The sequence below is a fragment of the Megalodesulfovibrio gigas DSM 1382 = ATCC 19364 genome (assembly GCF_000468495.1).
Taxonomy (GTDB): Bacteria; Desulfobacterota; Desulfovibrionia; order Desulfovibrionales; family Desulfovibrionaceae; genus Megalodesulfovibrio; species Megalodesulfovibrio gigas.
Genome location: NC_022444.1, coordinates 3,466,432 through 3,647,049, shown reverse-complemented (window position 1 = coordinate 3,647,049; position 180,618 = coordinate 3,466,432). Strand labels below are relative to the sequence as shown.

Here is a 180,618-nt window from a genome sequence, read left to right as displayed (position 1 = left end):
CATGCAATATGCGGGCTAGCGGAACACGATGGTCTTGTTCTGGTGGACGATGATACGATCCTCCAGATGCAGCCGCACGGCCCGGGCCAGCACCTGGCGTTCGATGTCCCGACCCAGCCGGCGCAACTCCTCCACGCTCTGCCGATGACTCACGCGGGCGACGTCCTGTTCGATGATGGGGCCGGCATCCAGCTCCGCCGTCACATAATGGGCCGTCGCGCCGATGAGCTTCACGCCACGGTCCTTGGCCTGGCGGTACGGATCCGCCCCGGGAAATGCCGGCAGAAAGGAATGATGGATGTTGATGATGGACTCGGGAAAGCGGGACACGAATTCCCCGGTCAAAATGCGCATGTAGCGCGCCAGCACCAGCACATCCACCTGCCCTTCCAGCAGCTCCAGCATGCGGGCTTCGGCTGCGGCGCGGTCGTCCGCGGCTTCGGCAATGTAGTGATACGGAATGCCGAAGGCCTCCACCGCTTCCCGATGCACGGGATGGTTGCTGAGCACCATGCGCACGTCGCAGTCCAGTTCACCGCGAGACCAGCGCCACAGCAGTTCCAGCAGGCAATGTTCCTGGCCGGAGACGAGCACGGCCATGCGTTTCTTGTCTGTGCTGTAGGTGATGTTCCAGTCCATCTCAAACCGGTCCGCCACCACGCCCTGAAAGGCGCTCTCCAGGGCCGAGCGGGTCAGGTCCAGATGCGGCGTCTGAAACTCCTGGCGCATGAAGAACACGCCGCCTTCGGGATCCGTGGAATACTGGTCCAGGGACGTGATGTTGGCCCCGTGGGAATACAAAAAATTGCTGACCGCGGCCACAATGCCCGGACGGTCCGCACAGGTGATGCGCAAGCGCGCGCTGCTGGATTCGTGCATGATTGCAATGGGGGGTGAAAGGGTGCAACGGAACGCGACACCTTGAACGCTTTCCCGCCGACGGTCAAGATGACGCGATCTGGTCGCACTACAGGATCACGTGCCGCTTGATGTACTGCACCACTTCTTCCGGCGTGTTCAGGATGGTGAACATTTCCAGCTCTTCTTCATTGATGAAGCCACGGCTGCACATGGTCTCCCGAATCCAGCCCATGAGCCCGCCCCAGAAGGATTCCTGGTACAGGATGATGGGAAACGGCTTGATGCGCTTGGTCTGCGAAAGCACGGCAGCCTCGAAGAGTTCGTCCAGCGTGCCCACCCCGCCGGGCATGACCACGTAGGCCATGGCGTATTTGACGAACATGATCTTGCGCACGAAGAAATAGTTGAAGCTGCAGCGCACGGTCTGGAAAGGATTGGGCGCCTGCTCGTGGGGCAGCTCAATGTTCAGGCCCACGCTGGGGCCGCCGGCCTCGGCCGCGCCACGGTTGCCGGCCTCCATGATGCCCGGCCCGCCGCCGGTGATCACGGCATAGCCAGCCTCGCACAACTTGCGGGCGAGCTTGCGCGTGTCGTCGTACATGGGGTCGCCTTCCTGCACGCGGGCCGACCCGAAAATGGAGACCGCCGCGCCCAGCTCGCTCAAGGTGTCGAACCCGTCCACGATCTCGGCCATGATCTTGAAGAGCCGCCAGGACTCGTGCATGGACATGTTGTCGATCAGGTACTGATTTTTCCGCATGGCGCGACGCTCCTGTGGCAATGGTGCACCGTCAATAAAACAACAGGGGGGAAGATCCCCCCTGTGCATGTGTCTTGAACAGTCGGTCAGGGCAGGGATACCCCTGCATGATCGGGTTTACTGCTTGACCATATCCTCGCCGCAGCACACCAGCGTGCCGCCGCCTTCTTCCAGCACTTTCACCACCTGGCCGCACAGTTCACACTTGTACACGTCGCCTTCGTTCGCCATGGGTCTCCTCCTTCGGGCTGGTGCGGGCAAACGCCCGCGGGGATTGCGGTTGGTCTGGCTTGGCTATACACTGCCCTTCCCGTTTCGTGCAAGGGGAATAACAGAAACCCCGGGAGCCCCCATGCCGCGCGCCTTTCTGCTGCTGTGCGACGCCTGCTGCGACCGCGCCGGCGTGCTCAAGGAATGCCTGAAGACCGGCGGCTGCACCTGCGACATCTGCGGCTGGAGCTGCAGTTGCGTCCTGGGCGGCCGGCAGTTCGTCAACCATATCCCCGTGGGCTGCATTCCGTCGGAGGGCTGGGCCTGGCTGCAACGCAAGAACGAGGACAGCCTGCAGCCCCTGGACTGGGAGGCCCTGTTTGCCGGGCGCTCGCCGATCCAGACAAAATCAACCAATGGGGATTGACTTTTTCTCCATTTTGCCGGATCGTCCCCCCATGCATCGTCACGAACCCGCCCTGAACCTGCCTGCCTCCCAGGCCTTCGCCGCCCAGGCTCTCCTAGCCGGCGTTGTCAGCGTCGTCGTAGTACGCAAGGTTCTGTTGCGCGCCGTGGCGGTGGCGATGTAGTCTCACAGGCATACTCGTCTTGCACACCCCGCCGGCGCGCGCCGGCGGGGTGTTTTTTGTTGCAGACCACCACCCCCTCGGCGTCAAGCAGGCCAACCGAGGAGTTCTCAGGAGGTTTGCACATGGATCACTCACAGGACACCACCGCCGCATCTGGCAAACAGTTGACCGGCGCGCAGATCATCGTGGAATTGCTGGCCAGACAGGGCGTGGAGGTTGTGGCCGGCATTCCCGGCGGCGCCAATCTGCCCATCTATGATGCCCTGGCCGCGGACTGGCAGCAGCGCCGACGCATCCGCCACGTCCTGGCCCGGCACGAACAGGGCGCGGGCTTCATGGCCCAGGGCATGGCCCGCGTCAGCGGCCGGCCCGGCGTGGCCCTGGCCACTTCCGGTCCCGGCGCCATGAACCTGCTCACCGCCGTGGCCGACGCCAAGCTGGATTCCATCCCCATGGTCTGCATCACCGGGCAGGTGCCCGGCGGCTGCATCGGGTCAGACGCCTTCCAGGAGGTGGACACCTACGGCCTGAGCATCCCCATCACCAAGCACAACTATCTGGTGCGCAGCGTGGACGAGCTGCTGCGGGTGCTCCCGGAAGCCTTCCGCATCGCCGCTTCCGGCCGGCCCGGCCCGGTGCTGGTGGATGTGCCCAAGGACGTCCAGACCGCCATCTGCACCGTGACCGACTGGCCCGAACCCGGCCAGGCCCTGCCGCCCCGTGCGCCGGATCCGCAGGATGTCTTCCGCGCTGCCGAACGCATCAACGCCGCACAGCGCCCGGTGCTGTACCTGGGCGGGGGCGTGGTGGCCGCGCAGGCCAGCCACCTGGCCCGGTCCCTGGCCGAGCGCGCCGGCATTCCCGCCGCCATGACCCTTATGGGCCTGGGGGTGCTGCCGGCGCGGCATCCCCTGGCCCTGGGCATGCTGGGCATGCACGCCGCCCGCTCCACGAACCTGCTCCTGGAAGAAGCCGACCTGCTCATTGCCCTGGGCGCCCGATTCGACGACCGCGCCACCGGCAAGCTGGCCGCCTTCTGCCCGGATGCCGATCTGGTCCATGTGGACATCGATCCCGCCGAACTGCACAAGCTGCGCACCGCCCATGTGGGCATCGCCGCGGACGTGCGCCTGACCCTGGAAGCCCTGCTGCCGTGCATCACCCCCCGCACCCGCCACGCCTGGCGGCAGCGGGTGGAGACCTGCCGGGAACAGTGCGGCATGCGTCTGCCCGGGGAAGACGACATCCGCCGGCCCTACGGACTCATCCGCGCCGTGGCCGAGCTGGCCGGCCCCGAGGCGGTGGTGGTCACGGACGTGGGCAAGCATCAGATGTGGACGGCCCAGGCCCACCCGTATCTGGCCCCGCAACGCTGGCTCACCTCCGGCGGCCTTGGGACCATGGGCTTTGGCCTGCCGGCAGCCTTGGGCGCGGCATTGGCGGCCCCGCAGCGCAAGGTGGTCTGCTTTTCCGGGGATGGCAGCCTGCAGATGAATATCCAGGAGCTGGCCACCGCGGCGGAACAGCAACTCGACGTCACCGTGGTGGTGCTGGACAACCATTCCCTGGGGCTGGTGCGTCAGCAGCAGCAACTGTTCTACGCCAACCCGGGCTTTGCCTCGGAATACACCATCCAGGTGGATTTCCCGGCCGTGGCCCGGGCCATGGGCGTGCGCGCCTGGGATCTGGCCGGGACGGACAACCCCCACGCCGTGCTGGCCCAGGCCCTGAGCGCCCCGGGACCGGCCCTGGTGCGCATGCCCATCGGCCGGGAGGAAAACGTCTTCCCCATGGTGCCCCCAGGCGCGGCCAACTGCGACATGCTGGAGGAGGCCCCCCATGCCTGCGCTCGCCAGTAACCTTGCAACCCATGCCGGAGATTGCGCCATGATTGTGCTGGAATTGCGGGTGAACAACCATCCCGGAGTCATGTCCCACGTGTGCGGGCTCTTTGCCCGGCGGGCCTTCAACCTGGAAGGCATCCTGGTCTTGCCCGACACCACCGACGCCGATACGGCCGAAAGCCGCATGTGGCTGATGGTCCGGGATGACGACCAGCTGCCCCAGGTGGAAAAACAGCTGGCCAAACTGCACGATGTGCTTGCCCTGGACCGCCGCAGCCCCGACCTGTTCGACCAGCTACAACGGCAGTTCCGCTAGGGCATTTTCCTTTTGAAAAAGGACGTTGCGAGGGAAGAACCTTTCTTCAGAANCCTTTCTTCAGAAAGGTTTTCCCCCGAGAACTCCTTTCAAAGATATCTTGCTCTAGCGTCTGACGCCACATGCGGGCAGGCACGGGGGAGAATGTTACGATACGGTGGCGAAATACAGTTTCTCTTGACCATGCGCGACGGCTGGGCCATCGTCTGCAATCATTCACAGACTGCTTTGCAACGCCACGCTTCGGGAGGCATTTTCATGGGCAAGAACAACAAGGTCAAGATCGACGGAGCCATGGAGCTCGGTCAGGTCATCACGTATCTGGAAGACGTCGTCAAAGGCCTCAAGGCCGGAGCCGTGCACGTGCAACTGGGGCAGGACTCGGTACTGCTGCACCCGTCCTCCATCCTGTCCTTCGAGATGGAAGTCTCCCAGAAAAAGGACAAGGAAAAATTCTCCTTTGAAATGAGCTGGAAGACCGAGGACCGCGCCTCCGAAGACGTGCGCATCTCTCCCAGCGCCCCCACGGTGGAGATTTCGTAGGCCTGTTGCATCGTTTTGAGGCAAGGGCCTTGTGAGAGGGGAAAACCGCATTTAGGCGGTTTTCCCCTCTCGTCATCTCACCCCACCACTTCCAGAATATCCTGCTTCAGCGCCCAGTGCAGGCAGAAGCGGGCCACGGCTTCGGCGTGGCCGCCGTCATCCATGATCCGCCGCACCAGCTCGCCGGCCGGCGTCGTCGTTCGGGACAGCACCAGGAGCCGGCGCACGGCGTCCGCATCCAGGAGCGGTTCCAGGCCCAGGTACTGCTGGGGATGATCCTGCCCGCGGGCGATGGCCTCGCCCAACCGCGTGCGCCGCACGGGCGTGGCATCGTCGAGATGGTGCGACGGGTGCCCCGCAAACAGCCGGGCGTACGGGAAATGCAGGGGATGCGCCGCGTCCCCGGCCGGCTCCGGCGTGCGCCACTGTGCTTCCCATACGGCGCAATACCTCGCAATGACCGCCGGCCAGGCGAATTCCCGCAACACGCGCTCCCGGCCGGCCCGGCCCAGACGCCCCCCCAGTTCCCGATCCGCATACAGCCGCCCCAGGGCCAGGGCCAGGGCGGGCACGTCCACCACGGTCTGCTGCCCCAGGAGCAGATGCAGGGCATCGTCCGGCAGCACCTGCCCCAGGGCGTCCAGATCCGGCGAAGGGGGAAACCCAATGCTGGGCACCAGGATGCCGGTTTCCTCAGGGACAATCAGATCCCGATAGCCGTCGAAATCCGAGGCAATCACCGGCAGGCCGGCCAGGCCGGCCTCCAGCAGGGTCAGGCCGAAGGTTTCCTGAATGCTGTCCGCCGGGGAGATGAAGCAATCCGCCGCCAGAAAGCACGCCTGCTTCCGGGCGGCGTCCGGCCGCTTGAGCAGGTGGACGTGCAGGCCGAGATTGCGGGCCAGGGCGGCCCAGGTGTCTGCCGGGCCATGATCGGCGGTGTCGGTCCAGCCGGCCAGCAGCAGCGTCATCTTTTCGGCGCACAGGCCGCCGCCGGGCAACAGGCCGCGCTGCACGGCCCGCAGCAGCGGCGGCAGGTCAAACTTGTGGGCCGGCGCCAGGCGGCCGAAGCACAGTAGGGTCCAGCGATCCTGCGGCAGCCCCAGTTGCTGCCGGGCCGCGGCTTTAGCCTGGGGATCCGGCGGCGGGAAGAGATCCGGATCCACACCCAATGGAATATGCGCCAGGGCCGGGCCGGGATGGGTGCTTTCTGGCAGATTGTACCCCTCCCGCAGCCAGGCAAAGGTTTCCCGCAGCATGGCCAGGGCAGCGCTGGACGTGCCGATGATGGCTTCCCTGCCCGATGCGCCCGGCCACAGGTGGGCCAGGTACAGCGGGGCAAAGCGGCTGTAGCTCAGGGTATGCGTGGCCCCGGTGACGGGAAAGGCCCGCGGCGCATGCAGCCGGCGCAACCGGGCCAGGGCCGGCAGGCTGGTGAGGCAATCCGACAGATGGGCGCAGTAATAGCGCTCCTCGGCCAGGGCGCGGGGCAGATCCTGACGCAGCAGCAGCCGGATTTTGTCCGAAAAGACGCCATCCTGCCGCAGGGCAGCTTCCAGGGTGCGGCATTGCTGCGCGCTGGGCAGAAAAAAATGACAGGCGTCGAACACCTCCGCCCGCAACAACGCACGCAAGAAGCCGGCGTTGGCGGCGATGCGGCCCATGACGCCGCCGCCTTCGTAAAAGGGGTCCAGCGTCAAAAAAGTGCGGGGGGCGTTCATGAATTCCTGATGTGTCGGGTTGTGCTGCGGCTGTCAAGGACATGAAATCCTGGCGAATGAATCAGGAACAATTCTTGCATATTTTCCTGCGACGTACCTTTTCTGCCCATCGCCAAGGAGAGGGCCATGACTCGTTTGGAAACCAGTGACTGCATGTGGGGCGTTGGCCTTGCCGATTCCGTCGCCAGGACGGTGGAGCAATCCGCCGGGGAACGCTATTCCCTGCGCAGCTTCTCGTGCCAGGCCATCCCCGCGCCTGCCGATTATTCCCGGGACAATCCCTGCCTCATCTGGATTGCCTGGTCTGCCTGGGAGCATATGACGTTGCTGCAGCAGCAATTCTTCACGCGGCTGGAAAGCGCGCCCAAGGTGCTGCTGCTGGATGAGGATGTGCCCATCTCCCATGTGGAGGACCTGCTGATCCAAGGCAGCTTTTCCACCATGCGGCTGCCCCTGAAGCCTGAACAGGTGCTGGACGCCCTGCATCGGGCCGAGGAAGTGGCGCATCTGTATGCGGACATCTACAAAATGACCCAGGAAATCTACCTGGAACGCGAACTGCTGGCCCGCAAGAACGAGCAGCTCTCCTTCATCAATCAGTTCATTTCCCGGGCTGCCCAGAGCCTGGAGCCTGCGGCGGTGCTCAATGGCGCCTGCCAGGATCTCAAGCGCCTGTTGCCTGTGGACATGCTCCAGGGCATCTTCTGGAACACGGAGCAGCCTGCTCCCCAGAACACCTTGCCCGGCCTGGAGGCCGTCTGCTTCATGGCCACGGACAAGGATTCCGAACCCCGGCAGGCCTGGCTGCACCTGCTGCTGGACAGCGCCACCCGCGCCACCGGCCAGCCCGTGCGCAGCTATCAAATCCTGCCCCTGGCCAGCGACGGCAGCACCCTGGCCGGCATCCCGCCCCGGCCGACCCCCGGCACGGTCATGTTCCTGCCCGCCGCCTGCGGCGGCATCCAGTTCGGTTGTCTGGCGCTGCATACCTCCAGCCCGGTGAATCTGGGACGGGATCAGGTGGAACTGCTGCACACCGCCGCCAGTCATCTGTCCCTGGCCCTCAGAAACGCCCTGCTCTTCGACAAGGCCCGCAACGAGGCTGAATACGACGGCCTGACCATGATTCACAATCGCCGCCACTTCGACCGACGCCTGCGCGAGGAGCTGACCCGCCACGAGCGGTACGGCCACCCCCTTTCCTTGTTGCTGCTGGACATGGATCACTTCAAGTCCATCAACGACACCTTCGGCCACCAGGCCGGAGACGCGGTGCTCATGGAACTGGGCGCAATGCTCAAGACCACCGTGCGCGCCACGGACTATCCCGCCCGCTACGGCGGCGAGGAATTCACCGTCATCCTGCCCCAGACCGACGCGGCCCAGGCCTGGACCCTGGCCGAGCGGCTGCGCACGCGCATCATGGGCATGACTTTCAACCACCAGGGCGAACGATTCCGCATCACCGCCAGCGTGGGCATTGCCACGCACACCCCGGGCGCGCAGGCCACACCGGCCACACCGGAATCCCTGCTGCGCGAGGCGGACGAGGCCCTGTACGCCGCCAAAGGCGCCGGCCGCAATCAGGTGCACTGGAACATGGCCGAGGACCACCTGCAGGTCGCCGCGCGGTGATCCGCACTCAGGAATGCGCGGAGGGTGCGGACGCGGCAGCGGCCCCGGCAATCTGCGCCCGGCCGCGTTCCATCCAGCTGCCGCGCAGGGTGGGATGCCGCAAGGCGCAGTCCAGGCGGCGGTTGAACTCCCGCCGTGGCATGTCCCTCGCGCCCATGGCCAGCATGTGCGGCGTGGTCTGCTGACAATCGACGAGTTCAAATTCCCAGGCCTGCAGATGCCGGCACAGGTGCACCAGGGCCGCCTTGGAGGCGTTGGGCCGGCGGTGGAACATGGATTCCCCGAAAAACGCCCGCCCCAGGGACACGCCGTACAATCCGCCCACCAGTTCGCCATCCAGCCAGGCTTCCACGGAGTGCGCCAGCCCGGCCACATGCAGATGCAGATAGGCCTGCCGCATGGCCGGCACAATCCAGGTGCCCTGCTGCTCCGGCCGTGGCGTGCCGGCGCAGGCGTCGATGACCTCGCCAAAGGCCACGTCCATGGTCAGGTGATAGCCGGATGTCCTGAGGGCGCGCGTCAGGCGGCCGCCCACGTGCAGGGCCTGGGGCAGGAGCACGCAGCGGGGGTCCGGCGTCCACCAGAGGATGGGGTTGCCCGGGCCATACCAGGGAAAGATACCCTGGGCGTAGGCGCTCACCAGCCGGGGCAGACTCAGGTCGCCGCCGATGGCAAGCAGGCCATCGGGCTCCGCCTCTTCGGGGTCCGGGAACAGGAGGCTGTCTCCGGTCAGAAAGTAGATGGGCATGGGGGCGAAGCTGGCGGCGACACAGGTGATGCGGAGGAAGCCCGTTCCGGATGGGTCAGGGCTTCCTCCGTGGATGCAATCATGCGCTTTCTTCCTCGGCGAGCACCGGCATGGCCGGGCCTTCCGGGGCATCGGCATCGGGCTTGCCGGGCTTCATATGGCACTTGGTCGAGTCATACACAAAGGTCAAGGGCTTGGCGTCGGGCTTGGCGTCGGGGTTCACGTCCACCAGCACCTTGCCGCCCTTCTGCAGGCAGCCGAAGAGCAGTTCCCGAGCCAGTTCGTCCTTGATCTCGTTCTGAATGAGCCGTCCCATGGGCCGGGCGCCGAAGGCCGGGTCGAAGCCGTGCTCGCCCAGCCACAGCCGGGCGGCGTGGGAGACGTCCACCGCCACCTTGCTCTCCTGCATCTGCTCCTGCATTTCCTTGAGGAACTTGTCCACAATCTTGAGCATCACCGGTTCGGTGAGGGGCCCGAACTGGACCATGCCATCCAGGCGGTTGCGGAATTCAGGGCTGAAGAGCCGCTCCAGGGCCTTGCGGCCCTTGTGGGCCGTCTCGTTCTTCTGCTCGGTGACGCTGAAGCCCACGGAGGCGGCGTTCATCTCCCGCGCGCCGGCGTTGGTGGTCATGAGCAGGATCACGTGGCGGAAGTCGGCCTTGCGGCCGTTGTTATCCGTCAGGGTGGCGTAATCCATCACCTGCAGCAGGACGTTGAAGAGGTCCGGGTGGGCCTTTTCGATTTCGTCCAGCAGCAGCACGGTATACGGATGTTTGCGGATGGCGTCCGTCAGCAGACCGCCCTGGTCGAAGCCGATGTAGCCGGGAGGTGCGCCGATGAGCCGGGCCACGGCGTGGCCTTCCATGTATTCGCTCATGTCGAAGCGCTGGAAGTTGACGCCCAGGCACAAGGCGAGCTGGCGGGCCAGCTCGGTCTTGCCCACGCCCGTGGGGCCGTAAAGCAGGAACGATCCCGTGGGCCGGTTGGCCTGGCGCAGGCCGGCGCGGGAACGCAGGATGGCCTTGCACACGGTTTCCACGGCCTGATCCTGCCCGAAGACCTGGGCCTTGATGTCGTCTTCCAGGTGCTCCAGGCGGTCCTTGTCCGAGGAGGTGATGCGCTGCACGGGAATGCGGGCCATGCGGGCCACCACCTTTTCCACCTCGGCCACGCTGATGACGTTCTTCCTGCCGCCGGAGAGCCGGAAGCTGGCCCCGGCTTCGTCGATGACGTCGATGGCCTTGTCCGGCAGGTAGCGGTCATTCACATGACGGGAGGAAAGCTCTGCCGCGGCGCGCAGGCCCGGCAGGGTGTAGCGCACGCCGTGATGTTCCTCGTAGTGTGATTTCAAGCCCTTGAGGATTTCCACGCACTCGTCCACCGTGGGTTCCACCACATCGATTTTCTGGAACCGGCGCGAGAGGGCGCGATCCTTCTCGAAATGGTTCTTGTATTCCTCGTAGGTGGTGGACCCGATGCACTTGATGGCTCCGGAAGCCAGCACGGGCTTGAGGATGTTGGAGGCGTCCAGGGTGCCGCCGGAGGTGGCGCCGGCGCCGATGATGGTGTGGATTTCATCAATGAACAGGATGGCCCCGGGGATCTTCTCCAGTTCGCTGATGACGCCCTTCATGCGCACTTCAAAGTCCCCGCGGTACTTGGTGCCGGCCAGCAGCGCGCCCATGTCCAGCTGCCAGACAGTGGCCGTGCGGAAGACTTCGGGGGTTTGCCCGGTGACGATGCGCAGGGCCAGCCCCTCGGCCAGGGCCGTCTTGCCCACGCCAGGATCGCCCACAAACAGCGGATTGTTCTTGCGCCGGCGGGCCAGCACCTGCAGGCAGCGCTCCAGTTCCGCATCGCGACCGATGAGGGGGTCCACCAGGCCTTGTTTGGCGCGTTCCACCAGATTGACGGTGAACTGCTCCAGGGCCTGGCCGTTCTTTTTCTTCTGGCCTTTCTGGTCCCCGGGCTGGCGCTGATCCTGCCCGCCCTGCCCGCCAGGGCTGCCCGGCGCGGCGGATTCTGGCCGCCAGTCCGCCTCCTTGGGCACGCCGTGGGAGATGTACTCCAGCACGTCCAGTCTGGTGGCGCCGTGGGACTTGAGAAAATAGACGGCAAAGGAATCGTCCTCGTCAAAGATGGCGGCCAGCACGTCGCCCACTTCCACCTTGTCCTTGCCCGAGGACTGCATCTGCAGGATGGCCCGCTGCAACACGCGCTGCACACCCAGGGTCTGCACCACTTCCGTGGCGGTGTCTGGCATCACTTCCATATGATCGACAAAGAAGCGCTCCAGCTGATGCTGCAGGCGGATGATGTCCACCCCGCAGTTCATCAGGATCTCCTTGCCGCTCTCCTCCTGCATCAAGGCGTACAGGAGGTGTTCCAGGGTCAGATATTCATGATTGCGACGGCGGACTTCCCGCACGGCCACGGTCAACACATTTTCCAGTCGCCTGCTCAACATGGCGCCCTCGATTCCTGAACGGTGGTGCGGAGCATGCCGGGGATCACGCCTCCTCCATGGTGCAGCGCAGGGGGAAGCCTTCGCTGCGGGCCCGGGCATGGACGACGCTCACTTTCGTCTCGGCAATCTCCGCCGGGTACACGCCGCAGACCCCCTTGCCCAGTTCATGCACCATGCGCATGATGCGGGTGGCCTCGGCTTCTGATTTCTTGAACACTTCTCGCAAAATGCGCACCACAAATTCCATGGTGGTGTAATCGTCGTTGAGGAGCAAAACCTTGTACCGCCTGGGCTCCTGGATATTGTCTTCCAGGTGGACATCTGGCGAAGCTCCTGGCTGATGGTACGGCTCGGTCATGGTCATGCTCGTCGCGTTAGTGGGAAGTTCCCATTCTGGCGGGTATAACGCCCGGATCAGGGGTTGTCGAGTCCTGAAGATAGTGCGAGTCCACCAGGGATGCAAGGGGCGGAGGGCAATTCCGCGCCAGCCCGGCCCCTCAATCTCGGACAAGCGCATGCAATTGCCGGGCCTGGGCTTCGGAAAACACAAAGGAGTCCTCTGCCGGCAGCCCCAGGCGGGCGCAGTGCTCCTGGTGCAAGGCGTGGTATGTCTTGCTGGTGCCGGCCAGGGGGTCCAGTCCCAGGGCACGGCAGGCCTGCGCCAAGGCCTCGGCCGGGCCTTCCAGCTCCAGAAAATCGCCAAAGGGCAGGCGATCCAGCAGACAGAGCACGCCGCCGGACTCCTCATCCAACACCCAGGTTTCCCTGAGTTTCTGATAGCGGAAGACCTCCAGCAATCCCAGCCCGGCCAGCACTTGGCCCATGGCCTGGGCGTCCTCCACCTGGGTTTCGTGCTCCTCCACCACCTTGAGCTGCCCGGTGCCGCCGGGGGCAGGGGTCTTGAAGGTCAGGCGGATGGCGTCGTCCTGGCGCAGTCGCAATAACTGTCCTTTTTGCCTGAGTTTTCTGTCAATGGTGTCCCAGACGGCGTTGTCTTCGAACACCAGAGACACCCGCCGCGCCCCCAGGGCTTGCAGTCTGCGCCGCAAGGCGTCATGATCCACCCCGGCAAACTTGGTTTCCGTTTCCGTGGGCACCAGTGCCTCCAGTATTGCGTTTTTTGTCGAAAAGCATAACAAATTTGGGAGAAACCATGCAGGTGCTGCTGTTGTGCGGCCTGGCCGGGGCCCTGGGAGCGCTTTCCCGATTGGGGATTTCGCGGCTGGTGCAGCGGCTGGCCGGGACAAATCTGCCCCTGGCCACCGCCGCCGTCAATCTGCTGGGCTGCTTTCTCTTCGGCCTGTTGTGGGGCCTGCTGAACGACCGTTTTGCCGCCAGCGCCGGCGTCAAGACCGTGGTATTCACCGGATTTCTGGGGGCCCTGACCACCTTTTCCACCTACGCCTACGAAAATGTGGGCCTGATGGCCGAAGGGCGGCTCACCACCGCCCTGCTCAACGTGCTGGGGCAGAACATCCTCGGCTTTGCCCTGGTGGCCCTGGGTCTGACCCTGGCGCGGAACTGAATGCCTTGGAGCATTTTAATTTTTGAAAAAGGATGTTGCGAGAGGGGAAACCTTTTGGAAAAGGTTCTCCCCTCTCGCGNGTTCGGGGGAAGAACCTTTCTCCAGAAAGGTTTTCCCCCGACAGTTCTTTTCAAAAGTACCATGCCCTACCGCCCCCAGCCGTCCTTGCATTTCTTGAGGGAGAGTGGCGCAATCTGCTGCAGGGACAAAATCTGGCACACCCCGCCGAGCTTCACGGCTTCGTGCGGCATGCCGTACACCACGCAGGACGCCTCGTCCTGGGCGATGGTCCAGGCGCCGGCTTCGAACATCTCCAGCATGCCTTGTGCGCCGTCGTCGCCCATGCCGGTCATGATCACCCCCAGGGCGTTCTTGCCGGCGTAGCGCGCTGCGGAGCGGAACAGCACGTCCACGGAAGGCCGGTGCCGCTTGACCAGCGGGCCGTCCCGCACCTCCACATGGTAGCGCGCCCCGCTGCGCTTGAGCAGCATGTGCTTGTTGCCCGGCGCAATGAGGGCCTGGCCGCGCAGCATGGTGTCGCCGTCTGCCGCCTCCTTGACGGTGATGGCGCACAGGCTGTCCAGCCGGCGGGCAAAGGCGGCCGTGAAATTTTCCGGCATGTGCTGCACGATGGCCACGGGCGGGCAATCCACGGGCAGCGACTCCAGATAGACCTTGAGGGCCTCGGTGCCGCCGGTGGACGCGCCCACGGCGATGCATTTTTCCGTGGTCTCAGCCATGGCCCGGGAGGGCGGCGCCTTGGCGATGACTGCATCCGCCGAGAGTTTGGGGGCCACCTCCAGACTGGGGGCGAGGCGCTTGATCTTGGCCGCGGCGGCCGCCTTGACCGCATCCACCAGACGAATCCTGGATTCCTCCAGGAACCGGCGCGTGTCCAGCTTGGGCTTGGTGATGATGTCCACGGCCCCGTATTCCAGGGCCTTGAGGGTGGTTTCCGCGCCGGCCTCGGCCAGGGTGGAACAGATGATGACCGGCAGCGGGTGCTGGGTCATCAGCTTTTTGAGGAAGGTGACGCCGTCCATGCGCGGCATTTCCACGTCCAGGGTAATGACGTCCGGCACCACCTCTTCCATCTTCTTCGCAGCGGCAAAGGGATCCTGCGCCGCGCCCACCACTTCTATTTCCGGATCGCTTTCCAGGATGGAGGTGAGCGTCTGGCGGACCAGCGCCGAATCGTCCACAATCAACACTCTGATTTTCTTTTTCATTGTACCCTTCTATCCATCCGCGCGCCTGGTGGCATGCCTCGAATACACCGTGGGCGCCACCTGATTCAGGGGCAGATCCATGCCGGTGATGCTCTCGGAATGGCCGATGAACAGGAACCCGCCCCCCCGGAGGCAGCGACAAAATTTCTGGAACAACACTTCCTGGGTGGGACGGTCGAAATAAATGATCACATTGCGGCAGAAGATGATGTCCATGGGGTCAGGGAAGGAAAATTCTTCCATAAAATTAAGCCGTTGAAACGTCACCAACTGCCTGAGCTCCGGCACCACGCGCACCAGGCCGCGGGAGCGGTCCTTGCTGCGCAGCAGGTATTTGAACTTCAGGTGCTTTGGAACAGGCGCCACCCGTTCTTCGTCATAGACGGCGGCTCTGGCTTTTTCCAGGGCCTGGGTGGAAATGTCCGTGGCCAGAATGGAGAAGCGAAACCCTGGTGTACGCTCGCGAAATTCCGCCAGCACCATGGCCAGGGTGTACGGCTCCATGCCGATGGAGCAGCCTGCGCTCCACACGCGCAGGGTTCGCCCCCGGCAGGGGCCGTTGGCCAGATGAGGCAGCAGATTCTGCTGCAGCAGTTCGAAGTGTTTGGGTTCGCGAAAGAAGTCCGTGGTGTTGGTGGTCACCACGTCAATGAGCTGATGCAGTTCCGCCGTCATGCCTGCCGGGCTGAAGAGGTAGTCGCAGTAGCTTTTGTAGTCCGGCAGCTTGAGAATACGCAGCCGCTTGAGCAGCCGGGCTTCCAGCATGGTTTTCTTGCCGGGGGGCATTTTGATGCCCACTTCCCTATAGATGAAGCTGGCCAGCCGATTGAATTCGGCATCGTTAAGCAAACCCATGCTGTCCCCTCCGCCGCGGTCAGCGCGATGCCGCCGTCACCACTTGCAGCAGCTGTGGAATATCCAGGATCAATGCCATGCTGCCATCGCCCTTGATGGTGGCCCCTGAGACGCCTTGCACATCCCGGAACACCCGCCCCAGGCTTTTGATGACTGTCTGCATCTCGCCGATGACCGTATCCACCACAATGCCCACCCGCAACCCCTGGGAGCGCACCACCACAATCTGCTCGATGGGCGGGGCGTCCCCGGGCACGGTGAACCATTTGCGCAGGCGGATGTACGGAACGATTTCTCCGCGCAGGTTGACGATCTGCTCCCGGGAATCGTCCCTGGCAGCAGCCTTGCGGGGCAGCTCCACGCATTCTTCCACATGGGTGAGGGGAATGACGAAAAACTCCTGCCCCACCTGGATTTCCAGCCCGTCGATGATGGCCAGGGTCAGGGGGAGCTTGATGGTGATGGCGGTGCCTTGCTGCGGGACGGAGGTCACCTCGATGCTGCCGCGCAAGGCGTCGATGGAGCGCTTGACCACGTCCATGCCCACGCCGCGGCCCGACACGTTGGTGATGGCGGATGCCGTGGAGAAGCCGGGCTGGAAGATGCAGGCGTAGATCTCGGCGTCCGTGAATTCGGCGTCCGACGAGATGAGCCCCCGCTCCACGGCCTTGGCGCGCACGCGTTCCTTGTCGATGCCCTGGCCGTCATCATCGATGTGAATATGCACCTCGCCGCCGGAGTGCTCGGCCACCAGCCGCACCGAGCCGCGCCGGGGCTTGCCTGCGGCCTCGCGCACGTCAGGCTGCTCGATGCCGTGGTCGATGGAGTTGCGCAGCAGGTGCACCAGGGGATCGCCCAGGCGCTCAATGACGGTCTTGTCCAGCTCCGTTTCCTCACCGCGCATTTCCAGATCGATTTCCTTGCCCAGCTCCTCGGACAAGTCGCGCACCAGCCGCCGGAACTTGCTGAAGGTGGCCCCGATGGGCAGCATGCGGATGCCCAGGGTGGCATCGCGCAGGTTGTCGCACAGGCGCTCCAATTCTTCGGACAGGGTGGTGAGGATGGGATCGCGCTTTTGCTGCACCACCTGATTGATGCGCGCCTGCACGATGACCATTTCCCCCACCAGATCCACCAGAAAATCCAGTTTGGAGGCTGCCACGCGGATGCTGGCGGCCTGGGCGTCCACCTTTTCCGCCGCGGGCGCGGCATCGGCAGCGGCCTTGCGCTCCTCGCGCCGGGCGCGGACGATCTGCTGTTCAGCCAGGGCCGAAGCCACCTGCTCGCGGCTGACGACGCCCGCCTCCGCAAGCATTTCGCCCAGCGGTTTTTTGGCCGCCAGGATGGCCTGCAGGTCCTGCGGCCGTACATCGCCCCGTTCCAGCAGGATTTCGCCGATTTTTTTGTCGATGGTGCAGGCATCGCCGGAATAGTCGATGGCCCGGATGGCGATGTCCGCATCCTCCTCCACAAACATGAACACGTCCTGGAGGGCCTCCAGCGGGGCAGTGGTGGCCAGGATGATGTCCCAGCGCATGCGCACTTCTTCGGGGTTCAGGTCTTCCAGCCGCCCCACCCCCTGCAAATACGGGAAGGCTTGCATGGCGCCCATGGCCGCCAGTTCATCCAGCAAGCACAGTGGGTTGGCACCGGTGAAGAGTATGCCGGCCTTGGGGGCGAAGCGAATGCTCCACAGGGTGCTCGCCGTACCGGGGGCTGCAGGGCCGGCCTTGCGGGCAGCCACGGCAGCGGCCGGCTTGGGCAGCCATTTGCGAAACTGGGCTGCCAGGGCCTGGCTGGCGTCAAGATCGGCCTGGCGGAATTCGAGGCCCGCGGCCAGCAGGTCGCTGATCACATCCTTGGCCTGCAGCGTCAGGTTCAACAGCTCCCTGGAAATGGCCACTGTGCCGCCGCGCACCAGGTCGAAGACGTTTTCCACGTCATGGGTGAAGGCGGCAATGTCGTCAAAGCCGAACATGGCCCCGGAGCCTTTGATGGTATGCAGGGCCCGGAACACACGGTCAATCAGGGGTTGGTCCGTGGGGGCGTCTTCCAGTTCCAGCAGGGCGGCTTCCAACTCTGCAAGGAGCTCCTGGGCTTCTTCCCCGTAGGCATGCCTGTGGCGTGCATCGATGGTTGAGGACGAAGGCAAAGCCATGCTCACTCTCCCGACTGCCAGACAAACAGGGGTGTTGAAACGTCTTTCCTGGACTTTTTCAATGCTGGCATCGCTGCCTCGCATGCTGCGATGCCGGCGCGAACCGACACAACCGGCGCGCATCCGGGTTGGCGGGTAGCCACCCCCTTAGCGCAACAGTTTTTGCACCACCGCCAACAACTGCTCGGGGTTGAAGGGCTTGACCACCCAGCCGGTGGCGCCGGCGGCCTTGCCGTCCTGCTTTTTTCCGGCCTGGGACTCCGTGGTAAGCATGATGATGGGGATGAACTTGAACTGGGCATTGGTGCGCACCTGTTTGATGAACTCGATGCCGTCCATGTTGGGCATGTTCAAGTCTGTAATAACCATGCCGACGGAGCTGGTGAGTTTTGCCAGGCCATCCTTGCCATCCACGGCTTCAATGACGTCGTAACCTGCGTTTTTCAGGGTGAAGCTCACCATCTGGCGCACGCTGGCCGAATCGTCCACAGTCATAATGGTCTTGCCCATGGCAGCATCCTTAAAATGTTAAAAGAGTTCCACTCCATCAAACGGATCGCCCCCACCGGCGGCAGCGGCCGCAGACGAGCCCGCAGGGGCAACGCCAAGGTGAATCTGGCGTTCAATTTCCATGGTATAGCGCCCGAGCATGGATTCCAGCCGGGCAGAGTGCCGGCCGGCGTGCCCGCCTGGGGCGAGGCTGCCTGCCTGCCGACCCAGGGATTCGAGCACGGCGGCGCTGGCCGTTAGTTGCCGGGCCACCTCGCGATGCATGGTCAGGCCATCCACCAGGGCCACGATGTCCCGGGCCACAAGTTTGCTTGCGGCAGAAATCTCGGCAAACAGCACCGAGGTTTCCGTATCAATGGAGGTCAATCCCTTGACCAGCACGGTCAGCCTGGAGAGCGCCTCCTCCACATGGACTTCCTCCCGAAAGCGGGTGGAATTTGTCCGCAGCACCTCGGACGAGGCAGCCACCCCGCTCAGGGCCTTGGCGATGGCCTCGGTCTGCAGGCGGGCGGCATGGGAAAGGGACTGGATGGACTGCGCCAGCACGCCCATGGCTTTGCCTTTGTCCCCGGTGTGCGCCGCCTTGACGCTGGCGTTGAGGGCAATGAGTTCGATGGATGCCCCCACCTCCTCCACGCCTTCCAGGAACGCGGCCATCTCTTGAATGGTGCCGGCCACGCGATCCATGACCTCGCCCTTGGCCACGCCCTGGGCCACAAAATCCCGCATGGATTGCATGATGCTGGTGATGGAGTCTTCGATGCTTTGCAGGGCGGTGCTTTGTGTCTGGGCGCCGGTCAGGCGGACGTCGCGCCGCACCACGGCCACTTCCTCGGCCAGCCCGCCCATGGCCGTCGCCACGCCGCGCAGGCGGTCGCCGAAGGATTGCACGGCATCCACAAACCGATCACTGGCCGCCCGCACCTGGCGCGCCTCCATGGCGCACACCTCGGCCATGAAGGCCAGCAGTTCCTGGTCGCTTTCTTCCAACGAACGGCCGGGAATCAGGTGCTCATCGATCACGTGCAGCAGATCCGTCATGGCCTGCTCCACATGCTCCACCTGCTGTCGGGTGATGTCATGGAATTGCAGGGACGACACGGCCTGGCCGATGTGGGTGTGCGCCTCGCGAATCTGCTCGCCCAGGGCCTGGGACAGGTCCTGGGACATGAGCGAAAGTTGCAGCAGCACTTCAAGGTTGGCCTGCACCTGGGAGCCCATTTCCTCGGAACAGCGGCGTTGGCTGTCCAGCATATGCCGGGCTTGGTCCATGGCGGTGGCGGCCAGGGTATCCAGGGCCTGGGACTGCCGGGAAATGGAGTCGGACTGTTTGCCGATGGCCACGGAGAGCTTTTCCACATCGTCGGCCAGGGTGCCAAAGCCGCGGCCATCCGCACCCAGGCGGGCGGATTCGATGCGGGTGGAGATGCCAAGCATATGCAGATGCTTGACAATGCGCTTGAAGCTGCCCAGTTGTTCGCCCAGTTGGGCCAGGGTCGTGCGGATGCTCATCAGCGCGGCTTCGTTTTCCGCCCCTGCCGCCAGCAGGAGCAACGCCTGCATCCTGTCCAATTCCTGTGTGAGTTCGACGCCGAAGCTGTCCAGGGCATCGCGGGAAGTCAGCCCGGTCAGAAATTCCGTCTGCTCCACGATCTCTTCCACCCTGCCGGCCACGCGCTGCAGGGTGGCGCCCAATTCCAGGAACTCCGCCTCGCGGGGAGTCACCGCCTTGGACAACTCGACGCACAGGGGGGCTGCATCCTTGCGCGCCCGGGCAAGGAACGCAGCGAGTTCCGCATCGCCAGCAACGGCCTGGATGGTGTCGTCTTCCAAAGGCTTCTCCGGTCGTTCACGGGAAGCCGTGCGCAGCAAGCGCTACGCCCGTCGACTCCCTCGATGGCCTGACGCGTCGCGCGGAGACCAGCAAGCCTCACGCGCATCGTCTCCAACCCTACATCCCTCATAGTGAATATGCAAGAAAAAGCCTATGTTGACTCGCTGAATCACCCACGCCCCCCCCGCCCGGATGCCCCGAACAGCGCTTCTTGCAAGGAAGCCAAGGTGCTTACATGCTGGGCCTGCGGCACTCCGGGCGCGGCAAAGACGGGATGCAGTCCCAGGCGTTTGGCCTGGTGCAGGCGCACTTCCTGCCCGGCCACCGGGCGGATGCGGCCATTCAGATCCACCTCGCCAAAAAACACCGCCTGCTCCGGCAGGGCCTGATCGTACTGGGAGGAGAGGATGGCGGCGCACAAGGCCAGGTCAAACCCCGGGTCCTGCAGTTTGAAGCCGCCGCCCACCTTGGCGTATACATCCTGCTGGCCAAAGGAGAGACCCAGCCGCTTTTCCAGCACCGCCAGCAGCAGATGCAGCCGGTTCACGTCCAGCCCCAGGGCCGTGCGGCGCGGGATGGCCAGCCAGCTGCGCGAGACCAGCGCCTGCGCCTCCAGGGCAAAGGCGCGCTGCCCATCCAGGGCCATGGCCAGGGCCGTGCCCGAAAGGCCGCCGGCACGGGATTCCAGAAACAGGGCCGCCGGATCTTCCACCGGGGCCAGCCCCTGCCCCTGCATGGCGAACACGGCCACGTCCAGGCTGGGACCAAAACGATTCTTGAGCACGCGCAGCAGCCGGTGGCAGTGGGTGCGGTCCCCTTCCAGGGACAGCACGGCATCCACCATGTGCTCCAACAGCTTGGGACCGGCGATCTGCCCGTCCTTGGTCACGTGGCCCACGAACAGCAGGCAGCATCCGCAGCGCCGGGCCAGGTCGATGCCTTCCGCCGCCACGGCCCGCACCTGGGACACGCTGCCGGGCAGGCCCTCTGCCAGGGAGGACACCACCGTCTGCACCGAATCCAGCACCACCAGGGCCACATTGCCGGCGGCTTCCACTGCCTGCCAGACCTCTTCCGCACTGGAGGTGCTCAGGGCCAGCAATGTATCCGCCAGACAATCCAACCGCTCGGCCCGCCGCTTGAGCTGCGGCAAGCCTTCCTCGCCCGAGGCATAGAGCACGGTATGCCCGGCCTTGGCCACGGCGCCAGCCACCTGCAGCAGCAGGGTGGACTTGCCCACCCCCGGCTCCCCGGCCATCAGCACGGTGCTGCCGCGCACCAGCCCCTGCCCGAGCAGTTCATCCAGCTCACGCATGCCGGCAGACACATGCGGCTGCGCGGAAATATCCACCTCGCCAAGAGCCAGGGCCATGCCTGCGCCAGGCCGACCAGCCACGGCCGCCGGTGCGCGACGTCCGCCGGCAGGGGCCGGGGTCTCCAGCCGTTCCTCCAGCGTGTTCCAGGCGCCGCAGCGCGGGCATTGCCCCTGCCAACGCACGGAAACCCCGCCGCAAGCGGTGCATACGTAATTGCGGCGAGGTTTCATGCAGTCCTGATGCGATACCTGTAGAGGGCTTACTGCTTGGGCGGCGATTTGGCGTCCACAATGACCACCTGGTATTCCTTGACCGAGGGGGAGGGCTCGTAAAAAATAACCATGAACGGCGCCGTGGCCCCAGGCTTGATGTTGGTGTTCTGCGTGGTGATGCCCACGGGATTGTTGAGCGCCTTTTCCAGTTCCTCGCGGTTGAGCTGCTGCAACTGGAACAGGGAGATGGCGTTGCCGATGAGCTGCTGCCGGGTATCCAGGCGCACGCCGTTTTCATCGTACAGGTTGGCTTCCACCTTGATGAGTTCGCGCGGCTCAGGACTGTTGTTCACCACCTGCCCCTGAATGACCAGGAGCTCGCCCACCTTCTCGTTCTTGACAAAGTGCTGCTCGGCATCCTTGAGTTCCAGATGCTTGACCATGTCCTGATTGACCAGCGGCTCTCCCGGCACGCTGCTGGCGTTCTGCTGCGGCTCGCTCATGGTGCTCAGCAGCTCGCGCACAGGGGCGGGCAGCATGTCCGGCACAAAGAACCACGCCAGCACCCCCGCCGCGGTCACGGTCAGGAAAATGAACAGAAACAGAGAAATCGCCACTTTAAGGGGCGATCTCTTCGGCGCCTGGGCCTTGGGGATGCTCAGCCGCGGCGAGGTCTTGGCGGCGAGCTTGGTGGTTTCGTCAATATCGTAGGGGTCTTCCGGGGCGATTTCCTGCGAAAACATCTGACTGAAGGTGTCTTCCGCCGGCGGTTCAGCCGCTGCAGCGCGCGCGCCGGGCACTTCGAAGTCAAAGGGGGAGGGGGCGCTCTCCTGAGCGGCCCGCATCACCTCGGCGTCTGGAGAAAAACCGGGGCTGGCCATGCCTGCCCCGCCTGGATCATCAAAAAAATCACTGCGCGGCTCCTCGGCATACGAGGCCGGGCGCGAGGGGGGAGCCGGAGCGAACATGTCGTACGACATGGCTTCCTGGGCATCGTCTTCCGAATAGCCAGGGGTGGGGGCCGGCGGAACGGGGGCGGCAGGGGGGGCCGCCTGGGGTTCCCGGGCAAGGGGGAAGACGTGCTTGCACTTGGAGCAACGCACCTTTCGGCCTTCCTGGAACTTCTCGTCCGGCAGGTTGAACCGAGTCTCGCAACTGGGACATTTGATGATCATGTCGGCATTCCGTGGATGGACGTTCCGGTCGCGTCACGCGGCGCGGCCTAGGCGCCGGGATCGAGGATGTGAATGGCATCCAGGTGACGATAGTCCTCTGCAAAATCGAGGCCGTATCCCACTACGAATCCTTGTTGAACCACAAAGCCGGCATAGCTCACATCCACCGACACCTCGCGGCGCTCCCGCTTGTCCAGCAAGGTGCAGACGGCCAGGGACGCCGGGTTGCGCGTGGCCAGCAGGTCCAACACACAGCGCATGGAGTGGCCTGTGTCGATGATGTCTTCCACAATCAGCACATGCTTGCCAGCGATGTTGGTTTCCAGATCGAGCAGGAGCCGCACGTTGGTCTCGCGCGAAACACTGCAACCATAGCTTGCAATGCGCATGAAATCAATAGTGGTGGATCTGTCGATGGCTCGCAGCAGATCGGCAAAAAAGATCACCGCGCCCTTGAGCACACACACCGTGACCAGCGGCTCATCGTTGTAGTCGTTGCGGATGGTCTCGCCCAATTCGCGGATGCGAGCGGCGATCTGTTCCCGACTTATCAATTCAGTCAACATGGACATGGCGAACGATCACACCTCCAGCAGCATGGCGATTTCATCGCACTCGGGGAATTTGGGACAGCGCAAACAGTCGCTCCAGACTTTTTGCGGCAACACTTCCTTGCCGACGACCTGGAATCCCAGCTTTTCGAAAAAGGCTTGCTGGTATGTCAGGGTGAAGATGCGGAACAGGCCCAGGGTCACTGCCTCGGACAGGCAGGCTTCCACCAGCCGCCGGCCCCAGCCCTGCCCGCGCAAGGCTTCCGAGACCACCAGGGAGCGCAGCTCGGCCAGGTCGTCCCAGGTGATGGACAGGGCGCAGCAGGCCTGGATGGTTCCGCCGTCCTTGGGCGCCAGGACGAAGAAATCCCGCAGGTGGCTGTAGAGCTCATTGTAGGAGCGCGGCAACAACAACCCGCTGCGGGAACAATCCATGAGCATGCCATGGATGGGCTTGACGTCGTCTATGCGAGCTTTGCGAATGTAGAACCCTTCGTTCTCCACTTCCTGAGCGCCTCACTTCTGGGCCAGGAGCGTGACAAGCTCCTGTTTTAGCTGTTTTGGATCAAGGAATCCGGCATGATCCAGAATCAATTCCCCACGCACGTTGTAGACCAGCATCTTGGGGATGGCCTGCACGGCAAAGAACTTCGCCACGCCGGGTTTGGCGTAGTACACCGGATAATTGAAGGCCATCCGCCGCATGAAGGCGGGCAGCACCTCGGGATTTTCATCCACCGAAACGCCCAGAAACAGCACCTGATCCTCGCCGAACTCCGTGCGCAACTGCTTGAGGCCGGGGATCTCCACGATGCATGGGCCGCACCAGGTGGCAAAGAAGTTCACCACCACCACCTTGCCCTTGTGCTCGCGCACCTGCTGCATGAGGGCGATGTGGTCGATGGGCAGCACCGCCTGTTGCGCCTGCACGGAACCCATCCCACACGCCAGCACAAGACCCAGCGCCAGGCACACGCTCCTCAGGCAATCACGACACCACTGCATGCGACGTTCTCCAAAGTTGTTCCGCCATGGGTGGCAGGCGCAGCTGTGCATCAGGCCCGCGCCGCCGTCAATTCCTTGGCCAGCCGCACGGCGGCCACGGCGTCCTGAGCATAGCCGTGCGCGCCAATGCGATCTGCATATTCCTGGCTCACCACGGCCCCGCCCACAATGACCTTGGCCGGCAAGGCTTCTTCGCGCAACAATTTGACGGTGTCTTCCATGCGCACCATGGTGGTGGTCATGAGGGCCGAGAGGCCGATGATGGATGCCCCGCGCTCCTTGGCTGCCCGGACGATGGTTTCCGCCGGCACGTCCTTGCCCAGATCATGCACCTCAAACCCGTGGTTGCCAAGCATCAGGGCCACGATGTTCTTGCCGATGTCGTGGATGTCCCCTTCCACCGTGGCCAGGATGACCACGGGCTTGTGGACCTTTTCCCCCTCGGCCTCGGCCTTGTCCAGCAATGGCTTGAGGATGCGGAAGCCGTGCTGCATGGCTTCGGCGCTGGCAATGAGCTGCGGCAGGAAGTATTCGCGGCGCTCGTATTTTTCTCCCACCTGGGTGATGGCGGCAATAAGTTCCTCGTTCACCACGGCCATGGGCGTCATGCCTGCGGCCAGGGCCGCTTCCACCAGGGGCTGGATGCGGGACTTATCCCCCATCAGCACGGCTTCTTTCAAGGTGGTGGCGGATTTTTTGGCAACACCGCCGCCAGCCGGACTGCCGGAGGTCCCGCCCCCCTCGCCGCCGGGCTTCCAGTTCGTATAGCCGGCGATGAAGGATTCGGCGTTGGTATCGCGCCCCAGGAGCACCTCTGCCGCGGCCCGGGCCTCCTTGAGGCGGGTGGCGTGGGGGTTGGCGATGGAGGCGGACAGGCCCACGCCCATGGCCAGGGTCAGGAAGGTGGCATTGAGCAGTTCGCGCGCCGGCAGCCCGAAGGAGATGTTGGAAAGCCCCAACACCGTGGGCAGCCGGAGCACCTCGGTACAATGGCGGATGGTGGCCAGACACTGCACGGCGGCGTCCTGCCTGGAGGAAACCGTCAGGGCCAGGGCGTCCACCATCAGATTGGCGCGGGGGATGCCCAGATCCAGGGCCTGCTGCACCAGGGATTCGATGATGGCGATGCGCTCCGCCGCGGTCACGGGCAGTTTCTTGCTGGTCAGGGGCAGCAGGATGCACGGCGCGCCGTGATCCCGGCACAGGGGCCCCAGGATCTCCATGCGGCCGGGTTCCCCGCTGATGGAATTGATAAGCGCGCCGGCCGGGCACCGGTCCAGGGCCAGGGTCAGGGCGGCCGGGTCTGTGGAATCCAGGCACAGGGGGGCCTCCACCCGCGCGGCCAGGGTTTCCGTCAGCAGCGGCAGCAGCGCCTGCTCATCCACCATGGGCGCGCCCACGTTCACATCCAGCACCTGGGCGCCGTCTTCCAGTTGTTCCGTGGCGTACTGCAGGGCCAGCTGCAGTTCTCCGGCCTGGTATTCGGCCGTGAGCTGCTTCTTGCCCGTGGGGTTGATGCGTTCCCCGATGACCACATGCGGCAAAAACGGCGCCACCCGCACCAGCCGGGAACGGGAGACCAGATGCAGCACCCCCTGCCCCGCGCACGGCGCAGGCACAACATCCTTGATGACCGCCTTGAGGGCGCTGATGTGCCGGGGCGTGGTGCCGCAGCAGCCGCCCACCATGCGCACGCCCAGTTGCAGATACGGGCGCATCTTTTCCGCAAATTCGTCCGGCCCCAGGGTGAAGACGGTGCGGCCGTCCTTGAGCTGGGGCAGGCCGGCGTTGGGCTGCACCAGCAGGGGAATCTGCAGCGCCGGCACCATGGCCTCGGCCAGGGACAACATCTCGTCGGGTCCCAGACCGCAGTTGATGGCCACAAAGTCCACGCCCAGATTCTGGGCGGCGGCGGCAAACACCGCGGGCGGCGTGCCGGTGAGGGTGGCCCCGCGCTCAAAAGTCATGGACAGCCCCACGGGCACGGCGCGGCCCACCTCGCGGAAGACCTCCCGGGCCGCCATGGCCACGGCGCGAATCTCGGCGATATCGTACTGGGTTTCGGCGATGAGCAGATCCACCCCGCCCTGCACCAGGCCCAGAATCTGTTCATGGAAGACCTGGCGCATCTCGGCCGGGGTCAGGGTGCCCATGGGCTTGAGGAACTGCCCCGTGGGTCCCACGCTGCCGGCCACCTTCACGCGGCCGCCAGCAGCATCCGCCGCCTGCCGGCCGCAGCGGGCCAACTCGCGGTTCACCTCGGTCACATCCACGCCCAGGCCCAGCTTGTGGCCCGTGCCGCCAAAGGTGTTGGTGGTGATGACGTCCGCCCCGGCGGCGATGTATGCATCGTGCACCCCGCGCATGACGTCCGGCCGCGTCAGACCGAACAGCTCCGGCGACATGCCAGCCGGCAGCCCGGCCTCCTGGAGCATGGTTCCCGTGGCGCCGTCAAAGCATAACACTGTCGTTGCATTGCGCAGCCAGTCGAAATCAGGCAAGATGCACTCCTTGGTAAGGAAAAACGGCAGGCGCGGCGTGCTGTCGCGGCAGCCGCCGGTGTCGGCAGTCCGCACCTTGGTACTGAAAAGCGTTGAAAAGGACAAACAAAAACTATACTATGGCCAGAATGGAAAAATCATCAACCTTTCCAACTGGTTTTCAAGCCATACCCGCCCTGGTGCCCCATGCCGAGGCCTGCCGGCGGGAGGGTGCCATATCATGAATGTTCGCAAGCCATCCGGCGAAGCCATCCTGCCATCCGCCACGCCGTCCCGCGTGGTCGCCGAAGCCGAGGTGCTGGACCCCGAGCCGGCAGAGGACGACGAAAGCGACGACCTGGAACTGGACGAAGCCCCCGAGGAGGAATTCCTTGAGGAAGACCTCCCCGCCATCGACGCCTCGCTCGATCCCGACGGCGAAGCCCCCCCGCCCCTCGCCCTGCCCATGCCGGTGTTCAAATCCGGCCCGCGTGCCGGCGCGCAGGATACCCTGCGGCTGTATCTCAAGGAAATCGGGGCGTTTCCCATGCTGGAGCCCGAGGCCGAATTCGAGCTGGCCCGCCGCGTGCGCGACCTGAACGACAGCGACGCCGCCTTCCAGCTGGTCACCTCCCATCTGCGGCTGGTGGTCAAAATCGCCATGGATTTCCAGCGCCGCTGGATGCAGAACGTGCTGGATCTGGTGCAGGAAGGCAATGTGGGCCTCATGCGCGCCGTGCAGAAGTTCGATCCGGAAAAGGGCATCAAGTTCTCCTACTACGCCGCCTTCTGGATCAAGGCCTACATCCTTAAATTTATCATGGACAACTGGCGGCTGGTGAAGATAGGCACCACCCAGGCCCAGCGCAAACTTTTTTACAACCTGAACAAGGAACGCCGCCGGCTGCAGTCCCTGGGCTTTGATCCGGACACCGCCACCCTCTCCAAGAACCTCAATGTGAGTGTGGAGGAGGTGCAGGAGATGGAGCAGCGCCTGGGCAGCCAGGACATGAGCCTGGACACCACCCTGGCGGACGACACCACCACCACCCGGCTCGACGTGCTGCCCGCCCTGCAGCCCAGCATCGAAGATACCCTGGCCCGGGCGGAAATCTCCATCGCGCTGCAGGGGCACCTGGAACGCATCCTGCCCAGACTCTCGGACAAGGAGCGCGACATCCTCGAACAGCGGCTGCTGGCAGATTCGCCGGTCACCCTGCGGGAAATCGGCGAGCGCTACGGCATCACCCGCGAACGTGTCCGCCAGCTGGAAACCCGGCTGCTGCACAAACTGAGAGTGCATCTTACAGATAACATAGACGATTTTTCAAACGATTGGATCGTGCGCAGCGAATAGGCTCGCCGGCGTCCCCTCCATCATCATCAAAGAGTACGTGAGGACCGCACCGTCCATGCGCCGTCATACCATCCTGCCGTTGTTGAGCGCCCTGCTGGCCGGCTGTCTGCTGCTGGCCGCGTGCGCCACCGTACCGAAGAATCCTGCCGGCGCTGCCGCCGGGGGCTGGAAGCTCTCCAAAGACGCCCAGGCCACCTATTATTATCTGTTGCTGGAGGATGCCCGCCGCCAGGAAAACGCCACCCTGGGCGAACAGGCGGTGCTGGAACTCCTGAGTCTGGACGACTCGCCCCAGGTGTTCATAGACTGCGCCAACTTCTTCTGGCAGGCCGGCGACGCCGCCCGCACCCGCATCCTGGTGGAGGAAGGGCAGCAGCGCCACCCGAACAACCTGCAACTGCAGCTACTGCTTGCCCAACTGTACCTGGCCGAGCAACGCTACGACGAAGCCCGGACCCTGCTGGAACACTACCTGACCCGCAACCCGGGGGACCTCATCGCCCGCACCGAGCTGGCCACCATGCTGGTGCAGGCAGAAGTCTACGAGCAGGCCATGACGCTGCTGGAGCAGACGCCCGCCAGCATCCCCCAGGAAAAGCACCCCCGTGAATGGCAGTTTTTGCGCGCCAAGGCCCTCACCGGCCTGGAGCGCCACAAGGAGGCCGTGCCCATCCTCAAGGCCCTGCTCAAGGAGGACCCCGAATTCCTGGAGGCCTGGGCCGAGCTGGCCTATGCCTATGAGGCCATGCAGGACTTCAAGGGCGCCGAAGAGACCTACCTGAGCATCATGGAACTGGGCGAGCCCAGCCGGGAGCTTATCCTTAGATTGGCCGAGGTGAACATCAAACTCGGCAAGCCTAAGCAGGCCCTGAAGTTCGTGGAAAAAGGCCCCCAGGATCTGCCCACCTTCCTGCCCGTGGCCGGATACCTGCTGGATGCCGGCATGTTCGATGAGGCCGATGCCTTCATTGATGCGGTGCTGAAGGAGCATCCTGACTTCAAGGAGCTCTGGTTCCACAAGGCCCTCATCCAGTACGAAGGCCGGAAGGACAGCGCCAAGGCCCTGGAATGCCTGCGCCAGATTCCCGAAAGCAGCCGCTTTCACGAACGCAGCCAGCGCTTTTCCATCCACCTGCTCTTCGAGGCGGACCGCACCGCCGAGGCCCTGGCCCTGGCCCGCGCCAGCCGCGCGCGATATGCCGATGTCAGCGAATTCTGGCTGCTGGAAGCCCGGCTGTTGCAGGAGTCCGGCCAGACGGAGCAGGCCCTGGACCTGTTGCGCCAGGCCCAGGAACGCTGGAGCGACGATCCCGAAGTCCTCTTCACCTATGGTCTGGTGCTGGAACGCGCCGAGCAGCGCGCCGAGGCCTTTGCGGTCATGGAACGCATTCTTGACCTGGAACCGGACAACGCCGACGCCCTCAACTACGTGGGCTACACCCTGGCGGACAAGGGCAAGGATCTGGATCGCGCCCAGGACCTCGTCGCCCGGGCCCTGGAACTCAAGCCCGGCAACGACTACATCCTCGACTCCATGGCCTGGGTCCGCTTCCGGCAAGGCCAGATCCAGGAGGCCTGGGCCATCATCCAGCAGGCCGTGGTGGATTCCAAAGGCCAGCCCGTGGATGATCCTGTCATCTGGGAACATTACGGAGATATCGCCCTGGCCCTGGGGCATACGGCCCAGGCCCGCACGGGGTATGAAAACGCGCTGAAATATCACCACAAAAAACCGGAGACCATCCGCAAGAAGCTGCAGGCGTTATGAGCATCTTCCCCCGGCCCTCCCATTCTCCACGCCTTTTCCGCGTCTGGCAGGCCGGTCTGGTGGCCGCGTGCCTGCTCTGCGCCGCCTGCGCCCCCACGCCTCCGGCGCCAGACCGGTCAGACACCACGATGCAGGAGCGCATCCGGACCATCTGGCAGGCCTTCCGGGCCAAGGGCGAGCAGGCGCAGGCCCCGGCGTTTTCCGCCACGGCCTCCCTCAATTACGCCGGCCCCAAAAGCAAGCACCGTGTGGTGGCCAAACTGTGGGGCAATGCCGAGCTGCCCATCCGGCTGGATCTGCAGGCCGGCGTGGGGGCCATGGTGGGCCACTGGCGGGAAGGGCCGGAGGGATTCCTGGTCTTCATCCCGGGCAACAACGCCGCCTTCCGCTTCCGGGACACCCTGGCCGGCATGGCCGCCTTCGGCATGGCCCTCCCCCTGGATCTGCAGGACCTCGGCCGCCTGCTCATGGGCGACTGGAACGCCCTGCTTCCCCAGGACTACGACACCGCCCAGCCCCAGGGCGATACCGACGCCCCCGTGCGCTACGGCTGCTTTACCGCCCGCGGTCCCATCGCCCTGACCCTGAATGCCGACGGCCTGCCCCTGACCCTGGAGATTCCCGCCGGCGAGGGCGAGGAACCCTGGACCCTGGAGCTGCAGGAACTCGGCGCGCCGGGCTTTCCGCCCCTCACGCCCCAGCGCGTGCGCATGACCCGTACGGCCGCCCGGGAAACCGCCATCCTGTTCCTCAAGGACCTGGAGCTGCGTCCCGCTCCCTGGCCCCAGGACGCCCTGACGCTGGAGATTCCCCCCGGCGCCGTCATCCGTGAGCAACCCTAGCCCCTTTTTCTGCAACAGATCAGCCAAGGGAATATCATGTCCACCCCAACCACCCCCAGACGCGTCTGCATCGGTGCGGACCACGCCGGGTTCGCCCTCAAGGAACAGATCAAGCAGCATCTGCTCGGCAAAGGCCACGAGGTCATCGACGTGGGGACCGACTCTCAGACGAGTTGCGACTACCCCGAATTCGCCCAGCATCTCTGCAAGAAACTCACCTCCAAGGAACTGGGCGAATGCGGCCTGGGCGTACTCATCTGCGGCACTGGCATCGGCATGAGCATGGCCGCCAACAAGTGCCCGGGCATCCGCGCCGCCCTGTGCACCCATGAATTTCTGGCCCGCATGACCCGCCGTCACAACAATGCCAATGTGCTCTGCCTGGGCGAACGCGTCACCGGACCGGGCCTGGCCCTGGCCATTGTGGATGCCTTTCTGGAAGAGTCCTTCGAGGGCGGCCGCCACCAGCGCCGCGTCGATCTCATGGAACCCGCAACCGCCGAGGCCTGCCGTGATGGAAGCGCCTGAGCGTAATCTTGCCCTGGATCTGGTCCGCGTCACGGAATCCGCCGCCCTGGCTTCGGCCCGCTGGCTGGGCCGCGGCGACAAGAACGCCGGCGACAAGGCCGCCGTGGACGCCATGCGCCTTTCCTTCAACTCCCTGAACATCCGCGGCACCGTGGTCATCGGCGAGGGGGAGAAGGACGAAGCCCCCATGCTCTACAACGGCGAGGCCGTGGGCTCGGGCCAGGGGCCGGCCGTGGACGTGGCCGTGGACCCCGTGGAAGGCACCCGCCTGCTGGCCTATGGCCGGCCCAACGCCATCAGCGTGGTGGGGCTGGCCCCTGCCGGCTCCATGTACGCCCCCGGGGCCAGCTACTACATGAAGAAGCTCGTGGTCCCGGCCGCAGCCACGCATGTGATCGGCCATGACGATCTGGATGCCCCCGTGGGGCAGACCCTGCGCAAGGTGGCCAAGGCGCTGGGCAAGGACCTGGACGACATTGTGGTCTTCGTGCTGGACAAGCCCCGCCATGAACTCCTGGTGCGCGACATCCGCGCCGCAGGCGCGCGCATCCAGTTGCACACCGACGGCGACGTCAACGGCTCCCTCATGGCCGTGGACGATCGCGCCGAGGTGGATGTGATGCTCGGCACCGGCGGCACGCCCGAAGGCGTGCTCTCGGCCTGCGCCATCCGCGGCATCGGCGGCCGCATGGTCTGCCGGCTGGACCCGCAATCCGAGGCCGAGCGTCAGCGCCTGCTCAATGACGGCGTGGACCTCGACCGCGTCCTTCTGGAAACGGACCTCGTGGCCGACGACAACGTCTTCTTCGCCGCCACGGGCCTGTCTGGCGGTTCCTTCCTGCGCGGCGTGCAATATCGCGGCCGCGGCGCCGTGACGCACTCCCTGGTCATCCGCGGCAAGACCGGCACCGTGCGTTACATTGAATCCAACCACAACTGGGACAAGCTCATGCGCGTCTCCAGCGTGCAATACGACTGATCCGCCACGGCGCACTCAGGGGCGGGGGGAGCGGCGTGCCGGGCCTCCCGCCCTTTCTTTCCTGGTCCGATTGCTGCATAGTTTCCGCCATGCGGCAACGGCTCCCCTCCCTTCTGCTCCCGGGACTGCTGGTCCTGCTTCTCCTTGCGCCAGGCCCGGCCTGGGCGCTTGTGGATTCCCACGGCCAGGAGCCCATCGGCCCGGCCGGTCACGTGGATTGGATCCGCAAGACCGCCGTGGCCACGGGGCAAGGTTTTCCGCCGTCACGCATCACCGAGCCCGAACGCCGACGCCAGTTCGCCCGCCGCGCCGCCGTGCTGGACGCCCGCCGCAACCTTCTGGAAGTGATCCAGGGCGTGCGCCTGCATGGCAGCACCAGACTGCAGGAAGGCATGGCCGCCCATGATGTGGTGCGCGCGGAAGTGGACGGGTTGTTGACGCATTCCGTCATTGAAGCCCTGGAAGACATGCCCGACGGCAGCGCCCAAGCCCGCGTGAGCGTGGAGCTGCGTCTGGCCGGCCTGGAGTTTCTGCTGCCGACCCCGCCCCGGCCGGCCACGCCGGATCCTCGCCTGCCAGGTGCGGTGCATGGCGACATCAAGACACCGGCCCCCCCTGCCACGTCTGGCGAGCCTGGTGCGTCTGGCGAGTCTGGCGAGTCTGGCGAATCTGGCCCCGGCGATACGCCCTTCCTGGCGCCGGAGGTCCGCGGACTGGTGCAACGGTCCTACCTGGGCGAATCGCCCCCCGTCGCCAGTGAACCGCCGCCCGTGCAGGTCCCGCAGATTCGATCCCCACAGGCAGATCCTGCCGCGCCGGAGCAGTCGGAGGGACCATCCACGGGGATGGTGCCCACGGGCATTGTGGTGGACGCCCGCGGCCTGGGATTCGAACCCTCCCTGGCTCCGTCCCTGCACGACGAGGCCGGAGAGCTGTACCCGGCCGGGCTGCTCACAGCAGAGACCATTTCCACCGAAGGCATTGTCCGCTATTACCGCGATCTGTTCCCGGCCCTGAGCAGCAAGACCGCCGGCGATGCGCCGCTGGTGCTCAAGGGGAAGCAGATTGTGCCCGGCCGTCCCGACGCCCTGCTGCTGGGCCCCGAAGAAGCGCAGCGCCTGCGGGCCGCAGCCGGCGCGCCCGGCTCTCCCCTGCGGCGCGGCCGGGTCATCATCGTATTCTGAACCGAGGCGCCTCCCAGCCATGTCCCCAGCGCATCCTGCCCCGCCCGTGCATGTCGATCCCCACCGCAGCTACCGCCGCCTGACGGCCTGTCAGACCGGCGAGACGGCCTTCCAGCTGGTCCAGGCCCAGAGCGATCTGCACATCGTGGCCCAGGCCCTCCCGGGCGTGGATCTCGTGGCCCTGGCCTCGGAGGCCCTGCGCAAGGTCCGGGCCATGGTCCAGACGGCCATCCTCCTGGATCCCCACTTCCAGACCGCCCTGGCGCCCTTGCCCGTGCCGCCCGTGCCGCCCGTGCCGCCCGTGCCGTCGGACGCCTCGGAGATCGTGCAGGCCATGTGCCACGCCACGGCCCTGTGCAACGTGGGGCCCATGGCCGCCGTGGCCGGCGTGGTGGCGGAACACGTGGCCCGCGCCCTGGCTGCCGCCGGCTGCCGCACCGCCCTGGTGGAAAACGGTGGCGATATTTTTTTGATGGCAGACACGCCCCGCGTGGTGGCCGCCCTGCCCGATCCGTCCGGCCAGGCCCGGCTGGGCCTGCTGCTGCAGCCGGAGGATCTGCCCTGCTCCCTGTGCAGCTCCTCGGCCACCATCGGCCACTCCCTGTCCTTCGGCAAGGCCGAGCTGGTGGTGGTGCGCAGCCCCTCCGCCGCCATGGCCGACGCCGCAGCCACAGCCCTGTGCAACCGCCTGCGCTCCGGCAAGGACATCCCCGCCGTCCTCGCCCACGCACAAACCCTGGCCGGCCTGCCGCCTCCCCTGCGGGTGGAAGGCGTGCTGGCCGTGTGCCAGGGAAAAGTCGGCGTCTGGGGAAAAATGGAGCTGTGCGGCTGCTGATTCGCGAAACGGGCCAGTCGAACAACCGCCCGGGGGTATTCTGCTACCGGGCGCCCACCCGGCAGTAGGCCTTGGCCAGCTCCACGGTGCGGGAAAGCTGCCGGCCCACGGGAGTCTCCAGGTTCATCTCGCGCTCAATGTTCGTGATGCCCTTGATGACGGTGGAGTGCTTGCGGTTGAAGCGGTTGCCGATGTCCTGCAAGGACAGTTCAGTGTGCTTGCGGGCCAGGAAGTAGGCGGCGTTGCGGGCCTGCACAATCTGGCGCTGCCGGCTCTTGGACCGCAACTCGGTGGGGGAAAGCTCAAAGGCGTCGCACACAAAGTCGATGATCCGATCCATGGAAAAGTGCGGAATTTCCGGCTCGTAGTGGCTGAGCACCTCGCAGGCCAGTTCCAGGGTGATCTTGTGATTGAGCAGCCGGGCCTTGAGGATGAGGTTCTGCAGGCAGGATTCCAGCTGGCGAATGTCCGTGTTGATGCGTTCCGCCAGCAATTCCGTCACCTGGTTGGGCAGGGCCACGTGGAAGCTCTTGGCCTTCTGCTCCAGAATGCGCTTGCGGGTCTCGAAGCCGGGCTTCTCGATGACCGCCAGAAAGCCCGAGCAGAACCGCGAAGCCAGGGTGGAATCCACGTCCTTGAGTTCGCGGGGCAGGAACGAAGACGTCAGGATAACCTTGGCCCCACGGTTGCGAAGCGCCTTCATGGTGGAAAGCAGCTCGTCCTGCATCTTCTCCTTGCCCTGGAAGAAATGCACGTCCTCCAGCAGCAGCAGATCCACGCCCTCCCGGAACCGGGCCTTGAAGCGCTCCAGCTCGTTACTGCGCAACGACTGCACCCACAGTCTGCCGAATTCCTCGGCCGTGAGATACTCAACCCGCGCCTGCTGGCGATTCGAGTGGGAACACAGGCTCCGTCCCACGGCTTGCAGCAAGTGCGTCTTGCCCAGGCCGGGAGTGGAAGAAAGGAACACCTGCTCGGATTCCAATTGCTTGTCGCACAAGGCTCGGCTTGCGGCATAAGCCAGCTGATTGCTGGGGCCGACGACGAAGTCGTCGAAGGAGAATTGCCAGCAGGGGCGGGAACGGGGTGCATCGGGCTGCAAAGGCAGCCCCAATTGCCGCGAGCCGGTGGGGGCAGAACACGCGTGAGACGCACTGCGAGGAAGCGGAGCCGGCCGGGCCACGACAGCACCGCCAGACACACTTCCGCCGCGCGAGCTGGCGCCAGACCCGACAACGGCCGCAGCCGTCAGCAGGGCATCGCCCGCCTCGCCAACAGGATCCGCCGAGACCGTGATCTCCACCTGCCTGCCCAGCACTGCCACCGCCGCCTGCCGAATCTGCTCCAGCAAGCGGTCACGAACCCAGATGGCTACAAATTCATTCGGTGCCTTCAGGCATAGATTTGGGCCGCTTGAAACGGCCGTAAGGGGGGCAATCCAGACCTGAAACAAGCCAGGATTGACCGTTTTCTGCAGGATTTGACGAATCTGGTCCCAATGCGTGTTCATGGGGTAAAGCTCTACAAGGGCACACGGCTCGGAGCAAGGGGCGAAAAAGAGTCGGCGGAAGAAGTTGCCTTCGGTTGCTTTCCATAGGGTTGGATCGCCATAACCATCTTGAATAATAGAATGAGACGAGAAATCCTTTAGACTGCTTCACCCTGCTGAACCCTCGCGGGACAAGGGTTTCCACAGGTATCCGCTTTTTTTATCCACACCTGTTGAAAATAGTTTTCCACAGGACGATCTCGCCATATTCAATTTTTCTGATGGTGATGCATTTTTTTGCCCTCCGGAGGGGGTTGACAGCCCTCCCAGCTTGGGCAAAACCGGCGCGCGACGAGACAAGCAACCACTCCCACACGCCGGTTTCTCAGGCAAAATCGACCATTCTTCCCCCCCTCAGGGAGTGTATCTTCATCGTGCGTAACGTTACAAATTTGAGGCGAATCAGGCGATCGTGCGAAGGGGGTACCGGCCACAGGTGAAGCGCTCGCCCTCGGGACAGTAGCCCAATTGTTCGCACCGGGCCCCGGCCGCGGCAAAGAGTTCCGGCAGGGCATCCCGGCACAGGGCCAGCATGTCGTTGGCCAGGCCGCGCACTTCCCACTGCGCCCGGCTGCAGCAGCGCAGGGAGAAAAAATGCAGGAGCGACCGGCAGTTCATGGTGACAACAATCTTGGACTCCGCCGCCTGCGGCAGCACGAACCGCGCATCTTCCTTGGCCTTGGCGCCGCGGCCTGCGGCTTCCAGCAGGGCTTTCAATTCCTGGTATGCGCTGGCAATTTCCGTCATGCAGGCCTCGAAGCGTTCCAGGGCGGCCGGATTCCGGGCAATGGCCGGGGGCACGAGATAGTCGAAGTCCGTCTCGTCCACGTAACGCTGGCTCTGCTGCGAGTAGGACGCGATGCGGTGGCGCACCAGCTGGTGCGTGCACGCCCGCGAAACACCCTCCACGGCAAAGGTGAAGCTCACGTGTTCCACGGGGCTGTCGTGGCCAGACTCCAACACCTGCCGGACAAAGGCGGCCTGTGTGTCGCGGCTGATTTCTCCGGCGACGAGTCTGGGCCACATCTCGCCCACGAAGCCGGTATGATAGCATTGGCGGAAGGCGGCATAGATCAACGACAACGCATCCGGCGTCACGGCCAGAAGCCGGACCCGGCGTTGGGCGCAGGGCATGTCAAACTCCCATCAACAGGCCAAGGTGCTTGTAGGCCCGCGCGGTGGCCACGCGGCCGCGCGGGGTGCGCTTCAGGAAGCCGCGCTGAATGAGAAACGGTTCATAGATGTCTTCGATGGTCCGCACTTCTTCCCCCACGGCCACGGCCAGCGTCTTCACGCCTGCCGGCCCGCCGCCATAGTGGTGGATGAGCACCTCCAGGAGCTTGCGGTCCATCTGGTCCAGGCCGTGTTCGTCCACGTCCATGCGTTCCAGGGCCTGGCTGGCGACATCCTTGCTGATGACGTCTTTGCCCTGCACGGCGGCAAAGTCCCGCACGCGCCGCAACAGGCGGTTGGCGATGCGCGGGGTGCCGCGGGAGCGCCGGCCGATCTCCAGGGCGCCGTCCTCGTCCACGGTGGTCTGCAGGATGCGCGACGCCCGGTGGACGATGCGCGCCAGCTCCTCCGGGCTGTAGAATTCCAGGCGCAGCAGCGCGCCGAAGCGGTCCCTGAGGGGCGAGGTGAGCAGCCCCAGGCGCGTGGTGGCCCCCACCAGGGTGAAAGGCTCCAGATCGATCTTCACCGTGCGCGCGGCGGGTCCCTGCCCGATGATCAGATCGAGGCTGAAATCCTCCATGGCCGGATAGAGTATTTCCTCTACGGCCGCGGGCATGCGATGGATTTCGTCCACAAAGAGGATGTCGTTGCGGGCCAGATTGGTCAGGATGGCGGCCAGGTCGCCGCCGCGTTCCAGCACCGGGCCGGAGGTGCACACCAGGTTCACGCCCAGCTCGGAGGCCATGATGCGCGCCAGGGTGGTCTTGCCCAGGCCGGGATTGCCATAGAACAAGGTATGGTCCATGGCCTGACCCCGTTCGCGGGCGGCCTGGAGATACACGGCAAGGTTGGCCCGAAGCTCCTCCTGGCCGATGAAATCCCCAAGCCGTTGCGGGCGGATGTGATCGTCTGGGCAGGCAAGTTCCATGGGCTACTTCTTCATGAGCCGTTTGAGCACGGCGCGCAGGGCGGCGGAGACGTCCAGATCCGGCTCGTCCTTGAGCACGGCGTCCAGGTGCGGGCGGATCTCGTCCTCCACGTATCCCAGGTTGGTCAGGCCCGTCAATGCATCTCTATAGACCATTGATTTTCCAGCCAAAACAGGCGAAGCGCCGGGCGTCTTGCCCTTGCGGCCGGCCGGAGCCTTGAGCTTGTATGACAGCTCGAAAAAAATGTGCTCCGCGCTTTTCTTGCCGATGCCGGACACCACCGTCAGGGCGCTGGCATCCTGCTCCAGGACCACGCGGTGCAGGTCCTCGGGGGTGAAGACGGACAGGATGTTCACGGCCGTCTTGGGCCCCAGGCGGGCGATGGAGATAAGCAGAGCGAAGCAGTCCCGGGTGTCCCGATCCTGGAAACCGAAAAGCTCTATGGCGTCTTCGCGCACGATGGTCTGCACGTGCAGCGACGCCTCCTGGCCCTGCCTGAGGCTGGCCAGGACCGGGATGGGACACGTCAGCTCATAGCCCACGCCACCGGGGGTGAGCAGCACGCAGGATTCCTCGTCGCAGTACGTGACGGTGCCGTGCAGGAACGCAATCATGGCGTCATGGCCCTCCCTCGTCCGCGCTTCGCTGTGGTCTCTGCTGTGGCGGTCAGGCGGGCGAAGCGGCGATGGTTCAAGTGGCAGACCGCCACGGCCATGGCGTCCGTGGCGTCCATGGCGTAGGCGCCCTCCGTGGCGGCGAGGATGCGGCGGACCATGAAGGCCACCTGCTCCTTATCCGCCCGTCCTGTGCCCACCAGGGTCTTTTTGACCACCGACGGCTCATAGCCCGTCACCGGCAGTCCCAGCACGCCGCAGGCGGCCAGGATGGCCCCACGGGCCTGCCCCAGGACCAACGCCGAGGCGGCATTCTTGGCCGTGAAGATTTCCTCCATGGCCGCCTCGTGCGGGGCGTGCCGGTCGATGAGATCCGCCACGCCGCGATACAGGCGCGCCAGACGATGGGCCATGGGCAGGGAGGGATCCGGCCGCAGGGTGCCGGCCTCCACCAGACAGGCCTTGCCCGAGCGCTCTTCCACCACGGCATAGCCGGCCACGCGGCTGCCAGGATCGATGCCGAGCACACGCACCGCAGCGGTCATGCCGCCACCTGGGCATCACTGGCGGCAACAGTGGGCGGTCCTTCGGTCCCCAGGCAGGACACCAGCCCCAGGGGCCAGGGACAGTGACCGCACGGCACGCCGCCGCCCAGACAGTCGCAGGCATCGCCGTAGGCGGCCTGGATAAGCTCGCTGCAGGGCGAGGCGGCGCAATCGTAGCAGCGCGGGGAGGCGCTGGCCTGGGCCTCGGCGCGAAAGGCCCGGGAGGAGGACGCGTTCCAGAGGGCGTCCATGGCTGGCGCGTCTGCCGCGCCCAATCGTCCCAGAAAGGTCGCCGCAATGCGCTTGGGCCGGCCCTGCTCTGCCGTCACGTGCGTATGCCAGAGGAAATGACAGGGCGCGACATTGCCGTGCGCATCCAGGCAGGCGATGTTCCGCGCCAGGAAGGGACACTCGCGCACATCCGCCGCAGCCAGCGAGGGCAGATGCAGCCGCAGGCCGTGCCGGGCAGCCTGCTGGCGCGCCACGGCAAAGAGGTCCGGCAGTTCCTGCATGGCCTCGTCCGCCGCCCATGCCACCAGGGACTTGAGATTGATGGGTACGCCCTGCTGGCAGGCTTCCTCGCGCAGGGCCGCTTCCACGACTTGCAGCCGGCGCTCCTCCCCGGTCATGGTCAGCCGGAACCGCAACTGCAGCTTCAGGATGTCCTGAATGTTGAGCCCCTGCCTCCTGGTCTCGGCCTCGGCCTGCCGGAACAGGGCCACGGCCGCGGCGGCGTTGGGGTTGGACAGGGACTCCCCGGCCCACTGCGGCGCCGGTGGCAGCAGGTGGCTCACCAGCACGAAATTTGCGCCCTGACCGGCGGCCCAGTCCAGCAGTCCCGGCAACGCGCGGCGGTTGCTGCGCATGAGCACGCATTCCACCCCCAACTCCAGCGGCCGGCCGGCACGGGTGCGGGCCTCGCGGAAGCAGGCAAAGGCGCTTTCGATGGCCGGCAGAAAGGACCCGCCATGCAGGGGCTGGTTCGGGGCAGTCTCCAGGGCATCCACGGAGAGGCAGAGCTGATCCAGGCCGGCGGCGGCCAGGCGATCGGCAAGGGCCTGTGTCACCAACAGGCCGTTGGTCTGCAGGCCGATGCGGGCCGTGGCAGGCAGCCGGGCGCGCAGCCAGGCGACGATCTCAACAATCTGAGGATGCAACAGCGGCTCGCCCAGGCCGGCCAGGCTGACGCGCTCCACCCCGGGCAGCACGGTTTCCAGGGCGGCCAACGTCTCGAAGGCAAGATCGCCATCGGTCATCACGCAGCCGGGCGTCTGCCGCGGGCACATGCCGCAGGCAAGGTTGCAGCGGGAAGTGGGTTCGATGAGCAGCACGCGGGGGGCGGCGACACAGGCGGGAATGGCGGTCATGAATCGCTCCGACAGGCAAGACAACGCAGGGGCAGTCCTTGGCGGCTCGGCCGCGGCAGCGGGACGCCCCGTTCACCCCATAGCAAATGGCCCGAGAGCAAAAGCCCCCGGGCCGGGATGGTTCCGTTAAAACGGCATGTCGTCCATGCTGCTGGCCTCCGACGGGAAGGCCGGGCCGAGGTCCTCGTCCTGACGCTGCTGGGGCGCAGCCTGGGGACGGCGCGGGGGCTGCTGGCCAGCCGGCTGGGGACGAGGCTGCTGCCGCCCGGCTCCGCCCTGCTGGTAGCCACCCTGCTGCGGCCTGTTGCCGGTGCGCTGGCCAGGAGGCGGCGGGAACTCGCCTTCGTCGCCATACCCGGCAGGGGCCTCGGGGCCGTCATAGGCCTCGCGCGAGCCCTTGGAATCGAGGAACTGGACGCGGTCGGCCACCACCTCCGTGGACTTGCGGGGATTGCCCTGCTGGTCCTGCCATTTGCGGGTCTGCAGGCGGCCTTCCACGTACACCAGGGAGCCCTTGCGCAGGTAATTGGCGCAGTTCTCGCCGGAACGATCCCAGACGACGATATCGTGCCACTCCGCCTTGTCCACGCGGTTGCCGTCCCGGTCGTTGTACGATTCATCCGTGGCGATGGAGAAATTGGCCACGGGCTTGCCGCTGTTGGTGTAGCGCAGTTCGGGATCACGGCCCAGGCGGCCGATGAGCATGACCTTATTGAGGGTGGGCGCCATGGGATACTCCTTGTAGTGATGACGATCGATGAAGGCAGCGACGTTAGTCAACCACCGGCGGCGCCAGGGCTTCCAGCTCGGCCAGCACGTCTTCCAGTTGATCGGACAAGGCGTTGGCCTCGCCGGGCTTCCAGTCGGCCAGGGCATTCTCCAGGCTGCGTTTGCGGCTCTTGGCCACGGCCAGCTTGCGCTCCAGTGCGGCCTTCACATCCTTGGGATGGTTGCCAAAGTTCAGGGCATCGTCAAGGGCTTCCACCAGCTCCAGCACGCCTTTCTTGGGCTGGGGCCCGGCGGTGGGCACAGTGCCCCAGGCCAGGTGATGCAGCCTCGGCCAGACCTTTTCAATGTCCTCAGGCCGATACGTGTACGCCGAGACGATAACCTGCAGGTGCCGGCCCATCAGCCCTGCTCCTGCCACTCGGTCTGCACCCGGACCACCACATCTTCGATGAGGGTCAGCTGCTCCGGCGGGCACACGCCCACCAGGGGCTCGCCGGCGTCCACATTCTGGTTGTGCTGAAAGTACACCGCATAAATGACGCCTTCGGGCCCCTGGTAGCTCACCGGGGCCTCGCGTTTCATGCGGGACATGATGAACAGCTCCAGCCCTTCGTACACGGTGACCGAACGCGGGCCCGAGGCCTTGATCTTCAGGTCCACCTCGGGCGTGAAGTAGTACTTGGCCCGGTCTGGCGCGCGGAACAGGTGCAGGGCCTGCTTGAGGATGATCTGCTGCACTTCTTCCTTGGACAGATAGTGCCGGATGCGGGCGATGGGCGTGCCAGCCTCCACAAAGGTGCCGGCCATGTCCGTGGCCAGCCAGACCAGATCTCCGGTTTGCGGCGCCACAATGGGCTTGGGGTTGCGCTCGCGCTCCAGGGTTGCCAGCGTGGTGCCGGGCACTTCCTTCCAGGTGCCGCGAGGGCCGTGCACCTTGGCGCCGGGGGCGATATCCGGGAAGCTGACCACGCCGGTGTGCGGGGCCAGGATGTCCACTTCCTCAAAGGGAGAGGCCTTGATCTCTTCCAGGAGGGCGGTGACGTCGAGCATGGTCCTTTCCTCCTAGCGGTAATAGACGTTGCGGCCGCCCATGGTGAGCAGGGCCTGGATGCAGTTGGCGCGCAGTTCCCGGCGGTCCCAGATGCCCTGGATGTGCCCGCGGGAGAGGGCGCGATAGGCGCGATGGTAGTCCGGCGGAATATCCACCCCGGTGGTCTCCTTGATGACGCCGGGCCCGGCAAAGCCGATGTTGGCCGAGCGCACGCTGAACTGATACGGCGAGCAGCCCAGGAAGCTGGCCACCGGACCGGCGTAGGAATTGGTGTCGTAGATGACCATGTAGAGCCCGCCGGCGTCGATGTAGCGGCGCACGGCCATGGTGCAGCGCGGCATCTGGATGACGCCGTTGGTGCCTTCCTGAATGCGGATGCCGGCCGTGCCGTGCACGTAGGCGATGAAGGGGAAGCGCTTCTTCAAGGCGCGCTCGGCGGCCTGGAAGAACTTCTCGCCCTCGGCCGCGCCTACGGATCCGCCGCGGAAGGTGCCGGTGAGCATGGCCACCACCACGCGGGTGTTGTCGATGCGGGCCTCGAAGGTGCGGCAGGCGCTCTTCATGCCTGTGCGCTTTTTGGCTTCATCCAGCTTTTTATCCAGGTCCGGATAGGCCAGGGGATTGCCGGCCTCGATTTCCGCGTTGAACTCATACACCGAGCCCGGATCGCAGATATTGTTGACGAACCAGTGCGGCTCCATGGAGAAATGATGCCCGCAGTAGCTGCACACGCCGGCGTGGTCGCCGAAGAGGTCCGGGGCCCAGAGATCCAGACAGCCATGGGTGACGGCGTTAGGGCAGGTGATGGCCCGGTCTTCCTTGGCCCTGGGGCTCACCCAGCGCCAGCCGCTGCCGGCGGCCGGGTCTTCCCAGTAGGAAAGCTCGGTCAGCTCCTTGGCCTTGCCGTGGTTCAGGGTCGGCTTGGCATTGAACATGCTGCGCACGGCCCGCCAGGGGGCGAGCAGTTTGCCCACCACATACTGGGCTTCCGCGCCCACTTCTTCCAGAGCGTGGACCACCACTTTCTGGTGCTTGCGCAGGAAGTCGTATTTGAAGAAGGAATAGACGCTCCAGCCCACATCGTGCAGGCCGGCCAGGAACTTTTCCTTGCCGGGCCGCGTATCCCGGGAGGCCCAGCGGCTCATGCGGGCGTGGCGGGCGTAGCGTCGGGCCAGGAGATCTTCCTTGGCCGTGGAGTTCAGGCCCCAGCGCACGTAGAAGTTTTCCGTGGTGTAGGCGCCCTGCTTGCGACGACGTTCCATGCGGCGCACGCCCATGGCCCGGAAGAACTTGATGCCCTTGAACTTGAGGAATACTTCGTCCGTGGCGGCCACCACTTCCTGGCGCAGCAGCTTGAAGAAGTCAAAGTGCTCGGGCCGCGCACCCAGCGGGGGTTCCTGGATGATGCGATCAATGTAGCCGAAGCGCACGTTGTCTTCGGCGGTGATCTTGAGATTCTTGGCGCAGGCCTCAATGAGTTCCGGCGTGGCCCGCTGCCCCTGACGCAGGCGGCCCTCGATGGCGGCCGCGCCTTCGGGCGAGATGACCGAATAGTAGCCGTGGGAGAGCATGAGCCGCATGTCTGCCAGGGCGATGGCCTCGGCCCCGCCGGAGCCGCCTTCGGAGAAGATGGCCACCACCGGCACCTTGAGGGCCGACATTTCGTACAGGTTCTTGGCAATCTGCTGCGCCGCGCCGGGATAATCCTCAATGGGATAGGCCCCGGGGGTGAAGACATAGGTATGGATGGGGATGTTTTCCGTCTCCGCCACCTTCATGTAATGCAGGGCCTTGGCATTGCCCCAGGGCTTGACCGAGCCGCCGTTGCGGAACTCCTGGCCGTGGCCCTTTTCCTGCCCGATGACCATGACCGGCTGATGCACCGCCTTGCCGCGGGAGCGGCGGGTGATGTACGCCCGGGCGATGACGATGGACGGGTCGATGGAGTATTCGTCCTGCCCGCCGATTTCCGTATAGTTGTCGTAGACGTTTTCCAGGATGTCCTTGAGGCAGATACGCTGTGAATGGCGCACGATGCGCACGCGATCCATGGGCGTAAGTTCCTGTTCGAGCTGCTTTTCGGCAAAGTCGAAGAGCTCTTCCAGGGTCTCCAGGGCCTTGATCCTGCGTTCCTGGGTCCAGTTTTTTTCCAGGGTCTGGATTTCCGCCAGCTCGCTGGCCAGCAGACGGGAGTGATCGTTCTCACGATGGCCGAGGATGTCCTGGATGTAGCGCAGGCGTTCGGCCAGAATATGCAGTTTCTTGTCGGTATCCATGCGAGGCTCTGTATGGTGTGCCGGTGCGTAGAGGGTGCAGGTGCCGAAAGCGGCAGCAACGGGAGCTAGAATTCCAGGATGGTGTCTGTTCTGGCATGGAGGAACGCCAGATTGGACTGCATGGAGCCGCCGGCGTTGTCCCGGCCCTCCAGGATGGTGTGCTGGAGGAATTCCTTGCCCCTGGCCTTGGCTTCCGCCAGGTCCGCGCCCCAGATGATGGCCAGGGCGAGGTTGGGGTCGTACTCCGTGGGAATGTCGTAGGGGGTCTCGGGGTCGAACCAGGTGGGCACTTGCGTATGCAGGTGCACCCAGTCCCGCTTGGGAGTTTCAAAGCGGGTGATGCGGCCCACCCAGGGGGCGAACTTGTTTTCCGGGCTTTCGGCGATCACGCGGTATTCGATGCCCACGCCCTCGAACAGGATGTCGTTCTGGGTGTAGCCCATGGGCTCGCCCAGGCCCATGCGAATCTGCTCGGCAATGATGTTCACGTCCGCCTTGGTGCCGTCCTTCTTGCGGATGCGGCTGATGGTGGCGGAAACGCCGTTTTCCACCTGGATCCGGGTATTCACTTCCATGAGGAAGGGATTGCCCGCCGGCGTGACGATCCACTCCCAGGTGCCGACGTTGTCGTACTTCACCTCGCGGGCCATGGTCAGGGAGTGCTGGGTAATCTCGTCCAGCACCTTGGTGGCGTCGAAGTTGTACGAGATGGTGGAGGGGTCGAAGCCGGGCGCCACTTCGATGCGCTTCTGCCTCCCCGTGGACTGCACGGTGCAGTTGCGGGTGCCAAAGTGGGCCACATGGCCATGACGATCCGCCGCCACCTGCACTTCCAGGTGGTTGAACGTGTGCACCCGCTGCTCGATGAGCACGCCTTCGTCCCCGAACTGGCGCTTGGCATAGTTGCGGATGCGGCGATACACGGTACGGAAGAGGTCGATATCATGGACTTCTTCAATGCCCATGCCCCCGCCGCCAGCCGAGGCCTTCACCAGCGCCATGGGCCGCTCGATGCCCTGCTCTGCCTGAAACGCGAACAGGCTTTCGGCAATCTCCTCGGCTTCCAGCTCATCGTAAATCGGCTTGTCCGATCCCGGCACCGTGGGCACGCCCAGGGCGCGGGCCAGCCGCTTGGTGTTGATCTTGTCCCCCAGCTCGCGGATGACCCGCCAGGACGGGCCGATGAACACAAGCTTGCGGGTGCGTTCCGTCACCCGGCGGGCGAAGCGGAAGTCCTCTGCAAAAAAGCCGTAGCCCGGATGCACGGCAGTGGCGCCGGTGGCGTCGGCCACGGCCATGAGCTCGTTGGCGTCGGTGTACGAGCTGATGCGGCACACAGCCTGTTCCCCGCCCAGCTTCCTGGCCAGGGCCACATGCCCGCAATGCACGTCCACCGGGGTATACACGCAGACGAACTCCACCCCGAGCTTCTTGCAGGATTCAATAATCCTGACGGCGATCTCTCCACGATTGGCCACAAGGACCTTGTGCGTATCCACCAATTCTTGCTCCACTCTGCGCAGCCCGGGGTGCGGTGCCCCGGCCGGCGTGATTTGGTTATGCTTGTCTCGACTTGAGCAGCCAGGACGCGCCGCGCGCCACAGGACACGAAGACAGCCCGCAGCCTGCCAGTCTGGCAAGACGCAGGATCAACGACCGTCTTCGCGGGCGCGCTTGAGCGCAATGAGCCGTTTCTGCACTTCGAGCACCAGCTTGTCCAGCCTGGCTTCCTTGCGCGGGTCCAGCTCTTCGAAGGTGCAGCCCGCCTCGCCATGGGCAAACACGCGGCGGACCTTGGCAAAGAGACCGGAGATAAAAAGTTTCTTGTTCAATAGCAAGTCGCAGGCAAAGACCTCGCCCCAACCCAGTGCACCTTCTGGCACGTCATGCAACGCAAGGCCCGTGGCGGAGATATCGCCCACAATAACAGCCCGGTTGAGCTTGGGAATCCACAGCTCAAGGCCTGTGGCCCGAACACGGTACGCATTGCGCTTGTTCTCGCCCACCTCGGGCAGATCAATGGAAAAATCGTCCTGCTCCATGCCCGCCCCACCCTCTTGTTCAGGATGTTCCAGGTTGCATGCCGCGCATGGCCCCGGCGGTTGGCTGCAGATACCTCAAAGGGTCCCGGCAGGCAAGGGCCAAGACAGCCCTACTTGCCCACCTGCCGTTGCAGCACAAACTCCACGCGCCGGTTCTTGGCCCGGCCGTCGTCATTGGAATTGGGCACGATGGGGTCCAGATCGGCCAGCCCGGTGGCCGTCATGCGCTTGGGCTCCACGCCTTCTTCCAGCAACAGCCGCAACACATTGACCGCCCGCATGGAGGAAATTTCCCAGTTGTCCTGAAACCGGCCGCCCGGCGCAGGGGGCACGTCGTCCGTGAACCCCTTGATGTTGATGATCTGATCCACATGCTGGATGAACACATCGCGCAGGCCGGCAATCGCCTGCCTGCCCTCCGGGCTCAACTCCACGGAGCCGGAGGCGAACAGCATATCCGATGGCACCCGCATGGTGATGATCCCTTCGTCAAACACGGCGCTCACCACGCCCTCCACGCCCTTGCGGTTCAGGAAGGTGCGGATTTCCGAATACACCTGCCGCTGCTGGGCCATGATCTGCTTTTGCAGCAACACCGTCTCCAGGATGGCGCCTTCATCGTTCTGCAACTTGGAGACCTGCATGCTCTTGGCATCCGTGCCCAGGGCGCGGCGCACGGCGGTAAAGGAATCCGTGAACCGGCGCGTGTCCAGGGACGACATGGAAAACAGCAGCACGAAAAAGGCGAACAGCAAGGTGACGATATCCGAGTACGTGACGATCCATTCGTTCAGATCGCCGTCGTCCTCGTCAATGTCTACGGAAAGGGAGTTGTGTTCATCGTCCATCAACACGCTCCGCCGGCGGAATAAAGGAGGAGAGCTTTTCGTACACCAGTCTGGGGTTGTTGTTTTCCAGAATGGATTTGGCGCCCTCGAAGATGATGTTCAACTGCACTTCTTCCTGCAGCGTCCGCGCCTTGAGCTTGCCGGCCATGGGGATGAAGATGAGGTTGGCCATGAAGGAGCCGTAAAACGTGGTCAGGATGGCCAGGGCCATGGCCGGGCCGATGGATTTGGGGTCGTTCAGATTGGTGAGCATCTGCACCAGGCCGATGAGCGTGCCGATCATCCCGAAAGCCGGCGAGTACGCCCCCAGCCGCTTGAAGACGGAAATGGAGATGTTGTGCCGGCGCTTCATGGTGGCGATTTCGATCATCACCGTATCCCGGATGAGCATGGGATCTGCGTTGTCGGCGATGAGCTGGCAGGCCTTCTTGAGGATGGCGTTTTCCGTCTTGATGCGTTCCAGCGCCACCAGGCCTTCACGGCGGCTGATTTCCGCAATGCGCACCATGGTGCTCACCACTTCCTGCGGCTTCACCCTGCGGGCCATGAACACCCGCATGCCGCCGGAAAAGGCGCTGGCCACCTCTTCCAGGGGGAAGGTTACCAGGGTTGCGGCAAAAGTCCCCCCGAACACGATCATGGCCGAGGGGGCGTCCAGGAAGATGGAAATAGGGCCGCCCATCAGGATGGCCGCAACCACCAGGACAAACCCAACGATGATGCCGAAGAGCGTTGCAAAATCCATGGGAGGGGTCTATGCTCCAGCAGTCAGAAGGTACATGTTTCTTGGCCCTCAACTGTTCAGGCGCGGTGCTGCACGGCGCACGCCCACGCGCCCTCCCAACCGGAACAATCCTATGCAAAATCAGAAAAAAGTAAAGCTAGCCCTGGATTATGTTCGGGACACGCTGCCGCCTGGCGTTCCGTCTCCCCAGTGGGCCATTGTGCTGGGAACCGGCCTCTCCAACGCCATGCCCGACATAACCATCCAAAAAAGCATCTCTTTTGGAGAAATCCCCGGCTTCCCCGCCGCCACTGTGGCCTCGCACCAGGGGTGCCTGGCCCTGGCCGCAGTGCAGGGCGTTCCCGTGTGGCTGCAGTGCGGGCGTGTCCACCTGTATGAGGGGCATTCCCCGGGGGACGTGGTCATGCCCATCCGGCTGCTCCACGGGCTGGGCGTCCGCAGGCTGTTGCTGACCAACGCCGCCGGCAGTCTGCACCATGCCTGGGACGCAGGCGACATCATGGTGGTGGCCGACCACATCAACATGACTGGCGTCTCCCCCCTGACCGGCCCCAACGTGGCCGCCTGGGGCGACCGGTTTCCGGACATGAGCGCCGTCTACTCCCCGGCCCTGCAGACCATGGCGCTGGAGGCCGGCTGCCGCTGCGGCATGCGCCTGCGCCACGGCGTGTACATCGGCGTGCAGGGGCCGCAACTGGAAACGCCTGCCGAAACCAGGATGTACAAACGTCTGGGGGCCGATGCCATCGGCATGTCCACCGTGCTGGAAGCCATTGCCGCCCGGCACCTCGGCATCGAACTGTGCGCCTTGAGCGTCCTGACCAACAAAAACCTGCCCGGCAACATGGCCCCCGCCTGCCTGGAAGACATCATCGCCGTGGCCGAGGCAACCTCCCGGGATCTGGCCCGCGTGATCACCAGCATGGCGCCGCACATGGCCAGCCCGACCGTCTGCGCCCAGCCGTCCTGATCGTCCTGCCGATTACTCCTCCAGGCTGCCCGGCCGGATGCGCAGAATCACCAGCCCGTGCAGCCCGAACCGTGCGTCCAGCTCTTTCTTGATGGCTTCGATGGCGCCCTTCTGCTGCCGGCTGCCGATCATCACCCGATAGTGCAGGCCCTTGGGACCCAGATCCGCCTCCATGAGCTGGGCGCGCACCCCGCGCAGCCGCAGATAATTGGCGCGCTCCACGGCTCGATCCCTGGACTTCCAGGAACTCTCCAGCAGGGAATACACAAAGGGCTCGCCTGGGCCAGGCTGGGCCGGCAGGGAGCCGGTGCGACGGCTGGTGCCGTTGGAAGACGCAACACTCTCGGCAGACGCGGAGGCGTTGCGGGCCTCGAAGGCAGGGGCGCTGTCCTGTCTGGCCGGCCCCTCGGCGGCTGTCGGAGCCGTTACGGCGGTCCTATTGCCCGGGTCAGATTCCTTGCCCGGCAGCTTTGCTTCAGCCTGCTTCACTTCGGCCTGCCTTGCTTCGGCTTGCCTTGCTTCGGCCTGCTTTGCTTCAGCCTGAGCCTTGGCCGCCTGAGCCTTGGCCGCCCCGGGCGACAACAGCGGTGTGGAAATCACATACTGCACATCAGCCGGAGTGGCGTTGGCGTCCTGCCTCGCGGCCGTGGCGTTGGCGTCCTGCCTCGCGGCCGTGGCGTTGGCGTCTTGCCTCGCGGCCGTGGCGTTGGTCGCGTTGGCCGAAAATTCCTTGGCGCGCGTGTCGTCAGCAGTGTTCCTGGCCGTCGATGGCGGCGCGATGTCGTGTGGTGGCGTGGCATTGGCCGAGACGGCCGCCGGGGGCAACGCGTCCCTGGCGCCGGCCTGTCCCGTGATCGACGAGGGCGTTTCTCCGCCCGAATCCCTCCCGCGCTCCTGCCGGCGGGTCTGCGTGCGGCCGGGCCGATCGTCAGATTGACCGCCAGACTGATCACCCAGACCCAGGATATCCATATCCGGCGACAGGGGGTCCAGAATGTCATCCGGCACGGCAGACGCGCCAGAAGCGGCCGGCTGGTCGCGGCCTGCGGTCTGCGTCCGCGGTCTGTCCGGCGCTTCCAGCAGGGCCAGATCCTGGACGGCAGCGTCTTCAGGCGGCGGCAGGGCCGCCTTGTCCCGAAGCGCCAGGGCCCGGTTCAAGGCGCGGCGGATGGTGTCCGACGCCATGAGTTTGTTGGCTTCGCCTGCCAGGGTCAGGGTTGTTTCTTTCTCCGCCATGGCCTGGTCGCGGTTGCCGTCCAGCCGATAGAGCACGGCCAGAAACGCATGCGGCACCCAGTGCGCGGGAGCCAGCTCCGTTGCCTGCTCAAAAAACATCACCGCCTCTTCAAAGCGCCCCAGTTCGAAGGAGGCATACCCGGCGCCTTCGTAGGCCACCGCCAGACGCGGATCGGCCGCGATGGCCTGCCGGAAGGCTTCCAGCGCCTCGGGCCACTTTTTCAGGGAAAAATAGGCGTTGCCGATGCGCCAGGCCACGGAGGCCTTGGAAGCCCCGGCGGCAAGGGCCTGCTCAAACTGAGGAATGGCGGCCTGGGCCATGTTGTTGGCCATGTACTGGTCGCCCAGACGCTCGGCGTCGGTGGTGGACGGAGGAGGCGCAAGCCCCTGCGACATCTGCTGTTTGGAGGCGGTCTTGCACGAGGCCGCAACCAGGACGACGCAGCACGCCAGGACGACCACCGCCGCCAGCACAGGCCGACCGGGCCGCCCGGAGGACAGCCCGGCCATTGTCAGCACAGCCCTGACCATGCGCGTGCCTGTGATGTACATCCCTACTGCGCCATGCCTTGTTCCACCTGCCTGAGCAGCGTGATGGCTTCCTGGAGCTTGGCGGCTTCGGCCTCGCTATCCACGTCCTTGGCCAGGAAGTCGGCCTTGCTGGCCATTTCCTGGATCATGGCGCGAACCACCAGACGGCGGGTGCGGGCCGGCAAGGATTCCAGCGCCGACATGCGCAGCTCCACGCTGCCCATCTTGGCATCCAGCTCGGACACCTGGGACCGCACTGCGTTCAGGGCCTGGACCTCGTTGGTCAGGCCTTTGATGTCACGCGCGAGGAAAAAGTAGCTCACCGCCATGATGAGCACCAGCGTCAAGGAAATAAGCAACGCCATGCGGCCCATGTCGCTCTGCGTCTTCTGGGGCGCGGGCTGGAGGGGCTCCTCCGCCACGTCTTCCTCGCTGGCGACGTCTTCGTGCACGGCCTCTGCGGCACGCAGACGTTCTTCGTGGGGGTCGTGCTCGGGCTTGAGGGGAACCACTTTTTCGGCGGCGCTTTCCATGGGGGGCTCCTTGCGGAAGATAATTGAGGGTCACTGGAATGCCGGGAGGCGTCGGTGCAGCCTCCCGCGGCCATCTATAGAACGGCGAAGCGCCTGTATGCAACCCCATGCAACCCGCGCCAATTGTTTTACTTCATCCCAAGTTGCCGCCAAGGCTTGCAGAGTTCCAGGCTTTGGTATACTAACCATCGAAGAATACACACAGGTTTTTGTCCGCCAGTACAAGACGCCGGGGGGGAAGGCAGCGCGCATTGCGCCGCCATGTGTCAATATCGACGCCGGCGAATCCCGCTTTGAGGGCTGCATGTCCCAGCGATGCATTACCATTGAAGCCGCCAGCGAATCTGAAGCCATGCAACAGGCGTGTCAGACGTTCGACGCCCCTGCTCAGTATCTCTCCCTTACCTTGCAAGCTCCTCGCCAGTACGTCGCCTGCCAGATCCATGGCGATGCCGCCGTGGAAATCATCATCAGCGAAGACGAGATGCAGGCCACGGCCGGCGCATATACGCCCCCATTCGGCGACGGTGCGCCCCTCAGCGCCACCTCTCTCGTGAAGCTGCTCACCCGCGCCGGCATCCGCATGCCACCGCCGCCAAGCGTCATCAACCGATGCGTCGAAGCGGTGCGGGCGGGCGAAGACATCGCTGGCACTGTGCTCGTCAGGGGACGCGAACCCGAAGACGCCAGGGATGCAACCATCATCCCGGTGGGAGACTGGCGCTATCCGGTCATCCCCAATGAAGAAATTGGCTTAATTGTCCAGGCGGCCCCCTCCAAGAACGGCGTAAGCGTCACCGGCAAGTCCCTGCCGCCAACGTATGAGGGCAGCGGCAAGCCCATTGATTTTCCCGCCGGGTGCAATTGTCGCATCGACCAGCGTACCTTCAGCATCCGCACGGAAGTTTTCGGGCAGGTGGAGCTGCAGGGCCAGACGATTTACGTCAAGGACTGGATCAAGGTCTCTCCGGATGCCATGCGGGTGACCGGCACCGTGCATCATCGCGATAACGCCGGCAACATCCTCACCCGCGAACGCATGCAGCAGGCCCTGGCCGCCCTGGGCATTGTGGCCTCCCTGGAAGCCCGCAGCTACGAAAACGCCCTGGCCAAGGCGATGGAAACAGACCAGGCCATCAACAACGTGCTGCTGTGCAAAGGCACGCCTCCGTTGCACGGCCAGGATGGCACGTTCGAATTTACCGCCGAGGACAAGCGCCATGTGGTGGGGCTGCTCAGCGAGGGCGACCGCATGGACTTCCGCGCCCGCGGCGCCATCCGCGCGGTGGAAAAGGGCACCATACTTGGCCACATCAAACCGCCGGTGCCGGGTCTGGTCGGCCGCGACGTGCATGGCAACGTGCTGCCTGCCAGAGAAGGGCAGCCCTGTCTGGTGGCAGCCAGGGAAAATGTGGTCTACAAGACGGGAACCCGCACCTTTGTGGCGACAGAAACCGGGGTGGTGGTGTTTGCCCACAACGCCATCGCCGTCACGGATGTCTATGAGGTGCAGGGCGACGTGAACATCGCCGTGGGGAATATTACCCTGGAGAAGGGGTCCCTGCATGTGCGCGGGTCCATCCTGTCCGGCTTCACCATCGAGGTGCCGGGGAACATCCTGGTGGATCATGTGGTGGAAAATTCCCGCATCACCGCTGGCGGAGCCGTGGAGATACGCGGCGGCATCCTGATGGAGTGCGGCGGGTTCATCAAGGCCGGAAGCGATGTGGCCGCCGTGTTCGCCATGAACGCCACCATTGAGGCCGGCGGGGATGTGTCCATCAAGCACGAGCTGACCAACTGCATCGTCAAGGCTGAGGGCCGGGTGCTGGCGACGAATGGCCGCGGCAAAATCGCTGGCTCCACCGTGCATGCAGCCCGGGGCGTCATGGCCCAGGAAGTGGGCTCGGAGCTTGGGGTGGCGACGGTCATCGTCCTGGGCAAGGAATCCGTGCGGGACCAGCAACGCTTTGCCAGGAAACGCGAGTTGGAGGGCGTGATTCGCAAAATCACCGCCGGCCTGGGCAAGGATTCGGATGTGGCCATCCTCAAACGCACCCCGCCCGAAAAGCTGCCGACCATCGGCAGGCTGCTGCAAACCCGCAACAAGGCCGCCCTGGAGCTGCTGGACATTGAACGGGCCATTTCTGAGGAACGCGAGGCCCAGCGCGCCGCCTTTCTGGCCACGCGGCTCAAGGTCAACAAAACCCTCTGGCCCGGGGTTGTCATTCATGCTGCCGGCACACAGCATCGTGTGGCGCATGCCGTGCAACATTGCCAAGTGTATTACGATCCGGACCAGAAACAGATGGTGATGCTCTCGCTGTAATCCGCAGACATCTCCCGGAAAGACAACTTGCCCCCGCCCCTGCCATGGTGTACAGCGAGGAAGCGTTTTGTCGTGCGCAGTGCGGCATTCGTACGCTGGCCGCTGCATGGCCGGCTGTTGGCGTGCCCATTGGCGTGTGGCATTGTCGCGCCTTTGGTCGTGCGCTCGTCGCAACCCCCTCGAAAACACCCCTAGGGCCTTCCCGGTGGAAGGCTGCGCGAGGCTCTCATGTACAAGGACAAGAAAGTGGTGGTGGTCATGCCTGCGTACAACGCGGCGCAGACCATTGTGAAGACCTATGAAGAAGTGATGCAGCAGGAAGTGGTGGATCTGGTCATCGTGGTGGACGACTGCTCCCGCGACGACACGGCGGCAGTGGCCCGCGAACTGCCCGCCACCTACGTGCATGTTCACGAAAAGAACAAAGGGTACGGCGGCAACCAGAAGTCCTGCTACCGTCTGGCCCTGGAGCACGGGGCAGACATCGTCATCATGGTTCACCCGGACTACCAGTACACGCCCAAGCTCATCCCGGCCATGACCTCCCTCATCGGCAACGGGCTGTACCACTGCGTGCTGGGCTCGCGCATCCTCGGCGGCTATTCCCTCAAGGGTGGCATGCCCATGTACAAGTATGTGGCCAACCGCTTCCTCACCTTTGCGGAAAACGTGATGCTCGGCGCCAAGCTCTCCGAATACCACACCGGGTACCGCGCCTTTTCCCGCGAGCTGCTGGAAGCGCTGCCCCTGACCGCCAATTCTGATGACTTTGTCTTCGACAACCAGATGCTGGCCCAGATCCTCTACACCGGCGCCCAGGTGGGGGAAATCAGCTGCCCTACCCGCTACGAGCCCGAAAGCTCGTCCATCAATTTCAAGCGCAGCTGCATTTACGGCTTCGGCTGCCTGGAAACCGGCCTGCTCTTCCGGCTTTCCAAGTTCAAGTGGATTCAGTCCGCCCTGTTCCCGGCCGAACTGGACCGCGCCAAACTGGGCTAGAGCGTTTTATCTTTGAGAAGAGTTCCTGGGGGAACCCCTTTCTATAGAAAGGGGTTCCCCTAGCCCCCCCCTCCCCAAAGACTTTTGTTATAATTACAAAATACTATTTTCAAAGACAACATTCGCTACGGCGCAACAGGCTGCGCGCCGGGCTTGCGGAAGGCCGTCAGGGAAATCTGCTGACCGGACTTGAGGGTGATGATTCCCCGCAGTTCATCCGGTGAGAACAGGGACCCCAGGAACTGCGCCCCGCTGGGGGGATGCATGCCGGCCACGGTATCCGGGCTCACAAACCCAAACACGTGATACACCGCCTTTTCCGAGCCGCTTTGCATGGTCACCACCCCGGAAAACGGGTAGGCTTGCTCGTTGACCATGGCGGTTTCCTGCACCAGCTCGGCACGGACCGTGGAAAACAGCACGGACCCCTCCCACACGCCCGTGAGGGAGGGCGCGCGTTCGCCTGCATTCGCCAGATTCGCCCGATTCGCCTGATTCGCCGCATCCGCGTTGCCAGCCAGCATCTGCGCCGGGCCCAACAACACCATCGCCGCAACCGCCATCAACCGTAGTGCGTGCATGCCGAATTTCTTCATGGCGCCTCCTGGTTAGAGCAAGTTATCTTTGNTTGGAAGGGGAGAGCGCGAGAGGGGAGAACCTTTTGCAAAAAGCTTTCCCCGCTCGCAATATCCTTTTTCAAGATTAAAATGCTCTAACGGACGCCGCCTCGCCCCGATGCAGGGGCACCAGGCGGATATGCTCGTCCACGCGAATGCCGGGGAACCTCGTTTCATCCAGCAATGCAAACCGGCCCGCCCGGGCGGCCTGTGTGCGGATGCGTGCGTCGTACGGGGCAAAAAACGGCGGCGCCACGGGATACACATCCGGCAACGGATCCCGCACCGGCGTGGTGGCATTGGTCACCGCCTCGCACAGCCCCTGCAGCGGGCCAAACCGCCCGGCCTGGCACACCGGCACCTGATGCACCGGCCAGCGCATGAAGTCTGCCTCGTAGTGGCGCGTGTCCACCACCATCCAGTCCACGTCGAATCGCTGCGCAAACGCACGCACCGTCTCTGCATCCGAGGCATAATACGCCGCAAAGAAGGCGTCCAGTCGCGGTTCCAGCCGGTCCCACAGTCCCACGCACCAGGGATGCGCCAATTCGAAGGCCACCAGCACCTTGCGCTTGCCGAAGGTCAGGACGTTGTCCATCAGAAACGGATGCCCGGCCACCATGACGTCCTTGGGCAGGCCCTCCACCGCCGCGTACAGGGCGGTATCGCGGGAATAATCGTACAACCCCTGCCCTTCCAGGCGCGCCGCGCCGGCAAGGGCAAAGCAGCCGATGAGCACCGGGGCCAGACGGCGGCGGCTGAGCCAAGGGGCCAGGCACACGCCCAGCACCAGACAGTGCCCCAGCGCCACGGAGTACTCAAGATAGCGTGTGGGCACAAACAGTTGCATGAGGAGCAGGCGGGCCACGCCATACAGCAGCAGGGAGGCCAGCAGCACGCTGCCCAGCAGCCGCAGGTGCGGCCGCAGCCTGCGCCAGGGGGCAGACATCCCGCCCCAGGCAAGCGCCACCCCAAGCAGCACGGTGACGACCGCGCCCCCGGCTGCGCCCAGTTCGGCCGTGGGCAAAAGACGCTCCACCGGACCGAGAATGGCTTCGCCAAGGATGGACGGTACCGGCATGATGTGCAGCCGCCCCTGGGCGGTGAATTCCGGCCGGTCTATCATGTCGGCGCGGTGGACCAGCGGACCGTAGCCGGCGACATCCAGGGAATGATTGAACTGCCACACCAGCGCCGCCCCGGCCACCAACAGCGCCCAGTGCCAGCGCCGGCTCGGAAAGACCACTGCGGACAGTCCCCCCCATCGCGCCGCCACTCCCGCCAGCCAGGCAAGGCCCACGGCCAGCCCGCACAGGACGAACATATACGGGATGCAAAGCGCCTGCAGGGCGAGGGCAATCGCCATCATCCAGGCCCGCCCCGACATCCAGCCCAGACACAGCAGGGCCAGCAACGGCCCGGCAAAGGCCCGGGCCAGACCGCCGGAAATGTTGTGCAGGAAAAAGGGGATGATCCAATACATGCACAGCATGCCCCAGGCTCCGGGCCATCCAGCCAGGCGATTGCCGATGCAAAACACCAGACCGGCCAAGGCGATGTAGAGGGCGCCGGTCAGGATCTTGGAAAAAACCAGCGGCTCGACGACCGTCGTGGCGACGGCATACAGCCCGCGCACACCGTAGCTCACATAATGCCGGGCAAAATCCGTCAGCAGGTCGTCAGGGTACAACGCCGGATCATGCCATCCCTGCATCCAGGCCACCTGCTGGCGCGCATCGTCGTTGATGACGAAGGGCGAGCGGAATGCCTGCCCATGGGCCCAGGAGAACACCAGGGCGCTGAGGGCCAGGGCCAGGAACAGGGCCCGGCGTGTGGCCGCCTCGCCATAGGCCGCCGTATCGGTTGTCATGGAGTGGTGCATGATGAATGCAGCAGCCCGCGACGGGGAGACGTGCGCCTCCGCGCCGCGGGCAAGAAGAAACCGGATTGCCGGACGAGCACGCGGGCGCTCACAGTCCAGTCTGGCACGGCATCAATGCGTGAAGGCAATCTGCGCCTTGAGCCCCTCGCGGAGCAGCAGCTCAGGGTTGGGGGCGGTGAGCTCCACTTCGTAGAAGGTGGGCTGGTCGATGCCTTGCGTGGTGGGCGTGAGATTCACGCGGCTCAGAATCACTTCAAAGCTGTTGCCGGGCAGCGAGGGCAGGGTCATGATGGCCTTGTCTCCCGGCTTGATGCGCAGGGCCTCGGTTTCATACACCTGCGCGCGCACCAGCATGGGATCAAGCACCCCCACGGTCATGGCCACAGTCCCGCCGCGCACCAGGCTGTTGGGCCGCACCGAGGGCGCAAGCGTGGTGACGTGCCCATCGATGGGGGCCTTGAGCTGCACCGTGGTGGGCACCTTATCGTGGCCAATGACGTCGCCAAGCAGGGACTTGAGCTGGGCAATGTCGTCATCCAGCAGCCGCTTCTTGAGGGACATGGCCTTTTCCAGGAACTGGCGCTGGGCTTCCAACGCGGCCAGGGCGTTGCGGGGCTCTTCCAGTCGGCCTTCGGGGATGAAATTGCCGGCCTGCAAGGACTGCAGCTCCTTGAGCTTGGTGCGCGCGCCAAGGGCCTCGGCATCAATGCCGGCGAGCTTGGCTTCAAACTCTGAAATCATGGCCGAGGAGACCCGGGACCGCAGCGAGGCCATGACTTCCGGTGTCAGCCGGTATGTCAGCAGCACCTCGCCGCGCTTCACTGCCTGGCCGGATCGAACACGCAATTCTTCGATTTCGCCGTCAAACAGGATGGTGGCTTCCCTGGTGAGGGAGCTGGACAGCTTGCCCTGGAACACAATGTCCTGGGCGGACTGCATGAGGGTGCTGCCGGATTCCTGCGCCTGGGCCGGCACCGGGAGTGCGCCGCCAGCCCAGAGTGTCGCACCCAGCACGACCGCGAAGGCAGCCCGAACGCTACTGCTCATTATATGCCGCAACGTCCAGCATGGACGAATGCAGGTCGCCGGAAATGTACCGCAGCTTAAGCACGGCCTGATCATACTCAAACTCCTTGGACAGCGCGACCAGCCGCGCCTCCAGATCCCTTTCGACCGTCCGGGTGAACTCCGGAAACTCGATGGAGCCCGAACGGTACATGATTTCTGCGCGTTGCCGTTCGAGGCTTGCAATCTCTCTGGCAGTGGCCACAAGTTTCAGGTCCTGCGCCGCATCTTCCACTGCGCCTTGGGCCGTGTAAAATTCGTTTTCAAAGTCAAGGGTCTTCATCCGCTCTTCCGCCCTGGCCTGCACCACCCGGCGTTTTTCGCGGATAACGCCGCGGTAGCGCTCGCCCCAGTCCAGCACGGGGATGGTCAGGCCCACCGTGGCCACGAACACATCCGAGTTGGAGAGGGCCGAGTACTCCCGGGAAAGCCCCAGGGTGTATTTGGGCAGGAACTTGGCATACGCCAGACGCACCTGATAGCCTTGCAATTCGTTGTCCAGCCGCCGGATCTGGATTTCCAGGCTGTTGCGCTTGGCTTCTTCCAGGGAGATGGTGCGGGGGTTGAAGTCCCCGGTCACCTGCCGGACGGCGTTTTCCAGGTTCAGCGTCAGAGCTTGCTCCCTGGGCGCACCAAGGAAGGATTTGAGGCGCTCGAAGGCCTGCTGGTGCGTCAGCTCGTTCTTGCGCTTCTGGTTGATGGCGTCCTCGTATTGACGCTCGGCATACATCACATCCAGGGTGGAGCCGTAGCCGGCGTTGTACCGTTGCACGGCATAGGCCTTCTGCTGACGGGCCACGTCGATGATTTCGTCATGCACCAGCGCGGCGCGACTCCACAACTCCATGCTGATGTAGATCTGCGCCAGGGAGAACAGCCCTTCGTCGATGGTCTTCACGTGCTCCATGGCGGCGCGCTGGACCATGATCTTGTATGCGCCGATGGAAAAGTACGCCTGCAATGGGTCGTATTGTCCAAAGGAGAAGGAGACGGAGATGGGCGCGGAGTTGCGGCCGTCCGGATTGTTGAGCCGCAGGTTGGTGTTGACGAAGAAATCCGGCAGCAGCTCCATGCGCTTGTCCCAGGCGTCAAGGCGCTTGACCTTGATTTCCACACCGGAAGGCACGAAGTACGGCGAATTCTGCAGCGCCAGGGCCACGCATTCCTTGTACGTCAGGGGATGCGCGGGGATGGGCACGGGCGGCAGTTCGCCGTCGGCAGGCAGGGCCAGGGCCCGTTGCGCCCCCAGGGAACACAGGGCCGCCACGACGCACGCCAGCAGGCAGCGGACTGCCCAGCCGGAAGCGCCGAAACGCAAGGAAGAAAGTGTGGACAATTGCACGTTGCTGGCTCCTGTGGACATGCCCATTCTGCGTTGGCAAACAACCGCGCTCAGATGCGTGCCCGGGCGCGTGCCATCAGAACGCGAACGCGCCGCCAAGGGAGCGGCGCTATTGATCATACAGATTCCCATCGCGAAGGTAGAGCGTCCGCGTGCACTGCCTGGCCACGCCGGGATCGTGCGTCACCACCACCATCGCTGTCTTGTCTTCCGAAACAAAGCGTTGAAAATGTTCCATTACCATCTGGCTGTGCTTGAGGTCAAGCTGACCGGTGGGCTCGTCAGCAAAGATGATGCTCGGCCGGTTCACCAGGGCCCGGGCAATGGAAACCCGCTGCTGCTCACCGCCAGAGAGCCGGTTGGCAGGATGATTGCGGCGATGCATCATGTTCACCTTTTCCAACGCTTCGTCGATCATCGCAGCCCGGTCCTTGCGCGGCACGCCGGCGTAGATGAGGGGAAATTCCAGGTTCTCGTACACCTTGGTATGCTCGAACAGGTTGCAGCTCTGGAACACGAACCCGGCGAAGGTGCGGCGGAACTGCGCCTGTTGCGACCGGGTGAGCTTGGCGACCTCATGCCCTTTCACTTTATAGGACCCGCCACTCGGGGGCAAGAGCAAACCAAGGATGAACAAAAAGGTAGACTTCCCCATGCCGGAGGGGCCCATGATGGCCACCATCTCCCCGGGCAGGACGTCCATATCGATGCCCTTGAGAATGGAGATGACCTGGGAGCCGTTGGAGTAGTCCTTGGTCATGCCCCGCACTTGAATGACTGGCTCGTTCATCTCCACCTCATTCATAGCGGATGGCGCTCACCACTTCCATACGGCTGGCCCGCAGCGCCGGGAAGAACCCGGCCCCAAGCCCCAGCAGCACGGTGAACACGATGCTCATGAGCGAATACAGGTACAGCAGCTCCCGGGGGGCCGAACTCTTGAGCAGCCAGGTGGCCAATTCCACGCCACCGTAGCCCAACCCAACCCCCAGGACCCCGGCAATGAAGGACAACGCCACGGCCTCCGCCATAAATTGCTTCATAATATCAATATCTTCTGCGCCCATGGCCTTTTTGAGGCCAATTTCGCGCGTGCGTGATTTCACGGCAGTCATCATGCCGTTCCAAATGCCGAACCCGCCAAGCACCAGCGTGGCAGCGATGGAGAAGTACACGAACAGTTCCACCCACCAGACAATGCGTTTGATGTGCTTGATGGCTTCGCCGGCCACTTCCACCTTGAGGTGGTTCGCCTTCTGGCGGGAGCGGATTTCCTGGAGCACGCGTTCGGCCACGGGGACCACGTCATCCCAGGTGTCGCACCGGACATACATGCGCCGCGGCTCCACATTGGGCCAGAAATCCATCATGGTGGAGAGGGGCGTATAGCCCCATTTGCCCCGGTCGGCAACGCTGCCGGCATCCAGCAGGCCCACCACCAAGTACAACACGCGATTGATGGAAACCCATTCCCCCACCACATCCAGGCGGCCGAAGATGCGCAGGGCCAATTCCTCGCCCAGCACCACCACCCTGAGGCGCTTTTCCATGGCTTCCCGGCCGAACAACTCCCCGGCCTTCTGCCCCAGCCCATTGACCTTCCAATAGTTTTCATCAACGCCAAACAGGATGACCTCGGTATCGTGCTTGTCGTTGGTGGCATAGCCGCCGGCCATGTGCACCAGGGTGGTGGCATTCACGCCCGGGAGCGCGGCCACGGCCTCGCTGGATCCTTCGCGGAAGTACTCGGGGCGATCCATGCGATCTGCGCCGCCTTCATCAAAAAACACCTTGATGATGGTAGCGCCGCCGAGCAGGTCCAGGTCCTTGTTCAGATTGCTCTTCACCTCGTCGCCCATGGTCAGGATGACGATCATCAACCCCGTGCCAAGGGCGATGGCCAGCAACACGCCGAGATAGCGCTTCTGCTGGCGCACCACCTGACGCAGGCTGATGCGGATAAGGTCGTTGAGCTGTAGCATAAAAAACGTGCAAACAATTGTAAAAGTACATCAACGCGCGCAGCGGCACCCCTGCTGCGCCGGCCCTTGGGAACCTGTTTTCCTGCGTTGGTCACGCCCCTACCACGACTGCTCGGGAGAAAATCAGGACGAAGCTGCCGCCATGGCGCCGGCATTGTCGTCCCGAACCGGTGCCTGGGCGGCCTGCGTGTCTTGCACGCGGATGCCGAACTCCCGGGCCAACTCGCCCAGGGCGGTGAGCACAACGTCCAACTGCGCATCGGTATGCGTGCTCATGTATGCAGTTCTGATGAGGGCCTTGCCTTTGGGGACGGCAGGATAGATGGCCGGCAAGGCAAAGACGCCTCGCTTGAAGAGTTCCTTGGAGATGCGCAGGGCCTTGAATTCATCGCCCACGTAAATGGGGATGATGGGGGACTCGTTGTCGCCGAACTCCAGCCCGATTTCGCGATACCCGGTGCGGATCTTGCGGGTGATTTCCCACAGCCGGTCCACCCGTTCGGGCTCGGCTTCCAGGATATTCAGGCACTCCAGCACGGTAGCCGCATTGGCCGCCGCCAGGGCGGCGGAAAAAATGAGGGTTTTGGAATTGTTTTTCACGTACGTCAGGGCGTCTTCGTGGTCCGAGGCGATGAAGCCACCAGTGGAGGCCATGGCCTTGGAGAAGGTCCCCATGATGAAATCCACATCCTGCGCCACGCCGAAATGCTGCGCCGTGCCACGGCCGCGCCCGAGCACGCCCAGGCCGTGGGCGTCGTCCAGGTAGAAGACCAAATCCGGGTTGGCCCGTTTGATCTTGATGAGTTCCGGCATGTTGGCCACATCGCCGGACATGCTGAACACGCCCTCGGTGATGAGGAAGCACACAGAATCCGGATGACTTTCGCGCGCCTGGGCCAGCCGGCGTTCGGCGGAGTCCCGGGAATTATGCTCGAAGTACATGATGCGCGCGCCGGTGTTGTTGCAGCCTTCCTGGATGCTGGCGTGATTTTCCTTGTCGAACAGGATCACGTCATCCTTCTGCATCAGGCTGCTGATGGCGCCCAGGTTGGTCAAAAAACCGGTGGTGTGGACCACCACATGCTTTTTGCCCACAAAGGCGGCCAGCCGGGCTTCCAGTTCTTCGTGCAGGGTCATGTTGCCGGACAAAAAACGCGACCCGCCAGGGCCGGTGCCCCAGCGCTTGATGGCCTGAATGGCGGCCTCCTGCACGCGCGGGTCGTGCGTGAGACCCAGATAATCGTTGGAGCCGGCCATGATCAGGCGTTGTCCGTGCACCTCCACTTCTGTGCCAAACGAGCGGTCTATGGGCTGAAAATACGCATAGTGCTCTTTGGCCATGGGGCTTTGAATCAAACGAGTGAAGGCCTGGAAACGCTTGGAAAGCTTCATTGATGTTCCGTATGCAGGCAGGAGGAGTTGAACAGTTGATGCACGCCGCAACCCGGGCGCAGGCACAGCCGCCCTGGGATGTCCACTGCGAAGGGGCATGCATGGCTTGAGCCGGACACGATTGGCAAGGGAGTCATGATATTTTTTGCAGCACCCGTCAACCGGAAACCACCCTTGCCGTTTCGCCAGGAGGCATGGCAGCGTGAAGGAGCACCCTTTGGCGTTTTTTCTAGACTGTCCGGGGCGGCTGCGTCAAGCGCCTCTGCGCATTTCAGAGTGTTTCAAGCATGTTTTCGCCTTCTGACCGGGTGCGGCGGGTGCGCGCCCCTTTGCAGCCGGGCTGGGAACTGGTATGTGGTCATCTTTCCGCCAGTTGGCAACACCCGGGCGCGCTTTGGGCGCCGCCTCCAGCCACACACCACGCATGCCCACACCCCCCAAGGCCACGCCGCCCGCACCGTCCCACAGCATTTTCCGCAAGAGCGCCTACCTGCTTGGCGCCCATGGCCTGCGCGAGACGCTGCAATCGTTGTTTCTCATTCTGCTGGCGCGCATGTACTCCCCGGACGTGTACGGGCAGTTCATGCTGGCGTTGAACATGGGGGCCATTCTGCTGTTCATCGCCGAATTCGGCTTGAACCAGCACCTGGCCACCCTGCTGGCCCGCAAGGCGGACTATCCGTCCACCATTCTCAAGCAGATCACCGTGGTCAAAGGGTTGCTGCTGGGGGTTTCCTGGCTGGGGATGATCGGGTTCATCCTCTGGCAGGAATATTCCTTCAACCTGGCCATGCTGGTGATCATCGTGGCCACGGGCGTGGGGCTGGAGGCCATGGCCAGCTCGTATTACGTGGCCTGTCAGCTGCTGGACCGGCAGGACGTGGAAAGCAAGTGGCGCGCCGTGGCCAGTGTGCTCAGCTTCGGGTACGGCATTGCCGCCCTGCTCATGGGGGCTTCGGCGCTGGCGGTGTCCTGGTTCAAGCTCATTGAGACGGCGGCGGCCTCGGCCGGGGCGGTGTTCGCCACCTTGCGACGCTCGCGGGCCAAGTTCCGCCTGCGCCAGTTCAGAACCATCTGGCATACCTGGCGCGGGGGCATCACGTACACCATCATGGCGGTGGCGGCCATCTTCTACAATAAGATGAACGTCTTTTTCCTGCAGAAGTATGGTGGCTCCCAGGCGGTGGCCCAGTACAGCGTCACCTGGCAGGTGGTGGACTTTGTGGCGATTCTGGTTTCCGGCACGCTGCTCAGGCGGGTGCTGTTCCCGCTGTTTGTCAAGCTCTGGGTCACCAACAAGCCGGAATTCTCCCGGCTGGCCCGCAACACCTCGCGTTGGCTGCTGGCCGTGGCCATCCCCGTCTCCTTTCTGCTGGCCGTGGAGGCAGACCGGCTCATTCCCCTGGTGTTCGGCAACAACTTCCCGGACGCCATCTGGATGCAGCATTATCTGGTGGGCACCATCCTGGCGGCGTTCCTGCATAATCTGGCCCACTACCTGATGATTTCCATCCAGCGCGAGCGGCTGCTGCTCATCTTCTATCTGACCGGGCTGGCCCTGAATCTGGTGCTGTGCATGCTGCTCATACCGCCCTACCCGCTGCTGGGCACGGCATTGTCCATCCTGCTCACCAAGGTGGCGGTATGCATCATGACGGTGGGGTTCTGCCAGTGGCGGCTGCGGATGATCCCCGGCCGATCCCTGTTCCACATGATCCTGGCCACGCTGCTGGGTCTGGCCTTGTATCTGCTGGGACTGGACCACCTGTTCCGCGAGGCGGCAGAGGCCCTGGCTGTGCTGCCCGTGGCCGTGCTGGCCTGGCGCTGGCGCAAGGCCCTGGACGAACAGACCATCAAGGTGGTGTGACCGCCGGGGAGCGCGCGCCGAAGAAGTTTCCGGCAGACGCTCCCCTCCCCCCTGCTGCGGCCTTCCTCAGCGCGCTGCCAGCAGTTCCCGCACCGTGGCGATGACGATCTGCCGGTCCAGCGGCTTGGGCATGGTCCGATCCGCGCCGTAGTCCTTGGCCCAGTCCAGGGTTTCGGTATCGGTGAAGGTGCTGCCGGCGCTGATGGCCACCACGGGCAGCTGCGGCCGCGCCGCCTTGAGTTCCTTGATGGTGGACAGACCTTCCTTGCCGGGCATAAAGATGTCCACAATGGCCAAATCCACCGTCTGCTGGCCGGCCTGGGCCACGCCTTGCAACCCATCGGCGGCCTCCAGCACCTGATGGCCTTCTGCCTCCAGAAACTCCCTGAGCATCATGCGGATGATATCCGAATCGTCAACAACAAGAATGAGAGCCATATGGGCATTCCTTGCGTGCATGAAGAGTGATGATACGATACGGCGGGACGGGATGCGCTCGCCCTACACCGCGTCCGAATCCTCGCCGCCGTGTTGTCCGGCGGTCTGCATCTGATTGATGATTTCCATCAACCGGGCTGCCTGCCCGTGCAGACGGTCCACCACCTGGATGGCGGCGTCCATGTCTGCGCGGATGTCCGAGGCCACGCCGCTCACCTCTTCGGTGGCGTTGCTGATTTCCTGGGCTGCGGAGGACTGCTCTTCCGAGGCCGTGGCAATGGCCCGCACCTGATCCGCCGTCTCCTCGGCCATGGCCACGATTTCCAGCAGCCGCTGCTCGGCATTGCCGGCCTTCTGGGCGCTGCGCTCCACGGCTTCTGCGGCCTTGACCACCTCTGCATTGCTGTTGCGTGCGCCGCCTTGGATGGTGCCGATGGCATCCGCCACTTCCCTGGTGGCCACCATGGTCTTTTCCGCCAGTTTGCGCACCTCATCCGCCACCACGGCGAACCCGCGGCCGGCGTCCCCGGCACGGGCCGCCTCGATGGCGGCATTGAGGGCCAGCAGGTTGGTCTGGTCGGCGATGTCGGAAATCACCGTCAGCACGCGGCCGGTATCTTCCGCCTGATGCACCAGTCTGGCCATGTTCTGCTGCAGCACCTCGGCCACGGCGCGCACCTCGGCCACGGCAGCCTGCACTTCCTGCACCACCAGACCGCCCTCGCGGGCCTTGTCCTTGGAGTGCTCGGCCAGGTTGGCGGCGGCGCCGGCGTTCTGGGCCACCTCCATCACCGTGGCATTCATTTCTTCCATGGCAGTGGCGGTTTCCTGGGAGCGGTTCTGCTGACGGATGACGCCCTGGTTGGTCTGGGCCACGCGTTCCGCCAGGGCCTTGGCATCGTCGGACACCATGCGGGCCACGCCTTCGGCCGAGGCCGCGGCGCTGGCGATGAGCTGATTCTGCTCGGCCAGGCGCTCCTGCTGGCGCTTCACCTTGGTCAGGGTGGCCAGCATGCAGAACACGCCCAGCAGCGTGCCGGCATCGTCATAGATGGGGGCGGCATCCAGCTTGACAAAGAACCGCTCGCCCCAGCCATACTGGCCGTCATATTCCACGTTGGTGATGATTTCCCGCTGCCGCATGGCGCGGTCCATGGTCTGCTGGACAATGCCATGACGGGAGAAGCTCTCCTGCAGGCCGCGGCCCAGGTACTGCTCGGGCTCCTTCTTCTCGCCGATGAAGTGGGCCATCCAGCGGTTGATGAGGGAGATGCGCCCCTGGGTGTCCGCCACCACGCAGGGCAAGGTGACGGAATTGAGGATGCCCTTGGCAAAGGCCAGTTCGCTTTTGAGATGCCGGACCATGATTTCAATGGACGACTTGAGCGCCCCCATCTCTGCCCGGTATGTGCCGGTGATGGGTGCATCGAGATTGCCCTGGGCCACGGCATCCGCATAGGCCACAATGGCGTTGATGGGCCGGTTGAGCATGCGGCGCACCAGCCACAGGCTCGCCCCGGCCATGACCAGCAGAAACACCAGGGCGAAGGCGGCCAGCTTGAGAATGATTCCCGTGATGGTGGCGTTCAGCTCGTTGGTTTGCGTGGCCACGGCGGCATCGATTTCGTCGATGTAATCCCCCAGCCCCACAACCCAGCCCCACGGCTTGAACATGAGCACGTACGAAATCTTGGGGAACCGCTCCGCCGTCTCCCCGCCGCCGGGCATCGGCTTGGTCCAGGAATAGCGCACGTAGCCGTCGGTGTGGTCCCGGGCCAGCGCGGCCATGGCTTGCATCAGGTTCTTGTCCGCCTTGGGGAACGTCTGCTCGCCGCCGGCAAACTCCACCTGCGAGGCATGGTTGTAGGTGGGATCATCCATGCGCTTGCCGTTGAAATCCGGCCGGATGGGATGCATGACCATGTTCGGAAAGGGTGCGGCGGTGTCCAGAATGAAAAAATAGTTGCCGTCTGCCAGCCGCAGACGCGCCACCTGGGCCTTGGCTTCAACCTGCATGGCGGCGGTGACATCATCCAGCCAGGCGCCGGCCCCGAACATCCAGCCCAGTTCCGGATCCAGCTTGACGAAGGAAATCTTGGGCAGCGGCTTTCCCGGCGCGCCGGGCTTGTCCCACATGTACCGGACCATGCCCTCGCCCTTGTCCTTGCAGACCTTGACCATCTCCTGAAACAGAACCACGCCGTTGGGGTCCTTGAGATTGGCGATGCTCTGGCCGTCCAGCGCCGGATTTGTGGGATGCATGATCATGACTGGGGTCAGATCATTAATCCAGATGTAATTGTCCCCATTGAACCGCGCGGCGCGCACCAGATCCTTGATGCCCTGCTGCAGCGCTTCCGGGGGCATGGTATCCTTGTGGGCCTCGTAAAACGCCCTGGCCTGCCCCGCCACCATGTCCACCACGCGCTTGAGCTCGCCGCGGGTGCGCTCCTGCAGGGCTTTCTCGTCCACGGAAAGGGAGTGGTAATACTCAATAATACTATAGGCCTGTTTTACATAGTTGCGCTGCTGTTCCTTGACAGTCCCCAGGAGCGACCCGGCCGTGGCGCGCTCGCGCAAGGCCGCATACTCGTTGAGTTCCACAATAAACGAGGTCATGATGCCGGCGCTCACCAGCACAATGACCGCAATGACCACCAGCGCGACTCTGACGCTGATCGAGATGTCCCCCAACTTTTTCATGCCAGCTCCTCAAGGCGTGATGTCGCCGGGCACAATCGCCGCGGCGGGTCCAGCACATGCCGCCGGGAAGCATCCCCGGCGGGCATCTCCCTCCATGCGCCACACCACACGCTGCCCCATGCTCCCCCGGCAACGCGGCATGTCCTGCAGGCCAGCTGAAAAAGGCCTGCCCGCACGTCTGCACGACCAGCATCGCGGCAACGCCTGCGCCCACACCCTTGCCTCCGGCACACCAAGCGGGCACACACAACCGCTCTCAAGAGACAACCAACCGTATTGAGTTGTAGCGAGAACAACGGAAAAAGCCAACCCTGTTCCAGGTTTTCTGCCGACGAGGATGGTCGCCAAATTTTTTTTGCAGAGGCCGCATTTTTTTGTTGACGAGTCGGGCTCTCGCGGGTAGAGACATTCTTCTTCGACGCGCCCGTAGCTCAGCCGGATAGAGCGCCGGACTACGAATCCGTAGGTCAGAGGTTCGAATCCTCTCGGGCGCACCAAAAGAAACAGGCACTTGGATGCAAATCCAGGTGCCTTTTTCTTTGCCACGAGCTCAGGAGTACAATGAGCTCCTAAGGGGTTCATTCCCTGTACTCTTTTCCGTTGGCTGATTTCCAAAGGCTGGTCATTTTCGGGCGGAGTACAGCCCGGCAGTCTAGGGCCTGTATATGGCCCTAGTATTGATGCCATCATATTTGACTAAAGGACATGCAACTCACAATGCATCCTGGCCTTGTCCCATCCGGCGAAAATCCATTTATCCCCACGCTGGGACCCGTCAAAGGTTTTCGCCATTGCTATGAGTCGTTCAATCATGCCCTCAACATCGTTGCGCTGAAAAACCATCACTCGCAACGCTGCACGAGCCTGGACCAACTTCAAAAAGTCTTCTATTATTTTTTCGTCATTTCCCCATTCTATCTCCATCACCAATGGAGTACTAACAAGCGCACCATCTTCATTTTGGACGCGCCAATGATGGTCATATAGCCACTCAGGGCCGTCTGCCTCGGCACACCGGCTCTTGCTGGCATAAACAAGCAAGCCCCGTTTCTTTCCAATGCCAGCCATGTGCTTGTGAATCGCATCTGTCCATTGACGATCGTATTCCCATTTTTCATCCTGCAGCAGGCGGGAAAGCTTGGAAGAGAAAAAATCCTGTATTGCCTCCACGTCAACCAACGAGCTTGAATTGGTCACAACGGCCTCTCCTTGTTACGGGCACTGCAAGTCTCACCTCATGATGAGATAAACAATCATCTGAGATTTTTAATGAGTCATTGCCGCCAATGATGCATCATTTCTTCCTCTCTTTGTTCGCCAACTCCTCAAGACTCCCGCGTTACCGCACCCTCTTGAGATCCCGGTGCGGCGGTTCGCCAAAGAGGCGCTTGTATTCCCGGTTGAACTGGGTCGGGCTTTCGTCGCCCACGGCCGGCCGGCGCTGGTGGCGTTTTCGCGCCTGCCCAGCATCAGCCGCTGCGCTTCGTACAGACGCAGGCGTTTGCGGAACTGCAAGGTCGTTGCGAAGGGAGAATCTTGTTTACAGAGGTTCTCCCCTTTCGCGCGTCCCTTCCACAACATTGAAAGTGACCTTGAATCAATATACATGTCGTTGTGAGGGGGGCCGGGAAGAACCTTTCGAGAGCAAGGCGCTCCCTCCGAAGACTCCTTTCCAGGACAACTTGCCCCTAAAACTTGACCCAGCCCCCGGCGGGGCCTTGTAGGAACACCGCTTTCGGTTTACCGCGATGAGCACGGGGCAGCGCGCCCTCTTTTCCATAGGTTACTGGAGGGAAAAGACGCTCTGCCTGGACGCGGCGCAGTGTGGCAACATATCCCGTGGACTCCCATTAATCCACTTGTAGCGATCCAACCAGGCAACACAGCCATGATATTCCTTTCCGGATTCCGCGTGGGCGAGCTGCTCTACCAGGGGCCCAAAAGTCAGGTATATCGCGCCCGCCGCGACCGCGACGGCCTGCCGGTGGTGCTCAAGATTCCGGCCACGCCTGAAATCTCCATCCGCGAGAATCTTCGGTTTCAGCACGAATACGACCTGCTCTCCTCCCTGCAGCTGTCCAGGGTAATCAAGGTCTACGATTTGCTGCAATACCGGACCAGCTTTGCCATTGTGGAAGAGGATTTCGGAGCCTGCGACCTGGCCCACCACATCGAAGGCCGCCGCCTCGCCCCGCGGGAATTTCTGGACATTGCCGTGCAGATGGCCGAGGCCCTGGCCCAGCTGCACGGGCAGCACATCATCCACAAAGATGTCCATCTGGCGAATTTCCTCATCCACCCCGAAACAGGCGTGCTCAAACTGACGGATTTTGGGCTGTCCTCCCTCATTGAAGACGAGGTGCAGGAGCCGGAAAACCCGAATCAAATCGAAGGCAACCTGTACTTCATCGCCCCCGAGCAGTCCGGGCGGATGAATCGGGGCATCGACAGCCGGTCCGATCTGTATTCCCTGGGTGTCTGCTTCTATAGAATGCTCACGGGGGAGCTGCCGTTCACCTCCCGGGACCCCATGGAGCTGCTGCACGCCCACATTGCCCGGCGGCCCGTGCGGCCCCACGAGCTGAACCCCGCCGTACCGGCGGCGCTTTCCGCCTTAACCATGCGCCTGCTGGAAAAAATGGCCGAGGACCGCTACCAAAGCGCCACCGGCCTGCTGCACGACCTGGAAACCATGCGCACGGCCTGTGCTTCGGGGGCAAGCCTGTTTGACATACGCCTGGGCCAGCGGGACGTGTCGTCCCAGTTCCAGGTCTCGCAAAAGCTCTACGGCAGGGAGCCAGAAGTGCGGCGGCTGCTGGATACCTTCGAGCGCGTGGCCGGAGGTGGTGCGGAACTGCTGCTTGTGGGGGGCTATTCCGGCATCGGCAAAACCGCGCTGGTGAACGAGGTGCACAAGGGTCTGACGCGGCAGCGGGGCCGCTTCATTTCTGGCAAGCACGACCAGTTTCAGCGCAGCATCCCGTTTTCCGCATTCATCCAGGCCTTTCGCCAGCTGAGCCACCAGATTTTGTCCGAACCGGAAGCCATGGTGACCGAGTGGCGCATGGCGTTGCTGGCTGCCCTGGGGCCCAACGCCCAGGTGATTCTGGATGTCATTCCCGAGATGGAGCACATCCTGGGGCCGCAACCGCCCGTCCCGGACCTGGGGCCGTCGGAGGCGCAGAACCGGTTCATTCTTTGCCTGCAACGGTTCATTGGCGTATTCGCCCGGCCAGAGCACCCCTTGGTCATTTTTCTTGATGACCTGCAATGGGCGGATGTGCCGTCGCTCCATTTATTGCAGAAACTGGTGGGCGGGACGGATGCGACGAACCTGCTGCTGCTGGGCGCCTACCGGGACAACGAGGTTTCCCCAGGGCACCCGCTGATGCTGGCTGCCCGCCGTCTGCATGAATCCGGTGTCACGGTACACACCGTGACCCTGACCCCCTTGGACTTTGCCGACCTGTGCCGGCTGGTGGCAGACACCCTGCACCGTCCGCCCCTGGAGGTGGAAGAGCTGACGTTGCTCATCAAGGAGAAGACCGGCGGCAACCCGTTTTTCGTTTCGCAAATGCTCAAGGAGCTGCACACGCGGGGGCTGTTCCAGCTGGATCCGGAATCCGGCGTCTGGGTGTGGGACATGGACGGCATCCGCGCCATGGGGCTCACCGACAACGTGGTGGATCTCATGGCCGGCAAAATAGGCCGCATGGCCCCGCAGACGCGGCAGGCGCTGCAGCTGGCTGCCTGCATCGGCAACCGGTTCACCTTGCCCATGCTGGCCGCCATTCACGAAAAATCGCAGGCGCACACCAGCGAGGCCCTTTGGGAGGCGCTGCAGGCAGGACTGCTCATCCCCTCAGGCGCCACCTTCCGCTTTCTGCACGACCGCGTGCAGCAGGCGGCCTATTCCCTCATCGCCCAGGAGGACATTGCCCCGCTGCACCTGCGCATCGGCCGCCTGCTTCTGCGCCATGTGGGGCACACGCAGCTTGATGACGCCATCTTCGATATTGTGGCGCATTTCAACGCAGCGCTGGATCTGGTTCTGGATCCTGAGGAACGGTTGCTGCTGCTGGATCTGAACATGCAGGCCGGGCGCAAGGCCAAGGCCTCCACCGCGTACGAGCCGGCGCTGCATCATTTTGAGGTGGCCGCCTCGCTGATGCCTGCAGACGGCTGGCGGACGCACGCCCGGACCATGCTGGACGTGGTGCGCGAAAAAGCCGACGTCTCCTACCTGCTTGGCGACTTCGCCCAGGCCGAAGCCCTGCTGGACCAGGCCCTGTTGCACACGGCCGACCGGTTCGACAAGGTGGAGGTCTACATCCAGAAGTTGATCCAGTCCAATCAGCTGGGCAAGTATAACGAGCTGATGGACATCGCCCGGGACGCCCTGGCCCTCTTTGGCGTCGATCTGCCCCAGGCCGATGATGCAGCCACCCTTGCGCGCTGTTTTGCGGCGCAGATGCAGGACTACACGGAGCTGCTCGCCGGACGGCCCATCGCCGAGCTGATCCACGTCCCGGACGTGAAAGATCGGGACCAGGACAGCATTATCCAGCTCATGGCCATTCTGACCGACGGCGCCTACATCGCCGTGCCGACGCTGTTTCCGCATCTGGTCATGGATGTGGTCACCCGGTCCATGCGACACGGCCACAATGCCTTGTCCGCCATTGGCTTTGCCTGGGCCACGGTGGTCATTGTGCAGCAGCAGCAAGACTACCGCAGCGCCTTTGCCCTGGGCACGCTCTCCATGCAGCTCATCGAGCGCTTTCCCAACCCCCGCATCCAGGCGCAAATCACCTTCCTGTATGCTGTGTGCGCCATGCATTGGTTCCTGCCCCTGGCCGACCAGATAGAAATGTACAAGCGCGCCTACCAGTACGGCCTTGAAAACGGCAACCTGGTGTTCGCCGGCTACGCCCGGACCATGATCCCCAAAACTGTCCTGGCGGCCTCCACCGTGGACAACGCCCTGGAAGAAAACGATATAAGTGTGGCCTTTTACGAGAAGCGCGGCTCGCCCTTCTACATGAGCGAACGGTTTTACAGCCTGTTCCTGCACAACCTGAAGGGTGAAGGCGCCGATCCTGTCTCGCTGAGCACGCCAGAGATTGACGAACACGCCTTCCTGACGCACTGGCAGCACCCCGACTCCCTGTTCGGCCATGGCTTGGCCTATTTCCTGACCTGCAAGCTCCAGCTGCTCTTCTACTTCGGAAAGACGGCCGAGGCCTGGCGGTTTGCAGAGGCCCACGCCAGTTGGATGCAGTATATCCCCATTCTGTACGAAACCACGGTGTTCAGCTTCTTTTGCGCCATGGCCGCGGCAGAGCTGCTGGAAACGACCTCAGGCACAAGCGCTGGCAAGGAAGGAGAAGCAGCCAGGAGCGAAGAACAGGACGAGGAACGGCCGCGCATGCGCGCCCGCTTTGCGGCCTCGCTGTCCGAATTCGCCGTCTGGGCAGAGAACTGCCCGGAAAATTTCGCCTGGCAGGAACGCCTGCTGCATGCCGAACAGGCCCGGCTGACCGGCCGGCCCCAGGACGCGCTGGAGCTGTATGCCCAGGCCGCAGAAGTTGCAACCCGGCATGGCCATCCCCAGGGCGTCGCCCTGGCCCGGGAGCGCGCGGCCCTCGTGCTGCGGCAGCGCGGAGACGCAGAAGCGGCCAGGGCCTTTTTTGAAGACGCAAGCTTCAACTATTACCAATGGGGCGCGCACGCCAAGGTGCTCATGCTGCGCCAGGAGATCGACACCTGCGCCACGCCGGGGGTGCATTCCCTCCTGGAGTCCCACACGCTGGACAACTCCCGGGAATCCAACGTCCACTACATCTCTCCTTCGCAACTCCTCGATATCGGCAGCATCCTCAAAGCCACCCAGGCCATTTCCAGCGAGATTCACCAGGATGCGCTGCTGCAGGTCATCATGACCAGCGTCATCGAAAACGCCGGCGCCGAGCATGGATTTCTCCTGCTGCCAAGCAGCTCGGAGGGGCAGGATTGGTCCGTGGCGGCCATGGCCACGGTGGAGGGACAGCAGCCCCTGGACAACAGCCCCCTTGCAGGCTCCACCCTGGTCAGCGAAGCCATTGCGCGATTCGTCATCCGCAGCCGGCAGGAAATCGTATTGCATGATGCGGGGCAGCACCCCACGTTTCAGCGGGACCCGCACGTGGTGCGCAAGCATGTGCGCTCCGTGCTGTGCATGCCACTGCTGAGTCAAAACCGGCTCAGCGGCGTGCTGTACCTGGAAAACAATCTCAATCCCGGCGTGTTTGCCATTGACCGGGCGCAAACCGTCAAGATGCTTGCGGCGCAGGCGGCCATCTCCATCGAGAATGCCAATCTTTACGCCCGTCTTGTCGCCAGCGAGCAACGCTACCGCAGCATCTTCGAAGACGCCAGCGACCTGATTTTCCTCACCACCATAGATGGCCGCGTGGTGGATGTGAACCCGGCCTGCCTGGGCATGCTCGGCTACACGCGAGAGGAACTGCTCTCCCTCACCATGGCGGATTTGTATGTCGATCCCCAGCAGCGCGTCCACTTTCAGCGCACCATCGAAGCAGTCGGGACGGTGCGGGGCTTTGAAGTCAAGCTGCGCCGCAAGGGCGGGGAACGCATCGAGGCCATCCTGGCGGCAAACCTGCGGCGGGACGCGCAGGGGCGCAGCATCGGCTACCAGGGCATTCTGCACGATGTGACCGCCACAAAGCAGGCGGAGCGCCTGCGGGAGGCCTACAGCCAAGACCTGGAACGCCAGGTGCAGGAGCGTACCCAGGAGCTTTCCGAAGCCAACGACAAGCTCCAGTGGCTGAGCGATCACGACGGCCTGACGGGTATTGCCAACCGGCGAAAGTTTGATGCGGCGCTCCATGCCGAATGGAACCGCGCCTTGCGCAGCGCGTCGCCCCTGACACTGGCCCTGGTGGATGTGGACAACTTCAAGGCCTACAACGATCACATGGGCCACCTGCGCGGCGACGACTGCCTGCGTCAGGTCGCCCAAACCCTCGCCGCCAGGGTCAGGCAGTCATGCGATCTCGCCGCCCGCTACGGCGGCGAGGAATTCGCCGTCCTCCTGCCCGGCCTCGGCGCGGCCTCAGCCCTCGCGGTGGCCAGCAAGCTGTGCGCCAGCATCATGGAACTGGGCATCCCCCACGGCAAAAGCCCCACGGCGGACGTGGTGACCGTGAGCATGGGCGTCGCCACCTGCTTCCCAACGCAAGCCCTTCATCCCGAGGCCCTGGTCCAGGCGGCCGACGCCAATCTGTATCAGGCCAAAAGGCAGGGAAGAAACCGGGCAATCGCTTCGTCTTTGGGAGTTGGCAAGTAGCGGCGCAAAACCGCTCCGAGGGTGTTGCCCTATAGACTGCCGCCGCTCCAGGCCCCTGTTTCCTGCGTCCCGGAAGAAACCGCCAGGGCCCTGCGTGATGCTGCGCGCTCGCTGCAGAAACAGATCGCGCCCAAACTTTTTCGCAGGAGACATCGCGAAAGGGGAGACTTTTTGCAAAAGGCTCTCCCCCTCTCACACTCTCCCCTTCCAAAATTTTGAGAGTGACCTTGAATCANAAGAACCTTTCTTCAGAAAGGTTTTCCCCCGAGAGTTCTTTTCAAAATTAAAATACGCTAATGCACGCTGTCTTTGAGTTCGCCGATCCAGTCGGCGAGTTTGCCTTCCACCAGGGCCCGGTATTCGGCCAGCCTGGCAGGGCTTTCGGCCTCGAAGCGCAGCACCAGGGAGGGCTGGGTATTGGAGGCGCGCATGAGGGCCCAGCCGTCGGGGAAGGTCAGACGCACGCCGTCCACGTCGTTCACGTCGTAGCCCTGGGCCTTGAAGTAAGTTTTGGCCTGCTCCACCACGGCAAACTTGCGATCATCGGCACAGTCCACGCGTAGTTCGGGGGTATTGGCCGTGCGAGGCCAGTCGGCCAGAACACGGGAGAGGGGCAGCCCCTGGCGCTTGTTGGCCGCCACAATCTGGGCAATGCGCAGGGCGCTGTAAATGCCGTCGTCAAAGCCGAAGTAGCGGTCGGCAAAGAACATATGCCCGCTCATTTCGCCGGCCAGTCTGGCGCCGGTCTCGGCCATCTTGGCCTTGATCATGGAATGCCCGGTGATCCACATCAGGGGCTCACCGCCATGGGCTGCGATATCCTTATAGAGAAGATGGGAGCATTTGACCTCGCCAATGACCATGGCCCCGGGGAAATCCCGAAGCATGTCACGGGCGTAAATGGCCAGGAGCTGATCGCCGTACATGAGGGCGCCGGTCTCATCCACCACGCCCAGGCGGTCGGCATCGCCATCCAGGCCGGCCCCGAAGTCCGCGCCGGTCTCCACCACTGCGGCTTTCAGATCGCCGATGTATTTTTCGATGACCGGGTCCGGGTGATGGTTGGGAAATCGGCCGTCGGGTTCGCAGTACAGGGGGACGACGGTGCAGCCGATGCGCTCCAGCAGTTCCTTGCAGATCAGCCCGCCAGCGCCATTGCCGCCATCCACCACCACTTTCACATCCAGGGGTTCGGGGACCTGGGCGGCCAGATGGTCCAGATACATCGGGACGATATTATGCTGCGAGATGACGCCGCGGCCAGCCGGAAACTCGCCGGCCGCCATGAGGGCGAACAGGGCGTCAATTTCTGCGGTGTGGATGGTGGACTCGCCGCACCAGACCTTGAAGCCGTTGTATTCCGGCGGGTTGTGCGAGGCGGTGATCATCACGCCTGCTTTTTTGCCCAGGTGCTTGCAGGCAAAATAAAACACCGGCGTGGGGACCATGCCCAGGCAGATCACGTCCAGCCCGGCGGCGGCCAGGCCGGCGGCCAGGCGCTGCTGGTATTCCGGCGAGCTCAGCCGGCAGTCGTGCCCCACGACGGCAGACGTCTGCCCATGCCGAAGAAAATACGCGCCACAGGCCCGGCCCAGGGTTTCCACCCAGTCGCCGTCCATGTCCTTGTCCACCACTCCGCGCAGATCGTAGGCGCGGAAGACCGATTTCGAGATGGGCTTCATGCTCGCTCCAGGCAAATGAGGTGCAGTCGATTGCGCGCTGAGGGCTACCGCAAAGCCGGGGCGGATGCAATGGGGAACAGCAAAGAGATACAAAGCTTTTTCCGAGGGAATTGCCTTCTCCAGACACTTCGGCCGGCGCTCCCCCGCCCATGTGGAGGAACGCCGGCCGAACGACTGAAAAACCAGAGGGAAATATCCCCCTGACCAGGCTTTCTCTTTTTCGCTGCCTACGCCGTGGCAGCCTCGTAGCCGGCCACGAGTTCGTCCATAAGCTCCTGGACATGCAGCAGCTTGTCCACCCGCCAGGCATTGGCCCCGGCAAAACGAAGGGCGGTGTCGTCCATGCCGCGCTGGGCCTGCTTGAGGGCCAACGCGATGCAGTACGGGCTCTTGGTGGGATCGCAGCTCTTGAGGCAATGGTACGGGCAGTTGAACGGCTTTTTCTCGCCGCGCAGGGCGCCTTCCACAAAGGGGTTGCGCAGGGCGCGGCCGGGCAGGCCCACGGGACTGTCCACGATGACCATGTCCGTGGCGGTGGCGTCCACAAACGCCTGTTTGAAATTGATGTGCGCATCGCACTCATGGGTGGCCACAAACCGGGTGCCCAGTTGCACGCCGGATGCGCCAAGATCCATGATGGCCCGGATGTCCGCCCCGGTGTAGATGCCACCGGCAGCGATGACGGGAATGTCACGTCCGGCCTTCTGCACAAAGGGTTTAAGGGCCTCGATGGTCTCCGTTACCAACTGCTCCAGGCGCATGGCGGGATCGTCCAGTTCCTCGCGCTTGAAGCCCAGATGCCCGCCAGCCAGGGGCCCTTCCACCACCACGGCATCGGGCAGGCAGCTGCATTTGGACTGCCAGCTGCGAGCAATGAGCGCGGCGGCCCGGCCCGAGGAAACAATGGGCGCCAGCTTGGTGGTGGAACCCTCCGTCACGTATTTGGGCAAGGAAAGGGGCAGACCGGCCCCGGAGAGGATGATGTCGGCATTTTCAGCCGTGGCCGTGGCGATAAGTTCGGGCGAGTTGGTGAGCACGGTCATGATGTTCACGCCAATAAGGCCGCCCTGGGCGTTGGCCTTGGCCTGCCGAATTTCCCTGGCCAGGGCCCTGGAGTTGGCTTCCACCCAGTTGGTGCGGAAATCCGGCTCATCCATGCCAATGCCGGGCGTGGCGATGACGCCAATGCCGCCTGCCCGGGCAACAGCCGAAGCCAGCCCGGAAAGGGAAATGCCGATGCCCATGCCGCCCTGGATGATGGGCAGCCGGGCGGTCACGTTGCCGATATGCAGCGGAGGAATCGCCATGTCCTGTCTGGTTCCTTGAAAGTTCTGCCATGCGTGGAGACTGTCTTGCATGGCGGTCCCTGGCGAGGCAACGGGCTGGAACCATTCGAGATTACAAACTCTCTCTCGCAGTGTCTCTCCAGGCCATCGCGCGTCAGTGCAGCACCAAAGCCGTGGGGAAAAACGCTGCCGGGCAGGCGCAGGGAGTTCCGGTTCGGTCTTGGTTGGGTTGTGATACATCATTTCGTAACAAACTGCAAAGGCAGAATGAAGGGTGCATTGGAGCTTTTGCTTGCCATCACGCAAGAAACCTCCTATGAATCCCTGTTCCCTACTTCACACATCCCGGACTTGAGGGGTGTCGTGCCGTGCACGACCCAAGTACCTGCGCGCGCCGCAGGGCTGCCGGGATGGAGGCCAACCCCCACCGAAAGGAGAAAATCCATGGCCTACGTAACGATGAAGCAGATGCTGGAAACCGGCGTGCACTTTGGTCACCAGACCCGCCGCTGGAATCCCAAGATGCGGCCCTACATCTTTGGCGCCCGCAATGGCATCCACATTATCGACCTGCAGCAGACCGTCAAGCTCTTTCAGACTGCCCACGACGCCATTGCCAACACTGCTGCCAGCGGCGCCAAGGTGCTCTTCATCGGCACCAAGCGTCAGGCCCAGGAAATCGTCAAGGCTGAAGCCGAGCGCTGCGGCATGCACTTCGTGGTGGATCGCTGGATGGGCGGCACCCTGACCAACTACAGCACCATCCGCCAGTCCGTGGATCGCCTGAAGAAGCTGGAAGCCGCCTTCGAAGACGGCACCATCCGCCGCTTCCATAAAAAGGAAGTGCTGCGTTTCCAGCGCGAAGTGGAAAAGCTGAACCTGGTGCTTGGCGGCATCAAAGATATGGAAGGCCTGCCCCAGCTGGCGTTCATCATCGATCCCAAGCGTGAAGAAATCGCCGTGCAGGAATGCAAGAAGCTGGGCATTCCCATCGTGGCTGTGACTGACACGAACTGCGATCCGGACAACATCGACTACATCATCCCCGGCAACGACGACGCCATCCGCGCCATCAAGCTCTTTGTGGGCGCCATGGCCGACGCCGTGCTGGAAGGGCTGGCCAGCCGCAAGGAAGAAGCCCCGGCCAAGGGCAAGGGAGCGGACGGCAAATCCGCATCCAAGGCGGAAGCCTCGGCCAAGGATGGCGATGAGGGCGGTTCGGACGCCTAGTGTTATGATATCCCTGGAAACAAGGCGATGTTTCCATCGCCTTGTTTCTGGGAAGACCGTCCGCCGGGATGCATGCATTTCGGTGGACTCTATGGAGCCTGCGGCTCCGGGGCCGCCCTCACGGCAGCCCTGTGTGTTGTGTTTTCATGCACACGTGAGTTGAGGACGCAACACTCGTTCCGCCCTTGCGACGTCCCGAAACCATACGTATCAGAATCTGACCGAAGACCAAGGAGTGCACGCACATGGCTGCAATCAGCGCCACGCAGGTCAAAGAACTGCGTGAAAAAACCGGCGCCGGCATGATGGACTGCAAAAAGGCTCTGGCCGAATGCGAAGGCGACGAGCAGAAAGCCACCGAATGGCTGCGCGCCAAGGGCCTGGCCAAGGCTGCCAAGAAGGCCGGCCGCGCCACGGGCGAGGGGCTGGTCGGCTTTGCCGCCAAGGACGGCGCTGCCGCCCTGGTGGAACTGATGTGCGAAACCGACTTCGTGGCCCGTAACGAGAGCTTCCAGGCCCTGGCCGCCAAGCTGGCGGAAACCGTGGCCACCGCAGCTCCGGCCTGCGCCGCAGGGCATGAACTCGTCCACACCGCGTCTGAGGAATGCTTCCTCAACGTCCTGGTGGACGGCCGCCCCGTGCAGGAACTGGTGAACGACGCCATCAGCGTGCTGGGCGAAAACATGCAGGTGGGCCGTCTGGCGCGCCTGGCTCCCGCCTCCACCGGCGGCATCGGCGCGTACATCCACGCCAACGGCAAGATCGGCGTGCTGGTGGAAGTGCTGTGCACCAAGGCCGAGACTGTCGCCACGGACGCCTTCAAGGTCCTGGGCAAGGATTTGGCCATGCAGGTCGCCGCGGCCAACCCCGTGTGCACCACTGCCGATCAGGTGCCCGCCGAACTGATGGAGCGCGAACGCGCTTTCTGCCGCGAGCAGACCCTGAAGGAAGGCAAGCCCGAAAACATCGTCGAAAAGATCGTCGAGGGCCGCATGCAGAAATTCTTCAAGGAAATCTGCCTGCTGGAACAGCCCTTCATCAAGGACGACAAGAAGTCCATCAAGCAGTTGCTGGCCGAAGCCGGCAAGGCCATGGGCGATACCCTGACCCTGGGCTGCTTCGTGCGTCTGGCCCTGGGTGAAGGCGCCTCCGAATAGGCCCTTCCCGACGTCTCCCCCACGGCGGGGGCCGGCTTGCTCCAGCCCCCGCCGTGTTGCCTGTTTTGTTTCCTGTTTTACGCGTTTGCGCCCCTTTCACTCGCAACGGGAGCGACCCCACATGAGCGGCCTTGCCTACAATCGCGTCCTGCTCAAGCTCTCCGGCGAAGCCCTTGCCGGACCCCTGGACTTCGGCATCGACCCCGACACCGTCAACGGCTTTGCCCGCGAAATTGCGGAAATCGTCGGCCTGGGCTGTCAGGTGGCCCTGGTGGTGGGTGGCGGGAATATCTTCCGCGGCATGGCAGCCTCCGAGCAGGGCATGGATCGCGCCAGCGCGGACTACATGGGCATGCTGGCCACGGCCATGAACGCCCTGGCCGTGCAGGATTCCCTGGAAAAAATCGGCCTGGAGACGCGCGTGCTCTCGGCCATCACCATGCGCGAAGTGGCCGAGCCATACATCCGCCGCCGCGCCGTGCGGCACCTGGAGAAGGGCCGCGTGGTCATCTTCGCCGCCGGCACGGGCAATCCTTTCTTCACCACAGACACCGCCGCCGCCCTGCGGGCCATCGAAGTGAAGTGCGACGCCATCCTCAAGGCCACCAAGGTGGACGGCGTCTACGACAAGGACCCCAAAAAATTCAGCGACGCCGTGAGATTCGACCGCCTGACCCACCTGGAGGCCCTGCGCCGCCGTCTGGGCGTCATGGACTCCACGGCCCTCTCCCTGGCTATGGACAATGCGCTGCCCATCGTCGTATTCAACCTCTTTGCCCCGGGCAACATCAAACGGGTGGTCCTGGGCGAACCGGTCGGCACCCTGGTCCAAGGAGGCGAATAACATGCAGAATATTATTGCGGATGCCAAGGATCGCATGGCCAAGGCCGTGTCGAACCTGGAAAAGGAATTCTCCAAACTGCGCACCGGTCGCGCGTCCACGTCCCTGGTGGAAGATCTGAAGGTGGACTACTACGGCACCCCCACGCCCATCGCCCAGGTGGCGTCCGTGGCTGTGCCGGACAGCCGCACCATCACCATCCAGCCTTGGGATCGCAACGCATTCTCGGACATCGAAAAGGCCATCCAGAAGTCCGATCTGGGCCTGAACCCCGTCAACGACGGCAAGATGCTGCGCATCATCATCCCGCCCCTGACGGAAGAACGCCGCAAAGATCTGGTGAAGGTGGCCAAGAAGTACACCGAGGAAGCCAAGGTCGCCGCTCGCAACGTCCGCCGCGACGCCAACGATGCCCTGAAGAAGCTCAAGGACGTCTCTGAGGATGAAGTCCACAAGGCCCAGGAACAGGTGCAAAAGCTCACCGACGACACCGTGGCCAAGCTGGACCAGACCCTGCAGAAAAAAGACAAGGAAATCATGGAGCTGTAGTCCTGACTTCCGAGCTTCGCCACGCCGGCGCACCGGCGCACATCGCCATCATTATGGACGGCAACGGCCGTTGGGCCCAGGGCCGGGGACTCTCCCGCAGCCATGGGCACACGGCCGGTGCCGAGGCGGCCATCCGCATGGTCACGGCGTGCGCCCATCGCGGCGTGCGCCATTTGACGCTCTACACCTTTTCCACGGAGAACTGGTCGCGTCCCAAAGAGGAAGTGGGCCACCTCTTCGACCTGCTGGCCCGCCTGCTCACGCGGGAACTGCCCGTCTTTCTGGCCAACAACGTCCGCCTGCGGATCCTGGGCGAATGGAGCGAGCTGCCCTTTGCCTCCCGCCAGGTGCTCAAGCTGGTGCTGGCCAAAACTGCCCACAATACCGGCCTGACCCTCAACCTGGCCCTGAACTACTCCGGCCGGGGCGAGATTCTGCGCGCCTGCCGCCGGCTCATCGAAGCCGGCCTGGCCTCCGACGACGTAACCGAAGACCGCTTTGCCCAGGAACTCTACACCGCCGGGCAGCCCGATCCCGATCTCATCATCCGCACCTCGGGCGAACTGCGGCTCTCCAACTATCTGTTGTTCCAGGCAGCCTACAGCGAATTTTACTTCACGGACAAGCACTGGCCCGATTTCGACGAGGCCGAGCTGGACGCCGCCATCGCCAGCTACCTTGCCCGGCAACGACGCTTTGGCCGCACCGGCGAGCAGGCCGAGCCCGCACCCCTTGCTCAAGGAGACTGACGCCATGGCCCTTGCTGGACGATTCGGCGCGCACGGCGCACGACTGGCCACGGGCACGGCCCTTGGCGTGGTGGCTGCAAGCTGTCTGGCCCTTGGCGGCTGGCCGCTCTTTGTCCTGGCGCTGCTGGCCGGCCTGGCCGCAGCCTGGGAATTTCTGAGCCTGACCCACACCTCCCTGCCCGGCCGCATCATCACCCTGGCCGCCCTGACCGGCGGCATGGCGGCAGTGCAGCTCGGCCAACCCGCGGTGGCCGTGGCCGTGCTGGGACTCACCTGGTGGCTGGGCAGCCTGGGCTTTCTGCTGCGCAGCGGCTCGCCGGCCAAGAGGGACTCTGCCAGTGGGGACGCTGCCGGCTGGCTGATCTGGCAGACGCCGGCCTCGACCCTGCTGTACATCGCCGCGCCCCTGTGCATCGCCCTGAGCTGGACACCCTGGCAGAACGCCCTGGTGCTGGCCGGCACCATCGCCTCGGATGTGGGCGCCTATTACGCCGGACACCTCATCGGCGGTCCCAAGCTCTGGCCCGCAGTGAGCCCCAAGAAGACCTGGGCCGGCAGCCTGGGCGGTTTGGCCGCCACCCTGGCCCTTACCGCAGGCGCGGGGCAGATCTGGGGGGTCCAACTTGTGGGACTGGACCCTGGCGTCTCTTTCCCCCTGTGGACCTGGCTGGCGCTGGGGGCCACCATCTCCGTGGCCGCGCAGCTGGGGGATCTGTTCGAATCCGCCCTCAAGCGCCACGCCGGGGTGAAGGATTCCGGCACGCTGTTGCCCGGCCATGGCGGCGTGCTGGACCGTATCGACGGGCTCCTGGCCGCCGCACCGGCCGCCGGCCTGTTTGTGTTTGTGTGGAACATGCTGTAATCGACCACAATGGCCTGCATCGACTACATTTCCCGCTTGCCAGAGCCCGGCGAGCTGCCCTTCCCGCGCAGTCTGGTGCTGCTGGGGGCCACGGGCAGCATCGGCACCAGCGCCCTGGCGGTCATCGAGGCGCATCCTGATAAATTCCGGATCCTTGGTCTGGCTGGTGCGCGCAATGTGCAGCGGCTGGCCCAGCAGGCAGCGCGACACCGGCCGCCGTATCTGGCCGTGCTGGACGACGCGCACGCCGCCGCCCTCATCCCCCTGCTGCCCGCCGGGTATGCGCCGGAACTCCTCATCGGCCCCGCGGGCTATGCGGCCATGGCGGCCCTGCCCCAGGCCCAGGTGGTGCTTTCGGCCATGGTGGGCGCGGCGGGGCTGGAATCCACCCTGGCCGCCGTGCAGGCTGGCAAGGTGGTGGCCCTGGCCAACAAGGAAAGCCTGGTGCTGGCCGGGGATCTCATCCGCGCCGCGGCCCGGACCTCGGGCGCGGTCATCCTGCCTGTGGATTCCGAGCACAACGCCCTGTTCCAGGCCATGGCCGGACACAACGGCCACGCCCTGCGCCGGCTCATCCTCACGGCCTCGGGCGGCCCGTTCCGGGAGAAGGATCGCGCGTTTCTGGAAGCCGTCACCCCTGCCCAGGCCCTCAGGCATCCCAACTGGAGCATGGGCGCAAAAATTTCCATTGATTCTGCAACGTTGATGAACAAGGGCCTGGAGGTCATCGAGGCCTGCCACCTCTACGGCCTGCCTGTGGAGATGGTGGACGTGCTGGTGCACCCGCAGAGCATCGTCCATTCCCTGGCCGAATTCGAGGACGGCTCCCAGCTGGCCCACCTGGGGCCGCCGGACATGCGCATCGCCATTGCCTATTGTCTGGCCCATCCCGAACGCCTGGCCCTGGACATCCCTTCCTTGTCCCTGGCTTCCCTGGGCAGCTTGACTTTTGCCAGCCCGGATGTAGAAAAATTCCCATGCTTGCAACTGGCCATACACGCGGCGGCGACCATGGCGGACTGCGGTCCGCAGGGAGGCAACGGCGCCTGCGTGGTGCTCAACGCCGCCAACGAGGTCGCTGTGGACGCCTTTTTGGCCGGACGCTGCACGTTTCTGGAAATCGCACGTCTGGTGGAAGATGCCGTGCAGTCCTGGCGGCAAAGCGGCCCCTTTGGGGCCCTGGATCTCCAGACCACCCTGACCCTGGATGCCGACGCCAGAGCCCTGGCCCTGCGGCGCCTCGACTTGCTGCCAGCCGGTCTGCCGACCGGCATGCCTGAGTGAAGATATTCGCATGGACGTTTCTACACTGCTCAATTCCACTGTGGCCATCGTCGTCACCCTCGGGGTGCTCATTGCGTTCCACGAGTTCGGGCACTTCCTGGTGGCCAAGCTCCTGGGCATGGGGGTGAAGACGTTTTCCGTGGGCTTCGGCCCCAAACTGCTGGGCTTCCGCTACGGCCGCACCGCCTACAAACTGGCCCTCATTCCCCTGGGCGGGTACGTGGCCCTGGTGGGCGAGGACGACCGCGGCGAGCTGGTGGAAGGCTTTACCGAGCGCGAGCACTTCCATTCCCGCCCGCCGTGGCAGCGGCTGCTGGTAGTCTTTGGCGGGCCGTTCTTCAACTATCTGCTGGCCCTCCTCCTGTTCTGGGGCCTGTTCTTCATGCTGGGCGAGATGCGGCTGTTGCCCGTGTTCAAGAACGTCCGGCCGGACACCCCCGCCGCCGCGGCCGGGTTTGCCCCGGGCGACAGGGTCCTGGCCATCGACGGCGAATCCATCACCTACTGGAAGGACATGGAGCGGCGCATCCAGGCCAGCCAGGGCCAACCCCTGCGCTTCACCGTGGATCGCACCGCCGGCGAGACCGAACTGACGGTACAGCCGCAACCGGTGATGGATCTGGATGTCCTGGGCGAGCAGAAGCAGTACTGGCGCATTGGCGTGGAATCGGATCCCGAGCAGTTCACGCCCGTGTCCCTGGGGCTGGTGGAGGCTGCCGTCTCCAGCTGGAAGCGCTGCTGGTTCATCGTGGAAAACTCGGTGCGCGGCATCGGGCTGCTTATCCAGGGCCGCGTGCCCTTCAATCAGGTGAGCGGACCCATCGGCATTGCCCAGATGGTGCACGAGACGGCCAAGGTGGGCGCGGTGGCCGTGGTCAGCTTCATGTGCTTCTTCTCCATCAACCTGGCCATCTTCAACCTGCTGCCCATCCCGGTGCTGGACGGCGGGCACATCCTGTTCTTTCTGGTGGAATGGGTCCGGGGCAAGCCGGTGAATCCGCGGCTGCAGGAATGGACCACCAAGTTCGGCCTGGGGCTGCTCCTCACCATCATGGTCCTGGCCCTGTACAACGACATCACCCGCAAGGGCACCCCTCTGGATGTGGCCCAGCAGGAGATGGAAGCGCGCCTCAACGCCACCCGCAACAGCACCAACAGCGCGCTGCAGGTCGGGGGCAACGCCACGCCGTGAGGCCGCTGCTCGTCATCAACTGCGCTGAGACGCGGCTGCAGCTGGCCCTGGGCCTGCACGACGGCGACGGGCCGCAGGTGTGGGCCTTCCAGGAGTGGATGGCCCCCGGCAGGGCCAACCCCCTGCTGGCCCCTGGCGTGCAGGGCATGCTGGCTGCCTGTTCCCTGCGGCCGCAGGATCTGGCCGGCATTGCCTGCGTCGTCGGGCCGGGCAGCTTTACCGGCGTGCGCATGAGCCTGGCCTTTGCCGAGGGCCTGCGTCTGGCGGCCGGCGTGCCTCTGGCCGGCCTGGCCTACCCTGCCCTGCTGGCCCGGGCCGCCCGGCAACGGCTGGACGCGCCCGCAACGCCGCTGCTTGTGCTCACCCATGCCCGCAAAGGGTTGTGTTACGTGCAACGGTTCCATGCCGGCGACGCCTCGGCCATTGATATCCTGCCCACGCTGGACGCACTGGACGCCATGGAGGACACTGCCTGCCACGTGCTCGGCAGCGCCCTGCGGCAGGCTCCGGCAGCAGTGCAGGACGTGTTGCAGCAGCACCCCCGCTGCCGGCTGCTGCCGACGTATTTTGATCACCCCGACGGCGAGAGCCTGCTTGTGGCGGCGGCCGAGGCCGACTACGCCCATGCGCCCCTAGTTCCGCTGTATCTGCGTCCCAGCGATGCGGAAGCGAATCTGGAATCCATCGCCCTGGCCAAAGGCATGGACCCTGCCGTGGCCCGGCGCGCGCTGACCGACCTCATGTCATCCTGACTCCCGGACTGCCCCTTCGTTCAACCGAAACCGTCCACTGCACCCGCACAGGGCGGCTGCAGTGGACGGTTTCGCGTCGCGCGATGCGGATGACGGCGTGGCGGATCAGGTCGTCTTGGAAATCTTCTCGTACAGCCGGGTGCCTGCCAGACGCTTGGCTGCGGCGGGGGGGGCGGTGTCATCATCAGATTTTGGTCCAGTCACGCCCAGGGGGGGCACAATGCCCAAACGGCCTGCTCCCGGACGCTGCGGTTCTCCCTGACCGGACGCCGGCGAGGGGGAGGCGGCATTTTTTTCCGGGCTGGCGCCGCCGCGGCCCTTTTGCAGCCAGAAGGATGCGGAAAGCAGCGCGCCCTGATCCGGGGCGGCTGCCGGTGGCTTGGTTCCGCCGCCTCCCATGGCCCCCGGCGTTGCTGCCGGCGAAGAAGGCACCGAGGCCGCCATGGCCGGCGCATTTGCCGGCGGGGCCACATTGCCTTTGATGACTTCCTGATACGCCGACCGCAGGCCAGACAGGATGGTCACCACCTCTTCCACCATGGCCACATCCATATTGATGTTGGCCTGCAGCAATCGCTTCTGGCAAAAGAAGTACAGCCGGTGCAGGTTACCGGCAATATCGCCACCCTTGTTCATGTTCAGGCTGCATTCCAGCTCCGAGATGATGTCCAGGGCCTTGGAGATGAGAATGCCCTTCTGGGCATAATCCCGCTCCTTGATCTTCTCCTGAGCCTGCCGCAGGAACTTGATGGCGCCTTCGTACAGCATCAGCAGGATCTCACCCTGGGACGTGGTGCCCACGGATGTCTGGAGGTAGGCGGTTGCAGCTTTTTGCATGCAATACTCCTGCACGGCGCCGTGTCCGTGCGTTCTCGGTTAGGACGAAGACAGCTGCGAAATCTGGCTTTCCATGGAGGTGCTGAGGTTCTCGTACTCGCCCAGCAGGGCCTCCAGACGGCTGAATTTGAGCCGCATGTTCGTTTCCATGAGCGCCAGCCGCTGCTCTTCGTAATCTATTTTCTTGTCGATGCTTTTGATGATGTCCGTGTAGTTGTCTTCCAGAATGTTCAGGGCGCCGGTTTCGCCGTTGGTGATGTCCTTGAGGACCGCGGCCATTTCCCCGGACTTGCCTTGCTTGAGCCGCACCACGCCCTTGCCGGTGGAATCTGCCGGGAAGTCGTTGATGTTGATGACCATGCCTCGGGAGTTACCCTCCATGGAGGTGATGGTGCCCTTCTCATTGTCCACGTTGGCGGCCTTGCCGTCAATGACCGCGCCGGTAATGACGCCGCCGCTCACGGTGTAGGAGACATCATAGACCCCGGCCTTGGTGACGCCGGTAACGCCGGAGTAGTAACTGAAGTTGCCGGTGTCCACCCGCTCGCCGCCAATGTTGGTGGCGGCAAAGAGCTCGGCCACGGCATTGGGCTCCTGGCGCAGCACATCGTCAAGAATTTCGGCGTCGATGACCAACAGGCCCTGGGTCAGGGACCCCTCATTCGCGTCTGTCATGATGCCAATCTGGGAAAGCGAGGAAATTTTATCGCCCGTTGCCGGCGGGCCGGCGTTGTAGCGCAAAAAGCCGTTGCCAATCTCGGCGGTCACCTGCTTGAGCTGGCTGTCCACGAGCTGCACGGCGTAGTTGCCGGTCATCACCGAGCCCTGCTCCAGGTTCTCGTCAAACTTTGTCAGCGTCTTTACCAAGGAGCGGACCGTATTGACGTTGTCCACAAAGGACTGGATATTTTCCTTCACGGAATCGTAGTCCGTTTCCACACTGATGGTCACGGCAGCAGGCGGGTTGGACCCCAGGCTCTTCAGGTTGAAGGTCAGGCCCTGCACCACATCGGTAAGCGTATTGGAATTGGATTCGATCCAGGCGTCCGATGCGGAGGGCCAGCCATCCACCTTGACCTGTGCGTTGCGCGCCGCCTGGGTGATGGAGAAGTCCGAGGCATCGTTGAACGCGGCATTGGACATGGTGGTCGCGCTGGCATTGAAGGAAAGCGATGCATTGCTGCCCAGGTCCAGCCCGCGCATCTGCAGGTAGTATTGCGAGCCGTCGGTGATGATGGACGCACGCACGCCGGCGTTGGCGGGGTCGGAGTTGATGGCGCTGACCATTTGCTCCAGGGTGGCGCCCGCCCCCACGGTGACCGAGTAATCATTCCCCTTGTACGAATAGGCGAACGTCTGCGCCGAGGTGCTGGTGTTCACCTTGGTGGTCTTGCTGGCCAGCCCGTTTGCATTGGTGATGACGGCGTTGGCGGCAAGCTGATTGACCACAATGGAATGCGATCCCGATTCGGCCGTGGCATCCGCGCTGGCCGTCAGCACGGAAGAATCGCTGGAAGCCACGCCCTTTGTCAGGAATTCGGTCATGGAATCCATGGTTTCGAGGGTGGACTTCAGATTGAGCATGGCGGTGTTGATTTCGTTCAGCGCCTCAATCTTGGTTTCCCATTCCGTCTTCCAGGCCTCCATCTGCTTCTTGTGGTAGGACTCCACCTCAATCAGCTTGGTGACCATGGATTCGAAGTCCGTCCCGGACCCCAGCCCCGTGAACGTAATGGATCCGACATTCACATCTGTAGACATATGCTCGTCCCGTGTGGTCATAGTTTCCTGGACATGGCAATCGGGAGGGCACTTGCAATCAAAGTGCCAAGGCCGGACCAGGGGGCAGGGTCCCTGGTCCGGCACATGGCGGGCAACACGTTGTCAGAGAGCGGGCGTCATGGACGCCAGGGGCGTTAACCGCCGATGAGCTGCATGGCCATCCTGGGCAGGGAGTTGGCCTGGGAGAGCATGGCGACGGCAGACTGGGTCAGAATCTGCTGGCGGACGAACTCCGTCATTTCCAGGGAGACATCCACGTCGCTGATGCGCGATTCGGCGGACTGCAGGTTTTCACTCTGGATTTCCAGGTTGGTGATGGTGTTCTGCAGGCGGTTCTGCAGCGCGCCCAGGTTGGCGCGGATGATGTCCTTGGAGACAATGGCCGTGCGCAGGGCCACCAGGGCCTTCTGGGCGGAATCCTGCGTGGAGATGGAGAATCCGTTCACCCCGGCGGCAGCCTGGTTGCCCACGCCCAGAGAGGACGCGGTGGCCGAGCTGATCTGGACGTAGTAGTAGTCTTCCGCGCTGTCGTTGGCCGTGCCGAAATGGACCTTCAGCCTGCCCGTGGAAACCAGGCCGGTGCCGTCGTGGCTGGTGCTGGAGAGGTTGCCGTTGAGCAGGTAAATACCGTTGAAGTCCGTGGCGTTGGCGATTCGGGTGATTTCCGAGGCCATGGCCTGGTATTCGGAATCGATGATCAGGCGCTGGTCGGAGGTGTAGGTGCCGGTGGCGGCCTGTTCCGCCAGTTCCTTCATGCGGATGAGCTTTTCGTCGATGACGCCCAGGGCCCCGTCCGCAGTCTGGATCAGGGAGATGGCGTCGTTGGCGTTGCGCACACCCTGGTTCAGGGCGGCGATGTCCGAGCGCATGATCTCGCGGATGGCGAGACCAGCGGCGTCATCGGCGGCAGAGTTCACCCGAAGGCCGGAAGAAAGGCGTTGAACAGAAGTGCCGAGCTGGCCGTAATGGTTGCCCAGGGTCCGGGCCGCATTGGCGGCCATCATATTGTGGTTGATAACCAGAGACATGGCGTTTCCTCCTTGAAGTTGCACAGGCGTCCTTGCCTGCGATGGCCGAATCCGTGGCCATATGGACCGCACTTGCCGTCATGCCTGGAGGAATCCTTTCCTCCGTGCCCCCGGTGACATCCCGAGGGGGTGGCGTGATGGTTTCGCCGTGCAGTTACCCGTCTTCTCGTCTGGTCCGGGCAAAAGTTTAGGGCCAAAAAACGGGGTCCGGACAATTTCCAGGCTCCCCCCCGCGACAACAAAATATGCCGGCAAGGCGGAGCGTGCACGCTCCTCCCTGCCGGCATCATGTTCAAGCAATCAATGCAACGGCGATTGTGACGTCCCCGAAATAAGACGATGTTTCCATCATCTTATTTCGGGGAGGACCGTCCGNGGCTCCGGGGCCGCCTTGCAGGCGGCCCAGTGTTGCGTCTTCCATATATGGACATGTTTTGAGGACGCAACACTATACGCTACGCCGGGTCAGGATCCCCCTCCATCCCCCGCTGGCCAGCCAGCTCTTCGGGGCTCAGGGTGCAGCACATGGGCGTGCCACAGTGGGGGCAGAAGGCGCATTCATCCATGGGCGCGGCCTTGCTGCAGGCAGCGCACACATGGGGCGCCGGTTCCAGCTCCACCAGCAGCTCGCCTTCCTTCACGGGGATCATCCGCTTGTCGTCGGAGTACTGGGCGGACTTGAGCACCCGCTTCACCCGGCCATCCACCGGGGAGAGCACGGCCTTTTCCTGCTTCATGATGGAGATGTTGAACAGCTCCTCGCCCTTCTGGACCATGTCTCCAGGGGAGATGTACATGACCCAGAGGTCGCCGTTGGAAGGCGCGCCCACGTGGTACGGGTTGCGGGGATCAGCCATGGGCACGCGCGTGGCGCCGCCGCGCAGGGGTTCCACCACCTGCACTTCGTGGGCCATCACTTCCGAGTCCAGCACATAGCGCACAATGCTCTTGCCCTCCGGCCCGGGCCGGGAAATGGTCAGCAGATGCATGTTGTGCGGCATGCCGTTGGAGTCCTGGAAGTTCATGTCCTCCCCAGGGTCCAGCCCTTCGAACCAGACGTGCAGGGGCAGCTGGTTGGGATCGCCATACTGATGCTGAAACTCCATGGTCTTCAAGGCGTCACCGGGATGGTTGAGGTACATGACCACCTCTTCCTCCGTGGGCGCGCGCTTGAGCAGCTCGGCCAGCTTGGCTTCCTCGGCGGCCATGTCCACATCGTCCAGGCACTCCAGGGGGGAGCGCTCGGTGCGGTTTTCCAGGGCCTTCTTGTAGTCCGGGCCAAAGGCGGATTCATACACCCATTCCGGCGGGAATCCCAGGGGCAGGCGGCCGTACTGGCCCAGGAGCAGATTGCGGAAGGCGTCGTTGGAATCCTGGTACAGCATGCAGGCCGTGCGGCGGAACTCCGGATTGCTGGTCAGCTGCGGATCCTTGACCACGGTATCCAGCACTTCCAGCAGGTACTGCACCTCGCTCTCCCCGCCGCGCTTGAAGGCCTGGGTCACGGCCTGGAAGGCGGTGTTCCAGGTGATCTGCGAACCGGGCGTCACGTCGTGGTAGCGCACGATGCGCCGCGTGCCGGCCAGGAACTTGAGCATGTACGGCACGAGCTTGATGTAGCCCTGCTTCATGGCTCCTTCCTGGGAGGACGAGATGGCCCCGCCAGGCATGCCGTGCTCCACCACATCGTGGTCCACGCCCTGGAAGTACGGCGCGGTGTAGCGGTCGTAATAGGGCATGATCTGCTTGAGGACGAAGTTCGTCGTGCGGATCATTTCCTTGTTGAGCTTGAGCGGCAGTCCCAGCTCTTCCTCAATGTACGCGGCGGTGGACTGCACATCGCCCTGGCCGTACCAGCGCACGGACGCGCCGATGGCCGTATCCACGATGTGCGCCCCGGCCTTGGCGGCCGCGCCCACGGCAGGCACGAAGAGCCCGTCCGTGAAGTGGCGGTGGGCATGCAGCACCAGATGCGGCCATGTCTTGCGCAGGGCGGTGACCAGCTCGGTCATGAACCGCGGCGGGCACACGCCGGCCATGTCTTTCAGGCCCAGGATGATGCGCTTGGAGACAGCCTCCTTGCTCGCGCCGGCCACAGCCGCGCACACGCGCAGGATCTCCTCGGTCACGGCCAGGTAATGCGGCACATCGAAGCCCGGCGCCCAGGACAGGGACAAGGACGGCTCGAACACCACTTCCTTGTTGCCCAGGGCCACCTCGGCAAAGGGCCGCATGTTTTCGATGTGGTTCAGGAAGTCGAAACAGCGGATAACGTCGTAATGCTCGCAGATCATCTCGCCGGTGCGGCGCATCAGGTTCTTCGGCTGCGGCTTGTACCCCAGCACGTTGGTGGACCGGATGAGGATCATCTTGTTGGTTTTGGGCGCAAAGCCGTTCCAGGCCGCGGCCTCGGTGAACGGGTACGTCATGTTCGCCAGCATGGCCACGTGGAAATGCGCGCCGCCGCCGTTCTCCAGGGCAAAGAAGCCGCAGTTGTCCAGGTAAGGACCCATGAGGGCATCCTCGGCCAGACGGAAGCGGTTGCCGGAGTTTGACTGGGTGATGTCCCGGGCGGTGGTGTCGGCAAAATGCACATAGCCGGAGTCGCGCACCATATCCACCAGGGCCTGGCCGTCGCGACGGGGATAGGCCGGCTTGTACGCCTTCTGATCAATGGCCGGCAGCACCGGCTCGAAGGCGGTCATGCGCGGGGTTTCCCGGGTACGGTACTTGCCCAGCTGCACATGGGTGTTCCAGCCCTTGGCGGAAATTTCCGCCGCCAGACGGGAAAGGCGGGTGGATTCGGATTCCACGTCCGTGTACTGCATCAGCTCCGGATGGCGGGCGATGAAGTTGGTGTCCAGATCCGCGGTGCGGAAGTCGTGGCACTTGAGGATCTGGCGGTAGAAGGGAATGGTGGTCTTGATGCCGCCCACCACGTACTCGCCCAGGGCGCGATCCATGATGGCGATAACCTTCTCCCAGCTCTTGCCATACCCGATGAGCAGGCTGCCGGCGGAATCGTACTGCGCCGGGAACTCGTAGCCCGCCGCAATGCAGGAATCCAGCCGCACCCCGGGGCCGCCCGTGGAGATGTACCGGCTGATGACGCCGCAGCTGGGGTTGAACCCGTTTTTGGGGTCCTCGCAGTTGATGCGCACCTGCATGGCGTGCTGCAGGGGGATGGTGTTTTCCTGGGTAAAGCGCAGCTGGCCGCCAAACGCAATGGCGATCTGCTCTTCCACCAAATCCACGCCGTAGCGGCATTCGGTGATGCCATGCTCCACCTGCAGGCGGGTGTTGACCTCAATAAGATAGGCCTCGCCGTCCTGCCCCACCAGAAACTCCACCGTGGCCAGGGAGTAGTAATCCACCGCGCGCACCAGGCGGCGGGCGTATTCCTTAAGCGCCCAGCGCAATTCCGACGTCATGCCGGACCAGGGCGAAGGGGTGATTTCAATCAGTTTTTGATGGTTGCGCTGCACGGAGCAATCACGTTCGTCAAAAGCGAATACATTTCCATATTTATCTGCCACCACCTGAATTTCGATGTGGCGGACGTTATCCATATATTTTTCCACAAACAGCCGCGGGTTGCCAAAGGATGCTTTGGCCATGGCCGAGGCTTTTTCAAAGGCGTTTTCCAGCTCTTCCATATTGGAGACCTTGGAAATGCCGCGGCCGCCGCCGCCGCCCTCGGCCTTGAGCATCACCGGAAAACCGATTTCCAGGGCAATGCGCCGGGCTTCGGGGATGTCCACGGCGCCATCGGAGCCGGGAACAACGGGAATATTCAGTGACTTTGCAATCTTGCGCGCCTCAACCTTGTTGCCCAGGCGGCGCATGGATTCTGCGCAGGAACCGATGAAAATGATGCCGGCTTCCTCGCACTTGGCGGGAAAGCTGTCGTCTTCCGAGGCAAAGCCCCAGCCGGGGTGGATGCCGATAATGCCCCGGGCCTTGGCCTTGCGGATGACGAGATCAATGTCCAGATAGGCCCGCGGATCCTCACCCAGGAGCACCAGCTCGCGGGCGCCGGCCGTCACCGGGGCGGTTTTGTCGATGTCTGTGGCTGTCAGGACGGGAATGGCGTTGAACTGTTCCTTGATGGAGCGCAGGATGCGCCGGGCGGGAATACCGCGGTTGGCCACCAGAATGGGCTTGCCGCGAACCTCTTCCAGGACGTCCTCAAAGCTTTTGCCCGTGCCCCTGGAAGCCGAGCGCAGCCCGAGACCGTTGATCTGCTGTTCGTTGTCAATCATGATGAGCGATCCAACCGGAAGGTAGAAGTGGAAAGAAGGCGAACGGCCGCCGCGCTGAAGGATGCAACACGACCATCCACGAGCCCCTGGAGGCTGCCGTCAACCCCCACGCCTACAACAGTTGCGACCAGTTTGTCAAAAAGCCTGCCATCCGTGGTCTGGGCGTCCTGCAGGGCCACGGCCTGCCCCAGCCAGGCCAACCGGCGCTCCGCCATCTGGCACAGCTCTTCCGGTGCAAACAAGTTCAAGGTGTTGCAGATGGATATGAGGCGCGGCAGGCAGGTCAGCCAGAAGAGCACCGGGCCGGTTTTCCAGCCCAGGGCAGCGGCTTCCACGGCGTATCCCTCGCGAAGATCCTTCGGCGAAGGCGCCCAGCCCAGGTTCACCCCCATGCCCACAACCATTGCCCCGCCTCGCTCCTCCACCAACAATCCGGCGATCTTTCTCCCCTGCCACAGAACATCATTCGGCCATTTGAGCTGCACATCGACGCCCAGCTGTCCCAGAGTCTCGGCCACGGCCAGCCCGGCGGCCAGAAAGGCCAGCGGTCCGCCCAGAATGCCGGCATTGGGCCAGCGGATCACCACATGCAGATTCTCCGGCGGCGAGCTCCACGGCCGGCGCACCTGCCCACGGCCGGCCCATTGTGTCACGGCCAGGATGCTGGAATACTCCGGGGCATCCCAGGTGGCGAACAGCCGCCAGGCCACATCCAGGCCGGAGGAGCACGGCCCGGCCAGCACCACCGGCGGCAGGGCGGCATCTCCCGGCGAAACCGGCCCCCGGCTGGCATGGTCCCAGGGGTACGGCGCTTCGGCCCACGGCCCCAGGGCGGCCAGTTCCTCCCCCCAGCGGCCCCATCCGGCCTCAACAGCCCGCGCCGGGGTGATGGATTCCGCCAGGCCCTGTGCGCCGGCCGCCCAGCACCAGACCGAGGGTCTTGCGCCGTGGCGCGTCCCGTGGCAATGAGTCTGCATCCACTTCCATCCTTTTTTCTTCACCGCTGCGTCTTCACAACATCGTGCAAATCTATCTGGTGGGCGGGGCCCTGCGAAACATGCTCCTGGGCATCCCGGAACACGACCGCGACTTCACCTGGTTCGGGGACGAAGCCGCCCTCACGGCCTTGTTGCCCGAGGCGCGGCGCGTGGGCAAGTGCTTCCCCATTTTCCTACACCACGGGCGGGAATACGCGCCGGGCCGCGGGCCGGACATCCAGGCCGATCTGGCCGCCCGCGATCTGACCATCAACGCCATCGCCCTGGCCCTGCACGGCGAACACGCCGGCCGCCTGCATCTGCATCCGCTGGCCGCCCACGACCTGCGTCACGGCTGGCTCAGGCCGGCCTCGGCCACCGCGTTGCTGGACGATCCCCTGCGCGTGTTCCGCCTGGCCCGGTTTGCTGCCCAGCTGCCGGACTTCCGCCTGCACTTCTCGGCCCTGGCCGCCATGAAGGAGGTGGCCCGCAAGGGCCTGCTGGACGGGCTGGATGCCGAGCGTGTGGGCGCGGAGGTGCTCAAGGCCATGGCCGCCCCCAGGCCGGGCCGGTTCCTGGAAGTGCTGGACCTGGGCGACTGCCTGGCCCCCTGGCTTGCCCCCCTGGACCGCGCCGCCGTCATCCCGGCCGGGCCGGCGGCCTATCACGGGGCCAATAGCGTCCTGACCCATACCGTCAATGTCATGAACGGGGTGCAGGCTGCCGGCGGCGACGCCCTGGCCGTATGGCTGGCCCTGTGCCACGATCTGGGCAAATGCGTCTCCCCGGTGCTGCGTCTGCCCCGGCATCACAGCCACGAGATCCACGGCGCGCCCCTGGCCCGGGCGCTGGCCGAACGGCTGCGGCTTTCCACCCGGCACCTCAAGGCGGCGGAATCGGCCTCCCTGCACCACATGAAACTCGGCGGCTACGCCCAACTGCGCCCCGGCACCCGCGTGGATCTGCTCATCGCCCTGCATCCCTTGCGCCTGCTGGACCCCATGCTGCTCCTGGCCCAGGCCGACCGCGCCCAGGTGGGTCTGGGCGACAGTTATGCCGACGCCATGCACCGCATCCGCGAGGACATGCGCCGCGTGCTTGCCGTGCAGTTGCCTGCCTCCCTGCGCAACAAGGGGCCCCTCTCCGGCCGCAAGCTCCGGGAGCTGCGCTGCCTGGCCATTGCCCGTGCGGAGTGAACCGACAGGGCATTTGTGAAAAAGACGGTTCACAACCGACGCGAAAATCTCTATCATATACCTTCCGTGAAACCTTGCGCCTCCCGGGCGCGCCGGCCATGCCAGAACCACCTTCCGGAGGAGCCCATGCGGCTGCTGACCCGTTCCGATTTCGATGGCCTCATCTGCGCCGTGCTGCTCAAGGAAGCCGGCATCATGGACAGCTGGAAATTCGTCCACCCCAAGGACGTGCAAGACGGCAAGGTGGACATCACCAAGGACGATATCCTGGCCAATGTCCCCTTCCATCCCGATGCCGGCATGTGGTTCGACCACCACACCAGCGAACACGAACGACTGCCCGAGGGCGCCAACTTCCAGGGACGTTCCGAGGCCCTGCCCAGCTGCGCCCGCGTGATCTGGGAATACTACGGCGGCCACGCCACCTTCCCGCCTGCGCTTGATGAAATGCTGACGCAGGTGGACCGCGTGGACTCCGGCCAGCTCACCAAGGACGATATCCTCACCCCCTCCGGCTGGGTGCTCCTGGGCTTTTTGATGGATCCCCGCACTGGCCTGGGCCGCTATCGGGACTATACCATCTCCAACTATGCCCTCATGGAAAAACTCATCGAGCTGTGCCGGCACATGCCCGTGGAGGAGATCCTGCAGGACCCGGACGTCAAGGAACGCGTGGACCGCTATTACGCCCATGCGGAAAAATTCAGGCAGATGCTCCTGGACCATGCCGTGCAGGAAGGCAACGTGCTGGTGCTGGACCTGCGGGACCAGGACGAAATCTACGTGGGCAACCGGTTCACGCTGTATAGCCTGTTCCCCACGGCCAACGTCTCCGTGCAGATTATCTGGGGCCTCAAGCAGCAGAACACCGTCTTCACCGTGGGCTATTCCATCCTCAATCGCTCCTGCGCCAAGGATGTCGGCAGCCTGATGCTCAAGTACGGCGGCGGCGGCCACAAGGCCGTGGGCACCTGCCAGGTGCCCAACGACCAGGCCCCCCGCGTGCGCCAGGAACTGGTGACCGCCCTGCAGGACATCTGCCCAACCCCTTAAAGGAACTCAAGAACACCCCATGCGCCTGTACAACACCCTCACCCGCAGCAAAGAGCCGTTCACCCCTGCCGAACCTGGAAAGGTCCGGCTGTACGTCTGCGGCATCACGGCCTACGACCTCTGCCACGTGGGCCATGCCCGCTCGGCCGTGGTCTTCGACGTGCTCGTGCGCGCCCTGACCGCCCAGGGGCTGGATGTGATCTTTGCCCGCAACTTCACCGACGTGGACGACAAGATCATCAACCGCGCCAACGAGCTCGGCGAGGACCCCAACGCCCTGGCCCAGCGCTACATCCAGGCCTTCTACGAAGACATGGACGCCCTCAACGTCCGCCGGGCCACCCTGGAGCCCAAGGCCACGGAACACATCGACGAAATGATCCAGCTCTGTCAGGATCTCATCGCCAAAAACGCCGCGTACGCCACCCCCGGCGGCGACGTGTATTTCCGCGTGCGCGCCTATCAGGCCTATGGCGAGCTCTCCGGCCGCAACATCGAGGAACTGGAAGCCGGCGCGCGCGTGGCCCCGGGCGAGGAAAAGGAAGACCCCCTGGACTTTGCCCTCTGGAAGGCCGCCAAGCCCGGCGAGCCTTCCTGGTCCAGCCCCTGGGGACCAGGCCGGCCCGGCTGGCACACCGAGTGCTCGGCCATGAGCGAGAAATACTTCACCCTGCCCCTGGACATCCACGGCGGCGGGCAGGACCTCATCTTCCCGCACCACGAAAACGAGATGGCCCAGACCGGCGCCTCCCGCGGGCAGGCCCTGGCCCGGTTCTGGATGCACAACGGCTTCGTACAGATCGATTCGGAAAAGATGTCCAAGTCCCTGGGCAACTTCAAGACCATCCGGGACATCATTGCCCAGTACCTGCCCGAGACCCTGCGCTTTTTCCTCATCACCAAGCATTACCGCAGCCCCATCGACTTCACCACCCAGGCCATGGAGGAGGCGGAAAAGAATCTCATCCGCATTTATACCGCCATGCAGGCTGTGGAAGAAGCCCTGGCCAACCAGAAGTGGAACAAGACGTCCCTGCCCGACGACGTGCTGCGGGAATTTGCGGACATCAAAACCCTCTTCGACGAGGCCATGGCCGACGACATGAACACCGCCGCAGCCCTGGGCCATGTGTTCGGTCTGGTGCGGCTGGTGAATCGCGTGCTGGAAGACAAGGGCCTGCGCAAGAGCGAACAGGGCAAGGCCTTCTTTGAGGAGACTCAGGACGCCCTGGCCGCCTGGGGTGAGATCCTGGGCGTGTTCCAGCAGCCGGCCGCCGCCTTCCTGCAGCAGATGCGCGACGTGCGCGTGCGCCGGGCAGGCATCGATCCTGCCCGGGTGGAAGCCCTGCTGCTGCAGCGGCAGGAGGCCAAAAAGGCCAAGGACTTCGCCGCCGCAGACGCCGTGCGCGAGGAGCTGACCGCCATGGGCGTGGACGTGCGCGACACCCCCCAAGGCCCGGCCTGGGACGTGCACTAAGGCAACGTCTCTTTGAAACCAAGGACGTTGCGAGAGGGGAAACCTTTTTGCAAAAGGTTCTCCCCTCTCGCGCTCNTTCGGGGGAAGAACCTTTCTCTAGAAAGGCTTTCCCCCGAGAGTTTTTTCAAAAACAACGTGCACTAACCCGCCATACACAGCCGAACCAGCCATGAATGTCCTGCGCACCCTCCTCTTCACCGGCCTGCTGGCCGTGCTCATCTGCTCCCTGGCCCTGTGCCCTGGCTGGGCGCCCAGGGCCGAGGCCTTCCTGGGCCTGGGAGAGTTCGGCATCAAGGATGAAAAGGAACTGGGGGACAAGTTCAACGTCCTGGTGCGCTCGCGGCTGCCGCTCATCGAAGATCCGGAAGTCACAACGTATGTGGGAGACCTGATCGGCAAGCTCAAGGCCGCCATGCCCCCGCAGCCCTTCGAGATCACCCACGGCGTCATCAATCACAGCGCCCTGAACGCCTTTGCCGCGCCGGCGGGGTACGTGTTCGTCTATTCCGGCCTGCTGCTGAACATGGAAAACGAATCCGAGGTGGCCGGGGTCATGGCGCACGAGCTGGCCCACGTCTCGCAACGCCACATCGCCCGACGCATCGAGGCCATGGGCGCCACCTCCCTGCTGTCCCTGCTGGGCATCCTGGCCGGGGTGTTCATCGGCGGCAGACAGGGCCAGGGCATGGTGATGGGCTCCGCCGCCGCCCAGCAGGCAGCCCTGCTCTCCTACAGCCGGGACAACGAACAGGAAGCCGACCAGGTGGGCCTGGGATATCTCATCAATGCCGGCTACCCGCCCCAGGGGTTGCACAGGGCGTTTGAAATCCTCCAGAAGAATCAATGGCTGGGCGGCTCTGGCAGCTCCATGCCCACATATTTGTCCAGCCACCCCGGCCTGTCGGAACGCATCGGCTACGTCTCCCAGAACATTGAGCGCCTGCCGGCCAATGTCCGCGCCCGCAAGGACGACAACACCCGCTTCCGCCGCATCCAGACCCTCACCCGCGCCCGATACACGGACCCCAAGGTGGCCATCACCTACTTCCAGCGGCAGGAATCGACAGAGCCTTGCCTGGACGCCCTGGGCCGCGGCATCGTCCTCACGCGGATGAACCGCTTCAACGATGCCGAAGCCGCCTTCCACGACGGCCTGCGCTGCAGCGGGGACGACCCGCTCTTCCTGCGCGAATACGCCCGGCTCAAGTTCCAGCAGGGCGACTTCCAGGCCGCCACGTCCCTGCTGCAGCGGGCCCTGGCCAAAAACCGCGACGACCTCATGGCCCATTTCTTCCTGGGCCGCATCCTGGGCGATACCGGCCACATCGATCAGGCCATGGACTCCTTCAAACGCATCCTGCGCCAGTTGCCCGAGGATCCGGAAGTCCATGAGGCCTACGGCCGCGCCCTGGGCCAGGCCGGCAGGTATTTCGACGCCCACATGCACCTTGCCTGGGCGGCCTTTTATCTGCAAAATGAGTCCCGGACGGAATTTCACGCCAAGAAAGCCGAGGAACTGGCCAAGGCTCCCGAGCAGAAGCGGGAGCTGGAACGATTCAAGCAAAAGCAGAAGGAGCGCAAAGAGCTCCTCAGGCCTTCGTTGTTCTGACGCATCCCCCACACCACCACGCTATTTTCATCAGGAATCGATCATGAGCCATCTGCTGAAGCGGCTGCCCAAGGGCGCCGATCTGCTGGACGCATTGACCGCCGTCTGCAAGGAACACAACATCACCCGCGGCTCGGTGCAGGTCATCGGCGCGCTGGAAAAGGCCATGCTCGGCTTCTACCTGCAGGACGAGCAGCGCTACATCAACCACGCCGTGGACGAGAACGTGGAAATCCTCATCGGCGTGGGCAACGTCTCCATCAAGGACGGCGAACCTTTCATCCACCTGCACCTGACCCTGAGCCGCCACGATGGCAGCTGCCTGGGCGGGCATGCCGTGGCCGGCTGCCCCATCTTCGCCGCCGAGGCCTGCATCCTGCAACTGGAAGGCGACCCCCTGGTGCGCGGCCTGGACGAGGCCACCGGCCTGTATCTCTGGACAAAATCATAACGGAATTCACTTCTATGGATGCCTGCTGGACCCTGCCCGCCGCCCGGCTCTGCCTGCGGCAGGGGGACATCACCACCGCGCCCGTGGACGCCATCGTCAACGCTGCCAATGCCGGACTGCGCGGCGGCGGCGGCGTTGATGGCGCCATCCACACGGCTGCCGGCTGGGAGCCCCTGCAGCAGGCCTGTCAGGAAATCATCCGCCAGCGGGGCCCCCTGCATGCAGGCGAGGCGGCCATCACCCCCGGCTTCGCGCTGCCGGCCAGATGGATCATCCATACTGTCGGCCCCATCTGGCGGGGCGGAAAGCAAGGCGAGGCCGCGGCGTTGCGCGCCTGCTATCTGGAAAGCCTGCGCCTGGCCCGCACGCACGGCGCGCGCAGGGTGGCCTTTCCGGCCGTGAGCTGCGGCGTATACGGCTATCCCGTGGACGAGGCCGCCGCCGTGGCCCTGGCCGCCCTGACCGAGGGCCTGCAGGAGGCCCCCGGCGTGGACGAGGCGGCCATGTGGCTGTATGCCGACGCCGCCCTGCAGACCTGGACCCGCGTCGCCACGCGGCTTTTTGGAGCACCATCCGCATGAACAACACCACCGATTCATCCTTCCCCTTCCTGCGCGGCACCACGGTGCTGGCCGTCAAGGACACTACCGGCGTGGCCATGGCCGGCGACGGGCAGGTGACCCTGGGCCAGAGCATCGCCATCAAGCACACGGCCCGCAAGGTGCGGCGGCTGTACAAGGATCGGGTGCTGGCCGGGTTCGCCGGCGCCACGGCAGACGCCTTCACCCTCTTCGAGCGCTTCGAGGCCAAGCTGGAGGAATTTTCCGGACAAATCGTCCGCGCCAGCGTGGAACTGGCCAAGGACTGGCGCAAGGACAAGTACCTGCGCCGCCTGGAAGCCATGCTTCTGGTGGCGGACGCCTCCTCCATCCTGATGCTCTCGGGCACCGGGGACGTCATCGAGCCCGACGACGGCATTGCCGCCATCGGCTCCGGCGCGCCCTATGCCCTGGCCGCGGCCCGTGCCCTGACCCGCCACGCGCACCTGCCCTGCGACAAGACCGCCATGGAATCCATGCGCATTGCCGCGGAACTGTGCGTCTTCACCAACGATTCCATCGTGCTGGAAACCCTGGCCGTGCTGCCGCCCTCCAAATGAACGCCGCCCCGGCCATGACGGCGCACACCGTGCACCCGGGCTGCAAGGTGAATCTGTTCCTGGAGATCCGCTGCCGTCGGCCCGACGGCTACCATGAACTCGCCACCCTGTTCTGGCCCCTGGCCCACCCCACGGACACGCTGACCGTGACGCCGGGCGCGCCCGGCAGCGGTCTGCGCTTCTCCTGTTCCGATCCTGCCCTGGCCGGCCCGGAAAATCTGGTGGCCAGGGCATATGCCGCCTTTGTCCAGGCGGCGGAACAGTCCATGGATGTGGCGGCGCACCTGGAAAAGCGCATCCCCGTGGGTGCCGGCCTGGGCGGCGGCAGCGCAGACGCCGCGGCCATGCTCCTGGTGCTCAATCAATTGGCTGGCGCGAACGCCTTGCCGGCATCGCGCCTGGCCTCCCTGGCTGCCGCCCTGGGCGCGGACGTGCCCTTTTTTTTGCAGGGAGGCCGGCCCTGCCTGGCAGAGGGCATTGGGGAACGCCTGACCCCTGTGGATATTGACCTTTCTGAATTCATGCTGGTGCTGTGCAGCCCGGCCATCCCCGTGTCCACGGCCTGGGCGTACGCAACATGGGACAGTGAGCACGGCAAAATGCCCGGCGGCGGCAATCCGGCCTTGACAAGCCCATTCGGCACGCGTAAAGACGTCATTTTCACTGACGCTGTGGTGCTCTTTAATAGCTTTGAGCCTGTGGTGCTGCCCCGTGAGCCCCGGTTGACTCTCCTTAAGGATCTGGCCTATAGGGCTGGCGCTGCGGGAGTGCTGCTCTCCGGCAGTGGGTCAAGCGTATTTGCGTTGTTCCGCAACTCGGAACTGGCCGGGAGCTTTGCCCGGCAGGCCGAGGCCCTGGCCTGGATCGGTCCGGGGCGGGTGTTCAGCAGCCACATGTGATGCAGGGGTGTCGCCAAGCTGGCAAGGCAACGGGTTTTGGTCCCGTCATTCGAGGGTTCGAATCCTTCCGCCCCTGCCATTTTTTTTCGTCCGGGAGCAGCACGGCCGGAGCACCATGTTCCGCCGTGCAGCTCCTGGACTCTTGCGCCCTGACGCGGGCTTGGCCCGGTCCGGACGCATTCCAAACTGATTGCGCGCCATGCGCAAGCGGGCGCACAGCGGCCGCCGGTCCAGCGGGACTGGTGCAAGCGTAGAACCGTCATGAGCCGAGATCTGCAGATAGTCACGGGCACCGCCAACCCCGAGCTGGCGTATGCGATTTGCGATCACCTTGGCTGCCGGCTGACCCCGGCGGTGACCGAGACCTTCAGCGACGGCGAAATCCGCGTGGAGATCAAGGACAACGTGCGCGGCAACGACGTCTTTGTCGTGCAGCCCACGTGTGCGCCGGTCAACTTCCACCTGATGCAGCTGTGCCTGATTCTGGACGCCCTCAAGCGCGCCAGCGCCGGCCGGGTCACTGCGGTGGTCCCCTACTACGGCTACGCCCGGCAGGACCGCAAGGTCGTCCCCCGTGCGCCCATCAGCGCCAAGCTGGTCTCTGACTTTTTGACTGTGGCCGGCATGCACCGGCTCATCACCATCGACCTGCACGCCGGGCAAATCCAGGGGTTCTTCGACCTTCCCGTGGACAACCTCTACGCGCTGCCAGTATTCCTGGAATACATGCGCGGCCTGGAGGGCGACATCGTCTGCGTGTCCCCCGATGCCGGCGGCACCGAACGCGCCCGCTCCTACGCCAAGCGCATGGGCGCCAGCCTGGCCATCATCGACAAGCGTCGCGATGAACCCAACAAAGCCAAGGCCATGAACGTCATCGGTGACGTGAAAGGCAAGCGCGCCGTGGTGCTGGACGACATGATCGACACCGCCGGCACCATTGTGGCCGCCGCCGACGTGCTCCTGGCTGCGGGGGCCGAAGAAGTGATCGCCTGCGCCACCCATCCTGTGTTGTCCGGTCCGGCCATCGAACGGCTGCAGCAGTCCAAATTCTCCAAGATCCTGGTGACCAACACCATCCCCCTTGGTGAAAAGAAGGAGGCCTGCCCCAAGATCGAGGTCATGTCCGTGGCCGGTCTGTTGGCCAAGGCCATCCACAATATTCATACCGAATCCTCGGTGAGCGTCCTGTTCGTCTGAACGCGCCGCCGGTGCATGTGAAGGAGCACATTGATCATGGCTGAGCAAATCACTCTCGCTGCCATTCGGCGCGACTCTGCCGGCAAGGGCCCCAATCGTCGTCTGCGCGTGGCTGGCGAATTTCCCGCCATTTACTACACCGCGTCCGGCGAAAACATCGCCCTGACCATCGACGCCCTCGCCTTCGAGAAGGCCTACCGTCAGGTGGGCACCAGCAAACTCTTCTCCCTGGTGATTGACGGCGAGGAAGGCCGGCCCTCCCTGGTGTGGAAGGTGCAGAAGCACCCCTTCAAGCGTCAGGTGGTGCATCTGGACCTCTATGGCGTGGACTTCGACAAGAAGGTCACCCTCAATGTCCCCCTGCGCCAGGTGGGCGAAGCCCCCGGCCTCAAGCTGGGCGGCATGATGGAAACCTTCCACGACACCATCATCATCACCTGCCTGCCTGGTGACATCCCGGCCTGCGTGGACCTGGACGTGAGCAACATGCAGGTGGGCGATGCGCTTACCGTCAAGGACGTGGTCCTGCCCGAGGCGGTGCAAGCCGTGTACAAGCAGAACTATGCCCTGCTGAGCGTGGTGGCCACCCGCAAGGCGGTTCCTGGCCCCGGCGGCAAGGAATAGTCCTCCGCTTCCCTGCAGCATTGACCAACCCCGGCTGGAGGCGGCCTGCCTCTGGCCGGGGTTTCTCGCGGCCTGCCCCCGCGCCCTGCTGCCAGAATCATCCCGGAGCCCAATGCCATGGCAGACGTGTTTGCCGGCCTTGTGGCCGGCCTGGGCAACCCGGGTCGGCAGTATGAAGGCACGCGGCACAATTTCGGATTTCTCGTGCTGGACGAAGTGCTGCGCCGCCTGGACGCCGCGCGCGACTGGCAGGTGCGCCTGCAGCAGGACAAACCCGGCAAGTTCCAGCTCTGGCGGCTCGACGGCCCCGGCCTTCGCTGGCTGGCCATCAAGCCCCTGGCATTCATGAATCTTTCTGGTGAAGCCGTGGGACAGACCGCCCGGTACTATCGCATCGATCCGGAAGATGTCCTGGTTATGCACGATGAACTGGACCTGCCCCTGGGCCGCATGAAACTCAAGTTCGGCGGCGGGGCTGCCGGACACAACGGCATCCGGTCCGTCATCAGCCACCTGGGGGGCGAAGACTTCCACCGCCTGCGCCTGGGCGTGGGCCGGCCTGCCCCCGGTGAAACACGCGACTACGTGCTTACCGGGTTTGCACCCCAGGAACGCCCCGTGCTGGAAACCGTGCTGGAAGAAGCAGCCACAGGCGTGCTGCAGTTTCTTGCCGGCGAACGCAAAGGGGCGCAGGAGCGGGTGAATCGCTTCCGCCCAGCCCAGTCCTGACACGCCAGGACAGTAGAAAAACACTTGCGGCGCGATGGCCTGCGGACCATGGACGATGCGCCAATTTTACGATATGATTCTTTTCTCGTACGACCGGTGACGTCCCGCGTGGCGACGTGTCGACCGAGTGAAAATTCACCGGCAAGAGGTGCTCGTGTTCGCAGTGGAAGAACTGGTGGTCTATCCCGCGCAGGGCGTTGGCAGGGTTGATCGCATCGAAACGAAAGAAGTCGGCGGCGCTTCGGCCGAATTTTACATCGTGCGGATTCTCTCCAACAATGTCACCCTGATGGTTCCCGTGCGCAACGCCGGCGCTGTGGGCTTGCGCTCCGTATGCTCCGCCGACGAAGGGGAAGCCATTGTCGAATCCCTGAAGGATCGCTCCACCTTCACCGGGTATTCCGGGCAGAACTGGAACCGCCGGTACCGGGAATATTCCGAAAAACTCAAGAGCGGCAACCTGGCAGACGTGGCCTATGTGCTCAAGGAACTGTTGCTCATCGGGCGGGACAAGGAACTCTCCTTCGGCGAACGCCGGCTCCTGGAACAGGCCATGGGCCTCTTGACCATGGAACTCTCCTACGCCCTGGGCCAGGATCAGGAACACATTCGCACGTCCATTGAGACTCTGTTCCAGGACGTGCTCAAACCACCGGCAGACAAGGCCGCAGAAAAGGCGACAGACAAAGCCGCCGAAGGCAAGGAATAGCGCCCCCTCGCCCTTGCCAGAGGTGCCGCGCGCCAGGAACAGCCTGGGTTTTTCGCCAAACGCTTCGGAATTGGGCCGAAATCTCCGCCAGGGCCCCTTGCCATTACCCGCAGGTTGCGGTATTGAAAAGGTGCTCATGGCGTTGCGCCTGCCCACTGCGGCGAGGCACTCCCTGCCCTCTCCTTGGTCTGACACCACCGTCTCCTGAACGCATATCGCCCCAGGCGATTTTGCATTGATATCTTTCCGCATCAGTCTGACGGTTGATTGTTGCATCATCCTTGCATTGCGCAAGAATGCGGTGTGCACCAACGCATGAGTGTACCCCAAACAACAACTTGAGAGCGATTTTCGATTCAACATTTCACCCGGCATGGAATGTTGCACCCGACTCTTTGCCCCTTGCATTGCGGCGAATGATCCTGTACAGCATTCCGACGTTGCCCCAAACGTACATACCATGCTTCACGGTTGTATTTTCCGGCGTCGCATGGCTCGACCCAGCTACTTTGCGTACCATCTATTTCAAAAATTTCTTGCAAGCATGCTTTGCTGCATCTTGCGCATGTGCAGGCCTGTCTTCCACCATTGACGCATCTCCCAGCATCTTTTTGTGAGAATTTTCACATGCAGCAGACTCCCCCTTCCACAGTCCCCATGCAGCAACCTGCTGCCTCCTACCCCGCGCAACCTACGCCGGCACAGCCGACCCCCCCGGCGCAAGACACGCCGGCTGCTCCGGCTGCTCCCGCCGGCAACGGCAACCAGGCTGCCCCGCCCACCGCTGCAGCTCCTGCGGCAGCTCCTGCGGCAGCCCCGGCCGCACCGCCCCCCGCACAGCCTGCCCCGGCCCACCCAGGCAAAAGCCATGGCAGAAAACGCAACCGCAGCCCGCAGCACCAGCAGCAACAGCCAAACGGCAACAGCGACAACGTCCTGCACCTCTCCGAGCTCAAGCTCAAAAGCATGACCGACCTCATGCTGCTGGCCGAGCAGTTCAACATCGAAAACGCCAGCTCCATGCGCAAACAGGAGCTCATCTTCGCCCTGCTGCAAAGCTGCGCCTCCCAGAACGGCGCCATCTACGGCGACGGCGTGCTGGAAATTCTCCCCGACGGTTTCGGCTTTCTGCGCTCCCCCATGTACAGCTACATGCCGGGCCCGGACGACATCTACGTCTCCCCCTCGCAGATCCGCCGCTTCTCCCTGCGCAAGGGCGACATCGTCTCCGGCCAGATTCGCCCCCCCAAGGAAGGCGAACGCTACTTTGCCCTGTTGCGAGTGAGCGAAATCTGCCTGGAAGCGCCGGAAAAAGCCAAGAACATCGTCCTGTTCGATAACCTCACCCCCATCTATCCCGACCGCCGCTACATCATGGAGACCACCGAGTCCAACTTCTCGGGCCGCGTGGTGGATCTCCTCTCCCCCATCGGCTGCGGGCAGCGCGGGCTCATCGTGGCCCCCCCGCGCACGGGCAAGACGATGCTGCTGCAGTCCATCGCCAACTCCATCAACGCCAACCATCCTGACGTCTACCTCATCGTCCTGCTCATCGACGAACGCCCCGAGGAAGTGACGGACATGGAACGCAACGTGCGGGCCGAGGTGGTCTCCTCCACCTTCGACGAACCCCCCACCCGCCACGTGCAGGTTGCCGAAATGATTATGGAGAAGGCCAAGCGCCTCACCGAGCGCAAACGCGACGTGGTGGTGCTGCTGGATTCCATCACCCGCCTGGGCCGGGCGTACAACGCCGTCACCCCCTCCTCCGGCCGCGTGCTCTCCGGCGGCCTGGACGCCAACGCCCTGCAGCGGCCCAAGCGCTTCTTCGGCGCCGCCCGCAACATCGAAGAAGGCGGCAGCCTGACCATCATCGCCACCGCCCTCATCGACACCGGCTCGCGCATGGATGAAGTGATTTTTGAAGAATTCAAGGGCACCGGCAACATGGAGATCTACCTTGATCGCCACATCGCCGAAAAGCGCACCTTCCCGGCCATCGATATCAACCGCTCCGGCACCCGCAAGGAAGAACTGCTGCTGCCCGATGAGGTGCTGAACCGCGTCTGGATCCTGCGCAAGGTGCTTGCTCCCATGAACTCCATGGATTCCATGGATTTCTTGCTCTCCAAGATGCGCGGCACCAAGACCAACCGCGAGTTCCTGGACGTGATGAACCGCTAAGACGCGCCACAGGCTTTTTTGCTTGACACGCCCGGCGTCCAGCGTGTAATTGATCGTTCCTTCTCCATGCCGGCGTAGCTCAGATGGCAGAGCAGTTGATTCGTAATCATCAGGTCAGGAGTTCAACTCTCCTCGCCGGCTCCAGAGAATACAGGCACTTAGGCTAAACACCTAGGTGCCTTTTTCTTTGGTGTACCCCGTTTGGGTACGGTATGGGTACAAAAAAATCGCTGTAAGGGCTGTGAGCTAGCGGGGGATTTGGCGCAGCGGGATATGGCGGGATTTGGAGGGACTTGGCGGGATGTGCTTGGGATTCGGCGGGCTTGTGAGGCATTTTGGGCGGCCTGGTGAACCCGGACATTTGCGGGGGATTTGGCGCAAAATCTGGCGTTCGCGGGGGATTTGGCACAACTCGGAACTTGGCTTTGACGCAAGCGGCCTGATAAATAATCTCGTTATTTTGGTGTATTGCGCTTTATTTTTGCCTGATTTTGGCCATTTACTTAGGCACCTAACTACGAACGAACTCCGAACTGAACTCCGAACCTTGCGCCAAGTTCGGAGTTCGCCGCAGGTGGCTGATTTTTCTACACATGACGCCTTTTCTGGCCATTTGCTTAGGTCCCTAACTACGAACAAGTTCCGAGTTTGACAGGCACATATTCAAACTGTCATCCTATTTACGCCTGAGTGATTAAGTATATGCTAGAATGGTAATTGTGGCGGTTACCGCGAACCTTGTCGTACTTGCACATTTCGTTTGACATATTTCAGGGAAATTCCTAATTAAATATGAGGGTAATCACCTTACCCGTCCGCACCCACCGCCTTTGCGGTGTTCTCGTCCTGACGTTCCGGCCTGCGCGTTAGGCCCGCGTTCTCCCTTTCCAGCTCGGCCATTCTGGCCTCGATCTGCGCCCAGCGTTCTTCCCTGGCTTCCAGTACCGCCACACGTTCCTCCAGTTGGGCAAGCAGCCGTTCGCTTCTCACCGCTTGGTGAAACGCATTGATATTGCTAGCGAGCGCGGTCCTGTAAATTGTGTCTGACTCCAAAACTTCAATGGTCTTTGTGACCATGTCCGACATTTTGAAGTCTTCTTCAGGAGGCTGGGGGTAAGCAGGGGTTGTTTGAGCTCCATTTGCAACGGGCACAGGAGCACATTCACATGTCATGCCCCCCTTCAGAAGCCAATCAACGGAGCAATTTAAGACTTCGGACAGCGTCAGTAAATAATCTCCCTTGGGAATTTTGCCAGACTCGTAGGCTTGGATGGCCGCGCGGCTAATGCCAGTTTTTTGAGCTACAACGTCCTGCGTTAGGCCCAATAAATCTCGCCGCGCCTTCAATCTGTCTCCGAAGGCGGTTTGGATTTGCTTCAAGGCCGACGAACGTTTTTCCATCATAAAGACTCTTGCCGGACGCTTGCCTGAGGTTTGACACTGCCACAATCATGAGCTTCAGGCACAAAAAAACATGCCAAGATGCGCTTGGTGGTTGACTTGCCATAATTTTAAGCCTAGAAAAAAAGGCGTAAGGACACCGATTGTACCCTTACGTTTTGAAAGTACCCCGCGCCTTTGCCGGGGTCAATGTCCGAAGAATGCGGAAGATCGGATGCGGCAGCTTTCCTTGTTCGAAAACCAGCTCCCTGATGTGGAGCCGCTGCTCAAGGCGGCCATGCACCGCGCCGCCAAACGGTGCGGGCTCTCCCGCGAGCAGATTGTGGACAAGATGAACGAGATTGCTGCGATAGGTGGCTACCGTCTGAACCGCAATGCCAGGGCCTTGACCCTGGACGTCTTTGAAAAATGGCTCAACCCGGTCAGACGATCAATCTAACACATTATGCATGGCTTGCACTGGCGGTTCTCTTAGTAAGCGCAAGTTGTACTCGAATCGTGATATGATAACGCTCCCTTTTCAACGCGCTGTCATCATGACTGCTGTAAACAATCCGATTACTGCTTCTGATCTGATCGATAGATCACTCATCATCCGTTTCGAAAGAATAAAAATACGTGCAACAGACGAGTCTTTGACGGCAAGGTATCTTTCACGGAAATCTCACATCTTAGGCGGCTTGCTCAATATAATACCAAAGGCGCTCGAAATTGAAAAGACTTTGAAGATTAACAATCTGCCTCGCTTGGCTCACTTTGCAAAATTCGGATATGCTGTCAGCGAAGCACTTGCAAATGGTTTCACTGGTGATCGGTTCTTGGCAGAACTTCGCTTGAGTCAACAGGGTTCGTTATTGGAAAGCGTTGCCGATGATCCTTTGCCTGGATTGATTTATGATTATGTCTCTCAGGTTCAAGTCGACCATGTTCCAATGAAAGTTTTTTTTGAAGACTTAATGGCGTACGCGAAGGTTTGCTCAATTGATCCGAAAAAGCTCCCCGCCGCTCCAAATTCCATGAGTAGGAAGATCAATTCAATGACACACATCTTCGAAGAATTTGGATGGCTCGTTTCTATCGATAGAGGACTTGGAAACGTCTCGGTGGTAACATTTAACAAAGCTTAAGTCTGACAAGTCGGACAGCACCAGCACGTTTTTTGGTTCCAGGCTCGTCCTTGACGCCCCCAGGGAGGTATTTGGGGATATTTGGGAGATACCAGGGAGGTATTTAAAAATATCTCCCTCACATAAATTATTGAAAATATTAAAAAAATTTGATTTTAGGGAGATATGGGAGATATTTTCGCAAAAAACTATTTTCAATTTTTTGATTTCCTTTTCCCCAAAGGAAAATATTATTTACATCTATGTATTTACATTGACTTCAGTATTTATATTGATATTAATTTTACCTTCATATAAATTGTCATTAATATATATTCAATTCATACTTCAACTTAATATTTATATTCATTCGAATCATTGTATATAATATGTGTATCAATTATGATCCACTGATAGTACCTGTAACTGCTACTTCAATTTAAAATTTCTATTAAGCTTAATAACTATATTATAATCATATTATCATTGTATAATAACATTTAATATAACCAATTCAAAGTATATTATACCAATGTTAGATTGATAATATAATTAACTGTAACTAATAAGCATATCATAAGCATTGATTACAATTAATATTAATATACATTTGAATTATAAATTAAATATATACTTCAATGATAATTTAGATGAACATGAAGGTTAAGATCAATATAAAAATTAAATACAATGTAAATACAATAGATAGCATATGACACTTATATGGAAATTAAAATTTAAATTTTAATAAAATTTATAAAATTTGAAATTCAATTTTTGCAAAAATATCTCCCTTATCTCCCTAAAATGAAATTTTTCATTAAATTTTAAGGGTTTATCGCAGGGTGATATTTTAAAATATCTCCCTAATATCTCCCAAATATCCCCAAATACCTCCCTGGGGGGGGGCGAAGCAACCCTTTCGTTCATCATTTTTCTTATTCATTTCTAAAATAACTCTGAATATTTCACCTTTATATCTTTGGAAAAGTTTTCACTCCATTGAATCCAAAGGCAGCAGCATTTTCAATCAATACTGATAGATATTTGATTAAAAGTGATGGCAAGAGCTCAAGTTGCCATCGCAAATGAAGCCCGATTCTGCATGCATGTGCGGCCTCGGGCTTTGTTTATGTCATTCATTTCATCAAGGAGGTTCAAACAATGACAATGGTGATTGGATTCTTTGAACTGTTGTTTTCATCTGACATCATCAGAGAGATAATCAAAAATGCTCTGGTGACAATAATTAAGAAATTACTCTAGCATAGTTTGACAAAATGCAAAGGTGAGTGTTGCTGTACTTAACGGCAAAACTCACCTTTTGTTTTATCTATAATTCAATGATGAGCTAAAGATATATTACATTAAAACAATATTGCAATACGAAGGAGTGTTCCATGAGCAAGAAGAAAGAACCTGTAAATGACATTGAACTTGAAGTAGGATCTTCAAGACGTGCAGAATCGAAATATAATCCTTCGATTCTTCGTCAATGTATACTCGAAGGGCTGCATGCGGATGTTATTATGGACCGATTGGGTCTGAAACACAAGCAAGTTTTACGGCAACATCTGTTAAAGCTGTGTGACCTGGATAAAACATTCTACGAGATCAACGGATTGTTCATTAAGAGTGCTTCTAGACTTCGGGTGAACAAAAAGCTTGAAATCAAGTTGCATCTCAAACAAATCGGCCTGAACGGCGATCCAATCCAGGAGGGTGACGAGTTCGATCTTTCTGTGGACGAGGAAAGAATAATCATCACACGTCGAATGCCGTAGTACGCATCCACAGCAAGGCCATACCGCAACCCGGGTGGCCTTTTTTTGTGCCCCTCCGCCTACGCAATGGTCCTCTCCTCTGGCGATTTCGAGGTTCAATTATAGATATCCGAAAGTACGGGTCAATGTCCGTTTCTTAGCAATAACGGGCATTTAAGGTACTTTTCAAGTTTTCTAAAAGATTTTCAACTGGTTACAGTGAAATCCCTGGCCGGCCAACCCGTTTCAATGGTTTTCAATGTCCGAAAACCATACGGGACAACTAAATTCATACATTCCAGGAGGATGAGCTATGAAAGTCCAACCGATCACCGAATTGCGCCACATCCGCAGCATCAAACGACTGTTGGCGGACAACCCACGAGACAAACTGCTGTTTGTGATGGGCATCAACTCTGGCCTTAGGGTACAAGACTTGTTGGCCCTCAAGGTATCGGATGTACGAAACCTGGCCGTTGGTGCACGAGTTAGCATCAAGGAAAAGAAAACTGGAAAATCGAATGTACTGTTGATTAACAAAGAAATCTCCAGTGCATTGCAAGAGTACTTTGCATCGACTTCACTGGAAGATTGGCATTACTTATTCAAAAGCCGGAAAGGTCACAATTATCCTTTGACGACATTTGCAGTGACAAAATACGTCAAGAAATGGTGCGAGGCAATCAATCTAAAAGGCAACTTCGGTGCGCATACTTTGCGCAAAACATGGACCTACATGCAACGAACCGTTCACGGCACCAGTTGGGAAGTTCTGGCCAAACGGCTGAATCACAGCACTCCGGCCGTCACCATGCGCTACATGGGCATCCAGGCCGAGGAGGTGGAGGCGGTGTTGCTCAAGGACATCTGAGGTCAAAAGGGGGCTTTGACCTGCCCCTTTTGCTTGAGGTCGTATTTTTTAATTTTTGAAACAAATATCTTAAACTACAATCTATTTTCTGTTGCCACCAAGAGCGTATGAAAAAAAAGTTGGCTCTCTCAGCCCTGCTTTTGGGGTCGATGATGAAGCATCTATACCCATCTGTTGAAGCTCTTGTTGGAGATGTAGAAGACTCTTGTATGATCAGGATTGTATAATTTACAATTTATATCTTTCTGTTACATGTGCCAAATGGACAAGAGCGCACCAGTTGGACCCTACCATACCACGCAGTCTGCTGCAAGCTACTTGGACTACAACTACGATTACTTCCGCACCATCGTGAAGAAGTATCGCATCCCTCGTCGTGGTCCTTTCAATAACAGATTCGCCCAGTCGGACCTTGATGCTTTCATGGCCGATCCACAGTGCTTCCTTGAGAAGCCAAAAGTGGACCTGCCGGTCAAACGCAAGATTCAAACCATCCCCCTGTAAGGAGGCAAAATCATGAGCGTACATGAACGCCCCAATGGGACCGTGTTCGTCCGCTACCGTGAGAACGGCAAGCAGCAGAACCGGTCTTTCGGTAGAGGACCAGAAGCCCTTGCAGAAGCGAAGGCCTTCGACCTGGCCTTGAAGACAAAAAAAGAAGCCATCAACCAGGAGGCGACTTCCTCGACTCCGTTCCTGCCAGGGCAGCCCGTCTATGCGGATCAAATCGCTGTAGCATGGTATCAGGACAAAAAGGCCGCTGGCCGTGCCCTTTGGGTAGACGACTTCGCCCACATGCTCAACAAGGAAATCTTACCCGAGATTGCCTTGATGCCGGTGGACCAGTTGACCCAGCAGTACTTGGTCAATTTCATACACCGCATCCGCAAGGGACGTTCACCGATCACTATCGACAGGTATATCAGCTATCTCAAGTGCATGTTCCAGTGGGCGGTCAAGCATCGGCTGATTACTCGAAATCCGTTGGAGCTTTGGTCCAAGAGAAAAGAGGCCCCCAAGGACTTCAAACTTACCCATGAGGACGTAAAAAAGATCATCGAAGTTGCCCCTCCACATCTGGCATGGGCGGTAGAGGTAGCCTACAACCTTGGTGTCCGTACGGGACAGTCCGAGTTGCTGTCCCTTGAGTGGCGTCATGTGGACTGGGAAAACGGCTACGTGCGTATCTACGGCAGGAAAACCAAGACCTGGAGACGTGTGAAGGTGTCTCCGAAGTTTTTGGAGAAACTTGAACGCAAGAAGGCCGAGGCACAGACACCCTTTCTGGTTGAATACCAGGGACGTCCGGTAAAACGCATCAGCAAGGCGTTTAGAACCGCATACAAGAACGCCGGTATCTCCGATGACATCATTTCGTATGACATCAGGCATTTGTTCTGTTCCACCCTGCTGTCAAAAGGCGCATCGGTGAGGACGGTCAGTTCCATGATGGGGCATTCGAACCCGTCCATGACCCTCGGCAGGTATGGCCACATCATGCCCGGTGATGAGGAACGGGCTGCGGCACTATTGCCTGAACTGGATTAGCTGGACACGGAGGGGCAGCAAAGTCCCTCCTTTTTTTCAAAGATACGCCCAAAATGAAACAGCACCCCGTACCTCATGTCTCATACGGTGTTGGAGCATGTCTGAGGAAATAGCAGAAGGATGTCTGAAGCACCCGGGAAATTAGGGGGCAGACTTCATCCCTTTCATACACCATCATACACAGTGATTACAGTTGCTTAAACAGTTCACTCCAACACCCCGGTCAACCAGAGGTTCACCAGGAGGCTTCCCGGGGTTGCGGTACCGTTTTGAGCTACAGACCAATGATATCCTTCTATATTTTTCATTCAGCACAATTCTCTCCTGTATACGCAGAGTCGAATTGCATCATATCAATTTCCGAAAATCTGCCAATGAGATAAGGCACTCAGCGTGTAGTGCATAACCAGAAAAGCGCGATACAAAAAATTTCAAATCAAAATCAGGAGAACATTCGAATTCATCAATTTCCGAATCGCTTAGTATCGACTTCAAAACATTACTCCGGGGATTATGGTTAGCCAAAATAAAAACAACTTCAGGTTTTACATTAGAATCAATTTTTACACCTGTCCAATTTGATATCTTGTTGAATCGCATCAAATTAAGCTGGTCAAGTTGACTGAATTGACTTTCCATTGTTTCGAGGAGTTGTTGATATCTACCTCTATCATCAATCAATGAATTTATATCTTGAAGATGCTTAATTATCCCTGCATTGCCAGTTAGAGCATTATCGCCATACTTCATTTCAATCAGGGCGGGTCGAAAACTACTTGTGTCTTTACGCTGAGAAGCAAGCCAACGAAGAGCTAGCATGTCAAACCTTGCACCTATATCAGAATCAGAAAATTCAATGTCTGTAATAAAGTATTCACTTTGGTTCGAAATTGTAGATTGGTTGTTTTCTCGAGCAACTAATTGTTGAAACTCGCGCTCAGGCTTGCATTTTAAAGAAAAGTAGCAGTCCATCATTCCTTTCAATTCTTGCAGAACTTTTACCCACGCGATGCAGTCCTTTTTCTCATTAATTATATCTGGAAGTGTTGGGCATGGGGCATCTAGTCTATTGTAGTTAAAATCAAAGAATGAGCTGTAGCAACCAGAACCTTTTTCCTTTATCCTCAAGATATTTCCACCACGATAGTAAACATTGATAAAATCTTTTCTAATTGAAAGCATTAAGGTGTGATCATGCCTAATTCGTTCCACAAGAGAATATAGTATCCCGTCTCTATCCAACAAATCGTTCATAAAAGAAACAGAAAGTGCTCTCATTTTACCTCCCACCATTCACCATCATAGTGTGGCTGAACTCTACACGTCAAAGGGCGCATCGGTGAGGACGGTCAGTTCAATGATGGGGCACAGCAATCCGTCCATGACCCTCGGCAGGTACGGGCACATCATGCCCGGTGATGAGGAACGGGCTGCGGCCCTGCTACCTGAACTGGATTAGCTGGACACGGAGGGGCAGAAAGGTCCCTCCTTTTTTTCAAAGATACGCCCAAAATGAAACAGCACCCCGTACCTCATGTCTCATACGGTGTTGGAGCATGTCTGAGGAAATAGCAGAAGGATGTCTGAAGCACCCGGGAAATTAGGGGGCAGACTTCATCCCTTTCATACACCATCATACACAGTGATTACAGTTGCTTAAACAGTTCACTCCAACACCCCGGTCAACCAGAGGTTCACCAGGAGGTTGACAGCAACGAAAAATGGGCCAGTCAACCTTGTCAGTTAACCGGCCCATTTTCTTGGGGAAATCTGTGGTCGGGATGAAAGGATTTGAACCTTCGACCCCCTGAACCCCATTCAGGTGCGCTCCCAAACTGCGCTACATCCCGACGCGAGAGATGGTGTCTACCCCTCGAAGGGGTGGGTGTCAAGAAACTTTCTCGCCTGGCCGCATTTTTTTTGTCAGCGCGGGTGGGGCGCTGGGGCGCGGGCGTCAGTACGAGATAATCTTGTCCGCCTGCTGCATCTGGGCGTACAGGAACTTCATGGTGGAGAGGGCTGCGTGTTCGATTGCATCCACACCGTGGATGCCCATGCACTTGCCTCAGGCGGCCAGCACGCCTTCGCTCAGGGCAAAGAGCTTGGCCTGCTCGGCGATGGGGAACTGGCCGCTGTCGCCATCATACAAGGACACGGCCGGGCCGTTGAGGAAAATGCAGACCTCCTCGCCTTCGTTGAGCAGAAAATTGCCGAAGCGCAGGGCGTTCCATTTGATTTCCGGATCGTTGCTGGAGAGAATCAACAGTATTTGCATGCTCGATGCTCCTGTGCGGTTTGCATCAGCATAATCTATGGATTTAATGTGGTAAAGCTCAGGCCGGGGCAGGCAGTCCCAGGGCGGTGCGGATGGCTTCCAGGCCCTGCTGTTGAACAAACCGGGCCACGCGCACCTTGCCCACGCAGGTGGCGGCGTAGTGATCCAGGAAGCGGCGGACGAGGTCCAGAGCGTCGGCATCGCTCAGGTCCGTGGCCAGCAGATCGGCCACGCGGGGCTTGGTGCCGCTGTTGCCGCCCACATACACGTGCCAGCCCTTGCGCCGGCCCACCAGGCCGATATCCCGCACCTGGCTTTCCGCGCAGCAGAACGGGCACGCGGAGACGCCCAGCTTGACCTTGGCCGGAAACTCCCGGCCGAACACCAGCGCTTCGAGTTGTCTGCCCATGGCCAGGGAGTCCTGCACGGCGTGGCTGCAGTGGTCCGTGCCGGGGCAGGCCTGCACGTAATTGCGGCAGAGCTGGCCCATGGGCCCCAGGGCTTCCTGCAGGGAGGCAAGGCGATCCTCAGGGATGCCCAGCAGGATGAGCCGCTGGCCGGAGGTGATTTTCAGGGCATGCACATCGTGGGCGGCGGCGGCATCGGCAATGCGGCGGAGTTCGTCCGGGGTGACGATGCCCATGGGGGCGCGGGGCTTCATGGCCCAGGTGGTCTTGTCGCGCTGCTGGATGGCTCCGGGGACGGCGGTCATGGCGGCTCCTTGGTGATGGATGTATTGGTCTGGAGCCGACCATAGGGCAGGGCGGTGCACCTGCCCATGATGCAGGTCAAGAAATGCCCGAAAATCGTCGGAGCTGGTGCTAGCCCGCATATTGCACAAAAAAGTGGCGGGCAGTCTCTTTTTTTGTTAGATTTCAGTTGCCTAGACTAGAAATCAAAGAGACGCCCGCCATGACGAAGTGTAGCGCAGACGCCATCGAATTTCCAGGGTGCCCTTTCTGGATGAGTCCAGCGCCAAAACGAATATGACCCGCCTCTATGGTCGAGCGCTTTATGGCAATCGTTGCGTGGACGCCGCCCCACATGGCCATTGGAAAACGACGACCATGCTGTCTTCCATTCGACTGGATGGAAGTACGGAATGCGTTGTCTTTGATGGTGCTGTTAACGCTGAAATTTTCCGCATAAATAGAGAAAAAATGCTTGCACCACGCCTCCGCGACGACGACGTTGTCGTAATGGACAATCTTTCTGCATATAAAGACCAAAAAGTTATAGTACTCATAGAACAACGAGGCGCAAGAGTGCTTCTTCTGCCAGCATACAGCCCTGATTTCAATCCCATTGAAAAGATGTGGAGCAAAGTAAAGCAGATCTTACGATCCATAAAGGCTCGTTCGCAAGAGACACTGCTCAAAGCCATTGCCACGGCCCTGGATGCCGTCACAGCCCAGGACGCAAAAGGGTGGTTTGCCTCCTGCGGATATAGATTTTTTCAAGATTAAAATGCTCTGGCGGAGCGACTCAGTGCTCTTGTTAAAGAATGCCCCACATTGCCCGCAGGCATTGAAGATGAGGTTTGTGCTGTTTGGAGTAGCGTGGCACTCTCCATGGGATACAAATTTGTGCAGACAGATGAGCGGGATGCTGTGTATTTCAACCGCTAACCCTGTCGCTTTCTAACGCCAAACTGTGCCGTGGAACTATCACCATGACCGCCCCCTTCACCATCCGCATTTTCGTGCCTGACGGCGATCCCGAAGGCGTTCGGATTATTGATCGCATGAACTGGACCGGCCTGGGGCTGGTATTTCCTCGCGCCAAGTGGCCGGACGTGCGCCAGCGGCCGGAGATGCAGCGCACCGGGGTCTACATTCTCGTGGGCTATCGCGGCGAGGAAGACGACCTCCCCACGCTGTACATCGGCCAGGCCGACGGCGTCGGCAATCGCCTGGATTCCCACGCCGCTAAAAAGGAATTCTGGGACTGGGGCATCATTTTTGTCTCCAGCAGCACCGGCCTGAATCGCGCCCATGTCACCTGGCTGGAATACGCCCTCCTCAGGCAGGCCGCCGCGGCCAATCGCTGCCACCTGGACAACGGCAACGCCCCCCAGGAGCCCGCCCTGAGCGAGGCCGAAAAGGCCGATACCCAAGGCTTTCTTGCGGAAATCCTGCAGATTCTTCCCCTGGTGGGCCTGCGGGCCTTCGAAATCCCCAAGGCCGTGGTGCCCACGGGCGCCCCGGCGCAGCCCCTCAAGCGCGGCGAGCAGGACACCGTCATCGTCCCGGCCCAGAAGGACGGCTTCGAGAAGGCCTTTCTGGGCGAAGGCGTCTGGCACGCCATCCGCATTTCCGGTGGCATGCTGGACAAGATCAAATATATCGCCGGCTACCAGACGCATCCCATCTCCGCCATCACCCACTACGCCCCCGTGGCCCGCATCGAACCCTACGGCGAGAGCGGCAAGTACAAGATAATCCTCGCCGAAAAAGCCACGCCCATCACCCCCATTCCCTACGGCGACGCGCCCCCAGGCGCCATGCAAAGCCCGCGCTACACCACCTTCGCCAGACTCCTGGAGGCCCGCAAGCTGACGGATCTGCTGGGGAAGGGGTAGTCTCTTGCCGACATATATGGATCCAAATAAACCCGCATTTGCCGATTCACTTATGGTCAATCACGGCCAAGCAGAATATGATCTATGATTTTAATGTGTTGTCCGCGCGCCACCCCTCCATTGCATCCAGATTATTCCCTAAGGGGGTGTGTCCATCTCCTTGCAACATCCCAGTATCATGTATATATACATAATAGATTACCACGGCAACGGGAAAAACCCCGATACTGCGTACAAATATAATCACTACATATTCATATTGCATAATTCCACGGCGTGATATACGCCAATACGGAAGTAATGTTTCGTATCATTAGTGGAGATGCGTATGCCCCCTGATACCTTCGGCCCCTTGTCCGAGCAACAGCTCGAAACATTGTGCGAACAATATTCTGTAGATCCTGGCGACCCGGAGCCGCAGACGTATGAGCTTGGCCTGGTGATGGGCGGCACGGTGTCGGCAGGGGCCTATACTGCCGGGGTCGTCGATTTCCTGCTGGAGGCCCTGGAGGAATGGACCACGGCGCAGCGGGAGCGCAACACATCGGGCACGTTGGTGGTGCCCGATCATCATGTGCTGCTCCGCATCGCCACCGGCGCGTCGGGCGGAGGCGTGAATGCCGTCATCCTGGCCAAAACGCTGCCGTATACATTTCCGCACATGACCCTTGCCACGGCGCATCTCACGCAAAGTGGCAATCCATTCTATGATGTGTGGGTCAATCAGCTGGATGTCGCCGGAATGGCCGACGTCAGCGATCTTTCTCCAGCACTGCCAGTCAAAAGCCTGCTCAACGCCAAGCCATTGGAAAAGGCTGGCGACGACTTGATCCGGTTCACTGGCCAGGGGCTGACGCCAGGGCTCAGAAAAGCATTCATCCAAGATCCATTTGAGGTCGTGCTGACCCTGACCAACTTGGTGGGCACGCCCTATGCCACGGAATTTTCCGGGCCGCTCATAGCCGAAGCCGTGCCGGAAAAGTTTTTCGTAGATCATGCGGATTACGTACGTTTTGCCGTTGGATTGGATCCCCGGGTCACCCCAACGAGGCCGCGGCCTGAATGTGGCGATGCCTTTGCCGTGGTGCCCAAGATCGGGAATGGCATCACCTCTGACTGGCTGCATGAAATCGATTGGCAAGGCGTCGTACCGTATACCCTGGCTACCGGGGCCTTTCCGGGTGGTTTTCCTGCCAGCGGAATCAGAAACCGGCCTTCGGTGCACTACGCCTATCGTCCCGTGATCACACACGTGCCAGGGCCAGGTGGGGAGTTGCTCCCAACCGTGCGCCTGCTGCAGCCGGTATGGGACAAGATTGGCGGCAAGATGGCTTCGGCCAAGCGGTCGTTCATGGCCGTGGATGGCGGCACCCTGAACAACCACCCCATCGCCCTGGCCCGCACCGCCCTGAGTGGCCTGCTGGGCCGGAATCCCCGGGATGGAAAAACAGCCAATCGCGGGGTTTTGCTGGTGGACCCCTTTGTCGGCGGATTTGCCTTCAGCGATGGTCTGGAAGAAGGCATGCGCCCCAATCTGGGGAAAACCCTCGGCGCGTTACGCCGGCAAGCCTGTTTTTCCACGTCTGACATCCAGCTCGCCCTGCAGGAAGAGGTGTACAGCCGTTTCGTAATCTACCCCCAGCGCCAGACCCGCAGCCACCGCGTTGCCATTGGGGACCAGGCCCTGGCCACGGCAGGCCTGGGCGCGTTCCTTGGATTCCTGTCCAGGGAGTTTCGCATGCACGACTTCTTTCTTGGCCGGCGCAACTGCTGGGAATATCTACAAAAGCATTTGGTGCTCCACAAGGCCAACCCCGTCTTCACGGATGCCTATCGCAGTGGGGACATCCCAGGCTTTGCGCCGGATAAGACTGACGACACACTGCCCGTCATCCCGCTGGTGGGCAGTGCCAAGAACGAACCTGCGATGCCGCCCTTCCCCGGCAAGAGTGCCGTCGATCGTGGTGCGCTCAAAAAAATGGTCAGATACCGTACAACCCGCTTTGTGGACTTGGCGCTTGACGATCTCGTGGAGCTCGACGCGCTGGGGCGGTTCTTCGTGGGGCTGCTCGGCAAGTCCATCGCCGGCGGCCGCCTCGCGGACGCTGCCATGACTGCCATCGACAAGGCATTGGAAGAGTTGGAAGAGAAGAGGGCGTTATAGCACTGGCAAAGCATGCAAGATCGCATCGCCGCAGGGGGGGAACGCATGGGTTGCGCAAAACAATACATCGACATTCACATTCATGTGTTTGGGGACAACAACGGGGAAGGGCAATGCTCTCTGTCTCCCAAAATGCGGGGCCTCTGCATGGCTGGCACGGCCTTCGGCTTTCTGGCCAATGTGCCCATGAGCCTGAATGACGAAGACGTTCGAGACAGAATCCTCGATGAAATCCGGAGTTCCAAGTGCGTGAAGCAAGGGGTGCTCCTGGCATTTGACAAGCCCTACGACGCCCACGGCCAGCCCATGCAGCCCGCACTGTATACGCCCAATAATTGGGTGGCCACAATTTGCAGCGAGAATCCTGACTGTGCCCTGTTCGGCGCCTCGGTGCATCCCTATCGGCAGGACGCCCTGAAAGAACTGGCCAAGGTGAAGAAGGCCGGGGCTGTGCTGGTCAAATGGATTCCTTCCTCCCAGAACATTCTTCCCATACACGACTTGTGCCGCCCGTTTTACAAGAAGCTCGTGGAACTGAAGCTGCCCCTGCTGTGCCATGTGGGCGACGAGCACACCATTGCCGAGGCCGGCGGGGACCAGAGCCTGAAGGCCAACAACCATCCCGAGCTGCTCATCCCGGCACTAGATGCTGGGGTCACCGTGATCATGGCGCACTGCGCCCTGCCCATCACCGACGAGGACAACGACTTTTCCGAGGCCTTCCTGCGCATGATGGGTCAGGCGGATGCGCGTGGCTGGAAGCTGTATGCCGACGTCTCGGCCCTGGTGGGCGGCTGGAAGCGGTCCTTCATGGCCAAACTGATGGCCCTCAGAGTCCCTCATGATCGTCTGGTGATGGGCAGCGACTGGCCCAATCTCCCGAAACTGGACAACACATTCCGCACCGACGGCAACAGCGCCGAAATCAGGCGCATCAAGGCCCTGGAAAACATCCTGGACCGCAACGTGGAATACCTTCGCTTCCTGGGCTTTTCCGAAGTGGTGATGACCAATGCAGCAGCTGTTCTTGGAATGGCTTAATGCAAAAAGGCACCTTGTCCTGATGGTTCAGTAGCCTGCTAGCCATTGGGCAAGCGGACCAAGATGGTGGAGAAGCAGTGCCAACACTCAGAACTCATAAGGAACAGCGGGGATTGTATGTCAAATTATTCTGACACGTTCAAGACATTAGCCAAGTCTCTTGCAGGAGCCGACCTTGAGTTTCCCAACCTGAAGGCGATTGTGCTGGCTCAGTGGATGCTCGAGTCCGGTCGGGGACATTCCATGCTGGCTCTTAAACATATGAATTTTGGAGGGCTCAAGTGGCGGGATGAAATGAAAGGATTCGCCACGCCTGTCGACTATACCGACTCTGCCAATGAGGGTGACAGCTACTGCGCCTTTGATGGGGTGGATTCCTTCATCAAGGGCTATTGGCACTTCCTGGAGCGCTCCCCGTATCTTGGCTGGAAAGTTCACTCTAGCGACCCTGCAGCCTTTATCGCCTTCATTGGTCGAACCTACTGCCCTTCCAATGAGGACTACACAGAGCATGTTCTTGCTTTGCTGCCTGAGGCAGTAGCGATGCTGCAGCAATCCGGCGCAACTTCGGTGTATTCATCGGTATCCGCTGTACCCAAGTACATGGTCAAGTTCTATAGTGGCAACTATTCCGTTCGGCAAAAATCCGCCAACGCCGACAAGTGCATTTGTTATGCGGAGCATCACTTTAATTCTGCCGACCCTTCGGCCAATTATGCCCTGGCGGTGGTAGCCGCCAATGCATCCCTCACCAGCATCAACTGGGGCATGTGGTATGCCCAAGCAGCTGCCAGCCTGCTGGGCACCAAAGTGTTTTCTCCCTCTTCCACTTGGCCGGGCGTGGCGCTGGGCGGAATAGATGGTCGTGGCAACGAAAACCTACTGTATACGGACATGCCGGCCATTTTGCTGGAACCACTTTTCGTCTCGAACCCAAAGCAGGCCGCGCAGCTCAAGCAAGCCACGTGGCAGGACGCGTTGGCTAAAACACTTGCCGACAGCATCCGCAAGTTCTTTCCCGACGGTGGCCTTGTTGCCTTCAGCATCGGCCACAAAGGGAAGACCTCAAACCCCACTGATTGTGGAGCAGCTATCCACGGCGGCGGTCATGAATGCGAGTACGCCGAAATAGTCCTGAAGAAGGCCGCAACACTGCTGGAAAAATAAACATTGATTCCTAAGGCAACCTAATAGGCGGGCGGAGCACAGCACCGTCCGCCTATTGAAATGAGACGAACGAACATGACTCATGGAGAAGCCGTAGCATGTCCGATGAAGTAAACCAAACGCCAGTGCATTCGACTCTTTTTTTACATGGGAGCGCATGTTTAAACTTTTAAATACAAATACATTTCTTGGCACAACAGTTGTCGATGTAGCCGTGGCGTTATTTCATTTCATGCAAAAAATACGAACTGAATTATGCGTAAAGCGCTACTTACTCCTATCGCAGAGTATATCTATTAAAGCATATCAATGATACATTAAAAATAAAGAGTTTTGAAGAATTGCCACACGCTGCGAGAAACTCAAAGTTACCTTCCTGGCCACGGTCGCCATCGCTTCATGCCTCATCTGGCTGCGATGATTTGGAAACAGGCCCAAGCAAACCGCCGCGACGGTCGGTGCCAAAAAACATTGGAGCTACCCAGCGCGTTCCTTGCGATCCGTGATGATTCTGTTATGTCTGGCCAGATATATGCTTCAGGATGCCACACCAAATACGGGACCCGGGTCCCCCATGCCCGAAGTGGCGTCCACAAGGGCCTTGGCGTGGTCCAGAATCTGTTGCATTTCCTTGTTCATGGTCTGGGCATAGTCTTGCTTGGTGGCCATGGTGTGGCATCTCCTCGCAGACTGGCGAAAGGATGCCAGCTGCAGTATTGTTGCATGGTGTGGCGTGTGCCAGTATGGAGCGCACGGAATGCGGGTCGTAATGTCACGCTCATTCCAATTCCACCGTAACATTGTGATCCTGCCTGTCATCCACCAGAGGAATTCTATCCTTGTTCTGTGATATACCTGAATCTGCACCCATTATCACACCGTCCACCACCACACGGACAACGTGTTGCGCTGTTTCGCTGATTCGTTTGATGGTGATGTGGTAGAACGTGTCCCGGAAGCGGTAGTGCACCATGCAGGCAGGCCAATCGTCAGGAATGCAAGGCGAAATTCGCAGACTGTCACCTTCCCGATGCAGGCCAAGCAGAGTTTCCGCGGTCAAGCGGTACATCCAGCCGGCCGCGCCGGTGTACCAGGTCCAGCCGCCGCGGCCTTGGTGCGGCGCAGCGCCGTAAATGTCTGCGCACATGACATACGGTTCAACCTTGTAGCGCTCCATGGCCTCCGGCGTACTGCCGTGAGAGATGGGGTTCAGCATGTCGAAGAGTTCCCAGGCGCGGTGCCTGTCGCCCAGCATGGCAAAGGCGGTGGCGGCCCAGATGGCGGCGTGGGTGTACTGCCCGCCGTTTTCGCGCACGCCCGGGACATAGCCTTTGATGTAGCCGGGCTCCAGGGCGGACGTGTCAAATGGGGGGGCCAGCAGTTGCACAAGGCGCATGTCGCGGCGCACCAGGCGCTTGTCCACGGCGTCCATGGCCTGGCGGGCGCGGATGGGGTCTCCCCCGCCGGAGAGAACCGCCCAGCTCTGGCTGATGGAATCGATCTGGCATTCCTCGTTGCTGACCGATCCCAGGGGCGTGCCGTCGTCGAAGTAGGCCCGGCGGTACCAGTTGCCGTCCCAGGCGTTGGCCTCGATGTTCTGGCGCAGGGTGGCCGCCTGCTGGAGACAGGATTCTGCAATGAACGTATCGCCCTTACTGCGGGCCAGTTCGGCGAATCGTTGCAGGTTCTCGAACAAGAACCACGCCAGCCAGACACTTTCGCCCTTGCCGCCGTGGCCGATGCGGTTCATGCCGTCGTTCCAGTCGCCGCAGCCCATGAGGGGCAACTGATGCTCGCCAAAGCGCAGGCCGTGCTTGATGGCCCGGCCGCAATGTTCATAGAGTGTGGCAGACTCGGGGGAGCGTTGGGGCTGATCGAAGTAGGCTTCCTCCTTGGGATCTACCTCGCGACCTTCGAGAAAATGCGTTTGTTCATCAAGTATTCCCGTATCCCCTGTGGCCTGGATGTAGCGGCAGGTGGCATAGACGAGCCACAAATAGTCGTCGGAAAAATGCGTGCGCACGCCTTGCCCATTGGGCGGGTGCCACCAATGCTGCACGTCGCCTTGGGGAAACTGACGCGCGGCGCAGCGCAGCAGTTGTTCCCGGGCCAGCCATGGCGTGGCATGGACCAGGGCCATGGCGTCTTGCAACTGGTCGCGAAATCCATACGCCCCGCCAGACTGGTAGTAGCCGCTGCGGCCCCAGAGCCGGCACGAAATGGTCTGGTACAACAACCAGCCGTTGGCCATGACATTGAGGGCGGTATCTGGCGTTTCAAAATGCACTGCGCCCAGGGTGTGGTTCCAGTAGCGCCACACTTCCTCCAGGGCCTGCCGGGCCCCGGCCGGGCCGGAAAATCGCTGAAAATAGTCATGCGCTTGGGCCGCATGCGTTGCGGTGCCGAAAATGAACACCACTTCACGCTCTTGCCCTTCTGCCAGTTCAATCTGTGTCTGGATGGCGGCGCAGGGGTCGAGCCCCGCCCCGGTTTTGCCGGACAATCGTTTTCGATGCATGCACGCCGGGTTGTCCAGGGAGCCATTGCGGCCAATGAATTCCGTCCGGCTGCCCGTCATGGAGCGGCCCTTCCCGCTCGCCTGTTCACTGACTTGCACAAACGCCACCCGGTTGGCGCATTCCCGACCATAGGCGTTGCGGGCCAGGAGCGCGCCGCTTTGCGGATCTATTTCGGTCACAATGTGCATCTGGTTCGCATGCCGCCATTCTCCCAGCACCAGTTCCCAGTATCCGGTTGCGGACAATCGACGCAATCTAGTTGAATTGTTGCGGAGTTTTATCACGACAAACTTCACTGGCGCATCCATGGCCACATACGTGTGCAACTCGGAAGAGATCTCGCACTCGGTATGCTCAAAGACACTGTAGCCAAAGCCGTGCCGGCATACGTAGCCGGACGGGCTCACCCCCCTGCAGGCAGGCAGGGGCGTGGGAGACCAGAACGCGCCGGTGTCTTCATCACGCAGATACAACGCTTCGCCACTGGCGTCTGTGACGGGATCGTTATGCCAGTTAGTAAGGCGGAATTCATGGGCATTTTCCACCCAGGTGTAGGCGCTGCCACTTTCGCTGACCACGGTGCCAATATGCGGACTGGCGATGACATTGACCCAGGGCGCCGGGGTGTTCTGGCCGGGTTCCAGGGTGATGACATACTCGCGCCCATCTGGCGTGAAGCCGCCAAGCCCGTTGCAGAAGATGCGATCACGCGGGGACAGGGGCTGGATTGCTTCCACGGGCCGGCGGCGCAGGGGCTCCAGCGGTTTTGGCATGCGGTCGGGCAGTACCCGGCGTTCCACCTGTTCGGCCAGGGTTTCCGCAGCATCGGTGAGCACCACGCGGGCCACGGTCTGGAAGAGCACCCGGTCTTCTTCAGAAAACTCTTCGGCCCGGCGCACGAACACGCCGCCCGGCTTGTCCAGCGCCTGGGCCTCGGGGCCGGCATGCACCAGCCCCATGATCTGCTCCTGCAGCACAGCCCGGTAGCTGGTGAAATCTTCGTTGAGGATCACCAAATCGGCGGCCAGGCCTTTCATGCGCCAGTAGGCATGGGCCTGGAGCACTTCCTTGACCAGGCCAATGCGGGTGGTGTCTCCAATACGCAACAGGACGATGGGCAAGTCTCCCGAAATGGAAAACCGCCACAGCCCAGACTGGCCGAGCTGATTGCGCGCAATGAGACCCGGCGCGGCGCGGCGGGTCGCGCTGCTGAACACCACCGACGTGGCCAGGCGGCCAAACAGCTGCGCGTCGGTTTCCGATGCGCCAAGGTGGCGCAAAATTTCCTGGCTTTGGAACCAGGCCATCTCGAAGGCACGTTCCACAAAATGCCGGTCGCAGTACTTTTCCAGCATGCCGAGCACGGCATCCCGCTTATCTGCGACGCCGGTGATAAGCTGTATCGTGGCGGACTCGTCGGGCAACAAGGTGATGACTCTGCGGATGGCCACAATGGGATCAAGCACCGATCCCTGGGTATTGGAAAGTTGCTGCGTACCTTGTTGAAAGTTCAATGCCGCCGGATTTGCCGTCGAGCGCCCGCGGCCGATGAACCTGGCGCGGTCCGTCTCATAGGAAGGTTCGCTGGCTGCCACGCCGGGGCAGGCCAGCAGATGAAACATCAACGGCGTCTGTTCTTCCGGCGTTCGGGGGCGTCTTGTGCAGAGGATGGCCTGCCGGTCCTGCAGGATGCTGGTTTGCACAAACAGGTTGCTGAAGGCGCGGTGGGACAAATCCGAGTTCTGCGGTGCCAGGACCACTTCCGCATAGCTCGTCACTTCGATGTACCGGGTTCGCGAGGAAAGATTGGTGAGGGTGACACGGCGAATCTCCACATCGTCTTCGGGAGAAACGCAGATCTCGGTATGGGTTTCCAGGGCGTAATCCTGCCGCCGGAATTCTGCCCTCCCCTGGGCAAAGGTAGCCTCGTACCGCTTGCCTGCGTCCTGCGTGGGCTGATACGCCGTGGACCAGTAGCGCCCGGTTTCCTGGTCGCGCAGGTAGATGAACGAGCCCCAGGAATCGGCCGTGACGTCTTCGCGCCAGCGGGTGATGGCCAGATCGCGCCAACGGCTGTAGCCGCCTCCCGCCGCGGTGACCATGACATGGTAGCTGCCGTTGGAGAGCAGATGCACTTCCGGCATGGGTGTGGCAGGATCGGTAAAGGTGCGCAAGATTGCCCCGACATCTGCAGCAGGTGGACGCGCGGCGCTTGCTTCCGTCGCGTGGGGGTGCAATGTGGCTCCCTTTTTGGGCACGCGCTCCTGCAGCAGCAGTTCCGTAGCCCGAGCCATGGGGGAAGCCATAAAACGGCGCTGCATGGGGCGGTGGAGCAGCGCATGGCCAAAGGCAAGCAGGCTCATTCCCTGGTGGTGCGCCATGAATGCCCGCACCACAGCATGCGTCTTGCCACGCAGCACCCGCGAGGGTGTGTAATCCGCCGATTCATAAAACCCGTATGCGCCCAAAAATCCCGTGGCCGCCATATCCTGCAGGTTGCGGCAGGCCTCCCTGGGCAGCACCAGCAGCGCCAGGGCGCTGGCGTACGGCGCAATGACCAGATCATCCCCCAGCCCGCGTTTAAAACCGAGTCCTGGCACGCCAAAGGCCCGGTATTGATACACATGTAATCCATCCACGGCGTTGTAGCATGATTCGGAAATCCCCCAGGGCACGGCGCGCTGACGGGCGTATTCCATTTGCCTGGCCACGGCAGCACGACAGGTCTGTTCCAGCAACGTGTTCTCATAACTGGGCATGATGAGCTGCGGCATGAGGTATTCGAACATGGAGCCGCTCCAGGAAATCAAACTCAGGCCGCTGCCGTGGCTGGTGAGCAGCCGGCCCAGGGTGAACCAGTGCTTTTGCGGGATCTGCCCCTGGGCGATAAGCAGAAAACTGGTGAGCCGCGCTTCCGAGGCCAGCAGGTCGTAACAGGCAGGATCGCGGCGCCGTTCGCCCACGTCGTAGCCGATGCTCAGGAGATCGCGTGAGGTGTCGTAGAGAAACTCAAAATCCATGGCTGAAAGCAGGCGGATGCGCTCCATGAGGTCGTCGATGACCCGGAAGCGATCCAACGCGCCTTGGGCCTGGGCAATGACCAGCGCCGCCAGGGTCGGAATGGCCTTGCCCCGGGGAGCACCCAGCGGCGCGGCAGGGGACAACATGCTTATTTCATCAATCAATGCTTGTGTTTGTCTGTTAAAGGCGTGCGCCCAATAAAACAGCTCGCCTTCCTCGGCAGTGTTGGAGGGCAGCCAGGCCAGCAACTCTTTGCCCTGGCGCTGCAATTCACCGAGGGTGGCAAGCGCCGCTTCCATGGACCGCAGGGGATCGCCTGCAATAACCAAGGCAATGGCATCGTGCAGATGGGTCGCCTTTTGGGCAAGCGCCGAGGTGATGGAGGAAGAAATACACTCTGAGAGCACTTGCGCAGTATCCTGCAGCCCGTGAAACGCTCTTGGCGACAGCACCGGCTGCTCCTTGAGCTCAACCAACCCCGTCTGCAAGGTAAGCAGGCAGCCCAGCAGGTTGCCGCTATCCACGGAAGAGACATACTGCGGGCGCAGGGGCTGCAGGGTGCGGGTGTCGTACCAGTTGAAAAAATGGCCGCGGTAGCGCTCCAACTTTTCCATGGAAATCAGAGTATTTTCGATAAATTGCAAAAGCTGGCCAGCCGGGATGTAGCCAAAGTCATGGGCCATCAGCCCCGACAGCAAGGCCATGCCCATGTTGGTGGGGGAAGTTCGCGTGGCAATGCCTGCTGCCTGATGCTCTTGGAAGTTGTCCGGCGGCAGCCAGTTGTCTTTGGGGCCCACGAATTCTGCAAAATAGCGCCAGGTCCGCCGGGCGCAGACCCGCAGGAATGTGCGTTGCTCGTCGGTCAAATCTTGCGCAATAGGCTTAAGCGGCTTGCTAATCCACCACGCCACCGCAGGCGAAACCAGCCACAGCAGCAGCACCGGCGCGCAATACAGCATCTCCACCGGGCGCACGCTCCACAACGCCATCCCCAAGGCCACGGCCACCACCGGCGCGACCCACATTTCCAGGAAAAACCCGCCCAGGGATCGGCGGGCGTTGCGCCCGGCGTACAGCGGCATGTGCCAGAGCAGCAACCCGCGCCGGGTAAACAGCATCCGCAGGCCCGATCGCAGGATGGCGTCCACGCACAGCAGGGCGTCATAGGGCAGGAACACCAGAGCCAGCAGCGAGAGCAACACCGGCCGGCCCGACGAATGGCCGGCCAGCAGCGCATGGGTGAGCCAGCCACGGTCCGCTGGCTTGCGCACCAGTTCCACCATGGCCCGCAGCAGGTCCGGCAGCACCAGCATGCCGGCCACCAGCAACGACCACAGCCATGGCGCGCCGGGCCCCATGAGCCAGCCGCAGGCCAGCAACACCAGGAGTGCAGGTGATGCCAGGCTGCGGCGAATGTTGTCGAATATTTTCCAGACAGACAGGGCCGAAAGCGGATTCGGCTGCCGTCTGGCCCTGGGCTCCCCTGCTCGTGAGGGTCCCGGAACCCAAGGCAGCAGCCACCCGGCCAGCTGCCAGTCGCCACGAATCCAGCGGTGTCGCCTGCTGGCCTCCCTGGTGTAGCTGGCGGGGTGTTCCTCGATGAGGTCCACATCCGTTACCAAAGCCGACCGGGCATAGCCGCCTTCCACCAAATCATGACTGAGGATGAGATTCTCCGGAAAACGACCGCCCACGGCCCGGCGAAAGGCATCCACATCGTAAATGCCCTTGCCGATGAAGGATCCTTCTCCAAATAAATCCTGATACACGTCGGAGACTTCGCGGGAATACGGGTCTATGCCGGCCTCTCCGGCAAAGAGCTTGGCAAACCGTGAATGCCCGGCGCTGGTCAGGCTGATGGACACGCGAGGCTGGAGGATGGCATAGCCCTCCACCACACGACCCTTGATGGGGTCGAATACTGGCCTGTTGAGGGGATGCGCCAAATTGCCAATGAGCATGCGCGCTGTATCTCGCGGCAGCTGTGTATCGGTATCCAATGTGATAACGTATTTTATGGTTGGCAAAATGCGTATGTCTCCCACCACATCGGAGAACGCGGCAGCATCGCCGCCACGCAATAACGCATTGAACTGCTCCAGCTTGCCGCGCTTGCGTTCGTACCCCATCCAAACATTCTCATATGGATTCCAAAGGCGTGGCCGATGGAACAGGAAGAAGATGCCTGGACGGTCATCGCAATATGTCTCATTGAGGGCCTGCACAGACGCCCTGGCATGGGCAAGCAGGAGGTCTTCTCCTGGCATGACGGCTTCCGGGGCGTCGTGACAATCCGTGAGCAAGGCAAAGAACACATTGGCATCGCGATTGCCAAGGTACCGTATTTCCAAAGCTTCAATCAGATCATCAACATCCTGAAGCCGGCGCACCAAGGTAGGCACCACCACCATGGTACGGTGCTCTTCGGGAATGCCCAGGGAAAAATCCAGGCGAGGCAACAGGCGCGGGGGCAAGGTGAGGGTGACTGCCAGATTCACCAGGGAACTGGCCAGGGTGGAAGCGCCGAGGGCACCTGTGATGGCGATTAGCCAGAACTCCCAGCCTGTCCAGCTGGCTGGGCCAAGCTTCGCCGTCAGGTGCAGCAGGCCCGTGACCGCCAGGGCGACAAGCAGCAGAATGCCCCCGAGGTACAGACCAAGCCGGTTCCGCGGCCCTGATCTCCTGCCCCAGCGTTTCCAGGTGAACCGGCAGCCTGCCACGCGTTCCAGAGTGTGCCGGCCATGGTCCACGAGATAGTAGCCCACATGCGCGGTGCGATGATCCGCCCCCGCCGCCTGGGCTGCAGCCCGGGCAAGGCCGCAGGCGGCACGGGCCACGTCCTGCTCGCCAAGGGGGCTGTCGTGGGCCACTTCTTCGATGACGTGACGGTAGCGGTCGCGCGTGGCAAAATCCTGGCGAGCATGCACTCCTGCAGGATCGTCGCGCAAGGCCTGCTCAACCATGCTGAGAGATTCCACGTACTCACGCCAATCCGTGGCCCCGATGAAGCGCAGACTGCCGATGCTGTTGGCAATGGAAATCTGATTGGCCGCGCCCTCCCTGCTGGCGGCTTCGGACAGCTGCACCGCCGTTACCCCCTGTTCCAGCAGCTTCTGTTCCATCCAGGTTTGCACAAAGGCCATGGCCGGCCCCTGGTTCTGAAGGCGGAGGTGGTATTCTTCCACAAAAGGCGCCGTGAGGGGGGCGTCTGCATGGGCATACCTGGCCAGCAGCTGGATGAGCTGCTTGGGCTCCTGCTCGGCGGTGGTGAGCATGTTGTCAGCCCAGACCGTGGCCTGGTCCCGTTCCTCTCGCAGGCAGGCAATACGCACGCTGACCCGACGCAGATTTTCCAGGAGCGTCAGTTGCAGCATGATGGGAAATGCCCAAAGCTCTCCCAGTTTCAAGGGGGTGACGGTCTGGTAGGCGGCAATGAACTGGCGGACGTTGTCTTTGTCCACATGGCCGTCCATATGGGAAATCAACGCCAGCGCCAGATCATAAACGCGTGGAAAGCCTGCTGAATCACCATCCATCAGGCGCGGCAGCTGCTTGCTATACCCGCGTGGCAGATGGCGGCGGGCCATGACGATCTGCTGCTCGATCAGATAATAATTGTCCAGCAGCCAAGCTTCTGCGGGGGCGATGCGTTGTCCGGGCAAGGCCGCCGCTGTCACCACTTCGTGCGCCATCGTTAAAACGCGGGCGTTGTCCGCCAGCCTGGGCAGCAGCTTGTCCGCACCGGGATGCGGATCAATGCGATGCTGCCCCGCCATGGCTACGGCGTGGCGCTCCAGCTGCTTGATACTAAACAACTCCGCGCGCAGCAGGGTCGCATCCTGAGTGTGCAAGGGGGCCTTGCAGGTGCGTGCCGAAAGGATAAACCCGTTGATGGCGATAGCGTGCTCCTGGCTGCTGTGGTGAACCCGCCGGCACGGAGTGCGCCGGCGTGGAGGCCCTATTGCTATCTGCCCAGTTCCTTCTCTATCTTCCCAAGATGTTCCTGGATTGTTCCGTTGATGATCTCGGCCTTGCCTTCGGCCTCAAGGTCCACGTTCTTGACGATGGTGCCGACGGTTTCCTTGATGTTGCCGCGAACCTGATGCAACTTTCCTTGCACTGCATTCTTGGTGCTCTCTTTCATGCCTTCAGCTCCTTGAACATAGCAGTTAGATTTTTCCCATCAGGAACAGAATAAGCACCACCACCAGAATGACCCCCAGTATGCCACCAGGGCCATAGCCCCAGGATCGGCTATGCGGCCACACGGGAATCATGCCGAGCAATGCGAGCACCAGAACGATGATGAGAATTGTAGATAATGCCATGGTACGTGCCTTCTGCGCTGCGAGTGCGCGAATGGTAAGATGCTGGTGGCTCCATCTGGCCGCGATGAAGGGGGCGCTGCGGCCAGATGGAGCGTTGAAGACACATGCTGGTGCATGCACATCTGTTGTTATTCGACGGTCATGTTGTTGACGACCTTCTTCACCCCATGGAGATCGCTCACCAACTTGGTGGCCAGATCCTTTTGGGCTGCAGTCGTTGCGTTCCCCTGCATGGAGACGATCCCTTCATGCGTCTCCACTGTGGGCTTGAGCGCGCTTGTGGAACGATGGTAACGCAGCGTGGTCTTGACCAGCGCAGTAATGGACGCGTCGTCCACGGCCTCCAACAGGGCCCCAACCTTCTCCACCACCGTAGATTCTGCCGGCTTTTTGTTCATGGCAGACACGGTCATTTCGTTGTTGACTTTTGTAACGCCTTCAACATCGCGGGCATACTCGGTTGTCAGATCCTTTTGCGCCATGCTGTCCACATTGCCGCGCAATGTGACAACTCCACCAGTGTCGCCATCCACCATAATGCATTACACTATCTGTGCCATGGCGTGGCTTCTCGCAACGCACTACAATAGCACCTGAATATATTTCGCCGGCAACAGACTCCCGGCTCATTCTCGCGGCATGCGAATCATGCCATGCGCAATTCGCATGTCACGAGAATGAAGAGCCTGCCGAAAGGCGTGGATTGTGGCGAACAGTTCTCCCTGAAACCGGGTGACGAACGCATCGCCCGGTTTCAGGGGCAGCGCATCAGTGTGCGGAGCTGCCGGGTGTGGGGGCCGCGCGTTTGGGGCGGGCGGCGAGGCCATGCTTGTGCAGCATGCGGTACAGCTGCGCCTGGCTCAACCCCGAGACCGCCAGCATCCTGGAAAAGTCGCCGTGGCAGTGTTCCACCAGGCCGTGAAAATAGGCGCGCTCCACCTGCGCCATGGCCTCGGCGCGGTAGGTCTTCCAGTTCGCGTCTGCCGCTGTGGTTGCGGGAGCGATGGTGGGGAATGGGGCCTGCGCAGGTGTCCGGCCCCGCACGGTGGAGCGGATGAGCAGGGCGCGCAGCTCCAGGGGCACGTGCCAGGGCATGATCACCTCATCCGTTTGGGCGGACGAGACCATGGCCCGGACCACATGATGCAGTTCCCGCACATTCCCCGGCCAACTGTACGCGCAAAACATGCGCATCAGATCGGGCGATACGGTCTTCATGGTCAGCTTGTTCTGCGTGCAGGCGCGGGCCAGAAAAAACGCCACCAGCTCCGGCACATCGGCGAGCCGCTCCCGCAGCGGGGGCAGGTGGATGGTGGCTTCCCGAATGCGAAAGAACAGATCCTTGCGGAACAAGCCTTGCTCCACCATGGCCGCAAGGTCCTTGTTGCTGGCGCAGACGCATCGAAAATCGCTCTGCGCCTCTCGATGTTCTCCCAAGGGCCGGAACTGGCGGGTTTCCAGCACGCGGAGCAGCAGTTTTTGCGTCTCCAAATCCAATTCGCTTATTTCATCCAGAAACAGCGTCCCCCCGTGGGCCTGTTGCACAAGGCCTTGGTTGGTAGACACGGCGCTGGTGAAGGAGCCTTTCTTGTGTCCAAAAAGCTCGCTTACCGCGATGGCCGGATGCAAGGCCGAGCAATCCACGGTGATGAACGGGCCGTTCAATACGGTGCTGTTCTGGTGCAAGGCCCTGACAAAGAGATCCTTGCCCACGCCTGTTTCCCCGTACACCAGCACATTCACATGGCTGCTGGCCGCAAGCGACATTTCCTTGATGCATTTGGCAAGTTGCGGACTGGAGCCCACAATCAGCCCGCGTTCCACGGGTTGCGGCGCCAGGGCCTTTTCCCGATAGGCAAGGGCCTGCCGGAGACTCAGTTGGACCATCTGGGCGGAGCAGGGCTTTTGCAGATAGTTCCAGGCGCCGTTGCGGATGGCCAGCTCTGCGCCGTTGGGGTCCCCGGCGGTGGTGATGATGATCATCAACGGGCTGGAAGGCAGGGCCATAAATCTGGGCAGCCACTCCAGGCCATTGCCATCCGGAAGCAGCACATCCAGGAACACGATGTCCACAGGGACAGCGGCGGCTCTGGCAAGCCCGCTCTCCAGGACGAATTCGGTATGCACCGTGTGCCCTTCCTCTCGCATGACTTGTGCAAGCGCCATGCTGGTGATTTCGTCATCATCAACAATCAGAATCCTGGCCATGGCGGTTCCTTCCTTTACGGAACAGCATACAGCATTCCCAGCTTGAATTCATCTTTCCAAATGCCTATTCTTTTGGCAGCTGGACTTCCCTGCAAATGCATGCTGCCCTTTACTTGCCTGTTCCACCATTGTTGAAGGTGACACTTCATGACAGCTACTGAAAGCAAAGCCGCCATCACCCCCCCTGCTCTGCTGGTGGGCCTTGGAGCCTCCGCCGGGGGGCTGGACGCCCTGAGCGTGTTTCTGGACGCCCTGGCCACGTTGGAAGATGCCCGGCGCTGGGCGTTTTTTATTGTCCAGCATCAGTCCCCTGAGGCCGGCAAGGACGTGTTCACGTCGCTGCTCAGCAAGCATACGTCGTTGGCGGTGGTGCTGGCCGAGGATGGCATGCACATTGCCGCGGGCGTGGTCCATGTGGCTCCCCCGGACAAGCGCATGGCCCTGTTCGACGGGCGAATTCAGCTGGAGCCGCGAGAGGTTGGCGGCGGCATGGCCATCGACCATTTTTTGCTCAGCCTGGCCCAGGAGGCGAACGGGCGCGTGGCGGCAGTGATACTGTCCGGGTCCAATACAGACGGCGTCAAAGGGTGCAGGGCCGTGAGTGAGACGGGCGGACTGGTGCTGGCGCAGACTCCGGCCTCGGCTGCATTCGACACCATGCCCCGCAGCATCATCGACGCCAATCTGGCAGACGACATCCTGCCCCCGGCCGAACTGCCCGTTCGCATTGCCGCCTTTGCCAAGAAGCTGGATATGGCCCCGGGATCAGTAACCGTGCGCGAAGCCGTGCTGCCATCCAGCGACCGGGACAAGGTGCTGATGCTCATCAAAAGCAAAAGCAAGCAGGATTTTTCCCTATATAAGGATAATACCGTCAATCGACGGATCATGCGGCGCATGCACGTGCACCACATTGAGACCCTCAAGGAATACGTGGCGTTTCTGCGTGGCAATGCCGAGGAGTCCCGGGCGCTCTTCAAGGACATGCTCATCAGCGTCACCAACTTTTTTCGGGATGCGGAGGCGTTCGAGACGCTCAAAGAGCTGCTGCGCGAGCGCCTGCCCACCCTGGGGCGCGAGCAGTTCCGGGCCTGGACGCCAGGCTGCGCCACCGGGGAAGAGGCGTATTCCGTGGCCATCATCGTCCGGGAACTGCTCGATGAACTGGGCCTGGGCCTGCAGGTGGTCATCTACGCCACAGACCTGGATGACGCCGCCATCAGCAAGGCCAGGGCCGGGGTATTTCCGGAAAGCATCGCCGCGGACCTGGGCGAGGCCCGGACACAACGATTTTTTGTCTCCCAGGAGGGCAGACTCAAAGCCAAGAGCGAAATCCGGGACATGCTGGTGTTTGCCGTACAGAATGTCATTCAGGATCCGCCGTTTTCCAGCCTGGATCTCATTTGCTGCCGCAATCTGCTCATGTACCTCAAGGCCCAGGCACAGGAAAAAGTGCTGGCGCAGTTCCAGTACAGCTTGCGGCCACGCGGGTTGTTCATGCTCGGCTCGTCGGAAAGCGTGTCCAGTCTGGCGGAACCATTTCAGGAGCTGCACAAAAAGCACCGCATTTTTGAGCGCAAGTCTCATGGCGCGCAGGCCGCCCACGCCATTGCAGGCGATGTGAACGGCCACTGGGACGCCGCCAGGGCCGAGGCGCTGGTGAACATGCCCATGGCCACCAGCACCCAGGGGCACGGCACCAACACACGACAAATTGCCGAGCGCCTGCTGCTTGCCGCAAGTTGTCCGCCCTCGCTACTGGTCTCGAAAACAGGCGAGGTGCTGTATATTCACGGCCGCACGGGCCGATATCTGGAACTTCGGGAAGGCCTGCTCACCACCAACGTGCTGGACATGGCCCGGCAAGGCCTGCGCTTTGACCTCGCCACGGCCATCAACGCAGCATCGGTCAAGAATCAGCCCCAGGTGCGGCATGCCGTCAAGGTGATTGGGCATGAGCAGGAAGAGTTTGTGGATATTCTCGTCAGTCCCGTGCAGGTGCCGGAGTGGGGAGAGACCTGTTGCGTCATCACCTTCACCGCGATTCCTGCCCCACGAAGCATTTCCACTGCAGAAATGGACACGGTCCATGAAGACATTTTCCGCCTGCGCATCACGGATCTGGAGGGTTCGTTGCAGCAGTTGCGCGAAGATATGCAGTCTGTTGTCGAAGAATATGAGGCAGCCAACGAGGAATTGAAATCTGCCAATGAGGAATTGCAGTCCACCAATGAGGAGCTGAAAAGTACCAACGAGGAGCTGGAAACCGCCAAGGAGGAGCTGCAGTCCATCAACGAGGAGCAAAGCACCCTGAACGCGGAGCTGCAGGGCAAGAACGAGGAGCTGGCGCATATTGGGGACGACATGGCCAACCTGCTCACCAGCACGCGCATTGCCACGCTGTTTCTGGACAGAGAATTGCGCATCAAACGCTTCACCCCGGCCATGCGGCGAATCATGGCCCTGCGCCCCGGAGACCTGGACCGGCCGGTGCAGGAAATCGCCCTGCACCTGGAATACAAAGATCTAGAAAGCGACGTGCACAACGTACTGACCGATCTGAATACCCTGACACGGGAGCTCAAGGGCACCCAGGGGGACTGGTATCAGTTGCGCATCAACCCGTATCGGACGCTGGGCGACGTCATCGTGGGCGTGGTGGCCACCTTCAACGACATCACCCAGCTTAAGCACAGCGAGATGGAGGCGGAGGCAGCGCGGGCGTTGGCGGAATCCATCATCCAGACTGTCCGGGAGCCGTTGTTGGTGCTGGATGCACAGCTGGTGGTGCAGTCGGCGAACAAGGCGTTTTACATCGCCTTCAAAACGACGCCCGCAGATGTGGTGGGCGTGGCCCTGCCGCAGCTCGGGCAAGGGCAGTGGAACGTGCCGGCGTTGCTGTCCCTGGCGCACGAGGCCCTGAGCAAGGGCACCGAAGTTCGGGACCAGCCCCTGCCCCACGTGTTTCCCAGCATTGGCCCGCTGACCCTGCGCATAAGCGTACGGCCCATTTTGGTTGCAGGCCGTCCCTCTCTGCTCCTGCTCGCCGTTTCGGGTGAGAATATGCAATCTTGAGAAACATGCTCGGTGTCATCTTTTGTACTATCGTAATATAAAATATAATGGTAAAGGATAGGTGGGTTAACATCAGGGGGCCGTATGCCCATGCAAAGAAATAGTGATCCATTGAAACTTCGGCAACTGGCGCGCAACGGTGCATCGCATGGCAACGCTGCCGACATCTCTTCACTTACTCCAAGAGATGTCCAACAGCTCGTGTACGAATTTGGCGTGTACCAGGCGGAGCTTTTGGCGCAAAATGAAGAGTTGCGCGAACTTCGCCAGGATCTGGAACACTCCCGGGATGCGTATGCCACCCTGTACGATCAGGCGCCCGTGGGCTATGCCACCCTGAACCCCCAGGGCCGCATCCAAACCTGCAACCTGACCTTGGGTGTATTGCTCCATACGCCTCGCTCCATCCTGGAAGGCCGCTTCCTGGCCGACTTCATCATCCCGCAGCATCGAGACGTATTCCAACAGCATCTGGCCGCCACAATGGAGAGCGAGACTGTCTACCGGTGCGAGATCTCCCTTCGCCTGAACCCGGACCACCCGGACCACGCGGGCAAGGGTGGCCACGTGCGGCATGCACGCATGGAGAGCCGGTGCCTGCGCCAGACAGAGGAGGCCGAGAGGGCCTGTTATGTCGCCATAATTGACGTCACGGAACGGGTGGAGGCAGAAACCGAACTCAGAAAAAGCGAACAGCGGTTCAAAATCATTGCGGATCATACCATCGGCTGGGAAAGCTGGCTGGATCCGGACGGTGCGTTGCTGTGGGTGAACCCTGCCGTGGAACCGCTGACGGGATATACCGTGGCCGAGTGCATGGCCATGGCCGACTATCCCTGGCCTCTCATTCACGCGGAGGATCGTCAGTCCTTGCAACAAACACTGCGCCAGGCGCTGACGTTGAAAAAATCCTTCAAGGACATCCGGTTCCGCGCAACACACAAGCAGGGCCACGTGCTTTGGATAAGTCTGTTTTGCGAACCAGTGCACGGCAGTGCCGGGGACTTCCTGGGGCTGCGCATCGGCGCGCGGGACGTCACGGAACGCGAGGAAGCGGAGAGACTGCAAAAGGACATCGAGCACATCATCCACCACGATTTGCGAAGCCCTATGATCTCGGTGCATTCCGGCATCCAGTTGTTGCGCGGGGCCAGCAATCTGACGTCTGAGCAGCAGTACATTCTGGAGCAGATAAGCCGCACCAATCGCCGGGGGTTGTCCGTGCTGGACAATTCCATGACCCTGCGCCGCATCGAGGCCGGCACCTATACGCTGCGCCCAACCGCGGTGCAACTGCACGAGGTGGCGGAAGAGGCCATAGAAGAGTTGTCCGACCTGGCCGAGAAGCGCAGCGCCCATGTGGCACTGACCGGTCTTGCCTCGCTCCAGGCCAGAGGGGACCCGCTGCTGTGTCAAACCCTGCTCGTCAATCTGCTGCGCAATGCCTTGGAAGCCTTGCCCGCAGCAGGCCAGCAGGTGCACATCTCCCTGTCGCAGGAAGAAGGCCTGGCCGTGCTGCGGGTGAGCAACCCCGGCGCGGTGCCGGAATGCATCCGCTCTCGATTTTTTGGCAAATACGTGACGTCCGGCAAGTACGGGGGCACAGGCCTTGGAGCGTATTCCGCCCAGCTCATGGCCACGGCGCAGGGCGGCACGTTGGAATTGGATGCGTCCTCCCCGGGACGCACGACGCTTATCCTGAAACTGCCGCTCTACAATGAGCAGGGGGTGACGCCCTCATCGACTGGTGGCCTACCCGTTCGTTTTTGACCAAGAAACATACCCGCAAGGCCGACGCCACAGGGCGGCTTCTCTTCAAAATGCTGGGCGCCATCGGGCAGTTTGTGACGGAAATCCGAGCCGAGCGGCAGATGGACGGCATCCTCAAGGCCAAGGGAAACGGGATCAAGTTCGGGTGCAGCAAGGCCCTTAGCCATCAAGGCGTCCTGGTGCTGCAGCAGAAAAGGGCGAGCGGGCTCCAAATTAAGGAGTTAATGCGAGAGTACGGCCTCTCCAAGGCGACGATCTACAGGCACCTTGGGAACGCGATGGGCTGAGAACAGATTTTTACAACAGAGCCCATTATCATGGCTGCGCCTTGTGCTTGAGCGCCCTGAGCAGTGGCAACAGTACAGGCACTTCGTCCCGGACAATGCTCCAGAGAACGTCATCGTCAATACCGAGGTAGCCGTGGATGAGGCGGTTGCGGGTGGCGATGATCATCCGCCAGGGAATTTCAGCATGGGTAGCGCGGACTTCATCCGGGATATGGGTGGCGGCTTCACCAATCAGCTCCAGGTTGCGCAAGGTGGCGTCGTAGGTCAGCTCGCTGGCCACGAACCCGGCTTGGTCGAATCCGCCGGTGTAGGTGAGCACCTTTTCGGCGAAGCCGATCATGTCATCCAGGTAGAAGCGCCATTCGCGTTGGGTGGCATTAGACATGGGCCTGTTCCTGTTCTATATAGGGACGAAGCTCCGGCCGCAGGGCCTTTTCTGTAACCAGATCGACCGGACAGCCAAACAGGTCCTCCAGGTAGAATTGCACGCCGAAATAGCGCGTGGAGGTGGCCGGGCCGTCAAAGGCGACCAGCACATCCACATCGCTGCCGCTGGTCGCCGTATCGCGGGCGGTGGAGCCGAACAAGGCCAGCCGAGTGACGCCGAAGCGGGCCTGCAGATCCGGCTTGCAGCGGCGCAGCAGGTCAAGAGCTCGCTGTTTATTCAATGTGCAGCCTCCAAGGGCAGTGCATGTTCTGTGTGACAGCATACCCGTATCTGCTGGACGCACGACGGGCATTCAACGCTTTCTACAATATGCTATCTGTTCTGTGGCATGCAACGCAAAATTCGGGGGAGTCTCGCACGCAACAAACGTTTACGCTCAGTTGATGCAATGGTTCATACATTCAACTCATTTCGAAATTTCTTCGATAGCCTGACGACTACCTCATGTCGCAGGGGGAGCGTCCTCGACTCGCCGGACTGGGGGTTGTGGCCGGCGATCAATGCTTGAAGTCCGGTGCCTGCTCCTTGGCCTGGGCCTTTTTCTGATCATGTTCTTGCGCCCCCTCCCGGAACCTCGCCCAAGTCAAGAAGGGCTGCTCTTTCCGGAACTGATCACGCTGCATGCTCGTCCGCTCGTAGAAGCGCTGTTTGACCTCGCGCTCATGCTGTCTCGCCCGATGCTGCAAGGCCGCGCGGTCGCGGCGAGAGACGGGCATCTGGGCGATATCCTGGCGGGTCGTGCGCCAGGAGTCGGACAATCGCTGCGGCCTCGGCCTGGGCGGCATGGCGCAATGTCTCCAGCTCCGTGCGGCGGGTGGCCATGGCCTCCTGCCAGGCCTTGAAGAGCTCGCCGCTGCCGCTGTCCCGGCGGCAGACCTTTGCCTCGGCCATTGCCTCGGACCTGCCCATCATGACCCGGCAGCGGCTCAAGACTTTCTGGCGCGACACCGTGGCCGTGCTGGATGAAGCCAGGCTGTGCTGAGGCGGTCATGGTCAACGGAAATCAGGACAGCACAAAGCCGGGGCTGCCCGAAGGCGTGGGAATGGCGTTGCAGGATGCGCGGTCGTTTCTGGAGGTGCAGCATGGTTCCAGGGTCGATGCGGATGATCCCGTGCTCATGCTGGTGACGCTCCACAACGCCTTTCTCAAGGACTACGGACAGTTGCTGCATCGCCATCATCAGGCCCTGACGGGGCTCTTTGCCGAAAAGGGCGCGGCGTACCTGGCCGAGGTAGGGCGGGCTTCGGACGTCATCGGCAAGGAGTTGTTGGCAGCGTCGGTGAAGAGCATCCGCGAGACGTTCCAGGCGCCCTGAAAGGCGCTCAGAGGCATTTTCCGGCAACAGAGGGAGAAAGTCTCTGGCTTTTTACTTGCGTTGCTTCTTGGCCTGGTTCTGCGTGAATAGGGGGCCTGCTTGATGGGGGGCTGGGGGCGCAGCCCCCAGTAAAGGGCCGCAGGCCCGCAGGCCTGCATGCGAAGCATGCCCCTTATGGGGGGCTGTTTCTTTTTTAAGTCCTCCCCTCAGGGTCAGGATGTGAAGCATGGGCCTTCAGGAGCATGGGCGACTTTGGCTTGTCCAACGTGCAATCAGGTCACACCGAGACGACGAGGACATGGCGCAGGTCTTTCTTATTTTTTAAGTTGTTAAGAAAAGAGTTGTTAGCGGGCTGGGAAGCAAGGCGTGGCAAGGGTTCCCAGACTTTTGTGTGACCTGATTGCACGTTGGGAGGTGACCTGATTGCACGTTTTGCGTGACCTGATTGCACGTCGCTTGTGACCTGATTGCACGTTGAGGGAGGGGTGTTTGTGACCTGATTGCACGTTGCGCGTGACCTGATTGCACGTTGGCCCGTGAATGAGGAGGTGACCCGATTGCACGTTGCAGACCTTGTTAATCCGAAATTACCAATAGACTCCGATGGAGGAACTCTTCTCAATCACGCTTTTTACGATCCCCTGTTCCAGGAGCGGCTTGAGTACTCGCATTTGAAATTTTCGTCTGAACAGCCGCTCTTCCGCATAGCCTGCACCCCAGAGTGCATGCATGCCTTCCCAGGTGGCCCAATAAGGGGATTGGTTGGCCATGAGGAACGCCTGAAATGCCATGGCCATTTGATTTTGTCCGAGGGCCAGGCGTGCGTTCAGGTCCACAAAAGACCAGCTATCGACCCCAAAGAAGGCCCAAAGCACCTTCGAAAGTTCTAAGGCATACAGATTCTGGGTGGTCTCGGCCATGAACCGTGGCGCAAGGGCTTCCTGATAAATATACCTTCTGTCTTTGCCTTCTGCCTTGCCAGTGACTCCAATCCGAAGCTGCGTCCCGTTGATTCTGTCCACAAAGGAATTCAGCCACGCGTAGTCCCGGCTGTTTCCTTGCCGGCGCATACGACGCAAAAATTCCTTACCGTTGAAGGCGGCAACGAGGTCTTCGCGATGCTTGGCAAACTGGATGAGGACAAGCCAGCCCGTCAGGTCGTTCTGATCAAGCTGTGTGTACCGGAAATGCATCTCTATTTCGGGCAGATTGACCACGGGCACGGCTTCCCATTCCGGGAAATGGGGGCGCCTGCCCTTGGCCGTGGGTTTGAAGAGCATGGACTTTGCGGCCAGATTCGGCATGACGCTTTGCTGTTCGTACAGCTTGAGCTGGACGAAGCGATCCATGCGATCTTTCTGCTGCAATTGTTGTATCTTTATGATGCGATCTGTCATCTGGTCAGCTCCAGTACGGCACCCTTCATCGAGGGCGTGGGAGAGGCTGGCGTCAGTCGGATTCGGTTTCTGCCCACGTCAGCCGTACGCCGGTGCGACCGGGCAGGGTCTCGCGGCGCAGCAAGCCTCGCTCCTCAAAGGTGCGGGCAATCTGCAACACCGTTCCCCGCGGCAGGTCCAGATGCTTGGCCAAATCTTCCCACAACGCCTCCACTACGCCATGCCGGCGAAGGAAGTTGGCGACCTTGCGCTGGCGTGGTGTGCGAGGAGCTTTCGGATCTTTCAGACGAAACGGTTTGACGTCTTTGCTGTCAGAAAAAGAGCTGGGTATGCCATCGGATTTGACACCGTATTTCCTGCTTTCAGTATTACTAGGTTTCCTGATTGATTTCGCATCGTGCTGACTATCTGAAATGATGCTGGGATTTATCTCTTTCTTTCTTGAATCAATGCTTTTCTTGAGACGACTTAAGGTGTCAGTTGCCACGAGCATCACCTCCGTGAGAAATGATGTAATCAAGAACGGATTTATACGCTTTGCTGGCAGGATTTTTTGGGAAGACATCCGGCAGTGGGCGGCGCATGATTTCGGCCTGTTCAACGGCCACCCCGCGGGGGATGGTGCGCGGGATCAGGGCGGCGCCGTGCTGTTCTTCCAGCGTCCCAAGGATTGCCCGACACGAGGCGGTTCGAGCCGCATGCAGGGTTGCCAAAATCATGGGCACAATGCGCGGCCGGCGCATGATGCTCCGGACTTCCTGGCAGGCCTCCAGCGTTCGTTCAAGGCCGTCCAACGCAAAACCGGAGTTGGTTGCCGCGGGCACGATAACATGGGTTGCGGTGGCCATGGCGGCAAGGGCCAGGGGCGCAAGGCTGGGAGCCGTGTCGATGACTACATCGCCTCCCGCAGCTTTGGCAGCCTTGCGGATGGCGGCCATGATTGCCGGCAGCCCTGCGTCATCGCGTCTGGCCAGGTCGCTTTCCACCGCGCCCAGGGCAGAAGTGGCAGGAAGGATGGAAATGTCGGGCAGCATGGAGGGGCGCACGCAGTCAGCCAGCTTTGCCTCTCCCGCCAGGAGTTCGGCCAAGCCAGGACCATCCACTTCGGGGGGGAATATGGAGGTGGCATTGCTTTGCGGATCCATGTCGATCAGAAGCACTGGCTTGGTTTTGGCTAGCAAGAACGCCAGGGCCGCGCAGGTGGTCGTTTTCCCTACGCCTCCCTTGTGAGATGCAATGGCAATAATCACCGTAATTACTCCCGGATTTTCTGTCGCGTTTCCTGCCAAGTTTCCTATCAAAAATTAGACTAACATCATGCCGGGCTAGATGTCTAGAATTTTACTGTAAAAAATATATAACACATCGATATCAATCGTGAATTTTATCAAGCATTTTTGCGCAACTTGTTCATACGGATGCTGTATTGTCATGGCCAAAACGCCAGGGAAACAGACTGCCCGTGAATCATCCGTGTTCGCCCAAGCCATAACGGGATCGACGCATTCTGGGGGGACCAGTCACGCGGTGTAGCCGAGTGAGAAAGGACACCGTCGAGGGTGTCCGTTCAAGGGCAGTTGGCGATGGAAAATATATCGCAATATCTTTCTCATTCTCTATCGTGTAGCAATACGTGAAAGTTGCCGCTTTTGATAAGTTAAATATATTGAAATTTTCTACTAAAAATTAAGCCTGAAAATGTAAATAATAGTGTGAAATATATGAGCTTTCATTAAAGATACATTCCAGAATCTTTTAGATTTTCTGTCGGCTTGGTAAGTCCTTGATGCGACAGGATGGCGAGATAGTCTGGCACGGAATAGTGCGGATTGCGCAGCCGCGCTTGAACCTTTCGCACGGAACAGATCATCCACCGCCAGCTGCAGCAGCAGATCGCGCATGGGGGCCGGGTACAGGACATTTGCATCAAGCAGCGCGATACAGGGCGTCATGGATGTCCTGGGGGTCTGAGGCGCTCGTATCCCATGTCCTGCGCCTGGGCCTCGGCAGCAAGCTGATCGAGGATGGCTTCACGCTCGGCGTCGATGCGTTGCTTGTAGGCCAGCACGTCTTCCATGCGGACGCGTCGATGTGTCCCAACCTTGCGGTGGGGAATTTCGCCCGTGTCCAGCAGGCGGATCAGGAACGGGCGGGAGACGTTGAGCACCTCGGCGGCCTGCACCGTCGTCAGCTCGGCAGTTTCTGGAATGAGCGTGACGCCGCGCCCGGCGGCCATCGCCTCCAGGATGTCCACCAGCAGGGACACGGCCCCCGAGGGCAGCTCAAGGGGAGATTCCAGCCCGGCCTCAAGCACCTGCACCCGCAAGGGGCGATTTCCGGCGGCAAGGCGCGACAACATCTGACCGGACAACCGCGCCAGGGCGGCGTCCTGCGCCGAGGGCGGCGGCTGGTGATGGGCGAGATTGTTCATGGCAGCTCCTGCGTTGGTGCGGCATTGAGGAGGAAGGTGGGGGCAACACCCAAATGAAATATATGCAATAAGTGCAACATACGCAGGTGGACGCTGCCTTGTTCTTGAGTGTTAGGGATGGACTGTCAAGCCGTTTCTCCTGACTGGTTTTCTATGGAATAATATTTCGTGTTTATATATGTAAAAAATAATGTAAAAATTAATACATTTAATGATATTTTTTCTGTTGTGAATAGTGCTTTGAAAATAATTTAATATACTGAAATAATAAAATAAATTTTCCAAAATTATTACTAAAAATTGCCATCAAAAACTTCTGAGTATTCTTGATGAATGGACCTGCCGAGTAAGCCGAAAATGGTGCTGCACAATTCGTGACAGCCCCCCCCTCCTCCCTGGACCTCCCCGCCCATTCCCCGCATGGTGGCTTTCGCTTCTATCCACCCTCCGATACACAACACCATGCAAGAATCCGCCACTTCCCTTGCTTCTCCCGCCACCCCGGACGCTCCGTGTCCCGTCGCCGCCTTCATCAACCGCTGGAACAGGTCGGGCGGGGCGGAGCTGGCCAATGCGCAGAGTTTTTTGACCGAGCTGTGCGAGACCTCCTGGCCGAATCTCCCTCTCCCTGGCAACCGTCCGCGCCACCTTCACCCGCGCCAAGGCAGCAGAAGTACGCAGCGTGCTCCAGGCATTCGTGGAAATGGGAAATGCCAGGGAAGTTGCGGAGGATGTGTTTGAGGGGGTGTGATTGATATTGCATTTTTTAAAATTTTGTATATTATAAAGTAAAATACTTTTATATGGAGAGATGCAGGCCATGGATAAAGTTAAAAGATTGATAGCCGCACTTGGGATGATACCTGCGGTTGTTGTGTTTGTCGGGGCAATATATGGAATTTTAAGCTTCACTCTTCCGACTAGTTGGTTTTGTAAAATTGAAGCAGTCAAGGCGCAAAAACTCGGCTTGAACGCAATGGCCTATTATGGCGTCGCAACAAATAGAAGCCGATCTGACCAGGGGCAACTGTTTCTACTCCGTGAAGATGTCGATGCATCAATTGAGCATCTTCAAGTTGGAGATAAGTTGCGTGCGGCCAGCGAAGTAAATTTGGTATCAATCTCCAACTTTGGTGTAGACTTGTATCATGGAAAGGATTGCACCAATAAGCCCACGCTCGAGAAAAGAACTATATCCATACTGCAAAAGGATGAATGCGTAATAGTTGTAAGCGATGAGAAAATGATAATCAGCAAAGAAATTTTAGATTGCACCCCAGGCAACAAGGCAATTTCAGGTGGCTACATAAAAGTTGCTACTACCCCATGCGGATTGTTTTGAGTTGGGCAGACACTTTCTGAATCGAAGTTGACCGCCCCCCTTCATCATCCGCATTTTCGTGCCTGACGGCGATCCCGAAGGCGTTCGGATTATGGATCGCTTGAACTGGACCGGCCTGGGGCTGGTGTTTCCTCGTGCCAAGTGGCCGGACGTGCGCCAGCGGCCGGAGATGTAGCGCCATAATTCCCGATCGGGAAATATATTCTTTTTTTCTGCCATCAAGGCAAAAAAATCCCGAACGGGAACTTTTGCTTGATCTTGCGGTAAAAACGTCCGAGTATTTCCCGAAAGGGAATGAAGTCATGCCAGTTTCCATTCAAGATGCTGCTGCGCTGGGCAAGGCCGTTCGTGCTGCGCGCAAGGCCCTGGGGCTCACCCAGCCGCAGTTGGCCCTTGCGGCCGGTGTGGGCGTCCGGTTCATTGTGGAGCTGGAGGCCGGCAAGCCTTCGGTGCGCTTTGAAACCATGCTGCGCGTGGTGCAGGCCCTGGGCGGCGGCCTGATTATCGACGGTCTGCCTGCGGGTGAAGCAAAGACCGAGCCTGGAGCGCAGCCGTGACGCCGCGGGAGTTGCAGGTCTGGTGGGATGCCCGGCTTGTGGGGACGCTTTCACAACAGGACGGGCGGCTGGGATTCGTGTATGCGGCGCCGTGGCTGGAGTCTGCCACGGCGCGCCCCTTGTCCATGTCCTTGCCCCTGCGCGCGGAGATCTTCGACGACAGGGCCGCCCGGCCCTTTTTTGCCGGCTTGTTGCCCGAAGGCGCCATGCGCGCGAGCATTGCGCGGATGCTGCATATCTCCGCCAGGAATGATTTTGCCTTATTGGACCGGCTTGGCGGGGAATGCGCCGGGGCGGTGACTCTGCTGGAGCCGGGACAGACGCCCGCGGAGGAAGCCACCTTCACGAGAGATGGGGGAGAGGGAGGAGAGGAGGGCGAGCGGGTCCGCTGGCTGGATGACGCCGCCCTGCTGCAGCTCATGGAGGAGTTGCCCCGAAGGCCGCTGCTGGCTGGCGAGGCCGGCGTTCGGTTGTCCCTGGCCGGCGCGCAGGACAAGTTGCCGGTGGTGGTCTGGGAGGGGCGCATCGGCCTCCCCCTGCATGGCACTGCGAGCACGCATATTCTCAAACCGGCCATCGCCGGTGTGGAGGGGAGCGTGTGCAACGAGTGGTTTTGCATGACCCTGGCCGCTCGACTGAAGCTGCACACGGCCGCCGTCCAGGTGCATCGCGTGGCCGGCCGCGCCTTGCTGCTCGTGACCCGCTATGATCGTCAGCGACTGGCCAACGGCACCATCCATCGCCTGCACCAGGAGGATTTCTGCCAGGCCCTGGGCGTGCCGCCCGAGTATAAATACCAAAACGAAGGCGGGCCCGATGCCGCGCAGTGCTTTTCGCTGCTCCGGCAGGCCACGCGTCCCAGCGCGCCGCATCTCCTGGCCCTGCTCGACGCCATGCTGTTCAACGCCCTGCTTGGCAATCACGACGCCCATGCCAAGAATTTCTCCCTGCTGTACGCAGCCCAAGGCGCGGTGCTGGCACCGTTGTATGATGTGCTCTGCACGGCGGTCTATCCAGAGCTGACGGACAGGATGGCCATGAAGATCGGCGGGAGATACGTGTTTGAGGATGTGATGCCGCGTCACTGGGAGCGCTTCGCCACTGCGTCCGGCCTGTCTGCGGCACAGCTCAAAAAGCGTCTCGCAACGCTGGCAGCGCGCCTGCCCGTGCTTGCCGAAACCCTGGTCGCCGAGACGATTCAGCAGGGCGAGACGCATGCCATCCTGACACCTATCCTTGAGGAACTGCACCGACGTTGCGCGTTGACGCGAGCACGGCTTGAGCGGGGGGCATAACTCAAGGCGTTCAGGCGCTCGGGGGCCAACGCCCCAAGGGCACGCCACGCCCCTTTGAACTCATCGCATTCCGCAATGAGCGACAGAAGTTCGGGAGAGGTGTGGATCGTGTCAGAGTTCGGCATGTGCTGCGCTCCATACCTGCATTCATACCCATATTTACCCATAAGCCCTTGGCCGGCGCTGTGTCCGGCCAAGGGCTTAGCGCGGCGCACCCACAGGAGGCTTTCGCCTTGCCATGGGAAAGTCTTGCGTCTCTCAACCTATACTTTTTGCGCCTCACCCCTTGACGTGTCTTTTTCCATGTCTCAATACTATGTTCTCACATTGTCTAAAACGAATAAGCACACCGAGGGCAACCCATGGCCATCGTCGGCTATGCCAGGGTCTCTTCGCGGGGACAGAGCCTGCAAGTGCAGCGGGACAAGCTGGCCCATTGTGACAAGCTCTTTGAAGAAACCCGCTCGGGCGCATCCGGGGAACGACCCAGGCTCAACGCCTGTCTGGAGTATGTGCGCGAAGGCGACACGCTGGTGGTGACGCGGCTGGACCGGCTTGCCCGATCCACCTTGCACCTGTGCCAGATCGCCGAACAGCTCACGCGCAAGAAGGTCTACCTCAAGGTGCTCGATCAGAACATCGACACCGGCGACGCCACAGGGCGGCTTCTGTTCAACATGCTGGGCGCCATCGGGCAGTTTGAGACGGAAATCCGAGCCGAGCGGCAGATGGACGGCATCCTCAAGGCCAAGGAAAACGGGGTCAAGTTCGGGCGCAGCAAGGCTCTGCGCCCGCACGAGATTTTGGAGTTGCAGCAAAAACGGGCGAGTGGGCTCCTGATTAAGGACCTGATGCGAGAGTATGGCCTCTCCAAGGCGACGATTTACAGGTACCTTGGGAAAGCGATGGGCTGAGAACTGTTTTTTGCAACAGTGCCGCCGAGACCATCCCCATTGCACCAGCCATCAGCACGCCGGCTCCTCCAGCTCCCAGGGTTGCAGGGCCATGGGCGTGTAGCCGGCCTGGCGGGCGCGCAGTTCCAGGGGAAGCATGGTGAGCATGGCGATTGAAGTATCTGGGATATCGATCATTTCTGACGCATCAAGGCACAGCAGGTAGGCCTTGCAGACGTCGCAGGCGTCCACGCGGTCGCCGGGGCGGGCTTCGTTGCGCAGGACCGTCAGCGTCGAGGGCTCCTCGTTGCCGCAGGCAGGGCAGCTGATGCGCTTGTATTTCCATTCCGCGGCGCAGGTGGCGCAGCGCAGGTGGCGCGCGCCGCCGTGGGCCGTGATGAATTCGGCGTTGTCCTTCGGCCGCAGCAGACGGGAGAAGTCTGGCCCGCCACCGCAGATGGGGCAGGTGGCCTGCGTCCAGGGCAGGTGGCGGATGAGGGACGCCAGATCCTGGGCCTGGCGCTCCAGCAGCGGCTTGACCAACTGCCAGGCGACAAACCGCAACACCTCTGGCGACACGCCGGCAAGGCGGATATCCTCTTCGTCCAGGGCCAGGGCTTCCAGATCAGCAAAGGGCAGGGCACCCTCTGTCAGGCCTCGTTGCAGGGTGTCCAGCTCCCCGGCCAGGCCGGGAAAGGCCGTGGTCATGGCCGGCAGCAGTCGCTGGGCGGCCAGGGGGAGCAACGGGGCAAGGGCCTGAAATCCAGACTCGGCCAACAGGTAATTTCCCTGGCAGAAATGCGGCTCTTCCACCTGTGGCAACGGTCCCTGCCAGCCGGGGAGCGTCTCCAGCAGCTCGGCCCGGGCGGCCAACAGCGGGGCGACGCTTTCGATCAGTCCTTTCAATTCCGGCAGTTCCCTGGAGAGTGTTGCAGCATCGGCCAGCAGACGGGCCGCAGCGGGAGAAACGCGCGTGGATTCCATGAACATTGCTCCTGATTCGGGTGCGGACGCCGTTGCAAAACGGCGTCCGCACGGGTGGTGTGTGTGTCCGGACCGGACCTTGTGTCGAGCTGGCGGCGGACTGCGCTAGAGCAGTTTAATTTTGAAAAAGGACCTTGCGAGAGGGGAAACCTTTTGCAAAAGGTTCTCCCCTCTCGCGCTCTCCCCTTCCAAAACTTTGATAGTGACCTTGAATCACAATAAAAGTCTTTGGAAAGGGGGCCAGCTATTGAAGGGCGGAAGAACTTTCTTTAGAAAGGTTTTCCCCCGAGAACTTCTTTCAAAGATAGCTTGCCCTAGCCGTGGAAGGTACGGGCCAGGCCCCTCAAGGGATTGGCCCTGGCCAGGAACTGTTGACGCGAGAGCGGCCCGGCAGGTGCGGTCAGCTGGGCCACGGCGTGGGTGTGGTAGCGTTTGGGATCATCCTCCACCAGGAAGATGACGGCCACATCGTCCGCATCCAACAGCTTGGCGGCGGGGAATTCGGCCTTGATTTCGGCCAGACGGGCCTGGGCGACTTTAAGCATCTCCTCGCGCTCGCCAAACTGCATGGCCCCCATGGCGCAACTCTTGACGCACATGGGCAGGCGGTTGGCCTGGACGCGGTCGATGCACATGTCGCACTTGGTGAGCAGGCCGGTTTTCTCGTTGCTTCGCGGGATGTCGTAGGGACAGGATTCCCGGATGGATTCCTGATCGGCCTTGGAGATCTCCTTGGTTTTTTCCGTGAAAATCACCGCGCCTGTGGCTTCGTCCTGGATGACGGCGCCTTCCAGGCTCATATCTGCGGTGTTCTTGCAGGGCGGCGCCACACAGTGGCGGCACTGATCCGGAAAAAAGTACCATTTGACCACGCCATCAAGCAGGTGCTCGCTGAAACGGACGAGTTTGTAGTTATAGGGGTTCAGATCCGGCGGGTTCTGGTGCGTGCCGGTCTGTTTGGTGGCCACGGGCGGATGGTCCTTCCATTCCTTGCAGGCCACCTGGCAGCCGCGGCAGGCCGTGCAGCGGGTGGTATCGACGAGAAACGCCTTGGGCATTTCGATTCTCCTTGTAATCCTACAGTTCCGTGACCTTCTCGCACTTGCGCAGGTTCACCAGGCAGGCCTTGTACTCCGGAATGGTGGTGTTGGGATCGCCCACGGAGGGGGTGAGGCGGTTCACGGAATCTCCGCATTTGGGCTTGGTCCAGCCGAAGGCGAAAGGCATGCCCACCAGATGCACCGTCTTGCCCTGCACCTGGAAGGGCCGGATGCGCACCGTGACCATGGCCACGGCCTGGACCTTGCCGCGCAGGCTTTCCACTTCCACCACATCGCCGTTGTTGATGCCCTTTTCCTTGGCCAGCTCGTGGCTCATCTCCACGTACTGCTGGGGTTCGGCTTCCAGCAGGGCCGGGCCGTTGCGGGTTTCGGAGCCGGAGCACCAGTGTTCCGTAAGGCTGTAGGTGGTGAGTACGATGGGGAAGCGCGGGTCGCCATTTTCGGCCAGCTTGTCCATATCGCTTTCCATCACCTTCATGCAGGGGTTGCTCATTTGCTTGGAAAGCGGGTTGGTTTTGACGGGCGTTTCCGCCGGCTCGTAATGCACGGGGAAGGGGCCATCCGCACGGCCGGGGCCGTAGAGCTGGGAGCGGCCTTCGGTGGTCATGATGAAGGGGTAGGTGCCCTTTTCCATGGCCAATGGCGGCGCGCCGCCGTCGGGGATGTCTCCCACCCATTTGCCGCCTTCCCAGGCAATGACCACGCGCTCGGGGTTGAAGGGCTTGCCGTTCTTGTCCACGGAAGCGCGGTTGTACAGGATGCGCCGGTTCATGGGCCAGGCCCAGGCGAAGCCGGGATACAGGCCGAGCTTGGCCTGCATGGGTGTCTGGGTCAGGTCTCGACGCTTGGCCAGGTTGCCGGCGTCGGTGTAGCCGCCACAGTAGAGCCAGTTCAGGCTGACGGTGGAGCCGTCGTCCTGCAGGGTGGGGAATCCGGGCACCTGTTGGCCCTTCTTGTATTCCGTGTCGCCGATTTTGACGTCTCGGGTGAACCAGCCGTTGGTCTTGCGGCAGACGAGATCCGCGTCGAATGTTTCTGGGAAGTCGGCCTTGACCACTGGATCCGGGAAGGTGCCGCCCTTGGCGTAGAGCTTCTTGACGCGGGTCATCATTTCCACAAACATCTCGCCCATGTTGCGGCTCATGCCCAGGGGCTCGGCGGCCTTGTAGTGCCACATGTGCCAGCGGCCAGAGTTGGAGACTGTGCCTTCCTTTTCCGCGCGATACGCCGAGGGCAGGAGGAAGACTTCAGTTTTTATAGTCTTGGGGTCCACGCCGGGCCGCTGCCAGTTGTCCGTGGTCTCGTTGTGGAACACCTCGCCGATGACCAGCCAGTCCAGCTTGTCCAGGGCCTTGCGGGCCTTGTGCACGTTGGGCATGCTCTGGGCCGGATTGTGGCCGAAGCACAGGCCGCCCTTGATCTGCCCCTTGTACATGCGATCGAAGATGAACAGGTGCGAGCAGTCCATGTCCGGATCGAGTTTGGGCACGTAGGCATAACAGAAGTCGTTTTCCTTGGTGGCGTGCTCGCCGTACCAGGCCTTGAGCAGGCTGACGACGTATTTGGGCCGGTGCTGCCACCAGTTGACGCTTTTGGCGTCCTTGGAAAGCGGGGTCTGGGATTTGATGAACTCGCCCAGGGTCTGGAAGTTGGCCGTGGGCACGTTGTGGTAGCCGGGCAGGTAGCCGTAGAGCAGGGCATGGTCCGTGGTGCCCTGCACATTGGGTTCGCCGCGCAGGGCGTTGATGCCCCCGCCGGCAATGCCGATGTTGCCCAGGAGCAGCTGCACCATGGCGGAAAGGCGGATATTCTGCACACCCACGGTATGTTGCGTCCAACCCAGGGCATAAATGACGGTGCCGGCTTTGTCGGGCTTGCCCGTGGCGGTGAAGGCCTCGTACACGCGCAGGATGTCCTTGACCGAAACGCCGGTAATGCTGGAAACCTGCTCAGGGGTGTAGCCCTTGTAGTGCTCTTTCAGCAGATTGAGCACGCAGCGGGGGTGCTTGAGGGTCGGATCCTTCTTGGGCAGGCCGGCGTCGTCCTTTTCGAAGGCCCAGGCGCTCTTGTCGTACTTTTTCTTCTTGGGGTCGAAGCCGGAGAAGATGCCGTCCGTGAAGGAGAACTTCTCGCCGACGATAAAGGCGGCGTTGGTGTACTCCATCATGTAGTCTTCAAAGTACTTTTTGTTGTCCAGGATGTATTTGACCATGCCGCCCAGGAAGGCGATGTCCGTGCCGGAACGGATGGGCACATGGAAGGTGCTGCGGGCCGAGGTGCGCGAGAATTTCGGGTCCACATGCATGACCACCGCGCCCTTCTGCTTGGCCCGGTTGACAAAACGGAAGGTCATGGGATGGTGCTCGGCGCAGTTGCTGCCCATGATCAGGATGGCGTCTGCGTTCTGAATGTCGTTGTAATGATTGGTCATGGCGCCACGGCCGAAGGACTCTGCCAGGGCCGGCACCGTGGAGCTGTGGCAGACGCGGGCCTGGTGGTCAAAGTGCACGATGCCCAGGGCGCGGATCATCTGGTGCAGCACCGCGGCTTCTTCATTGGAGACCTGCGAGGAGCCCAGATGGAAGATGGACTCCACCCGGTTCACGGTCTGGCCGGCCTCGTTCTTCTGCTTGAAGTCGCGGTCGCGGGTTTCCTTGATGCGCTGGGCGATGCGCTCCATCATCCAGTCCCAGTCTTTTTCCTCCCACTTGTCGCTGCCCGGCGCGCGATACAGCGGCTTGGTGAGCCGGTTCGGGCTGGTATGCAGGGAGCGCAGGGACGCGCCCTTGGCGCACAGGCCCCCGCCGGAGACGGGATAGTCCGGATCGCCCTCCACGTTGATGATCTTGCCGTCCTTCACGTGCACCAGCGTGTTGCAGCAGCAGGAGCAGAAGGGGCAGATGGAGATGAACTCCTTGCTGTCCTCAATCTTCATGGTGGCGGCATAGGCCGACACCGGCGCCGCATTGATGCCGAACCGGGCCAAAGACAGGCCCACCACCCCGGCACTGGTGCATTTAAGGAACCCTCGACGCGACAGTCCCATGGCAACCTCCTCGATTGCGACGCCTCATGTCTGGCGGTGCACCCGGAATCCGGCCTTGGCGTCAGGGGGCCGGAGGTGTGCGCCGGCCTGAGTTGTAGGCTGCCAAAGAAGGTGTGGTCAATGATTAATGCTATGATTTCAGCATGATATATGTATTAGATTAGATACATATCCAGACGGAGGGCATAAAAAAAGCCCAGGCAGAACGCCCGGGCTTTGCAGCCGGGAGATGGCGAACGCTTCGCAACCCGCTCCCCAGGACCGGGGAGCCTGCCTGCGCTCAAAGTGCTGCGGCGGGCAGCATCCTGCGAACTGGTGGCGGCATTGGAGCCTCGTCGCCGAGTATGGCGATATCGGCCGACGTCTCCGCGGCAGGATACGCCCGCGTCGGCCAGGCAAAGAGCGCCTGGGCATTGAGTTGCGCCGTGCGCTCCACGGTCCTGAACCAGGCCCGGAAGGATTCCCGCAACCGCGCGCCCTCCGGTGTCAACCGGCAGCCCTCCCGCTTGCTGCCCACCGGCTCCACCAGCGTCACGCCCAGGGCTTTTTCCGACGCCCTGAGCTTGCACCACGCCGCCCGGTAGGACATGCCCATGGCGCTGGCCGCCTTGCGTAGCGAGCCGTATTGTTCAATAAAATCCAAGAGCAACAACCTGCCCATGCCAAATGCGACCCCCTCTCGCGTCTCCACCCACAGGTGCACGCGAATGGTCATCTCCTGTTCCATGCATTGACCTCCCTTGCCAGCAGAATTATAGGAGCTGGCTATGCTTACGATTTGAAATTTCGATTGTTGGTGGCGCGCATCCGCCATTTCTCCTGGATTGAGCGTATCTCTCCCAGTGAGTTGGGACAATGGCAGTACAAACACTTGTGGAAGATTTGGCACGACGTCGTACACAATCAGTCTTGCATCAACCTAAAATTACGCATGTTTTAATGAGCACGCCATGCCCATTCCTCTTGACGCTCAGAATCGCAAGGGTGTCGCGCCTTTTGCCGGAGCGTGTGAGACCTCGGAACTCCTGAATTTTTCGGAACTCGTGTCCAGCGAGCAAAAAGCCCGCCGTTTTCTACTGGGATTTTGTTGGAAAAACCATCAACGGCATTGCCTGCACTGCAAGGCCCGCAAGCTCTACAAACTGGCAGACGGCCGCCGCCGGTGCGCTGCCTGTGGCTACACCTTTCATGACTTCAGCCGACGCTTTCTGAACGCGTGCAATTTTTCATGCCGGCAGTGGCTGTGGTTTCTGAAGCTGTTCGAACTGGGCGCCACGCCACGGGACATGGCCGGGCAACTTGGCGTGCACTACGAAACCGTGCTCAAGGCCCAGGACGCCGTGCGCCGCGCCCTGCTTGCACAGTCGCTTGATGCGCCGGCTCTGTTCCGCGCCGGCATCTGGCCCGGACCGGGGAGCACCCCGCCAGCGCAGCCGCTGCAGGACGCGCCGGTTTTCGGACTCATCGAACTGAACGGGTTCATGCTCTGCGATCTGCTGCCGGATCTCACGCCCGCGGCCCTGCTGCACTTCAAGACAAATTTCCATCTGGCCACCGCCAGCCTGGGGCAAGTGGTCTATACTGCACCATACCGGCAGTACCTCTCCTTGCTCTGCTGTGGACCGTCCCTCTGGCCGGCGCAGTATGTTCGTCACGAAACCAAGGGCCTGCCCGTGGACGCCAACCGCTTCTGGATCTTTGCCAAACGTCGCTTCGCCCGGCTGCGTGGCATGGCCCCGGCGCACTTTCCGCTTCATCTCAAGGAGCTGGAATTCCTGTTCAATCACCGGCAGGTGCGTCTTTTTCCGCTGCTGGCCGAGGCCGTGTGCGGCGTGGTGCCGCAGGGTTGAGGATCAGGGCAAAGGCGATGGTGCCGTAGGCCGTGAAACTGCGAAAATACTCGCCAAGGGCTGCATTCTGGAACAGGTTCTGCCCGGCCTGGGGGGACACGATAAACAACGCATGAAACAGCAACAGACCCAGAAAGGCATTGCCCACGCCGGCAGCATACAACGTCGCTCCGCCAGCCAGCAGCGCGGCGCAGGAGAAAATGCCTGCGTTGAGGTGCGCGGTGTAGACGTTCATCATACCGATGTTTTGCAAATGAAAGAGCTGTCCGAGACAGGCAATGGTGGTGGACAACATCATCGCCTGCACGCGGACTCCTTCCACATCAAGCCCCAGGAGCCTGGCCTTCTCCACGTCCTGGCCCACCGCCCGAAAATGGCCGCCAATCCGGGACCGCATGATGCCCCGCACACCCAGGGCACACCCCAGCACCACCAGAATCATGAATAGGGGCACCTCCAGCGGGCCAAGGTGAATCAGCCAATACGTATCCAGCCCATGGCGGTACGGCAGCAGATCCACGGTACTGCGCACGCCAACGCCCCTGGAGAGCAGCATCTCCTGATTATACGCCGGAATAAGCGAGCCATATCCCACCAAAAACACGAGCTGATACAGGCAGGTGGCCAGAAAGCCGATGATCATCGTGGCGATCATTTCCTTGCCTTTGACAAGGTTCAGCCCCCGGCCAATGAGCCAGCCCGCACCCAGGGCCAGCAGGCACCCGACCACCGCCGCCAGGCCCAGGCCAGGCAGGCCGCCCACACCGGCATTCAGGGCCAGAAGCACCCCCGTTTGCGCGGCGATGGCTCCCACGCTGATGGCGAAATTGAGTCCCATGCCTGCGGTCAGGGGGATGAGCAGGGCCAGAACCAACACCCCGTTGCGCACGAAGCGAACCATCACTTCATTGCACAGGAAGGCCGCAGACATGCCCGAATAATGCCAGCCGATGACGCACAACAACGCAAACAGCAAGGAAGTAGGATTGTCCTTAATCGCACGACGCATGCTTCATGTCCCCTTTGGGTTCCCGCGGTGCATGAAGGCATACAGAATCACGGCGTTTGTAATGAGCATGCGCAGAATTTCCGCAGATTCCGGGATGAACACTTCATTGGCAATGGGTGCGGACAAGACATAGAGCGACTGAAACAACAATGCGCCCAGGACGGCCTGCGGAATCGTCCCCCGCCCCCCTGAAACCCCGCCAATGAGCATGGCCGACGCCGCTGGAAACGCCATCATCAACGGCGCGTCGTACAGTTCCACAAAGCCGTAGCTCTGCGCATACACAATCATGCCGAACGCGCCGAGGATGGTGGAGACAATTACGGCCGCCAGGCGCGTCCGGTGCACATCCACGCCATGAATGGCCGCAAACAGCTCGTTCTCGCCCACGGCCAGGGCCGCCTTGCCCAGGCGGGTCCGGTAGTACAGCCACAGCAGCAGACAGACGGCCCCATAAAAGGCCAACATGCCGGCCGGAATGGTCAGGGAGCCGAAGCCCAAGGGCAGCGACAGGGGCAACGCGTTGTTCAGGGCCTTGCCGAAGTATGGCCCCAGGCCGATGGTGGGGCGCATCCCGGCACCGCCGATGGGCCAGAGCATGGCCGGGTTGGTAAAGGGTGCGGTGGCCCAGAACAGATTCATCCCCGCCACGAAGGAAAAACCCAGAAACGTGCCGGCAATCTCCTCCCGACCGCGCACCCGCCGCAGCAGCAGTGCATAGCCGTAACCCAGCAACACCGCAGCGGGAACAGCAAAGGCCAGGGCGCCGAACAGGCCGGGCAGCCCGGACAGACGAAAATTCACCGCCAGGCACATGCCCAGCAGGCCGGCGGTGACGGCCACGGGCAGGCCAAAATTCAGCCCCAGGCCGGCATTGAACATGGGAAGCAAGGAGAGCACCAGCACGCCGTTCATGCCCAGGCGTGTCAAGGCGTCGCCCAGCAGTTGCAGGATGTCCATGTCCAGCATCCACGCCGCGGCCAGCAGTCCTGCCAGAAACAGCAGGATGATGCCCTGCGCCGGCGGCACGCGCGGAAATTTCATGCCATCTCCCCGGCAACACCGCACATGCAGCGCGAAATGATCTGCTCGTCCGTGCCTGAAGGCAACACAGCCTGGAGGCGTCCCTCATGCAATACGACAATGCGGGTGCAGCACCGTTGCAGTGTATCGAGTTCGCTGGAAGCCATGATGATGGTCAGCCCCTCCTTGGTGTTGCTGCGCAGCAACTGCCCCAAAATGGCTTCCTTGGCCTCCACGTCGATGCCTCGGACAGGTTCGGACACCAGCAACAGTCGCGGCGAGGATGCCAGCGCCCGGGCGATGCAGAGTTTTTGCTGATTGCCGCCGCTGAGTTGTGAGACCGGTTGCCGCACCGAGGCGCAGCGGATGCCAAATGTCTGCACACACTCTTCGGCAAAACGGCGGGCAGCCCGCTCATCGCACCAGCGCAAGGCCGGCACGGGAAACGGACGAAGGAACCGTCCCCGGCGATGCAGAACGGAAAAGGTCAGATTGTCCTGCACGCTGTGCTGCAACAGCAGGCCCATTTGGCGACGATCTTCAGGAATATATGCCAGCTCGTCGCATGCCTTGCGGCGTCCGGCGTCCGTGCAAAGGTCGATCGTGTCAGATTGTCCGAACAGCGCCTGCCCGCCCGTCGGGCACAGGCCAAACAGCCCCCGCCCCAGGGCCGGGCGGCCATGGCCGGTCAGCCCGGCCAGGCCGATCATTTCTCCCTGGCGGACGTCCAGGGTCATGTTGCGCAACGGCTCGCCGGGCATGTCCACCCGGAAATTCCGCAAGCGAAGCAAGGGGGGGCTATCGTCCAGCCGCTGCGTGTGCAGCGAGGGTTGCGCCGTGCGCAAGGGGCGGGAGGTCATGAGCTCGCAGATTTTCCCCACATCGAAGGCCCCGCCCGGCGCCTCAGCCACCACCTCGCCATCGCGCAGGATGGTTGCCCGATGGCACAAGGCAAAGACCTCCTGCAGGCGGTGCGAGACATAGACAATCCCCACGCCGTTGGCCGCCAGGGTCCGCAGGCAGGCATGGAGGCGTCGCGTGTCTTCTTCATCCAGGGCCGAGGTGGGTTCGTCGAGCAACAGCAACCGCAGATTCGGGTTGATCAGCTCGCGGGCCACCTCCACCAGCAGCTTGCGCCCCAGGCTGAGCGCCCCTGTCCGGGTTGCAGGGGACATCTCCAGCCCCAGCTGTTGCATGGCCAGGCGCGCCCCCTCGTCGTTGCGCTCCCGGTCCAGGGCGGCAAATCTGCGTCCCAGCACGCGCGCGGTCCAGGGCCGCACAACTTCACGTCCCAGGGCGATATTCTCCCCCACAGTGAATTCCGGGAGCAGCACAGATTCCTGATGAATCATGCCCACGCCCCTGGCCATGGCCTCGGCTGGCGAGCGGGGAGAAAACGCCTGCCCCTGCAGGCGAATTTCCCCTTGAAACCCGCGAGAGCCTCTGCCGTGCCCCAACTGGATGCAAGGATGCCCGGCCAGGATGTGCAACAGCGTGCTTTTGCCGGACCCATTCATGCCCAGGAGGCCGTGGATTTCGCCGGGCGCAACCGTCAGATGGACGCCCCGCAAGGCGTGCGTATGGCCAAACGACTTGGAAATATGCCGGAGTTCGAGCAGGTGGCGGGGCATGGGAAACGCGCTGCGCGGCACAGCCACCGCGCAGCGCTGGAGGATGCGGGTTAGTAGATGATGGAATCCATGATGATCAGGTAGTAATTGTTGATCCCGTCCTTCATGGGGCTGAAAGACACCTCCACCCCGGCCACCTTGCGAGCCAGGGCCGAGAGAGCGGCCAGATCCGTGAGGGACATGGACCCTTCGATGGACGCGCGGGCCGCTTCCACGGCGAATTTGGGGAAGAACACGCCCACCGGCACCGGCCAGGTGGAGAGCCGGCCAGTCACATTGGCCTTGGCGGCGCGTTCCTTGATCTGGGCGTTGATCTTGTCAAAGTCGCCGGCATCCTCAGGCTTGATTTCCAGGCCCATGGCCGCGGGATAGCCCTGGGTGGGCGTGGGGCAGCACTGCTCGGGCATGATGAACCCCAGTTCCAGGGCCTTGGCGATGATGACATCCTGCATGGGGCAGTTGGTGCCAAAAATGGCGGTATCCTTGCCATATTTGGTTATTTGCCGCGGGATGTCCTCCTGGAGGAACTGCAGCATGGCCGCGGGGCCGTTGCCTGCCTGGGGGTCCGGGGTGCTCACTTCCACAAAGGTCATGCCCAGCTTTTCGCAGGTGGCCTTCATGGCGTCGCGGCGCTTCACCAGGAGTTCCTTGGTCATGTGCGTGGGGAAGGAATAGTGGATGAACGTTTTGGCGCCCATTTTCTGGGCCTTGGCAGGGATGGTCTCGCCGCGCCGCAGCCAGTCGGTATCCAGGGCCAGATCCACATATTTGGCCATCATGTCCGGATCGTCCCAAATGGGCGCGGTGATGAAGCGCATGTCCGGCCGCTTTTCCTTGACCTTCTGAATGGCCGGCAGGATGCCCGAGTACCCGGCGCAAATCACGATGGCCTTCATGGCCGGATCGTCAGCCAGGCTAAGGATTTGCGTGATGGCCGTTTCCTGCTCGGCAGAGAAATTTTCCGGCAGGGTGATGTGCTTGATCATGCCCGGATAGGCCTTGGCCGTCATCTCGGCCCCGCGGAATTCATCCTCGCTGGCGGACAAGGTGGGCGTGACCACGCCTATTTTGTACTCCGCCGCCAGACACGGTCCCACAAGCAGTGTTGCGGCCAGCAGGCATAGAGCCAGCAGACCGCCAAGCAACTTCGTCATGCACATCCTCCAAACTGGTTGAGAGTGCAACGCAGCGCCCATTCAGCGCAGCATTTCAAGAAAGGCTTCGACCCGCACCCGGAGTTGTTCCACATCGCTTTCGGAATAGTCCGTCTCGATTTGCAGATACGAGACGCCCTTCGTCTGCATGACATGCCGCCGGACGCTGAAGGCCTCAATGTTGTAGGTGTGGCAGGCCTGCCAGATCAGTTCCACCACGCCGTCGATGGCAAAGGCGTCGATGAGTTGCCCCAGCAGGTCAAGCCGTGCGGCATTGGGCGTCATGCACGGGCAGGCCACGGCCAGGGAGCTGCGCGCCAGGGCGCGCAAGGGGTCGTCCCGTTCGTCCACCTGCAGCCCGGCCGTCTTGAGCCCGCCGCAGTTCTCCATGGCAACCACCACGCCCCCGGCATCTTCGAGGAGATGGAGCACTTTTTTGTTGGTGTTGGGGCATCCGGTCAGCAGGATGCGCGGCCTTGCGCGCATGTCGCGCACAAACGCGTCATCCAGAGCCCGGGCGCGAAGCACCTCCGCGGCCCTGGCCATCTCGGCAAGCCGGCCGGGAAGATCGATGTCAAAGCCGGCCGAATCGGTGATCACCGCCAACTCGCGACCAAAGGCCAGGGGTGTTTCCCCTGCATTCAAGGCATACAGCTCCCGCGTGGTGCGCCGCAGGGCATTGTAGCGCCGGATCTGCTCGCGCAGGGCCTCATCCGTGACGATATTGCCGGTGAGCAGTTCCACGGAGGCCTTGGCCTTGTGCAGTTCCGCGTGCCACTGGTCCAGCGCTTCGGGATTGCTGGCGCTTTGCGGCAGCAGCATCACCTGCAACGGCTTGATCTCGGCCAGCAGCTCAAACATCTTCTTCTTGCCGTCACAGGTGGCATCGGCAAGGATGAAGTCGGTATCATGGAAATAGGGGCACTGGTCCGTGATGGCAAAGCCGAAGCTCGACTTGATCAGCGGGCACAGGTTTCTCGGCAGGGACTGCTCGGCGGCCGCAATGGGACGCTCGCTCCCGGCGCACAACGACACCGGCAAGGCCCCCGCCGCGGCAATCAACTCCTTGGGCATGAAGGCGCAATACACCGCGCCGACCTTCCCTCCGCCTTCCTTGAACGCGGCTGCCGCCGCAAGATTGCGCTCCACTCGTTGCTCAAGATACGCGGCGTCGAATCGTTCCATAGCGTGCTCCCCCCAAAATGCCGCGACGGTGAGGCTGGCAGGGAACGGCAACAACGCAAATCATCCCGTCAGGCAGCTGGAATTCCCTTGGTAACAAGGGGAAGCGCTGGAAACAAATCGTTATTGACTCATTTTATTTATCTTATCCATCAATTTATCTGATAACTCGCGAAAGCAACTCCTGCTCACAGCGTCAGGCAGCAAATGGCCCTGACTGTCGCTGGCAGGCGCTGGGAGACTGGTTCAGGTTCTACAACCACCGCCGGCCGCATTCGGTCTTTGACGGCCATCGGCCATGGACCTATATTTGGCCAGCCGCTCATGAGGGGGGCATGCCCCCCTCCTGGCTGCTCCGGAAACGGCACCCCAGGAAGAGAAAAGAGGCGACGCGGCATAGCCCGACACCCCGGGCTCCACCTTGCGAACGCCGCGAAACTGTCCAGACTACCGGGACTGCTTCTGTCCCTGCCTGTTCAAGTTGCGCGCGCGGTCGCTATACAGTCTAAGCTGGTCGAATTTTGCCCGGTACTGCCTCAGCTCCTCCATGCTCAGCCCCGGAGGCTGAATGAAAAACTGCTGCGCCCCTCCACGCGATCCAAGTATCACCTCACCTTTCCATGCTTGGCTGTCATCGATGAGCAATGTGCCGTTCCTTTTGGCCTGAGCGTGGATCCGTGTTCCAGGATACGGCACTAGATTGAAGACGTCGTTCACATCGAGCTGCAATTCGTGGATCATGGCTATGGTCTCGTCCAGTGTGGCAGGCGTATCCTCTTCAAAACCCATGATGAACGCCCCATACGTGAATAAATCGTATTTTTTGTACAATTTAACAACATGCTTGATGGTGTCGTCACTTATTTTCTTTTCTATAATCTTGTTTCGTAGGTAGCTGCTTCCAGTTTCAATTGGCACGCCCACGGCGCAGCCTCCAGCCCGCACGAACGCCTTGACAATGTCTTCATCGACGGCATTGAGATAAAAGCCAACCGGGGCGGAGAGCTGGATGTCGAAGCCTGTTTTGTAAATTCCATCGCAAATAGCGATGAAGCGATCCTTGTGCAGAAGACAATTCTCGTCGTAAAAGCAAAAGAAGTTTTGCCCAAACTCTCGCACCAGGAATTCAAGCTCGCGGACGACTTCGGCAGGCGATCGCGGGCGAAACCCTCTTCCGGACATTGAATGCCCCATGCAAAAGCTGCAGTTGAAGGGACAGCTCCTGGAAGTAAGTATTGGGGCCCGCATGTTGATCTGGTGCCCCTTGGGGTTGTGCCATGTCGAAAAATTACTGTGATAATTAGAAAAATCAACAAGATCATAGGCCGGGAAAGGCCAGGTGTCGAGGTCTTGAATGTATGATTTCCTGGGATTTACCATAATACTGCCGCTTTCTTTATCAACATACGCAAATGATTCAATATTCGCGTACGCGCGTCGGTCACCGGCGGCGATGGCCTCTGCCAGCGCCACGACCTGTGGTTCTCCTTCGCCGAGCACGATGCAATCAATTTCCGGGCAGTGCTCAAGTATTTCGCGGCAATGCCACGTTGGGTGTGCTCCGCCAAGGCAAATAGGGGTGTTCGGCACTTCCTCGTGTATGACACGAGCAAGTTGTCTGATTTGTGGAAAATCCATGGTGGCACGGCAGCTAATACCTATATACCCCGGATCAAGCTCGCGGATTTTGTCCAGCAGCAAAGTGCGATAGTGCTCTTCCGGCTGTACGCCCTCGGGAACACGGACCGCGGCAAGATCGAGAATAGTTGGAGCGTGGCCTGCTTCACGGAGCACGGCGGCAAGGTAGAGCAACGAGACAGGCAACCAGAGAGTCGATTGCATCGTCAATGCTGGCATTCTGGGTGCGACAACGAGAAGAATGTTCATACTGTCAATCCCTATGTAGAAAGCGATGAAGTCCCCGCTACGATGCAGAAAGCGTTGTGAGCAAGGCAGTTGTTAAACAAGGAACGTAGGTGGCACTTTTCAATCGCTGGAAATGAGAATTTTCAGGGGCACAAATTGTGCGCTGTTGTTCTATCTCAAGCAAGGGTTCGTGCCAATTCGAAGACCCTGTCTCCAGGAACAACCACCTCGCGACCGACCAACTGTTCCGCTGCTTCTGGGGTCATGAATTGCCTTCTCCACTCGGCTTCCACAGCCGCAGGGCCCTGCTTGAAAATTTCGGCAAGGCGTACCCAATGCCAGCCAAGGTTGGGATTTCTGTTTGCAGGCGCGGCGTCGACGATCATCGAGACAGCACGCATCTTGATTTCAAATCGAGCGAGTGTGGTGAAAGCGATATGAGCAATGACGATATCAGTCGCGACGGAAGTCGGAATACCCTGTTTGTTCACCCGGTTGATGACCGCATGGCCGCCTACGTTGAAATCAAGGGACTCACAGGCGCGCATGCAGCATTTTGGCCCCACGCGTGTAAGCACCCAGGGTATGCCTCCAAGGGTGCTGCGCTCGGCCGGGTCAATGGTCACCGGAAATACGGCCAGTGGGAGTTCCCGCAACGCCATTGTTGACGAGATGTCCGCCTGCGCCGCTGCTTCCGGCGTGGGCCAGACAATATTATAGCGCGGCGCTGTGATTGATGCCGTCTGGGTCTCCTTGGCCACGGCCTCTTTGAGCGATCCGCGTTGCACAAGCCAGCGTTCGTCGGAATCGATTCGGATGATCCAGTCGGCGTCGTATTTCCTGCGTGCCAGATCCAGTGTAGCCCGCTCAGCGTCCAGAATTTGTTCCAGGTTCCCCGGAAGCTGCACAACCGTGATATCGGCGTGCTCCCGTTCCAGGGTCTGCAGCAGCTCTGGCGTGTTGTCATCCGAATGCCAATGACAGACGATGAACGCATCCACGCCCATGCTTCTATGATGGGCAAAGCATCCAATGAGATCATGCGCCGAGTTGCCTGCTATCACTTGCGCAACCAGTTTCATTTCGAACCCGCGTCTTTCAAATTGTTGTCACGAAACCTTATCAGGGTGTTGAAAAAATCCTCCATGGACTTTTTCAATCCAGAAATCGCTGAAGTGAATTTAATGATTTCTGGCAGAATCATCGCATCCGGCGCGCCGTCCTGGAGTGCAATGTACGTTATTTAGCGAGCTGTTATGCTCGTATAAATCAATGTCCATGGGGGCCCGCATTGTTCGGCGGATGTCGGCCTGGATCTCCCGAGGATCCACGGACATAAGTGCTGGCAACAGCAATGGAAAATCCCCTCCATACGGTGGCAGGAATTCGAGCTGCAGCCCTGCTTGTTCGAAGGCCTGGGAGTCATAGAGGCTTCGGCCACCGGGGGCGTTGAGGTATTCCGTTCCCTGCAGCGCCTTGACAATGGCGATGATCCGATCCTGGCCGCGGACGTCGGGCGGAAGCTCCAGCGTCGACGCCAGGATGATTTCGGGTCGCAGATCCAGCAAATCCGCGACAAGATGCACACCGGCTTCGATAAAATCCATTACCCGCAGCAGGGGGGAGCCCAGGAAGGCCCGGACGCGGTCCGAGGCAGGCCCGGAACCAGCGGCCAGCCAAGGATGCCGGTGCAAGCGAGCATCAAAGGCCGATCGGGCATCGGCCGCAAAGGCTAGGTCGCGGATGCACGTCTCGCGCGGCTGCCGAGCCAGGGGCAGGGTAAGCCATTGCGTTCCCCCGGCCGGGGCCGGGACTTCAGTGCGGTGCACCCGGCCACGCCGATTGAACTGGACGCAGTCGAGCAGCACAAAACAGTCTACGCCTGCCAGAAGGCGGAAGTAGCCGGCATAGGGAAAAAAGTACGGCTGCATGACCGCAATGCGTCGGCGGATCCGGTGGGCATGTCTGCAGGCCATGGTCACGATCGTCCACGGTCTGGGATCTGTTCAGCACCGGAGACCGGCTCGGCCACTGCATAGCCAAAGCCGGCACGACCAAAGCCATTGCCGGTGTAGAACATGATGTGCGAATCCCGGAATGGGACGATGCAGCAATAGGCCTGCATCCAGCCGTCCCAATCATCGGCTGTCGGTACCGGGGTGAACACCACCGGCTCTATCTCAGCTGGTCGTATCGTCTTGCCGTGCAGTGGCGCATGATGCAGACGATAGGCTTCCCCAGAGGTTGGCTCGCGAAAGCGATTCGCCCCACGGACATCGAAAAACAGCCTTGGCCGCTCCGAGGCGACGAACCATGGCCGCCCGGCAGCGCCAATTCCCTGTTCCGCAAGGGCAAAAACCGGACCGGCTGGCGTCCAGTGAATGCCATCAGGAGAATGGGCGCAACGCAGGGAATACTGTGGATTGACACGGCCCTCGAACGATGTCCATTCAGTACCGCCGGCATACCACATTTCGAAGCCGTCAGGGTGGTGGACGACCATGGGGCTGTGGGCGAGACCGGCATCGTCTGGTCCGGCAGTCAATACAGGGGCCTCGCTCACCTTGCGGAAACTGACGCCACCATCCTCGCTGATAGCCAGCCCGATGGCTAGTTCATACGGCACATCCTGGCGCAGACGCATGCCGGAATACCACAACAGGATGCAGCCATCGACCGCGAGGACGCACCCCGGCATCAAGCCGGCGCTGTCGAACGCTCCGTCCCCGCCGCGTTCAAGTCCGGGGCACTGGCGAAACGCCAGGATATTCATGGCATCCGATGGATCGACGTCCACGCACAAGGCATCGCTTTGTCCCTGCTCGTTGCATGCGGAAAACCAGATACGCCAGCAGTGCTCGTCGCACGGCAGGCAGACTGGGAGTCCGACACGGCTCTTGTTCCATGGGAGATACTCTGCCGGGCCGATGATGCGGCGCATCCGCCGCCAGACCGTGGCCACATGGCAGGACATCAGAACAGCCTCCGTATCCGCCGGCTGGAATACGGCGCAATGCGGGGGTGCGGCGTAGGGGGCGTCACACTCTCCGGGGGGAGGTCTCTTCGGATGATGGCGCCCATACCGACAAAACTCCAGGCTCCGAGCCGCACGCCATAATTGACACCGCCACAGCCTGCGATGAGGCAGCCCTCCTCAATGACCACATTGCTCGCCACGCCGACATGCCCGGCCAGAAAGCAGTGGTCCTCGATCCGCGTATGGTGGCCAATGTGGTTGCCGCTCCAAAGCATGACATTATTGCCGATGCACACAAAGGGCTGCAACGTGTTCTCCTCCAGGATAAAACAATTCTCGCCAATGGACTGCGCATAGTTATGGCAAGCGGGGTGAATGAAGGAGGTGAAGGCGTAACCGCGAGCCTTGCCTTCCAGGTAGCGCGCCCGGCGAAATTCGTTGAGCCTGCGAAAGCTGAGGGGACCAAGCAGTTGCACCTGATCCGGCGGGAAATGGCGCTCAAGGTCCTCCCAGGGGACCAGCGGCCGACCGGCAAAGGTCTCGGCTGTGCAGTACGCCGCATCCGCGGTAAAGCCGACGATTCGATCCGGGCCATGAGTGTCCATATAGACGCGTGCGACATCCGCGATCTGCCCTGCGCCAAAAAGCACCACGTCAGCCATTGTTGCCCTCCTCGTCATGACCTGAAATTCCCCGCAACCCTGCATCAAGAGCGGCCACGATTCGAAAAATCTCCTGCGTCGACAGATCGGGCGCCATGGGCAGACCAATGAGGCAACGGCCCAGTTGTTCCGTATTGGGCAGCTCGTCGCGGGGCGCGCTCCGGAACGCAGGTTCCAGGTGCAGGCCGGGGCCATACCAGTGCCTGTATTCTATGCGTGCTGCGTGCAAAGCGTTCTCAACGGCCGCCGCCTCGACTGCATCCCGGGCATGATAGAGCGTGTAACAGGAGGCGATGCGAGGGGCGGTGACGACTCGGTCTCCACACCCTGCCGCTTCAGCCTGACGCCGATACGTGTACGCCGCCTTGTCGAAGGCGGCTTGCGTTTCGGGCCAAGCCTCCAACGCTGCCAATCCGACGGCGGCGTGATACTCGCTCATCTTGCCGTTGGTCCCTGGCATGCTGCTGATGCGTTCGCCATTGAAACCGAAGTTCAGCGCTGCTGTCGCACGATCGAGGAGGCCCCGGTCAGCACAGACCACCGCTCCGCCCTCGCCTGTGCTGAAGGTCTTGGTCGCATGCAGGCTGAGGGCGACCGGAACCTGTCCGACCAACTCCCCTGGAAATGCGGCTAATCGTTCAAAGGTGGCGGCGCCATCGATGACCACGGGAATACCCGTGTCGCGAGAGAATGCCGCCCATGCCGCCTGTTCGACGCCCTGCCCGTAAGGAGCCACCGCCAGAACCAAGCCCACCCTGTCCAGCGCGGGATGATTTCGGGCCATGGCCGGCTCGAAGAGCCAGGAATTGACGTCCACATCAACAAAATACGGCTGGTACCCGGCCATCTCGGCCGCATTGGCTGTGGCGACGAAGGTATGGGCCGGACAAAGCGCCAACGGACGGTCCGGACTCGCCCGTCCGGCACTGGCAAGAATCGCTCCAAGCAGAGCCAGGGTGCCGGAGACAGCGGGGCGTACCCCGTCCGCCCCAAGGCCCAACGTTTCCGAGAGGCGCTTCGCGAACCGTCCGACCAGGCCGCCGTAGTTGGAATACTGCCGGGTCTGGTCGATTATCGCAAGAAATGGGGCGAGGCGTTCGGCGGTTGGCAGGGCCGGGCGAAAGACAGGGATCCATGCAGCCTGTGGGGGAATTGGCCGGCAGACGGCCTGCCGCGACGCCGCTCCCGGCTTCACCGCGTAGGCCATCAGTTCATAGAGGCCATAATCGGCTCGGAACCCAATGAAACGTCCGGCCAGTCGGTGAAGATATTCGGCAAGCTCATCATATGATACATGGAAGAGATCCTCGCGCTCCCAGTCGACGACCTTCGACATCACATTAAAGATGATGCCGCGGCGGGCCTTGGGCCATACCCGTTCGAGCGTCGCGGTCATGAAGCGGAACATCGTCGCGTGGCTGGCACTGTTTTTGACTGTAAAGAGGCCATTGGCGAAGATGAAATCGCAATTGATTGCTTGCAGCAGCTCATCTGAACACTGCAGGACATCGAGCTGCAAAAAATTGGCTGCCGGAAACTTCTCGGTGGCGTACTGCAATGCGGCAGAGGACAGATCGACGCCGGTATACGAAATGTTGTCGAGGCCGTTCCGCACGATGTGGCCGTACAATTCACCAGTGCCGCAGCCAAGATCGCAGACCGTGACAGAGTCACCTCCGCCAAATTGCGCAATGATTTCGCATCCGATACGGAATCTGCGTCCGCGGTCCGTCTCGTTCGGCCAGCCAGCCCCGCGCGCAGTGTCCCCATGCTCCGAGAGGCACGTGTCGTAAAATCGCAGCAACTGTTGTGAAAAGACATCAAGGTTCATCATAGCCATATGTCGCACCGCAGTTCCAGGGGCCGTGTGGCCTAATCGTGTGGCCTAACCGTGTGCCCTCAACCGCAGAGAGACGCATTCCGGCGTGAATTTATCTGTCTTATCAATGCCTTCATTGTCAAGCGGAATTCCCCGGGCGAGCGGCAACTACGGATCGCAGTTTGCCAAAAAAAACCCGATGCGGTGGTATGGTCGGAAAATCCTGTCCAAAGCAGACGAAAACCCATCTTCCTGTATAACACTGTGCAGTGTATGCTACTCATAGCGTGCGCCGCAGCCACGACAGACGTTCTTAAAGACTTGGTAGCGGCTACAATTGGAGCAATGCATACCATTGCCTCCCTTTCCATCATTGGCGGGCACAGTCATGGTGTAATCACAACGGGAGCAGTTGCGGCCGGTGGGCGTCGTATGAAGGGGTACTACCAACGAACGTGCCGTTTGGGGCAAATTGACTTGATTGGTCTGAAATATAGATTGCGATTCCCCTCGTTTGCGCAATGAGTCTCCCTCTCCCGAAGGAATTGCTCAGGCGCTACGGAACTCCCCCACAAATCTGCCCTCGCTATTATAGGCGTCTGCAGGGGTGAGGCAGGATTGACTACGGTACGCAATCACGCGTAGTGGAAAACGGAAAAAGCGTGAAGCAAAGGACCGCGACGTGAACATGACGGGTCAAACGTCCCAGCGGGTCGGCGGTGGCGGCGCCGCGACGAGCGCTGGCATCCTGTTTCAACAACGCTTGGGCGCGCTCATCGGCTGCAAACTTTTGGCCCAGCGGCCATTACCCGCGATTCTCGAGCTGGGCGACGCCACACCCGTGTGGATGCGCTTTGAAACAGAAGCGTCGGTCGATGATATGCTGATTGCAACATCCGCAGACGGCTTTGTTGCAATACAGGCAAAGACCGACGTGTCGCTCTCATCAGATCCGGTAAGCCCCCTGGGCAAGACGATAGCCCAGTTTGTCCGGCTTTGGCTGGCTTGCCTGTCCGGCGATGGAACACGGCAATGGAAACGTCCACTGGATCCGCATCTTGATCGTCTGGTGCTGGCCGTTGGCCCAACTGCGCCTAAAACGGTGGTGCTCACGCTGGCGAATGCCCTTCGACTCGCCTCGCAGCCGGGCGGCGGGGCGCTGAATAAGGAGCAGACCAAAGCCTTTTCGCAGTTCTCTGCCGTTGTCGAAAGCACATGGAAAAGCACCACCTCCGCGCCGTTGGAGCACGGGTTCGCCAACACGCTGGCAGGCTTGGTTCGAATATTTCAGTTCGATCCTGCGAGTCTCGAACAGGAAGCTGCTGCCGTGTTCCAGGCCTTCGACACCCCCCACACAGCACATGCCCGGGCGTTGGTGGCTGGCCTTGTGGCGCTGTGCGGCGAGTTGATGGCGCAGCGCGGGGGAGTGGATTTTACCACGCTCCGCAGGGACCTTTTTGCGCGGGGTCTGACGCTGCCGTCACCGCCGAACTTCAAGCGCGATATCGAGCGGCTGCGCAACCATAGCGCTGAAACGGCCAAGATGCTGGAGCGCTACGAGACGATCGAGGCGGCGGACGGCCAGCCTGTCACAATCAAGCGAGAATGCGAGGAGGCGATCCTGGCCGCGGCGCTTGAGGGGCCGTTCCTCATCGTGGGCGAGCCGGGAGCCGGGAAAAGTGGCGTGCTGAACGCGCTTGCTCGCGAGCTGCGGGCTCGCAAGCATGACGTGCTTGAACTGGCGGTCGACAGGCATTCGGTCGAGACCCTCGAAGGCCTCAAGAATGAACTTGAGCTAGAGCATGGGCTGATTGAGACCCTCGACGCCTGGGACGGTGCAGGTCCGGGCTGGCTGATCATCGATGCGTTGGACGCAGCCCGCGGGGATAAAGAGGAAGGCGTCTTTCGCAAGCTCATTGAGCGCATCATGGAGCGGAAAGGACGCTGGCGTGTCATTGCCTCCATACGCACCTTTGACCTGCGGATGGGGCAACAGTACCGAACGTTGTTCAAGGGAGCCCCGCCTGCGGCAGATTTCCAGGCGCAGGGCTTTCAAACCGTTCGGCACGTGCAGGTGCCGTCCTGGTCTCCCACCGAGTTTCAGAAGCTGCTCGACCAGACACCGGCCCTCCAAGCCGCGCTCAAACATGCGCCCCCTGCACTGCGCGATCTTGCGGCAGTCCCGTTCAACACGCGTCTGCTGTGCGAGTTGATCAAGGACGGCCTGGTCACTGCCGACTTCTCGCACATTGCTTCGCAAACAGCATTGTTGAAGCTTTACTGGGATCACCGCGTCAATGCGCTCGGGGCTCCTGCAAAAGCCTGCATTCATCGCATGGTGCATGAAATGGTCGAGGGGCGAGTCCTTCGGGCGGCTTTTTCCACAGCGGCGGGATCTGAGCCGGCAACCGTTGATGCCCTGAAGCGCAAGGGAGTGCTGGTCTCGATTAACGGTGACCGCCAAATTCAATTCCGCCACCATGTTCTTTTCGATTATGCCGTGTCCCGAGAGTATCTGGATCCGGAACAGTTGGTAGATGGCTCGCTCAGCTTCCCCAAGGCTGACGCTCGCGGGCTGATGCTCGCTCCTGCGTTGGCATTCGTGCTGCACGAAATCTGGGATGCCGACCAAACCCGGGCGAGGTTCTGGACAGCGGCGGCTCGCATTCTGGCCGACGGGAACGGCGACCCGGTGATCCGTGGCGCGACCGGGCGGATCTGCGCCGAATATCCGCTGTCGCCGAGTGATGTAGCCATACTTGCGCAGCGTGCTGTCAAGGCAGATGATCTTGCGGTGCAGGCACTGGTGCACTTGAGCGGCGCACTGGCCATCCGGCTCGAAGACCATCCGGAAACGCCCCTTGCGCCATGGGTGCGATTGTTGCGCGATCTTGCCGCGAATGTGTCTCCGGTCTCCGAAGTCATGCGGTTCTTGCTGCTCTGCTTCCTCGGGAAGGTTTCCGACGAGCAGGAACGCGCAGATCTTGGGATCGCAGCCCGCGCGCTGCTTGACCATGCCTTGACCCTCGACGAACCCCGCAATCTGGTCATCGCGGCGATCAACTTTGTGGGCGGCACCTATGACACCGATCCGGAGGTCTCGCGCTGTCTGCTTGAACGCGTCTTTGATCCTGCCCGCCTTGAGCGCTTTGCCCCCGAGGAGGTGCCGGCGCTGTGCCGCAGGATAAAAGAAATTGCCACGCATGATCCTGCCTTTGCCCGGCAGATCTATCAGCACGTCTTCGCATACGTCGTCACAGATGATCGCGAAACCATGTTGGGGGACAGCCAGATCTTGGCCCTGCGCTCCAATGCCCGCCAGGATTATGAATCGGCCTGCCATGCGCTCACCGAATTTGTGCCCACGTTTCTTGCGCTCCATCCCAAGGAAGCGGTTGATGCGATTCTTGAGGCCACCGAAGCCTATGTCGCGCGCGAGAATCCCCGCAAATCCGAATGGCTGGATGTCAGCATCACGCTCGAATCACGAACGGTCCGGCTGCGCGAAGACTGGAGCTACATCTGGGCCAGCGACCCTGATCAGGAATCTCGTGATGATGGCGAGGCCCTCGTCAAGACGCTGCTCGACTATCTGCGAAGCAGCGACGCAACAGCAGCGCGGCCGGTTGTGGAATGCCTTGTCGAGAAAGCAAGCCTCGCCATCTTTTGGTCCCGCCTGTTCATGGTCGCAAGCGAACGGCGCGACGAAGTGCTGGATCTCGTGCTGCCCCTGGCGATGCAGGAGGCCTTCCTCACACTGCCCGACACGTGGAGGGATGCCGTGGACGCAGTGGCCGCCGGGTATGATCGGCTGAGTGAATCAGCGCGTCGAGACTTCGAGACAGGAGTGCCCGCATTTGACTTTTCCCGACTCCAGTCGCCGGATGGCGCTCGCGAGAGCTTCGAGCGCTGGCTGTTCGGTGCAATTGGGCGGGAACGGCTGCTGACCGACCACGCACGGTCCGTTGTGGATGAGCCAAAGGCCGCGGACGATGTGCGCAATGAACGACTGTATACCATCCACAGCATTGATGGTTCCCCAAAGCCCTATGATTGGATCCTTGAGCTCGACCGCGACCTGCCTGCCAACCAGTCGCTGATGGCGGCGATTGACACCGTCGAGGACCAACTCGAGCTTGAGCGGGATGCGAGAGAGGCAACGCCGGTCCCGCTCCAGGAAACCCTTGATGTGCTGGAACGGCTGGCCTCAACGATTGATCGCGACGCGCAGCATCCCGATCTTGTGGACCACGCCGAGGGCCAGATCGCTCGCGCCCTTGATCGCCTGATCGAGCGCAAGGAGACGCCAAGGGCCGAGGACCCCGTTTCGACCACGCGTTTAATCGATCTGTTCACGCTGGTGGCGACATCGCAAGGTCCTCAAACGGAAGAGGACACCGAGGCGAATTTTGAACGTGGCGCATCGTGGGGCTCGCCCGCGCCACGTGTCGACGCCGCCAAGCTCGCGCTTGCTCTCTCGCGAGGACGGCCCGACCTGTACTCTGCGCTCGCACTGCGAATCGATGCGTTACTTCAGGATCCGCACCCGGCGGTACGGCTCATGGCGGCGCTTTATCTACCGCGAATCAGTGCACTTGATACTGAAGGATTCTGGCGACGGCTGTCGGCACGTTTCGATGTGGAGACCAACCTGGGCGTGCTCGACCATGTTATGCCGGACGTGCTCTGCCGTTTTGTTCCTCATGCGCCGGATCGGGTGCTGCAGTTGGCGCTTGGGCTCCTGGGGCGCTTTGCGGATGCGCCCGATAAGCAAGCGCGAATGCGCAAGTCGCTCGCAAATTCGCTCACGATTCTCTGGGTGACCCATGAGCGGCAGGCCGCCCATGCGGTGATAGACGGCTGGATCGCGATGCCGACCGAGCATCTCCCCGAACTCTGTAACGTCCTCGGGACACTTCGCAAGGCGTTGGTGCTCGGCCTCGACGGCAAGGCGAATGAGGATACGGAGCAGAATGCGATTCGACATCGCTCCCAGGCGCTTGTGCATGCGGTGGCCCAGGCGGCGGACGGCGGCCTTGCTGACTATTTTGCAATCAAGAAGCCTGACGAGGCGGCGCAAGAGCAGGGGCGCGCCATGGCCAGGCTGCTTGATGCGGTCTGTCACGAACTCTACTATGCCTCGGGAGCCAGCCATACTGACCAGGAGGCCGAGCCTGCCCTCGGAGGCGCGGGGCTCCGCCTGTTCTTCGACGAAATTGCGGATACACTGGAGATCATTGGCAATCATGCCACGCCGCACACAGTCTATAATCTGCTCAACCTGCTGGAATTCCTGCGGCCGTTCGATGCCGCACGTGCGTTCGACCTCACAGCACACGCCCTGCTCGGCGGTGGGCGCAAGACGGGCTATCAGTTCGAATCCCTCGGCGCGGACCAGTTTGTCAAACTCATTGGCATATTCCTCGCCGATCATAAGCAACTCTTCGAGGAGGAAGGCCGGCGTGGCTTGTTGATCAACTGTCTCGACATGTTCATGAACGCTGGCTGGCCCGCTGCGCGCCGCCTGCTCTATTGTCTGCCGGAATTGCTGCAATGAACAGGGGGCGCGTCGAGAATGAGTTTCGACTTGGACTCGAAGAGTTGCTCAAAACAATCGAGGATGAGCAAACACGTCCGGCGATCAACCCCTATGCTGGCGCTGGCGATGCCGTGTTTCACGAGCATGATACCCGGATTTTCTTTTTCGACCGGCTGCTGCAATTGCTTGGCTGGGACCGAGGTGCGGGCGGGAATGTCGCTGAGGAAGCGCGTATCAAGGCAGAGACGACCAGATTCATTGACTATCTGGGCGTCAAAGCCAATCCCAACATACCCATATTCATATTGGAAGCCAAGGCCTGGGACAAGCCGCTCATTAGAGCATTTTAATATTGAAAAAGTCTAGCAATAGTGCTATGCTCATGCCATGGGCATAGCAACAAAAGAAGTTCGAGAATTGGCGGTAAAGGCATACTTATCAGGCAAAGGGACGCTGGAAACCGTGTCCAGGATGTTTGAATGTCACACGAGCACGCTCAAACGCTGGCTCCGAGAATATAAAGAGGAGAACAGGCTTGAGCCGCGCCGCAGAGGGCACATGGCCGCGGCCTTCTCTCCCCAGGAGCGAGAACAGCTTGTTGCGTTTCTGGAGGAACATCCAGACGTTACCCTTGAGCAAGTCCGCGAACGATTTGCAAAAACATGCTCGCTTGTCACCGTGCACAATACCATCCGAGCGCTCGGGTTCAGCTATAAAAAAAATCGCTACGCGCGGCTGAGCAAGAGCGGGAGGATGTAAAACAGGCGCGTGAGAAGTGGCCTGAAACTGTGCAACAGATTCCTCCTGAGCGCCTTGTCTTTCTGGATGAGTCCAGCGCCAAAACGAATATGACCCGCCTCTATGGTCGAGCGCTTTATGGCAATCGTTGCGTGGACGCCGCCCCACATGGCCATTGGAAAACGACGACCATGCTGTCTTCCATTCGACTGGATGGAAGTACGGAATGCGTTGTCTTTGATGGTGCTGTTAACGCTGAAATTTTCCGCATAAATAGAGAAAAAATGCTTGCACCACGCCTCCGCGACGACGACGTTGTCGTAATGGACAATCTTTCTGCATATAAAGACCAAAAAGTTATAGTACTCATAGAACAACGAGGCGCAAGAGTGCTTCTTCTGCCAGCATACAGCCCTGATTTCAATCCCATTGAAAAGATGTGGAGCAAAGTAAAGCAGATCTTACGATCCATAAAGGCTCGTTCGCAAGAGACACTGCTCAAAGCCATTGCCACGGCCCTGGATGCCGTCACAGCCCAGGACGCAAAAGGGTGGTTTGCCTCCTGCGGGTATAGCTCTTTTCAAAATTAATATGCTCTAGCGACTGGTCCAGTTCTCCTGGGCCACTTCTGGCGCCAGGACCAGAACGGCGGTACATTGGGGGCGGTAAGGTGGTAGACAGAAAGAGGGGATTTTACGATAATGGCGAGCTTGATTTGCCTAAACCTCTGAATTTATTCAATAAATATTCGAAATCATTCCAGAATGATGAACGGCGGAAGCTTCGTGCGGAGCTTTTGGCGCTATGGATGAGTTGGAGCAGGTGCTTGAGAAACTGTCCACTTTAAGTTATTAAGCCGAATCAGGCAAGCTGCCGCCCGTGGCTGTGCCCCCCGCCAGGGCCCTGCCGTTCCGACGTTGTTTGAGGCGTTTTAATATGGTTGTCCCTCCAGCCCCGTTAGAGTTGGTAGGGAGAACGCGAATGCGAGTTCGAAAAACAAACCACACGTACGTCGATATTGACTTTGCCAAGTCGTGATTTCGGTATGTGTTTGAGGATTGCAGAATGGATATTACGGCAATACGGGGAAAGGATGGTTTTCTTTTTTTAGGTGGGGACTCCAATCCGGTTCTGGATCAGATAACAGCAAGAAGAAACCTGTCGACAGCAATGCTGCAACGATGGAACACTAGCATCAATGCCCGTGTAGATTTTTGTAAAAAAAATGGCTGTGAGTATTTTGTCTTCATAGCGCCTAACAAGCATTGCGTATATAGAGAATTCCTCCCCGAAGGGCTTTTCGTTTCAGACAAACGTGTCGCCAAGCAGCTTGAGCAGGTATCGTCAAACGTTTTTTATCCATGCAGCACGTTAAGAAAATACACAGACTGCTTGACATACTATAAGCTTGATACCCATTGGAATGAGGTGGGTTGCTGTGTCGCATGGAATGAGTTCTTTCAGAGCAAGCTTGGACTTGATGGGCTAAAAATTCCTGGCGTTAAAGAATTTAAAACAGGCCCAGGCGATCTTGGAGCAACAATTGATCCCAAGATGAGCAGTTACGCCTATAGTGTCGAATTGGAGCACACTTCAAAATCGACATGGGATAACTTACTTTTTGAGAGGGGCCTGGTGCGTGTTTTTAAAAACACAATACCTAAGCAGAAAAGGGCGATTATCTTTGGAGACTCATTCAGTAATGGTTTTTTGAATCGCATCGCAGACTATTTTTCCGAAACATATTTTTTCCACACCCCGTTCTTTTACAAAGATATAATCACAAGACTGTCCCCAGATGTGGTGATAAACGCAAATGTCGAGCGCTTTTTTTATTCGCCCCTCCCTCTTGTTGGAACAATTGCCTCAGACCTTCTGCAGTATTTTTGGAATGGTCAGTACGACTGTTTCACGTTAAAACGATTTATGAGCGTGCCATGGAATGAAGTTTTCCCGCGAGACGTATACGATGAGATGCGTTCGTCTTCGGCGAATTTTATTGACACGTATACTCATTTTAAATTCAATACTGTGGAGGGGTTGCTGAGGGCTGCCCCCGGGCAGTCACAGCTTGAAAGACTGGACGAGCTAATAGCGTATAATCAACTGCCCTTCTTCTATTATCAAAAGTCAATACTACAAACAAAAAATGGTGATTTTCAAGGCGCTTCGGAGTCCATTGAAAGGGCGCTGGATAGTTGCCCCAGAAGTGATGTTTATTTATTTAGATCGAGTAACATATTTTCAGACTTGGGGATGTATGACCAGGCGATCAAGAGAGCTCAAGATGCTATAGCAGTCAAAGACAACTACGCACATTTTTATTCCCATCTTGGAAATCTCTTGTGGAAAACCGGTGATCTTGATGGCGCCAA

General features: G+C 61.3%; 151 protein-coding genes, 4 tRNA genes and 3 pseudogenes. 71 read left to right on the top strand and 87 right to left on the bottom strand.

From position 1 onward, the window contains the following. Window positions 1-15: 15 nt before the first annotated feature. From purU to dsr, 3 genes are all read right to left on the bottom strand, one after another. Window positions 16-879 carry a formyltetrahydrofolate deformylase gene (gene purU / locus DGI_RS16075; RefSeq protein WP_021762293.1) on the bottom strand — a complete coding sequence of 288 codons (864 nt, stop codon included), beginning with the start codon at window positions 877-879 and terminating at the stop codon, window positions 16-18. 88 nt (window positions 880-967) lie between these two features. Beyond that, window positions 968-1,621: an LOG family protein gene (locus DGI_RS16070; protein WP_021762292.1), complete on the bottom strand. Its 654-nt coding sequence runs from the start codon at window positions 1,619-1,621 to the stop codon at window positions 968-970. A 117-nt stretch (window positions 1,622-1,738) separates the two neighbouring features. After that, window positions 1,739-1,852: a desulforedoxin gene (dsr, locus tag DGI_RS16065; RefSeq protein WP_021762290.1), complete on the bottom strand. Its 114-nt coding sequence runs from the start codon at window positions 1,850-1,852 to the stop codon at window positions 1,739-1,741. A gap of 121 nt (window positions 1,853-1,973) precedes the next feature. Here dsr and DGI_RS16060 point away from each other — a divergent pair, with 121 nt between their 5' ends. The 5 genes from DGI_RS16060 (at window position 1,974) to DGI_RS16045 (ending at window position 5,124) form a co-directional block, all read left to right on the top strand. Then, window positions 1,974-2,258: a hypothetical protein gene (locus tag DGI_RS16060; RefSeq protein WP_021762288.1), complete on the top strand. Its 285-nt coding sequence runs from the start codon at window positions 1,974-1,976 to the stop codon at window positions 2,256-2,258. A 31-nt stretch (window positions 2,259-2,289) separates the two neighbouring features. Beyond that, a complete protein-coding gene (locus tag DGI_RS19490; protein ID WP_021762286.1) occupies window positions 2,290-2,421 on the top strand; it encodes a hypothetical protein in 132 nt (43 codons plus the stop codon). 122 nt (window positions 2,422-2,543) lie between these two features. Next, complete coding sequence (gene ilvB, locus DGI_RS16055) at window positions 2,544-4,280, top strand: acetolactate synthase large subunit (protein ID WP_021762284.1); 1,737 nt, start codon at window positions 2,544-2,546, stop codon at window positions 4,278-4,280. Window positions 4,281-4,308: 28 nt separating this feature from the next. Then, window positions 4,309-4,581: an ACT domain-containing protein gene (locus tag DGI_RS16050; RefSeq protein WP_027192865.1), complete on the top strand. Its 273-nt coding sequence runs from the start codon at window positions 4,309-4,311 to the stop codon at window positions 4,579-4,581. A 258-nt stretch (window positions 4,582-4,839) separates the two neighbouring features. Next, a complete protein-coding gene (locus tag DGI_RS16045) occupies window positions 4,840-5,124 on the top strand; it encodes an amphi-Trp domain-containing protein (RefSeq protein ID WP_021762281.1) in 285 nt (94 codons plus the stop codon). A 77-nt stretch (window positions 5,125-5,201) separates the two neighbouring features. Here DGI_RS16045 and DGI_RS16040 read toward each other — a convergent pair whose 3' ends face one another. Next, window positions 5,202-6,842, bottom strand: a complete 1,641-nt coding sequence (locus DGI_RS16040; protein ID WP_021762280.1) for a glycosyltransferase family 4 protein — start codon at window positions 6,840-6,842, stop codon at window positions 5,202-5,204. 126 nt (window positions 6,843-6,968) lie between these two features. On the opposite strand from DGI_RS16040, the gene DGI_RS16035 reads away from it, so the two are divergent. Next, window positions 6,969-8,477, top strand: a complete 1,509-nt coding sequence (locus tag DGI_RS16035; protein WP_021762279.1) for a sensor domain-containing diguanylate cyclase — start codon at window positions 6,969-6,971, stop codon at window positions 8,475-8,477. A 7-nt stretch (window positions 8,478-8,484) separates the two neighbouring features. Here the strand turns inward: DGI_RS16035 and aat are convergent, their stop codons facing one another. The 4 genes from aat to DGI_RS16015 all read right to left on the bottom strand — a co-directional run bounded on the left by aat (window position 8,485) and on the right by DGI_RS16015 (window position 12,789). Then, entirely contained in the window at window positions 8,485-9,225 is a 741-nt protein-coding gene (aat, locus tag DGI_RS16030) for a leucyl/phenylalanyl-tRNA--protein transferase (protein WP_021762278.1), read from the bottom strand. Between the two features lie 79 nt (window positions 9,226-9,304). Further along, on the bottom strand, window positions 9,305-11,692 hold the full coding sequence (gene clpA / locus DGI_RS16025) for an ATP-dependent Clp protease ATP-binding subunit ClpA (RefSeq protein ID WP_021762277.1): 2,388 nt from the start codon (window positions 11,690-11,692) through the stop codon (window positions 9,305-9,307). Window positions 11,693-11,735: 43 nt separating this feature from the next. Further along, window positions 11,736-12,050 carry an ATP-dependent Clp protease adapter ClpS gene (gene clpS / locus DGI_RS16020; protein ID WP_021762276.1) on the bottom strand — a complete coding sequence of 105 codons (315 nt, stop codon included), beginning with the start codon at window positions 12,048-12,050 and terminating at the stop codon, window positions 11,736-11,738. 139 nt (window positions 12,051-12,189) lie between these two features. Continuing rightward, complete coding sequence (locus tag DGI_RS16015) at window positions 12,190-12,789, bottom strand: class IV adenylate cyclase (RefSeq protein ID WP_021762275.1); 600 nt, start codon at window positions 12,787-12,789, stop codon at window positions 12,190-12,192. A gap of 56 nt (window positions 12,790-12,845) precedes the next feature. Between DGI_RS16015 and crcB the strand changes: the two genes are divergently transcribed. Continuing rightward, window positions 12,846-13,217: a fluoride efflux transporter CrcB gene (gene crcB, locus DGI_RS16010; RefSeq protein ID WP_021762274.1), complete on the top strand. Its 372-nt coding sequence runs from the start codon at window positions 12,846-12,848 to the stop codon at window positions 13,215-13,217. A gap of 146 nt (window positions 13,218-13,363) precedes the next feature. On the opposite strand, the gene DGI_RS16005 is transcribed toward crcB, so the two are convergent. The 11 genes from DGI_RS16005 to DGI_RS15955 form a co-directional block, all read right to left on the bottom strand. Further along, entirely contained in the window at window positions 13,364-14,446 is a 1,083-nt protein-coding gene (locus tag DGI_RS16005) for a protein-glutamate methylesterase/protein-glutamine glutaminase (protein WP_021762273.1), read from the bottom strand. Window positions 14,447-14,455: 9 nt separating this feature from the next. Continuing rightward, window positions 14,456-15,301: a CheR family methyltransferase gene (locus DGI_RS16000; protein ID WP_021762272.1), complete on the bottom strand. Its 846-nt coding sequence runs from the start codon at window positions 15,299-15,301 to the stop codon at window positions 14,456-14,458. 19 nt (window positions 15,302-15,320) lie between these two features. Further along, entirely contained in the window at window positions 15,321-17,459 is a 2,139-nt protein-coding gene (locus DGI_RS15995) for a chemotaxis protein CheA (protein WP_034606951.1), read from the bottom strand. Between the two features lie 147 nt (window positions 17,460-17,606). Further along, complete coding sequence (locus DGI_RS15990; RefSeq protein WP_021762270.1) at window positions 17,607-17,969, bottom strand: response regulator; 363 nt, start codon at window positions 17,967-17,969, stop codon at window positions 17,607-17,609. 18 nt (window positions 17,970-17,987) lie between these two features. Further along, on the bottom strand, window positions 17,988-19,802 hold the full coding sequence (locus DGI_RS15985) for a methyl-accepting chemotaxis domain-containing protein (protein ID WP_021762269.1): 1,815 nt from the start codon (window positions 19,800-19,802) through the stop codon (window positions 17,988-17,990). A gap of 170 nt (window positions 19,803-19,972) precedes the next feature. After that, a complete protein-coding gene (gene radA, locus DGI_RS15980) occupies window positions 19,973-21,349 on the bottom strand; it encodes a DNA repair protein RadA (protein ID WP_021762268.1) in 1,377 nt (458 codons plus the stop codon). Between the two features lie 29 nt (window positions 21,350-21,378). After that, entirely contained in the window at window positions 21,379-22,506 is a 1,128-nt protein-coding gene (locus DGI_RS18950; RefSeq protein WP_021762267.1) for a DUF3426 domain-containing protein, read from the bottom strand. A 47-nt stretch (window positions 22,507-22,553) separates the two neighbouring features. Further along, window positions 22,554-23,078, bottom strand: coding sequence for a hypoxanthine phosphoribosyltransferase (hpt, locus tag DGI_RS15970; protein WP_021762266.1), 525 nt, complete (start codon window positions 23,076-23,078; stop codon window positions 22,554-22,556). A gap of 9 nt (window positions 23,079-23,087) precedes the next feature. Continuing rightward, entirely contained in the window at window positions 23,088-23,561 is a 474-nt protein-coding gene (locus tag DGI_RS15965; protein WP_021762265.1) for an N-acetyltransferase, read from the bottom strand. Window positions 23,562-23,573: 12 nt separating this feature from the next. Next, window positions 23,574-24,062: a TlpA family protein disulfide reductase gene (locus DGI_RS15960; RefSeq protein WP_021762264.1), complete on the bottom strand. Its 489-nt coding sequence runs from the start codon at window positions 24,060-24,062 to the stop codon at window positions 23,574-23,576. Window positions 24,063-24,112: 50 nt separating this feature from the next. Continuing rightward, the gene (locus DGI_RS15955) at window positions 24,113-26,563 is read right to left on the bottom strand and encodes a homocysteine S-methyltransferase family protein (RefSeq protein WP_021762263.1); all 2,451 of its coding nucleotides are present in this window, start codon (window positions 26,561-26,563) and stop codon (window positions 24,113-24,115) included. A 298-nt stretch (window positions 26,564-26,861) separates the two neighbouring features. Here DGI_RS15955 and DGI_RS15950 point away from each other — a divergent pair, with 298 nt between their 5' ends. The 7 genes from DGI_RS15950 (at window position 26,862) to DGI_RS15920 (ending at window position 34,035) form a co-directional block, all read left to right on the top strand. Further along, entirely contained in the window at window positions 26,862-27,899 is a 1,038-nt protein-coding gene (locus DGI_RS15950) for a sigma-70 family RNA polymerase sigma factor (protein WP_034606970.1), read from the top strand. 55 nt (window positions 27,900-27,954) lie between these two features. Further along, window positions 27,955-29,667 carry a tetratricopeptide repeat protein gene (locus DGI_RS15945; protein ID WP_021762261.1) on the top strand — a complete coding sequence of 571 codons (1,713 nt, stop codon included), beginning with the start codon at window positions 27,955-27,957 and terminating at the stop codon, window positions 29,665-29,667. Next, on the top strand, window positions 29,664-30,509 hold the full coding sequence (locus DGI_RS15940) for a hypothetical protein (RefSeq protein ID WP_021762260.1): 846 nt from the start codon (window positions 29,664-29,666) through the stop codon (window positions 30,507-30,509). The genes DGI_RS15945 and DGI_RS15940 overlap by 4 nt, the downstream gene beginning before the upstream one ends. A 36-nt stretch (window positions 30,510-30,545) precedes the next feature. Continuing rightward, complete coding sequence (gene rpiB / locus DGI_RS15935; protein ID WP_021762259.1) at window positions 30,546-31,037, top strand: ribose 5-phosphate isomerase B; 492 nt, start codon at window positions 30,546-30,548, stop codon at window positions 31,035-31,037. Next, on the top strand, window positions 31,024-32,016 hold the full coding sequence (gene glpX, locus DGI_RS15930; RefSeq protein ID WP_021762258.1) for a class II fructose-bisphosphatase: 993 nt from the start codon (window positions 31,024-31,026) through the stop codon (window positions 32,014-32,016). Before rpiB ends, glpX begins: the two co-directional genes overlap by 14 nt. A gap of 89 nt (window positions 32,017-32,105) precedes the next feature. Further along, window positions 32,106-33,200 carry a hypothetical protein gene (locus DGI_RS15925; protein ID WP_021762257.1) on the top strand — a complete coding sequence of 365 codons (1,095 nt, stop codon included), beginning with the start codon at window positions 32,106-32,108 and terminating at the stop codon, window positions 33,198-33,200. Between the two features lie 19 nt (window positions 33,201-33,219). Next, window positions 33,220-34,035, top strand: coding sequence for a UPF0280 family protein (locus DGI_RS15920; protein WP_034606949.1), 816 nt, complete (start codon window positions 33,220-33,222; stop codon window positions 34,033-34,035). 43 nt (window positions 34,036-34,078) lie between these two features. Here DGI_RS15920 and DGI_RS15915 read toward each other — a convergent pair whose 3' ends face one another. The 14 genes from DGI_RS15915 to DGI_RS15850 form a co-directional block, all read right to left on the bottom strand. After that, a complete protein-coding gene (locus DGI_RS15915) occupies window positions 34,079-35,545 on the bottom strand; it encodes a chromosomal replication initiator protein DnaA (protein ID WP_021762255.1) in 1,467 nt (488 codons plus the stop codon). Window positions 35,546-35,986: 441 nt separating this feature from the next. Beyond that, window positions 35,987-36,718, bottom strand: coding sequence for an FAD-dependent thymidylate synthase (gene thyX / locus DGI_RS15910; protein WP_021762254.1), 732 nt, complete (start codon window positions 36,716-36,718; stop codon window positions 35,987-35,989). A gap of 1 nt (window position 36,719) precedes the next feature. Further along, on the bottom strand, window positions 36,720-37,685 hold the full coding sequence (gene ruvB, locus DGI_RS15905) for a Holliday junction branch migration DNA helicase RuvB (protein ID WP_021762253.1): 966 nt from the start codon (window positions 37,683-37,685) through the stop codon (window positions 36,720-36,722). A gap of 3 nt (window positions 37,686-37,688) precedes the next feature. After that, window positions 37,689-38,300, bottom strand: coding sequence for a Holliday junction branch migration protein RuvA (gene ruvA, locus DGI_RS15900; protein ID WP_021762252.1), 612 nt, complete (start codon window positions 38,298-38,300; stop codon window positions 37,689-37,691). Beyond that, on the bottom strand, window positions 38,297-38,845 hold the full coding sequence (ruvC, locus tag DGI_RS15895) for a crossover junction endodeoxyribonuclease RuvC (protein WP_021762251.1): 549 nt from the start codon (window positions 38,843-38,845) through the stop codon (window positions 38,297-38,299). Before ruvC ends, ruvA begins: the two co-directional genes overlap by 4 nt. Then, window positions 38,842-40,212 carry a radical SAM protein gene (locus DGI_RS15890; protein ID WP_051286260.1) on the bottom strand — a complete coding sequence of 457 codons (1,371 nt, stop codon included), beginning with the start codon at window positions 40,210-40,212 and terminating at the stop codon, window positions 38,842-38,844. Before DGI_RS15890 ends, ruvC begins: the two co-directional genes overlap by 4 nt. Before the next feature lie 126 nt (window positions 40,213-40,338). After that, entirely contained in the window at window positions 40,339-40,941 is a 603-nt protein-coding gene (locus tag DGI_RS15885) for a single-stranded DNA-binding protein (RefSeq protein WP_021762249.1), read from the bottom strand. A gap of 43 nt (window positions 40,942-40,984) precedes the next feature. Continuing rightward, window positions 40,985-41,341, bottom strand: a complete 357-nt coding sequence (locus DGI_RS15880) for a hypothetical protein (protein ID WP_021762248.1) — start codon at window positions 41,339-41,341, stop codon at window positions 40,985-40,987. Continuing rightward, entirely contained in the window at window positions 41,341-41,991 is a 651-nt protein-coding gene (locus DGI_RS15875) for a hypothetical protein (RefSeq protein ID WP_021762247.1), read from the bottom strand. Before DGI_RS15875 ends, DGI_RS15880 begins: the two co-directional genes overlap by 1 nt. 12 nt (window positions 41,992-42,003) lie before the next feature. Further along, on the bottom strand, window positions 42,004-44,268 hold the full coding sequence (locus DGI_RS15870) for a carboxyl transferase domain-containing protein (protein ID WP_021762246.1): 2,265 nt from the start codon (window positions 44,266-44,268) through the stop codon (window positions 42,004-42,006). A gap of 65 nt (window positions 44,269-44,333) precedes the next feature. Next, the gene (locus tag DGI_RS15865; RefSeq protein WP_021762245.1) at window positions 44,334-45,770 is read right to left on the bottom strand and encodes a biotin carboxylase N-terminal domain-containing protein; all 1,437 of its coding nucleotides are present in this window, start codon (window positions 45,768-45,770) and stop codon (window positions 44,334-44,336) included. Window positions 45,771-45,917: 147 nt separating this feature from the next. Then, window positions 45,918-46,310, bottom strand: a complete 393-nt coding sequence (locus DGI_RS15860) for a PilZ domain-containing protein (protein ID WP_021762244.1) — start codon at window positions 46,308-46,310, stop codon at window positions 45,918-45,920. Between the two features lie 110 nt (window positions 46,311-46,420). Further along, entirely contained in the window at window positions 46,421-47,158 is a 738-nt protein-coding gene (locus DGI_RS15855) for an OmpA/MotB family protein (RefSeq protein ID WP_021762243.1), read from the bottom strand. Continuing rightward, a complete protein-coding gene (locus DGI_RS15850) occupies window positions 47,148-47,903 on the bottom strand; it encodes a motility protein A (RefSeq protein ID WP_021762242.1) in 756 nt (251 codons plus the stop codon). The genes DGI_RS15855 and DGI_RS15850 overlap by 11 nt, the downstream gene beginning before the upstream one ends. Window positions 47,904-48,015: 112 nt before the next feature. On the opposite strand from DGI_RS15850, the gene DGI_RS15845 reads away from it, so the two are divergent. Continuing rightward, window positions 48,016-48,873: a purine-nucleoside phosphorylase gene (locus DGI_RS15845; protein WP_021762241.1), complete on the top strand. Its 858-nt coding sequence runs from the start codon at window positions 48,016-48,018 to the stop codon at window positions 48,871-48,873. 12 nt (window positions 48,874-48,885) lie between these two features. Here DGI_RS15845 and DGI_RS15840 read toward each other — a convergent pair whose 3' ends face one another. Further along, window positions 48,886-50,661, bottom strand: coding sequence for an SPOR domain-containing protein (locus DGI_RS15840; protein WP_027192860.1), 1,776 nt, complete (start codon window positions 50,659-50,661; stop codon window positions 48,886-48,888). A gap of 2 nt (window positions 50,662-50,663) precedes the next feature. After that, entirely contained in the window at window positions 50,664-51,173 is a 510-nt protein-coding gene (locus DGI_RS18160; RefSeq protein WP_027192859.1) for a hypothetical protein, read from the bottom strand. Between the two features lie 304 nt (window positions 51,174-51,477). Here DGI_RS18160 and DGI_RS15830 point away from each other — a divergent pair, with 304 nt between their 5' ends. Together DGI_RS15830 and DGI_RS15825 are read left to right on the top strand one after the other, a co-directional pair. Then, window positions 51,478-53,502, top strand: a complete 2,025-nt coding sequence (locus DGI_RS15830) for a FapA family protein (protein WP_027192858.1) — start codon at window positions 51,478-51,480, stop codon at window positions 53,500-53,502. A 228-nt stretch (window positions 53,503-53,730) separates the two neighbouring features. Further along, entirely contained in the window at window positions 53,731-54,501 is a 771-nt protein-coding gene (locus DGI_RS15825; RefSeq protein WP_021762236.1) for a glycosyltransferase family 2 protein, read from the top strand. Window positions 54,502-54,626: 125 nt separating this feature from the next. Here the strand turns inward: DGI_RS15825 and DGI_RS15820 are convergent, their stop codons facing one another. The 7 genes from DGI_RS15820 to DGI_RS15790 all read right to left on the bottom strand — a co-directional run bounded on the left by DGI_RS15820 (window position 54,627) and on the right by DGI_RS15790 (window position 62,781). Further along, window positions 54,627-55,097 carry a hypothetical protein gene (locus DGI_RS15820; RefSeq protein ID WP_027192857.1) on the bottom strand — a complete coding sequence of 157 codons (471 nt, stop codon included), beginning with the start codon at window positions 55,095-55,097 and terminating at the stop codon, window positions 54,627-54,629. Window positions 55,098-55,203: 106 nt separating this feature from the next. Beyond that, window positions 55,204-56,988, bottom strand: a complete 1,785-nt coding sequence (locus DGI_RS15815; RefSeq protein WP_021762232.1) for a hypothetical protein — start codon at window positions 56,986-56,988, stop codon at window positions 55,204-55,206. 123 nt (window positions 56,989-57,111) lie between these two features. Beyond that, complete coding sequence (locus DGI_RS15810; protein WP_021762231.1) at window positions 57,112-58,047, bottom strand: efflux RND transporter periplasmic adaptor subunit; 936 nt, start codon at window positions 58,045-58,047, stop codon at window positions 57,112-57,114. Continuing rightward, window positions 58,037-59,407, bottom strand: coding sequence for a TolC family protein (locus DGI_RS15805; RefSeq protein ID WP_158407351.1), 1,371 nt, complete (start codon window positions 59,405-59,407; stop codon window positions 58,037-58,039). Before DGI_RS15805 ends, DGI_RS15810 begins: the two co-directional genes overlap by 11 nt. Window positions 59,408-59,516: 109 nt before the next feature. After that, complete coding sequence (locus DGI_RS15800; RefSeq protein WP_027192854.1) at window positions 59,517-60,197, bottom strand: ABC transporter ATP-binding protein; 681 nt, start codon at window positions 60,195-60,197, stop codon at window positions 59,517-59,519. A gap of 7 nt (window positions 60,198-60,204) precedes the next feature. Then, a complete protein-coding gene (locus DGI_RS15795) occupies window positions 60,205-61,389 on the bottom strand; it encodes an ABC transporter permease (RefSeq protein ID WP_051286256.1) in 1,185 nt (394 codons plus the stop codon). 123 nt (window positions 61,390-61,512) lie between these two features. After that, window positions 61,513-62,781: an aminotransferase class I/II-fold pyridoxal phosphate-dependent enzyme gene (locus DGI_RS15790; protein ID WP_021762227.1), complete on the bottom strand. Its 1,269-nt coding sequence runs from the start codon at window positions 62,779-62,781 to the stop codon at window positions 61,513-61,515. 424 nt (window positions 62,782-63,205) lie between these two features. Between DGI_RS15790 and DGI_RS15785 the strand changes: the two genes are divergently transcribed. Next, a complete protein-coding gene (locus DGI_RS15785; protein WP_021762225.1) occupies window positions 63,206-64,648 on the top strand; it encodes a lipopolysaccharide biosynthesis protein in 1,443 nt (480 codons plus the stop codon). 66 nt (window positions 64,649-64,714) lie between these two features. Here DGI_RS15785 and DGI_RS15780 read toward each other — a convergent pair whose 3' ends face one another. Together DGI_RS15780 and DGI_RS15775 are read right to left on the bottom strand one after the other, a co-directional pair. Continuing rightward, a complete protein-coding gene (locus DGI_RS15780) occupies window positions 64,715-65,086 on the bottom strand; it encodes a response regulator transcription factor (protein ID WP_021762224.1) in 372 nt (123 codons plus the stop codon). Window positions 65,087-65,149: 63 nt separating this feature from the next. Beyond that, window positions 65,150-67,789, bottom strand: coding sequence for a methyl-accepting chemotaxis protein (locus tag DGI_RS15775; protein WP_021762223.1), 2,640 nt, complete (start codon window positions 67,787-67,789; stop codon window positions 65,150-65,152). A 420-nt stretch (window positions 67,790-68,209) separates the two neighbouring features. On the opposite strand from DGI_RS15775, the gene DGI_RS15770 reads away from it, so the two are divergent. Further along, window positions 68,210-68,286 (top strand) — tRNA-Arg (locus tag DGI_RS15770). 199 nt (window positions 68,287-68,485) lie between these two features. Here DGI_RS15770 and DGI_RS15765 read toward each other — a convergent pair. Further along, complete coding sequence (locus DGI_RS15765) at window positions 68,486-68,986, bottom strand: hypothetical protein (protein WP_021762222.1); 501 nt, start codon at window positions 68,984-68,986, stop codon at window positions 68,486-68,488. Between the two features lie 142 nt (window positions 68,987-69,128). Continuing rightward, a pseudogene (locus DGI_RS19365) lies at window positions 69,129-69,304 on the bottom strand (helix-turn-helix domain-containing protein); the annotation flags it as partial. 373 nt (window positions 69,305-69,677) lie between these two features. Here DGI_RS19365 and DGI_RS15760 point away from each other — a divergent pair. Continuing rightward, window positions 69,678-75,137, top strand: coding sequence for a diguanylate cyclase domain-containing protein (locus DGI_RS15760; protein ID WP_021762221.1), 5,460 nt, complete (start codon window positions 69,678-69,680; stop codon window positions 75,135-75,137). Window positions 75,138-75,430: 293 nt separating this feature from the next. Here DGI_RS15760 and DGI_RS15755 read toward each other — a convergent pair whose 3' ends face one another. Continuing rightward, the gene (locus DGI_RS15755) at window positions 75,431-76,819 is read right to left on the bottom strand and encodes a phosphomannomutase/phosphoglucomutase (protein WP_021762220.1); all 1,389 of its coding nucleotides are present in this window, start codon (window positions 76,817-76,819) and stop codon (window positions 75,431-75,433) included. 227 nt (window positions 76,820-77,046) lie between these two features. Continuing rightward, window positions 77,047-78,126, bottom strand: a complete 1,080-nt coding sequence (locus DGI_RS15750; RefSeq protein ID WP_021762219.1) for an NAD(P)H-dependent flavin oxidoreductase — start codon at window positions 78,124-78,126, stop codon at window positions 77,047-77,049. Window positions 78,127-78,549: 423 nt separating this feature from the next. Here DGI_RS15750 and rpsB point away from each other — a divergent pair, with 423 nt between their 5' ends. From rpsB to tsaB, 9 genes are all read left to right on the top strand, one after another. Beyond that, window positions 78,550-79,335, top strand: coding sequence for a 30S ribosomal protein S2 (gene rpsB / locus DGI_RS15745; RefSeq protein ID WP_021762218.1), 786 nt, complete (start codon window positions 78,550-78,552; stop codon window positions 79,333-79,335). A gap of 245 nt (window positions 79,336-79,580) precedes the next feature. Beyond that, the gene (gene tsf, locus DGI_RS15740) at window positions 79,581-80,492 is read left to right on the top strand and encodes a translation elongation factor Ts (RefSeq protein ID WP_021762217.1); all 912 of its coding nucleotides are present in this window, start codon (window positions 79,581-79,583) and stop codon (window positions 80,490-80,492) included. A 121-nt stretch (window positions 80,493-80,613) separates the two neighbouring features. After that, entirely contained in the window at window positions 80,614-81,336 is a 723-nt protein-coding gene (gene pyrH, locus DGI_RS15735; RefSeq protein ID WP_021762216.1) for a UMP kinase, read from the top strand. 1 nt (window position 81,337) lies between these two features. Then, on the top strand, window positions 81,338-81,883 hold the full coding sequence (gene frr / locus DGI_RS15730) for a ribosome recycling factor (RefSeq protein ID WP_021762215.1): 546 nt from the start codon (window positions 81,338-81,340) through the stop codon (window positions 81,881-81,883). Between the two features lie 2 nt (window positions 81,884-81,885). Continuing rightward, window positions 81,886-82,632 carry a polyprenyl diphosphate synthase gene (gene uppS, locus DGI_RS15725; RefSeq protein ID WP_021762214.1) on the top strand — a complete coding sequence of 249 codons (747 nt, stop codon included), beginning with the start codon at window positions 81,886-81,888 and terminating at the stop codon, window positions 82,630-82,632. A 4-nt stretch (window positions 82,633-82,636) separates the two neighbouring features. Next, window positions 82,637-83,494 (top strand): phosphatidate cytidylyltransferase, encoded by an 858-nt coding sequence (locus DGI_RS15720; RefSeq protein WP_021762213.1) that lies wholly within the window; start codon window positions 82,637-82,639, stop codon window positions 83,492-83,494. A gap of 9 nt (window positions 83,495-83,503) precedes the next feature. Then, entirely contained in the window at window positions 83,504-84,778 is a 1,275-nt protein-coding gene (dxr, locus tag DGI_RS15715) for a 1-deoxy-D-xylulose-5-phosphate reductoisomerase (protein WP_021762212.1), read from the top strand. 10 nt (window positions 84,779-84,788) lie between these two features. Further along, window positions 84,789-85,970 carry an RIP metalloprotease RseP gene (gene rseP, locus DGI_RS15710; protein WP_051286254.1) on the top strand — a complete coding sequence of 394 codons (1,182 nt, stop codon included), beginning with the start codon at window positions 84,789-84,791 and terminating at the stop codon, window positions 85,968-85,970. After that, window positions 85,967-86,722 (top strand): tRNA (adenosine(37)-N6)-threonylcarbamoyltransferase complex dimerization subunit type 1 TsaB, encoded by a 756-nt coding sequence (gene tsaB / locus DGI_RS15705; RefSeq protein WP_021762210.1) that lies wholly within the window; start codon window positions 85,967-85,969, stop codon window positions 86,720-86,722. The genes rseP and tsaB overlap by 4 nt, the downstream gene beginning before the upstream one ends. Window positions 86,723-86,827: 105 nt before the next feature. On the opposite strand, the gene fliS is transcribed toward tsaB, so the two are convergent. From fliS to DGI_RS17580, 5 genes are all read right to left on the bottom strand, one after another. After that, the gene (gene fliS / locus DGI_RS15700; RefSeq protein WP_021762209.1) at window positions 86,828-87,559 is read right to left on the bottom strand and encodes a flagellar export chaperone FliS; all 732 of its coding nucleotides are present in this window, start codon (window positions 87,557-87,559) and stop codon (window positions 86,828-86,830) included. A 39-nt stretch (window positions 87,560-87,598) separates the two neighbouring features. Continuing rightward, the gene (gene fliD / locus DGI_RS15695) at window positions 87,599-89,320 is read right to left on the bottom strand and encodes a flagellar filament capping protein FliD (protein WP_027192853.1); all 1,722 of its coding nucleotides are present in this window, start codon (window positions 89,318-89,320) and stop codon (window positions 87,599-87,601) included. A gap of 155 nt (window positions 89,321-89,475) precedes the next feature. Then, window positions 89,476-90,369, bottom strand: a complete 894-nt coding sequence (locus tag DGI_RS15690) for a flagellin N-terminal helical domain-containing protein (RefSeq protein ID WP_021762207.1) — start codon at window positions 90,367-90,369, stop codon at window positions 89,476-89,478. A 455-nt stretch (window positions 90,370-90,824) separates the two neighbouring features. Beyond that, a complete protein-coding gene (locus DGI_RS15685) occupies window positions 90,825-94,631 on the bottom strand; it encodes a pyruvate carboxylase (protein ID WP_021762206.1) in 3,807 nt (1,268 codons plus the stop codon). Beyond that, window positions 94,628-95,608, bottom strand: a complete 981-nt coding sequence (locus DGI_RS17580; RefSeq protein WP_021762205.1) for a biotin--[acetyl-CoA-carboxylase] ligase — start codon at window positions 95,606-95,608, stop codon at window positions 94,628-94,630. The genes DGI_RS15685 and DGI_RS17580 overlap by 4 nt, the downstream gene beginning before the upstream one ends. 44 nt (window positions 95,609-95,652) lie before the next feature. On the opposite strand from DGI_RS17580, the gene DGI_RS15675 reads away from it, so the two are divergent. The 15 genes from DGI_RS15675 to DGI_RS15605 all read left to right on the top strand — a co-directional run bounded on the left by DGI_RS15675 (window position 95,653) and on the right by DGI_RS15605 (window position 109,042). After that, complete coding sequence (locus DGI_RS15675) at window positions 95,653-96,804, top strand: HD domain-containing protein (protein WP_021762204.1); 1,152 nt, start codon at window positions 95,653-95,655, stop codon at window positions 96,802-96,804. A gap of 126 nt (window positions 96,805-96,930) precedes the next feature. Next, window positions 96,931-97,857 (top strand): hypothetical protein, encoded by a 927-nt coding sequence (locus tag DGI_RS15670; protein WP_021762203.1) that lies wholly within the window; start codon window positions 96,931-96,933, stop codon window positions 97,855-97,857. 19 nt (window positions 97,858-97,876) lie between these two features. Further along, window positions 97,877-99,334 carry a cysteine--tRNA ligase gene (cysS, locus tag DGI_RS15665; protein WP_021762202.1) on the top strand — a complete coding sequence of 486 codons (1,458 nt, stop codon included), beginning with the start codon at window positions 97,877-97,879 and terminating at the stop codon, window positions 99,332-99,334. Between the two features lie 169 nt (window positions 99,335-99,503). Then, window positions 99,504-100,943 carry a beta-barrel assembly-enhancing protease gene (locus tag DGI_RS15660; RefSeq protein ID WP_021762200.1) on the top strand — a complete coding sequence of 480 codons (1,440 nt, stop codon included), beginning with the start codon at window positions 99,504-99,506 and terminating at the stop codon, window positions 100,941-100,943. 43 nt (window positions 100,944-100,986) lie between these two features. Next, the gene (locus tag DGI_RS15655; protein WP_021762199.1) at window positions 100,987-101,394 is read left to right on the top strand and encodes a PPC domain-containing DNA-binding protein; all 408 of its coding nucleotides are present in this window, start codon (window positions 100,987-100,989) and stop codon (window positions 101,392-101,394) included. A gap of 14 nt (window positions 101,395-101,408) precedes the next feature. Then, window positions 101,409-101,975, top strand: coding sequence for a macro domain-containing protein (locus DGI_RS15650; protein ID WP_021762198.1), 567 nt, complete (start codon window positions 101,409-101,411; stop codon window positions 101,973-101,975). Beyond that, on the top strand, window positions 101,972-102,553 hold the full coding sequence (gene hslV / locus DGI_RS15645) for an ATP-dependent protease subunit HslV (RefSeq protein ID WP_021762197.1): 582 nt from the start codon (window positions 101,972-101,974) through the stop codon (window positions 102,551-102,553). Before DGI_RS15650 ends, hslV begins: the two co-directional genes overlap by 4 nt. After that, window positions 102,550-103,452 carry a 4-(cytidine 5'-diphospho)-2-C-methyl-D-erythritol kinase gene (ispE, locus tag DGI_RS15640; RefSeq protein ID WP_034606944.1) on the top strand — a complete coding sequence of 301 codons (903 nt, stop codon included), beginning with the start codon at window positions 102,550-102,552 and terminating at the stop codon, window positions 103,450-103,452. The genes hslV and ispE overlap by 4 nt, the downstream gene beginning before the upstream one ends. Window positions 103,453-103,455: 3 nt before the next feature. Beyond that, window positions 103,456-103,531, top strand: a tRNA-Gln gene (locus tag DGI_RS15635). Between the two features lie 182 nt (window positions 103,532-103,713). Next, window positions 103,714-104,652 carry a ribose-phosphate diphosphokinase gene (locus DGI_RS15630; RefSeq protein WP_021762195.1) on the top strand — a complete coding sequence of 313 codons (939 nt, stop codon included), beginning with the start codon at window positions 103,714-103,716 and terminating at the stop codon, window positions 104,650-104,652. A 36-nt stretch (window positions 104,653-104,688) separates the two neighbouring features. Next, the gene (locus DGI_RS15625; RefSeq protein ID WP_021762194.1) at window positions 104,689-105,276 is read left to right on the top strand and encodes a 50S ribosomal protein L25; all 588 of its coding nucleotides are present in this window, start codon (window positions 104,689-104,691) and stop codon (window positions 105,274-105,276) included. A gap of 117 nt (window positions 105,277-105,393) precedes the next feature. Continuing rightward, window positions 105,394-106,005 (top strand): aminoacyl-tRNA hydrolase, encoded by a 612-nt coding sequence (gene pth, locus DGI_RS15620; RefSeq protein WP_021762193.1) that lies wholly within the window; start codon window positions 105,394-105,396, stop codon window positions 106,003-106,005. A gap of 154 nt (window positions 106,006-106,159) precedes the next feature. Then, complete coding sequence (locus tag DGI_RS15615) at window positions 106,160-106,714, top strand: CarD family transcriptional regulator (protein ID WP_021762192.1); 555 nt, start codon at window positions 106,160-106,162, stop codon at window positions 106,712-106,714. Between the two features lie 936 nt (window positions 106,715-107,650). After that, window positions 107,651-108,898 carry a transcription termination factor Rho gene (gene rho, locus DGI_RS15610; RefSeq protein ID WP_027192851.1) on the top strand — a complete coding sequence of 416 codons (1,248 nt, stop codon included), beginning with the start codon at window positions 107,651-107,653 and terminating at the stop codon, window positions 108,896-108,898. A 68-nt stretch (window positions 108,899-108,966) separates the two neighbouring features. Then, window positions 108,967-109,042: transfer RNA gene (locus DGI_RS15605), tRNA-Thr, on the top strand. A gap of 663 nt (window positions 109,043-109,705) precedes the next feature. On the opposite strand, the gene DGI_RS18150 is transcribed toward DGI_RS15605, so the two are convergent. Next, entirely contained in the window at window positions 109,706-110,302 is a 597-nt protein-coding gene (locus DGI_RS18150; protein ID WP_081696708.1) for a helix-turn-helix domain-containing protein, read from the bottom strand. A gap of 211 nt (window positions 110,303-110,513) precedes the next feature. Between DGI_RS18150 and DGI_RS15595 the strand changes: the two genes are divergently transcribed. The 6 genes from DGI_RS15595 (at window position 110,514) to DGI_RS15575 (ending at window position 115,587) form a co-directional block, all read left to right on the top strand. After that, window positions 110,514-110,738: a hypothetical protein gene (locus DGI_RS15595; protein WP_051349753.1), complete on the top strand. Its 225-nt coding sequence runs from the start codon at window positions 110,514-110,516 to the stop codon at window positions 110,736-110,738. A 97-nt stretch (window positions 110,739-110,835) separates the two neighbouring features. Then, window positions 110,836-111,426, top strand: a complete 591-nt coding sequence (locus tag DGI_RS18575) for a hypothetical protein (protein ID WP_144284220.1) — start codon at window positions 110,836-110,838, stop codon at window positions 111,424-111,426. 1,379 nt (window positions 111,427-112,805) lie between these two features. Continuing rightward, entirely contained in the window at window positions 112,806-113,189 is a 384-nt protein-coding gene (locus DGI_RS15590) for a hypothetical protein (RefSeq protein WP_021760769.1), read from the top strand. 292 nt (window positions 113,190-113,481) lie between these two features. After that, window positions 113,482-114,039 carry a tyrosine-type recombinase/integrase gene (locus tag DGI_RS15585; protein WP_021760770.1) on the top strand — a complete coding sequence of 186 codons (558 nt, stop codon included), beginning with the start codon at window positions 113,482-113,484 and terminating at the stop codon, window positions 114,037-114,039. A gap of 318 nt (window positions 114,040-114,357) precedes the next feature. Continuing rightward, window positions 114,358-114,543 carry a hypothetical protein gene (locus DGI_RS15580; RefSeq protein WP_144284163.1) on the top strand — a complete coding sequence of 62 codons (186 nt, stop codon included), beginning with the start codon at window positions 114,358-114,360 and terminating at the stop codon, window positions 114,541-114,543. A gap of 12 nt (window positions 114,544-114,555) precedes the next feature. Further along, window positions 114,556-115,587: a tyrosine-type recombinase/integrase gene (locus tag DGI_RS15575; RefSeq protein WP_021760774.1), complete on the top strand. Its 1,032-nt coding sequence runs from the start codon at window positions 114,556-114,558 to the stop codon at window positions 115,585-115,587. A 348-nt stretch (window positions 115,588-115,935) separates the two neighbouring features. Here DGI_RS15575 and DGI_RS18145 read toward each other — a convergent pair whose 3' ends face one another. The 4 genes from DGI_RS18145 to DGI_RS15560 form a co-directional block, all read right to left on the bottom strand. Beyond that, window positions 115,936-116,865 (bottom strand): hypothetical protein, encoded by a 930-nt coding sequence (locus DGI_RS18145; protein ID WP_021760776.1) that lies wholly within the window; start codon window positions 116,863-116,865, stop codon window positions 115,936-115,938. Window positions 116,866-117,360: 495 nt separating this feature from the next. Continuing rightward, a tRNA-Pro gene (locus tag DGI_RS15570) sits at window positions 117,361-117,437 on the bottom strand. 104 nt (window positions 117,438-117,541) lie between these two features. Further along, window positions 117,542-117,862: a DsrE family protein gene (locus DGI_RS15565; RefSeq protein ID WP_021760780.1), complete on the bottom strand. Its 321-nt coding sequence runs from the start codon at window positions 117,860-117,862 to the stop codon at window positions 117,542-117,544. Window positions 117,863-117,920: 58 nt separating this feature from the next. Further along, the gene (locus DGI_RS15560) at window positions 117,921-118,574 is read right to left on the bottom strand and encodes a nitrite/sulfite reductase domain-containing protein (RefSeq protein WP_021760782.1); all 654 of its coding nucleotides are present in this window, start codon (window positions 118,572-118,574) and stop codon (window positions 117,921-117,923) included. A gap of 274 nt (window positions 118,575-118,848) precedes the next feature. On the opposite strand from DGI_RS15560, the gene DGI_RS18140 reads away from it, so the two are divergent. The 5 genes from DGI_RS18140 (at window position 118,849) to DGI_RS17575 (ending at window position 124,815) form a co-directional block, all read left to right on the top strand. Further along, on the top strand, window positions 118,849-119,328 hold the full coding sequence (locus tag DGI_RS18140) for a transposase (RefSeq protein WP_021762180.1): 480 nt from the start codon (window positions 118,849-118,851) through the stop codon (window positions 119,326-119,328). 206 nt (window positions 119,329-119,534) lie between these two features. Further along, window positions 119,535-120,443: a GIY-YIG nuclease family protein gene (locus DGI_RS15550; protein WP_021762178.1), complete on the top strand. Its 909-nt coding sequence runs from the start codon at window positions 119,535-119,537 to the stop codon at window positions 120,441-120,443. A gap of 328 nt (window positions 120,444-120,771) precedes the next feature. Next, window positions 120,772-122,607, top strand: coding sequence for a patatin-like phospholipase family protein (locus tag DGI_RS15545; protein WP_027193299.1), 1,836 nt, complete (start codon window positions 120,772-120,774; stop codon window positions 122,605-122,607). 147 nt (window positions 122,608-122,754) lie between these two features. Beyond that, entirely contained in the window at window positions 122,755-123,648 is an 894-nt protein-coding gene (locus tag DGI_RS15540) for an amidohydrolase family protein (RefSeq protein ID WP_158407350.1), read from the top strand. A gap of 117 nt (window positions 123,649-123,765) precedes the next feature. Next, window positions 123,766-124,815 (top strand): glucosaminidase domain-containing protein, encoded by a 1,050-nt coding sequence (locus DGI_RS17575; protein WP_021762172.1) that lies wholly within the window; start codon window positions 123,766-123,768, stop codon window positions 124,813-124,815. A gap of 537 nt (window positions 124,816-125,352) precedes the next feature. On the opposite strand, the gene DGI_RS19485 is transcribed toward DGI_RS17575, so the two are convergent. The 6 genes from DGI_RS19485 to DGI_RS15510 all read right to left on the bottom strand — a co-directional run bounded on the left by DGI_RS19485 (window position 125,353) and on the right by DGI_RS15510 (window position 136,891). Continuing rightward, window positions 125,353-125,484 (bottom strand): hypothetical protein, encoded by a 132-nt coding sequence (locus DGI_RS19485; protein ID WP_021762170.1) that lies wholly within the window; start codon window positions 125,482-125,484, stop codon window positions 125,353-125,355. 109 nt (window positions 125,485-125,593) lie between these two features. After that, window positions 125,594-134,206 (bottom strand): GH36-type glycosyl hydrolase domain-containing protein, encoded by an 8,613-nt coding sequence (locus DGI_RS19480; RefSeq protein ID WP_021762168.1) that lies wholly within the window; start codon window positions 134,204-134,206, stop codon window positions 125,594-125,596. 113 nt (window positions 134,207-134,319) lie between these two features. Beyond that, entirely contained in the window at window positions 134,320-134,499 is a 180-nt protein-coding gene (locus DGI_RS15525) for a CsbD family protein (protein WP_021762166.1), read from the bottom strand. A 25-nt stretch (window positions 134,500-134,524) separates the two neighbouring features. Continuing rightward, window positions 134,525-134,683 (bottom strand): DUF3309 domain-containing protein, encoded by a 159-nt coding sequence (locus tag DGI_RS18135; protein ID WP_021762164.1) that lies wholly within the window; start codon window positions 134,681-134,683, stop codon window positions 134,525-134,527. Window positions 134,684-134,811: 128 nt separating this feature from the next. Further along, the gene (locus tag DGI_RS15515) at window positions 134,812-135,219 is read right to left on the bottom strand and encodes a BON domain-containing protein (protein ID WP_021762162.1); all 408 of its coding nucleotides are present in this window, start codon (window positions 135,217-135,219) and stop codon (window positions 134,812-134,814) included. A 232-nt stretch (window positions 135,220-135,451) separates the two neighbouring features. Further along, window positions 135,452-136,891 (bottom strand): sigma-54-dependent transcriptional regulator, encoded by a 1,440-nt coding sequence (locus DGI_RS15510; RefSeq protein ID WP_021762160.1) that lies wholly within the window; start codon window positions 136,889-136,891, stop codon window positions 135,452-135,454. A 147-nt stretch (window positions 136,892-137,038) separates the two neighbouring features. Between DGI_RS15510 and DGI_RS15505 the strand changes: the two genes are divergently transcribed. The 3 genes from DGI_RS15505 (at window position 137,039) to DGI_RS15495 (ending at window position 142,023) form a co-directional block, all read left to right on the top strand. Then, window positions 137,039-139,966, top strand: coding sequence for a CheR family methyltransferase (locus DGI_RS15505; protein ID WP_021762159.1), 2,928 nt, complete (start codon window positions 137,039-137,041; stop codon window positions 139,964-139,966). 201 nt (window positions 139,967-140,167) lie between these two features. Next, window positions 140,168-141,736, top strand: coding sequence for a PAS domain S-box protein (locus DGI_RS17570; protein ID WP_051286654.1), 1,569 nt, complete (start codon window positions 140,168-140,170; stop codon window positions 141,734-141,736). Beyond that, window positions 141,733-142,023, top strand: a complete 291-nt coding sequence (locus tag DGI_RS15495; protein WP_021762157.1) for a serine integrase family protein — start codon at window positions 141,733-141,735, stop codon at window positions 142,021-142,023. Before DGI_RS17570 ends, DGI_RS15495 begins: the two co-directional genes overlap by 4 nt. 28 nt (window positions 142,024-142,051) lie before the next feature. Here DGI_RS15495 and DGI_RS15490 read toward each other — a convergent pair whose 3' ends face one another. From DGI_RS15490 to DGI_RS15480, 3 genes are all read right to left on the bottom strand, one after another. Next, entirely contained in the window at window positions 142,052-142,408 is a 357-nt protein-coding gene (locus DGI_RS15490; RefSeq protein ID WP_021762156.1) for a HepT-like ribonuclease domain-containing protein, read from the bottom strand. Continuing rightward, complete coding sequence (locus DGI_RS15485; protein WP_021762155.1) at window positions 142,401-142,691, bottom strand: nucleotidyltransferase family protein; 291 nt, start codon at window positions 142,689-142,691, stop codon at window positions 142,401-142,403. The genes DGI_RS15490 and DGI_RS15485 overlap by 8 nt, the downstream gene beginning before the upstream one ends. Before the next feature lie 277 nt (window positions 142,692-142,968). Continuing rightward, a complete protein-coding gene (locus DGI_RS15480) occupies window positions 142,969-143,187 on the bottom strand; it encodes a hypothetical protein (RefSeq protein ID WP_144284219.1) in 219 nt (72 codons plus the stop codon). 104 nt (window positions 143,188-143,291) lie between these two features. Here DGI_RS15480 and DGI_RS18860 point away from each other — a divergent pair, with 104 nt between their 5' ends. The 3 genes and pseudogenes from DGI_RS18860 to DGI_RS19615 all read left to right on the top strand — a co-directional run. Next, window positions 143,292-143,453: a hypothetical protein gene (locus DGI_RS18860; RefSeq protein ID WP_154661677.1), complete on the top strand. Its 162-nt coding sequence runs from the start codon at window positions 143,292-143,294 to the stop codon at window positions 143,451-143,453. Between the two features lie 7 nt (window positions 143,454-143,460). Next, window positions 143,461-143,787, top strand: a complete 327-nt coding sequence (locus DGI_RS15475) for a hypothetical protein (RefSeq protein WP_027193302.1) — start codon at window positions 143,461-143,463, stop codon at window positions 143,785-143,787. Between the two features lie 142 nt (window positions 143,788-143,929). Next, a pseudogene (locus DGI_RS19615) lies at window positions 143,930-144,010 on the top strand (hypothetical protein); the annotation flags it as partial. Window positions 144,011-144,374: 364 nt separating this feature from the next. On the opposite strand, the gene DGI_RS15470 reads toward DGI_RS19615, so the two are convergent. The 5 genes from DGI_RS15470 to DGI_RS15460 all read right to left on the bottom strand — a co-directional run bounded on the left by DGI_RS15470 (window position 144,375) and on the right by DGI_RS15460 (window position 147,615). After that, entirely contained in the window at window positions 144,375-145,184 is an 810-nt protein-coding gene (locus tag DGI_RS15470; protein ID WP_021762152.1) for a hypothetical protein, read from the bottom strand. 52 nt (window positions 145,185-145,236) lie between these two features. Next, complete coding sequence (locus DGI_RS18565) at window positions 145,237-145,671, bottom strand: helix-turn-helix domain-containing protein (RefSeq protein WP_144284218.1); 435 nt, start codon at window positions 145,669-145,671, stop codon at window positions 145,237-145,239. Further along, a complete protein-coding gene (locus tag DGI_RS17565; protein ID WP_158407348.1) occupies window positions 145,661-146,473 on the bottom strand; it encodes a ParA family protein in 813 nt (270 codons plus the stop codon). Before DGI_RS17565 ends, DGI_RS18565 begins: the two co-directional genes overlap by 11 nt. A 390-nt stretch (window positions 146,474-146,863) precedes the next feature. Further along, on the bottom strand, window positions 146,864-147,136 hold the full coding sequence (locus tag DGI_RS19100) for a hypothetical protein (RefSeq protein WP_202961827.1): 273 nt from the start codon (window positions 147,134-147,136) through the stop codon (window positions 146,864-146,866). Beyond that, window positions 147,133-147,615: a helix-turn-helix domain-containing protein gene (locus DGI_RS15460; RefSeq protein ID WP_021762149.1), complete on the bottom strand. Its 483-nt coding sequence runs from the start codon at window positions 147,613-147,615 to the stop codon at window positions 147,133-147,135. The genes DGI_RS19100 and DGI_RS15460 overlap by 4 nt, the downstream gene beginning before the upstream one ends. Window positions 147,616-148,435: 820 nt before the next feature. Here DGI_RS15460 and DGI_RS18560 point away from each other — a divergent pair. The 4 genes from DGI_RS18560 to DGI_RS15440 all read left to right on the top strand — a co-directional run bounded on the left by DGI_RS18560 (window position 148,436) and on the right by DGI_RS15440 (window position 151,723). After that, a complete protein-coding gene (locus DGI_RS18560; RefSeq protein WP_144284217.1) occupies window positions 148,436-148,957 on the top strand; it encodes a hypothetical protein in 522 nt (173 codons plus the stop codon). A gap of 302 nt (window positions 148,958-149,259) precedes the next feature. After that, window positions 149,260-149,514: a helix-turn-helix transcriptional regulator gene (locus DGI_RS15450; RefSeq protein ID WP_021762146.1), complete on the top strand. Its 255-nt coding sequence runs from the start codon at window positions 149,260-149,262 to the stop codon at window positions 149,512-149,514. Beyond that, a complete protein-coding gene (locus tag DGI_RS15445; protein ID WP_021762145.1) occupies window positions 149,511-150,809 on the top strand; it encodes a type II toxin-antitoxin system HipA family toxin in 1,299 nt (432 codons plus the stop codon). Before DGI_RS15450 ends, DGI_RS15445 begins: the two co-directional genes overlap by 4 nt. A 362-nt stretch (window positions 150,810-151,171) precedes the next feature. Next, on the top strand, window positions 151,172-151,723 hold the full coding sequence (locus DGI_RS15440; protein ID WP_021762144.1) for a recombinase family protein: 552 nt from the start codon (window positions 151,172-151,174) through the stop codon (window positions 151,721-151,723). Between the two features lie 51 nt (window positions 151,724-151,774). Here the strand turns inward: DGI_RS15440 and DGI_RS15435 are convergent, their stop codons facing one another. The 4 genes from DGI_RS15435 to DGI_RS15420 form a co-directional block, all read right to left on the bottom strand. Then, window positions 151,775-152,686: a formate dehydrogenase accessory protein FdhE gene (locus DGI_RS15435; RefSeq protein ID WP_021762143.1), complete on the bottom strand. Its 912-nt coding sequence runs from the start codon at window positions 152,684-152,686 to the stop codon at window positions 151,775-151,777. Between the two features lie 314 nt (window positions 152,687-153,000). Next, window positions 153,001-153,744, bottom strand: coding sequence for a 4Fe-4S dicluster domain-containing protein (locus DGI_RS15430; RefSeq protein ID WP_021762142.1), 744 nt, complete (start codon window positions 153,742-153,744; stop codon window positions 153,001-153,003). Between the two features lie 19 nt (window positions 153,745-153,763). Continuing rightward, window positions 153,764-156,793 (bottom strand): formate dehydrogenase-N subunit alpha, encoded by a 3,030-nt coding sequence (gene fdnG / locus DGI_RS15425; RefSeq protein WP_021762141.1) that lies wholly within the window; start codon window positions 156,791-156,793, stop codon window positions 153,764-153,766. Between the two features lie 280 nt (window positions 156,794-157,073). Further along, entirely contained in the window at window positions 157,074-157,520 is a 447-nt protein-coding gene (locus tag DGI_RS15420; RefSeq protein ID WP_021762140.1) for a winged helix-turn-helix domain-containing protein, read from the bottom strand. 223 nt (window positions 157,521-157,743) lie between these two features. Between DGI_RS15420 and DGI_RS15415 the strand changes: the two genes are divergently transcribed. Further along, a complete protein-coding gene (locus DGI_RS15415; protein ID WP_021762139.1) occupies window positions 157,744-158,643 on the top strand; it encodes a transposase in 900 nt (299 codons plus the stop codon). Here DGI_RS15415 and DGI_RS15410 read toward each other — a convergent pair. The 11 genes from DGI_RS15410 to DGI_RS17560 all read right to left on the bottom strand — a co-directional run bounded on the left by DGI_RS15410 (window position 158,573) and on the right by DGI_RS17560 (window position 171,987). Continuing rightward, entirely contained in the window at window positions 158,573-159,652 is a 1,080-nt protein-coding gene (locus tag DGI_RS15410) for an ABC transporter permease subunit (RefSeq protein ID WP_021762138.1), read from the bottom strand. The two genes, DGI_RS15415 and DGI_RS15410, sit on opposite strands and share 71 nt — an antisense overlap. A 3-nt stretch (window positions 159,653-159,655) precedes the next feature. Then, the gene (locus tag DGI_RS15405; protein ID WP_021762137.1) at window positions 159,656-160,696 is read right to left on the bottom strand and encodes an ABC transporter permease subunit; all 1,041 of its coding nucleotides are present in this window, start codon (window positions 160,694-160,696) and stop codon (window positions 159,656-159,658) included. Then, on the bottom strand, window positions 160,693-162,306 hold the full coding sequence (locus DGI_RS15400; protein WP_021762136.1) for a sugar ABC transporter ATP-binding protein: 1,614 nt from the start codon (window positions 162,304-162,306) through the stop codon (window positions 160,693-160,695). Before DGI_RS15400 ends, DGI_RS15405 begins: the two co-directional genes overlap by 4 nt. A gap of 50 nt (window positions 162,307-162,356) precedes the next feature. Further along, window positions 162,357-163,460, bottom strand: coding sequence for a DUF3798 domain-containing protein (locus DGI_RS15395; protein ID WP_051286679.1), 1,104 nt, complete (start codon window positions 163,458-163,460; stop codon window positions 162,357-162,359). 42 nt (window positions 163,461-163,502) lie between these two features. Beyond that, complete coding sequence (locus tag DGI_RS15390; protein ID WP_021762133.1) at window positions 163,503-164,645, bottom strand: double-cubane-cluster-containing anaerobic reductase; 1,143 nt, start codon at window positions 164,643-164,645, stop codon at window positions 163,503-163,505. Window positions 164,646-165,089: 444 nt separating this feature from the next. After that, window positions 165,090-166,529 carry a B12-binding domain-containing radical SAM protein gene (locus DGI_RS18115; RefSeq protein WP_021762131.1) on the bottom strand — a complete coding sequence of 480 codons (1,440 nt, stop codon included), beginning with the start codon at window positions 166,527-166,529 and terminating at the stop codon, window positions 165,090-165,092. A 155-nt stretch (window positions 166,530-166,684) separates the two neighbouring features. Continuing rightward, the gene (locus DGI_RS15375) at window positions 166,685-167,590 is read right to left on the bottom strand and encodes a glycosyltransferase family 2 protein (protein ID WP_021762129.1); all 906 of its coding nucleotides are present in this window, start codon (window positions 167,588-167,590) and stop codon (window positions 166,685-166,687) included. Window positions 167,591-167,689: 99 nt separating this feature from the next. Next, window positions 167,690-168,439, bottom strand: a complete 750-nt coding sequence (locus DGI_RS15370) for a WbqC family protein (RefSeq protein ID WP_021762127.1) — start codon at window positions 168,437-168,439, stop codon at window positions 167,690-167,692. A 47-nt stretch (window positions 168,440-168,486) separates the two neighbouring features. Continuing rightward, entirely contained in the window at window positions 168,487-169,482 is a 996-nt protein-coding gene (locus tag DGI_RS15365; protein ID WP_021762125.1) for a glycoside hydrolase family protein, read from the bottom strand. Next, the gene (locus DGI_RS15360) at window positions 169,482-170,147 is read right to left on the bottom strand and encodes an acetyltransferase (RefSeq protein WP_021762123.1); all 666 of its coding nucleotides are present in this window, start codon (window positions 170,145-170,147) and stop codon (window positions 169,482-169,484) included. The genes DGI_RS15365 and DGI_RS15360 overlap by 1 nt, the downstream gene beginning before the upstream one ends. Further along, entirely contained in the window at window positions 170,140-171,987 is a 1,848-nt protein-coding gene (locus DGI_RS17560; protein WP_051286681.1) for a DegT/DnrJ/EryC1/StrS family aminotransferase, read from the bottom strand. Before DGI_RS17560 ends, DGI_RS15360 begins: the two co-directional genes overlap by 8 nt. 661 nt (window positions 171,988-172,648) lie before the next feature. On the opposite strand from DGI_RS17560, the gene DGI_RS15350 reads away from it, so the two are divergent. From DGI_RS15350 to DGI_RS18855, 5 genes and pseudogenes are all read left to right on the top strand, one after another. Further along, window positions 172,649-177,523 carry an ATP-binding protein gene (locus DGI_RS15350; RefSeq protein ID WP_027193365.1) on the top strand — a complete coding sequence of 1,625 codons (4,875 nt, stop codon included), beginning with the start codon at window positions 172,649-172,651 and terminating at the stop codon, window positions 177,521-177,523. After that, window positions 177,520-177,855, top strand: coding sequence for a hypothetical protein (locus DGI_RS15345; protein ID WP_021762116.1), 336 nt, complete (start codon window positions 177,520-177,522; stop codon window positions 177,853-177,855). The genes DGI_RS15350 and DGI_RS15345 overlap by 4 nt, the downstream gene beginning before the upstream one ends. 37 nt (window positions 177,856-177,892) lie before the next feature. Beyond that, window positions 177,893-178,264, top strand: a complete 372-nt coding sequence (locus DGI_RS19610; RefSeq protein WP_021762115.1) for a helix-turn-helix domain-containing protein — start codon at window positions 177,893-177,895, stop codon at window positions 178,262-178,264. Then, window positions 178,252-178,833 (top strand): annotated as a pseudogene (locus tag DGI_RS18105) (IS630 family transposase); the annotation flags it as partial. The gene DGI_RS19610 and the pseudogene DGI_RS18105, both read left to right, overlap by 13 nt. Window positions 178,834-179,308: 475 nt before the next feature. Next, window positions 179,309-180,618: hypothetical protein (locus DGI_RS18855; protein WP_158407346.1), on the top strand; the 1,310-nt coding region annotated here is incomplete at its 3' end.

Excerpts from the sequence above, each read along its gene's own strand:
- DGI_RS19485 (WP_021762170.1), bottom strand. The coding sequence starts at position 125,484 with ATGGCCACCAAGCAAGACTATGCCCAGACCATGAACAAGGAAATGCAA.
- DGI_RS18140 (WP_021762180.1), top strand. The coding sequence starts at position 118,849 with ATGACCCGCCTCTATGGTCGAGCGCTTTATGGCAATCGTTGCGTGGAC.
- DGI_RS15515 (WP_021762162.1), bottom strand. The coding sequence starts at position 135,219 with ATGGTGGATGGCGACACTGGTGGAGTTGTCACATTGCGCGGCAATGTG.
- DGI_RS15420 (WP_021762140.1), bottom strand. The coding sequence starts at position 157,520 with ATGGAACAGGAGATGACCATTCGCGTGCACCTGTGGGTGGAGACGCGA.
- DGI_RS15525 (WP_021762166.1), bottom strand. The coding sequence starts at position 134,499 with ATGAAAGAGAGCACCAAGAATGCAGTGCAAGGAAAGTTGCATCAGGTT.
- DGI_RS15810 (WP_021762231.1), bottom strand. The coding sequence starts at position 58,047 with ATGAGCAGTAGCGTTCGGGCTGCCTTCGCGGTCGTGCTGGGTGCGACA.
- DGI_RS15405 (WP_021762137.1), bottom strand. The coding sequence starts at position 160,696 with ATGAAATTTCCGCGCGTGCCGCCGGCGCAGGGCATCATCCTGCTGTTT.
- DGI_RS15490 (WP_021762156.1), bottom strand. The coding sequence starts at position 142,408 with ATGTCTAATGCCACCCAACGCGAATGGCGCTTCTACCTGGATGACATG.
- DGI_RS15760 (WP_021762221.1), top strand. The coding sequence starts at position 69,678 with ATGATATTCCTTTCCGGATTCCGCGTGGGCGAGCTGCTCTACCAGGGG.
- DGI_RS15850 (WP_021762242.1), bottom strand. The coding sequence starts at position 47,903 with ATGGATTTTGCAACGCTCTTCGGCATCATCGTTGGGTTTGTCCTGGTG.
- DGI_RS15775 (WP_021762223.1), bottom strand. The coding sequence starts at position 67,789 with ATGAAAAAGTTGGGGGACATCTCGATCAGCGTCAGAGTCGCGCTGGTG.
- crcB (WP_021762274.1), top strand. The coding sequence starts at position 12,846 with ATGCAGGTGCTGCTGTTGTGCGGCCTGGCCGGGGCCCTGGGAGCGCTT.
- rpiB (WP_021762259.1), top strand. The coding sequence starts at position 30,546 with ATGTCCACCCCAACCACCCCCAGACGCGTCTGCATCGGTGCGGACCAC.
- dxr (WP_021762212.1), top strand. The coding sequence starts at position 83,504 with ATGGCCTGCATCGACTACATTTCCCGCTTGCCAGAGCCCGGCGAGCTG.
- cysS (WP_021762202.1), top strand. The coding sequence starts at position 97,877 with ATGCGCCTGTACAACACCCTCACCCGCAGCAAAGAGCCGTTCACCCCT.
- fliD (WP_027192853.1), bottom strand. The coding sequence starts at position 89,320 with ATGTCTACAGATGTGAATGTCGGATCCATTACGTTCACGGGGCTGGGG.
- hslV (WP_021762197.1), top strand. The coding sequence starts at position 101,972 with ATGAACAACACCACCGATTCATCCTTCCCCTTCCTGCGCGGCACCACG.
- DGI_RS15995 (WP_034606951.1), bottom strand. The coding sequence starts at position 17,459 with ATGGCTTTGCCTTCGTCCTCAACCATCGATGCACGCCACAGGCATGCC.
- DGI_RS15890 (WP_051286260.1), bottom strand. The coding sequence starts at position 40,212 with ATGACCGCCATTCCCGCCTGTGTCGCCGCCCCCCGCGTGCTGCTCATC.
- aat (WP_021762278.1), bottom strand. The coding sequence starts at position 9,225 with ATGCCCATCTACTTTCTGACCGGAGACAGCCTCCTGTTCCCGGACCCC.
- DGI_RS18860 (WP_154661677.1), top strand. The coding sequence starts at position 143,292 with ATGGCCTCCTGCCAGGCCTTGAAGAGCTCGCCGCTGCCGCTGTCCCGG.
- DGI_RS15390 (WP_021762133.1), bottom strand. The coding sequence starts at position 164,645 with ATGGAACGATTCGACGCCGCGTATCTTGAGCAACGAGTGGAGCGCAAT.
- DGI_RS18115 (WP_021762131.1), bottom strand. The coding sequence starts at position 166,529 with ATGAACATTCTTCTCGTTGTCGCACCCAGAATGCCAGCATTGACGATG.
- hpt (WP_021762266.1), bottom strand. The coding sequence starts at position 23,078 with ATGTCCATGTTGACTGAATTGATAAGTCGGGAACAGATCGCCGCTCGC.
- DGI_RS15575 (WP_021760774.1), top strand. The coding sequence starts at position 114,556 with ATGAGCGTACATGAACGCCCCAATGGGACCGTGTTCGTCCGCTACCGT.
- DGI_RS16000 (WP_021762272.1), bottom strand. The coding sequence starts at position 15,301 with ATGGGTTTGCTTAACGATGCCGAATTCAATCGGCTGGCCAGCTTCATC.
- DGI_RS18950 (WP_021762267.1), bottom strand. The coding sequence starts at position 22,506 with ATGATCATCAAATGTCCCAGTTGCGAGACTCGGTTCAACCTGCCGGAC.
- DGI_RS15365 (WP_021762125.1), bottom strand. The coding sequence starts at position 169,482 with ATGTCCTGCCATGTGGCCACGGTCTGGCGGCGGATGCGCCGCATCATC.
- DGI_RS15685 (WP_021762206.1), bottom strand. The coding sequence starts at position 94,631 with ATGATTGACAACGAACAGCAGATCAACGGTCTCGGGCTGCGCTCGGCT.
- ruvA (WP_021762252.1), bottom strand. The coding sequence starts at position 38,300 with ATGATTGCGTTCCTGCACGGCACCGTCACGTACTGCGACGAGGAATCC.
- DGI_RS18160 (WP_027192859.1), bottom strand. The coding sequence starts at position 51,173 with ATGGAAAGCGCCGCCGAAAAAGTGGTTCCCCTCAAGCCCGAGCACGAC.
- DGI_RS16045 (WP_021762281.1), top strand. The coding sequence starts at position 4,840 with ATGGGCAAGAACAACAAGGTCAAGATCGACGGAGCCATGGAGCTCGGT.
- DGI_RS15790 (WP_021762227.1), bottom strand. The coding sequence starts at position 62,781 with ATGAAGCTTTCCAAGCGTTTCCAGGCCTTCACTCGTTTGATTCAAAGC.
- DGI_RS19610 (WP_021762115.1), top strand. The coding sequence starts at position 177,893 with ATGGGCATAGCAACAAAAGAAGTTCGAGAATTGGCGGTAAAGGCATAC.
- DGI_RS15650 (WP_021762198.1), top strand. The coding sequence starts at position 101,409 with ATGGATGCCTGCTGGACCCTGCCCGCCGCCCGGCTCTGCCTGCGGCAG.
- DGI_RS15655 (WP_021762199.1), top strand. The coding sequence starts at position 100,987 with ATGAGCCATCTGCTGAAGCGGCTGCCCAAGGGCGCCGATCTGCTGGAC.
- DGI_RS15825 (WP_021762236.1), top strand. The coding sequence starts at position 53,731 with ATGTACAAGGACAAGAAAGTGGTGGTGGTCATGCCTGCGTACAACGCG.
- DGI_RS15430 (WP_021762142.1), bottom strand. The coding sequence starts at position 153,744 with ATGCCCAAGGCGTTTCTCGTCGATACCACCCGCTGCACGGCCTGCCGC.
- DGI_RS16035 (WP_021762279.1), top strand. The coding sequence starts at position 6,969 with ATGACTCGTTTGGAAACCAGTGACTGCATGTGGGGCGTTGGCCTTGCC.
- DGI_RS15750 (WP_021762219.1), bottom strand. The coding sequence starts at position 78,126 with ATGGCGATTCCTCCGCTGCATATCGGCAACGTGACCGCCCGGCTGCCC.
- DGI_RS15470 (WP_021762152.1), bottom strand. The coding sequence starts at position 145,184 with ATGACAGATCGCATCATAAAGATACAACAATTGCAGCAGAAAGATCGC.
- DGI_RS16060 (WP_021762288.1), top strand. The coding sequence starts at position 1,974 with ATGCCGCGCGCCTTTCTGCTGCTGTGCGACGCCTGCTGCGACCGCGCC.
- DGI_RS15625 (WP_021762194.1), top strand. The coding sequence starts at position 104,689 with ATGGCTGAGCAAATCACTCTCGCTGCCATTCGGCGCGACTCTGCCGGC.
- DGI_RS15815 (WP_021762232.1), bottom strand. The coding sequence starts at position 56,988 with ATGACAACCGATACGGCGGCCTATGGCGAGGCGGCCACACGCCGGGCC.
- DGI_RS15720 (WP_021762213.1), top strand. The coding sequence starts at position 82,637 with ATGGCCCTTGCTGGACGATTCGGCGCGCACGGCGCACGACTGGCCACG.
- clpA (WP_021762277.1), bottom strand. The coding sequence starts at position 11,692 with ATGTTGAGCAGGCGACTGGAAAATGTGTTGACCGTGGCCGTGCGGGAA.
- clpS (WP_021762276.1), bottom strand. The coding sequence starts at position 12,050 with ATGACCGAGCCGTACCATCAGCCAGGAGCTTCGCCAGATGTCCACCTG.
- DGI_RS15670 (WP_021762203.1), top strand. The coding sequence starts at position 96,931 with ATGCGGCTGCTGACCCGTTCCGATTTCGATGGCCTCATCTGCGCCGTG.
- thyX (WP_021762254.1), bottom strand. The coding sequence starts at position 36,718 with ATGCCCTGCGCCCAACGCCGGGTCCGGCTTCTGGCCGTGACGCCGGAT.
- ruvC (WP_021762251.1), bottom strand. The coding sequence starts at position 38,845 with ATGACCGCTGCGGTGCGTGTGCTCGGCATCGATCCTGGCAGCCGCGTG.
- DGI_RS18150 (WP_081696708.1), bottom strand. The coding sequence starts at position 110,302 with ATGATGGAAAAACGTTCGTCGGCCTTGAAGCAAATCCAAACCGCCTTC.
- DGI_RS18145 (WP_021760776.1), bottom strand. The coding sequence starts at position 116,865 with ATGAGAGCACTTTCTGTTTCTTTTATGAACGATTTGTTGGATAGAGAC.
- DGI_RS15915 (WP_021762255.1), bottom strand. The coding sequence starts at position 35,545 with ATGAACACGCATTGGGACCAGATTCGTCAAATCCTGCAGAAAACGGTC.
- DGI_RS15370 (WP_021762127.1), bottom strand. The coding sequence starts at position 168,439 with ATGCAGCCGTACTTTTTTCCCTATGCCGGCTACTTCCGCCTTCTGGCA.
- DGI_RS16005 (WP_021762273.1), bottom strand. The coding sequence starts at position 14,446 with ATGAAAAAGAAAATCAGAGTGTTGATTGTGGACGATTCGGCGCTGGTC.
- pyrH (WP_021762216.1), top strand. The coding sequence starts at position 80,614 with ATGAGCGGCCTTGCCTACAATCGCGTCCTGCTCAAGCTCTCCGGCGAA.
- DGI_RS15690 (WP_021762207.1), bottom strand. The coding sequence starts at position 90,369 with ATGTCTCTGGTTATCAACCACAATATGATGGCCGCCAATGCGGCCCGG.
- DGI_RS15660 (WP_021762200.1), top strand. The coding sequence starts at position 99,504 with ATGAATGTCCTGCGCACCCTCCTCTTCACCGGCCTGCTGGCCGTGCTC.
- dsr (WP_021762290.1), bottom strand. The coding sequence starts at position 1,852 with ATGGCGAACGAAGGCGACGTGTACAAGTGTGAACTGTGCGGCCAGGTG.
- DGI_RS15400 (WP_021762136.1), bottom strand. The coding sequence starts at position 162,306 with ATGCCCCGCCACCTGCTCGAACTCCGGCATATTTCCAAGTCGTTTGGC.
- fdnG (WP_021762141.1), bottom strand. The coding sequence starts at position 156,793 with ATGGGACTGTCGCGTCGAGGGTTCCTTAAATGCACCAGTGCCGGGGTG.
- DGI_RS15475 (WP_027193302.1), top strand. The coding sequence starts at position 143,461 with ATGGTCAACGGAAATCAGGACAGCACAAAGCCGGGGCTGCCCGAAGGC.
- DGI_RS15480 (WP_144284219.1), bottom strand. The coding sequence starts at position 143,187 with ATGCCCGTCTCTCGCCGCGACCGCGCGGCCTTGCAGCATCGGGCGAGA.
- DGI_RS15880 (WP_021762248.1), bottom strand. The coding sequence starts at position 41,341 with ATGGGCCGGCACCTGCAGGTTATCGTCTCGGCGTACACGTATCGGCCT.
- ilvB (WP_021762284.1), top strand. The coding sequence starts at position 2,544 with ATGGATCACTCACAGGACACCACCGCCGCATCTGGCAAACAGTTGACC.
- radA (WP_021762268.1), bottom strand. The coding sequence starts at position 21,349 with ATGAAACCTCGCCGCAATTACGTATGCACCGCTTGCGGCGGGGTTTCC.
- DGI_RS15415 (WP_021762139.1), top strand. The coding sequence starts at position 157,744 with ATGCCCATTCCTCTTGACGCTCAGAATCGCAAGGGTGTCGCGCCTTTT.
- DGI_RS19100 (WP_202961827.1), bottom strand. The coding sequence starts at position 147,136 with ATGACGCCCTGTATCGCGCTGCTTGATGCAAATGTCCTGTACCCGGCC.
- purU (WP_021762293.1), bottom strand. The coding sequence starts at position 879 with ATGCACGAATCCAGCAGCGCGCGCTTGCGCATCACCTGTGCGGACCGT.
- DGI_RS18575 (WP_144284220.1), top strand. The coding sequence starts at position 110,836 with ATGACTGCTGTAAACAATCCGATTACTGCTTCTGATCTGATCGATAGA.
- DGI_RS15395 (WP_051286679.1), bottom strand. The coding sequence starts at position 163,460 with ATGACGAAGTTGCTTGGCGGTCTGCTGGCTCTATGCCTGCTGGCCGCA.
- DGI_RS15855 (WP_021762243.1), bottom strand. The coding sequence starts at position 47,158 with ATGGACGATGAACACAACTCCCTTTCCGTAGACATTGACGAGGACGAC.
- DGI_RS15925 (WP_021762257.1), top strand. The coding sequence starts at position 32,106 with ATGCGGCAACGGCTCCCCTCCCTTCTGCTCCCGGGACTGCTGGTCCTG.
- DGI_RS15585 (WP_021760770.1), top strand. The coding sequence starts at position 113,482 with ATGAAAGTCCAACCGATCACCGAATTGCGCCACATCCGCAGCATCAAA.
- DGI_RS15780 (WP_021762224.1), bottom strand. The coding sequence starts at position 65,086 with ATGGCTCTCATTCTTGTTGTTGACGATTCGGATATCATCCGCATGATG.
- DGI_RS17580 (WP_021762205.1), bottom strand. The coding sequence starts at position 95,608 with ATGCAGACTCATTGCCACGGGACGCGCCACGGCGCAAGACCCTCGGTC.
- DGI_RS15990 (WP_021762270.1), bottom strand. The coding sequence starts at position 17,969 with ATGGGCAAGACCATTATGACTGTGGACGATTCGGCCAGCGTGCGCCAG.
- DGI_RS15840 (WP_027192860.1), bottom strand. The coding sequence starts at position 50,661 with ATGTACATCACAGGCACGCGCATGGTCAGGGCTGTGCTGACAATGGCC.
- DGI_RS16070 (WP_021762292.1), bottom strand. The coding sequence starts at position 1,621 with ATGCGGAAAAATCAGTACCTGATCGACAACATGTCCATGCACGAGTCC.
- DGI_RS15920 (WP_034606949.1), top strand. The coding sequence starts at position 33,220 with ATGTCCCCAGCGCATCCTGCCCCGCCCGTGCATGTCGATCCCCACCGC.
- DGI_RS15800 (WP_027192854.1), bottom strand. The coding sequence starts at position 60,197 with ATGAACGAGCCAGTCATTCAAGTGCGGGGCATGACCAAGGACTACTCC.
- DGI_RS15435 (WP_021762143.1), bottom strand. The coding sequence starts at position 152,686 with ATGGAATCCACGCGCGTTTCTCCCGCTGCGGCCCGTCTGCTGGCCGAT.
- DGI_RS15870 (WP_021762246.1), bottom strand. The coding sequence starts at position 44,268 with ATGGATACCGACAAGAAACTGCATATTCTGGCCGAACGCCTGCGCTAC.
- pth (WP_021762193.1), top strand. The coding sequence starts at position 105,394 with ATGGCAGACGTGTTTGCCGGCCTTGTGGCCGGCCTGGGCAACCCGGGT.
- DGI_RS15560 (WP_021760782.1), bottom strand. The coding sequence starts at position 118,574 with ATGACCGCCGTCCCCGGAGCCATCCAGCAGCGCGACAAGACCACCTGG.
- glpX (WP_021762258.1), top strand. The coding sequence starts at position 31,024 with ATGGAAGCGCCTGAGCGTAATCTTGCCCTGGATCTGGTCCGCGTCACG.
- DGI_RS18135 (WP_021762164.1), bottom strand. The coding sequence starts at position 134,683 with ATGGCATTATCTACAATTCTCATCATCGTTCTGGTGCTCGCATTGCTC.
- DGI_RS15785 (WP_021762225.1), top strand. The coding sequence starts at position 63,206 with ATGCCCACACCCCCCAAGGCCACGCCGCCCGCACCGTCCCACAGCATT.
- DGI_RS15550 (WP_021762178.1), top strand. The coding sequence starts at position 119,535 with ATGACCGCCCCCTTCACCATCCGCATTTTCGTGCCTGACGGCGATCCC.
- DGI_RS15440 (WP_021762144.1), top strand. The coding sequence starts at position 151,172 with ATGGCCATCGTCGGCTATGCCAGGGTCTCTTCGCGGGGACAGAGCCTG.
- DGI_RS15460 (WP_021762149.1), bottom strand. The coding sequence starts at position 147,615 with ATGAACAATCTCGCCCATCACCAGCCGCCGCCCTCGGCGCAGGACGCC.
- DGI_RS15755 (WP_021762220.1), bottom strand. The coding sequence starts at position 76,819 with ATGAAGCCCATCTCGAAATCGGTCTTCCGCGCCTACGATCTGCGCGGA.
- DGI_RS15630 (WP_021762195.1), top strand. The coding sequence starts at position 103,714 with ATGAGCCGAGATCTGCAGATAGTCACGGGCACCGCCAACCCCGAGCTG.
- DGI_RS17575 (WP_021762172.1), top strand. The coding sequence starts at position 123,766 with ATGTCAAATTATTCTGACACGTTCAAGACATTAGCCAAGTCTCTTGCA.
- ispE (WP_034606944.1), top strand. The coding sequence starts at position 102,550 with ATGAACGCCGCCCCGGCCATGACGGCGCACACCGTGCACCCGGGCTGC.
- DGI_RS15450 (WP_021762146.1), top strand. The coding sequence starts at position 149,260 with ATGCCAGTTTCCATTCAAGATGCTGCTGCGCTGGGCAAGGCCGTTCGT.
- DGI_RS15540 (WP_158407350.1), top strand. The coding sequence starts at position 122,755 with ATGGCTGGCACGGCCTTCGGCTTTCTGGCCAATGTGCCCATGAGCCTG.
- DGI_RS15375 (WP_021762129.1), bottom strand. The coding sequence starts at position 167,590 with ATGAAACTGGTTGCGCAAGTGATAGCAGGCAACTCGGCGCATGATCTC.
- DGI_RS15595 (WP_051349753.1), top strand. The coding sequence starts at position 110,514 with ATGCGGCAGCTTTCCTTGTTCGAAAACCAGCTCCCTGATGTGGAGCCG.
- DGI_RS15505 (WP_021762159.1), top strand. The coding sequence starts at position 137,039 with ATGACAGCTACTGAAAGCAAAGCCGCCATCACCCCCCCTGCTCTGCTG.
- DGI_RS16050 (WP_027192865.1), top strand. The coding sequence starts at position 4,309 with ATGATTGTGCTGGAATTGCGGGTGAACAACCATCCCGGAGTCATGTCC.
- DGI_RS15830 (WP_027192858.1), top strand. The coding sequence starts at position 51,478 with ATGTCCCAGCGATGCATTACCATTGAAGCCGCCAGCGAATCTGAAGCC.
- DGI_RS15845 (WP_021762241.1), top strand. The coding sequence starts at position 48,016 with ATGCAAAATCAGAAAAAAGTAAAGCTAGCCCTGGATTATGTTCGGGAC.
- rpsB (WP_021762218.1), top strand. The coding sequence starts at position 78,550 with ATGGCCTACGTAACGATGAAGCAGATGCTGGAAACCGGCGTGCACTTT.
- DGI_RS15885 (WP_021762249.1), bottom strand. The coding sequence starts at position 40,941 with ATGGCGCCCACCCTCAATAAGGTCATGCTCATCGGCCGCCTGGGCCGT.
- DGI_RS15860 (WP_021762244.1), bottom strand. The coding sequence starts at position 46,310 with ATGGAGCAGGACGATTTTTCCATTGATCTGCCCGAGGTGGGCGAGAAC.
- DGI_RS15590 (WP_021760769.1), top strand. The coding sequence starts at position 112,806 with ATGAGCAAGAAGAAAGAACCTGTAAATGACATTGAACTTGAAGTAGGA.
- DGI_RS18560 (WP_144284217.1), top strand. The coding sequence starts at position 148,436 with ATGGATAAAGTTAAAAGATTGATAGCCGCACTTGGGATGATACCTGCG.
- DGI_RS15940 (WP_021762260.1), top strand. The coding sequence starts at position 29,664 with ATGAGCATCTTCCCCCGGCCCTCCCATTCTCCACGCCTTTTCCGCGTC.
- DGI_RS15345 (WP_021762116.1), top strand. The coding sequence starts at position 177,520 with ATGAACAGGGGGCGCGTCGAGAATGAGTTTCGACTTGGACTCGAAGAG.
- DGI_RS15510 (WP_021762160.1), bottom strand. The coding sequence starts at position 136,891 with ATGGCCAGGATTCTGATTGTTGATGATGACGAAATCACCAGCATGGCG.
- DGI_RS17560 (WP_051286681.1), bottom strand. The coding sequence starts at position 171,987 with ATGGCTATGATGAACCTTGATGTCTTTTCACAACAGTTGCTGCGATTT.
- DGI_RS16040 (WP_021762280.1), bottom strand. The coding sequence starts at position 6,842 with ATGAACGCCCCCCGCACTTTTTTGACGCTGGACCCCTTTTACGAAGGC.
- DGI_RS19490 (WP_021762286.1), top strand. The coding sequence starts at position 2,290 with ATGCATCGTCACGAACCCGCCCTGAACCTGCCTGCCTCCCAGGCCTTC.
- DGI_RS15945 (WP_021762261.1), top strand. The coding sequence starts at position 27,955 with ATGCGCCGTCATACCATCCTGCCGTTGTTGAGCGCCCTGCTGGCCGGC.
- DGI_RS15820 (WP_027192857.1), bottom strand. The coding sequence starts at position 55,097 with ATGAAGAAATTCGGCATGCACGCACTACGGTTGATGGCGGTTGCGGCG.
- DGI_RS15875 (WP_021762247.1), bottom strand. The coding sequence starts at position 41,991 with ATGCTCGACGTCACCGCCCTCCTGGAAGAGATCAAGGCCTCTCCCTTT.
- DGI_RS15795 (WP_051286256.1), bottom strand. The coding sequence starts at position 61,389 with ATGCTACAGCTCAACGACCTTATCCGCATCAGCCTGCGTCAGGTGGTG.
- rseP (WP_051286254.1), top strand. The coding sequence starts at position 84,789 with ATGGACGTTTCTACACTGCTCAATTCCACTGTGGCCATCGTCGTCACC.
- ruvB (WP_021762253.1), bottom strand. The coding sequence starts at position 37,685 with ATGGAACTTGCCTGCCCAGACGATCACATCCGCCCGCAACGGCTTGGG.
- DGI_RS15960 (WP_021762264.1), bottom strand. The coding sequence starts at position 24,062 with ATGCAGTGGTGTCGTGATTGCCTGAGGAGCGTGTGCCTGGCGCTGGGT.
- DGI_RS15410 (WP_021762138.1), bottom strand. The coding sequence starts at position 159,652 with ATGCGTCGTGCGATTAAGGACAATCCTACTTCCTTGCTGTTTGCGTTG.
- frr (WP_021762215.1), top strand. The coding sequence starts at position 81,338 with ATGCAGAATATTATTGCGGATGCCAAGGATCGCATGGCCAAGGCCGTG.
- DGI_RS15545 (WP_027193299.1), top strand. The coding sequence starts at position 120,772 with ATGCCCCCTGATACCTTCGGCCCCTTGTCCGAGCAACAGCTCGAAACA.
- DGI_RS15360 (WP_021762123.1), bottom strand. The coding sequence starts at position 170,147 with ATGGCTGACGTGGTGCTTTTTGGCGCAGGGCAGATCGCGGATGTCGCA.
- fliS (WP_021762209.1), bottom strand. The coding sequence starts at position 87,559 with ATGCAAAAAGCTGCAACCGCCTACCTCCAGACATCCGTGGGCACCACG.
- tsf (WP_021762217.1), top strand. The coding sequence starts at position 79,581 with ATGGCTGCAATCAGCGCCACGCAGGTCAAAGAACTGCGTGAAAAAACC.